Below are 216,137 nucleotides of genomic sequence, written 5' to 3' on the forward strand. Positions count from 1 at the left end.
GTTATAATATTCCGGAATGATCAACCCGCCTTGCGTAACGGCGTCGCTGATGCGGCGGCGCTGGCTCATGATATTACCACCCGCATTCACATTCAATGAAACGTCGCCCCAGCTTTTGGTAGCCGAAGCCAGCAATTCGTAGTTGAACTCGCTGAAATTGTTGTTGTACTCCTGGTACTGCGACTGCGTCCGCGAGTACACGGCAATGCGGTCCTGGTATTGATATTGGTACACATCCGCATTCACTTTTCCGCTCAGTTTGAGCCAGCTGTTCACGTCGTATACCACGCCTACATTACCATAAAAACGGTCGCGGTTTTCTTCGAGGTAGCTTTGGTAGGCCGACCAGTACGGGTTATCGATAAATTTCGCCGCTTCGCCGGCAGGCGTATCCTGGTAACCGCTGCGATTCCAGAGGATCTGGCTGCCGTCGGCGCGTTTATAGTTTTTCAGCTTCTCGTAATCCACCTGCACCTGTCCCCACTGAAATGCTTCGAGAATAATGTTCCGGTTGGTTGCACCCGTCCACGGCCGTCCGGTCGACTGGTTTTTGATATAATTGAAGTTGTTGTAAAACTTGAACTTACCTGCCTGCGTCGAACCCGAGAAGTTGATCGAGTTACGTTTCAGCGATGAATTCGGCACGGTACCTTTTACATTTTTATTGGTAAATGAAATGCGGTAGGTGGAGTTGGCATTCCCGCCGCTCACCGCGAGGCTGTTGGTGTTCGAAACGCCGGTTTCGAAGAAGGTATGCACATCGTTTTTGGGGTAAGCCCAAGGCTGCGGTTTCAGGTATTCTGCCGTGTTCTCGGGATCGAGGTTATACCAATGCAATACCGGCGTGCCGTCCAGTTTCGGGCCCCAGCTTTCGTCCACGGCATATTCCGCGATGTTGTACTCGGTGCCGTTGATGGTCGCTTTCTGGAAAGTATTGGAAAAACCGCCGCCGTACAGTTTCTGGCGTTTCGGCAGGCGCACGATGTTTTCAAACTCGACGCCGGTGTTCAGCGTGATATTCACTTTGCTGTTCTCCTTGCCTTTTTTAGTCGTAATCAAAATCACCCCATTCGCCGCACGGGTACCGTAAAGCGCCGCCGCGGATGGCCCTTTGAGCACGGAAATGTTCTCGATATCGTCCGGGTTAAGGTCCTGGATCATGTTACCCACGTCCTTACCGCCGCTTCCCGCGCTCGTAGCGGCGCTGTTCAGGTCGGCATTGTCGATCGGCGTGCCGTCGATGACATACAAAGGCTGGTTGTTACCCGAAATGGAGTTGATACCCCGCAGCAACACGCGCGAAGAACCGCCCATGTTACCACCCGACGATACCACCTGCATACCCGATACGCGGCCGGATAATGCGCTCAATGCATTCGTCGGCCTTGTTTGCAATGCCTCGCCTTTCACTTCCTGCACCGCATAACCCAGCGCGCGCTTCTCGCGCGAGATGCCCAATGCGGTTACCACCACATCGTTCAGGATTTTGGCATCCTGTTTCAATGCGATCGTGATCTTGTCGCCGCTACCCACCGGAACCTCCTGGGTGAGGTAGCCGATGAACGAAATCACCAGCACGGGCGATTCCGCGTTGATGTCCAGGCTGAAACCGCCGTTGGCGTCGGTCAGTGTACCGGTGGACGTTCCTTTTAGTGTCACGGAAGCTCCGGGGAGCCCGCTGGCATCGTTGGCGTCGGTGACAGTACCGGTAATCGTCCGCTGCTGCGCGTGCGCGAGCCCGGTCGCAAGTAAAGTCACCAGGATGAAGTAGATAAATCTCGTTTTCATGAATTGTATTTTGGTGAGGATTTGTTGAGTTTTTGTTTTGAAATTTTCTCCTGTTTTTGGATGGCTGATGTTAAAAATGATTTTTTGCTAACGTGATTTGCTAAAATTTAATTCCGTTAAATCCATTAAAATGAACTTATTGTAAATTTTGTATTATTAAATATTTTGTAAATGTATTAAAAATTAGTTAAAATGATTAATATCTATCGGATTAATAGATTAAAAATATTTTGACTTGAAAATTGGATTGTTTTAAGTTTTGGTATTTTCAGCTGAGCGGGAGGGAGTTAGCTTTCGACGGTTCGGAACTGCTTTCGAAAGCGTCATTCACGATATTTCGCGGACAAACCGGTGATTTGACGAAATATCGTGTAAACAGACCCTATCCTCTTGGGTGTAATTATCTGAAATTAAGATAGTTAAATGTTTGGCATCGAAATGGTAAGTGTGATGACGAAGCCATTTATTTACACTTAACCAATACAATTCATGAAGATCGTAGTCATAGGCACAGGTTTGATCGGGTCGAACGTCGCAAAAAAACTGGAACAGATGGGCCACACCGTCATCGCAGGTTCACCATCTACGGGTATCAACACGCTTACAGGTGAGGGAGTGGCAGAGGCGCTTGTGGGTGCCGAAGTGGTGGTCGACCTGGCTAATTCGCCTTCATTCGACGAAGAAACGGCCGTTTCTTTCTTCAAAACCGCCGGAAATAATTTGCTGACTGCCGAAAAAGCGGCGGGCGTGAAGCACCACGTCGCATTGTCGATTGTGGGCGTGGACGAGATGGGTGAAGTAGGCTATATGCGGGGAAAAAAGGTGCAGGAAAAACTCATCCGCGAATCGGGAGTACCTTATACGATCATTCGCAGCACGCAGTTCCAGGAATTCGTGCCGGCCATTGCCGGAGGGTCCACACAAGGTAATGAGGTGCATGTATCGAAAGTCGCGTTCCAACCGATTGCCGCCGAGGATGTTGCAACTTTTGTGGCGCAGTTCGCACTGGCGGCTCCGGCCAATGGCGTCGAGGAGATCGCCGGCCCCGACCGTGGATTTTTGAGCACGTTTGTCGATACTTACGTGAAGGAAACGGGCGATACGAAGGTGGTGATCCCGAACGACCGGAATGAATACTTCGGCGCCGAGATCCCGCAAGCCGCATTAGCACCAACAGGCGAAGCACATCTGGGTAAGATCCGGTTTCAGCAATTTATTGAATCGGCATTGGTAAAATAGCCACGTGCAAGGTTTGCTAAGCATTTCAAACGGCTCTGTCCTCCCCGGACAGGGCCGTTTTTTGTGCCTGATAACGGCATCGAAACCCCTCATTCTCTTTGGAATAGCCCGTTTTACGCTATTCGTAACATTAATTTAACACGAAAGATCAACCGGTGGATAGTCCGTTCAGGCAGTGTTAAAGTAATTTGTACATACCGCGACAGTCATACAGGATGTCAGTTTCAAGGGCTCAAATATTGATTGAAAAGCTGATCAGCAACCGCCTTTCGTCGGAGGAACTGTCTGAATTGCTTGCCGGCACGCACGATGAGGCCGTGCAGCAGGTCTATTCGGATGCGCTGGAATTGTATTTCAATCGATTGCTTGCAGAGGAGTCGGGCAAACGGCGCAACCTGCCGGACTAGCGGTGTGAAAGAACTGTATTTATTACCTACTCGCCTAATACTAATACTATGAAACCAAAAGCTACCCTGAAAGTGGCGGCACGATGTATGTTGGCCGCACTCTGTCTATCGGGTCCGGATATCGCTGCCCGGACGGTCGGTACGGGAAAAAATGCCGTTTTCCCCGTTGCCGACAGAATCAAAGGTAAAGTAACCTCTGCCGTCGACGGCTCGCCGATCCCCGGTGTGAACGTGCTCGTGAAAGGCACCCAGCTCGGTACCACCACCGACGCGACAGGGGATTTTACGATTGATGTGGCATCCGGAAATGCGGTGCTCGTATTCTCATATATCGGCTTCAATACTACCGAAATGCCGGTAGGAGGCAAAAGCGTCGTGGATGTGGTGCTGACCGAAAACGTGGCCACATTACAGGAAGCAGTCGTTACCGCCCTCGGTATCAAGCGCGAAACGCGTTCACTGGGTTATAATGTAGGCAAAGTGGAAGGCCGCGATGTGGCCAATGTGGCAAACGAAAACGTGTTGACGTCGCTTTCGGGTCGTGTATCGGGGGTATCTATTAATCAAACCAGTGGTGTCGGCTCGTCGATCAGCATTGTGATCCGCGGTGCGGCTTCTTTGAAAAACAACCAGCCGTTGTTCGTGGTCGACGGTGTGCCGTTGGCTAACAGCCTTGCGAACGTGAGCGAAAAAGGAAGCGGCAACAAGGTCGATTACGGTAATGCGATCTCCGATATCAACCCCGACGACATTGAAAGCATGTCGGTGCTGAAAGGCCCGAGTGCGGCGGCATTGTACGGCTCGCGGGCGGGTAACGGTGTGATTTTGATTACGACCAAATCCGGTAAAAAAGGCAAAGGCCTGGGCGTTTCGTTCTCAACTTCCAATGTGTTCGAAAAACCTTACCGTTACCTGGATTTTCATTACAAATATGCCAATGGCGAGCGCCCGTTCCAGCTGGATGAGTCGTCGGCCTACTGGGGCGGTCTGCCGCTGGATGCCGGTGTGAAGGAGGTTCAATGGAATGCGCCGCTGGATGCAGACGGCAAGCCGATCGCTACCGAGCTGAAATCTTATAAGCATAATATGAAGAACTTCCTTCAAACAGGAATCACTTCTACCAATAACCTCACCGTTTCCGGCTCGACAGACAAGGCTACTTACCGCGTGTCGTATAACAATATGAGCAACCGCGGATTGATCCCCAATTCGGATTTGTACCGTAACTCACTGAGCTCGGCGCTGACATTCGATATGTCGAAAAATCTGAAACTGAGCACGAATATCAACTTCGTACGCTCGAACTCCAACAGCCGCCCGCAAACCTCGGAGCGCGATGGTAACCCGTTGCAGGCCGTTTACTACTCACCAAGCTACGATATCCGCGATCTGAAAGGCGTATGGAAGCCGGGCCGGGAGGAAATAGAGCAGCTTACAGTGGCGCCGGGTGAAACGGACAACCCTTATTTTCTGGCAAAACACCTCACCAATGCCTACACGCGGGACCGCCTGTACGGAAACCTGAAACTCGACTGGACGATTGCTCCCGGCCTGACCGCATTTGTGCGCTACGCGCATGATATGTACGACGAAGACCGCGAGACGAAGATTCCGTGGAGCTACAAAAGCATGGCCAAAGGGGGTTATTACCTCGAAAACGTAGGTCGCAATGAAGGTAATGCCGACTTTCTCGTGACCAAGGCTATCAAGGCCGGTGATTTCGATATCAGCATTTCCGGTGGTGGTAACATCATGAAACAGAAAGGAAATAACTCCAACCTTGGCGGCCGCGACCTTTCGGTGCCGGGCTTGTACAATATCTCCAATATCCCGGTAGCTAACCGTGTAGTAGGCAATGGCAGCTACAAAAAAGCAATTTACAGCTTGTACGCATTGAGTTCTATTGGTTTCAAAAACCAGCTTTACCTCGATTTGACCGCACGTAACGACTGGTCGAGTACATTGCCCGAAGCGAACCGTTCGTATTTCTATCCGTCTGCATCGCTTAGCTGGCTGGCCAGCAGCACATTTAATATGCCGTCGTACATCACGATGCTGAAATTCCGCGGAGGCTGGGCGCAGGTGGGTAATGATACCGATCCGTATCAGTTGTATCCCAATTTGGGAACCGGCAACTGGGGTAACCTCGTTACCGCCAATCTGGGTGGAACGTTGCTCAACCCTACATTGCTGCCCGAGATCGCGACGTCTACGGAAGGTGGTCTCGACCTGAATATGTTCAACAATCGCCTGCGTTTCGACCTGACTTACTACGACCGCGCGAATACCAACCAGATTTTCACCGTTCCAATGGCTCCTTCGACAGGCTGGGAGAGCAAGAATATCAATGCCGGTAAGCTCGTAAGCCGCGGCTGGGAGATCGGGATCGGCGGTACGCCCATCAGCAACCTCAATGGCTGGACCTTGGATGTGAATGCGAATTTTAGCCGCAACCGTGTGACTGTGAAGGAATTGGCTCCTAACTTCCCCTATTTCGAACAATGGGGCGAAAACGGCGCGGGCGCTTACACCTACGTAGGCGAGCAGATCGGCAACATTTACAGCCGCGGCTTCGCTACCGTTACCGACCCGAATTCGCCGTACTATCGCTGGCCGATCGTTGCTTATGATGGTGAAGGAGGCGATATGGACTGGCAGTCGCTCGGTGGCCGCGAGAACAACGTCAAAGTAGGTAACTACAACCCCGACTTCATGGTGGGCGGCCAGGTTAACCTCTCTTATAAACGCTTCTCGCTCGGTTTGAGCCTCGATTGGCGCCAGGGTGGTGAATTTATGTCGTTCACCTATCGCTACGGAGAGTCCGACTGGAAATCACAGCGCCAGCTCGACAACCTGATCCCGGGTAGCCTTTATTCGCCGGATCAGCTGGTGGCAATGCTGAAATCGGATCCTGAAAAATACATTATTCCTAAAAATGGAAACTTCCCGCGCGTAGGTGGGCACACTGCTGCAACCGGTGGTTTCGGAGCGGATGGCGACGGTGCATTCATCCCGGGTGTTTGGGAAGACAAAGACGGCAATTACCACGAATGGCTAGGTGGTGCCGGTACCAAATACATGCCGATCACAGCCATGTATCCTTGGAGTTTCAACCAGCAGGTTACTTTTGACGCGTCGTTCGTTAAATTGCGCGAAATCACATTGACCTACAAAATCCCGATGCTTTTCAATGCGGTACGCAATGCGAGCTTGTCGGTTTACACCCGGAACATCATGCTCTGGAACGCGGCCAAAATCGGTATCGACCCCGAGCGGGCATTCTGGGCCGACCCAAGCAAGGGCGGGTTCCGTCAGGGTATCGAGCGCCAGAACGTAATGCCATGGACGATTCCTTTCGGTTTCAAGCTCAATTTCGATTTCTGATCCATTCCTGAAAATTCAAAGCGATGAAAATCTTTAAATATATTCCCAAAATCGTTCTCGTACTGGCCGTGCTGCTGGCTTCGTCCTGCAAGGAAGACCTGACGGAAATCAACGAAAACCCGAACGGTGTCGATCCGAACACCGCCAATCCGAACCTGCTCATGCCGACCGTCATGACCGGCGTGGGCACACAGTACCTGAAACTGGGCTACGGCCGCATTGCCGGCGTAGTGCAGCACACGCAGGAAGATGCCTGGAAAGACGGCTTCAACGATTACAACTGGACCGAGGAAGACGACGAATGGAAAGCATGGTATGGCTTTCTCCGCAACAACGACCTGCTCTACAAGCGATCGACCGAACTGGGTTTTACCTTCCACCAGGCCGTTGCGCTTACCATGAGGGCATTCATCTTCGGCACCATCGCCGACCTTTGGGGCGATGCGCCCTATACCAATGCATTGAAGGGTGATGCGGGCGAAATGCTCCCGGCATTCGACAGCCAGGAGGTGATTTACAAAGGCATTATCGAAGACCTGAAACAGGCTTCTTCGCTCTTCGCTACCGCCGACGTTTCTACTTATGCGCCGGGTTATGATGTGTATTACAATGGCGATAAGCTGAAATGGCAGAAATTTACCAACTCGCTGCTGCTGCGCTACTACATGAGGGTTTCTTCCAAATTACCCGATGTTGCCAAAGCGGGTATCGAGCAGATTTATACTTCGGGTATTTACCTGAAAGAAGCTTCCGACGACGCGGTAATGGATTACATCGGTGCGGCTTCGGGTGATTCGTGGCCGACCGCCATTGCATTCGACGTGAGCCAGTCGAACTGGCGGAGAAGAAGACCTGCCGCGACGTTGGTCAACAGCATGTCCGCAAGCAACGACCCGCGCATGAAAGTGTGGTTTCAGCCGGTACACATACGCTGGGTGTCGGACGCGACGCTTAAAACGGGTATGGACGAGTTTGTTCGCAAAAATGGCGTAATCCAGAGTGGCGTAAAATCGCTCACCGAACAGGAATTGCGCGAGCAGATTGCCGCCGGCCATAAATTTACCCGTCATTTCAACCCGACTTTGTATAAGCCAACACGCGCCGACCTGTTCAACGGGCCATTGAATCCTAATGAATATGTAGGTATCCCTGCCGGAATGATCGACCCTACCTATTATAACGAGAACCCGACGACCGGTCAGCAGGTGCAGAACCAGCACGCGTCGCAGCTCAGCTACGATTACCAGGGCTCCAAAGGCGGCTTGTTGAAAGCGCGGCTCGCTTCCGCGGCTGAAACGGCGTTCATTCTGGCGGAAGCGGCACAAAAAGGCTGGGCAGCAGGCGGTGCGGAGGTACATTATAATAATGGTATCAAACAATCGCTGCAAACCTGGGGCGTGGCCGATCAATACGACGCCTATGTGAAAGCAGTAGCCTACAAAGGCACGCTGGCGCAAATCCTGGAACAGAAATGGATCGCAAGCTGGACTGCCGCGACGGAAGCGTGGTTCGACTACCGGCGCACCGCATTGCCTGCATTGGTACCGGGTCTGGCCCCTGCTTCGCGTGCATTGCCGCTCCGTTTCATTTACAGCAACAACGAATTGAACAACAACGGCGACAATACCCGCAGCGCGATCGATAAGCTGGAAGAGACCAATTTCTCCGGTCCGCGCAAGAAAAACAGCCAGTGGTCTAAACCGTGGCTGGTGCAGGGGACGGGGAAACCCTGGTAGAATGAGTTTCCGGGTCCGGTTGAAATTTTTCATCCCACGTTTCCGGATGTTCGCCCCATGGTAAGGGTTATTTGCCCCATACTATCGAATTAATTATGCTGAAATCACGGAGTTTGGCGTAATTGCCGGTGACAATGAATAATCCAGCACCCGTTTTTGAAAGCGGCCTTTTTCGGAGGGTCGCTTTCTTTTTTGCAACTTTGCGCCGTAGCATTGTCCATTTGCATGTTCCCGATTGCTTTTCACCCTGTTTTTAAATACCCTGTTCCGGAAGGCCACCGCTTTCCGATGGACAAATATGAATTGCTCCCTTTGCAGCTTCTTCGGGAAGGAATTGCGGAGGAATCCGATTTTTTTAGTCCCGAACCGATTGACATGCCTCCCGTGTACGCGGTGCACGAACGCGCGTACGCCGACCGCTTTATGGCAGGCACGCTCAGCCGCCAGGAAATACGCCGCATTGGCTTCGAGCAAACGCCCCTGCTCGTCGAGCGGGAGCTCCGCATTGCGCGAGGAACGGTCGACGGTGCGCTTAAAGCATTTGAAACAGGCATCGCATTCAACATTGCGGGCGGTACCCACCACGCCTCGCGTGACGCAGGCGAGGGTTTCTGCATGATCAACGACCACGCCGTTGCCGCGCAGTACCTGGTGGACCACGGCAAGGCCAGCCAGGTGCTCATAGTCGATCTCGACGTGCACCAGGGCAACGGTACCGCCGACATTTTTACCGGCGAACCCCGCGTTTTCACATTTTCCATGCATGCGAAGAACAACTATCCTTTTCGCAAAAAGCAAAGCGATCTTGATGTAGAGTTGGCGGATCGTACCGACGACAGTACCTATTTGAAACTTCTCGCAGACACGCTACCAGGCCTCATCGACCGCGTTAAGCCCGACTTCATCTTCTACCAGGCCGGTGTCGACATTCTCGCCACGGACAAGCTCGGCAGGCTCTCGTGCACCATCTCCGGTTGCCGCCAGCGCGACGAAATGGTGTTCCAAACGGCGAAGGAGCACGGTATCCCGGTGCAATGCAGCATGGGCGGCGGCTATTCGCCCCATATCAAAACGATCATCGATGCGCATGCGAATACTTACCGGGTGGCGCGGCAGGTATTTTGTTTTTGATAGAAATTGTACAAAACTAATATTTCGGATACTCTTCCGAACCGCTTTCAATGCACCTGGCATCGGAAGCGGTCAATCCAAGTACCTTTTGGTAACTAAAAACGGGCGTATTGTTCAGCGCAAAATTGCCCCAGTGCGGGCCGAATATTCAGCCTTCGGAACCAGCTTCTTTGAACACTATTTTTTACCGTAAACGGGCCTTGAAATAATGTAAGCGGGAAAGTTCAGGACCTGCCCGCAACAGCTATCGTGCTGAGTGGCACAGGCGAATGGGTACTTCAAGTATTTTGGTTGATCAGGCAAGTTTTTCTACTGAAAAACAAATAGTTATATAGGGTTTGAAATATTTAAAAAAGGGTTACATTCGATATTTAGAAGTAAAATTTGACCCAATCATTCCTCCTCTATATGCACATGTTGAAGTATCGCTGCGCCCTCGTAGTAGTTCTACTGGTACAGCAACTAACTAACGTTACGGCCCAGGATAATAGGGCTTACAATGTCTATCTCAGAAGTGGTACAATCGCGCCGCCGCCCACCTTCGAACTCACTCGAACGCGCGAAAATAAGACGGCGAGGGTTGCCGCTGATGATAGTGTCAAATTTGTAATAATCCAATTTTTCAAAATTCCGGAAGAGCCGGCCATAGGGTTGCTGAACAACGCTGGCATTACCCTGCTGGATTACATTCCCGAAAACGCCTACACGGCCGTCGTGCATGGTGATCCCGACCGTAACGTGTTGCAGGCAGCGGGAGCAAGGGCCATCCTGGAACTGGAACCCGAGCAGAAGATCCAGGCCGCATTGCTCGGGCCCGACCTGCCTGCGCACGCAATGCGCGAGGCCGGGAAAGTGGATGTGCGGATCAGTTATGTGAAAACATTGACCCGTGCTGCATTGTCGGAGGCGCTCGGCAAACAACAGGTTCAGCTGCTATCCGACGATTTGGGCGCTTACCAGATTGTGGAAGCACGGGTGCCGGTCGACGGGCTGCGTGCGCTGGCAGGTATGCCGTGGGTCCAGTATATTGAAGCCGTGCCGCCACCCGAGGAATTGCTCAACGACCGGAGCCAGGCCGCGTCCCGCGCCAACTTGCTCGCGTCGGCACTGCCCGGGCAGCGGCAGCTCAGTGGCGACGGCGTGGTAGTAGGGATCGGCGATAGCGGGAACCTGCTGGATCACATCGATGTGAGTACAAAGGTTCTCAGCTATGACAATCAAAGCACCTACTGGCATGGCCTGCACGTTGCCGGTACGGTGGCAGGTGGGGGTATTATGAATGAAAAATACAAAGGCTATGCGCCGAAGGCTTCATTGATCAAACGTACCAACTCCGAAATATGGAAGCAGGCGCCGGCGCTTGTGCGTGATTACGGGATGGTGGTCACCAACAATTCATACGGCGGCAGCGTATGCCCGGATTTCGGATCCTACTCGTTCGATTCCTATGTCCTCGACCGCCAGGCCAGCGAACTGCCCAATTTGCAACATGTATTTGCCGTAGGTAATAGCGGTAATGTAGCACCTTGCGAAGGTTCCGTGGCAGGTTTTGGCAATGTCATCGGAGGGAATATTTCATCAAAAAACGTGATCAGCACCGGTTTCCTGGAAACCGATGGCATTATTGTCACCTCGTCCAGCAAAGGGCCTACCAAGGACGGGCGTATCAAGCCGGAGGTTACCGCACGCGGAAGCGGCATCTACTCAACACTTCCCGGAAATACCTACGACGACGCCTGGGGCAGCAGCATGGCGTCCCCGGCCGTAACGGGCGGACTGGCATTGCTGTACCAGCGTTACCGGCAACTGAATGGCGGTAACAATCCCAGGAATATGCTCATGAAAGCATTGATCTGCAACGGCGCGACGGACAAGGGATTGCCGGGGCCGGATTTTTCCTATGGTTTCGGTGTGATGAACCTGTTGCGGTCGGTTTCGATGATGGAGAAAGGGCAGTACTTCAATGGCAGAGTGACCAGGGAGAGCAAGGACGGGTACGAAATCTCAGTACCGTCGAATACGGCGCTGGTGAAGGTGATGTTATACTGGAACGACGCCCCGCCGGCGGTGATTACAGGAAAGACCCTGGTAAACGACCTGGAACTCAGAGTGGTCAAGTTGGGTAATGTCGAAATACAGCCTTCGTTTCCCAGGGCGGCTAACCCGCTGGCTGCTGCGGAGCCGGGCGTCGATAGTGTTAATAATGTAGAACAGATCGTGCTCGAAGCGCCGGCGGCCGGTAACTATGTCATCAATGTATCGGGCAGAAAGGTGCCCAGCGGGCCGCAGGAGTACTTTTTGGTGTACGATATTATTGAAACTTCTGCCGTACTCACGCATCCCGTCGGAGGAGAACGTTTTACGAGAGGCGATGTGATCGATATTTCCTGGGATAGTTACGGGAATGCGACCAGCACATTCGCGGTGGCCTATTCCCTCAATGATGGCGCTACCTGGACCAATATCAACACATCTGTGCCCGCAAGTACCAACCAGCTCAGCTGGACAGTACCCAACGCCTCCACCACGACCGCCAAAATCCGCATTACCCAAAACAGTACCGGGGTTGTAAGAGAGAGCAGCGCGTTTTCGATCATGGGCATACCGGTGATCACCCTGCAAGCCAGCCAGTGCGAAACCTATGCTGCCGTGCAATGGACGGCGGTTAGCGGCGCTACCGATTATGAGGTAATGCGCCTGCAAGGCCAGGAAATGCGGCCGGTAGGCGTTACCACCGAATTGAAATACGTACTGAGCGGGCTCTCACGGGATTCTACCTATTACATTTCCGTTAGACCGCGCAAAAACGGCATTCCGGGCCGGAGGGCGGTGGCTATCAGCCGGAAACCCGATTCGGGCACTTGCGAGGGCTTCATCTCGGATGGCGACCTGGCCGTCGATGCGATAACCGCTCCCGCCAGCTCCGGCAGGTTGCTGACGTCCACCAGCCTGGGTGAGTCGCAGTTTGTCAAGATCCGGCTGAGGAACTTGGACGATCTGCCCGTGACCCAGTCCTTTCAGGTAGGCTACGCCGTCGGCAACGGGGCTGTACACTGGGAAACGGTGAATACGGATGTTGCTGCCAACAATTATCTGGATTACACTTTTATACAACCCATCGACATGCGTAATGCAGGTTCGTACCCGCTTACGGTGCAGGTGAAGCTGGAAGGCGACCAGGTGGCAACGAATAATCAGAAATCGGCCGTGATCCGGCAACTCGCCAATGCGCCCGTAAGCCTGCCGTTTGCCGACGATCTCGAATCGCTGCAAAGTGCGGAACTGTATGCCAATACAATGGGTGTCGGCGGTAGCGAGCGCTATGATTTCTCCCAGGGGCGCGACCTGGGACGACTGAGGACGTCGGTGGAGCCCGGTTTGGCCTACTCGGGTAACAAATCATTTACAGTGGATGCCAACAACAGTGCCAATTCCCTGTACCCGACCTATCTGGACGCCACTTATAACCTCGCTGCCTACCATGCCGATCAGGATGAAATCCGGCTGTCGTTCCGCTACCGGCTTTATGCGGGAACGTCGCCCGCGTGGCCGCTGCGCGTGTACCTACGTGCGAAGGATTCCGATCCTTGGATAGAGGCATTGGAAAGTAGTATTGTCCCTTATTTTACCAAAAACAACAACTACTGGCTGATGTCGGTGGAGGTAAGCGATTTACTGAGGCGTAATGGAAAGGATTTTAGCACCAGTTTTCAGGTACGGTGGGAGCAGAGTTTCAGGTATCCCGCGCAAACGGACGGCGCAACGATCGACGACATCCGTTTGTACACCAGCGCGAGTGATATGGAAGTTACGAGGGTCAATGTACTGGCAACCCCTTCCTGTGACGCCAACGGTTACCAGGAATATAATGTACTGATTAAAAACAATGGCGCCGAAGATGCTTACCGGGTGCCTTTCGAGGTCCGGATCAATGACGAGTTTGCACATCAGGGGTACGTCCCGGTGGTGCGTGCGGGCACCGATACCTTGTTTTCATTCAGCTTTTCGTCCACCCAGCACCTCGGCAGCGACCGTAATGTGAAGGTGATCGCCAAGAAAGCATTCGATAAAAATGCCGGAAACGACACGGGCAGCACGCTGGCACGGGCTGCGCAGGTGATTGCCCAATATCCGTACCTCGAAGACTTCGAAAACGGCGCGGGCGGATGGTATCTAACCGAAACCACCCCGCTCTGGACATTCGGCAAACCCAATACGGGCAAAGTAACGGAGGCTGCCAGCGGTAACAATGCGTGGACGACCTCTTTGGGAGGTGCCCGCTCCGGCGAAACCATATCGTATCTGTATTCCCCCTGCTTTGCCATGGGTGGAATGGCCCAGCCCGCACTGAGTTTCAGCGCCTCGATCGACCTGGCAGCCTGCGAGGGCGGTGCGTGTGATTTTGCTTATATCGAGTTCAATGTAAGCGGAAACACTTGGATGCGCCTAGGGGCAATCAATAGTGGGACCAACTGGTACAATGCACAGCAGGAGGGCATGGACGTGTGGAATGCGCAGGACTATACCCGTTGGCATGTGGCCACTGTGCCGATACCTAACCATTTCCCCTCCGGATACGTTCGTTTCCGTTTCGTGATCAAGAGCAAGTCCAATGCTGGTCGCGCGGGCATTGCCATCGACGACATTCATATTTACGATTCCCAGGCGCTGGTGTATTTCAATGCGCTATCCGAAAATCCGGCGGCATCGGCCGAGGTGCAGGGCAACGATTGGATCCCGTTCAGGCTGAATAATTCGATGGTAGCGGCCATTAACCCGCATGGCCAGTCGCTGGGGCAGGTTTCGGTGAAAGCGTTTCAGGATAACGGCGCAACGCGGATCGTGAACAAGCAATATTATCTCGGCAGGAGCTTCGCCATCGAGGCCGCCCGGTCGGATTTTACACAGCCGGTGGGTGTGCGGCTTTACATTACCGATGAAGAATCTGAAAAGCTGATCGGAGCGCCCGGGAAAGTTGGTATTTTGAAGCCCGGATCGGCTTATGAGCTGGCTGTTACCAAATATTCGGGTAGTAATGAAGATGGCGATCTGGCGAACAACGGCAGCGTCGCCTGGACTTTTCTTCCCAAAAACACCGTGAAAAAAGTGCCTTATGCGCAGGGTTACTACCTTGAATTTACGGTCAAAAGCTTCTCTGAATTCTGGTTTGCCAAAGATTTCATCGGGTCGGGTACGCCGCTGCCTGTGCGGCTTGTCAGTTTTGCGGCCACACCCGACGAAAGCAGTACCAGGCTTGAATGGCTCACCGCCGAAGAGGACAATGTAAGCCATTTTGAAATACAAAGAAGCGCAGATGCGCGCACCTGGACGACATTGCCCGAAAACACCCCGGCAGTAGGAGAGGGCGGGCACCGGTACGAGTCCGTGGATACCACGCCGATGGCAGGCCTGAACTATTACCGGCTGAAAATGGTCGATCATGACCAGACGTTCGCGTATAGCCAGATCGTTTCGGTCGATTTCTCAGGGGCGGGTAATGCACCGGTGGTCCTGTTTCCGAACCCAGTTACGGACAAGCTCTATATCAAAAGCGGAAACAGGCGGTTTTCGAAGGCACAGCTGCATTCGCTGTCGGGAACGCATTTGTATACTTCCGCGGAAAACCAGTCGGTGTTGGATGTGGCGAAGGTGGCGCCAGGAATGCATTGGCTTACAATTCATTATGCCGACGGCTCCCGAAGCAGTCATAAAATTGTGATTGTGCATTGATTTAAATAAATAAAAATGCGACGATCGGTTACCTGAGATCGACACTTACTGGAAAAGCCAGACCGAACCCCGGACACGTGCCGAATTGCTGGCGATCTTTGAAAAGTTCCCTGCCGATTTTGCGCCTGATTCCGGGTCGAAATACAGCAACACCGGTTATATCCTGCTAGGCTATATTATGGAAGACATAACCGGAAAATCCTACGACACGAATCTGCAAGAACGCATTCTTACGCGCATTGGTTTGAAAAACACCCGCTTCGGCGGGAAGATCGATCCGTCGCTCGGCGATGCGTATTCCTATTCGTTTTCAACGCATTGGGAGAAGCGGGAAGAAACGCATTTGAGCCAGCCGGCAGGCGCAGGAGGCATCGTATCGACGCCGGGCGATGTGAATGCATTTATGAACGCGCTTTTTAATGGAAAGCTCGTATCGAAAGAAAGCCTGGTCGAAATGACCCGGATCGTCGACAACGCCGGGCTTGGACTTGCGCCAACACCTTTTTACGGCAAAAAAGGTTTCGGGCACACGGGCGGTCTGGACGGCTTCGAAACGGTGACGGCCTGTTTCCCCGCCGATAGCGTTGTTGCGACCGTCTTTTCCAACGGCGTGGATTACCCGCTGAACGACATCCTGATTGCATTGCTCAGTACCTACTATAAAGTGCCGGTCAAGATCCCGGATTTCAATGCTCTAAAAGTGAGTCCGGAGGAGCTGGAACGGTACTCGGGTGTGTACGCAAGCAAGGAGTTTCCGTTGAAACTGACTGTGAAACATGCGCACAACAAGCTGTACGTACAGCCGGCGGGGCAGCCTGCATTCCTGCTCACGCCCGTCAAAAAGGATGTATTCAAGGTGGATGCGGTGCGGCTGGTGATCGAGTTCAGGCCGCAGGTGGGCGAGCTCGATGCTACGCAGGATGGATCAACCTATCACTTTAATAAGTGATTTGCGCTTAAATATGATAGATATATGAAATTTAGTATGTTAGCGGTTGCCAAATGATGTATGCATTGGTGTAAACCCGTTGCCGTCACACATCCGTCTTCCTATGTCTTCAACCAGCGAAACCACTAAAAAGGCGCTCCACGCGATGAGTGCCCTGCAAGACCTCGAACAATTATTGGAGGATATTAAAAACAAACCGGCAAGTAAAACGCTGCCGGAAGGTTTTCCCTCTGAAATACCCGTTTCGTTGCAGGGTATCCGGAAGCGGCTCGCATTTCTTCTGGAAAAAACGGATATGGATTTTCCTTATCTGAGCGGGCAGCAGCCATTTTCGGATGTTTCACGACTCGAAGGGAATATCGAAAACTACATAGGCATGTCGATGGTGCCTACCGGCGTGATAGGCCCGGTGTCGGTGCTCGGGTCGATGGCGAAGGGCGATTTTTACATTCCGCTGGCCACCAGCGAAGGCAGTCTGCTCGCATCGTACCACCGCGGCGCGCGGGCGTGCTACCTGGCAGGCGGCGCCACTTCCGTATGCCTGATCGACGGCGTACAGCGGTCACCGGTTTTTAAGTTCGACAATCTCGGTAATCTGGGTACATTTTTGGTCTGGATCATCGGCCACCTGGATGAATTCCGCCGCATTACCGAATCGGCCAGCCGCTATGCGAGGCTGACGGATATGAAATCCAATATCGAAGGTAACCATCTCATTCTCACATTCGAATACCATACCGGCGACGCTTCGGGGCAGAATATGGTAACGATCTGTACCGACGCCATTTGCCAGTACATTATACAAAATGCCCCCGTGCAGCCGCGGTTCTGGTTTATCGAGAGCAATTTTTCGGGTGATAAAAAGGCCACTTCCCAATCGTTCGCGAACGTGCGGGGCAAGAAGGTCACCGCCGAGATCATGCTCCCCGAAAAACTCGTAACCGACGTGCTTAAAACCACACCCGTGGCCATGGCCGAATACTGGCGCTCATCGACGATCGGTACCATTCAAAGCGGCTCCATAGGCGCGCAGGGGCATTACGCAAACGGCCTTACCGCATTGTTCATCGCCACGGGCCAGGATGTGGCCTGCGTTTCGGAGGCTTCCGTAGGCATTACCCGTATGGAATTGACCTCGGATGGCGGATTGTACGTGTCGGTAACGCTGCCCAACCTGATCGTCGGCACGGTCGGCGGAGGAACTTCCTTGCCTACCCAGAAGGAATGCCTCGAACTGCTGGGTTGCTATGGTGCCGGCAAAACCCGGAAGTTTGCCGAAATATGCGGTGCATTGGTGCTGGCGGGTGAAATCTCCATTGCGGCCGCGCTTTCGGCGGGCCGGTTTACGGCTGCTCACCAGAAATTCGGCCGGAAAAGATGAAGTTACCGGTTCAGGGAAATGCATTCAGTAATGCCGCGGAGAACAACGCACCGTTTTCTCGCCGGTTTTATATTTATCAAAAAGAGCGCTTCCCATTGCTGGGGCATGGCTTGCTGGTGGCTGCATTCAGTTTCTCGGCCATTTCCTATTCACGGATATGCCGGGGTGCGGAGGGTTTTGTGGATGCCGGGACATTTGCGGTCGGTGTTTTTACCACTATTTCGCTTTTCCTGCTGGTCAGGATATTCGACGAGTTCAAAGACGCCGAAGACGACGCGCGTTTTCGCAAGGAATTACCGGTCCCGCGCGGACTTGTTAGCTATCGTGAACTGGCGATTACCGGCATCGTGCTCGTGATCGCGCAGATAGCGGTAAACCTGATTTTCTTTCCCGAAATGATTACGATTTATGGCGTGGTCGTAGGGTACCTGTCGCTGATGGGCAAAGAGTTTTTCGTGGCAGAATGGCTTAAAAAGCATCAGTTCTGGTACATTACCTCGCATATGTTCATCATCCCGCTCATCGACATTTATGCCAGCGGCCTCGACTGGCTCTTAGCGGGTGTGAATGCACCGGCAGGCCTGTTCTTCTTTTTTGCAGTATCCTATATGAACGGCATTGTGCTGGAAGTAGGCCGGAAAATCCGCGCGCCCGAACAGGAATCGGAAGGCGTATTGACTTACACTTCAATGCTGGGCGTACCGAGGGCCATTACATTATGGCTCATTGTGCTGGCCGTAACGCTGGCGCTGAGCATTGCCGCTTCCGCATTTGCAGGTTACGGTAATGCGGTACTCGCCGTGCTGGGCAGCGTATTCCTGGTTTGTGCGTTGCCCGCGATATTGTTTCTGAAAAACAGGACGGTTAAACTTTCCAAAATGGTCGAATATGCATCGGCGCTCTGGACGATCTCTATGTACCTCACACTCGGTGCCGGGCCGATGATTTCAAAACTGCTGTTCCATTGATATACTTCATTTCCGATACCGAGCCGCACCAAACGACTGGCGCCAGCATTGGCGGCAAGGCCGAAAACCTGTTTCGCCTGAAAGCGCTCGGCATGCCCGTACCGCATTTCGTGGTGATTCCGTGGGAAGCATTGCGGGCCGGTGTTCCGGAATCTGAACTTATCCCGCGATTGCTTGCCACTTTTGAAGGTACGCGGCATTTCGCGGTCCGGTCGTCGGCGATCGGGGAGGATGGGGCGGCGTTTTCGTTTGCGGGACAGTTTGAAAGTTATCTGTCGGTCGGGCCGAATGAGCTGGCGGTAAAGATCGCTGCTGTCCGGGAATCGGCATTTTCGGAGCGGGTGACGGCATACCGCAAGCATCACAGGCTTTCCGACGTGGGCGGCGTGGCGGTGATCGTGCAGGAAATGGTGGACGCAGACGCGGCCGGTGTGGCATTTGGGGCCAACCCGCTGACCGGTAACCGGCAGGAGAAGGTGATCAACGCCGTTTTCGGGCTGGGTGATGGTTTGGTGTCCGGGGTAGTCAACGCGGATCAGTTTGTTTTGAATGGAACTGAAATTCAATCTGTTTTAGCCCATAAAACAAACGCTGCACCCGCGCTAACCCATCCGCAAATCCACCGGCTCGGCGAAATACTGGATACGCTGGAAAACGCGCTCGGCCAGCCGCAGGACATCGAGTTTGCGGTCAGAAATGACCAGATTTTTTTACTTCAAACCAGACCCATCACTACATTAAAGTCCACCCCCACAGGTAATTACATTCTTTGGGATAACAGTAATATCATTGAGTCGTACCCCGGCGTCACTACCCCGCTGACATTCTCGTTTATCAGCAAATCCTATGAAACGGCATACAAGCTTTTTAGTGCGTACCTGGGTGTAAGCGAGTCGGTTATTAAGAAAAATGAGCGGGTTTTTGCGAACACGCTCGGTTTCCTGAACGGCCGGGTTTACTATAATCTCAAAACCTGGTACCACATGCTGGCCATGTTGCCCGGGTACAGCATCAATGCCCGTTTCATGGAGAAAATGATGGGCGTGAAGGAGCAGTTCGACATTCCCGAATCGTATCGTCTGTCAAAGAGCAAGGCCTGGTGGAGTATCGCGAAAATGGCGGTGCAAATGCTTTCGCGGTTTCGGGCGCTGCCGGGGAAGCGACGGGAATTTATGGAGCTGGTCGATAATACCATCGGTGCATACAAGGCCATTCCTTTCGCGGAGAAAAGTGCCGACGAGCTCATGCATTTGTACCTCGATTTCGAGCGGAAACTCCTTCTGGAATGGAAAGCCCCGCTGCTGAACGACTTCTTCGCGATGATCTGGTTCGGAATGCTGCAAAAGCAATGCGAGCAGATGACCGGCGGCCAAAACCCCAACCTCCACAACGACCTGCTTTGCGGTAGTAACGACATTATTTCGGTCCAGCCGGTGCACCGCAGTATTGCTCTGGCAGCTCGCATTGCCGCGGTGCCAGCATTAAAGGATCTGTTTTTGACACAAAATGAACACCAGATCCACGACACGCTGAATGCCGGCAACGACCTGGAATTTAGAGCTGTAAAAGCCGAAATCGATCGCTATATCGCGGATTTCGGCGAGCGCTGCGTGGGCGAATTGAAACTGGAAACGATCTCCTACGGCCAGGAACCGGCGAGGTTTATAAAAGTGCTGAAATCATATGTGGAAACCGGCATTACCGGAGCGCAGTTTTCAGGTGACCGCGAAGAGGTGATCCGGACAAATGCGGAGCGGGAAATAGCTAATCGCTTGAAAGGTAAATGGATAGCCCGGTGGAAACTGAACCTCACGCTGCGCTACACACGTGAGCTCGTGAGCGCCCGCGAGAACCTGCGCTACGAGCGTACGCGCGCATTCGGGATCGTGCGCGAGATTTTTACTTTCATGGGAAAGCGGTTTTACGCCGATGGCCTGCTCGATCAGGCCAGGGATATTTTTTACCTTACCAAAGAGGAGATTTTTGCCTGTATCGAAGGCACGGCGGTTACGCAGGATATCAGAGCACTGGTGGCACTCCGGCAGAAGGAATTTCAACACTACCGGCAGCTGGGACCGCTTTCGGAGCGTTTCGCGACCTACGGCGTGCCTTACCATGGCAACGATTTTTTCAGTATCGAGAGGATCGTGCAGCATGAGGGTGGTTTGAAGGGCATCGGATGCTCGCCCGGCAGGGTAACCGGCCGTGTTCGGGTGGTGACCGACCCGGCGGAAGTGCCGTCGCTCAATGGCGATATCCTCGTGACGACCAGCACCGATCCGGGCTGGGTAACGCTCTTTCCCGGCGCGCTGGGCATTATCGTCGAGCGGGGTAGCCTGCTGAGCCATTCGGCGATCGTTTCCCGCGAAATGGGCAAGCCCTGCATTGTAGGTGTAACCGGCCTGCTGAAAACGCTGAAAACCGGCGATGAAATTGAAATGGATGGCAGTACGGGCATAATCAGGACTATCAGCCAATGACGAAAACGGATTTAACAGAAAGGGTCAATTTTGAAATTATCCGGTACGCCAACTGCTGGGAAGATGCGGATATTCTGCTGGAAGGTCTTTCACCAATGCCGGGCAGCAAGGTACTTTCGATAGGTTCCGCCGGGGATAATAGTTTTTCTTTTCTAATAACTGATCCTGAGCTTGTTGTGGCTGTGGATGTCAACCGCATTCAGCTCTTCCTGATCGAATTGAAGAAGGTTTGCATTCAAAACCTGGAATGGGATGAGACGCTGGCATTCCTCGGTTTCGTACCTTCCGAAGAGCGTCTGCAATGCTTCGATCAGCTAAAAAGTCAGCTGACCAGCGCTGCGCGGGCCTATTGGGACTCGAACCGGGGAGTGATCGCGAACGGCGTTATTCATCAGGGGAAATTTGAGAAATATTTTCAGCTGTTCAGCGGGAAAATACTGCCGTGGATCCATTCGAAGCGCACGGTAAATGCACTTTTTGAAGGCAAGACGGCGGAAGAGCAGACACATTTTTATGATAGCCAATGGAATACCTGGCGCTGGCGGCTGCTGTTCCGCATTTTTTTCAGCAAATATGTGATGGGCAAATATGGCCGTGATCCGGAGTTTCAAAAACAGGTGCAGGGTTCTGTTTCAAAGTTTATTTTTGATAAAGCAGCCGCCCAGCTTGCCTCGGTAGCGGCGCAGGACAATTACATTTTGAGGTACACCCTCACCGGAAGCTTCGGCGACCTTTTGCCGCATTACCTGCAAAAGGCGCATTACCCGCTGGTGCGCGCAAACCTCGGCCGGTTGCATTTGAAAGAAGGTTTTGCACAAGCTGCTATTGCGCATTACGGTAAATTTCATTGCATGAACCTCTCCGATATTTTCGAGTATATGGATACCGGCCTGTTCCGCGAAACGGCCGGGACGCTCGTCGCAGGCATGGAAAAGGACGGCAGGCTCGGCTACTGGAACCTGATGGTACCCCGCCGGATTTCGCAAATTTTGCCGGAAAGCGCCCGGTACCTGCAAGCGGAGTCGGAATGCCTGACGAAGCAAGACAAGGGCTTTTTTTACAATGGCTTCATCATCGACCAGGTTCGTTGATGGGCCGCATGCATTAGCTATGAAAGAAATTATTCCGCTGATTATCCTGGCCTGCTGTTTCCTGGCGCTTTTTGGCATTGCCGAACTGCTTTACCACATCGGAAAAGTACGGGCCGAATGGACGCGCAAAATCGTACACATCGGAACCGGGCTGCTGACGTTGCTTTTCCCGCTCGTACTCACCAGCCACTGGCAGGTTTTGGCCCTTTGCGGCAGCTTCCTCGTAATTTTGCTGGCAAGCCTGCAATTCGGGTGGCTTCCGTCGATCAATGCAATCGACCGGTTTTCGTACGGCAGTATATTGTTTCCCATTATCGTTTATGGGTTATTTCTGGTATTTCAAATGGCAGGTAAAGGGTTGATCGTCTTTTATTTGCCGATCCTGATCCTGGCTATCTGCGATCCCGTGGCAGCGCTCGTCGGGAAGCGGCTCCCGTTTGGTAAGTACCGGGTAATGGGCTGCGGCAAATCGCTGGCGGGGTCGGCGTCGTTTTGGGTCAGTGCGCTGCTGGTGACGGCCGCTACTGTGTTTGCAATTGACAATGTGCCTTCGGCAATGCTGCTGATCGTCTGCGTTCCCGCCATCGCTACCGTTGCCGAAGCATTGGGCGTCAAAGGAATGGATAACTTCACGATCCCGGCAAGCGTTGTGTTAACCCTCTGTCTGATATTATGATCAAGATTAGCGAAACCGGTCCGGGTCTGCCTGACTTCCATTTGTTTACCGAACTACCGCGCAGCATTTACCCGCCTGACAGCATTCGGCTCAGGACGCCGGAATACATTTCCACGGATTTCCTCAGGAGCTGTTTTTTGTTAAAAGACGGGGATAATGTCGTTGCTAGGGCGAGTGTTTACGACAATCCGCTGCTGCAATATGCCGGGCGTCATGCTTTTTCGATCGGCAATTATGAATGTGCCAATGGTAACGAATATGGGGCGGCGCTTCTGGCGCATATCGATTCCGTCGTCAAAAGCTGGGGCGGAGAACACCTGATCGGCCCGATGAATGGCAGTACCTGGGAAGGTTACCGGTTTCTGGCAGACAATGCAAATCCGTTGTTTTTTACCGAACCTGCGCATCATTTGTACTATAATACGCAATTCAAAGCGGCTGGTTTCGGGCCGATTGCGCAGTATTACAGCAATATAGACTCTGGCTTGGAGCCGGATAACCCCGAAATCCTCGCCCGCGAGCGCGAGCTACTGGCCGCAGGGGTGACGATCCGGCCGATTGACCTGGCCAATTTTGAAACAGAGATCGGGCGGGTTTTTGATTTTAACTTACTGGCATTCAGTACTAATTTTCTTTACACGCCCATTGGCAGGGAGGCTTTTATGAAAAAGTATTTGCAAACAAAAGCCTACATCAATCCCGAACTTACATTGCTGGCGGAGGATGCGGAGGGCAACCTGATCGGTTACTTTTTTTGCATTCACGATTTTTATAATACCAAAAGCAAGTGCCTGATCGTCAAAACACTTGCCCGACACCCGGACCCGCAATGGCGGGGTTTGGGGCACGTGGTCGGCAATGTAATTTACCGCAAGGCTGTGGAGCTGGGCTATACGAGCGCCATTCATTCGTTTATTTACGAACAGGGCACTTCCACGAAGTTGTCGACCAATTTCTCCGGGACTAATTACAGGAACTACGTTTTGTATGGAAAGCACCTCGCGTGAGCGGTTTAATGTCGTAGAACTTTTTCACGGAGCTGCCCGCAGCGTACCGGACCAGCCGGCCATTATTTACCGGGAAAAAGCCGTCTCGTTCAGCGATCTGGAACATGCGGTAAATCAAACCGCTGCACATTTCCTGCATAAGGGCATCCGCAAGGGCGACCGCGTACTGGTGTTCGTGCCCATGAGCGACGATCTGTACCGTGTTGTACTCGCGCTTTTCAGGATAGGCGCCGTGGCCGTGTTTCTGGACGAATGGGTGAGTGTCAAAAGGCTTGCGGACTGTTGCCGGCTGGCCCGGTGCGCTGCGTTTATCGGGACATTCAAAGGGCGCGTGCTGGCCCGGCTGTTACCCGGTTTGCGGTCGATCCCACTGCATATGGGGCTGAAATATGCTTCCACCAGCTCTCTTCCGGTATTTCCGGAGACTAACCGGGACGACATCGCGCTCATTACCTTTACCACCGGCAGCACAGGTACACCCAAAGCTGCCATCCGCACGCACGGTTTGCTTTTTGAACAGTTCCAGGCATTGGTTCCGCTGATCAGTGCCGCTCCGGGTGAGGTTTGTATGCCGGTGTTGCCCATTGTTTTACTAATCAATCTGGGCGCGGGCGTAACATCCGTCATTGCCGACTTTAACGCGCGGAAGCCCGATGCCATGAAGCCGGAGAAAATAGCAGATCAGATCCGTCGGTATAGGGTCGGTTCAATCATCGCGTCGCCGTTTTTTGTGAAGCAATTGTCCCTGTATTTGAATGCTAATGTATTGAATTTAAATACTATAAAAAGAATACTCACCGGTGGAGCGCCTGTTTTCCCTACTGAGGCAAGTGCTTACCGCAATGCATTCCCGGAGGCGGCGATCGGCATTGTGTACGGTTCCACCGAGGCGGAACCGATGAGCATGATCACCGCCGACGAACTGATCAGCTCCGATACAACCCACGGATTGAATGTGGGAAAGGTGGAGCCCGCCGCGACGGTCAAGATCATCCGGATCATCGACGATAGCATTGCGGCGGCGGACGACGAGGCACTTTCCGCACTAGAAGCAGTACCGGGAGAAATCGGCGAAATTATCGTGTCGGGTAGCCATGTTTTACGCGATTACCTGCATAATCCCGATGCATTGAAACGCAACAAGATTTTCATCGGCACAACCTGCTGGCACCGTACCGGCGACAGCGGATTTTGGGGCGAAAATGGCAACCTTTTTCTCACGGGCAGATGCGCATCGCTCATAGGTACGCAGGAAGGTCTTTTGTCTACATTCCTCTATGAGAATCGGTTACAGCTGATCGAGGGAGTGGAAATGGGGACCATTATGCTGATCAGAGACCGGCTCACCGCGGTGGTAGAACTGGCCGATCCGTCGCGACAGCACTCGGTAAGCGCAGCCATGCAATTGCTTCCGGATGCATTCGGGGATATTGTTTTTGTACCCAAAATCCCGAGAGACCCGCGTCACAATTCGAAAATCGACTACGAAAAGCTGCGTGCATTGTTATCGCGCAGCCACTAAAAACGCCGACCAGGATCGCTCCCGGCCGGCGTGTATTCATGGTGAATGGATTTACTTAACCAGGTCGAAGCGGTCGAGGTTCATCACTTTAGCCCATGCGGCTACAAAGTCCCTGACGAATTTCTCGCCTGAATCGGAGCTGCCATATATTTCGGAAATCGCCCTCAGTTCCGCGTGCGAGCCGAATACGAGGTCGGCGCGGGTAGCGGTCCATTTAGGCTGGCCGCTGGCGCGATCGGTACCGAGGTAAGTTTCCCTATCCTGGCCCATTGCCTGCCACGCCGTGTTCATATCGAGCAGGTTCACGAAGAAATCGTTCGTGAGTACACCCGGCCGTTGTGTGAATACGCCATTCTTGGAACCATCGAAATTACTATTCAACACCCGCAATCCTCCAACGAGCACAGTCATTTCGGGCGCGCTGAGCGTAAGCAATTGTGCTTTGTCGATCAGCAATGCTTCTGTGGCAACGCCGGAATTCGTGCCGCGGTAGCTGCGGAAGCCGTCCGCGAGTGGTTCCAGGTAACCCACCGATTCAACGTCTGTCTGGTCTTGCGACGCATCCGTACGGCCTGGTGTAAATGGTACCGTCACGGCGTGTCCGGCATCCTGCGCGGCTTTTTCAACAGCGGCAGCACCAGCGAGTACGATCAGGTCGGCGAGTGAAACCTTCTTGCCATTCGCCTGCGTACCATTGAATTCCTGCTGAATGCTTCCCAGTACGCCCAGTACTTTTTGCAGCTGAACCGGATTGTTCACTTTCCAGCTTTTCTGCGGCGCGAGGGCAATGCGGGCACCGTTGGCGCCGCCACGCTTGTCGGAGCCGCGGAATGTAGAAGCGGAGGCCCAGGCGGTAGAAACCAGTTCCGAAACGCTCAAACCGGACGCGAGAATGTTGGCTTTCAGGCCCGCGATGTCATTTTCATTCACCAGTTCATGATCCACTGCCGGAACGGGGTCCTGCCAGATCAACACTTCTTCCGGTACATTCGGGCCGAGGTAGCGGGCACGCGGGCCCATATCGCGGTGCGTGAGCTTGAACCACGCACGGGCGAATGCATCGGCAAATGCGTCCGGGTTTTCCAGGAAATGCCTTGAAATCTTCTCGTAGGCCGGATCGAGGCGCAACGAAAGATCGGTGGTGAGCATCGTCGGGCGGTGCTTTTTCGAGCTGTCGTAAGCGTCGGGGATAATGTCACCGGCATCTTTCGCTACCCATTGATGCGCGCCGCCGGGGCTCTTGGTCAACTCCCATTCGAATGCGAAGAGGTTTTCGAAGAAATTGTTGCTCCATTGAGTAGGCGTCGTAGTCCAGGTCACTTCCAGGCCGCTTGTGATGGTGTCGGCACCATTACCCGAACCGAAACTGTTGTTCCAGCCCAGTCCCTGGTGTGCGAGATCGGCACCTTCGGGTTCTGCGCCCACATGGTCGGAAGGCGCCGCACCGTGTGTTTTTCCAAAGCTGTGGCCACCGGCGATCAGCGCTACGGTTTCTTCGTCGTTCATCGCCATCCGGCCGAACGTGTCGCGGATGTCGCGGGCAGCTGCGATAGGGTCGGGGTTGCCGTCCGGACCTTCGGGATTTACATAAATAAGGCCCATATGCGCCGCGCCGAGCGGTTCTTCGAGGTGGCGCGAGTGAATGTTGCCGTCGGCATTCTCGTCCGCAGGTAGTACCGCATGGTCTGCCGGGCCGGGTTTGCCGTGCGCATAGCGGCGGTCGTTACCGAGCCAGGTCGTTTCCGATCCCCAATATACGTCTTCGTCGGCTTCCCACACATCCGCACGTCCGCCTGCGAAACCGAAGGTTTTAAAGCCCATCGATTCGAGCGCCACATTCCCCGTCAGGATCAGTAAATCGGCCCAGGAGATCTTGTTACCGTATTTTTGTTTGATAGGCCAAAGTAAACGGCGCGCCTTGTCGAGGCTGACGTTATCCGGCCAGCTGTTCAGGGGCGCAAAACGCTGCTGACCGGAACCTCCGCCGCCACGGCCGTCGAACACGCGGTAAGTACCCGCGCTATGCCACGCCATGCGGATAAACAATGGCCCGTAATGCCCGAAATCGGCCGGCCACCAATCCTGCGAATCGGTCATCAGGGCGTGCAAGTCTGCTTTAACTGCTTCCAGATCGAGGCTTTTGAACGCTTCCGCGTAGTCGAATTGTTCCCCCATCGGATTGGACAGGGACGAATGCTGGCGCAGAATGCTCAATTTCAATTGGTTTGGCCACCAATCGCGGTTGCGTGTACCGCCGCCGCCTGCATTGTGATTCAGAGTCCCATTGTGAAATGGACATTTGCTAATGTCGTTTGATCCGTTTTCCATTACGATAAGTTCATGTGTTAAACCATATTGCCTGCATCTGGTATTTGTGCAGCGGGATAAAGGTATAATACCGAATTTGATTGTCAAAATCAATTAATTCTATAAATCAATAGTGAAAATCTATTTCGTTGCGCACTCAGCCTGTTAGGACGCAAGTCACCTGATTTAACACATGAAATTATTGTGGAGGTGGAATCGGGGTCACGGGACGAGCTATAAATCGCTTAGATAACCCGCCGCAGCAATGTCGGTCAGCAAGTCCGGCGCGGTCGCTTCCCAGCCAAGCGCAGCGCGGGTTTTCGCGCTGGATGCCACGCAGCCGATGGCCGCAAAATGCTCGAACCAGGTGAAATGCGCGGTCGCCGCGTCGCCGGTTTTGCTTACGACAGGCAGCCCAAGCCCCGTTCCGATCGCCCCGGCGATTTCCCGGAACGGAACGCCTTCCTCCGCTGCCGCGTGCAGGACTTTCAACGCCGGGCGTTTCTCGACGACGAGCCGGTACAGTACGGCAGCGTCCAGCCGGTGTACGGCGGGCCATTGGTTGCTGCCATCGCCCACGTAAGCAGATTCCCCTTTTTCTTTGGCCATACCAATTATAATAGGTACAAAGCCATGATCGCCAGCGCCATGCACGCTCGGGGGCAGGCGCACGAGGTACACGTCCACACCTTTGGTAGCCACGGCATTTGCCGCCTCGTCGGTAGCCGCACGCGGGATCTGGTCGGACTGCACATTCAGTGCATCGTCCTCGGTCACAGGCCTGTCGTAGCGCAGCAGGCCCATTCCAGTGGTTACTACAAGCGGCTTGTCCGAGCCCGCCAATGCATCGCCCAGCGTTTCAATGATCTTCCGATCGGCCTCGCAGCTGGCTTTGAACTGCGAAAAATCGTGATTAAACGCCGTGTGAATAACTGCATCGGAATCAGCCACTCCCCGACGCAATATTTCAGGATCGTTTACATCGCCTTGGAGCGGCGTTGCGCCGGCGGCTTTCAGTTGGGCTACCGCATTGTCGGAGCGAACGAGGCCGAGTACTTCGTGGCCGTGCTTTAACAGTTCATTCAGGATAGCGGAGCCTACAAATCCCGAGGCCCCGGTTAAGAATACGCGCATATTGTCTCAATTTTGTTCGATGCAAAATTGAAATACCCCACACGGGCAAACAAGGTCATTTGTCCATAATCCGGGCCTCGCGCTGTGCGTGGCGTATGCGTGTGAGGGTTTTGAGGGAAATGCCGAGGTAGGCGGCCACCATCCGCAGGGGTAACCGTGCCAGGTAATCGGGGTAGGCGGTGATAAAATCGGCGTAACGCTCCTCCGGCGTGCCGCTCAGGATCGTCAGGATGCGGTTGCGGTTATGGTAAATGGTGCGGGCAATGAGTGCTTCCGAGAACTTTTTGAGCGCCGGAATTTCTTTCAGCAACTTGTCGAAATCCGGTTTGGTCCAAAGCAAAACGGTACTCCGCTCCACGGCCTCGATGTTGATCAGCGACGGGGCTTGCTTGTCGTAGCTCTCCACATCGAGCGTCCAGCTGTGCTGCGGAGAAAATTGCAGGATATGCTCGCTGCCGTCTGTGCGGAGGTGGTATGACCGGAGCATTCCGCTGGCGATGAATACTTTGTGTCTGCAAATTTCCCCTGCACTCAGCAGCACCTCGTTCCTGTTCAGTTGCCGTAATGCAGCCGTACTTTCAATATGCCTGATCGTATCGAGCGACAGATCGGTTTGCGCAGCCAGGTAGTTTTCAAATTCGGTATGCATTTACCAAAGTTAGCAAAAAAATCCCCCGACCGGGTAATGTCCGCATGGGCGTAAGCGGGGAAACCTGTACGCCCATGCGAGACTTTTAACTAAAACTCACGCAATCGCAGATCGCCTGCATGTTCGCTTGGGTGACGGCATCAATGTACTGACGGCCGTGCTGATCGCTGCTCATGCTCACGCCGGAGAGCTGGCCGCAGAGGTATTCGTAAATAGCGTTGATAATATCCGTAGTGTAATATTCCGACGATGTGTCGGCAACGTTATTGTACGGCGGGGTGATGATGTTCGCATTCGAGCCATCGGTAAACTGGACAGTTGCCTGTGCGAAGGTTAACGTCGGTTTTTCGCCTGCGGTAGCAGGAATTTGAAAACCCATGAGCAGGATAATATGGTCGTCTTTGGAATTGTCGCCAATCTCGTAGTCGATTTTACATGAAACAAATATCCCGAGCTGCGCCGAAACGGACGATTCCTGGTACCAGGTGCGGAACGGGCACGACTCGTAAAAATATTCCGAAGCCTGATCGAAGGGGTAGGTGCCGCCGTCGAGGCTGTTTTCCTGTTGCCAGTTTTGCACAGAACCATTCCCTATCCTGGAATTGAGGCTCCCAGGGAAACTTCCGTTATCGAATGCCATCGTGTAGTTTTCGCGTGGGTCGCCCGAGTTCGAATAAATGGTTGTGTTGAAGGGCTTGGCTACCGTTGTGCACAAACGGTTGATCGTATGGCAAACTACCGGCAGGAAATAGAACTGCCCGCCATTGTCGGTTATCTTGTAAATCGCAGCCGAAAACTTGTTGAATGCGGCCGTTACAAAATCGAAAACCTCCACAAATGCCTCGGCTGCTTCTTCTGAAACGCCAAAACTCTCAATGGCGCCCGTGGTACCGAGCATCCAGGCCTCGAAATCCACGGCATCGATCACCGCATCGGAAATCTGGTAGGCACCGTTCAGATTCATATCATAATGCTGGATCGAGACCAGCGAGCCGGTGTTGTCGAAATAGGCGTCGAAATTGCAGGTATCGTCAAACGAAAACGCGGGGTTCTGATGCTTCAGACTCATCGAATATTTCGTCCAACCGTTCGTGGGAAGGTTGGTGGTATTATCGTCGTCGTAGCTGGAAAGCGATTGTTTGGCTGACTGTTCGGTAAACTCCGGGCAATCAATGGTATAAGTAGAATCCTCCACCATGTACACCACCTTGTTGTCGCTTTCGCTGCTCGAAGGATAGGGGTAGAGATTGTAAAACGTCGAAAAATCGACGTAGGGGCGGGAGTAAGAAGTATTCCAGAATTCCGGCTCATACGTATAGAGCAGGAACGACTGGATCTGATCGTTCCAATCGCCTACTTCGGTGCCGTCGAGATTGAAGCGACCGACCTCGTTGAGGTCCGAGTAAGGGACGTAAGGGGCAATTTTCGAAAAATTACCTTCGAAATCAGTCTGGTCGAAAATGATCAGCCACGCATTCGGTCCCGTTTTCAGGGACGAGACGCTGCCCGTGCCGCTCATTTTATCGCTGTCGGGCCAGCCGATATCCGACAATGAGCCCGCATTGTATGGACCGGTAAAAACACCGCTATCGCCCAGGTAGTCACTGTTTTCACCAAATAACACCTGGTTCAGGTTCAGGTCGGTCAGCTGGCTCCTGCTCGGCCACGACGTGGTAGTCCAGAACGACGGCTCCTGCTTATAAATGATGAAACTCTGAATCGCATTCTTCCATACCCCCTCGTTTCCGCCCGATTGGTTGACGCGTTCAACGTGGTTCAAGTCGCTTTCCGGCGTATTTGGGGGAATCATCCAAAGGTTTCCGTTGTAGCTGGTCTGATCAAAAACGATCACCCAGGCATCCCCGGTTTTCAGCGAATCGTTGTTGGCATCGATATTATCCTGGCCCTGTGCGCCATTATAAGAGTCGCTTCCACCGCTGTAATTGTTGTTATTCCAAAGTTCCAAGTCTGCCATAAAGCGTTTTGAAGTGATAGGTTGGATAAAATACTGTACAAAATCGTAGAATTTATTTGTACAAGTAGTTTAGATGATAAACTTACCGCTGGACGCTTTGGGGATTGATTTAACGGTCGAAGAGGGGGCGGTGCAGGGAAGGTTGGCAAGTCAAATCAGCCGAGAAGAGACAAGGTAAGTGATTCGGCTAGGGAAAACGCGCCGTGACAAATCGCGTAGCGATGTAATATTGGTAGCAAAATGGTACCAGACAAATCTGACGAAATCCCGTCAGGGATGTAACGACGGTGCAAGCTTGGGCGATGTCGTTACATGCCCAGGGGGCATTTATGGAAATGGCGATGTTTAGGTTATGCTACCAATGTTGCATGCCTGATGGCATTTACTTGTCGTCATAATGCCCTCGTGCCGCCAACCTGTCACACCCCGGGCGGCTCCGCCACCACCTCCCTTTCCATCGCCAGCAAAAACACCGTCGAAATAATCAACCCCGCGCCAATGTAATCCATCACCAAAAACGGCACGCCGAGCCAGCTGACGGATAGCACGGCGGCAGACAGGGGTTCGGCGGAGGTGAGGAGGCTGGCTTTCTGGCCGCCGATGTGTTTTACGCCGGTGAGGTAGGCGTAAAATGGGATAAGGGTGCCGAAGAGGACGACGAATGCGGTGTAGGCGTAGGTATGCGCGTCCCAGAGGCCGTCGGTGTGCCAGGGGGCGCGTACGAGCGAGATGCCGATGCCGCCGATGAGCAGGCCCCATCCGATGATGGTCGTCTCGTGGTATCGTTTCAGGAGCGATTCAGGCTGGATGGTGTACATGGCCAGGCTCGCGGCGGAGGCGATGCCCCACGCGAGCGCTGTGCCCGAAATGGCGAGTTCGCCGGGCTTACCGTGGGTGACGAGCAGGAAAGTGCCGAGCATGGCGACGGCGATGGCTACCAGGTTGAGCGGCCGCAAAGGTTTCCTGAATTTGACGGCCAGATAAACGGCGATCATAATGGGGCTGGTGAATTGCAGGATGGTGGCGGTGGCGGCATTGGAATGTTTGATAGCCGCGAAATAAGTGTACTGCACCGTCAGCATTCCAAGGATACCGAAAGATAGAAGGCGGAGTGCGTCGCGCTTGTCCTTCCAGGGCGCCAGGGTGTCGGCATTTTTCCGAAGGCCGCTGATGGCCACGAGGGCAATGCCGGATACGAGCATTCGGACCGACATCAGCCATTCGACGCTGATGTGTTGTTGCTGAAATAAAAACTGACTGAATGTACCCGATACGCCCCACAAACTGGCTGCGATAAGCACCATAGCGATTCCCTTCCCCGCCTGATTTTGCATTTTGAACTGATAGAATTAAGATTGTCACGCAAAATTAGTTTCGGCAAGGCGTAATTTTTCCTCGATTTTCGGGGCATATTTGCAATTTTGTTTCGTCAAAAAGTCATTATGATCGCACTCGACGCATTCGACATTTCCATTCTTTCGATCCTCCAAACGGATAACACCACGCCCCAGCGGGACATAGGGGAGCGGATCGGGCTATCGGCGCCGGCGGTACAGCGGCGCATCAAGCGGCTTCGCGAAACGGGTGTCATCCGGGCGGATATTTCGGTACTCGATCCGGAGAAACTCGGCCGTCCGATCACGATTTTTACGGAAGTGAAAATGGAAGTCGAGAAGGTGGAGATCGTGCGGCAGGCGAAGGAAATTTTTAGCGGCACGCCGCAGGTGCAGCAATGCTATTACGTAACGGGCGATGTCGATTTTATCTTGATCCTCGTGGTTTACAGTATGAAAGAATATGAAGAACTGACGCAGCAGTTGTTTTTCGGGAACAATAATGTTAAAAACTTCAAAACCAGTATCGTACTCGATATCGTTAAAGCCGGCTTGAATATTCCGGTCAATAAGCAATAACTTTGGCACACGTCATCGACAAAATCTCATTAGCCATTTATGTTTTCCATTCAAAAACTGCTTTCCAAATTCCGTAGCTCCGATATTGACCAAAAGGCTGAACCTGAGTATTATTTATCCGTTTGCTGCATTGTCAAAGACGAAAACGATTACCTGCCCGAATGGCTGGATTATCACCGGAAAATAGGGGCCGGGCACTGCTATATTTACGATAATGGCAGCAAGACGCCCGTCAAAGAGCTGATCGATGCGCTGGGTTATGCCGGTTTCGTGACGGTTACGCGTATTCCCGGGCAGAACATGCATGTGAAGGCCTACCAGCATTGCCTCGATAACTTTGGTTATAAATCAAGATGGATCGCATTCATTGATATGGATGAATTTATTGTGCCGAAAAACGAGAGCGCGAACCTGCCCGAATTCCTTGAAAAATATGAGAATTACGGAGGGTTAGGGCTGTCGTGGCTGATATTTGGTTCAAACAATCATATCAGTAAACCGGCCGGTAGCCAGTTGCAGAATTTCACGAGGCGATCGGAAATTTCTTTCCCGCCTAACCGCCATATCAAAAGCATTGTGCAGCCCCGCCACGTGCGGTCGGCTTATAAATCGCATTGTTTCAAATTCAAGCCCGGGTTTTCCTGTGTGAACGAACATTTCGTGCCCATTGAAGAAGCAGTGGCCGACGTAAGCGTGGATACGATCCAGCTCAATCATTACTATTGCCGGTCACTGGAAGAATATCACCAGAAAATGGAAAGGGGAATCAGTGACACGAAACGCAAACGGAAGCTGGAAGAATTTCACAACCACGATAACGAATCGAATGCCGTGGAAGACACGACGATCCTTCGGATTTTAGAAAAACTCAAAACGGATCAGAACGCCTGAAATACAAACAAAAAACCCCGGAACAGCATCCGGGGTTTTTTAATGAGCCGATAACTGTGGTTCTATTCGGCGGATGGCGTTCCGCTGGTTTGTGTAGCCAGGTTCCGGTAATTGCCGGTCGTGCCGGTGTGGTTTTTCGTGTTTCTGGGCGACGAGCCGCTGCCTTCTTTTACGGAGTTATCCGTCTCTGTGAGGTTTTTGCGACGGATTTCAATGGCTTCTTTGGAAAAGAGCATTGAATTGGCATGCGCCTGTTCCGAATACCGGCCCACATCGTTGGCATTTTCATGCGTAGCACCGCCCGGGCGGTTGCTGCCGTCACCTTCACTGCTTTTCTGCGCTACCTGGTCGGTCGGATTGGGCTTATCCGATGGTCCGGGACTTTTTTTCTCGGTCTCAGGGGTTGGCGTTTTTATGCCTTGGCCGGTTGCCTTGGTCGTTTTGGATTTGTCGGTGGAGCTGGTTGTGCTTTGGGCATAGGATGCGGAAGCTGCGCACAACAATGCGATTACCGCGGTTATCATCACTTTTTTCATAATAAACTATGTGTTGGTTATTGATTTCATATTAATTGTACCGCTAAAACTATGCCAGCCGCCAGCAATTTCCGCCAGTCGGTCAGGGCGTTTTGTTGATGAATTTCACATTGGATCGGATGTCGGTACGCAGCACGCTTTGCTGACGGAAACGGCGCAGGTAACGTTGCGCAATGCTGTCGAGCGCGGCGCTTCTTTCTTTGGTTTTTTTGCCGAAAAACGTCACGACTTTGGTCGGCTCGGTGATGGTTTGTTTCGTATCGGTATCCTTCCAACGGCCGTTGGCGTCCCATTCCGTGTAACCTTCGGGGAAATAGGTGCTGATCACACTATCGCTGAAATTCTTCCATTGCTGCTCGCTCACGGTGCCGCCTCCCGGAATATCCCTCCCGAAATAGAGGTCGCTGCGCTGGTAGCCCGCGCAGGATGCGAGGCCGAGGCAGGCCACCATCGCCCAGTTTTGCATTCGTTTTAAGTTGATCATCGTTCAGGTCGTACGTTTTGCAGTTTGAATGGGTAATTTAATGCACCCAATTCTGCGCCGCAAGTTACTTCGGGTATTGTTAGCATAGAAATAAATTGACCAAATGTAGAAATCGGACTGCATTGATGCTTCCCAAACTTTCCCGCATTCATCCCACGACAGCGGCGTCCGTCCCATTTTTTTGCGTTTTTCTGAATCAAAATTCACTTTTACGGCCAGTAGCGGTTACAAAAAACGCAGCTTGCCCCGTCCGAATCGACCTTCCTCTCGTGAATAATTTCCAGCGCAATGCCGCGGTTAAGGCCGTGCTGCATTTGGAATCGCAATGTCAAACCTTTAAACCATAGACGCATGAGCAGGAACATTTCTTGGATCAACGAAATCAAGAACAACACCGACGAAGATTACATTATCTGGTGCCACGACACCGACAATGAGGGCGAGTACCGGGATTTTGTCACCGACAAGCCCGTGGGCAAAAATGACGGCGGCCAGCAGGTTATCATCAAAGCCGGTGCGCATCTCGTGGCGGGCGGCTGCGGTATTCCCGACGGCGGCGATAAAGACGGAAAGCCCAAAGCCCGCGTGATTTGCGCCTATTCGGCAGCACAGAACCACAGCGGCGACCCGGGCGCCGGTCTGCGGATCAACCGGGTGATGGGTGATGACGATCAGGATAAAATCGTGTACCGTGACCATTATACTACCAGGCAGCTCGCCGAGATCATTTTTCCCCGCGGTATGGAGCAGAACATTATCCTCCGGATCGACGCGGACGGAATTTACCTCGACATCAAGGAAGCCAAAACGTCGTCGGAATGGCAGGCGTACCTGTTCGGGCAAAAATTGAAAGACTTCTTCGAGGAACTGGCTCCCGAGCTGGCGAAACTGGCAATCCAGGCTGCTCAGAAAGCATTGGAAGCGGTCTGATCGCGAGATTTGCAGTCATTTTCCCGCCCTGTTCTCCGCCTTATCCGGCCGGGGAGCAGGGCTTTTTTATGATGGATAGCGCGATACCGGTAGCGTCTGGCCCGGAAATTATCTATTTTTAAACACCGCTGTCAGTACGCTCGTTAAGGCATTCATCAAAAACGAAAAGGTCATGCAGAAAATCGTCCCGCATTTATGGTTTGACAAGGAAGCTGCGGAAGCGGCAGAATTTTACGCATCGATATTCCCGGAATCGCGGGTTACCAGCATTACACGTATGGAAGACACGCCGTCGGGCGACGCGGATATGGTCATTTTCGAGCTCTGGGGCCAGAAGTTCATGGCGATCAGCGCCGGCCCGATCTTCAAACCCAATCCATCCATTTCCTTCATGGTTAACTTCGACGCGCTGTTTTTTGGCGGTTCGCAGGAGGCTGCGCGGGAGAAAATCGACGAGGTGTGGAACAAGCTGTCGGAAGATGGGAGCGCGCTGATGCCGATCGACGAATATCCGTTCAGCAAGCGGTATGGCTGGGTGCAGGACAAATACGGGGTTTCATGGCAGCTCATTCTCACCAATCCGGAAGGAGAGCCGAGGCCGACGATCATTACCTCGCTGCTGTTTGTGGGCGAGCAATGCGGCCGGGCCGAGGAAGCGATCAATTTCTATTGTTCCGTCTTCAAAAACTCGAAACTGGGCTCGATTCACCGCTACCCCGAGGGCGGCCCGGGGCCGGACAAGCCCGGTACGGTGATGTTCGCGGATTTCAAACTGGAAGATTCGTGGTTTACCGCGATGGATAGCGGGCATGTCCATAAATTCAATTTCGACGAAGGCGTATCCATCGTCGTGAACTGCGACGATCAGCAGGAAATGGATTATTTTACCCAAAAACTATCGGCGGTACCCGAAGCGGAGCAATGCGGATGGATCAAGGATAAATTCGGGGTATCGTGGCAAATCACGCCCATTGAACTGGAAGAAATGATGGTAAATGCCTCCCGCGAAGAGCTTAACCGGGTTACGCAGGCATTGCTGCCAATGAAGCGGCTGGAAATAGCCCCTCTGAAAAAGGCATTTGAAGGAAAATAAGCCATTCAAAAACCCGACGGCGCATGATCTCAGCGCCGTCGGGTTTCTTTTTAACACCACTTAACTTCCCGCAGGAACAATGAACTCGAACGACGGCCCGATCGTGTAACCGGGTTTGCCGGGGAATGGCATTGCGCACAGCTTCTGGGCGGTCAGTTTGAGGTCGTACATGACGCCCACGGTGTTGTCGAGGTTTTCGGGATGGCCGTTGAAGGTCGTATGCAGTCCCGCGAGCAATGAATAGTAGCTCCCATTGAACTCATTCATCCGATTCAATTCCTCGCTGCCAGCAGGAAGCATGCTGGTTTTAGTATTGGGAAACAATGGAAAAACGTCCGCTGGCGTGAACGGAATCACCGGCCCGGAGAATGAATAGCCATTTTCGGCATGCTCGTCCTTCACAAGCCTTCTACCTTTGTACAACTCCTCGAAACGATAATAATGCGCGAGCTCGTCGTCCTGGTCGAGCGGGGAGGTGGAAGTGCCTTCGCCTTGCTCGATAATGATATTAATGGCGTCGATCGCGTTTTGTTTGGTATGAATTGGAAAGAGCTCATTGGACGGGAAGAAGGACGAGGTAACCTGCTTCGCCTGGTCGCCGGGCAGATCATCGGGCGCCAGTTCGTCGATCTTCTGCTGAATGGCCTGGTAAAACTGGCCGATCGTGCTGAATGTAGGCAGTGCTTCCAGGCTCACCGATTTGAAAACAATCGGATTTTCCGGTTCTTCAATTTCCATGAACACCTTCTTAACGACATGCGGCGAGTATTTTTCCAGGCCCACGATGAGTCCGTTGCCAATGCCCATCGGCAGCGGGCCGGGGTATTCCGGCACAAAATCGCTCTTGTCTATCACCGGCTCGCCTTTCAGTGCATTCAGGATATTGGCAGCGATGGTCATGTGCAGCATTTCCTCTATCACGATCGAATGGATGATCTGGCGCTGCTCGGGATTAGTACCGGGTTTCAGCGAGAACATCGCCGTGAGGTAGGGCGGTATGGTAGAATGTTCCAGCTCGATGGCCTTTTGCAGCAGCGGGTAAAGCTCTTCCAATGCATTGGCCGTCAATGCCTTCTCGATATATGTTGAATCTATTTGTAGCATGGTGAATAAATTTTAAGCTGTTGATCAGAGATTTTCAAATAAATTGGGCACATCGCGGAAGCCCGGGAACGAGCCGTTCTTTGCCTTTACGGCCTCGATATATTCGGCCTGCTTTTTGGTAGGAGCCGTACCGGGCGCAGTCGGGTTGGTTGCCGAAAGTTGCAAAGCCTCTCGCTGATGCGTTGGGCTGCCGGTGATCTGCGGGTTGTTGAGCCAGGCCAGAATGGTATTGCGCTTGGCGTCGGACAGGTCGCGCGTCACGGGCATATGCATGGTGTCGTTGATATCCCGCGAAAATGCGAAGAGCATAATTTTCTTCTTCTCGATCAGGGCTTGCGGGTCGGCCAGATTTGCGACATACTTGCTCATGATCGGGTAAAGGTTGGCGTATTGCGTCATTATCTCCGAAATATCGTCCCAAACGGGGGTGGTCAATGCCTGGAAATAGTCGCGCAGATGGACGACGATGCTCTCCGGGGCAAATGCAGGGTCCGGGGTGGCTGTCTGGTAAGTGATATTGTAAATCTGCCCGTCGATATACACGCGCGGACTGTGGATCGCATTGCCCGTCAGCTGCATTTGCACCTTCCCGTTCCCGTCGGTCGCGAGCTGGCCGTCGAACGTAAGTCCGTCTGCCGGAAAATTGTTGCCGTACACAATGGAAATCGGGTTATTGGGGCCCAGCGGCGTATTGGCGGTAGGCGGGTCGAGCGTGACGTTGATGCCTTCCTTGGGTAATGGCACACCCCATTGGTAGGCGTAGAAATCCACTTGCGTCGACTGGTCGGTATCCAGTCTCAATACAAAGTTATCCGCCCTGGCCACGAGGCCGTCGATAGCCTCGCGCGCCATAATCACAAAATGGCCCGGCATGGTGGTGGAAGGCGCTACCAGGAGCAGCTGGTTATTCCGCAGGGTATTCATCGTCTCGTCCGGCAGGTTGTCGAATGACACGATTCCGCCGGTTTGGATCAGCCATTCCGGGTCCGATCGGTATTCCAGCGTGCCGATTTCGATCATATCCTCCGGCAGGATATAGTAGGCATGGGTGTATTCGCTGACAAACCCCGCTTGCGGTACTTTGCTTACGGCGAGGCGCAGGTCCTGGTTATAAGTAACGGTACCCTCCGCATCGGAAACCGGCATACTGGCGCCAAAGTCGGCGCTGACGCGCTTTTTGTCCTGTTCTACCAGAAAATTCGTCACGCTGAAATACGTCCTCTGGGCATTGGGCGCCATGTAAATGCCGTACAAACGCCGCGAAGGCGAAAAGGTAATGGGTTCGCCTTCGAAATAGGGCCCGATCGAACCCATGAGCCTGCCCAGTGAAAACCTTCCTTCGTTATGATTGTAGTAGTAGCCGAAGGGATTCATGTTGATCGCCAGCTTGTCGCCTTGCGTAGTGGCGCGTAACGTGCGCAGGAATGCCGACTGATCGGCCATTTCGCCCCATACGATATTGGTGATCACCGAAGTCCAGGTCGCGCCCAGCGGCTGGCCATTGATTTTGGCACCTGCCAATTGACGGGGCTGGATGTCCCGGAAGCTGGTCGTGGAAATATCACCTTTGAAAAGCAGGTCGCCATTGGCCGTGCAAATGCGTAGCTGCACGCACCATAATGCGGAGTACATCTGGGCGTCAGGGTCGAGATCGACCATCTTGCCGGTGGGACGTCCCTCGGCGCCTACCACGGCCTGACCGATGATGATGTCTTCGGCAGCATTAGCCTGCGTGGTGCCGTCGGGCAGGAAAATTTGTTTGACCGTACAATCCCGGAAATCGAAAACCGCGCCGCCTTCGGGGTTCCACCAGCCATTAGTCCCGCTCTGGCCGGGCAATGAGGGCTCCTGGAAGCTCGGTTGGAAAGTTTTGTTGTTGTAATGCGCCGGATCGTTGTTAACCGTGCTGACATCTGAAAGGAAATCGCCCGTAAATATCAGGCGTGGGGCATGGAGGTAAGACATGATGCTGTGATGTTCATGGTGATATATATCGTTTGCAGCAGAAGTAACCGCACATTTATTTTTTACTTACTTATTCGGGTTATTTGTAGAATTAGTTATTAAACGGTCGGGTCGCATAAAGGTTGCTTCAAGGCTGTTGCGGCTGCTTTCCGCCGTTTAGTCATGTCCGTTTTGGCACGCGCCGCGTTCGAAAGCGGACGGTTTTCTTTGAAAGAATCACCTCGGTATGATTGTTATTGATTGATAATGAAGGTTTTACAAAACTGGCATGGCATTGGTAGTTCGCGAAGCGAACTAAAACTTCCTGCCCGGTCATGATCAGAAACCACTTAACTATCGCTCTCAGGAGCTTTTTTAACGGTAAAGGCTATTCGTTTATCAATGTAACCGGCCTTGCTGTCGGGATGGCTTGCACGATATTACTATTTATGGTAGTGCAGCACGAAACGAGCTACGATCTGTCGCAGTCGAACTTCGAGCGCATTTACCGGGTCGAAACGGAAAACATCAAAGAAAACCATACCTACCCGGGCACCTATACCGGCATGGGTAATGCATTGCGCGCCGACCTGCCGGAAGCGGAAATCATCGCACCGGTGATGCAAACTGGCGGGCGCACAATGGCGGCCGGGGAGAAGAAATTCAGGGAATCGTTCGTATTTGCGGACAATGCCCTTTTTCGCACGCTCGATTACACCTGGATAGCGGGCAGCCCCGCCCGAGCGCTCTCGCAGCCGGGTACCATCGTGCTGACACGCGCTTACGCGGAGAAATATTTTGGAACGGTGGATGCCCTTGGAAAAACAATCCGGGTGGATAATGCGCAGGACCTGACGGTTACGGGCGTGGTGGAGAATTACCGGGTCACAACCAGTTTCCCATTCAATATGCTCGTGTCTTTCGGAACTGTGAAACAACTCGATCCGGGCTTTGACGACAACCGTTGGAACGGCTGGAATGACAATTACCAGGTTTATGTGTTGTTAAAAAAGGGCATCGACGCGGCGCAACTGACCGGGCGTTTCGAGGATGTGGTCTTGAAATATATGGGTAAGGAAATGTTGGCTGATAAGCGGTTCAAGCTCAATCGTTTATCTGAAATACATTACGCGGGTAATCTGGGCGGCCGGACTGCCAATACAGGCTTGCTGAAAACACTTTCCGCTATCGGCGTGCTCGTACTGCTGATCGCCTGTTTCAATTTCATCAACCTCAGCACCGCGCGGGCATTCAAACGCGCGAAGGAAATAGGTATCCGCAAAGCCATCGGCAGTAACCGAAAAGCATTGATTTACCAGTTCCTGGCCGAAGCGGGACTCATTACATTCTTTGCCGGAGTCATTTCCCTGATACTAAGCATATTACTACTGCCGGTACTCGCCGCGGCACTCGCCATTCCGCTTACGTTGGACGACCTTTTAACGCCGCAAATCGCGCTGTTTACCCTTGTTTTATTGGTGTTAACCACCTTGCTGGCAGGCGTCTATCCTGCATTGCGCCTGTCGGGGATGGCACCGATCTGGACACTCAAAAATAACGCGGTGCCACGTACCGGACAGTGGTTTTCCATGCGCGAAGGGCTGGTAGTGGTGCAATTTACCGTTTCGCTCGTGCTGATCTGCTGTGCAATGCTCATCGACCGGCAGCTGGATTTCTTCCGCAATGCCGATCTCGGGTTCAATAAATCGGCGATTATCACCGTGGGATTGCCCGATAACAAGCCCGAAAAGCTGCAAACGCTCCGCAACGAGCTGACCCGGTCGGCGCAGATTAAGGACGTGAGTTTTTCATTCAACAGCGCTTCGGCGGAAAGCAACTGGATGCAGGGAATGGAATACCGTGAGGGGCCCAAGGTGGTCCAGGTCAAATCCCAGATGAAAATGGGCGACTCGCATTACCTCGATACTTACGGCATTCGAATGTTGGCCGGCGAGCCGCTGAAAGACAGCGACACGACCAATTTCAGGATTTTGGTTAACGAAATATTCCTCGGCAGGATCGGTATCACCAACCCGCGTGCGGCTATCGGGCAACGGGTGTATTTCGGAGACGGCAACGAGTTTGCCACCATCGCGGGGGTTGTCCGCAATTTCCACGTCAATTCGCTCCACCAGAAAATCGACCCGACGCTGATCCAGATCGTACCGAACAATTATTACCAGGCGGGTATCAAACTACAAAACGAAAATGCGAGCACCGCTTCCATTCAAACCGCATTGGCAGATATAGAGAAAGCCTGGACGGCGGTATATCCTGATCACTTGTTTGAATACAGTTTCCTGGATGAAACGCTCGCCAAGGCCTACCAGTCGGAAACGCGCACAGCCCGCTTGATAGAGGCAGCGACGATTCTAGCATTACTCATAGCCAGCATGGGGCTTTTCGGTCTCGCCACATTTACCGCCGAGCAGCGGACCAAGGAAATTGGTGTAAGAAAAGTGCTCGGTGCGTCGGTAAGCAGCGTTGTAGGCCTGCTTTCGAAGGATTTTCTCAAACCGGTCGTACTGGCAATCGCCATCGCTTCGCCCGTTGCCTGGTACCTGATGAACCAATGGTTGCAGAATTTCGAGTTCAAAATCTCCATTTCGTGGTGGCTTTTCCTGGCGGCCGGGCTGCTCATGACCGCCATTGCATTGCTGACAGTCAGCTTCCAGAGCCTGCGCGCCGCGATGCTCAACCCGGTGAAAAGTTTGCGGAGCGAATAACGTTGTTATGTTAGGATACGGCATTGAAATCCATTTAATTCGCTCCGCACGGATAACCGCGGATCGATCGTAATGGATAACTGGAAAGCAATCGCATATCTTCTCGCCTCCGGGCAGGGGTTTGTCCTGAGCCTGTCTTTGATCGCAAAAGGCATCAAAGGCAGGCGGGCCAGTCTCTTTCTCGGGCTGATCCTGCTGGTACTCAGCGAGGAACTGCTCAATGCGTGGGCCATGCAACTGCGTTACCACAGCCAGCCCGATGCTTTTCCGTTCTGGAATTTCCAGAGTTACCTGCTGCTTACGATCGCTACCTGGTTTTTCGTACGACTCACCACCGAACCGGATTACGTTTTCAAGCCCCGGCACAGCCTCTTTTTCGCGCCGGTGGCGGTGGAGATTATCATCCGGTGCATATGGCAGGCTTACCGGCGGCACACAGGCATCGAATTACCTTCGCTGCTCGACAACCCGGCCTGGTTTTTCGCAACCGAGATATTGCCCATTATCGGGATGATCGCGGTGCTGGCTGTTTACGCTTACAAATTGCACGGTTTTCATGCGGGCTGGAAAAAGCAGTCGACCGTTTCCAGCGTTGCTATTTACTTCCGGTTTTACGGCCTTTTCGGCTTCCTGATGCTCTTGACGTTCCTGTGGATCGCCGGTGTGATCCTCGAATGGCCGGTGTTCTCCGGGATCGAGGTGTTACTGGCCCTTTGCCTCTTTGGCTTGGGTTACATCGGCTACATTACGCCGGAATTTTTCATGCTGCCCGTTTTGCCCAAAGAAAAGCCCGCCGAACGACCGGATTTCGCCCGTTATGACGACCCGGCCGAGCTTCGACGGTTAGCGAATGCATTCATGCAGGACCAGCTTCACACGCGGTCGGGGCTTACGCTCGATGACCTGGCTGCGCATCTGCAATTGCCGCCTCGCTACATTTCGTACCTGATCAACACGAATTTCAATACCAGTTTCAATGGTTACGTCAACAGCTTCCGTGTCGAAGAAGTGATCCGTAAACTGGCCGACCCGGCCGAACAGCACAAAACCATCCTCGGCCTTGCACTCGACGCGGGGTTCAGTTCCAAATCCACTTTTAATCAGGTTTTCAAACAGCACACCGGGAAATCGCCCTCGCAGTTTGCGCTCGTGCAGAAATAGGCAAAGCATGGGTGAAAAAGCGCAAAAAATGCGTCCGAAAACACGATTCCGGACGTCCGGACGCCTATTCCGGGCGCTTGGCTCGTGTCCGGTCATTTGTTTTGCAGCATTCATTTATCAAAAATAGGTTATGCTCAAACACGCTTTGCTTCTGTTAGCCATCCTCGTTGCGCCTTATGCTTATGCATTAGTTCCTTCTGCTCATTGCAATGCAGCCAACACACAGTTTCAGGTCAAAATAAATACCAATGTCGAGCTGCTGGGCTTTGTCTATTTCCTGGGCTATGAAGGTGCCCAATCCGAAACCGCGTCCTATTCTGAAAAAGACCGCAAGCGTTACGCCTACGGGATCGATCTTTACCACCGATACAAATCCTTCGCCGGCAGCAAGCACCTGGCCGTCGCAGTCGGTTACGCGCAGGACATCTGGCTCGACTATTTCATTAACCTGCTGATTCAGCTCGAAGATTTTCCCAATGCCAAACTGACCCCGCAGATTGCACCCGCTTACTACCTGCGCTTTTCAGCCACAGGCGACGAGGAAGAGGCCAAAAAGAATGCCAGCGCCTTTCTCGAAGCGATGAACGGCTTGTACCAGGAGGTCGGGTTCGGTACTTACCTCGCGCAAAGCCGGAATTTGTATGCCAATGCCGCCGCGCAAGTGACTGCCGGCCTGCCCGACGACCGGTTCCTGCCCGCTATGGAGGCATTCTACCAGGGACATTTCGATAGCTACAACCTGATACCCAGCCTCACGCTCCCTGCAGGCATGGGCTTCGGCGCGAAGTACGAATCCGGCGGCAAGCGCCACGCATTCCATGTTTTCGGCACATTCGCCAGCCAGCAATGGACCGATTCCACGAAGCTCGACATGGGTTTCGCCGATGAAAAGCATTTGCTGGAACTCAGTACCCACGAATTCGGGCATTCATTTGTAAACCCCTGCGTGGACCGCGTACCCGAAGAGCTGATCCGCGATACCGGGACGCTATTCGATCCGATCAAAGACGCGATGAGCCCCCAGGGCTACCCGGCCTGGAAAACCTGCCTGTACGAGCACTTCGTACGCGCCGGGGAGGTCGTGATCGCGCGTAACCTCGGCCACCATGAAGACGCCGAGCGGATCAGAAATCACTACATTAATAACCGGAAATTCATCTACCTCGACACGCTGATAACCGAACTGGACAAGTATAATACTACCCGAACCGGCACTTACCAGCAGGCTGTGATCAATGCGATGCTGCGCTTGCGCGAGGTGGCGAAGCCCAGATAAGCCACTGCTTGCATTCGTGGAAGCACGTTTGCCTAACTTCTTGGTTTGCTGCGTATCCCCTTGAAAAATAGTACCACAAAAGCAAACAAAAGTAGCGGAACCCGGATTTGCTAGAAGGTAATTTTGTCAAATACTCATGTTGCAAAACCTTCTAAGCTAATAATTATGCAAAAGAAAATTTTATTAAATCTTTCTCTTTGTAGGTGCGCTCTTTGGTTGCTGTTGATGGGGTGCCTGGCCGGCGGAAATGCATGGGGCCAGCAGTCCAGGAAGATCTCCGGTAAGGTGACGGACGAGAAAAACGAGCCGCTTCCGGGGGTGAATGTGCAGCTGAAAGGAACCACCACCGGGTCCAGCACGGATGCGGGCGGGAATTATACCATCAATGCCGGTGGTGACGATGCCCGCCTGATCTTTTCGTTTATCGGTTATAAAAGTCAGGAGGTGCCTGTGGGCAATGGCTCGGTGGTGGACGTGAAACTGGCGGCCGATATTTCGGTACTGAACGAAGTGGTGGTGGTGGGGTACGGAACGCAGTCGCGGGAGACGGTGACGACTTCGATCGCCAAACTCGACACGCGTGTAATGCAGAACGTTACCTACGCCAACCCGGCTTCCGCATTGCAGGGAACCATCCCGGGCCTGCGCGTACAGAGCACGTCCGGGCAGCCCGGCGAGCGGCCACGCGTGATCCTGCGTGGGGGAACTTCCATTAACAATCCCAATGGTTCGACGCCCTTATATGTAGTCGACGGTGTAATCCGCGGCGATATGGACCATATCAACCCCGCCGATATCGAATCGATACAAGTGTTGAAGGATGCCGCTTCGACGTCGATTTATGGTTCCAGGGCTTCCAATGGGGTAATTATAGTAGAAACAAAATCCGGTAAAAGCGGACGGATGCAGGTTTCGTACAACTATAACCTCACCAGCTCGAAAGTGGGGAAGCTCTATGAACTGGCTGACGCAAAGGATTTTATCAAATTCATGCGGCTCGGTATCGCGGCGAGCGGGGTGAAGGCGCCGAGCACGCTGGCGTTCCTTACGCAAGCCAATGCAGGCGGCACGGGTAACGACCTGACTAACAAGACGGCATTCACCACCATGTACCTCAGCGCCGATAACGAGCACCTCCTGGGCCTCCCTGCCGACCAGTGGGGCGCCAGATGGGAAACCGCTCCAGATCCGCTCGACGCGAGCAAGACGCTGATTTTCAAAGGCACCGATTTTCAGAAAACGATATTCAGGACTGCCTATACCCATGATCATAACCTGTCGGTTTCGGGCGGTTCGGAAAAGGTGCGGTATAGTATGGGGGTAGGTTACCTGAATGCGCAGGGTATTTCTATTAATACAGATTACCAGCGTGTAACATTGAATGTGAACGGCGACGCGCAGGTGACCAAAAACCTTAATTTTTTCAGCCGTATCAATTATGCCAATGTCGACGACAACCAGGTGCCGGATGTCGGGATTGTTTTCAAAAACAATATCAATACCGCGCAGACGTCGAAATACCAGTTCGAAGATGGTTCGCTGGCACCCGGAAGGCTTTTCACGAATGGTAACCCGGCGTATTACATCAGCCGGTACGATGCCAAGCGCCGCCGCGACAACTATATGTTTGTGGTAGGCGGTAAATGGGAGATCGTGCCGGGGCTCACATTCCGACCGCAGGTGTCGCTGATCAACAACAATTTCGCCCGCCGCAGCTTCCTGAAATCCTACCTCGACGGCCCGCTGGTACTTAATCAGAACCGCGAGGCCACATTCGGTGAGACGAACCTCGTGCAGCGACAGGCCGATGCGGTGCTCAATTATGTCAAATCCGTTGGCAGCCTGCACCATTTCGAGGGAACGCTCGGCTACTCGTATTTCAAAGCGATGACCCGCGATGTGACCGCAGTGGGGCGCAATGCCGCTTCCGATCTTATCCCAACGCTGAACGCCTCGGCGACGCCGTGGAGCGTGACGGGCACCGAGTCGGAACAATTACTGTACGGCTATTTTGGAAGGATCAACTACAATTTTGACCAGAAATACCTGCTCAGCGTGAATGCGCGCATCGATGGTGCATCCAATCTTGGGGCCGAATACAAATGGGGCTTTTTCCCGGGCGTGTCGCTCGGCTGGAACCTGCACCGCGAGGATTTCTGGAAAGGTATGCCGCAGGCCGTCAACAGCCTGAAACTGCGGGGGAGCTACGGTGTGAACGGTAATATCAGCGGACTTGGTAATTACCAGGCGCAGGGGGCTTATGACGTGGGCAGTCGCTATTATGGCGACGCGGCGATCTACAATTCGGCGCTGGCCAACCCCGCATTGCAGTGGGAGCGCTCCAAAACGCTCAATTTCGGCTTCGATCTCGGCCTGTTCAACAACCGCATTTCGGGGGTGTTCGATATTTACCGCCGCGTGACCGACAACCTGCTCACCGACCTTGCATTGCCCCGTACCACCGGTTTTACGAGCATTCTCACGAATCTGGGAAGCCTGGAAAATAAGGGTCTGGAATTTGAACTGAATGCGTCGATCCTTTCCCCGCAGTCGGAGTTTCAATGGACGGCTTCGCTGAATGCGAGTTATGTTAAAATGAAGATTCTCGAACTGCCTGACAATGGCATCGAGCACAACCGCATCGGCGGCGTGAACATCTGGGACCCGTCTGCCAATGCATATGCCTGGAAAGGAGGCTTGCAGGAAGACGGGCGGATAGGGGATATGTTTGCCTACAAACAACTGAGCATTTACGCGACCGACGAGCAAGCCGCTGCCGGCCCGAAGGATATGCTGGTGGTCGGAACCGATAAAACCAAGCATGGCGGTGATGTGAACTGGCAGGATACCGACGGAAACGGCATTATCGACGATAAGGACCGCATTTACATGGGGAACCCGTATCCAAGATGGACCGGCGGATTTACCAACCGGTTAAACTACAAAGGTTTCGGGCTGACTGTGCGGATGGATTACACTTTGGGCCATATGATTTACAATGAAACCCGGGCACGCGTGCTGGGTAACTTCTCGGGCCAGAATGCTATTTCCAAAGCGGTTACGCGCTCGTGGCAGAAACAGGGTGACGTTACCGACATTCCACGCTACTACTGGGCCGATCAGAACCAGCAGTCGAACCTCTACCGCGGGAACTCGTATTACTACGAAAAAGGCGATTTCCTGTGCCTGCGCGAGATCTCATTGTCCTACAACTTCCCGCAATCCGTCGTAGGCAAGCGAATATCCTCGCTGCGCCTGCATGTGACGGCCAACAACCTGAAATACTTTACCAAATTCACCGGTCTCAACCCCGAGGAAGGCGGTACCGACAACGGCCGCTACCCGATGCCCCGCAACTTCATTTTCGGCGTGCAGTTCGTACCGGCATTTTAAGAAAACCCAACATTCCAAACCGCATAATATATGAAACCCATCATGCGAAAACTGATAGCGACTCTGATGGCCGTGGCGATGTTTTCGGCCTGTACGGACGATCTGACACTGAAGCCGATCAGCCAGATCACCAATACCTCGTTCTGGAAATCGCCCGAGGAGGCACGCGGCGCGCTCAACGGCATGTACGTACGGATGCGTACGCAGGCGGCGACCAACTTTTTCGTCTGGGGAGAGGCCCGGAGCGAAATGTGGGTCCAAAACTTCGGTTTCGACCCGTCCATTAACTTTTTCGCATTCGCCAACAGCCTCAGCCGCGTGAACCCCGGCCCCGACTGGACGGCCATGTACTCGGTGGTACACGACGCGAACATGATCCTGAAATACGTCCCTACGATCCAGTTTACGGCTGAATCCGACAAGAATGAAATCCTCGCCCAGGCCTATGCCATGCGTGCATTCATCTATTTTATGATGACCAAAACCTGGGGCGACCTGATCTTGCTCGACCAGCCAACCGAAGGCTTCGACCCCTCGACCATTTACAAGGAACGCAGGCCGCAAGCAGAGGTATTTGCTATGATTAAAAAGGATATCGAGAGCGCATTGGCCCTTTTTCCTTCCAATAATATTCCAACCGGCCGGGTAAGGTGGTCGAAACCGGCCTTGAATGCATTCAAAGCGGATGTTTTCCTCTGGACTGCCAAAAGATTGAATGGCGGCGCGGCGGATTTTAATACAGCGCTTACGGCTATTGCGGAAGTCGAGAAGAGTGACGTGCAGCTGCTGGGCGATTTCAGTCAGGTTTTTGCATTTACAAATAAGGGGAACAAGGAGGTAATCCTGGCCGTGCGGTTCGCGGAGGGCGAATCTACCGGCCGCTCGGTGTTCGGCGGGGTGACTCCGTTGGCAGCTCCGACGGCCCCATTCACCCCGCAGAGCGTGATCGACAAGCTTTTGCCGTACTCGGGCAAGGATGGTTACTGGCAAATGTCCCAGTTGGTTACCAAGCAGTTCAGCGACGATGATGCCCGCAAGAATGCGACATTTATCGAAGTGAACCAGACCAAAGAAGGCGTGACGAGCTTCCTGTATAATATCGATCAGAAATGGCCGGGCGTCATTACCGGCGGTGTGCGCGTGATGTACGATGACCTGATCCTCTACCGCTACGCCGATATTATCCTCATGAAAGCCGAAGCGCAGAACGGCCTCGGGCAGGACCCGTCGGAAGCGATGAATATGATCCGCAAACGTGCTTACGGGGCCAAATTTGCAGCCCACACGTTCGTAAACGGCACCAAAGCGGCTAACGACGAAGCCATTTTGCAGGAGCGGCTTTTCGAACTTGCCCAGGAAGGAAAGCGCTGGTGGGATCTCGTAAGATTTGGAAAAGCACTGGAAAAAGTGCCCCTATTGAAAGGGAAGACGGAAAACGATTTGCTATTCCCGCTGGGCGAGACGATATTAAGTCTTGAACCTTTGGTTAAACAAAATCCGGGTTATTGATGCTGAAAAACAGATTTAACATAGCGGCTTCACTGCTGGCGATCATACTTTCAGTAGGCTTCATTGGGGCGCCAATTGGCCCTAACAATGGCGACCCCACGGGTGGCCGCCCCACCAATGGCCGCCCCACCGACGACGGCCCCAATCCCAAGCAAACGATAGCGCTTGGCGACCGGAGGGAAATTTTCGCCGACCGTTTCCTCATTCGTGAAATGAAGGGCGCGCGGCTGGTCATGCATCCGCCGCGCGACGAAGGCCCCGTCATGCATTTCGACCAGCCCTGGGAAAGCAATGCGCCCGCCTACATCACGATCCTCAAAGATGGCGACACCTACCGCGCCTACTACCGAGGAGGCCACCAGCGCGCCAACGGCAAAAAGGAAGACAACACCTGCTACGCCGAATCCAGAGACGGTATCCATTGGGAAAAACCAAACCTGGGCCTCATAGAAGCCAACGGCAGCAAAAACAACAACATCATCTTAGAAGAATCCCCCCTAACCCACAACTTCACCCCCTTCCTGGACAACAATCCGAGCGCGCCGCAGAACCAAAGGTTCAAGGCAATAGGAGGCACCAACAAAACCGGTCTCTTGCCGTTCGCTTCAGCGAACGGAAAAGATTGGAAAAAGATGCAGGAAAAGGCAGTGATCAATGAGGGCTTGCTGGATTCACAAAATGTGGCATTCTGGTCGGAGAGCGAGCAAATGTATGTCTGCTACTTCCGCACCTGGACCGGCGGCAACGACCGCGGTTACCGCTCGGTAAGCCGTGCTACTTCCCCGGATTTCCTCCATTGGTCCAAACCCGTCGAAATGACTTTCGGCGACCGCCCCTACGAACACATTTACACCCAGCAAACCAGCCCGTACTTCCGCGCGCCGCACATTTACGTGGCCATCGGCTCGCGTTTCGTGCCGCACCGGCAGATCGCGACGCTGGATCAGCTGAATGAATTAAAGGTCGATCCGGGCCAGCATAAGGGGCTTTCCGAGCCATTTCTGATGACCTCGCGGGGCGGTAATGTGTACGATCGGACGTTTATGGAAGCATTCATTCGCCCGGCAATGGGGCTTAACCACTGGTCGGCGCGGACGAACTATCCCTCGCTGAACATCGTGCCGGTGGGTGATGGGGAAATGTCGTTGTATGTCAATCAGGATTATGCTCAGCCGACCGGGCATTTGCGGAGGTACTCCATGCGGCTCGATGGTTTCAGCAGTATCAATGCGCCCTATGAAGGCGGAGCCGTAAAGACTAAAACTTTAACATTCACCGGTAAAGCATTGGAAATCAACTATTCCACTTCCGCGATTGGCGAAGTCCGCATTGCATTGCAGGACGAAAACGGCAAAGACCTTCCCGGCTTCTCGCTGCTCGATTCGGAACAGCTGGTCGGAAACGAAGTCGCCCGCACCGTAACCTGGAACGGGAAAACCGACCTTTCGGCATGGGCAGGCAAGCCGGTACAACTGCACATTTATCTCAAAGACGCCGACCTGTATTCCATCCGCTTCAAGTAGTTTTAAATAGTTTTTGAAATGATTAGAACACTTAAAATAGCCTTTCTGCTGGCGCTACCCGTACTCGTGCCGGCGGTTGGAAAAACAGAACTGCCATTCAAACCGGCCAGCGTCGTCATCGGCAGCCAGGAATGGACGACCGAAAACCTCGGCGTCACCCAATTCCGCAACGGCGACCCGATTATGGAGGCCAATACTTACCAGGCTTGGGAAAAAGCCTGCATTGAAGGCAAACCGGCTTGGTGCTACTACGGCCAGGATGCCGGGAAAGCGAAAGGTTTGGGCAAATTATACAACTTCTGGGCCGTCGCCGACAAGCGTAAGCTCGCGCCCGAGGGCTGGCATGTGCCTGCGGACGCTGAATGGCAGCGGCTCGCCGATGAATTGGGCGGAAACGAGCAGGCCGGGAAAGCGCTGAAAAGTATAAAAAGCTGGAAAGGCAATGGAAATGGCGACAACCATAGCCGTTTCAATGCATTGCCGGGCGGCTACCGCAGCCACGAAGGACCTGCATATTACGGCGGCCCATTCTTTGAAGCGGGCGCGGCCGGCTACTGGTGGACCACCACGCGTTACCTCGTCGATAACAGCTATTGCAGGTCGCTTTCGTTCCGGGATAACCGGTTGGAAAAGAAGAGTTTTGTCATGACGGCGGGCCTGGCGGTAAGGTTAGTAAAGGATTGATTTTGTATTTAAAATAACCCTCATCATGCGAAAGTCACGATTGTTACTGGTTCTCCATGCATTGCTGATCCATTCGCTCAGCCAGGCGCAACAGCCGCTGGATGTAGGCAGCCGCAGGGAAATCTTCGTTGATCATTACCTCATCGATCGGTTGCAGAATGTAAGCCTCCAATTGCATCATCCGCATAATGAAGGCCCTGTGCTGCAATTCGATAAGCCGTGGGAGGGGAATTTCAGCGGATATTGTACGATCATTCGCGACGGCGACCTGCTGAGGGCCTATTACCGGGGCGTCCGCAATGCCGGCACCGACGGTAACGACGCCGAAGTGACCTGTTACGCCGAATCGAAGGACGGCACGCACTGGACGAAGCCGGACCTGGGCATTAACACCGTCGACGGCTCCAAAAACAACAATACCATCCTCGCCAACGAAGCACCCGTAACGCATAATTTCAGCCCTTTTCTCGACAAAAATCCCAAAGTGAAACCCGCCGAGCGATTCAAGGCATTGGGCGGGACCAAAAAGAGCGGATTGATGGCCTACACATCGGCCGACGGCATTCACTGGAAGAAAATGGCGACCGGAAGCGTGTTCACAAAGGGTCTGTTCGATTCGCAGAATGTCGCGTTCTGGTCGGAAAGCGAAGGGAAATATGTTTGCTATTTCCGCACGTGGACGGGCGATGGTTTCAATGGCTTCCGCTCGGTGAGCCGCACAACTTCCGATGATTTTCTGCGTTGGTCGGAGCCGGTACCGATGGCTTTCGGAGACACGCCGCTGGAACATTTGTACACCCAGCAAACGAGCCCATACTACCGTGCCCCGCACATCTACCTGGCCATTGGTGCCCGGTTTATGCCCAACAGGCAAGTGGTATCCGACGACGATGCCAAACGCCTGAATGTCAATCCAAAATATTACAATGATTGCTCGGATGCGATCCTGATGTCGAGCCGCGGCGGGAACAGCTATGACCGCACTTTTATGGACTCTTACATCCGGCCGGGCATCGGCCTCGCCAACTGGGTATCGCGGTCGAATTACCCGGCATTGAATGTCGTGCAGACGAGCGACACCGAGATGTCGGTTTTTGTGAATGAAGAATATGCGCAACCTACCGCGCACCTGAAACGCTACTCGATGCGGATCGACGGATTTGCTTCACTCACAGCACCTTACAAAGGCGGTGAGGTGATTACAAAGCCATTTACTTTTTCAGGTAAGGAGCTGGAAATGAACTATTCGACGTCGGCGGCCGGCGAATTAAGAATCGAATTGCAGGATGCTTCCGGCAAGCCCATTCCCGGTTTTACGATCGACGAATGCCCTGCGATCATCGGCAACGAGATCCGCCGTGTGGTGCGCTGGAAGGGTGGGAGCGATGTATCGCAATGGGCGTCGAAGCCGGTTCGTTTGCGGATCACGATCAAAGATGGCGACCTGTATTCCCTGAAATTCAACTAAATTGGGTTTTATCTTTATTCTGAAAGATAGTATCATAGATTCCCAAGAAAGTAGAGGATCAGGCATTGTGCGGGAGATAATTTTGTAAAAGGCCATTTTTACTAAACCTAAACCGATTGCATGCTGACCAATGCGACTAATCCTAAACCCCAACTTTCGGCCTACGCCTGGCTCGTCGTAGCCATGCTTTGTATTGTCGGCGGGCTCAATTACCTCGACCGCATGATGATCACGACCATGCGATCATCCATTATCGCGGCTATTCCCATGACCGAGGCGCAATTTGGGCTGCTTACGTCGATATTTTTGTGGATTTACGGCCTGCTGAGCCCGGCCGCCGGCTTTCTAGCCGACCGTTTCAATCGAAGCCGGGTCATTATCGGGAGCCTTTTTGTCTGGTCGGTGGTCACCTGGCTCACTTCCCAGGCGACTACTTTCGAAGAGTTGCTCATTACCAGGGCATTGATGGGTATCAGCGAAGCCTGCTACATTCCCGCCGCACTGGCGTTGATCGTCGATTACCACCGCGGTCCGACGCGCTCCAAAGCAGTAGGCATTCATATGGCCGGCGTGTACATTGGTCAGAGCCTGGGTTTTATCGGCGGCTGGCTCGCTGAAAGCCGTACCTGGAATTTTGCATTTGCCGTGTTTGGCGGTATCGGAATTGTCTATGCGTTGATCCTCGCATTCTCCCTCAGAGACGCGTCGGCCAGTGACTTGCCCGTCGGGGACGCGCCTGCGCAGCCGCGTGAGGACGATAAGGCCAAGGAAGTGATCGGTTTCGGGGATGCGGTTAGGAACCTCGTACGTCAGCCCGCCTATCTGATCGCCCTGGCGGCCTGGGGATTGCTGGGCGTGGTGAGCTGGATGATCAACGGCTGGCTCCCGACCTATTATAAGGAACATTTCAATCTTAGCCAGACAGAGGCCGGCGTTTACGCTACCACCTACTTTTTTGTGCCGATGCTGGTGGGCGTGCTATCCGGCGGCGCCATCGCCGATCTTTGGGACAAAACCAACAAACGCGCCCGCATTCTATTGCCCGCATTGGGGCTTGTGATCGCCACGCCTGCCATTTTTGTGGCGAGTAATACCGATATGTTGTGGCTCGCAGTGGCCGCATTTATGGTTTATGCATTTGCCCGGCCATTTCTCGATGCCAACATGATGCCCATCCTCTGCATGGTGGCCGACCAGCGCTACCTGGCAACCGGTTACGGCATTCTGAACCTGTCCAGCTGCATTGTCGGTGGCATCGGCATTTACGCGGGCGGCGCCTTGCGTGATGCGCACGTGAACCTGAGCGCGATGTTTCAAGTGGCGGCACTGACGATGCTTTTTTGTGCCTGGTTACTTTTTAGAATTAAACCTAAAAGCCTCCCGGAAAAGACCAAGACGCTGGAATCCGCGGATCAGCCATAAATACCCGTTATTCCTGAACCTCTGTAATTCATTATCTTATGAAGAAAATCTGCATGGCCGTCTGCTCCGTGCTCGTACTTGGTTTGGCGCGGGCCAATGCGGCGGACGGGCTCAAAGTATCGGGTCAGACATTCGCCGTAACGCCCAAAGTGGGCACGCCGGCCGGGCATACCAAAACCGGTAACAAGATCGAGATCGTGCACGGTGATTTAAAAACGACGGTGATCCTTTTGGAAGAAGGTAACAACCGCCTTTGCTTCCTTACATCGGCATTAGGCGTCGAAAACGGCCCGTTGCGGAGTGCCTGCGTGAATATTTTGTCGCAGACATTGAAAATCGCTCCCGAAGCTGTGGTGACGTCGTCTTCCCATAACCACACTATTCCCTGGCTGCACGTGGACAGCACCAAAATTCCCCAGGCGAATACTCCGCAGATGCTCAATTGGGAATTGGGGCAGGATTTTATGAAGAAACTCCACAAGGCCGCCGCGCAGCTGGCTAAATCACTCGAACCCGTGACCGTGGAATGGGGCGTGGCAGAGGAAAACCGCATTACCTACAACCGCCGAGGCCGCAGGATCAATGGAAAGACCTATTTCATGCGTGAGGAAGACCGGATGCTCGTCGGCGAAGGTTATCGCGGCCTGATCGACCCGGAAGCGATGGTAGTGGTGTTCAAAAACAATTCGGACAAGCCGGTAGCGGCATTCTCGTTCTTCACCGGGCACCCGGTAGCAGCTTACAACCCCGAAAAAATGATGAGTTACGGACAGTTTCCGCAGGTAGCCTCGGAGAAATTGTCGCAATACCTCGGTGGCGCGCCAGTAGCATTCGTGCAGGGCTGCGGGGGCGATATCAATGCGAAACATATGCTTACGGGCACGATTGAGCAAGCGCAACTGCTGGGTGAGCAACTGGGCGAAACGTTTGTGATAGCGGCGAAATCGCTTCGGAAATCGAAGCGTACCGGGCTGGAATGGAGTCGAGAGGCCGTGAATGTGCCGCTCGCGCCTTTGCCAAGCCCGGCGAGTTTGCAAAAAGACCTGGACTCGATCGATGATTTTATCAAAAGGGGCGATTCCGGAGATGAAAACACGTACGAGTGCGTGGGCATGAACTTTCCGAAAGCCCTCACGCCGCCCTACCGCGCCCGGTTGGTGCAGTCGGTGCGGCCCTGGTACGTGTGGGCCCTGGACCAGCACAAGACCAACAACCTGAAAAACGTGCCTACCGAGCTGCCGATCAGCATTGTGGTAGCCCGCTTCGGCGACGTCGGTTTTGTGGGCTTGCCCTACGAACCATTTGTAAAAACGGGCCTGAAAATCAAGCACGAAGCCGCATTACCCTGCGTGCTCACCGGCGGTTACACCGATGGCGCTTACGGCTACATCCCCGATGCCACCGCTTGCGACGACCGCGAATACCAGGCCGGCTACTTCCGCTACCGCGGTAATGTACCGCCCTACAAAGCGCCGGGAGGCGACGCCTGTGCTATTATTGCCATTAACAAATTGTCCCAATTTGCCCGATGACCGTCGGTTGAAACCGACGGCAGTGGAGGCTGTCGGAGAGCCAGTGGCTCGAACTATATCATACAGAAGAGAGCCGGCGGCTCGACCCATTTCCCAACCCCGGGTTTCAACCCGGGGGCACCCAGACGATACTGATATGCCCAACGCCCCCGAAATGAGGAACTGCCAGATAGGCGCCGGCGCGGAGATAGAGCCCAATGTGATGCTGGGCTACCAGTACCCTGGTTGGCAAAAACCACTGGTGATCGGACACAGGCCCCGCATCCACAGCGGCACCACCATCTACGCCGACACCGTCATCGGCCACCGCTTCACGTGCGGGCACAACGTGCTCATCCGCGCGGAATGCGAGATCGGCGATCGCGTAGTGATATTGCACGGCAGCACGCTCGAAGGAAGGATCAAAATCGGCAAAGGTGTCAAAATTATGGCCCACGTGTACATTCCGAGCCGTACCGTGATCGGCAGTATGGTATTCATCGGCCCGGGCGTCAATATCCTGAATGCCACGCTACCCATGCGCGAGGCGGGCATTGCGGGCGCGATCATCGGCAACCACGTTGTGATCGGCGGAGGCGCTACCATCGGGCCGGGCGTGACTATCGGCGATAATGTGTTCGTGGGCGCAGGTGCGGTGGTGATGCAGGATATTCCGGCCAATTCACTGGCTTACGGCGTGCCCGCAAAGTTTCGGCCGCTGCCGGAGAAGTTTGGAAACCGCAACGATTCGAAGCAGATTTTCGAGGGGCTCGACCTTTGGGATAACCGGCCTGCCGACGGTTCATGGCAGCAGGAGGATTACCCGGGGAAGTTGTTTTAATGATATGGATTTGAAATACAATAAACTACTGATATGAAAATGCTCAAAACAGGACTGCTTGCTGCATTTGTGCTCACTTGCAACGCGCTCGCCGCGGGTACCGCAATGCCCGGCGACAGTGTCCCCGGCGTCCGCAAGGTCCGCGACGTCGTCATTTACGAGGATAAGCAGTTTTACGCCACATTTCCCTCGGTGGTGAAAAAGAAAGACGGCGAAATCCTCGTCGCATTCCGACGGGCGCCTGAGCGGCGGGGTTTTGGCGAGAAGGCCAGCAGCCACGTCGATCCGAACGCCTACCTGGTGACCGTGAAGTCGAAGGACGGTATTAACTGGACGAAACAGCCCGACCTCCTGTATGCCCATTCGCTTGGCGGCTCGCAGGACCCTTGCATGCTGCAACTCCGCGACGGTACCCTGCTCTGCGCGAGTTATGGGTGGGCGTTTCTGCGCCCGGATGGTATGGAAAAACTGAAACAACCCTATTTCATGACCGGCGAGGCAGTATTTCTGGGCGGCTACATCGTGCGCTCTACCGACGGTGGCAAAACCTGGCAAGGCCCCATTTACCCGCCTCATATTCAGCCGGAAATCAATCTGGATGTTTACGGGAAGCCCGTACCCGCTTATAACCGCGGCGCGATGTACGAGGGTAAGGACGGGCGCATCTTCTGGGTGTCGGCCGCCAGCGAATCCAACAAACCTAAGAAGACGACCAATCACCTGCTCATTTCGGAAGACAAAGGCCTTACCTGGAAATATTCGTGTGTAGTAGCCACCGACGAGAAGGCTTCATTTAATGAAACATCCATTTACGAAACCCCGAAAGGCGACCTCGTAGCATTCCTGCGCTCGGCCGAACTGGACGATCAGGCCTGCATTGCACGCTCGACGGATGGTGGAAAAAGCTTCGAAAAATGGGAGAAAATGGGTTTTCAGGGCCACCCGCTGCAAGCTATGCGCCTTCCCGACAAGCGCGTGCTGCTTGTTTACGGCTACCGGCACAAGCCTTTCGGTATCCGCGCCCGTATTCTCAATCCCGAATGCACCGATTTCGCGACGGCGAAAGAAATTGTCCTGCGTGAAGACGGCGGCGGGTACGACATAGGATACCCCTGGGCCGTGCAGTTGAACGACAAACAGGTATTGGTAACCTATTATTTCAATATCGACAACGGCACCAGGCACATAGCCGGGACAATTCTTCAAATTGATAAGTGATAGGTTTTTAATTGATAAATAAAATGAAAGAGCTGTTTAGCCTCGCGGGGAAAAACATATGGGTTTTTGGTGGGGCTGGCTACCTGGGTCAGTCGGTTGTACAAACATTACTTGCGCAGGGTGCGGAGGTATTATGCGTCGATCTGGAAGGGCGTGCCGCGGAATTTGCGAAAAATGCCGGCCTGGAAGGCAAAGTAGCGACAGGTAATGCCGACGTCGCCGATATTTCCGCCTGCGAGAGCCAGGTAAATACCTGGCTGGCACAATTGGGCGTGCCGCACGGCATGGCGAACCTTACCGCATTCACTACCGCCAAATCCATGGACGCATTGACCGAAGCAGATTTTGACCGCGTCAACCACGGCAACCTCACCGCGACCTGGGCCCTGAGCCGGCAGGTGGGTAATGCCATGGTGGCGGAAGGCCGGGGAAGTATGGTGCTGTTTTCCAGCATGTATGGCGTGGTATCGCCGTATCCTGAGGTCTACCAGGAGCCGATGAACAAAAATCCGATCGAATACGGGGTCGGTAAGGCGGGCATTATCCAAATGACCCGTTACCTGGCTGTGCATTATGGCCGGTCGCAGGTGCGTTGCAACTGCATTTCGCCCGGCCCGTTTCCTAACCCGAAAGTGCAGGCGAATCATCCGGATTTTATCGGGCGCCTGGCTGCTAAATCGCCTTTGGGCCGTGTGGGTCAGTCGTCGGAGATTGCCGGGGCTGTGGCGTTCCTGCTTTCGGATGCCTCCACCTACATTACCGGGCACAACATGGCCGTCGACGGCGGCTGGACTAGCTGGTGATCTATGCGATTCATTTTCATTTTGTTAGTTATGGTTATTTCAAATCAATCCATCGCGCAGTCACCGGCGCAAACAGAGGCTTGCATTGCCTTGCTACGCCAGGTTTTGCGTGAACAAGAGGAGTGGGTCAAAGTACACGCGGCTGAATACCTGCTTTGGGCGGGTTATCCGGAAGGCGTAAAAGCGGAATTTGTCAAGGAAGCAAAACGCCTCGGTACCAAGCCGCAATACCGGGTCGGTATATGGCGGGTGTTGTTTCAATGTACTGAAAATGAATCAGAAAGGCTGGTTTGGTTAAATAAGATTAAAGAAGCCTTCCTCGATGAAAACGGCCCGGACCGCATTCATGCCGCTGAGACATTGGCCAAACTTCGCATTTCGATGCTAACCGAATCGCCAGCGATCACCAATCGCACGCTGCAAAGCAACGCGCAGGCGTTGGCATTGTACACCATTTGGAGCACAGCATTTGATTCGGCGAAGCAGATGGAAGCCGTAAAAATAGAATTGGTAAAAAATTTAACACCGTTATCCGGCTCAGATGGGGCTAAAAAGTCGATCTCGGCTTACGTATTACGACAGTTGGGTGGTTTGGATGAGCGGTACTGGGAGTTGGTCGCCGGCGCGGCATTGCAGGAAGCGGAAACTTCACCTGCACGTGTAAATCTGCTCAGTACAGCGTGGCTAACAGCTGTAAATCCTGGCAACGCAAAGCTGCCACCGATTAAATCTGCACTTTTAAAATATGCCACGGCTGCGACAAAAGGAGAACGAAGCGAAATGGCCCTCGCGCTCGCTGCGAAAGGAAATGCAGATGATTTACCGGTGTTATTGGAGATGTTTGAGAATAAATACCCGCTGGGTGACCCAGCGGCCGACTATGATGTACGTGCGGCAGCGGCTTATGCGATATTAAAAATCACTCAGCGCGCCCGTTAGCATTTAATTTGCTCGGCTTCGGTTAATTTTTGAAGGTTCAGCACGATCGGGTCTGCGGCGCGTCGCAATAGTGCAATGTCGCGTTCCCAGTCGTAAATAACCGAATCCTCGTCTTTGCGGATAACCATCACTTTTTTGTGCCTGGTCATGACCCAGATTACCGTATCGGTCCCGTGGTCGATCATCACGGCTGATTTGGAGAAAATGTAATCGAGGTCGTGCTCGGTATCGATCCGCACATCGACTTCTATCGCCACTTCCGGGGCGGAATGGAAGTATTGATCGTTCAGATTCACCCCGTCTTTCCGGAAAATGCCTAGATCCACCGACAGGTTGTTCTGTGGGCCCAGGTGAAGGCCTGCTTCGTTCGTAGCCAGCCAGTAACGTGCATTATCGAGCCGCGACTTGATAAAAAAGCCGAGGGCCATGATCAGCACGGATTGCAATGCGCTGCTGCCCATTATTTCTTCTTTGGTTATAGTGCCGGCTATCACGTCTTTGTAGCCTTTGTAATAGTATGCTTCTCCCGCGATCACTTCACGAATGAGGCTGTCGGGGACGTTTTCCTCTTTGCTTTTCGGCAAGCTGGCTGGCAAAACAGTCATAATGTTCGCTTTGATGCTTTTCTAAATTAAGGGATTTATGACCGCATTCCCAAATGTGAAAGATAGTATCAGAATCCCCCATAAAAGTAATAGCGGACCAATTGGGGAGCCGCTACTTTTGGGTTACATTACATTCGGTTTTTACATTAACAGCGACATACTTTGAAAATGCGGGCTAGCCGGGTGCTGCGCAAGTTGCGGGCGGGCGAAATTGTAAGTTGTTTCAAAATGAACCTTTCCGAGCCACGCGTGGCCGAAATCGCCGGAATCGGTGGTTTTGACTGTGTATGGGCCGATCAGGAGCATATCGGGCTCGACTGGTCGGTGCTGGCGGGGTGCATATGGGCCGCGAAATCGCAGGATACGGACCTGCTCGTGCGGGTGCCGCGCGGGAGTTACAGCGATTACATCCGACCACTCGAAATGGATGCGACGGGCATTATGGTACCGCATATCATGGGGCTGGAAGATGCCCGGAAGGTAATCCACATGACCCGTTTCCACCCGCAAGGCCTCCGCCCGATAGATGGCGGCAATGCCGACGGCGCTTATACAGCCATGGATTTCAATGCATACCTCGAAGAAGCCAACCGTGAGCGGTTCATTATTTTGCAGATCGAAGATCCCGAGCCGCTCGAAGACCTGGAAGCCATCGCCGCGCTGGAAGGTTATGATATGCTGTTCTTCGGTCCGGGCGATTTCAGTCAGGGAATCGGGGCGCCGGGGCAATGGGACCATCCCAAACTCCTTGAAACGCGCATTCGCGTGGCAGAAGTGGCCCGCAAGCACGGCAAGTTTGCCGGAACAGTCGGCGGGCCGGGTAACCTGAAAGACCTTGTTGCGATGGGTTACCAGTTTGTGAGCGTCGGTGCGGATGTGGTGGGGCTGACGCGGTATTGCCAGGAGTTGGTAAAACCCTTCACAGGCGTAGCGACGCCCGGCGTAACGACGCCCGAAGCCGGGTCGAAGTCCTATCTTGAAAACCAGACCACCTCGGCCCAATGAGACGCAAAGCATTGGGCCATACCGGTTTGGAAGTGTCCGAGATTGCTTTCGGAGGCGTGGAAATAGGCGTGCCGTATGGCATCGGCGTGCAGGGGCGGGAGGATATGCTATCCGAGCGTCAGGCGATCAGTTTGCTGCATGAAGCGTTAGAAAAAGGCATTAATTTCTTCGATACGGCCCGGTTATATGGTGAAAGCGAGACGATTATGGGCAAAGCTTTCGCTTCCAGACGGCAGGATATTGTGCTGGCGACCAAATGCAGGCACTTCCGTGATTCAAGTGGCGCCCTTCCGCCGGATCATGCGCTTAAAACTTTTATTCAAAACTCATTAAAAGAAAGCCTGCACGAGCTGCAAACGGATTATATAGATATTTATATGCTCCATTATGGCGATCTGGAAATTATTGAAAATGAATTGATTGCAGCGGTTTTTCAGGAATTGAAAGAGCAGGGCATTATCCGCTCCACGGGCGTTTCGACTTACCTGGCTGAGGAAACCGCATTAGCCGTTTCGAAAGGACATTGGGATGTGATCCAGCTGCCGTTTAACCTGATGGACCAGCGGCATGCGGTTTGTTTTGAGCAGGCTACCGCGAATGGCGTGGGCATTGTGGTGCGATCGGTTTTGATGAAAGGTTTGCTGAGCGAGCGGGGTAAAAACCTACATTCTGCATTGGCGGACGTGGAGCGGCATATCGATAGTTACCACGCAATGCTCGGCCCGGAGTTTCCCGATCTGCCTACGCTCGCAACGCGATTTGCATTATCGTTCGATAGCATTGCATCTGTGCTCGTAGGAATCGACAAGCCCGAATACCTGCACCAGGCCCTGGCAACGGCCAGCGGCGCGGTAATGGAACCAGAAACCGTAAAAACCGCCAGCCAAATGGCCTACCCCGAGCCGGAATTTCTGAACCTGCCGCATTGGGACAGGATGGGGTGGCTGCGATAGTAGTTCGGCGGTTAAAACTTTGATAACAAATCCATTAACGGAAATAGTAACATGTATTCCGACGAGCAACAAGCTGACCGCCGACCGCCAACCACCGATGGGCGAAGGTCACCAATCCGGTTGGGTATCATCGGCATGAGCCCGGGCAATGCGCATCCTTACTCCTGGTCGGCCATTATCAATGGGGTATTTGACGGGGATGAAATAAGCCGTGTGGGTTATCCTGCGGTAACGGCTTACCTCGAAGCGAACCGTGATACGCTGGGCATACGCGTCGCTCGCGTGACGCACGTATGGGCACAAGAAGCGGAGATCGCGGAGAGCATTGCGAAGGGGGCCGGTATCGAAAATGTCGTTACCAGCCTGGAAGCCATGATTGGTGAAGTGGATGCGGTAATTCTCGCACGCGACGATCCTGAAAATCACCGTGAAATGGCCCGGCCGTTCATTGAAGCCGGGGTGCCGATTTTCATCGATAAGCCATTGACCTGCTCGCGCGAGGACCTGGAATGGTTTGCGGCGCAACACCGGGCGGGGAAGTTCCTGATGTCGTGCTCGTCGATGCGCTATGCCAACGAATGCCGCATTGCGAAGCAGGAAATGCAGTCTTTCGGTCAGCTGGAACTTGTGACGGCGGTAGGAAAGAAGGATTGGAAAAAATACGGGGTGCATCTGCTGGAAGGCATTTTCAGCATTCTCGGTGACCCGTTGCCTCATTCGGTACGGCACATCGGTAAGCCGGATAAGGAGATTATTCATTTAAAAATGGCGGACGGGCTGGACATTATGCTGCACCTGTTCATGGACATTACCGGCACGTTCCAGATCTCGCTTTTTGGCCGAAATGGCTGGAAACTGATCGATATCCGCAATTCGTACTCGATGTTCCGGGATAATATTATTGAATTTATACGATCGCTGGAAGAGGGCAAGCCGCGGCTGGATTTTGCGAAAACCGAGCGGATTATGAGCGTCATTATTGGCGCGAAGGAGAGTTTGGAACGGGGCGGGGAGGAGGTGGTGTTGTGACCGCCGACCGCCGACCGCCGACCGCCGACCGCCGACCGCCGACCGCCGACCGCCGACCGTCGGCTAATGTGTCGTCGCATGTCCCGGCCCCGGAGGGGCCCCCTGTTTGTAGCAATGATGATCAAATCGAACGTTTGGCTCCGGAGGAGCCTCCTCTGACACGGCACAGGACACCCGCTCAACAACCTTAACACTATCGGCGGTCCGCGGTCGACCGTCGGCGGTCAAATCAAGAATCAACAACATGAACGTCAAACAATTACTAAGCCTCAAAAACAAGATCATCCTCGTTACGGGTGGGTCGGGGAATTATGGGAAATGCATTGTGGAAGGTCTGGCGGAGGCGGATGCCACGGTGATCACCACGTCGCGGGAGCTGGCTTCTGCGGAGCGAACGGCGGCGATGTTCCGCGAACAGGGGCTGGATGTACATGCGATGGAGGCGGATCAGGGCGTACATGAGTCGGTGGTGGCATTGAAGGCCGGGGTGCTGGAAAGGTTCGGACGGCTGGACGGGTTCGTGAACAATGCGGTTTCGCGGCCTATGAAAGGTTATAATGCGCCGCTAAGCCAATTCGAGGAGTCGATGCAGGTGAATGCGACCGGAATGGTGGACATTATGCGCGAAATGACGGATCTGATCGTGCAGAGCGGGGGTGGGAGCGTGATCAGCATCGCGTCGATGATGGGCATGTTCGGCCCGGATTTGTCCAATTACGAAGGGACCGTGGGTATGGGCGACCTGCCGCCGGACTACTTTTTTCACAATGCCGGCCTCATTAACCTCACACGCTACATGACGCAAATGCACGCGACCAGCAACATCCGCTTCAACTGCATTAGTCCGGGTGGGCTGTTCAACAATCAACCCGAGGCGTTTTTGAATAACTATTGCAAAAAAGTACCGCTGCGGCGCATGGCTAACCACGACGATATCAAGGGGTTGGTGGTACTGCTGGCGTCCGATGCCGGGGCCTATATCAATGGCGAAAATATCCTGATGGATGGTGGCCTGAACGCCTGAAACGGACGTAAAAAATAGTATCAGTAATCCAGCGGAAAGTAGGAGAATGCGAAGAGGGGTGATATGTACTTTTGTGAAGATGGTATTTTCTAGAATTATATTTTGTTTTCATGAAAAAAATAGTTCATCCCGATCGTGACCCCAATTTCGCTACCGGCGCCTACTCCGACGGCGTGCTGGTGGACGGCTTCCTGTTCGTGAGCGGCCAGGCTTCGGTCGACTTCAAAACGTCGCAGTTCGTGCTCGGCACGATCGAGGAGGAGACGGCGCGCACGCTGGATAACATTGCCGCGATCATCCGCGCTGCGGGAGGTACCATGGTGCATGTGGTGAAATGCACGGCGCATTTGGCCGATATCCGGGATTTCGACCGTTACAATGCGGTGTACGCTACCTATTTCCCCGCCATCAAACCCGCCCGCACGACGGTACAGTCCGTGCTGGCCGAAAATATCAAAGTCGAGATCGACTGCATTGTCAAACTGCCTGCCTGACAGATATGAACGAACCGTCATCTTTGGCCCCGGTGGGGGTCGTGGGACTGGGGCTGATGGGCAGCAGCATTGTTGCGGCCCTGCTTGTGGCCGGGCACCCGGTGCGGGCCATCGCGCCAATTGCCACGGAAGCGCCGCATGCACCGGAACGGATCGGCGGACAGCTTCGGCAATGCCGCGACGCTGACCTGATCGGTTCCACACAACTTTACCTCGATGCACTTACCGTTTCCGAAGATTACGCCGCACTGGCCGGTTGCGAACTGGTGATTGAATGCGTGATCGAGAAGCAGGAGATTAAATCGGCTGTTTATCAGAAGATTACCGGCGCTGTGAGTGCCGAATGTATTATCGGCAGCAATACTTCCGCCATTCCGATTAGCGAGCTTCAAAAGTTTGTACAAATCCCCGCCCGTTTCCTGGGTATCCATTGGGCCGAGCCTGCATTTATGACCCGGTTCCTGGAAATTACCTGCGGCGAGCAAACGGATCCCGTTTTCGCCGAGCGCGTGTTTCAAATGGCTCACGGATGGGGCAAAGAGCCTACCTTGCTGAAAAAGGACATCCGCGGTTTTATCACCAACCGGCTCATGTACGCCGTTTACCGGGAGATTTTCCACCAGATCGAGCGCGGTCATGCCACGCGGGAGGACGTCGACAAGGCATTTCGCTACGACGCGGGCTCCTGGATGACACTGATGGGTATTTTCAGGCGCATGGATTATGAGGGGCTCAAAGATTACGAAAGCATTCTAGGCCGCATTTTTCCGCAACTCAGCAACCGTACGGACGTGCCCGAAATTATGCAGCAAATGGTCCGTGAAGGCGCGCGGGGCGTCCATAACGACCGCGGACTTTATTCCTACGAGGCGGGTGAAGGCCATCAGTGGGACGAGGCATTCGCCCGTTTCAACCAGGAAATCCATGGCCTCGCCGCCGAATATTCAGCCGAAAAAGTAAAAGCCTATCTGCAATGAAAACTTACCAGAAATCCGCCGAATTGCTCGAAAGGGCCAAAAAAGTGCTCGCCAGCGGCGTTTCTTCCGAATTCAGAAAATATAACCACCCGCACGCGCTCTTCTACACGCACGGCCGCGGGAGCCGCATTTACGACGTCGACGGCAACGAGTACCTCGATTTTACGCTTAGCCAGGGGCCGCTCATTCTCGGGCATTCGCATCCCGAGGTTTTGAAGGCGGTTGCGGAATATTCGCAAGAAGGGCAACTATTTGCAGGGCAGCACATTAAAGAAATTGAGCTGGCTGAGAAACTGAACCAGCTAATCCCCTCGGCGGAGCTGATGCGGTTTTGCCTGGATGGCTCCGAAGCGGTGCAGACGGCCTTCCGCGTGGCGCGTGCAAAGACCGGCAAGCAGAAATTTTTGCGTTTCGAGGGGCATTACCATGGCTGGATGGATAACGTTTGCTGGGGCATCAGTACGCCGTCCGTTGAGGCGTTGGGTAGCCGCGAGCAGCCGAATGTGTTCCCGTGGACGCAGGGTTTGCCGGAAGGTGTTGAAAATGAATTTATTATACTGCCATGGAATGACATTGAACTGGTGAGGAAAACCGTTGCTGAGCGCGGCCACGAAATCGCGGCGATCATTACCGAGCCGGTGATGTGCAACAATGGCTGCATTGAACCGAAGCCCGGCTTCTTGCAGGGTTTAAGGGATTTGTGTTCGGAAAATGATATTGCATTGATCTTCGACGAGGTCATTACCGGCTTCCGGCTCTCGCTGGGCGGGGCACAAGCGTATTTCGGCATCACGCCCGACCTTTCCATATTTGCCAAGGCCATCGCGAGCGGCTACGCTATCAGCGCCATCGCGGGTAAATATGAATGGATGCAGCTCATTGAGCAAGCGAAGGTGATCCACGCAGGAACGATGAATGCGGGTAATCCAACGGTAGCGGCGGCATTGGCTACGATTTCGGTCCTGGAAAAAGAACAGCCCCACGAACGAATGTTCCGGCTGGGCAAAATGCTGATGGCAGGCTTGCAGCAAGCAGCCGCTAAAACCGGGCAAGCCATGCTGGTGGAGGGAATGGGGCCGATGTTTGCCACGAGTTTTACTCCTATTGAAAAAACAAACGATTACCGCGATACCCTCGCAGCAGACAAGGCAAAACTGGGAAAATTCGTCGCGGCCATGCACGAGGAAGGCGTTCGCGTGATCGGTCGGGGACTTTGGTATATCAGCGCTGTACACACCGATGAAGACATTGAAACAGCCATTATCACCGCCGAAAAAGTATTAGCACAAATCTGAAACGAGGCTTCGGGCCTATCAGCCGATGAAAGAAAGCAATGAGGCGGCGCTCCTGCTCGGGGGCCATCGTATCGCAGCCGGTATCGAAAAATGCCTGAACCGGGCCGGTTTTCGGGTCGCGACGGATTTGAATGCACCGTTAGGGGAGCTTAGGCTTGCGATTCTGGTGACGGAGGAGGACCAGGACGTTAAAAAATCCTGGATCAGCGGGATTGAAGAAAAGGTGTCCGCCGACACGCTGATTGCCGTTAATACCGAAAGCATTGGCCTCGATATTTTGCAGGAAAACGCATTGTACCCCGGGCGCATCATCGGCCTCAACTGGACGGAACCGGCGGACCAGACTTTTTTTCTTGAAATAATTGCTAATGATACCACGAATGCGTCGGCAGCCGATTACCTGGAAGAAATAGCCAAAACCTGCTGGAACAAAGACCCTTACGTGATCCGCGCAAACACGGGCATACGCATGCGCCTGCGGGGAGCGCTCATACGTGAGGCATTTTTTCTGGTTCAAAACGGGTATGCCAATGTGGAGGATATCGACCGCGCTTGCCGCAACGACGCCGGGTATTACCTGCCTTTTGCGGGGAATCTCCGCTATATGGATTTGATGGGCACGTACGCTTACGGCATGGTGATGAAGGACTTAAACCGTGAACTCGCTAAGGATACGGAACTTCCAGCGTTTTTTACGGACATTGTTAAAAAGGGAGGAAGGAGGATGGAGGAAGGAGGAGGCTTTTACCAATATGCGGAAGGCGAATCGGAAAAGTGGGAACGGCTTTTGGCTAAATTCAGCATGGAAATTCATGAACTGATGGAGAAATACAATCATTCCGAAGAGGCCGTAGTGCCATTCAGAAACGGATCTAATTGATTATGAGTAGATTGATTTTTGATGCGCACCTCGACCTGGCGATGAATGCCATCGAATGGAACCGCGACCTCACGCGTCCGCTGGATGAAATCCGGCAGCGGGAAATGCATATGAAAGACAAAAACGACCGCGGAAAAGGTACCGTTTGCCTGCCGGAGCTTCGGAAAGGCCATATTTGCATCGTGGTCGCGACGCAGCTCGCGAGATACACGCCGTCGGGCAGTGCTTTGCCGGGCTGGAACTCGCCCCAGCAAGCCTGGGCCATGACGCAGGCGCAGCTGGCCTGGTACCGCGAAATGGAAGTGTTGGGCGAGATGGTGCAGCTCACCGACCTCGCGGGGCTGGAAGCGCATCTGGCCCTTTGGAATACACCATTGCAGGAAGGTGAAAAGCGGCCGATTGGTTATATCCTGAGCCTGGAAGGTGCTGATTCACTGGTGGATGTGTCGTATTTGCAGCGGGCGCACGACTACGGGCTGCGGGCCGTGGGGCTGTCGCATTTCGGGCCGGGGCGGTATGCGCCCGGTACCAAAATGCAGGGGCAGGTGACGCCGTTGGGCTTTGAATTAATGCGCGAAATGTCCCGGCTGGGTATGATCCTCGATACCACGCATCTGACCGACGAAGGTTTTGATCAGGTCATGGATTTTTATGACGGGCCCATCTGGTCGAGCCACCATAATGTGCGTAAAATAGTGCCTAACCAGCGGCAATTGACGGACGAACAGATCAAACGGCTGATCGAACGGGGCGCAGTGATCGGCGGGATGCTCGATTGCTGGGCGATGGATATCCGGTTTATCGATATGGTTTCGGACCCGTGGCAGCTCGACATTCGGCTGGCACATCTGGTCGATCACTGGGATCACATCTGCCAGATAGCCGGTAACAGCCGGCATATCGCCATCGGCAGCGACCTCGACGGCATTTTCGGTACCGAGCAGTCACCCTGGGACCTGAATTCGATCGCCGACCTGCAAAAGTTCGAAAGTATCCTGGCCAACCGCGGCTATTCCGACGAGGACATCGATAACATATTCAACCAAAACTGGATTCGCTTTTTGCGGAATGCCTGGAAATGAGTTTGATACATAGTTTTAATTAAAGTAAATGCCTACTTCAATGACCACCTTTCTGGCTGGTGCGGCCCGCGTGAAAACCACGCCGCCACTGGGAACGCGCATTAACGGCGACTTTATTACGCATTACGCCACCTACATTCACGACGATTTGTTTGCCAAAGCATTGGTATTCAGGAGCGGCGATACCACGGTGGCGCTCGTCATGGTGGATATTTGCGTGATGCCTAAGGAATTCATCGATGGCGTGAAAGCGGCCATTACAGCCCGCACCGGCCTCCCGCATACGCACATGCTTATCGCGAGCACGCATACGCACGCGGCCGGTTCGGTGGCGGACGTGCATTTGGGCAGTATCGATCCCGCTTACGAGAAAATGCTGCCTGGTCGCATTGTACAGGCGGTGGAAGAGGCATTGCAAAACCTTCGTCCCGCCCGCATTGCATTCGGGGCTGTGGCGGTGCCTGAGCACGTGCTGTGCCGGCGTTACGCGATGAAACCCGGTTACGCGCCGCTCAACCCGGTTACCGGCGGGGCCGACGGGGTCAAAACCAATCCGTTCGGCGCGGAAGCATTGATCGATCACGGCGTGGCGCCTGCCGACCCGGCGCTGAGCTTCCTGGCTGTGCGGGGCACGGATGGCCGATGGATCAGTATTCTGGGCAATTATTCGCTGCATTATGTGGGCGATTGGGAGAATGGCACCATTTCCGCCGATTATTTCGGCTACTTCTCCGAACGGCTGCGCGAACGGTTGAATGCGGGTGACGAATTTGTGGGAATGATGAGCAACGGGACGAGCGGCGATGTGAATATCTGGGATTTCCAGGATAGCGAACGGTATCCGAAAGGTCATTTTGAAAAGAGTGAATACATCGGTCACGACCTGGCCGACAAGGTTATCGAAACCATTTCCGCATTAGTATGGCAAGATGAGCCCACTTTGGAAGCGGTGTTTCAACCGGTACCCTGTGACATTGTCAAACCTTCATTGAAAGAGCTGGAAAAAGCTGCGCAAATGATCGCGACGGCCCGTTTCGAGACGATCGAGCCCGATCACGAAGGTTTAATGCAGATTTACGCGCGGGAACAATTGCTGCTGAACGAAATGCCCGCCATACGTGAATGCCCAGCGCAGGCGATCCGCATCGGGAATGCCGTGATAGGCGGCCTGGCCGGTGAGTTTTTCTCCGAAACCGGGCTCTATCTGAAAGCGCAGGCAGGCATTGAAAACTATTTTACCATTTCAATGGCCAATGGCAATGCGGGTTATGTGCCGCCGAAGCACGAGATGGAACGTGGCGGCTATGAAACCTGGCGCTGCCGGTACAGCTGCCTGGCGCCGGGCGCGGAAGAGCATATCCGCGAACAGCTGCTCGGGATGATCCGAAGTTTACAGGCCTGATACTATATTTCACGAAAGGCGGTCTTGCCCAAAGCGCCTCAGCAGCCGTTAGTAAACCAGGCACTACCGGATGATCAGCGTTTTCCGGTAATCGCTGGGTGTCATGTTTTTCAGCTTTTTGAATTGCCGGTTAAAGTTCGCGAGGTTGTTGAAGCCACATTCGTAAGCCACTTCTACGACATTGCGGTCGTGCTCGGAGAGGAGCTTGCAGGCGTGGCCGATGCGCACTGTGGTAAGGTATTCCACAAATGTCACCCGGAACTGCTCCTTGAAAAAATTACAAAACGCGGTAACCCCCATATTTCCGACCGACGCGATTTCAGCAAGACTGATGTCCTGGTCGAAATTCTGCATAATGTAGCCGGTAATCTTCTTGAAGCGGTCGGAGGAATCGTAGTGAAAGTTCTGCACGAAGCGCGGGCTTGCCAAAAGGTCGAATTCCATAGTGCTGGACATGATATCGAAGATCAACATCAGGGATGACAGCCTTTGTAACCCGTTCTGTGCGGGCATCGCACGTATGAGCGCGTTGATGCGCTCGCGTGTCTCTCCGCGCAACGCCATACCGCGATCGGCCAGTTTGAGCACTTTTCTGAAATCGTCGATTTCCGGAATAGTCATAAAATCCTCTCCCAGAAAATCGTCGGTGAAATGGATCACGAGGGCATCCGCCTGCTCCGGTGCGCGGCGTTCGAGGTATAGCGGGTCGTTGACCCACACGTGGGGTAGAAGCGAGCCCATAAATACGAGATCGTCTTCTTCAAAATACCCGATGTGATCGCCCACCATCCGCCGCCCGGTACTTTTATTGACCATAACAAATTCGTAATGAGCATGGTAATGCCAGGGCGCTGGGAAGAAATCACCCGTTTCACGAAAAACAATGAAGGACTTGTCGACGTCCTGTGGCAAGTGGAATTCAACGGCTTTCATAACGGTGGGTTTTGGATTGTATTTGTAAACTAATACAATTTTTCAAAACCCACCACTTTGTGAAAGATCGTATTAGTAATGAGCAGAAAAGTAGCAATGCGCTACCGTCAGTTCATGTACGCGGATACCCACTTAGCCTTGATATCGGCACGGGCGTTGATGAACTCCACGTCGGTACCCTGCGCAATCGCGTCGAGCGGGAAGCGCAACGGGCGTTGGCCTGCCGGCATTCCGATCAGTTTCAGGACACCGTCGGCAATGGTTTGCGGGTTCATGTCGAAAGCAGCCATTTTTCCGAAAAGCCCCTGGCCCAATGCATTGAACTGCTCCGAAGCCAGCGGGTCGTACTGCTGCGCGATTTCGGGTTTGTTGCCGTGGATACCCGCTTTCGCGCCGGTGTTCATTTCGGTCGGGTAAACGCCGGGCTGGATGGACACATTATCGATGCCAAACTGCTTCAATTCATCCTGCAAGCCCTCGGTAATGCTTTCCACGCCGAATTTCGAGGCCAGGTAAGGTATCATAAAAGGCAGCGTATGGCCGCTGGCGCCGGAAGTAATGTTGATGATCAGCCCGCTTTTCGCCGCACGCATGGCAGGTAACACCGCCTGATAAGTACGGACGACCCCGTAGAAATTGATCTCGAACATCTCGCGGATCCTGTCCACGCTGTACGATTCGAATACACCAAAGCCGCTCACGGCTGCATTGTTCACAAGCACATCGATCTTGCCATGTTTAGCCAAAACCTTTTCAAATGCGCGGTTGACCGAAGCATCGTCTGTAAGGTCTATTTCGACCACCTCGATGTTCGGGATAGCGCCCAGTTCTTCGGCCACCACGCGGTTTTTATCCGCGGTGTTGCGCATGCCTGCTATGACGGTAAGGCCTGCATTGGCCAATGTGATTGCGGTGAGTTTACCAAAACCGGTACTGGTTCCGGTAATAAAAACTGTCTTGTTCATCGTCGTAAATTTTAAATGTTTGACGATGCAAAGTTGCAGCCCGGACGGCCCGCGCTCCATTGACATTTGATTGAAAAAATAACAAACAAATGTCAATGGAAATGACCGGATCAGTTATCTGCCGGTATTGTTCCGCCTGATGCGCGTGAGCGTTTCGGGTGTGATGCCGATGTAGGAAGCGATCATATGCTGCGGTATGCGGTTGGCAATCTGCGGGTATTGATCTAAAAACTTCTGGTACTTTTCTTCGGCTGAAAGGCTGATGCCGGCATGAATGCGGTCCTGCGACACGACGAAGCTTCTGTGCAAAATCGCATTGACGAGGTCGTTCAGGTGCGGGATCGTGCGGCAAAGCTGGTCGAAATTGTCTTTGGTAATCAAAACCACGTCGGTATCCTCGATGGCTTCGATGTTAAACCTGGAAGGCTTGCCGGTCGTCAGGCTCTCGCGGTCGCCCGTCCAGTAGTTTTCCGGGGCGAAGTTCAGGATATGCTCATTGCCCTTATTATCAATGGAATAGGTCCTCAGAAAACCTTGGCATACGAATGCATTGTACTTCCACACATCTCCTTGCTGCAACAAAAGCTGCCGCTTGCGGATTTTCTTGGGAATACACACTTGCGCAATTTGCGCTGTTTCTTCGGTGGAAAGCGTGATTTTATCGGTAAGGTATCGGATAAATGTGTCGATCGCCGGATTGGGGTTCATAGGTTGCATGGAGAATGGACTGGTACCCATATAAAAAATAATGACGGATTGAAGGTTCATTCCGCCATTACAAACTACAATGAAATTATTATGAATGCTATTTAACCGCAGTTAGTCAGGTTGTTATGCATTTTGGGGTTATGCGGGAACGAGCCGGGTGGTAATGCCGATCCTGTTCCAAACGTTGATCGTGATGATAGCCAGGACGATTTGTGCCAGTTGCGCAGGTTCGAAAAACTGCTCCGCACGCGCGTAAGTCTCGTCCTTTACGTGGTCGCCGATCAGCGTCACCTCTTCGGTAAGTGCCAGAATGGCCCGCTCTTCCTCCGAAAAGAAAGGAGCGTCGCGCCAGGCATTGAGGGCGTAAATGCGCTGCTCGGTTTCGCCTGCTTTACGGGCTTCTTTGGTGTGCATATCGATGCAGAATGCGCAGCCGTTGATTTGCGAAGCGCGGATCTTGATGAGGTCCTTGTGCGTGCGGTTGAGCGGCGTGCTTTCGATGAATTTTTCGAGGCCGAGTACAGCCCTGTAACCTGCCGGTTCTGCTTTGTCGATGTGGATTCTGGTTTGCATTGTTATGGTATTTAAAATGGTTAGTTTCTGTTAATCAGTGCTTTGATTTGCTCCGTCGAATGTTCGATGGCATTCGGCAGCTCGTCGGGCGCCGTGGAGATGCCGTTGATGGAAATGATATGTATGTCGTTGATTCCCATAATATTGAACATCATTTTGAGGTACGAGCTCTGGTGGTCCATGTGTTGGTTGTATTCGCCGTGCCCGTAACCCGCGGCGCCGGTGGCAAGCAACAGGATCAAAGTCTTGTTATGCAGCAGGCCCGCGTAAGGGTTTTGTTGGTTGGAAGGGTCGGGGCGCCAGGTTTCGTGGATCCGCATGACCTGATCGATGTACGCTTTTAACGGGCTGGGAATGGACCAGTTATACATCGGCGAGCCGATCACGATCACATCGGCGCGCTTCAATTCAGCCACGAATGCGTCGCTGGTTTCCAGTATATGCAAATCCTCGCCGGACCTCGCGGCTGCGGGTTTGAAGGCCGCGGTAATCCATTTTTCATCGATATGAGGGACCTGTACGTTGCCTATTTCACGGAAAATAATGCTCGAATCAGGATGGCGCTGCTGCCAATGTCCGACAAAGGCGTCGGTAAGCCCCCTGCTGTGGGATCGATGAATCCTCGCACTCGAATTAATGACCAGTAATTGTTTCATTTCTGTAATTTTTCTTCAAAAGTATCCGCTATCTGGGCTACATTTGAGATCCAGTTTTAACAAAACAAATGGCCCAGAAGCTCCCCTATAAATCGCTCGTCCAGCTCGACCGAAATGCGTCGGCTGCGCTTTACGTGCAGGTTTGTAATGCGTTTATTGCATTGATTACCAAAGGGATATTGCAGCCTTCGGACATGCTGCCGAGCTCGCGCACGCTCGCGGAACTGATCGGTGTGAACCGAAATACGATCAAGCTGGCCTATGAAGAGCTGGTGAGCCAGGGCTGGGCCGAGGCGGTTGAGCGTAAGGGGATATTTGTCAATTCGAAGCTTCCCACCGCTGCGTCCCGCCCGCTCCCGGATGCGCACCTGGGCCCGCACGAGGCGTTTGTCTGGCACAACCGGTTCCGGAATGCGTTGCCGAGCAAGGACCTGCAAAAGGCCGGATTAGCGATCGATGACGGCTTTCCTGATGTGCGGCTCGCCCCGATAGACCACCTCATGCGTGAGTACCGAAGCCTTTCCAGGAAGTTTTATGGTAAAAATTTCTTGCGCTACGGTAGCTCGGCGGGCTCCGAACGCCTTCGCATTTCCATTACCAACTACCTTTCTAACACGCGCGGGCTAACCGTTTCGCCTGAAAACGTGCTGATTACCAAGGGCAGCCAGATGGGCATTTACCTCGCCGCGCATCTGCTCCTGGGCGCAGGCGACACCATCGCGACGGGCATTTCGAATTACTTGCTGGCCGACGAGACTTTTCGGGAGGCGGGCGGAAACATCCTGCGCATCCCCGTGGACGCGTGCGGCATGGACATCGACTACCTGGAAAAGGCGCTGGCGACAACATCCATTAAAGCGGTGTACATCATCCCACACCACCACCTGCCTACGACCGTCACACTCAGCAGCGAGCGCCGGTTAAAATTGCTGGACCTTGCCAAAACGCACCGGTTCGCTATCATCGAGGACGATTATGACTTTGATTTTCACTATGATAACAAGCCCTACCTGCCGCTCGCGAGCATCGATCACAACCAGAATGTGATCTACATCGGCTCCATTTCCAAGACTTTCGCGCCTGCATTGCGCATTGGGTTTATGGTGGGCTCTACCGAATTTGTCCGGGCCGCGGCGTCATTGCGGGAGCTGATCGACCGGCAGGGCGATACGCTGATGGAAGAGGCGTTTTCGGTGATGTTCGATAATGGGGAAGTTGACAGGCATTTCAGGAAATCGCTTAAAATCTACAAGGAGCGCCGGGATTTGTTTTGCGACATACTGGCGTCCGATTTCGAAGAAGAAATCAGTTTCAATGTGCCCGAAGGCGGTTTGGGTATCTGGACGACCTTTTCGCCCGATATTAATCTGCACAAAATGTCTCACGAAGCCGGGAGAAAGGGGCTTTACATCGATGACGGTGATTTTTACAAAAACGAAAGCTACGCTACCAATGCATTGCGGATGGGTTTTGCCTCGCTGAACGAAGCGGAGATCCTGAAAGCGTTGAAAACTTTGAAGGAGGTTTTGCCCAATGCGCGTTAGCATTTTCGTGTGATAATAGTGGCTCGTTGGGCCATTGCTTTTTTCAATGCTGGTACGTTTCCGCTCATTCTCAGCCCTATACTTTTGCTGAAAAACAGGTATATGGAAGATCAATTTGAAATCAGGATTGTAAAGACAGCGCTCGAAATTGCGCAATGCTGGGACGTGGCTTCGCTGCTGCGGCCGCATTTGGAACAGGAAAAATGGGTGCCAATGGTGACTGAAATGATGCAGAACGAAAAGTATTTCATCGCAGGTATTTTCGACGAAGGTCGTTGTGTGGCCTTTGCCGGTAGCCGCTTTATGACCTCGCTGCATACCGGCAGCATTATCTACATCGACGACCTCTGCACGCTCGATGCATACCGGGGAAAAGGTCTTGCTAGCCGGCTGCTCGATCACGTCCGCGAAATTGCGAAACTCAACAAGCAGGACGCATTGGTACTCGATACCGATTTTACCAATAATACCGCCCAAAAAGTGTATCTCAAACACGGTTTCAAGCTCGCGGCGCTGCATTTGGCCAGTTCGTTAATTTGAAATGGTAAACTTCCAATTAAATCCAGCCGAGAGCGGTACGAGATGCGGTGCAGGGTGTGAAGGATAGTATCACAATCACCCATAAAAGTAATAGCAACCGCCGCCCGTGGCCTGTACTTTTGAAATATTAAAATAAACAGGTTCAAAAGGATTATGGCAACAATCATTAAACCGGGAAAAAGTGCCGCTGAACAACACGAGGCTGACGAAAAAGTACGTGCCGTCGTGAGCGAAGTCATTAAAGATATTACACTAAACGGCGACGCGGCTGTCCGGAAATACTCCGAGAAATTCGATAACTGGTCGCCGGAATCGTTCCGGTTGAGCGATGAAGAGATCCGTTCGATCATCGCTACTGTTCCGCAGCAGGTGATAGACGACATTGCGTTCGCACAGCAGCAGATCCGGTTTTTTGCCCAAAAACAACGGGAGTCGATTCGTGATATCGAAGTGGAGACGCTCCCGGGGGTGATTTTGGGACATAAGAACATTCCCGTCAATAGCGCGGGCTGCTACATTCCCGGCGGCCGCTACCCGATGGTAGCCTCGGCGCATATGAGCATTCTCACGGCCAAGGTAGCGGGTGTGAAGCGGGTGATTGCCTGCACGCCGCCGATTAAAGGACAAATGCCTGCGGCGACGATCGCGGCGATGCATATGGCGGGCGCCGATGAAATCTACCTGCTCGGCGGCATGCAAGCGATGGTAGCAATGGCTTTGGGTACCGAAACCATCGAGCCTGTGGATATGATCGTCGGGCCGGGTAATGCTTATGTGGCGGAGGCGAAACGGCAGCTTTACGGCCGCGTCGGTATCGATCTGTTTGCCGGGCCAACGGAAATACTCGTGATCGCCGACGAAACCGCCGACGCCGAAATGGTTGCCTGCGACCTGCTTGGCCAGGCCGAACACGGGCCGACTTCACCCGGCGCATTGATCACCACTTCCGAAGAATTGGCCTACGAAACACTGAGAGAGATCGACCGGCAACTCGAAACATTACCGACTGCCGACATTGCCAGCGTGGCCTGGCGGGATAACGGCAGCATTATCCTCGTTGCCGACGAGGCGGAAGCCCTCGCGGAGGCGGACAAGCTCGCGTACGAGCACGTGGAGGTGCTCACGCGCGACCCCGATTATTTCCTCCAAAATATGACCAATTACGGTGCATTGTTCCTGGGCCCTGAAACCAATGTGGCATACGGCGACAAGGTGATCGGTACCAACCATACGCTTCCGACCCACGGAGCGGCCCGGTATACAGGCGGCTTGTGGGTCGGAAAGTTTCTGAAAAACTGTACGTATCAGCGCTGCACGCCCGAAGCGAGCGTGGTCATTGGCGAGTATGGCATGCGTTTGTGCGAAATCGAAGGATTTATGGGGCACAAAGAACAGGCTGCATTGCGGGTAAGGCGCTACAAGAATGCCGCTATTCCGCAATCCTGATACTTTTCATCTTCACAGGCAGCCAAACCTGCATCGGGCCGCGGCCGCGGTTGGCCCAGGTGTAATACGGAATCGCGGTCACGGTCTGCGGTTCCGGTTTTACGTTCAGGCCGTCGGGCGTAGCTTTTACAATTTGCAGATTGGCCTGGATCGCTACTACCGGTTCATTCAGGATCTGGCTGGTTTTGGTATTAAATGAAGGGTTTTCAGGCACGAGCAGGTTCCATACTTCTCCTGCATTATCGGCGCCTTCCACGCAATACACGAGCGGGCCGCGTTGCAATGCGATGCGGTCGGCATCGGCCTTCACTTCCTTGCGTGCTTTGATTTGCCGTACTTCCATCGGTAGTTTTACCTCGACTTCGTCGCCGTTCTGCCATGTACGGTCGATGACGGCATAGCCTTTTTCGGTCTTGTACTCCACCGGTTTGCCATTGAGCAGTATTTCGATTTTGGCATTATTAGCGGAGGCGAAGTTGTATAATTCTCCGGGAACCGGCGTGTTCGCAGCCCAGCCGGGAATGCGCACGTTCAATGCATATTTGGCCTTTTGTGCAGGCGTTACCTTAATTTTTACATTGCCTTCCCAGGGATAATTCGTCGTCACCTGCAGCGGTACCACCGTTTTGCCTATTTGAAAACTGGTATTGCTGGCCACAAACAGGTTTACCCATATCTTACCCTCCGATTTACCATAAATATAATCCCCCACCGAAGCCACCAGCCGCGCGATGTTCGAAGGGCAGCAAGCCGTCCCGAACCAGGCGCTGCGGGCATTGTTACCCATCGATGAAAGCGGATTTCCGTAAAAGAAAGTGTCGCCATTGAGGCTCAGGCCGTCTAATGCGCCGTTGTAGAGGCTACGTTCCAGGACATCGATGTATTTGGCGTCGCCGGTGAGGGCATTCATGCGCTGGTTCCAGAATACCATGCCCACGGATGCACAGGTTTCGCTGTATGCGGCGCCGTTGGGTAAGTCGTAGTCGTCGGTGAATCCCTCGTTATGGCCGGAGGAACCGATTCCGCCGGTGAGGTACATATTGCGGTAGACCACGTCTTCCCACACGGCCGTCATGGCATTCATATAACCGGGGTCCTGCGTGACGGACGCCACGTCGGCCGCGCCCGTGTACTGGTACATCGCGCGCACGGCATGGCCGGTGATCTCTTTCTGCTGCTTCACGGGCACATCGTCCTGGCAGTATTTAGGGTCTTTCCATTCGTCCCAAATCTTGCCTTTGCCGTATCCGTGGCCGCGCTGGTCTAGGAACCAGTCAGCGAGTTTCAAATAGCGGTCTTCCTTGGTGAGATGGTACATTTTCATTAAAGCCAGCTCGATTTCCTGGTGGCCCGACACCCACGGCCGGTTCGCGACGCGGAAGGTGTTGTCGATATGGTCGGCGAAGCGGATAGCCACGTCGAGCAGTTTGCGCTTGCCGGTGGTGTTGTAATAAGCCACCGCTGCCTCCATCAAATGCCCCGCACAATAATCCTCGTGCTTTTCCATATCGGTCCAGCGCTGTTTGAGGTCGGTCAATGTGTAGTAGGTGTTCAGATAGCCGTCCGGCTGCTGGGCGGCGGCTATTTTGTCGATCCATTCGTCGGCTTTCTTTTCCAATGCGGCATCCGGGCGGTTTTTCAGCGAGTAGGCGATGGCCTCGATGGCTTTGTACACATCGCTGTCGTCGTAGTAAATGCCTTCGTGCTTCTCGCCCTGCTTGCGGGCCACTTTTTCGAAGTTGCGAATGCGGCCGGATTTTTCTTCGGTTTGAATGATACACGCATTCAGCGTCGCCGTCGCCACTTTTTCCTGCTTGGGTTTCCAGAAAGCGTCCGTAATGTTCACTTGCGAGAACTGGACAGGCTGAATGCGCTGCTGGGCATTAGCCTGGAATGGCGTCGCCTGTATGCACCACACGAGCGCGGCGCTCACGTATATTTTAGGGGTCAGTTTCATTTCAAAGTTCATTTTAAACTAAAAATCCTACTTCTTCTTGTGTACCAATGGAAACTGCGAAATGCGCAGGTTGGTACAGCCGTACGGTATCAGCACAATGTCTTCTTCCTTGTCTTCGGTTTCCAATTGATAAGTCATACTGTAAGGAATCGGGCCGGCCATTTCATTGTACAATCCCCATGACGGAATGCGCCGGGCTTTGGTTTTGATCTGCAATGGGGCATTCTCAGGGTTCCAGGGGTAGTTGGAAACCGGTTTCGACACTTCCCATTTGTATTGCTCTTCGAGTTTGGCGTCCGGCGTGAGGATCAGGCCGTAATTCCAGGGTGTAGTCGGGCGTACTTCGGTGTAGGAGGTGCCGTAGTCGATCGGGTCTTTGTCGTTTTTTACCAATTTCGAAGTTTCACCTACTTTCAAAGCATAGGTAAGCGGCCCGCGCTCGACGGAAATGGAGTTTTCGACCCAGGTGTTTTTGAAAATGTGCATCGGTAGAGTCAGTTCCACGACGTCACCTTTTTCCCACTCGCGGGTCAGTTTCACGACCTGGTTACCGTCCGGTTCGAGCCAGGTTTTGCCATTTACCTTAATTACACCCTTTTTACACCAGGCCGGAATGCGCAAATGGAACGGGAATACCGCTTTGGCAGAGGGGTTCAGGGTAAATTTAATGGTTTCTTCAAAAGGGTAGGACGTCTCTTCTTTCACCGCTACATTGATACCGCCTGCTAATTTAATAGTCGCTTCACTGGCGGAGTAGGCCAATGCGGCAATGCCCTTATCGGCCGTCGCGTACCAGAGGTTTTGAACAAATTTTGGCCAGCCCTGGTGCATATTGGAAGTACAGCACGGGTAACCGGTGAGCAGGCCCATGCACACGTCGGTACCGCCGTGGTTCACGTCGAAATTGCGGTGGTGGCGGGTCATCATCACCTGGTTGGCCTGCTGGAAATACTGGCGGGTCATGAAATCGTCGGAATGCTGGGTCGGCAACGCGTTGAATGCTACTTTTTCCAACATATCGGCATAGCCCACGTCGCCGGTGATTTCGAGGATGCTTTCCAATGAAAACATCATTTCCACGGCCGAGCAGAGTTCGGAGCCCTGGGTAGGGTCGTTGCCGTGCAATGCTTCGTCGCCGCCGTAGAGGCCGTGCGCCATGCCGTTGAACTTGCGGATGTCGGCAAACCCTTTTTTGGTAGCGTCGAGGTATTTCTGTTCAGGATGGTGCTGGTAATAGGTCAGGGGCGCCTTAATGCCCTGTGCGAGGTTTACGCAGTGAATGCTGCCGCGGGTCGAGAGCAGGTCCGTGTTCAGGAATGCGTTGGTGTAATCGAAAGTTTGCAGGTGAATGAGGTTGCCGAGGTCGAGCAGGAACTTGTCGCCGGTGATATTGTAGAGCCAATATACCACCGCCAGGTTATCGGCCCCACGGTACCTGGCCCAGAATGTCCAGTTATCGAGCGGTTTCGAGGGCAATTCTTTCAATTGGTATTTGAAATAATTGGTCATTAAAGTGAGCACGCGCTGGTCGCCGGTGGCGGAGTAGTATTGCTTTAATATTTTGAGCATCACCATTTTGGGCCACCAGTCGCGGCTGTTGTCGCGCTGCACGCCGGGCTCGTGTCCGTAGTCTTTCGACGGGCCGAAATAGCCGTCGGGCTGCTGGCTGGCGATGGCCCATTCCACCCAGGGTTTGGTTTTGGCGATGAGCTCCTTGTCGTCGAGGATGTAGGCGAGGGGGAGCAGGCCATCGATCCAGTAGGGGCCGCGTTCCCATTGGTCGCCGTCGCCGCCGAGCCAGCCGTTGCGCTTGCCCATTACCAGCGGGTACAGTTCGTCCAGCTTGCCGGTGGAGCCGTTTTTCTGGCGGACGAGCATTTCTTTAAGCCAGCCCTGCGGCTTGATGGCGCCTAACGGGAGCTCGCTGTACGGGTTGCTTCTAAGCGGCGCTTTGGCGGGGGTGTAGGTTACGTCCTTGGCAGGTTGGGCATTGGCATGCAGGGTAATGAGCAGGGCCGTTGAGAACAGGAGTTTTTTCATTGGTCGGTTTTAGTTGGGTGTTGTCGGGTGTTGTTGGGTGTTGTTGGGTGTTGTCAGGTATGGTCAGGTGTTGTCAGGTGTTGTCGGGTGTATTGATCAAAAAATCGGCGGCCGACGATCGGCGGTCGGTGGTCGGCGGTCCATGGTCAGGCTTTGTCAGTTAGTGTTTTTGTGTTTCAAATCTTGTGAAGTTGCCAAGGCTATGACGCGCCCGTTTTCGCCTACTGCATTGTAAAAGTGGTAAACTACGCCATTCCATTTAATTACCCATGGTTTGTGGGCGTAGGTTTTGTCGTAGTTTTCAGAAGGGGAGATCAGATCGGCTCCATTCCAGTCGGTCCAGTTAACGAGGTCGTAGGAGCAGGCGAAGCGTTCGAATGCACCGGGTTTCCAGAATGCCCCGAAGTAGAACATCACGTACAGGTCGCCGATTTTAGCGATTTGTGCGTCGCCGCAGATGCCGGTGTTGCGGGTGATGAGCGGTTTGTCGCCGGTGCGGTTCCAATGCACCATATCGTCGGAAACGGCCATGGCGATGCTTTCAAATCCATTGCCCTTGTCGTCGCCTTTTTCACCTTTGCCATTGTAATACATCACAAACGGATGGCCGGTTTTGCGGGCTTTGTCGCGGATGACGAGGCTTTTGTAAATGGTTTTGTCGTCGTACCAGCGGGCGTCTTTGTCGATGGCCGATAATACCGGTTTTGGTTGGCGGGTTACCTCTTTCGGCCGGGTGAGATCGGGGCTGGTAGCGATGCCGATGCCGAGCCGGCCGGCTTCGTAGCCCTTTTCGGAGCCGCCGAGGTAGGAGAGCCAGTATTTACCCGAGAACTTTTCGGGCTCGTAGCTGCCGCCCCATTCGGTATCGACGAGTGCTACGTAACCGGCCTTTTGGGTGGCGTCCCAGGTGTTTTCGGTGAAGGACATGATCTTGCCCAAATGCGTCCATTGCAGCAGGTTATCGCTTTTAGAAAGCCAGGTTTCGTAACCTTTTCCATCGAAAATAATGTAAGTCATGTACCAAACGCCGCCTTTCCGGAACACAGTCGGGCTGTCGACCATCCGTCCGCTGTCGGGCTGGGGGATCACGACGCCGTATTTGTAAGGGGTTTTTACTTCTTCAAAAATCTGCTGCATTGTCTCCTGCGAAACACCGGCTTTTCCCACGGCTTGTGCATCAGCCGATTGGGAAAAGCCAAGGTTCGCAGCGATTATCCATACACATCCGATCAGCACTTGCTTCATATTCTATTGATAATCCGGGTTTTGTGTGAGTTTGGGATTGGAATTGATGGCGATCTGCGGGATCGGGAACACGGCCCTGAATGCGCCGTTGGGCTTGTGCGACAGCCAGCTTTTGGTCGTATACACGCCGAAACGGATCATATCGCGGCGCCGGAAGCCTTCCCAGGCAAATTCCCAGCCCAGCTCGTCGAGCATCCTGCCGTACTGTACCGCTGCCGCGTCGCCGGGCTCCACCACCTTGTAATTTTCGACATAACCATATTGATAACCACTGCCTTTCTGCAAATCCGCACCGGTAACCGCCGCTTTGGCCGGTTTGGCCGCGAATGCCCGCGTGCGTACCTGCGAGACTACCGTGGCGGCATCATTTGCCTTGCCTGTGCGAAGGAGGCATTCGGCCTTCATCATCAGCACCTGCGCGTAGCGGAACACCGGGAAATCGTTGCCCAAACTGCCCTGCGCCTGCGTTTTTACCTCGAACTTATTCATACGGTAACCCTCCGCTTCGCCGGTGTAGAGGCCGTCGGGCAGCTCGTTGGTGAGCACCACATTCTTGCCGGCCTGGTCGTAGGAGCCTTTGAGCGGCGTGGTGCCGTCGGCGGCGAACTGCGGGCCGATCATCCAGGTCGATTTCAGGCGCTGGTCGTCCGCGTCGTAGGTATTGACAAACTGCGGCACACCCTTCGCCGAGCCCGCGCCCCAGGGCGTTGCCAGCATATTGACCTTGTTTTTCAGCGACGCATGCCACGAAAACATGTGCGCGCTGAACCCGCCTGCCAGGTTTTCTTCAAAAGGAATTGCAAACACGATCTCCGGCGAATTTTGATTTTCGGTAACAAAAGGCGCGGAGAGGCCCGTTTCTAACTGGTATTTGCCCGAAGCGATCACGTCGTTGCATTGCGCCAGGCATTCTTCCCACTTGGTTTCACCGGCATAAATACCGGCGTTAAGGTAGACGTTCGCGAGGAGCGTTTTGGCGGCCCATTTGTTGAAACGGGCGTAGAGCAGCGTGTTTTTTTCTTCGCTCAGGTTCGGGATGGATTCGGTCAACTCCTTGACGATGAACTGGTAAATCTCCTTCCTGCCGGTTTTTGCAGGCAGCTCGTCGGAACGGTCGGTGATGAGCGGCGCGTCACCGAAATTATCGCAAACGAGCCAGTAAAAGAATGCCCGCACGGCCCGCATTTCGGAGATCAATGCCTCTTTGGTAACACCGGCGGGAATGGTGATTTTGTCGTTTTGCAACTGTTCTATCAACCGGTTGGCATTGACTATCCCCGTGTAAAAGGTATTCCACATGCTGTTGATCTGCGGGTTTTCGGAATTCCACGTGTGCAGGTGCATGCGCTTGTAAATACCACCATCGTCCCAGCCCGATGCATTGGCGGGCATTACGATGCCGTCCGCAGTGGATTCCTGCGCCATGTACCAGTGTGTGTGCGAAATGAGGTTTCGCATGTTGGCGTAAGCGATGCTCATGGCCTGGTACGCATTGGAATAATTATAGGTATCCTCGGTTACTTCGGAATATATTTTTTCGGTCAGGTCGTTATTGCAGCCGCTCGCAGCGATCATGAGCAGGAGCGTTGTTCCGATATAGGGTTTCAATGGCTTCATTGCAGATAGTCTTTTTTGAATTTTTAAACTGAATACAAACTAGAATGTGATCATCAAACCCGCCGTAAAGCTTGTGGTGGCAGGATAGCGGTTCTTGTCGTCGGTACCAGGGAACAGGCCGGTGATGCCCACTTCGGGATCGATGCCCTTGTAGCCGGTAATGGTGTAGAGGTTGGCTACCGACAGGTACACGCGCGCATGTTTGAGGTATTTGTTTTTGACACGGAGGTTATACCCGGCGGTGATGTTGTCGATCTTCCAGTAGTTGCCGTTTTCGATGTAGTAGCTTACGTAGTTCAGCGACTGGTCGTCGGCGAGCGGGCGTTTGCCGTAAATCGGGTCGTAGGCATTCGAGCGGAGATTGCCGCGCGTGAGCATTACCGGCGCACTCCAGAACATTTCCGTCATATTCAGGATCTGGAAGCCGAATGCGCCGCGCATGGTGATATTCAGGTCGAAGTTTTTGTAGGTCAATGTGTTATTCCAGTTCAAATAGCGCTTGGGCAAGCCGTTGCCGATGATCTGCTTGTCGTCTGCCTGCTGCTGGGCGATGGGTTTCGGCTCACCGTTTTTACCTTCGATGATCCAGTGCCCTGACTCGTCGATATCAATGGTTTTGAATCCCCAGAAATTACCGAGCGGCTGGCCTACCTGTACCCGGTGCGTGGTTTGCTGAATGGGCTCGCCGGTGTTTCCGGTATCGAAATAGCCGCTCGCTAACGCAAACTTGTCGTCCGATAATGTCAGGATCTTGTTCGCATTGGTCGAGAAATTGACCGACGTACTCCAACGGAATGCGGCGGTTTGTAATGGAATCGCATTCACCTGGATTTCTATCCCTTTGTTCTCCATGGAAGCCGCATTGGCCGTGATTTTGTCGTACAGATAAGGCGGGGTAGGCACGGGGAACTCGGCGATCAGGTCGCGGGTGGTGCGGCGGTAAAGGTCGATGGAACCCGAGAGGCGTTCATTCAAAAACCCGTAATCGATCCCCACGTTCACTTCTTCTTTGCGTTCCCAGCGGAGGTCGGGGTTAGGATTGTTGGCGGGGTTGATAGCCTGCACCCATTGCCCGTTGATCAGCACATTGGTATTGAAATTGATTTTGTTCAGAGAAAGATAGGATTTGCCGGGCTCCGTACCGGTTACGCCGTAGCCTGCACGGAGTTTCAGATTTGAAATGGTATTGGAACTTTCCAGGAATGCCTCCCTTTTCAGGTTCCAGCCCACCGAGAATGCCGGGAAGCTTCCCCATTTATGGTTAGCCCCGAAGCGCGAGGAACCTTCGTGACGGATACTGGCAGTGAGCAGGTATTTGTTCATAAAACTGTAATTCACACGGAAAAAGTAGCTGATCAGCTTGTTCTCCGTCTGCTCTGACAATTCCGGTGCCTGTCCGCGACGCAACGCTAGGCCCGCGTTGATGTTGTTGTAGGAAAAATTGTCGGTCGGGAAATCCCAGTTCTGCATCCAGTAATTCTCCCAGTTGTATTTCCGCCAGGTGTGGCCGGCCAGGACCACGAAGTTATGGTCGTGAAAACTCTTGTTATAATTCGCCGTGAATTCGAAAAGGTCGTCCTGCGAGCGTGTAGCGCCGCGTGATGCGAACCCGTTACGGCCATTGCGGGCGGTAGTGTAATGGTTTTTGGTTTCATAATAACCCCGCGTGCTGTTAAGCATGTCCCGCGCAAACAATGCCTTGATTTCCAGTCCTTCCACCGGCGCCAGGGAAATAGTGCCGTACGTGCGGAGGTTGTTGTTGCGGTTCAGCCCGTGCGATTCCTCGATGAGCGCGACGGGATTCATGTAATCCGTCTTGTCCGTGCGCTCGGTCCATTTGCCGTTTTCGTCCTTCAAAGGTTCGGTGGGGTTGAATGTGAGTGCATTCCGGTACACGAGGCCGGAGTAGAAACCGCCGTCAATCGAGAAGTGCTTCTGTTGGTAACCGCTCAGGTTTGCATTGATCTTCAACAGGCCATTGAACATCGAATGGTTTACCTCGATGCGCGGGAAAACGGTGGCGTTGTCGGATTTTTTCATAATCCCGTTCAGCCGGCGGTACTCCATGCTGACGATGTAGTTGGTGGTGCGCGAGCCGCCTCGCAGGCTGATATTATGCACTTGCGAGAGCGGTTTCTGGGTCACGGCGCCGAGCCAGTCGGTGCTATGGCCGTAATCGATGGCGCCGGGTTTGCCCTGGGCGGCCAGCGCGCGGTACTGGTCCACATTCATGAAGTCCAGCTTGCGTGTGAGCCGCTGAGTGGTGAAATAGGAGTTCACTTCCAATGTGGCTGGTGTTTCACCCTTTACTTTCCTGGTTGTAATCAAAATAACCCCATTCGTACCGCGCGTGCCATAAATAGCTGCCGCCGAGCCGTCTTTGAGCACATCGATCGACTCGATATCCTCCGGCGCGACGGTATTGAGCGTGCCGGGCACACCGTCGATCAGCACGAGCGGTTCGGAGCTGGCATTGATGGTGGCATTACCTCTCAATGAAATCTGCGCCGTGGCAGTCGGGTCGCCGCTGGGGGTGATCACGCTCAACCCGGCTACTTTCCCGCGAATGAGCTGGGCCGCGTCCTGCACCGGGCCTTTGACAAAATCTTCCGACTTGACGCTGGCAATGGCGCTTGTGATCTGCTCGCGTTTTTGCGTTCCGTAACCTACCACCACCACTTCTTCGAGGCTTTTCAGGTCGGGCGCGAGGGTAATGTCGATGGCCGTGCGGTTGCCAACAGCCGCTTCCTGATTTTGATAACCTACATAAGAAAAAACGAGTATGACTTCCGCTTTGGGATCGTCATCGACCGCAATGCTGTATTTACCGTCCACATCCGTGGTGCTGCCGCGCGTGGTGCCTTTGATGAGCACGCTCACGCCCGGCAACAACTCTCCGCCATCGCCTTTCACGACGCCGGAGATGTTTCTGTCGACCGCCTTGCCGGCCAGCATTACCGTTGAACCGCTGGGTTGTGCCGACATCGTGAATGTTTGCTGTGCGGCCGGAGTTTCTTCTGGCGTGATCGGTTCTATCTGCTGGGCGCCCGGCTTTGCTTCTTCGTCGGCAGTCAGGATGAGGTAGGCCTGTTTGCTGACCTTTTTGTAACGCAGCCCCGACGGCAGGATGTTGCTGAGCTTGCTTTCGATCGTTTGCCCCGACTGTACCTGCGCAGGCGTCACGGAAATGCCTTCCAGCAGTTTTTCTTCAAAAAGTATATCGACCTTGTACTGCTTTTTAACCTGCATTAATGCGTCCCGGAGTGTTATCCGGCTACCGGGGATGATCGTGGGTGCCGTATTGCTTTTCGGCCGGTTTTGGGCCATGAGCTGGGCTTTCAGCGGCGAGCCACCCAACAGGCCTCCCACCATTAAGGTTGCCAGAACTTTAACGTGTAATAGTTTCGTCATGATTATGAATTGTTAAGGAATTACAAACGATTCGAGTCGAGCACGAAGGTTTCGGCCCCGTGCCCGCCCGGGGGCGTGTGCGTGACGCGTGCATTGAGGACGTCGGAAAGTACTTTCAGTACATTGGCCGGGTCGCTGGCATTGAATGTGCCGCCTATCGTCCGGCGGGCCAGCGTGGAATCCGCCACGACCACATTCACCCCGAAATGCTCGCTGATCTGGTAGGCGATTTCCGAAACCGGCGTGTTCTCGAACATAAACAGGCGTTGCTTCCAGGCCTGGTGCGCGGAGAGGCTTACGCTGTGTTTGAGAGTGAGCCTTCCCTGCATCGACATCGTGGCCACGTCGCCGGGTTTCATCAGCATCGGTCTCGCATTGACCTCGTTGAGCGAGCGTAGCTGCACGCTTCCCTGGCTCAGCACTACCTTGGAACCGCGTTCGCGGCTGTACACGATGAATTCGGTACCCAATACCTTCACTTCTAGCTTGTCGGGCGTGCGCACGATGAACTTGCTATGGTCGACCGTATGTTTCACCGCAAATTCGGCTTCGCCTTTCAGCCTCACCTCCCGGGCACCGTTTCCGAATCCGAAACGCGGGATGCTGAGCACGGAATTGGCATTCAATGTGACCCGGCTGCTGTCGGGCAGTACCACTGTTCTGATTTCGCCGTAGCCGGTTTCATATTGTTTGTACAACCAGAAATCGGAAAGCAGGTAGGCTCCCACCAGCAATGCTACGGATGCCGCTGCGGCCCATTTGAATGCGAAAAGCCGCCCGCGCAAAGTGCCCGCATTCGCACGCGGGGACATTGGAATACCACCGCCATCCTGAACGGTATACAGTGAACGTTGGTAGCCCTGTTCTACATCCGGCGTGAACTGCGGATTTTCAAGTTCCCATTCATCCAGCCATTGAAAATACAGTTCGCGATGGGCGGGATTTTCCAGCCATTCCTGTATCAGAATGTTCTGCATCTGCGTGGTTTTCCCCTCGAAGAAGTTCTGGATGACCTGTTTGGAGAGAAGTGATTTCTTCATGCTTCGTAAAATTCAGTATGAACATATATCCGATAGCGTTATGCTGTCAGACGAATAGGAGTAAAATCTGGATCAGTGAAAGCAGCCCGTGGTCCTGCAATGCCTTCCGCAGGATGGATAATCCCTTGGTAATGTGCCCTTCGACAGTCTTAACCGAAATGCCGAGCTCTTCCGCGATGGCGACATTCCGCTTGCCCTCGAACCGGCTCATTAAAAACACCTTCTGGTTTTGGGGCGAAAGCGAGCGGATGACCTGTTCGATTTTCAATACCAGCTCCTGGAATTGCAGTTCCTGCTGGGGCGAACTGGCCGGAGTGGCTACCGGCAGGTCGCCCAGTTCTTCGGTGACGGCCTCTTTGCCAAAATTCCTGCGCATATGGTGAAATGCCGCGTGCCGCACCGTCGTGAACAAGTAGGCCCGGTAGGAGCTAGTAACCGCCGTATGCAACTGCTTCGACCAGAACTGGCTGAATACCTCCACCACAATGTCCTCGGCAACATCCCGGGCATACACAAACCGTACCGCATGGCTGCAAAGCTGCTTGTAATACCGTTTGAAAAGCAGCTCGTACCCACGTGCAGGATCGGCCGCGAATGCCTGTTTGATAAATAATTCCGAATCGACCATGTCTGCCGGGAGCTTTCTGACTTCCGGGAAACCGGACGTCTGTGCAGCCGGTTCGCCCGTGCCAGTCTCGTTTTTGACGGAATACTTCTGGTTCATACAGAGAATGTGAGTAGGTTATTGATAAGAGTATTTTGCGCCCGCACTACCCTCGGTCGTTTTGTGAAATTTTTATTTTTTTTGGGATTATTTGCGAGAGGGGGTGTTTGACGGCCGACGGCCGACCGCTGACGGCTGACCGCTGACTGCCGACGGCCGATCGCTGATGGCCGGGTGTGCTTTTGGTTAATCAGCATATTAATTCACCAAATGTTTGACATCTAATCCAAATAAAATATCTTTGTTGCTAAGATATTTAGAAATCAAGATAAATATGAGCGAGGAATTAATCGAACGGGTGCGAAAACTCAGCCAGCAGTATGCATTCGATTCCATTCAAATGCATGAGGCAATCGGCAGGCAAGCAGGGCTGTCGGGTACCGACCATAAATACCTGGGTTTTATCATGCAGAAGGGGCAGATGACGGCAGGGGAGCTTTCGGCACTTACGGGGCTTACGACCGGCGCTGTGACGGGACTGATCGACCGGTTTGAACAAAAAGACCTGGTCAGAAGGCGGTTTGGGGCGGGAGACAGGCGGAAGGTGATCGTAGAGCCTAACTCCGAAAAGATTATGGCGGTATTCGAGCCGCTCTACAAGGATTTTCGGAGCAGTACGGCGGCGGTGATCGCGTCATTTTCGGATGAAGAATTGAAAGTTATTGAAAGCTACTTCTTGAGGGCGATTGAAGTGATGAATGAAACGACAAGCAAATTCAATACTAAATAGTTGAGACATGGCGACTTACATTCTTGGATTTCCAGATATTGATAAAACGAAAATTGAAATAACAGGGGGGAAGGGGGCCAATCTGGGCGAACTTGCCGGCATCACGGATATTCGGGTACCCGATGGTTTCTGTATTAGCACCGATGCATTCCGGCAGGTAATAGCGGTGGCGCAGATGGGTAATTTGTTGGAACGACTTTCACGATTGACCGCAGCGGACAGGACTCAAATCGCCGCACTCGGCCGCGAGATCCGCAATGCGATCGAAGCGGCTGTAATCCCGGATGCTATTCGTGAGGAGGTAGTCGGCTGGGTTGCGCAAGTCGGGGTGCAGCATGCGTATGCGGTGCGGTCGAGTGCGACGGCGGAGGATTTGCCGAATGCTTCATTTGCAGGGCAGCAGGATACCTACCTGAACATCATCGGCAGCGACGCGATTTTGCGGCACATCAGCAAGTGCTGGGCGTCATTGTTTACCGACCGGGCGATCACGTACCGCATTCAAAACGGCTTCGATCACCGTAAAGTGAGCCTGGCGGTGGTGGTGCAACGGATGGTTTTTCCGCAGGCGTCGGGCATTTTGTTCACGGCTGATCCCGTGACTTCCCACCGAAAAGTGACGTCCATTGACGCCAGCTTCGGGTTGGGTGAAGCATTGGTGGCGGGTCTGGTGAATGCGGACATTTACAAAGTGCGGGATGGCGAAATCATTGAAAAGAAGGTTTCTGCCAAGAAAATAGCCATTTACGCATTGCTGGACGGCGGCACGGAAGAAGTGGAAGTTGAACCGGAGCAACAAAATATTCAAACCCTTACCGATGGTCAGATCCTGCGGCTGGAAGAGCTAGGCAGGAAAATCGAGGCGCATTTCGGTCATCCGCAGGATATTGAATGGTGTGTGGCCGAAGATGAATTTTACATTGTACAAAGTCGGCCGATCACTACATTATTCCCCATTCCGGTGGTTGGTGACAGTGAAAATCACTTGTATGTCTCGGTAGGCCACCAGCAGATGATGACGGACGCTTTGAAGCCGCTGGGGCTGTCGACATGGCAGCTTACGGGTCCGCGGCGGATGCATGTTGCGGGCGGGCGTATGTTTGTGGATGTGGCGCAGGACCTGGTTTCGCCTGCGGGCAGGCGGGTGGTGATGGAGGTGCTCGGCAAGTCCGACCCGCTCGTGAAGACCGCGGTGACGGCCATTCTGGAACGCAGGGATTTCATCACAATTAATGCAGAAGAAACGGACGCGCCCAAGCCCTCTCAGGGGCCTTCACCGCATGATTTCTTCACCCTCAATGCCTATGATCCTTCCATTGTACACGAGCTGATCGCGCGCAGTGAAGCTTCGGTAGCAGCATTGAGCGAAAATATCCGTACAAAATCGGGAACGGACCTGATCGACTTCATCCTTGACGATTTCGAGCAAAGGAAAAGCCAGGCCGATCCGCAGAGTTTCGGGGTGCTCGTGACGTCGATGAATGCAGCATTCTGGATTAATGAAAAAATGAGTGAATGGCTGGGCGAAAAGAATATGGCCGATGCGCTTTCGCAATCGGTACCGAACAATGTCACGTCGGAAATGGGGCTCGCGCTGCTGGATGTGGCGGATGCTATCCGGCCTTACCCGGAGGTGATCCGCTATTTGCAGGAGGCAGGAGGCAATGATTTTCCGGATGGACTGGGCGCACTGGAAGGCGGAGCGGAGGCTTTGGCGGCTATTCATGCATTTCTCGACAAATATGGAATGCGCTGCGCGGGAGAAATCGATATTACACGGACCCGTTGGAGTGAAAGACCGGCCATTCTTATTCCATTGATTTTAAGCAATATCAAAAACCAGGAGCCCGGTGCCGGCAAGCGGAAGTTTGAACAAGGGCAACAGGAAGCTGCACGGAAGGAGGCGGAATTGCTGAACCGGCTCAGGCAATTGCCCGACGGCGAACAAAAAGCGGAGGAAACGAAGCGCATGATCGGCTTGCTGCGAAGCCTGGCGGGTTACCGCGAATATCCCAAGTACGCCATCGTAAGCCGGTATTTTGTGTACAAAAAAGCATTGATGGAAGAAGCTGCGCGGCTCGTGAAGGCGCATGTGATTCACGAAAAGGAGGATATTTTCTACCTCGGATACGAGGAAATCCGGGAGCTGATACGTACGCAAAAGGCAGATTACGAGCTCATTAATCAGCGAAAAGAAGCATTTGGATACTTTGAAAAACTGAATCCGCCAAGGGTAATGACCTCCGATGGCGAAGTGGTTACGGGCAAGCACAGCCACGAAAACCTGCCAGAAGGGGCTATCGGCGGTTTGGGTGTTTCCGCGGGTGTGATCGAGGGACGGGCGCGCGTAGTACTGAATATGGAAGACGCCGACCTTGAACCGGGCGATATTCTGGTAACCGCATTCACCGATCCGAGCTGGACGCCCCTGTTTGTCGCGATCAAAGGACTGGTAACGGAAGTGGGCGGTTTAATGACCCACGGCGCGGTGATTGCCCGGGAATACGGCCTGCCGGCAGTGGTGGGAGTAGAGAATGCCACGCGGCTCATTCAGGATGGGCAAAAAATACGTGTGCACGGGACGGAAGGATATATCGAGCTCCTCTGACGTCCCGTGCACATAGTTTAATGGCCGGTTAATGCCTAGTTTTTCAGCCAGGCCTCGTTCAGCGCCTTTTTGGAATCGTCGGCGAAACGGAAGCCGTCGCCGTCTTTGTAATTCAGTTTGACGGTGCCTTTCAGCTCCATATCCTGGCCATTACGGTTAACTTTCACAGTAATAGGGCTGCCCTCATCAAGGTCGTAGCCGAGGTACACGAGCGCCATGATGTTTTTCGGATCGACGGCTATGCCGTTGAATTCCACGAAAATGTCGTTGTCCTGAATGCCCAGGCTTTTGTAAAATGCGTTCTGGTCGTCGGCCATGTGCGCGAGTACGTGTGTACGCGAGGTGTCGGGTTTGATGTAAATGACGTCGTTACGAAGGAAAACGATCGGTTCGGGGAAAGGTATGGTCTGTTTTTTAAGGCCTACTTTGCCTACAAAGTCCTCATAACGGATCGGTTCGCCCATGACCACGTGTTTATCGAGGAAGGCACCCGCTTCGGGACCGGCTATCTGCGTGATGACCGGGATCAGCTCGGCGTCGTCGAAAGGCTTTTGCGGGCCGTATTTCTGCGACAGCTCGCCCATGAGCCAGAGCAGGCCGCGCTGGCCCTGCGTTTTCTCGCGGATCACGATATCGAGGCACATCGCAATGAGTGCACCTTTTTCGTACACATTCGGGTATTGCGGTTTCAGCTTGGGGTCGAGGATGTTACGGCTCATTTCGGTGAACGACAGGCTGTCGGAATACGACTGCGATTGTTCCACTTTTTTAGCCATCAGATCATAGAAGGCATCCGCGCCGATGAGCCCCTGGTTTACCTGGAAAAGGTTGGAGAAATACTCGGTAACGCCTTCGTAAAACCATAAATGCTGGCTCATTTTGGGTGCATTGAAATCGAAATAATGGATTTCCTTCGAATGCACTTTCAACGGGGCAATGGTATGGAAAAACTCGTGACTGATGACGTGGATCAGGTCCTTGCTTTTCATGGGCTCCCTGAAAACCGCCGTCGTGGAGGCATTGTGCTCCAAGGCGCCAATGCCCTTGGCATCGTTATTCGCGCCGGACGATATGTAGGTCAGCACGGCGTATTTGGGTGTGTCATTAATTTTGCCCAAAAATTTCTTCTGCGCGCGCATCATCTTTTCCAGGTCGGGTTTCAATGCGGAAGCATGCGTTTTCCCGCTTTGCGAGTAAATGCCGAGCAATACCTCCATTCCATCGACTTTGAAAGAAAATGTATCCGGTGCGGCGTACATGACCGGGTTGTCGATCACGTCGGGGTAACGCGGGATCTGGAACACGTCTTTACGAGCGTCGTTGTCGGTATCGGTGAGCGCCGTTGTGCCGTAGAGCGTTTCAGGGTGTGAGACAGTAATGCGGTAAGGCGTTTCGGTTTGTCCCGAAAAATAACCTACAAAACCGGCCATATTGAGCAGGAAATGCTTACCGGCCTCGATATTGGTCCCCGCGGGAGAGAAAATGGTTTTGCTGTTTTCGGAAAAAGGGTCGCTTTCCACCTCGGTATCGAATGTGTCGCCTACCAGGTACGAAATGCGCGCCAGCTTCTTCGCCTGCGAAATGGTGACGGTATTCGAGTCGGTGCGGGTTACTTGCAATGCCTTGCCCTTTTTATCGAATGCCTGAACATCCTGCACATACCGGCCGTAATCTGCAATGGCGTAGGTGCCCGGGATGATTTTCGGGAAATTGTAGGTTGCAATATCGTCAGTTTGCGCGGGCGGCGTTACGGTCACGCGCACACGGTCGGCATCCACATTGACGAGGTCTATTCCTACTTCAACTTCCTTGGAGCCCGAAGCCGGGCCTGGTTTGCTGCCTGCGCAGGAATACAACAGGGCGGTGAGCAACAAGCCGGACAAAATTTGTGATTTCATAATGATTTAATAGCGTTCAGTGAAACCGGTAGCCGATTCCGAGGTTAAGGTAAATATTGTGCATGCCAAAATCGATACTCCGGAAGCCGGGCTCCATGAGCGGCGTCAATGCATAGTTCAGGTTTGCCGATACAAAAAGGCCGGAGTTGATGCGATAGTCGGCGCCGATTTCCACGCCTGCATTGATCCGCCGCACATTCTCCGAAAAGTCGTACGAAGCCGCATCGATGTCTTCGCGCTCGCCTGTGGGCGTCTGGTTGCGTATGTACCCGTCGCGCGCGTCGCCTGCGAAGCGGTTGTCGAGCAGCAGGGACACAAACCCGCCCGCCTTGAACGTAAAATCGCTTTTGGGATGATAGGTCAAATGCAGGGGAAGCGTGAGGTAGCTGTTTTTGATTTCCGTTTTGACGCGCCCGGTGAAATAGCCGGTCACCGATTGATGCCCGTCGCTGCCTGCTTCATTAAATGTGGTATAGTAAGCCTTCACGCGCGCGTCCGTGGTCATGCCTTTTTGTTCAAAACGAATGGCGGTAGCTAGTCCGAAATTGGGTGAAAAGCGGTAATCCAATCCTGCTTCGATACCCGGCTGAAATCCGGGGTTATACGACTCGATCTTTCGTATCGACGCCGGTATCCCCACAGGCGTCGCCGCCCCGATCGACAGGCCCGCCCGGACAGTAAATGAAACCTTTTTCCCGTTCTGCGCCGCGGTATCGAGCGCAAATGCCAGTAAAAGGATCAAAAGGTGGAGACGTTTCATCGGGATCATCGGGAAAAGCTATTGGGTAACAATCTTCACGTCGTCGATATACAACTTGCTCCCGACGGCCCCTTCAAAAATGGCACCATTCCTGCTGGAAGCGAATACGACTACGATTTTATAGGCAAATGCGGCAAGGTCATCCGCATTCACCTCCGATTTGTAGGTAAACGGGAGATTGAACGTCCCGTAACCGGTTCCCGGAGTGGCCGCGCCGGATGCCAGCTGCGCAATTCCAACCACACTGGGGTCGGTAAGCACGTTGGCGCCGTTGAGGAAGGGTTTTTCAGGGGAAGCTCTAAACATCACGGCGTAAATGTCGCACAGGTCCTGCCGGGCAGGCGTTACCGGCTTGCCGGTTTTGTCGGTTACCGGCCCGCCCGAAATGTATTTGTACGAGCCGGTCAGCCGTAGTGGTTTTTTGTTGAATGGAATGCCAAAAATCGTCGCTTCCAGCGGAGCCGTCAATGCTTTGGCGCCGTCGAAACTGCCCAGGAACAGGTTACCCGGTGCAATGGGCATGCCTACCAGTGCGCCGAGCGCGCCGGTCGATTTGGTTTCGAGATAGGCGGCATATTGCCCCTGAACAGCATCGGTAGTACGCTGGGTAGGGTAGGCTTCCGGCCGTTTCTCGGGGGCGATCAGCGAAAAGCCGCTATTGCCGGACGCCCAGATGTTCTGGTGCTCGGCTTCCACGAGTTCATACGGAATGTAGTAATTGCCATCGGGATTGACCGTCCAGTTTTCGAACATAAAATTGTCCGGCGCCACATTTTGCAGCAGGCTCACCCGGTAGTCTTTTTTCCAATGACCGTCCTCGGAAGTAACAGTGTAGGTCACGGGTTTGGAGAAATCCTGCGGCGTGCCCGAAGCGGGCTGAATACCCGCGCCTTCAGTAATGGTAAACTCGGGCGCGACGGCTTTGATATTCAGTTTCGAAAAATTGACGAACGCCGTCACGGTGGTATTGGTGAGCGACGGCGGCGAAATGAGGACGGAATCGGGCAATGTCATCGTCAGGATATCGGCCTCCATGTTTTCCGCTTCCGGTTTAATACACCCGGAAATGGTCAGCAATGCACCCAGAAAGGCCAATAATCCTGCATTTTTCATACGCAATACTAAGCAATTTTTTCACTCACATAAATTTTATCACCGTTCGCGTAACCCCATCCGCCGGATTTTCGAACCGCACCGCCAGCCCCGATTTGGTGGAAAGTTCGTCTACCAGCCTCAGCCCGAGGCCCGAAAGACTGCTTTGCTTGTCGGCATGGGCGAGGGTACTTTCATATTGCGCCTGTGTAAATGCAGGTCCGGAGTTTTCAATATACAGCTCGCGCTGCGCTTCCTGCCAGTCCAGGCGCACCATACTTTGCTCGTCGGCTGCTTTTACGGCATTTTGGAGCAGGTTGCGAAGAATCGTTTGCAAATAGTAAGGATCGGTTTCCACCAATACTTCCTGCGGAATGCGCTGTTCGATGGTCAGTTGCCTGGCTTCAATATTCAAATGCAGCAGCCCCAGGCATTGGTCGGTTACCTGCGCGAGGCGCACAATTTCGATGCTTGGCTGGAATTGGTTCATCTGCGTTTTGGACCAGAGCAGGAGGTCTTCCATTGTTTCGAGCAGGGAGCCGGTGGCGGTTTGTATCTTTTCGCTGAGCTGCTGTTTTTGTGCGTGATTAAGCAGATCCGGATTCAGCTGTTGGAGTTTCAGGAATTGATAAACCTGGTTGATCGGCGAACGCAGGTCGTGGCTGATGATCCCGAAAAGCTTGGCTTTCGTGCGGTTGGCTTCTTCCAGCTCGGCGATCAGTTGGTTGAGCTGGCGGTTCTTCTCGTCGAGCAATGCGGCCGTGCGGCGTTTATTCCGGTAAATAATACCTAGCAGTACCAGGGAAAGGCTCACGAATGCGAGGCCGGAGATCAGCCAGATGCGCTGCTTCTGCGCCTCGTCGATTTGCAGGTTCTTGATCTGTATCTCCCGCTGCTTCTCCTTGTTTTGGTACAATGCTTCCGCGTCGGCAATGCTCTTCCGGGACGATTCCAGGTAGAGCGAATCCCGCATGGGCGCATATTTGTCGTAGTACGCGTAAGCTTTTTTCCAATCACCGGCAGCGGCGTAGCACCGGGCAATGGATTGCAGCAGCGCTACATACATTTGCTGTCCGAAATCCCGGATCATATCCTCCGATTCCACGAGTATCGGCAATGCTTCCTGATACCGGCCTTGCGCGTAATATACGCTCCCCTGCATGTAGCGCACCTGTGAGAGCAGGTAGTCGGGCGCCCATTTTTCGGCCAGTTGGGAAGCGCGGCGAATGTAAATCGCGGCACTGTCGGGCTGGTTGATATTGAGGTAATAATCCGTAAAACCCAGATCGGCGGCGATTTTGTTGCTTCTGCGGCGCGGCTGGATATTGCCCGGTTCGAGCATGGCCGAAAGGCTGTCGTAATAAGTGCGCGCCATAGCCGGCTGTTTCAGCAGCAGGTAAGCGTCGGTCATGTCTTTGTAATAATGGTTGCGATAGTCGGTATTGCTAACCATGTATCCCCGGGCCTCCTTGCTGTACCGGACGCCGTTCTCGCCCTGCTGCAATTCAATGTACAGCTCGCCGAGGTTCATCAGGTCGGACACCACATATTCCCGGTCCTTCACCTTGCCTTCCGTGATCAGTTTTTTCTTGAATTCAATGGATTCAAGCAGGTAGCGGACCTGTTTTTCATATTCGCCCCGGGTACTGTAATAGTTTTGTACGGACGAGTAAAGCTCGATCTTGTCCATCGGATTCCGCAGCGTATCGATCATCGCCAGGGCTTCTTTCAGCGAAGCGTCGGCCTTGCCTTTGTAGCCGGCCACATTGTTGTACAAAAACAGCAGCCTGTTGAGCGTCAACACGGTTTGCCGCGTATCGCGGGCCTTTTTGGCATATTCCAGCGATTTTTCATGCATTCGGAAGCAGCTATCCGACTTCGAGGTGGTTTCCAGTGCATACCCGAGCCGGTAATGGAAATAGGCAAGCCGTTTCAGGTCGGCAGGAGGGGTGATCCGAATGCCGTATTGCGCCGCTGCGTGCAATGCCGCATGTTGCTCATGAAGCGTCAGCGAATCGCAGATCGTTACCAGCCTTTTTAGCTTGGTTTGGGGAGTTTTGTAGGCGGAAAGGTCGGGAATGCTTTGGGCAAATGCCGCGCCTCCACACGCTACCAGCGCGAACAGGAATCGTAAGTGCTTTCCCATCGGCTACATTTTCAATTTTGAAACAGCCGAACGATAGGTTTTCCCGATCGGGATCACGGCGCTTCCGCATACGAGTTCCGCAGGCCTGTGCTCGCGTACCTGCGCGAGCGAGACCGCGTAGCTCCTGTGTACGCGCATGAAGCGGTCGGCGGGGAGCTGTTCCATGAAACAGGAGAGCGTCGAAAGCGTGAGGTAACTTTTGGCCGGCGTGACGATTTTGGTATAATCCTGCATCGCTTCCAGGTAAACAATGTCGCGTTGCGCAAGCTTTACTACATTATGCCCCTCCTTGATCGTCATCGTGTCGTGCCCGAAAAGCACCTCATACGCCTGCGATTGCTGTTTCATTTCCCAAAATTCCCTGATCCGGGTCACTGTGAGCGCAAACCGCTGCTCCATGATTGGTTTGAGGACGTAATCCAGCGCCGACAATTCGAAGCCTTCGAGCGCGAAATCGGGGTGGGAGGTGATAAAAACGGCCATCGGTACCTCTTCCCTGAACTTGCGCAACAGCTCGATGCCGGTGAATGCGGGCATTTCAATGTCGAGGAACACGAGGTCGGGTTGAATGTACTGCTGCGCTTCGTAACCTTCGAGCGGGTTGGTGAATGTGCCGCAGTTTTCGAGAAACGGGTAAGCCTTCACCATTTCGCTCAAAAAGAGCAGGTCGAAAGGGTTATCATCAATGGCAATAAAGCGGATTTTAGCGTGAGGAGACGTCATGAAACGGGTGCAAAGGATTTGTACCCAATATATACAAAAAGCATATGCCACACACCGGTACGCTCCGGACATTCTGACTTAAAGGAACATGGCTCAACAAACGGCCCCGGAAAATAAATATACCCGTAATTTTACGCTAAAAGCGCTTCGAGGTATTCCATAAATTAACGGCTGCACCTAAAAAGCCGGAAATCATGAAGTACCGAGTATTTTATATCACTGCCCTTTTGCTGGCGAGCGTGGCCGGCTGTACGCTCGAAGACCACGGCATGCCCACAGAGAACGTCAGGATCGTTAAGCGCGAGCGGGTTGGCTATGGCGTTTACCGTTACACGCACGACGTGATGAACCGGCTTGCCACCGAGATTTTCGAACCCGCGGTGATGATCACGCCATTCGATGTAGCATTCACCGGCTTCACAGCCGACAACCGGCTCGCAAATGCCGTAGAAAACTTCCCGGCGCCGCTCAACGACCTCGGTCATGAAGTGCAGCGGGCAGCCGACGGCAAAATCGAAAGGATCAGGAAGTATTGCGTGGGCGGGCCTACGTGCACATCGGGCATCTGGTATTTTACCTATCCGTCGGCCAATGTGGTGGAGGTGAAATTCTGGGACAATGGCTCTCTTTTCCGCGGAACAGACGCTTATACCTTCAATTCTGCGGGCCAGATTGCCGAAATCAGGCACTACAATGCCAGCGACGAGCTCACTACCACCACCGCGCACCTCACTTTCGACGACAAAAGGAATATGCTCAGCTTCTACCCGGAAGGCTATCTGACCATGCCGGCGAGCAACAATAACGTCGTCGACTTCACGGTAACCAACCACCTTACTTCCGACATCACTTCCGCGTCGTATGCGTACGAATACAACGCGCAAGGCTGGGTGACGAAACGCACAAGGACGGGTTTTGCGGCAGAGCTTCTGGAATACGAGGCGTATTAGCCCTTTTTCGGATTTTTATTCCGTCAGTTTCTCAATCAGTGCCCGGCGGGCTATTTTATCGATGCCCAATTCGTTTTCAATGAATGGCTCCATGCCGCCGTAAGTACTGTCGATTGCATTGAATGTCGCATTAATGAAACTTTCGTCGACCGTCGAGAGGATTTCAATGGCGTCCATATTCAGTTTTGGCTTGATAATGCGGCCGAGTTTGGCTTTGCCGAGTGTTTTTTCGGCGCGGTCGCGGCGGTAGTAGTTGGAAACCATGAAGTCGTCCACGATTACCTGCCGGTCTACATTTAAAATCGAAAGGATCAATGCGGATACGATGCCAGTGCGGTCTTTTCCTGCCGAACAATGGTACAGTACGGGTTGGTCGGAGGCGGTAATCTGTTTTAAAATGCTTTTGACATTACCGATGTTGACCGTCACGGCGTCGGCATAAAACTTGGCAGTCATGTCCCTCGCTTCCTGTTCGGTAATCTCGCCGTTGAGCACCCTCTTTTTGAGCCCCTTTATTTCTCCTGCATTATCCTGCACCACCGGCGTGTGCATATAGCGCACGTTCGCAGGCAAACGATCTTCCTTTCCTTCAATTTCATGGTCGGTACGCAGGTCGAACACGGTAGCGATGCGCAATGCATTGAATGCGCCGAAATCATCGGTTTCCAGCTTCGAAAGGTTATCCGAACGGTAAATGAAGCCTTTGCGGACGGTTCTGCCGTCTTTCGTTTTCAACCCGCCGAGGTCCCTGAAATTGATTGTGTTGTCCAAACCAATGTACCGTGCAGCTACCGCCGCAGAATCACCGCCGCGTACCGTCAGGTCATTGTAAGCCGCTTTTCCATCGTGTTCCGCCGGTACACTTACTTTGCAGGACGAGAGGGAGGCCGCCAGCAACGCCGCCAGCCATGCCGATTTACTTTTTTTCATAATCTGTTGATGCCAAAAGAGGGATGCCCATTTGCCGCATTGCTTTCAATGCCCTATTGAGTCACCAACAGATTACCTTGGAATTAGGTTTGAAATAGTATTACAAAAAGCATTCATTCCGAACGCAGCGATTTTACCGGGTTGGCTAATGCCGCTTTGAGGGACTGATAAATGACTGTCAGCCAGCATATCAGCAAGGTAGCCACACACGACGCGATGAAAATCCAGACGCTCATATTGGCCTTGTAAGGAAAACTTTGCAGCCATTTGTCCATCGCGAACCAGGCGACCGGTATGGCGATGGGAAACGAGAACAGCACAAGGCGGGTGAAGTCTTTGGATAACAGCAATACCACGCTGGCCGCCGAGCCGCCCAATACTTTCCGTACGCCGATTTCTTTCACGCGCTGCTCGGTGGTGAATGTGGCGAGGCCAAACAAACCGAGGCACGCGATCAGGATCGTGAGGGCCGAGAATGTCGTGCATATTTTGCCGCGGAGCTCGTCGGCGTGGTAGGCGGTTTCAAAATCCTGGTCCAGGAAGCGGTATTCGAACAGCTTGTCGGGATAGGTCTGCTGCCATTTCTGATTGATGAATGCGATCGTTTCGGCGGTATTCTGTGTTTTGATCTTCACATGGATTACCCCGTTGCCCCTGCGATAGATCATAATCAGCGGCTCGATAGGATTGTACAGCGATTGCTGGTGAAAATCGCGCACTACGCCCGCGACGTGCGCGGTAGGCGGCGGGTTCTTGCCATCGGCCGGTACGGTACCGAGCATAATCTTCTTGCCGATCGGTTCTTTCCAGTTCATGCGTTTCATGGCCGCCTCGTTGATCAGCACACTGTTGGCGGTATCAGCAGGCAGGTCGTTCGAGAAATTCCGGCCGGCTATCAGCTTCATACCCATGGTGTTGAGGTAGTCGTGATCGATCGCGGTAGGTTTGAAAGCCATTTCTTTCATTCCGGCGTTGGACTCTACCGTGAAAATGACCCTGCCGCCAATGTTGCTCACCGGCGCAGATGCCGTGGCTACGCTCTGGATGTTCGGATTATCAAGCAGCGCTTTTCTGAGTGCATTGTATTTGTCCTTCGGCTGGCCGTCCTGGTAGTCGATCGTCAGCACCTGCTCGCGGTCATAACCCATGTCCTTGTTGCGCATGTAATTGAGCTGTTGGTAGACGATCCAGGTACAAATGAGCATGATCAGCGAGATGGAGAACTGCGTTACCACCAGTGCTTTCCTGAAAAATCCGCCGCCCCGCGCCTTGAATGTGCCTTTTAATACACTCGCAGGCTCGAACGACGACAGGTAGAATGCGGGGTAACTGCCGCTGACGAGTCCGGTGAATACCACCACTGCCAGTCCGATGAGCACAAATTGCGGGCTCAGCAACTGCATATAGCTGATCGCTTTGCCGGCTACATTATTGAAAAACGGAAGCAGTAATGCTACGAGAATGAGGCTGATTACCAGTGAAATGAGTGTGATCAGGATAGATTCGGTGAGGAACTGGCGGACGAGCGCGCCTTTGAGCGAACCCATTACTTTACGCAAACCCACTTCCTTCGCACGCCTGGCCGACTGCGCGGTCGCGAGGTTCATATAGTTGATACTCGCGATCAGCAGCATGAAAAACGCCACCGCGCTGAACGTGTACACATAACCGATGTCGCCATTCGACTCTCCGTCGAATTTGGAATGCAGGTGAATGCGCGTGAGCGGCTGCATCTGGTAGGTAATGTGAATGCCCATTCGTTTGAAAATGCCGGACATATATTTCTCGTAAAGCCCGGGAAAGCCCGCTTCCAGCTTATTCAGGTCGGCGTTTTTAGACAACAACAAATAGCTGTTGATGTAAAAGCCGCCCCAGCCGTCGGCATTGCGCTGGAAGGAGTTCAGGGAAATCAATCCATTGAATGTGAAATGCGAATTTTTGGGCACGTCCTCAATTACGCCGGTGACTTTGTAGGAAGTGGAATCGTTGGTCTGCAATACCTGGCCGAGGGCAGGGGATTTGCCGAAAAATCGCTCAGCCACCCGTTTGGTAAGTACAATGCTCCCTGGCTGGTGCAAGGCCGTGCCGTTACCCTCTATGAATTTGTAGGTAAAAACGTCGAACACTGTGGAATCGACGGAGAAAATATCCTCCTCGTAAAACCGGCGTTCGCCCTGCCGGAACGCCATCCGGCCATTCGGGAAGAACCGGGCGTAGTTCTCCACAAACGGGTAATCCTGTTTCAACGTTTTGACCAGCGGCGGCTGCGTACTCACCCACTTATTGACTTTGTCGGGCTCGCGGATGTAGGAAACAATGCGGTAGATCCGGGATGCCTTGTCGTGGTAGCGGTCGTAGCTCAGCTCATCGACCACGTACAGAAATAGCAGCATGCCGCAGGTAACACCAATTGTGAGCCCGAGGATGTTGATCAGGCTGTAAAATTTGTCTTTAACCAGGTTACGAAAAGCCAGTTTGAGATAGTTTTTGAGCATCGGGGGCAGGATTGGGTTTACCGCCCCCGTGCAAAATTCGTTCCTGTTTGTTAAGTGATTGATTTAGAGCGCTTTTGATGATGTTTTCTGTTCGGAAGTGAACGTTTTGGCGGCTGGAATGTCCGCCCTCGCCGACCGCCGACCGCCGACCGCCGACCGCCGACCGGAGGGGTGTCCTTAGACGTTGGCCAGGAGGCTCCCTACGGAGCCCGGGAACGATGTGCACAACCCTTTGGCTACAAACAGGATGCCCCTCCGGGGCACTGCTAACCGTCAAGTTAATGCCATCGGCGGTCGGTCGTCGGCGGTCGGCGGTCGGCCGTCGGCCATCATCAACGCTCACCCCTGCCGCTCATACCACTCCAAATACGCCTCCTTATCGAACGGCTCGGGATTGAGTAGCAGCTTTTGCCGGACCTGTTCTTCGAGCAGTAGCGCCATTTTCTTTCTTATACCAGCGAATTCGGGCTTGTGGGCCAGGTTTTCGTATTCCGTTGCGTCGGGCTGGCGGAGATCGTACAGTTCGTATTCATCGGGATAGCCGCCGAGGGCATCGAAGTAGTGCGTGTATTTCCAGTCTTTGGTACGGACGGCGCGGATGCGGTTGGCCGCTTTCACCACGCTCGGCTTGTTGGCGGCGCTGGCTTTGGTATCGTCGAATGTGAAAAGGATCGCATCCTGCACCGGCTCATCGGCTTCGAACAGCGGTACGAGGCTGGTGCCCCTGATGCCCTGCGGTGCCGTGGCGCCGGCTATGCTGGCGATCGTCGGGAGGATGTCGATCAGCGAAGCCAGGTTTTCGGTCGATTTAAGATCGGCGTTTTCCGGGAAAAGCACCGGGTTTGAAATAACCATCGGAATCCGCGTCGCTTCTTCGTAGGCAACGAATGCTTTTTGCCGCATTCCGCCGTGCGCCATACCCATTTCGCCGTGGTCGGCGAGGCGGATCACCAGCGCCTGGTCGGCCAGTTTGGTACCTTCCGTCTCCTGGTACAATTCCTTGATCAGAAAGCCGATCTCCGTATCGACAACACGCAGCAGGTTTCCGTAGAAATTAATGTAATTGGTTTGCTTTTCGGACGAATGCAGCGGGCCCAGGCTCAATGCGCCCGTAGCCTTCACCTGCGCCTGCGCGGAAGGCTTGCCATTGGTGGCGAGGTCTTCATTCACCGTCGCGGGAAGCTGGATAGGACCATTGAGGAAGTCGTTGCCATACCCGTAGTTGAAACCTTTGGGATAACAAAGCACATCATGCGGATTGACGAGCGATACCACCAGGCAATAGGGCTGTTTATCACCCTTTTGCCTTCTTTCGCGCACCGTTTGCAGGTAAGCGATCGCTTGCTGTACATAGGCCTTGTCGTGGTTGGCAAAGCCGCCGCCGAAATTCTCGGGAGCAGTGTCCTCGCCCGCATCCGGCGCGATCCAACCCCTGAAACCGTACATCGCAATATCGGAAGCCGCCGGACTGCCACCCTCCGATCCCTTGCTCACGTGCCATTTGCCGCGGTACTGAACGTCGTAACCCTGATCAAAAAGCATCCGGGCAATGTTGGGCAGCGTATTATCCAGCTCGATTTCGGCCGGGGAATACCTGCCGCCTTCGGTAAGGGTTTGTGTCACATGGTGTTGGGCAGGGTAGAGTCCGGTGAGGAGCGTCGAGCGGCTGGGCGAGCACATGCAGGTGTTACAGAATGCCCTGTCGAAGCTGAAACCGTTCTTTTTCAGGAATGTAAGGGTTTTAAGATTGTCCTGTTCCCAGTTGTCCGGAAAATGCTGCGTGGCTCTTTCCTGGTCGGTGATGACGATGAGAATGTCCGGGTTGCCGGCAAGGTTACTGAGGCGTTCTTTGAAAGTCATTTTTGCGGTTGTTGAATAGAAAGTGATTTTCGATTAGTGGAATGCGATTCGAACTAATTTTGATAGGTAAGTGAATTTGTAGTAGAAATTAATCGTATTGCTATGAATTTATTAGTTAACGGTCGCGGGATACGTTGGCCACGCGGTGACTTTTTTAACGGAATTGTCTTGAAAGGGAAGCTTCGGGAATGGTTTTTGTTCAAACGTGTCGGCCAGCAGGCTGAAAACCAATAAACTTGAAAATCATGAAGAAGCTCGCATTTTTAGTCTCATTCGCCATTGTATCGTCCTTCGCTTACGCGCAGGATGATGCCAAATCCAAAGCCGACCAGGCCGCACAGGAAACCAAGGAGGCCGGACGAAAAGCCGGAAAGGAAATTAAAAAAGACGCTAAAAAGGTAGGTGACAAGGCCGAAGAAGGTGCCGAAAAGGTAGCGGACGGCTCGGAAAAGGCTTATAAAGCAACCAAAAAAGGTGTGAAAAAAGGCGCCAAAAAGGTAGGAGATGGGGCTGAAAAGGCATACGACGCCACCAAAGACGAAGCCAAGAAGTTGAAAGAGAAAGCGGACGATAACCGCCGTTAGGCTATTACATTAAAATCCCGGCCAGTGCGGCCGGGATTTTCTATTGTGGCTATTTGTAAGCAATCGCAGCGCTGGACGGCCCCGCGAGCGGAATCACCTCGAACCTGCGGAAACCGGCTTCCCGGGTCCATTTTTCAAAATCCGCACCGGTGAAATCGAATGCAACCCCGAACTCGATCAGCATATTGAGGGACATCATTAGGCCGAATGCGTTTTTCCGGCGGTCGTCGTCGATCAGCGCTTCGATGGCGATGAAAGCGCCTCCTTCCGGCAATGCGTCGTAAGCTTTCCGGATCAGCATCTTTTTATTGGGCAAATCCCAGTCGTGCAGGATCATGCCCATGGTAATGATATCCGCTTTCGGGAACTCGTCGGTGAAGAAATCGATATTTACCGTTTTTACACGCCCGCTCATCCCTTTGGACGCGATGTAATCCTTCGCAATAGGCTCCACAGCCGGCAGATCGGCCGAAGTACAGGACATATTGCCGTGTTGCTTCGCCACCTCCACCGATAATATCCCGGCCGCACCGCCGATATCGCACAAGGTCGAGTAGGTGGAAAAATCAAACTTCCGGGCGAGGGCCATAAAATTGCCGATGGAGATGCCCGACATCGCGTCGATAAACTGTTTCAGCCGCTCGGGCTTCGCATAAAGCTCTTTGAACATCGAGCTGCCTGTTTGCTTGATCTCGTTCTGCGGCTGGCCGGTCAGTAAAGCCTCTTCCAGCGAACCCCAAAAAGGGTACAACCGATCATTCGCCATCTCCACAAACCCGCCGATGTAGGAAGGCTTGTTCTTGTCGAGAAACACATCGCTTTCGGGCGCATTGGAATAGCGGGCGGTTTCGAGCAAACCTTCCCGGTTGAGAAACCCGAGCGCTACCAACGCATCCAGGAAATCATAAACGCCCCGGTCATGGAGTTTTAATGCGGCCTGCACCTCGCTACCCGACAACGATTTGCCGGAAAGCGTGGTAAAAACGCCGAGTTTGACGGCGCTCAAAAGCGTTTTGGAAGCAAAAAACGCCATCGCCGTCTCTATAATGCGAGACGGGGTAAGCTGCTGTGTTTCAGTGGATGTGTTCATGATAGAGCGGGGTTTGATTTATTTATAAAAATAGGAAATAAATCAGGAGTGGCAACCTCAGTTCACAGACGGAGCAAAGTAGGTGAGATTGACATAATTGTCTGTCTTGAATAGCACTGGCCGGGCTCCATTCAAAACCACATTTCCTTTACTAACGACAATACCGTCGTCAAAAGTAGTGATTTGGGCCGGCCCGAGCGAGCCTGCCCCGGTTCTCAATTGCAGGTTCGAGTAGACAATGCTGTTAAAAAGCATCCATGGCGCCGAACCTGCATTCAGTATTGCAGAGCTATATCCGGAGGGCAAGTTTCTTCCAATTGAACAATTATAGATTTGATAAAAGAACGATTTCGCTCCGCCGCTCGTGCTGGCGCCATTCGTGGATAAAAGGTCCACATTTTCCAACGCAAACTTCCAACAGGCGTCCGCATCCACCTGCGTGGAAAAGCCGGTACTGTTCCGAACGGTAACCTCGTAGTCAAATACCGAGTCGGCGGACATTTTCGATTTTTCACGAGAGGCAATTCTGATCGTAGCGACGGAGTCGAACCCCTGGGGCCGGAACGGTTGGTCAACAATCAAAATAATGGGTTTCCTGGTTACGGATATATTTTCCTTGCGGACAGCAAGATAAGCCGCGGTAGTGACACTAGTCGGGTTGCCACCGGAGATCGCCACATTATTGGCTATTTCCAGTCGTTCGGTAATGTATTTGCCATTTTCGAAAATACTTGTGATGCCGCGATAGATAATCAATTGTTTGTCAAGGTTCGGATTGACCATGCGATTATTTTTGATGGAGACAAATTTGGGATGTTCCAGCGCCCTGGTAAATGTGTTTCCGTAAGCCAATCCGCTCGAAAAGGCACCAAGAAGGTTAGGGTTGGCGGCACCCTGGGAAATCTCAATGTAGTTGTCCTCGGCAATCCACGAACCGCGTATTTCCGGAGTGGTTGCAGACATGCTACTGATTGACCAGCAATTGTAAATCTTGCAGTTTCTGATTTCGATATCCCCGCCTGCGACGCTCACACCGGTGGTCGATCCGTTTTTGCTGTAAATCCTGCTGTTAGTGACTTTCATCCCATGGCACCAGTGGGCGTCCAGCGGTTGCAGAAACACCGTAGTTCCGACATCGTCCGCACCATGAAGAATACAGTCGTCAATAAACACTTCGGTTGCATAAGCGGCCATAATCGTATGTTTGCATTCGTCGATATGACATCGGTTAAATTTGACATCGTAGACATCCGTCAGATTGAAACCATAGCCGAGCCTCGCCTGACTTCCACCGTTCCCATCGTCGTTGAAGCCACTTACATGACAATCGTTGAAAGTGATATTATATCCGTTTTGGACGGTTACTCCAATGTATCCCTTGTGGGGCTGATCTTTATTGACAAGCCGGAGACCGTTCATCGTAACATGACTTCGTGTGGTGCTAAGGGGTGTCTGTCCATAAAAGATAGATTCTGCCTCGATGTTCAACCCATTGATAGTGATGGGTTTTTCTTCCGGAAATACGCGGATTTCCAAATGCGCAATGTCCGTATAGGTTTCCTGCAAAGGGGCATCGAAATTCCCCTCGTCATCCAGCAAATGAATCAGTTGCCGCTTGTAGTAGGGGCTGACGGCGACGCCATCCCCGAAGCGATTGATCATTACCTCGGCCGTACTGCGTAGAAGCACAGTGGCCCCTTTGAAACCGGTAATACCGAGTTTACGACTGCCCTTGGTAAGTCCGCCAGGATTAGTGTGATCTAATGTATCCACGGGTTCAGTACGCGCAATACTAATCGCTGAGGTGGATTTATTCATCAGGATAGTAGCCTTTGACTCTACGTCGGTGTAAAACGTTACTTTGCTATTGACGCGATACTGTTCTTTGGGCAGGTACAAGGTTTTGCCAAGTTTTTTGGCCGCGATCGCTGCCGCATTAAGTGCTTGGGTATCGTCGGCAACGCCGTCACCAACGGTACCGAACCAGCGGACATCGATAAACCGGTCGATGGCTCTCACATAATGCCGGCTATTTCTCGCAATCACTACCAACGCGCCGTCATCGGGATCGGTATTCAATGAATCATAAAGGAACTTGCCGCTTTTTGGGCCGTGGACGATCTCCACGACATCTTCTTCCTCGCCCCAACCTTCTCTTAGGCTGTCCATTCTTACGTAAGGTACGCGTTGCGGGTTCAGTTGCATGGTGAACATCTCCCTTTTCGAGTCGCGCTGATCCGAGGCAGCCTTTATCGAGAACGGTAGGCTTTCGACGTAGACCAGCTGACTGGAATTGTTGGCCTTGTCGCTCCCACGCAGCAATATGAATTTGCCGGAAGGAACCTGTGAGGTAAACTTCCCTTTCAGCTGATAAATAACCGAAGGATTACTGGCGGTTAACGTCGTTCCAACAAAATCGGAATAATTTCCCCCGGTTTGGACGAAGCCATCCGGCAAGACGATTTTAATGCGAAAAGCATAACTTTCTTTGAAAACAAACATGATGCTTTCATTGACCGGAAGCAGTTGTGCCTTGACAACGATTTCCATCTCTTCATTCAGCTTCACCTGATTCGTCGTCGTTTCAAATGAGAACTTGATTGGGTCGATGCTTAAAGCGTCATGGTCGGGTATGCTGGCAGCCGCAAAGAAGGACAGATTGCAAAAAATGCAAATCAAAAGGAATAACTTGGAGAAATGGAGACATTGAGTACGAGCGCGCTCCGATCGGCGCATCTTGCAGTAAAGCATGTTGAGTAAAACGTTTTGATAGTTGAGTAATCTTTTTGAATAATCAGGGAGCAGGATTCGCCTTCTCATAACTCGCCTTGGCCTTCCCATAGGCATAGTCCAGAAACCCTTTCAGCTGCGGATAGCTGCCTTCTGAGGGATTCACAATGCTTACCCAGTACATTGTCCCGTAAAAAGGATGCGGAAATAATGTGTCCTCCCGGGTAAAATCGATGCCGGAACCGGTATACCCGCCGATTCCCGGTTTTGAGGGTATCGAGCCGAACAAATGCTGAAAAATGGGTTTGTCGATACCAATGTTGAGTCGGTAAAAGCCGTCGCGATCGAGGTTGGACACGCTGTCGAAATCATTGTCGCTTGTGACGATGGTGGCAAATGGGAACTTCTCTTCCTCACGGTACATGAAAAAAAAGTCGCCATTCGCTTCGACCTCGCGCACGCTTTCAAATTCCGTCCGGATCCGGTTTCTAATGGTTGTGAGCTGCATAACAAGATGGTTTGGTTCGTGCGAAGTTGCCCGCATCCGTTTACTTTTGCAAGTAGTTATCCTTTTGTTACTTAGGGTTAAAAAGTAAAGCTTTGTTGGTTTACAGATTGTTATGATCAAAGAAAAAGCAGAATTACAAGCCGATGAATGTCCGTTCCAGGCCGCGATGGATCTGCTTTCGGGCAAATGGACGATGTCGATCATCAACAACCTCATGGCAGGCACCCTGCGGTTCAAGCAGCTCGAACGCGCTGTAACGGGGATTAATACACGCATGTTGGTGAAAGAATTGAAACTCCTTGAATCGAAAGGGCTGGTGCATCGGCAGGCATACGCCACTGTGCCGCCGACGGTCGAATATAGCCTCACCGAGAGAGGACGGTTGTTGCAACCGGTGATCGTGGCGGTTCAGGAATGGTCGGTGAGGGAGATGTGATGGATAGCAAATATTTGCTATTGTAGCACCCTTGCCGTTGTGGTTGTTTTACGTGCTGATTTCAATGTAAAACAAACGCCCCGACACCCTATGCCCACTTTAATATTACTTCTGCAACGTTCGATGGCCTCGATAGCGACGCTGCTATTCTCGCTGTCCGCAACGATTTCACTGGCCCAGGCTGTGAACGACTCACCTACCAGACTGATAAATCTCGTTGTGCTTTCCAGGCCCCAGGAAACGAGTACTAACACGGGATTTGCTTTGTTTTCTTCGAATGCACAGGTCATCGCCGCATTTAATAAGGGCCGGCGGTTCGAGGAGGCCGCTTTCGGTTTTCCAGCCAATTCCCTGGGAATCTTTTCGCTTCCGGCAGGTTACGATTCCTTTACCCCGGCGCAACGTGCCTTGTACATTATCAATGGGGAAAGAACGGCCAGAGCAGGTTTCGACTATGGCAACGGGCCCGTTCTCGGTAAGCCGCTGGAAGGTGTGGAGACAACCTTATGCGATATTGCCGCGAAACAGGCGTTTTTTGTGGATTCAACCAAAATTTTCACTTCTATCGGCCCGGACGGAAGTACCGGAATTGAAAGGATCCTGGCGGCTTTTGGGACCAATTGCGTGGAATTGTTGGGACGGGCCGGAAGCTACTATACCGGGGGTTCCTTGGGCTACGCTGTTGAGAATGCTATTTTCGAATGGCTGTACAGAGATGGCGCCAGCGGCGGGAATCGGATGCTAATGCTATTGCAAACCAGGGGCGTTCTGGAATTCAGAGAAGGCTCACCGATGCCCGTGGTCGGGTTTAAGGATAACCACGGTGCCGCAGGCAGCGAGGGGTTTCTGGGGATTGGTGTCAGTCATGGCGTGGTGGTACTGGAAATCATCGATCCGGGCAGACGCACCGACTGTGCATTTTCCGTCGAACAAAACCCGCTGCCCGTGCACCTGATTTCCTGGAACGGCATTTACGAGACCAATACTATTAAGCTCGATTGGGAAACGGCATGGGAGGAAAACTCGGACTACTTCCTGGTGCAGCGGAGCACGGACCTCAAAACTTTCCAAACGCTCACCAAAGTAGCTTCAAAAGGCACAACCCGCGATCAGCAGCGCTACGAATGGGTCGATACAGACCCACGGGCAGGTATCAATTATTACCGCCTTGTGCAGACCGACGTCGACGAAACGACTGAAACTTCACGGATAATAGCTGTCCGGAACGATATGCAAGCGAACGAAAACCTGGCTGTATATCCCAATCCATCGCATTCAGGTGAGGCATTTCGCGTTAAAGCGCCTGGCAATGCGGGAAATATCGCCCTTTACGACATCGTCGGGCGGGAATGTGCGATTGTTGTCTCCGCTGAGAGCGAGGGAGAGCTGATAGTAAAGCCGACGGAGGCATTGCCGGCCGGGATGTATTCGCTGATTGTCGTGGAGAACGGGCGCAAGCGGCACGGGCGGGTGTTTGTGAAATAAAAAGCATTAGTACAACACCATCACGAGTTGCGCTAATGCTCTCAATAAATATAGCATTTAACCAATATCGATCCCCGCGATAAAATCGGTTGCCTTCAACCCAAGTTTCGTCTGAACCGCGTCGCGGATTGTGGCGTACGTGGTTTCATCGAGCGTACCCACGCGCGAGCAGAATTCGAGCGTGGTTTTGCTTTTGGATGATTTGAAGAAAAGGATTTGCTTGATGGTATCCGACGATGTGATCAGGAAAGTGCCCAGCTGTAATGCGACGGTATCGTTTACTTCTTTGGCGATCCCGATCTGGAATGCGCCTTTTGTGGCAGTATGTGTGTTTTTCTCAAATGCGATGAATTTGCCGCTGGTGTCGCTGAGGCCTTTGATGGCGTCCAGCGTTTTGGTCACGAGCGGTACGAGTGCGGAACCGCCGACAGCGCTGGCAACCAGGTCGATAATGGCTTTGTCCACTTCGATCGTGGCGCCTTCCGAAGTGAATGGTGTGAAACTGGCAGATTGAAATGCCCAGCCGATGTTGCTCAGCACATTGATAAACTCGTCATACCATTCTTTGATCTGATCTTCCTCGGGAAACTTCTTGTTCGCCGCCAGCTGGGCCAAAAGCACCGAATGCAGTACGTCCTGCCGGCGCTGATCCGACACTTCCGATACAAAGGAGACGAGGCTTTTATCGTTCATAAACGACTGCTCTACATCCGTTTGGGTTTCGATTTCGGCGGGTGTAAGATCCCTCGAAAGTATTTCGCGCTCGCTCTCGCTGATGAACGATTCCCTGGAATTTTGAAGTGTAAGTTCTTTAATGTACCTCTTTGGGTCGATGTCTTCCATTTTTGGCGATAGTGTTAAAAGTTTACGGTATTTAATGCGTCGGGGTAAGTTAGAAAGATAGGACTATTTCTACGAAACCATTGAATAAATGGAGAGGAAAATGTTTCATAATGGCCCTCGTTTTTGGTAAATCGCCTCCGTCTCAACTTTATTCTTCTCACCCATGCGCTACGACACGCTCGCTGCCGACGAGGCGGCATTCAAAAACCGGACCGATTATACGTTTACGCCATTTGCGATGCCCGTGCAGGGGGAAGACCTCACATTGCGCGGTGTGTTTTGCAAGCCCAAGAGCCGTTCGGGCTACTTCAACACGCCGGAGCCGCCGCATAACAAGCAGCGGATCGTGCTCCATTTCACGGCCGGCAACCTGAGCGGCGGCATCAATACCCTTACGACGCAGAACTTCCGGGTGTCGGTGCCGTTTGTGATCGCCCGCGATGGTACTATTTATCAGCTGTTTCCGTCGAAAGACTGGTCGGGGCACATTGGCGCGGGCATTGGCAACGCGGGTACGGGCAATGCGCAGGACAAGGTGACGATCGCGATCGAGATCATCAACTATGGCTACCTGGTCGAGCGCGGCGCTAATCTGGAAACGATTTACTCGCGGCCGAAGGACAATCCCGGCCGCATCGACCTGTATTGCCCGCTGACACAGACGGACGCCTATCAAAAACTGAATGTTCCGTTCCGCGACCAGAAGTACTATGCTTCCTATACGCAGAAACAATACGAAAGCCTGATCATCCTGCTGCGGTTTCTGACCAAAAAATACAATATCCCGCGCCAGTTTCTCAGCGAGTCGGTGCGCTACCAGGGCACGCAGGATGTGTTGTCGTTCAAGGGCATTGTTTCGCACGTCAACTACCGCACCGGCGGCAAGTGGGACCTCGGGCCTGCGTTCGACTGGCAGCAGGTGATCTCGGGTGTGCAGGCGCAGGCCTACCAGCCCGCGAGCGCTACCCGCGAGGCTTTGGTGGCAGAAGATGGGCTGGTTACCGATGAAACTGCGCTTGAAACGCAATCGACCGAAGCGAGAGGCGTGGAAGTGGCCCCGCCGGAGGATTTTGAATCGCATTTCAATAACGAGGAAGGCGCAGCTGCAAAGCCCAATTTGCATGCATTGATCGTTGGGATCGATGCCTATGAAGACCAGGTGGTACTGAACCGCAAAGTAGCATTCCCCAAACTCCGGGGCTGCGTGGCAGACGCGACGAAAATAAAGCGTTACCTGGAAAACGACTCGTCGTTCGATGAGCGACACATTCAGTTTTTGACTAACCAGAAAGCCACGAAAGCGGAGATCGTGAAGGCATTCAAAGAGCTTGGAAAGGCCGGGAAGGACGATGTGATCGTGTTTTACTATTCCGGGCACGGCACGCAGGAGCTGGCCGATACGGCCGTTTGGACAGCAGAGCAGGACGGTAAGCTGGAATGCCTCGTGAGTTACTACGACGAGGAACATGATAACGATTACCTGGTGTCGGACAAGGAATTGCGGTACCTGATCAGGGAGGTTTCCAAAAATGGGGCGCATATTACCGTCATTTCGGATTGCTGCCATTCGGGCGATAATACCCGTAATGCAGGGCTGATCAAATCGACTTACGAGCAGGTGATCGAGCGGCGCATTCCTTATGCTTTTCCCCAGCGGACCTGGGAGAAATTCATTTTCAGCGGAGAGCTTTCCCCGGATGATTTTGCGGGCAAACACATCGATGCGGTACTGCCGCCGGCCAGGCACGTGAGCCTTTCCGCCTGCGAGTCGGACGAGTCGGCGGTGGAGGTGAGTGGGGAAGGGGTTTTTACCAAATACCTGATCAAATCCCTTGAAGCATCGGGCGGGCAGCTTTCCTATGCCGCATTGCACGGCCGTGTGAAGCAAATGCTCAACAACGCATTCGAGCAAACGCCCGTGATGTACATTCCGCCCGCATTTCACCTGGATCTTGCATTAAACAATGTGTTCAACAAGCCGGGAGGCGGCGGCAATGCTACCTACGCCGACGTGATCCGCGACGGGGCCAGCAACTGGGTGCTGCAACGGGGCGCCGTGCACGGTATCGGTCGGGCGACGAGCGGGATCACCGTGCGCGACGACGAGAAGGTATTTGAAGCCAAGGTGCGGTCGGTAGGAGCCGATACCACCATTCTCTCATTCGATAATGCGGTGGAATCGGAGCTCGATACGACCAAAGTTTACAAAGGATTTGTAGAAGGCTTGATGAGCCAGCAATTGAAAATCCATCTTAATAATGTAGATAATATCTTGACGGATAGTCTTTTGTTGACTGAAAAGTTAATGGCTGAAATTCCTTCGCAAGCCAGGCTGGAAGCGAAGGAAGCGGACGCGGATTATACATTATCGTTCCGGAATGGCCGTGCCGTTCTGACAAAACCTTTTGATACTTTTCGTCCGGTCGTGGAGCAGATCGAGCTGGATTCGGAAGCATTTGCCGGTGAATTGGTGAAAGATCTCAAACACATTTCGAACTGGCATTTCCTGAAAAACCTGCGGAACGATGCCGCCGCAGGAACGCCGTTGCGGATCGAAGTGAGCGATAGTACCGGGCAACAGATACCGTCCGATAAAGACGTGGTGAGATTGAATTATCAGAAGCTGGACGGCGAATGGGGGGGAAGTATCAAAATCAAAATCACCAATACCAGCACCCGTAAGCTGTATTGCTGCTGCGTATTTCTGGATGCCGGCTTCGGTGCATCGCTCGGTTTGCTGGATCCGATCGTCACGCCATTGGATCCGAATGCTTCCAAAGAGCTGACATACAATGACGAAACCACCATTCCGATTTCGCTGGATAGTTATGTACAGTTGTATAATTGGCCTAAAAACGCTGAATACCTGCAATTTATCATCAGCGCCGAGGACTTGTCGAATATCGAAGAGCTGGCGCTCGAAAGCCTGCCTGCGCCTTTTACGGTGAGTAAAAAAGGGTCGAGCCGGGGTATCGGGGCGAGTGTGAAGGAGACTGACAAAAGTCTGGCGGCAAGCTGGTCGACGCAGTTGCTGAAATTGGAATACATTAATCCCGAATACAACATTGTAGCAGAAGACGATCTTGCGGCCATGCTGGAAGACGAAAACCTGGCGGAATATGCATTAGGGAATTATTTCGAAGTAAAAACAAAGCCGGATTTGCAGCCGGAGTACCAGCTGAAACCGGATGTGCAGCTGCGCAACCGCGACGCGCATCTGGACGAAAAGGGATTTATCCGCGACGGCCTGCTGGACGTTGCCAATAAAACGGCCCGCCTGGTCCGCAATTCTAAATACCGCATTATGCGCCTGCGCTTCCCGCGAGCGCCCAAAATCGTCTCCGAAGGCGATTCATGGTTCCAGCATCCGTTGGTGGTGGACACGATCGATCACCTTTCGAAAGTCTATCCGATCTTCTGTGTGGCCGCCGCGGGCGATACGCTGGCGAACTACGACCGCACGGGGGAATGGCTGGAAGCGGTGGAAGACAAATCCCCGCGCTTTTTCCTGATCAGCGGCGGTGGAAATGACGTGCTCGGACAACAATTCCGTAACCACATCAAGGCGGGGCCGCACAACACAGGCCTCGTGCCCCAGGATTACCTCGAACCGTCGCTGACCGCCGAGCTGGATAATTTACAGGTGATCTACCGCAAAATGTTCACCGAGCTTTTCGCATTACGCCCGGATATTCACGCGCTTTGCCACGGCTACGACTACATTACACCGCTCGACAAGACCGACAAGGGCTGGCTGGGACGCTACATGATCGAAAAAGGCATGACCAGCCAGACTGACCGCAAAGGCGTGATCAGCTACATTCTGAACGAGTTCAATGATCGCCTGCGCGCGGTGGCGGCCGAGTTTCCTAATGTGCATTATATCAATGCCCGCGGGCTCGTGGCCGACGATCAGTGGTACGACGAGATCCACCCGAACAAGCATGGTTTTCAGGCCGTAGCGGGAAGCTTTTTGAATGTGATAGACGGTTTGGTGGATAATTAAATGCCCGCTTTGGCACTTTCCCACGCCGCTTCGTCCGCGTCGCTGAAAATGGCCCCGTAGCTTCTCAGGTTTTTTCGGACGGCCTCGGAGAAATTCGAGGCCGGGTTCACATTCCGGAAATCGCAGCCCTGCACGAAAAGGCCGGAGACGTTGATGAATGCAAGAACGGGTTTGGAAGCGGAATCTTTGACGGTAATCTCGGCATACCTGCATTTGATATTGAAAGGCTGCACGGCCGCCGCTGTAAGCAGTTGCATTTCCGAATGTAGCTGCTTTTTTTGTTCTTCGTCGGAGATAATTTCAAGACATTCGCCAGTCGCTACCGACCATTTGCGGAAGTTGTGCCCGAAATCCCGGGAGGTAATCTGCGTACCGTCGGCATTGTAGGTGGCGTCTTCGACACCATAGGCGTGGCCGCGGTAAATGCGGATGCATTCGCCGGTTTCCACGAGCCATTCGCGGATCGTCATATCGTCGGATGTCGAGATTATTTTGGTGCCGTCCGAGCTGTACCTGGCCCGGTGCAGCCATTTTTCGTGCCCGCGGAATGCCTGTAATGCAATGCCCGAGGCAATGTGAATTTCGCTGAAAGTGCGGTCGTAGTTTACGGTAAGCAGCTTTTTCGAATCCGGGCTGACAATGCATTTGTTGACTACCCAATCGGACTGCCCGCTGATCGCGTAGAGTTGCGTGCCGGTTTCGACGCTCCATTCGCGGATGGATTTGTCGTCGGAAGCTGAAACGACCCTGGGCTTGTCGGGGGAGTAGCTCGCGAAGTTGACCTTGTCGGTATGGCCTGCGTAAGTACGGCTTTCGAGGCCGGTTTTTACCGACCATTCCCGCATGGTTTTGTCTTTGGAAGTGGAAAGAATGCGCTCGCCGTCGGCACTGTAAATGGCGCTGTACACCTGGTCCGAATGGCCTTTGTAGATCCGGAACGGTGCATCGCTCTCCGCCGACCATTCGATCATGGTGCGGTCGTCGGAAGCGGAAAGTATAAGGGTGCCGTCGGGGCTGTAACAAACACTGTTGACTTTTTCGGTATGGCCATTTAATGTCCTGAGGCATTCTCTGGTTCTGACGAACCATTCTCTCACCGTATTGTCGGCCGAGGCGGAGAGGATTTTATCGCCTTTCGGGCTGTACGCAACCGAAGCTACGTTTTTGGTATGGCCCGCATACATCATGTTGCATTCTCGGGTTTCAACACGCCATTCCCTTACGAGTTTGTCATCGGCGCAGGTAAGGATTTTGGTCCCGTCGGGTGAGTACACCGCATTATTCACCTTCGAATGCGCATGTTCATAGCTGGCCAGCTCGGCGCCGGTGGTTACCGACCATTCTTTCACGAATGTATCGTACGAAGCGGACACCACCTTTTGCCCGTCCGGGCTGTACCGGGCGGAAACAACCTTGTCGTCGTGGCCGGTGAATGTCTGCAAAAGCTTCCCGGTGGCCGTAAGCCATTCCTTAATGGTACAATCGTCCGAAGCCGTCAGCAGCTTTTTACCGTCGGCACTGTAATGCACCTGGTTGATCTGCCCGTAATGCCCATTGAAAATAAACCCGTCACCATCGACAATGCTGCCTTCGAACCGCGCCGGGAGGTACGCGCTGCCTTTGTGCTTCGTCAACGGAAGCCCATTAAACTGGATCTGGCGCAAATCGAGGTTAGTCAGGTTGGCGCCGGCCAGGCTTTGACGCAAATCGAGCCAGATAGTAATTACATTGCGGATCACGAATGCCCGTTCCGCCTCGCCTGCAACAACGCCCGAATCGCTCCGGCACAAATCCATCACAGCCGACAGCAGGTTTTCCCTCACCGGAAGTTCGAGACGGCTTTTGGCCGCATTCCAGGTTGGTATCACATTATGTTCACCTTCAATTTCCCCGAGCAGGCGCCGCAGGTAAACGGGGATGTAATTTCTGAAAAACACATCGGGCAGCACACGCCGCACCATCGCGACCTGCGTCACGTTGCGTATATGGCACACCGCAAAAAAGTCCCGGAAGTTCTGGTGCAGAAACCGGAGATCATCGCCTTCCATCACCAGCACGCGCAGGCGCTCTACGAGGAATTGTTTTACTTTTCCCGAACGCTGCTCTTTGTCGTCCAGTTCGGTGAGGATGCCCAGGCCCAGTTCTTTGCGTTTTCCTTCAAATTCGGGATAAATGTCCGTCAACTCTTCGGTATCCAGCTCTGCGAATGCTTCGTCGAGCAATGTTTTGAAGTTAAAAACAGGATCGGCAAGCTTGCGGATCGTGATTGCGTATTTGCCCCTGTCTTCCATTCGGTAAGCAATGTAGGGGACAAGTACGCGGAGCAGGAAATTCTGGTAGCGGATATCTGCTTCGTCGTTGGCGTCGGTGAGCTGCGCGAGTTGGGCCTCGTTGAAATTCCAGAGCAGCTCGCCGTAAGTCGTCACTTTCCTGAAATGGAAGCGGTCGTCATCCTTAAACCGCAATGCAATGTTATTGGCCCCGGAATACAGCGTGAGCATCATAGGGTTTGAAAATAGCCCGAGCAGGTCTTTATTGGCCGGTACTTCCTGGCCCTTCTCTTTCAGATACGCGACGACGGTTTCCTGTGTGAGGGGTAAAATTTGCATTAATGCGGCACTTTCGCTCGCAAGGTCCAGCTTTTCGATCTGTTTATTCCGCGATGAAATCACCATTTGCGTGCCATCGGCTCTGGCAGCGAGGTCGTTCAGCGTGGCCATCAGGCGGCCTTTGGGTACGGTCACTTCGTTGAGGCCGTCGAGCAGCAGGATGAGTGACGGCTTGCCGTCCCGCGATGTTTCAAAGAGCTGCCAGAGTGCATTGACCGTTTCGTCGGGCGGTTCGGGGATATTGAGCAGGTTTTTATAAATATACCTGACCACGAAGTCGTTGCGCTCGGCTTCGGACGAGGAGTTGTATTCGTTTAGCGGAATGAAGATCGGTACCGGACCATTCTCATCGAACAGCAGGTCGCGCCACAGCAGTAGCAGCGATACGGTCTTGCCCATTCCGCCGTCGCCTACGAGCAGCGCCTGCGACTTTTTGTTTTGCCACAATGCTTCTACCGCCAGTTGAAGCGAAGCCACCTGCGCATCCGTCCTGACCTGTACATCGAGGTATTTGCCCAGGTTAATCTCCGAAACCAGAATGCTCTCGATATTCAGGTATTTGTACCGGCCTTTTTGAAGCCGCTCGAACTGCGCTTTCGAACCGGCCCGCAGCGTTTGTTGAAGATTCGCAGTGTCGAAAGGCGTTGCGGCGGGCGATGCGCTTGCGGCGCGGTGGAAGAAAAACTCTCCCAGCTTGTATTTCTGGTTGACGAGGCTTTTGCAAAGTGGCTCTATATCAAAGCCTTTGTCGCGCACCTGCTTGGTAACCTGCGCGCCGAGCCAGTTGATCGAAACGCTGGTATCGGCATTGTTATGGAGAATGTCGACCAGCGCGTCGGCAAAAGGGCTCTTATCGGGAACTACGCCATTTCGCCCCGCGGTAAGCACCCATCTGGACGGTACTTCCTCCGCTTCGGCCGACTGGCTTTGCTGCGTAACGTCAATTTCCATTGTTGCAAAAGCCTCCGAAAAACAGGCGTCGACGATCAGGACAATGTGGTGGGCTTTGATATTGGAAAGGATGCGGATCACTTCGCTGACGGAAATAAGCTTTTTTAAATCGCTCGGCCGTTCCGAAAGGATCGGTGCATCGGAAGGTACCCAATAACCTTCCTTGTTTTTATCGAAATGACCGTGTCCTGAAAAATAAATGATCAAATTTTCCTCCGGCCTGATGCGGAGCTCGCCGTTTTCATCCTTATCGGCCAGGTAGCAGATCTCGTCGAAGACAATGTCGGTCTTGGCATTTTCATCGAAAAGCGGTTGGATCACGAAGTTTTCGTCCGAAAAACCGTAGAAATTCTTCAATACCGTAAAAAAGCGCTGACAGTCCGACACCGGGTATTGGAGTGGCGTCCAGTTGTCGTATTTATCGATCGCGACGAAAAACAGGCGGTTCCGTCTTGTCTTATGTTGCGGTGGGGTGACTGTCCCGATGCCCATGATGTTAATTTCGCTGACTAAACTTTCAATTACGGTATTTTCCCGCGGTGTTTGGGGGGGCTTGCCCACAAATTATTAACCGGGTGCAACGGCGCGGCGACTGGCTTTTACCACACCTTTTTCCGTTCGATAACAAAGCATTTTACATGTTGATTTTAATGCATCGAGCGGGTAATTTCCGGGGATTTGAGCCTTATGTTGCCCGGTTACCGCTCATTCACAGAAGACGGCTTTTCTTCCGAACCCAACCTTTTATCTTATGAAAATCTTCGCATTGCTGATTGGCATTAATGAGTATAGTCCGTCGTCGAGCCCGCTGATCAGGGCGCTGAACGGTTGCCTGAATGACGTATCCGATTTTGGAACGTTTTTACATCAAAACTACGGTGATCTCATCCCCGACGAACAGCAAATCCTCGTGCTCACAAATGCGGACGCCACGCGCGCGAAGGTGATAGATGGTTTCAGGAAACATTTAACCCAGGCCGGGCCGGATGATCTGGCCGTCGTGTACTACTCCGGACACGGCTCCACAGGCATTACCGCACCCGAATTTCAGGCCGGGACCTCCGACCGCCAGGAGCAGACCTGGGTGCTGCACGACAGCCGCGAATCCGGTAAATACGACCTCGCCGACAAGGAAATAGCGCTTTTGCTGGAAGAAGTGAGCGCACGCAATCCGCGCATTGTGGTGATCGCCGACTCCTGTCATTCCGGATCGGTGACGAGAGAGCTTGAACAGTTTTTGCAAATGCAGCCGCGTTTCGAGAAAGGTACGTCGGACGTCAGGCCGCTGGAAAGTTACCTGGACGGGGCGTATGTGCAACGCGGTAATGTCGATATCCCGTCCTCGGACCACCTGCTCCTGGCCGCGTGCGACCGCGTGGAGCGCGCGTGGGAGAACAATGGGCACGGGCAGTTTACACAGTCGCTGATCTCCGTACTGGGGAAAAGCGGCGGGCAGGTTACTTATGCCGATCTGTTCGTTCAGGTGCGCGCGTTCATTCGCAATGCATTGAAAAACCAGACGCCGCAAATGGAGCCGATCGGTGTTTTCAATGTTAGTCAGGGCTTTTTGGGACGAAAAGTCGAAGCGGGGAGGCTCACGCGCTACCGCGTATACACGAAAGCGGGCAAGTGGACGATCGACCTGGGCGCGGGAATGGGTATCGAGCAGCGGATAGGCGAGCCATTTAAAATTAAAATATACGACTCGGTGGCGGACGGGCAGCTTGTTGGAACTGCGCTGCTGGAAGTCATGAATGTTACAGAAAGCACTTTGCAAGCCGGTACATTACCGCTCGACGCGAACATCGTCTATTGGGGTGAGCCGGAATCGATGCGGCTGCAACCGTTCTTTGTGTACGGCGATCCTGCCGCGGCGCAGGTAATGCAGGAAACACTCGCCAGTACCGCCGAGTCCGGCATTGTGCTAACCGATACCCCGGCGGCCGCATTGTTTGAACTCAAAATAGCAAACGGCAATATCGCCATCTCCCACACGGGAAGCGACGCGAGGATACAAACTGTGATTGGAACAGACAAATTTGCAGCAACGCATGTTCTGAACCTGCTCCAAACACTCGCCCGCTGGCAGCGCCTCCTCGATTTGCAGAATAAACAATCGGCTATTCAACCTCAGCAGGTTACATTCAATGTGGAGGTGGAGCAGGGCGGGTCCAGCGGTATATTTTCGGAAACTTTGATTACCCTCGACTACGACGGGGAAGACATTCCGTTTAAAGTCAATTTCAGTAACGGTACGGCCCGAGCGTTGTACGCTTGCCTGCTGTACCTCTCGCCGGATTATGGGGTAACAATTATTTTCAATGATTCGCAGCCGGTGAATGCAGGCGGCTCCGTGGTGCTTACGAGCGACGTTTTTACATTGAACAGCGAAGAAGAGATCGATACGCTGAAACTGATCGTCTCGACGGAAGCCGTAGACAGCAGCTTGTTCGTCCAGGAACCGTTGGAAATCGGTGCAACCGTCGCGCCTTCGGGTACGCGCGGGCTTGGGCAGTCGAAGGGGATTGGAGGCGGAAAATCCGATTGGCTTACGAAAGCGGTCAGTATCAGGCTTGTTAAAAAGGCGGAGGAGGAGCTCGGGGCACAGCCGATAGCCATCGGCAAGGGCATTACCGTTCAGCCGCATCCGTCGTTTCGCGGGAAGCTCGGCTGGGCGCCGCTCGTCTCCAAAACCAGGAGCGTCGACAAGCCGGTTATTAACGAAGCCTACGCGGTGGGTAATCCGTGGTTCGAGATTGTGAATTTCGATGAAGGTACCCGCGGGGAAGACCGCAGCATTGCCGAGGTGGTTGAAATCAGCGATGTGGCCGCATTGAAAGAAAATCCACTGGTGATCGACATCCGGCCTGAAAACGAGGACGAACTGGTACTGCCGTTCTTTTTCGACGGCGAAGACTTTTTGCCAATGGGTATCGTGTCGATCACGGAGCCGGGATTAATGCAAATCAGCATCGATACCATTCCCGAGGAAGCTGCGGAGAAAACGAGGAGTCTGGGCGGCGCATTCCGCATGGTGTTCCTGAAATTCGCTGGAAAAGTGGGCATTAAAACCGACCCTAACCAGTTGCGCTGGGTGGATTATGCCAACAATGCAACCCGGGAAAGTGCCGGACTGGAAGAGAAGGTGCGGCAGGCAAAATCAATGCTGCTGCTGGTCCACGGCATTATCGGCGATACTGAGGACATGGCCAAAACATTCAAAATGGCGATCGACAGCGGCTACGATCTTGTGATGACCTACGATTATGAGAACCTGAATACGCCGATCGAAGAAATAGCGGCGATATTGAAAGGCAAACTGACGGGTCTCGGATTCAATGAGAACGACGGCAAAAAGCTGGTAATGGTCGCGCATTCGATGGGAGGGCTGGTATCCCGGTACATGATCGAGGAATTGGGCGGCGACAAATTTGTAGACAAACTGATTATGGCTGGTACGCCCAATGGCGGCAGTAAATTCGGTGAAATTCCGGGTTATGTGAGCTGGACATCCGTGGCCCTGGCGCTGGGTACCAAGCTGTTTCCGCCGCAGGTAGGCGCGGTAACGGGCTTTTTATCGACAGTGCTGAAAGTGGGAAACAAAGGTGTGCTGTACACGCTGGCACAAATGGACAGCGGCAGTGATTTTATCAAAAGATTAGGCCAGAAAACGACCGCGCTGATTCCGTATTTCATCGTCGGGGGAGATCTCGATGCCTATTTGAAGGCAAGCAATGGTTTGCCACTAATGGAAAAAGTGGTGACGCAAATCGGCACCTGGGTTTACAAGAATACGGTCAACGATATCGCCGTAAGCACGGACAGCATCTTCCTCGCGAAGACCGCCGCCGTGCCGCAAAAGGTATCATGCCACCATCTTAACTATTTCGTAGTCGACGAATCGGTGGACGCGCTGGCTACGCTGCTGTAATGTTCTAACGGCAAGCCGGCGGGGAGTCGAATGGCGTTGAGCATACCGATGATCGACGCCACATCGTCTTTCAGCGAGTCGGGGATCATTTTCTTTTTCGTAAACCCTCGCAAATCAGCAACCATAGCGTCGCGGTTGTAGACGGCGCTTTCGGCATACGTGCAATTTTTCTCGCTGAAATTCTTGCTACCGGCATATTGCCGGTAGTAACGCCTCGCCTCAGCCACATTTCCGGAAAGAAGATAAGCGTGCGCGAGGTTCACGTAAATATAGTCGAGGCGCGACCTGGGCATAATAGCCATCGTCGTGCCTTTTTTGGCATACTCGATCGACTTCTTGAAATTCCGGTCGAACAAGCGGTACCACGAGGCATTGTTGTAGACGATCGAGAGGTAATGGTTCAGGCACGTATCCGCCGGTAGCCGCTCATGCATGTCTTCGAGGAACAGGATATGGTCTTCGCTCGCATAACGCCGCGATTGCGTACGGACGAAGGAAAATAGCGTATTACGCTCGTCTTCGCGCATTTTCTGGATTTTGGTTTCCAGTTCCACACGTGTGTCCCAAAACACTTCATTCAGTCGCCTGTTGCCGTCGGCGCTTATTTTTCTCGACAATGCCGTCCAGAGCGCATAATTGTACTGGCCCTCCACCTGCCTCACCAGCGCACTCAGCACGTCTCGGAGGTTCACAAGCGATCCCGCGTTTTCGGAGGAAAAGAAATGGCTCGACAAGCGGTGAATGGACGTCAGATACTCGTTTTCAAGGTAGGTCCACAAATCCTCTTTGGCGGCAATGCTCGAATTCCTTTTCAGGTATTCCAGATCTTCATAATCCAGCGGAAGCAAAAAGCGCACTTTGGTCTCGGGAAGCAAGCGGGTGCTCGGTTCCACTCTCTTGTTGCCTGTCCAGAACAGCCGGGTGATGCCCATCCGGGTATCCGAGATCGCGATCACGGAGTCGTGCGGAAAACGCCTCAGCGAATTGTACTTGAATTCGGTGTCGATATCGTACAACGTTTGCGTGCTGTCGCTCAAAATTCCTTCGGACGTCAGCCTGAACGATTCCCCGATCATCGTAGTGTCGATGGATCTTTTCATGAGCAGCATTTTTCCGTTGCTGTAAGAGATCCGCACCAGTGTAGTGTCATGACTGTTGATCGCCACGCTGATCCCGTGATTGCCGCGGTCGCGGTTCCAGCGGCGCCAGACGAGATTGTACCTGTTTTCAAGCGTTCCTAAACGCTCGTTATAAAGGCTTACGGTGTTCGGTCCGGCGACAATCAGCAACTTACGCTCATCGCCCACGTGCGCAAAAGCCATATCCGTGATCGGTTCTACATTGAAAATGGAGGCGAAATACAGGTTTTCATGCTCGGGGTATCTTTTAATTTCATCAAACATTCCATCTCCGAATAGCCCGGAAAACATGCTGTTTTGTTCGAATTGCTTGTAGAGAATGTACTGCTGGGTTTTGGAACGGGCGAGGTTAATGAGCAGCCGGTAGCGTGTACTGGTCTCGGAGCTCCATATGGTGAGAAAGGTGAGTATGGTTAAAAGGAAAATTCCGCCTGCGGCGTAACTGAGCGCGTAAATGGTGGTAAGCCTCCGTTTACTGTCCGCCACGAACTTCCATTCATCCTTCGTCGGTTGCTTGCTTAATGCTACATTTTCCTTAATGTCCTTGGTCGACCGTTTGATGTCGCGAAGATCGTTCCGGTCGAGATAGGACCGCAGAAACCACCAGTTGTTGGACTGCTCGTATTTGAGATAGGCGGTTTTTATGGTCTTGATCGTCCGCGCGATGTGCGCGTTTTCGAGGTTGAATTTATCGTAAATGATCTGCGCCAGACTATCGTGCGCGATTTCGTAAATGCTATCCGTGCTGTTGCCGCCATATTTATCCAGCCTGAGAATGTTTTTCGTAGACAACGATTTGACCACCGCTGTCGCGATATCCAGCGGGGCGGCCTGCGAAATCACATCGTCGATCTTCTGCGGTCGCTTGGTGCCTTCGTCGCTCACAAAACAGTAAAGTACGTCCCGCACCGTGTTGTAATTCACAGAAGGATGCACGGCCGACACTTCCGAAATCGTGTTGGCTATCCTTTCTTCCAGGAATTGTTTGAGCACATTCTGAATGTTGCCTACTTCTGCCAACAGGCTCATCGTGAATTTTTTACGCGAGCCTGGTGCCTGGTGCCAGAGCCTGTCGAGGTAGATTTGCAGGTGTGGCAGCTCGATCAGGTTTTCATCGATTTTCAGGTTTTTTACGATCGCGTCGACAGTGTCGTCGTCCGTCTCGATCTCGAAATGCTCACACGACTTTTTGATGACGTTCGTAATGTCTTTATCGGTCATTCGTTCGATGAGCACGCGCTTGTCGAAGATTTCCGGCACAATGCCCTCGTACTTTTGCAGTTGGGCAATGTACCGCTCGCGCATGATGAAAATCACTTTGCTCGGGATGTCGTGCGCGTCGAGTATGCGCCGGAGATCGTTGAAAAACGCCTCCTGTTCCTCGGTACTTCCTAAAATGAATATTTCCTCGAACTGGTCGAAAATCAGGTAAATAGGTTTGAAAAAATCCAGGTAAAGCGACCGGAGACAGTCGAGAATGTCGGAATCGAGCGGGAAATCCTGCTTGTTTTTGAGGTTGATTTCTTTCCGTAGCGAAATGTTGATATCGTCGTACCGCCTTACGAATATTTCGAGCCAGTCGGTCTTTTCGAAACAGTTTGCAAGCCCGCATTTGATAATACTGGATTTCCCCGTCCCAAGCGGGCCGTTTACCAGCACGATGTTCGACTCGTGGATGTAGTTGTAAATGATCCTGATTTCGTCCTCTCTTTCGAAAAATGCGCTGCGTTCATTCTTCTCGAAAGAGTCGAGCAGTTTGAATGGTGAATTGGCCATGATCTGTCAGGATTTGAAATAGGAAATGAAAACTTCGACGCTCTCTAGAATCTCCGGACCGATGGTTTCGAGCTCTTCCTGCGATATTTTTAAATCGGTTTTTGTCCTTAGAAAATTAGGTAGAGCAGGGATTTGCAGACGGTCTTTCTTCTCATTGATATTCTTGATGAAATTGTATGTGCACGTGGTGTTGCTGGCGGACTTATCATAATTATAGAAGAAATAAATCTTGGAAAGCTTCTCGCTGATCAATGCATTCATATCGATCACAAACGGGTACAAATTGAATGCGGAAAGTTTTTTGTCCTCGATTTTATAGATCACCACCGAATTGGAATCCGTAAAGTTTTCAAAATCCTCCATCTTGTCGGTAAACCCTACCAAAACGTAGTCAAGTTTGACCATTTTGTGCTGGAAAACAGCAGGTTGGTTTTTCTTTTTGTTGATATAAATATTCTTGATGGTCGCAAATTTATACCGCGCGCAAAAGCCCAGCTCCTTGAACATAATGCAAAGGTTAGCCTCGGTTTTCCGGCAATCCTGCTGGCATTCCCCCTCGTCGAGATCGTCCATCGCTGCGATGTCGCGGTACTTGCTTTTAATGCCCGTGATATGCACATATGCGCCGAAAAACTCGCCGTCGCGCTCGTCCATCAGGTCGGCCAGGTGCGCCATTTCGTTGACGAACAGCGGCACGTCGTGGGCTTTGAGGTTGTCGTGGATCGCCCGGATGAGCGGAATGACGTCGTAGGCCTGCCTTTCCTGTTGCCCCAGCTTGAAGAAGCCGCTGATCCGCTCTTTCAAATGATCGTCCAGCACGGGGATTTTCTCCTGCACGAGCGCATCCCAAAGCTGCGAAAACATGATAAATAGCAGCAGATCGGCCATGACGGTGTAGGTATTGATCAGAAAACGCAGCCGTTCGCTCGCCAGGGGCTCGTCTTCGGTAACCAGCAGCTTCCGCACCTGCTCGGCAATAGGCGAGGGCAGGCTGTTGATAATGGCGTTTTTAACCTCCCTGACGTCGAATTTTTTCGGGTCCCATTGTTCGCCATACTTCTTTTCAAGGTCTTCGAACATCGGCAGCTCGTCACTGAATGTCATCAGCACATTGTAAAGCGAGGCCAGAATGGCGTCTTCGGAAGTATTGAACTTCGAATCGATCTGGCTTTTGATATGCAGTTCATAAAAACTTTTGTCCGACAACCGGTGGCCGGCGGCGTCCTGATGGTTTTTGTGCAGGTAGAGTCCCCAAACCGGCCCGGTATTGGGTGCTTTGATGAGCCGGGCAATGCCGCGGTCCTGGTGTTCGCTTGTATTTAAAGTCGCGTTGTTTTTGGCGGTAACCACCTCGGTAGCAAGCCTGAATGCCTCGTCGATGGAATGCCCGCTGGCGAGTTTCTGGTAAAAATCTTCGGCAAAGCGGGTGGCGGTGTCGTCGCCGATCTCGACGCTTGTGGCAATTACCGCGCGGACACCGGCGTCGAGCAGCTGGTCTACCTGTTCCTGGGTGGAGCAGCCATTGAGAAAAACGAGTTGCAGGTTCTTTTGCAACCGTATCGATTCGAGCAGGCCGGCGCCGTAGACCGTCGCGTCCTCCATCAGCAGCTGGCTGCCGTTGGCATGGCCCGCATAGTGGATAATCTCTACCTGGGGCTGGTACAAAAGCAGGCGGTCGCGCAGTTTCTTGATCGTCCGCGAGTCGGTATCTAGCAAAAGGTGGCCCTTTCCCTGTCTCTCGCGCAATGCGTCCGAAATGGCTTCTTTTTCCTTTTCGAGTTGTGAAAGGTAGGCGTCGCCGGAATTTGAAAACGCGCAGAGTACTACGGGAGGTCGCATTGCTAGGGAAGGATTTAGGCTTATCAGGGTACAAAACTATAAAGTATATCAGAATACCAAAGTAGTTCTACTTTTTCTGGAAAATGTTATTTAGCGGCTTGCATTTAATGGAGCGGCAATATGCTATCTTGCTTTCGAAAATGTGCCCCTGGCCCTTCTATGCGAATTACCAAATCTATCAATCGGCTGGATGCCCATCATAAGCTGGGTATCGCAGTACTTTTCGGCTCGCTGGCTGTCATTGCGGCTGATTCCAGCGCCGGAAAGCCCGTTAACTGGATGATCGGCTGGCTCGTATACAGCGCCGTGCATCTGGGATTGGCCTGGGTAACGATATTGAGTTCGCATCCTTCGGAAGTGCGGAAAGAGGTGGACGGCCAGGATTCGAGCAGGATACTGATCTATATTTTTGTGATCGTCGCCTCGTTTGTGAGCCTTTTTGCGATCCTTTTCCTGCTCCGCGACGCCGGAAAGGCTTCCTGGCCCGACCTGATCATGCATTTGATTCTCTCATTTTCCTGCATTATCAGCGCCTGGACTCTCGTGCATACTGTATTTACCCTGCGGTACGCACACCTGTACTACCGGCACACGGAGCACGGTAGCAATGCCGGCAAACAGCAAAAGCGCGGGCTGCAATTCCCCGACGACGCCGAGCCGGATTTTCTCGATTTTACCTATTTTTCTTTTGTGATCGGAATGACATTCCAGGTGTCGGACGTCACTATCACTTCCCGCGAGCTCAGGCGGCTCGCGCTCGTCCACGCGCTGCTGTCTTTTGCATTCAATACATTGCTGGTCGCGCTGACAATCAATGTCGTATCCGGGCTGATACAAAGCAAATCCTGAGTGCGGCGTTGAACGCAATGCTACTAGCGAGCGTGGTATCAATTATTTTCACATCATGCCGGAACTCATGGCCATATAATAGTTTGCAAAATGCACCGCGGTGATCAGCATGAGGTCTTTTTAGGTAAAGATTCAAAGCTATCGGCGGTGGCGATCTGGTATTCGTAACTCATCAAACTCCATTTCAGATGCGGTTTCATGACCAGTAGTTCGGTACCTTCCTGGTCTACCATTAAAAATGATTCTTTGAACAGGCCCTTGTGTTTAAAAATATAACCTTTATCGACGTAATTGAAATGCGTTTGGATCACAATCTCGCCGTTCCAGTTCATGCTGAATTGTAACAATACTTTATCGCCTTCCGTCACTTCGACCGTCGTTCCCCAAAATCCTTTCGGCTCAATCTGATAACCGGAGTTATTTCCAATTTCCGCGAGCGCGGAAAATTTGAACCAGCTTTTGTAGGAGAGCTTTGCAATGGACTCGTTTCCTTTTGTTAAATCAAAGGTTAAAGAACTGTTGGATTTTGCCTGATATTCTGCCATAACCGTTTGTTTTTTAATGCTGTGCATTCACAAGGTCGTAAAAGTTTTTGGTCAATCACTCCTTAAATTTTCCAGCGGGTTGGTCAGTGATGCTTTGATGGACTGGTAGCTCACCGTGAGCAGGGCTATCAACGCGGCAAGCACAGTTGCGGCCGCGAACATCCACCATTCCGGATCGATATGGTAGGCATATTCTTGCAGCCATTGGTGTACAGCCCACCAGGCAATCGGGAATGCAATCAGGTTGGCGACAAGAACGAGCAGCAGGAAATCTCTCGAAAGCAATGCGGCCAGGCCGAATGTGCCCGCACCCAGTATCTTCCGAATGCCTATTTCCTTCACGCGCTGCTCGACGGAGTAGGTAGCGAGGCCGAAAAGCCCCAGGCAAGCGATGAATATGGCTGAAAGGGCGGTCCAGGTCATGAGACTTTGCCTGCGGTTGTCTTCGAGGTAGAACCGGGCGAGCTGGTCGTCCAGGAAATGGTATTCGAAGGGATCGTCGGCATCTGCCCGCACCATGGCCGCCTTCATTTTTTCGAGGGTTGCCGGGACGTTGGCGGGTTGAATTTTGGCCGTGTAGTAGTCGATACCGTGAATCGGATTGCGGTTATAGCCGAGCACCAGCGGCGCAATTTTGTCGCGCAACGACTGAAAATGGAAGTCTTTCACAATGCCGACGACCCTGGCTTTGAATGGGGCGCCGTCTTTGTTGACGGGCTGGAAGTCGCCACCGTTCGACGATACCATCGGGATTTCGACATATTGCCCGGTGGCATCGGAAATGCCGAGGAGGTTTGCCGCTGTTTCATTCAGCAGGACCGAGGTGGAATCGGACGGGTTGATGAAATTCCTCCCTCTCGCTAATTGTACCCCGAAAGTGCCCAGGAAATCTTTGTCGGCCCCAAAGAAATAGGCCATACCCGGTTCGGTACGATTGCTTTCCGTATTGATTTTCACCCGCCGGTATGTCTTCCATTCACCTGGCACGCGCGAGGTCACGGATACGCTTCTGACGGAAGGAATGGCCGCCATTTCCGCTTTGATAGCTTCGAAACCTGACCTGGCCTTGCCCGTGTTCACATCCACCACCACCAGCAGATCCTTGCTGAATCCCAGGTTGGTGTTGTTCAGGAACTTCACCTGCCGGTAAAGTACGATGGTGCCGATGATGAGCACGATGGAAACCGTAAACTGAAATACAACCAGTCCTTTCCGAAAACCCGCGCTAGCGTTCTGATTGATTTTCAGGCCTTTTAGGGGCATTACCGGCTTGAAGCCGGATAGGAGCAGGGCGGGATAGCTGCCGGAGACGAGGCCGATCAGGGCGGTAGCGCCTGCGGCCATGAGCCAGATCCGGTAGTTGGTTTGGAGATTGAGCGAGAGCTGCTTGCCGACGAATTCGTTGTAATAAGGCAGCAGTAAATTGATCAGGCCCAGGGCGAGCAGAAAGGAAAGTGTTGTGACAAGAATGGCCTCGAACAGGAACTGGTACACCAGATTTTTCCTGACCGCCCCAATCGATTTGCGCACACCAATTTCCTTGGCCCGGTTGGAAGCCCTGGCCGTGGAAAGGTTCATGTAATTGATGCCGGCGATGAAGAGGACAAAAAGCGATACGAACGAGAATACTTTGATATACACCGGATTGCCTTGTACCATGGCGTCTACATTGGTATTGCGTGCTCCGTCGGTGATTTCGGCGGAATGCAGGTGCAGATCGGGAAGTGCCTGCAAGCTGAAATGCAGGCTCGTGCCCTTTTCCGGTTGATAATTGGAAAGTACCAGTCGGGTCATTTTCTGCGCGACGGCTTCCGGTTTGGCATCGGCCCGCAGCAATGCGTAAACAGCGACGTTGTTGGACGACCAGTCGCTGGCTATGAACTGTTTATAACCTTCCGCATTCGGTTCGGAGATGAGGCTGTTGAAGTCGAAGCTGGAATTGCGGGGGTGGTTTTTCAGCACGCCGGTGATTTTGGAAGGAGTGTCCAAATGGCCCCATTGCAGTTTTTTACCAAGCACGTCCACGCTTCCAAACAGCCTCATAGCCAGTTCTTCATTGATCACGATCGAGTTAGGCTCTTTCAGCGCGGTGATTTTGTCCCCGGAGAGCAACGGAAAGTCGAAAACGCGGAGGAAATTTTCATCCACCACGGAAATGTTTTCCTGGAAGTTTACCGGATTTTCGGGGTTGATCAGGTTGGCCCGGCCGATACGGTCTATACGTGCCGTATTCTCCACTTCGGGTATATGGCGTTTCGAGCCTTCCGCCAATTGATAACTGGCAGCGCCGATCGTCGTCGCTTCACCATTTACATTTTTATGCTCTACCACACGGAAAATCCGGTCGGCATTTGAATGCTGCCGGTCGAAAGTAAGTTCGTCGAACACGTACAGGCCGATGAGCAGAAAGCAGGTAAGGCCGAATGCCAGCCCGGCGATATTCAATGCAGCGTAAAGCTTGTTGCGGACGAGCGTCCGCATCGCTATTGTGAAGTAATTTCGGATCATAGCACATCGATTAAAGTAATGGGTGTCAATCCTTTTTCAGATCAAATCCATACCAAATCGAATGTGCGCACCGGGGGGAGAATTCTGCGCGGAGGCTGTCCGTTATCGAACATTGCATGTTCCCTAATGGACATTCGGAAGGCAAATACCGGCGCGTATTTCTGCCGGTATTTGCCTGTCCTGTCATTTCCCTTCCGTGACTTTCCTGATCACCCGCAGCCAGTTGAGGCCAAGGATCTTTTTGATCCGCTGGTCGCTGTAACCGAGTTTTTGCATGGCGATGGTAATCTGAGGGTAGTCGCTGATATCCTTGATTTCGCGCGGCAATTCGGGGCCGCCATCGAGGTCGCTGCCTAATGCAATATGGTCTTCGCCGACCAGGTTTACACCATAATCGATCACTTTGGCAAGCTGGTCCACATGCATCCAGTATTCGTCGGGAATGGTACCATTGAATGTAAATGGCAACTCGCGTGCGAACTCTTTGTCCACATCCTCGATGGTTTGTGTGGTAACCTGAGTGGCAAGGATACGCGGCGTTTTGGGTTGCGGGTTCGGCTGTACCTTCACGGGGTTGTTCGCCCGCTGCCACGCCCAGTATTTGGGATTATTGAAGAGGCTGCCGAAATGCACGCCGATCACGCCGCCTTTCGCGGCAATGGCCTTCGCTGCTTCGTCCGAAATACAGCGGGGATGGTCTACGATTTTGTAAAAACCGCCGTGACTGTAAATCACCGGGTGACGGCTCGCCGCTACCGATTGAAGAATGGCGTCGTTGGACGCGTGCGCGACGTTGATCACCATCCCGAGGTCGTTCATTTCTTTGATCACCGCCTTCCCGTGCTCGTTGATGCCGCCCCAGGTGTACACATCGTTGCAGGCATCGATAAATGCATTGGTGGTGCTGTGGGCGGTGAGCTGCATGGCGCGCAGGCCGAGTTTATAAAGCGCACGGAGCAAGTCAAGGTCGCCGTAAAGGTCATAACCGCCTTCCAGATCGAGGAATGCGGCCATTTTTCCTTTTTTGTTAATGCGTTCGATGTCGGAAGCGTTGAGTGCCAGCTCGATCATCGAACTGTTCTTTTTGATCTGGTCCAATGCCAGGTTCACGACGCGGAAAGTATTCTTCGTCTCGAACCTTCCCGGATAGTAATTTTCAGGGGTGTAAACTGAAAAAAACATCGCATCCAGACCGCCTTCCTTTGCCCGCGGCAAATCGACCGTGCCATCGGGATAGCGCTGCCCGATATCGCTTTTCAGCACCGCCTCGCGGCTCATCACATGCGTATGCCCGTCCATCACGAACGCATTGCGATGCAAGTCCGGCATAGGCTGCGGCCCCGAAGCAAGGGTATGGCCGCTCGCAGGAGCGAACAGCATTGATTTCAATGGAAGAACACTACCGGCAGCCGGTAAAAATGTAATGGATTTAAGAATGTCTCTGCGTTTCATGAAGATTTAATGAGTGAATGAGTGAATGTGTGGATGAGTGAATGAGTGAATGTGTGAATGATTGAATGAGTGACCGGGTCGCCTGAGCGATGATCCGCCGTGGAACGGGTAATGACCGAATGTGGGGATCTGAATGGGCAAATTTTGACCGGGTCGCCGGAGCGATGATGGAATTTTGGCGTCCGTGGTTTAGTAGCCAATCGCGTAGCGATGTAATATTGGTAGCAATCAGTCGATTACGTGCGTCGAAAAACCCGTCAGGGATGTAACAGCGTATTATCAGCGATACCGAACGCCCGGTTGTTGCATGCCCAGAGGCATTTTCGATGCTGCGTTTGATATAATCTGCTACCAATTTTACATGCCTGACGGCATTTTAGTCTTAAAATGGATTTTCTCCCAGCAATTCATCATTCTCGTTATTGATCGACTTGCTGATCGCTACGGCGACCCGGTCATTCAATCATTCCCCGTTCCACGGCGGATCATCGCTCCGGCGACCCGGTCACTCATTCACACATTCACACATTCACTCATTCAAAATTCAATCATTCAAAACTCACTCCGCAAAACCTCGCATGTAAGGCGTGTTCGGTGGCCGTTCGCCTTTGTTGAATTGTGCGCCGCGGGTGGAGCGGTACTTCATATTCATAAAAGGCGTTTCGATGCGGCGGCCGACGGGCGAGTACACGCCGTTCTGCCAGTTGGATTCCATGTTAATGGCCGTAATGCCCGACGAGAGTAGCAGCCGCTCCGCATTGAATGGCTCCTTTTTGGTAACCATTGTCTCCACAATCCAATGCGGCTGGGAGTTCGAGGCGTGGTATTGTGAAAACGGTCCTGGCCATTCGAGCATTGAAATGATCGTCGGCTCATTACGGCCTTCCACCTCGGCGGCGTAAGTCCAGCCTACATCCCGTGTATTGTAAATGGCTGCTTTCGTACCGTCGTTATACTCGACAATGCATACGTTGGCTTTCTCGATCTCCTGAAAATGGCCGGCTTTAAGATTGAAATTCGCACGGACCGATTCCAGCAGTTTCGCGGCCCAGGGATTCTTTTCCGTCCACTTCCAGGTTTCCGGTCCGCGGATGCATTGCACCGATTTTACGCCCGTCTCGCCACCTTTCCGACGTTCCACAAAGGCTTGTAATACATCCACGCAATGGAAGAGCGCTCCCTCGTCCGGCGCGCCGCCCAGCATCACCGATGCTTTGATCGGTGTATCGACGTCAATTTCAATGTCGGGCTTGCGGTAATGCACCGGGATGGACGAGCCGCCGGTGAGCGGGAAATTCAGCTCGCGGGATTTATCGAACATCCATTTCGCTTCGTCCCAATTGTAGGACAAATGCTTATCGTTGAAAACCGGCACCGACCGTTTGCTCTGCTCGAACACCCGGATCACCTGGTTATAAATCCACCAGCGGGGCAGCATCCATTGTCCTTTGAGATTGGTAGGGTAGTCGCCATGCTCGCCGACGATCACCACACCGTCCACAGCCAGTTCTTTCCCTCCTAATGTCACCGCCTCGCCGACGGTTTTGAATATCGGAATGTTCTTGGATTTGCAGATTTTCTGGCCCAAAAGGCTGGTTTCGAACTGGTGAATGTAAACCGACACGATGTCGATCCGGGAAGGCGTGTGAGAGCCCTGCCACCAGTAGCCGTCCATCAGCTTGGCGATGATCCAGTCGGCGTGCGAGCGTGTGGCTCCCCAATAAGTAACGAGGCATGCGATGCGGGGCCTGGCCGCAGCAGTTTGCGGGGCAGCATTTACCGAAAGGCCGCTTAATGCCGCCAAACCGGCCATTCCGGTTATCCCGAGCATTTCGCGCCTGCTCAGGAGCGCGTTTGGCTCATGCGTAGGGGTGTGTGCGGACGAATCTGCCGACCCGCATTCAGGCGGTGTATTTTCCGGCGACCGGCGTTCCGGCGACCGTAGCCCCGATTCAGGTTGTTTCTTTGTCATGATGGTTAAGGTTACTATGTTTAGGAATTAGCGCGACGCGCAAAAACGTGTCAGCTACACAAAGAAAGCAAATTGGATGGATTACTGATGGATTGCTGCATTCTGCTACATTTGCGATAGCTATTAACACGATCGACGCAGAAACCATGAGCCAGACATCCATCAATTACATCGAGTTCTATTGCAAACGAATTCCCGTCATTAAAGCATTTTACAGCCATGCATTCGGCTGGACATTTACCGACTACGGCCCGGAATATGCTGCTTTTGAAGACGGCAAATTATCCGGCGGTTTTCACCAGAACCAAGAGGAAACGGCAGGAGGCAACCCGCTGGTAGTCTTGTACAGCGCTGATCTGGAAGGAGTAAGGGATAAAGTGGTTGAAGCCGGCGGCACCATTACCGTCGATATTTTCGCATTCCCCGGCGGGCGGAGGTTTCATTTCGCCGATCCGGATGGCAATGTGCTGGCAGTTTGGAGTGAGTAATCAGGAAATCGCCCCTTTTGAAGCCGCCTTTCTGACCCTGCTCAGCGTTTCCGGGGTGATTTTAAGGAAAGAAGAGATTACTTTCAGGGGAAATGCCTGGATCAACCCGGGGCGATTGTCAACTATGGTGCTATACTTTTCCATCGGCGTCATGGAATGATCGAAAAACTGCAATCGGTTAAATGTGCCTTCCAGGATCCGGTTCAGTTGCAAAAACGCCAGTGATTTGGCGGTGAGATAATGTACCGTGTCGAGGCTGATTTCGATGATTTTGCTATCGGAAAATGTTTCGATGAAAACATTGGAAGGGCGCTGCGCGATGAGGCTTTCGTAATTCAGGAACCAGTCGCCCGTGATATGGAGGTCGATCACGTTGTGTCCGGCCACATTGTGATCGGTGTCGGCCACGATGTCATACTGTTGAACAGCCCCGTTCAGCAGGTAGTAGATCGACCTCGTCATTTCCCCTTTCCGCAGCAGAAACTCATTTTTCCCGATCTCGCGCACCGTAATCACCTTTTCGAAAAGGGCTGCTTCTTCGTCAAGGTAACTTCCTGTTGATCTCAGAATATCGGCATACATAGGCGGGAATGCATTTGGGAAAGCCTAAAATACGCGTTTTATTTTTTGAAAAACTCTCCGAAATGCCAGAGTACGCCGGACGGGTCATGCACGAAGCATTCGCGTCCCCAATGGTCGGTGCGAATGGGCGTGAGCCGCACGTTTTGGTATTTCGCCGAAAGGTCCAGCGCCACGAGCTCGTCCCAAAACCGTTGCACGTCGTCTACTTCCAGGAAGATCATCGTGTTATCGATCCAGTCTTTGACGAATGCATTTTGCAGGTAAAAACCACAGCCGCCGGTTTTAAAGAGCGACATCGCGGAGCTCAACACAACTTCCTCGAAGCCGAGATCGCGATAAAATGCGCGGGAAACTTCAAAATCGGTGGCGCCGATAAACGGGCGGATAGACAATGCTTTATGTTCCATTTGTAAGCAATTTTTTATCCCAAAAGTAGGCGATTGCACGGGTTATGCGTCTTGATTGAGATCAAGAAACGCAGGGAGACTTAGGAATTACGCAACAGATGGTCCGTTTTCGCCGCTTGATTTTTCCGGTTAAGATAATACCGCGCCGTCTCGCTCATGGTAACAATAGCCCCGCCGAGAATGACCAGGTCCTTCACAACCAGCCGCCCACGTCCCGATAGGTAGGGGAATCCCCATTGGGCATCGCCCAGATTGGGCACCCAGGCTTCGGGCGTGGTGACCAGGAACGAAAGTGTGCCGAGCGTCATCACCGCGATGAGGGAACTGGCCACCAGGCTCGGCAGCGGCGCCACTTTATACAGGGCCACGAGCACGGCCATGGCCACCAGGAATGCGCCTAGGCCGTAGGAAAATCCGTAAGTATTGTTGTCGGTATGCCATTGGTGATTGGAGGCGATGAGCTCGCCCTCTTTGTTCATGTGCGTTTTATAATCGTCCGGGTGTTCGTAGAAGAACGACATAAACGGACTGTTGGCGACAAACGGCACGATGCCGTCGGCTTCGTAGGTGAAAAATTTGAGTCCGCCTATCCAGAGAAAGACGACGACGATGCCGAAACGGGTGAGATTTTTCCCGAATTGGTCGAGATTGGCGAAGGTGTTAATGATTGACGTTTTCATGATGTAATGATTTATGGGTCAAAATTACATCACCCGGGAAGCGCCAGCCATGGACGAAAAAGGCTATGGCTTGGACAAATCTGCCACGATGGATATGCCGGTTTGCGCGCGGAAAGTCTGCGGCGATACGCGGGTTACCTTTTTAAAAAACCGGCTGAAATAGTACTCGTCCTTGAATTTCAGTGCATAAGCGATCTCTTTGATGCTTTGCCTCGTTAAATGCAGCCGCTTTTTGGCTTCGAGCACGATCCGTTCCTGAATGAGCTGCGAGGGCGTTTTCCTGAAATACCGGCTGCACCGTTTCGAGAAATTATTGGGCGACATTGCGAGCAGTTGCGCGTAGTCGTTGGGCTTGTGCAGGTCCAGGTAATGTTCGTCCAGAAGCTGCCTGAACTGCTCCATTTGTTCATCTTTTTCTTTGGCATCGTCATGGTTTGCAATCAGTTTCATTTTAATACTGCTTGATTTGGCGAGGAGCAATTGCAAATAAGCCCGCAAAACAATTTCGGATGGCGCATCCTGCCTGAACTCTTCGTCGATGTCTTGCAACAGGTTGGTATAGAGTGGTATATCCTTGCCCGTTAGCGGTACGGCAGGTTGTATGTAAATGTTGTTGAACAGCAGGCCATTGCAGGCAACCTCCTTACGGTGGTACTCAATGCAATAGAAATCGCCGTGGAATTGCAGCATGGTTACCGGCGCGGGAATGCGCTGCTCGATATGGATCACTTGCAACGGGGTCGAAAAGAGGAGCACGGGGCCGCTGTAAGGGAAAGTGCCGAAATCCGCATGATAAACGCCCTCGCCCTCAGGGATAAAAAGGATGGTGTATTCCGAAAATTGAGCCGGCGTGCTCAGCGTGTTTGTATCCAGTTTCTTTAATCCCAGCAGATATTCGCCTGCCCTTGAAAGTGCGCCCTCCATGAATGATATATTGTTCCCTCGGCCAAATTTAGCCGACCCTGTCAATTTTTTCGGCATTATGGAATGCGGCCTCACAAAAAAAAGATTATTTGCAGGCAACCATCGGTCACATCAGTCCATTCTTACTGCGATACATTCACAAGGCATTTTGATCACACTTTCCATTATTTCCGAAGCTCAAATCAACGATGCCCGTGCGCAGCGGATGCTGTTCGATTGCTATGGAAGAAAATTATACCGATTGGCCAAGCGGTATCTGGTAGATCAGGCTAAAAGTGAAGACGCGGTGTCGGAAGCTTTTTATATCATATTTAACAAAATGGGCAGCTGTAATTTTTTAGCGGTCGCGGCATTTGAAATGTGGATGAAAAGAATCGTTGTAAATGAATGTCTTAAAATTCTGCGACGAGAAAAGCGGTTCGAAACATTGGTTAATGACGCGGAAGAGCACCTGGTACTGGAATATTCAGTGATCGCGCATCTAACGAGCGAAAAGATATTCAAAATAATAGAAGAGCTGCCCGCCGGATACCGCACCGTATTTAACCTGTATGAAATAGAAGGTTACGCGCATAATGAGATAGCCGAAATGCTCGGAATCAGCACCGGAACTTCCAAGTCCCAATTGAGTAAGGCAAAAGGAATGTTGCAGCGAAAAATCATCGAATTGGATCCGGATTATGGAAAACGAAAGATTGTTTGAAAAAATAAAAGATACCGTATTGACGGAAACGTCTGGTACGGAGGAGTATGATCCCGATAAAATCTGGCGGGATATCGCAAAGAAACGGAAGCAGAAAGTGCTATGGCTTTGGTGGCCTTATGCCGCGGCGATATTTGTTCTTTGTGGAATTTTCATCTGGAATAGAATGGATTCGCGAAAAGAACAAGTCGCTGTATTTGAGCGTGCAAAACCCGAAATATTTCCTGATGTTTTGTCAAAAAATAACCAGAAACTTGATGCCGGTCTGAAAGCGGAGGTTAGGGAAGAGGCACTATTTGAAAATCAGAAAGCATATTCAAACCGGGTGGCGAAAAAAGCAGCGGTAAAATCGCTGTATTTTAAAAAAGCCAATGATTCAATAAGCATTACCATTTTAAATGAGGATAGCTTACCTACCCAAAATAAGCTGACATTATCGGTTAGCCCAACCGAAACCGCGACGGACACTCACTACACCGCCAGACCGGAAACAGAGAAAGTCCTGATCGCGGATATTTCCATTCCGGAGGATAAAACGGAACAATATCCTGCATTGTGGCAAATCTTCGAGCAGGCAAGAAAGGAGCGGCAGGCGCGGAAAATGCGTTTGCAGCTTGATCACAGGCTTAGAAAGCCGGGTTTGTGGTCATTCGTCCATCACAGTTTTGTGCAATATCCCGCCGGGCCTTTTCCCGCCGAAGTGCAGAAATCTTCAAATTAATCGCGCCGGACGTATTTCCTATTTCAACTAAAATCTATTAGCCATGAATCTCATTATGCTAACCATTAGCACATTGCTCAACTACGTCCCGACGCATTCGCTCCCGGACACGATCATCCTCAGGGCAGGGAATAATAGTAAGGTTATTTTTTACGGAAAGTCCCAACACGATTTGCAGAATCTTGAAAAACTGGACCTCAATAAAATCCTGAAAGAGTTAAATGCAAAGCAATCCGTTTCGGATTCGCTACCCATGCAGCATCTGATGCTGGACAATAATGAATTTAAAACTGCTCCGCCAAAGCCAACCCGATTACAGCATTACCTGGAAAACACTTATTTAAATCTGCACGTCGGTACCGGCTATCGGGTAGGCCGCTATACTTTTTTTCAACCGGTACCGGCCAGATTGAACCACCCGACGGCGCAATTGACCAGCGATATCGTGATGGAGAACTTAATGACGAGCAGTCTTTCAGTTGTGCACGATATGAAAATTGTGGAAAGCAAAAGATATGCATTTGCATTGCGCTACGGAATAGGGGCCGGGCTTAATATTCAAAGATTCCTGCATTGGAACCTGGTGCAATCTGTTCCAGGTGAAGACATTTCGACCATCATACCACGCGCAATGGAGTTGCTGAAATTGGAAGAAGTCACCCCCGCGCAATCGGATTTTAATGCTTTTCAAACTTACATTCAACTCACGCCCAGGATTTCTTTTAAAAACAGAAAGGCATTATCGACCTTCTATTTCGATGCGGGGGTAAGATTGAATTATAACCGGAATTTTGAAAATGTGAACCCGGCCGTCTATTCTACGACACTAATGGTTAATTCTTCGTTCGGTGCAACTGCTACTACCTCAGGTCCCGTAATTATGGGCGGAGGTTACGCTGCATATAGTAAAAAGCGCACCGTCGGTCTGAGTTACCTTGCAGAATTCGGCTATAAATGGCTCGGGCTTTTCGTGGTCTATTACCCGGATAATGTGCATTTAAATACGAAAATCACCACCGGTACCGACCGCCCTGATTCAGGTTTTGTCAAAAACAAAAAGGGAAACCTTGGTTATATTTCCTTTGGTGTGAAATTAGGCCGTTGAGGCCGGAAGTAATGCTCCATGAGCGGACTCACGCGTTCGGAATCGGACATCCGGAAATTCTAAAACGGCCTTTCTGAACGCAGCAGGGCGGTTAACGGCCCGGGTACAATTGTTTCGCCGCGCATGTATACGTACCAGAACCATCGGACCATGCTTATCAACTATACCATCATCGCGTGGCGCAATCTGCGAAAAAACGCAACCTTTTCACTTATCAATGTCTTCGGCCTGGCGACCGGTTTGGCGGTGGCATTGCTGATTGCGCAGTACGTACGCTTTGAGCTGAGCTACGAGCGGTCGAATCCGTTGAACGACCGGATCGTTAGGCTTTCGATGGACTACATGAACGGCGGAACCGTAAACGCTCAGGATGCCGAAACATACCCGCCGATTGGGCCAAAGGCATTGCGGGAAATGAGCGAAGTCGAGCGCTACACGCGGGCGTATCCCATGCGTCACCGCTTCGCAACGATTCAGATCGGTGAGAAGTACTACCGCCTCGATAACGTGTATGCGGTGGATTCGACGTTTTTCCGGATGTTCAACTACCCGCTGCTGCGTGGTGCTGCAAAAGGGCTTTTCTCCCGGCCCAGGCAGGCGGTACTCACCGAAAAAATGGCGCATACCTACTTTAATACACTCGATGTGGTCGGTAAAACGTTCAAAGTCCCGACTTCGAGAGGCACCGTTTTGATTGAAGTGATGGGTGTGGTACCCGACTCGCCGGCCAATACGCACCTCAAATTCGATATGGTACTCTCTTACCCGACCATGGCGTCGGATTTTGGCGAGCGCGATGACAATTGGGACAATAACAATGCCTATACTTTCCTGCAACTTGCGGAGAATGCCGGTTTCGACTCGTTTACCCATTCACTGGAAAAATTCAGTGAGCGGCTGGTGCAGGAAAAAAAGGTCGAAAACGAAAAGGTAATCGCGCAGAAAATCGGCGATATTCACCTCTATTCAAACAAAACATTCGAAACCGAAGCGAATGGCGACGCCAGCTCGGTGTACCTGCTGCTGGCCGTGGCGATTCTCGTGCTACTCGGCGCTTTTGTCAACTACGTCAATCTCACCACCTCCAAAGCACTGGACCGGGCGCGGGAGATGGGCGTTAGGAAGGCGGTTGGTTCCACGCAGGAGCAGATCAGGGTGCAGATATTCGTGGAAACGGTTTTGGTCAATTTGCTGGCCGGGGGGCTGGCGGTTGTGCTGGTAGCGCTCCTGCAATCTGTTTTTATCGATGTGGCGGGTCTGCCGAAAGGTTTTGCCATCCTCGGAGATGCGTTTTTCTGGATGAGTACCGCGGCCTTCCTGGTATCAAGTGTCTTGTTATCCGGTTTTTACCCGGCCATTGTGCTGGCTTCTTTCGAGCCGGTGAAGGTTTTGAAAGGTAATTTCTCAACTTCGGGCAAAGGCGCTTTCCTTCGTAAGGCGCTGGTAGTCTTCCAGTTCAGTGTTACATTGATTTTACTCGTGCAAACTGCGGTCGTGTACCGGCAGGTGAGGTATCTCAGGGATCAGGAGCTGGGACTGAACATGGAGCAGACGCTGGTCGTAAAAGCGCCGGTGGGTGCCGATGCGCAGAATGGCAATAGCGGGTTCCGGCAAACGCTTCTCGAACAATCGCAGGTGAAATCGGTGTCTTTTTCGGGCACTGTTCCGGGCATGGGTACGGCCGGGATGGGCACGACTACCGGGGTAAATCTATCGGGAGCGGCGAAGAAAACTTACTACAACTTCCATGTTACCGCGATCGATACGGCATTTATCGACCAAATGTCCATTCAACTGCTGGCCGGTAAAAACTTCGACGCTTCCACGCGCGCCGGCTTTTCGGATACGACCGACAGGCAATTTATCGTGAACCTCGAAACGCTTCGGCTTTGGGAAATCAAAACACCTGAAGAGGCCATCGGCAAGCGGGTGGATCTCTGGGGAAATCAGGCGACGATCAGGGCGGTGATAAACAATTACCACTACGATTCGCCGAAGACACCGCACATTCCCATCATCCATCTATATTCTCCGAGGTTCGAGCGGTACGCCAGTGTCAAATTCGCGCCGGGCGACCCGAGTGAGCAGCTCGCAACGGTCAAACGGGCATTTGAAGCCAGTTTTCCCTATTCGCCATTCACCTATTTTTTCCTCGATAGCGAGTACGACAAACAATACAAGACCGAGGACCGGTTTCAGCAGGTATTCGGGTTTCTGACGGTCATCGCCATTGTCATTTCCTGCCTGGGATTGTTCGGTCTGGCCACTTTTACCGCTTCCAAACGGACGAAGGAAATCGGCATCCGGAAGGTCATCGGGGCCACTCCGGTAAACCTTGTAATGCTGCTATCCAAAGAATTCCTGAGGCTGGTAGCGCTTTCCATACTGATTGGTTTACCACTGACCTACTTTTTAGCCAACGCCTGGCTGGATAACTACGCGTCGCGTGCGGAGCTCACGCTCTACGTATTCGCTGGCCCAGCCATACTGATCCTCCTGATGGTGCTCATTTCGATCGGCGGAAGGACAATCGCCACCGCATTGCTCGATCCGGTGAAATCCTTGCGGAGTGAGTAAGGGGATTTGATGAGTAATGTAAGGTTAATTCGCTAGTAGTGAGGTGATTTGCTGTTCTAATCCTTTGCTTGGTCGTTCGGCATTCATTTCGACAATCTTGTAGTCACGGTCGATCAGCACGTATTTGGGGAACACGGCCAGGTCGTATTTATCGGTAATGGTTTTCTCCCAGGCCGCATTTGCCCAAAGGTTCGTGGTTTTCAGCGCGAACCGTTCGCTCCATTGCTTCCAAACGGCTTCGCTGGTGTTTACGCAAACGCTCACAATCCTTACCGGCTGATTTTTGAATTTTTCCGCCAATGCATTTTCGGCAGGGAATTCTTCAATACACGGCTTACACCCGGCAAACCAGAAGGACAGAACGATGACATTTCCTTTCAAAGATTTCAGAGAAATGAGCGAGTCTGTAATGTCAGCGAGTGCAAAACCTGGGGGTGTTTTACCGACGGCTGCACGGTTGTCTTTACTTTTAAAATAGGTATTCAATTCATTTAACCACAACGAATTGTAGAAAATGTTTTTGTTGTTTTTAATATAATCCGTGGCTACTTCCTGCTTATAGTGATTGAATGTAATTTGAATAATAAATGCTTTGAAAAAATCTAAAACCTCGCCTGACAATTCCTTATTCGCTTGACTAATCTGATAATCAAGAAAGCCAGCGCCAGCCGCGATTCCGGCATCATTCATTCTTTTATTAAATAGCTCGTACAGGAAAAGATAGTAATGGTTCGAATATTTCGCTTCCGGGCTTTTCACTTCGAGCGAATCCAGGAATTTGAAATAATTCGCGGGAATAGCCTCTTTGGTGTTTTTTGAAAGCGCACGTTGTGCGATCGAATTCAGCCGCAGGCATGCGTCGTTATAGCGAATATTCCAGTATTCGTGACGCTCGTACCATTTCGGAAGTTTATGCTTGTTGTTGTTGAAAAATAGGAATTCTTCATGATACAACTGCTTAATTATCAGGCTTAATTCTTGCAGATTCTTCGCCTTATGAACGGCCGTGTTGCGCCGCGTATTTATCGGAACCTTCACAGATAGGTCTTTTTCGGCCAGGTAGTTATTAATCGCAACAATCGTATCGGAAGAAGCAAAAGATATCTTAGATAAATCATTGAAATCCAGATTGCAAACCAATGCAGATCCGGGGACGAGCAGTAAGGTTATTTCTCTACCGGATGTTCTTAATATTACCTCCTGAGGAGCGCCCACAGGTAATTCATAGTTCCGGCTTCCCGATCCGGCAGGAATCGTGTCGTTCAATCGTACTTCCTGATTGGGAAACAATTTGTGGGTGAATATGGAAATAATTTTCCCGGAAGAGCTGTTGGTAAAAGCGACCTTTAAATTAGCAGTTCCTTTAAAATCATATGGAAGGGAATCTTGCCCAAACGAGATCGAGCAAGCTAGTATCAAACATCCCGCAATTCCGATTAACGTTCTTAATAGTGCCATATGATCCCTGGACTCCTTAATTTTTAAGAGCGCGATTTATTCTCCGCATAACGTTCGCCCCAGCTCATCAATGCTTCGTAAGTGGTTTCGAGCGATTGGCCCAGCGGAGTGAGCTGGTATTCCACGCGCGGCGGGACTTCCGGGTAGACCATCCGCGTCACGATGCCGTCCTGCTCCATTTTGCGCAGCTGCGCGGTGAGTGTCTTCTCTGAAATGCCTTCCAGCTGGTTGTTAATGTCGGAATAGCGTGCCGACTCGCGGGCGCGCAGGATGCCGTATATGCGGAGAATCCATTTGCCGCTGATCGCGGCCAGCGCCAGTTCGATCGAGCAGGTTTCGGGGTCCGTTTCCCAGGCGGGCATGGTCGTTCTGTTATAAGCCATTTTTTGCACCGTTTAAGGAGTGGGTAGGTAAATGCAGGTAAAATTTAATCATTTTTTTTATTTCACAACCCGGTGATACTGAACAATGCAAACCTTCAATGCAGTCACGAACCCTAAGGTAAGTTCTTGTGGGAGAGTAAATAGGCTGAAAATTTGCAGAAAAATCGCCGAGTTTTAAACTAATAAAAATGAAAAGTACATCTTTATTTGCTCCCCTGAACCTGGGAAAGCAACAATTATCCAACCGGGTGGTGATGGCACCCATGACCAGAACCCGCACCTCGGCCGGAGATGTGCCGAACGAGTTGATGGCCAAATATTACGGGCAACGCGCTACCGCCGGGCTGATCATTTCCGAAGCCACGGACGTGGCGCCGCATAGCAAGGGTTATTTGTGGACGCCCGGAATTTACGCCGACGAACAGGTGCAGGGATGGAAGCTGATAACCCGTGCGGTTCATGCGCAGGGCGGGAAAATATTTTCGCAAATATGGCACGTAGGGCGAATGTCGCATACTTCACTCATGCCGGATGGCCAGCAGCCCTGGGGTGTTACCGACGAGCAGGCGATAGGTTCCGACGTTTTCGCGCACGGGAGCGATGGCAAGCTTACGTTCGTACGCGCGAGCCAGCCCCGCCAGATCAGTACGGATGAAATAGGCACGCTGCTCGAAGATTTCCGACGGGCATTCCAAAACGTGGCCGAGGCCGGGTTCGACGGCATTGAACTGCACGCGGCGAATGGCTACCTGTTCGAGCAGTTCATGAATGCGACGCTCAATACCCGCACCGACGATTATGGTGGCCAAACCTTGGAAAACCGGACGCGCTTTTTACTGGAAGTGGTAGATATAGCCACCGAGGTGCTGGGAGCCGACAGGATCGGCATCAGGCTTTCGCCTTTTGGGCATTACAACAGCATTCCCGATGATCCTCACGGCGAAGAAACGTTCTTCCATTTGATCACTGAGTTGAATCGCCGGGGCATTGCTTACCTGCATTTGCTTTACCAACTTTTGCCTTCCGGTAATATGGAGCAAGTGACCAAATTCGAGGAAACGAACCTTCCTGAGGCATTTGTCAGCAAACTTCGCGCCGAATTCGACGGGGCCATTATCTGGTGCGGCAGTTTTACAAAAGAATCCGCGGAGCAGGCATTGGCCACCGGTAACGTAGATCTGATCGCTTTCGGCCGTCCATTTGTCGGAAACCCCGATCTCGTTGCCCGTTTCAAAAACAACTGGCCGTTGGTCGTGGCGGATCGGTCGGCTTACTACACCAGAGATGGCGAAACAGGCTTCACCGATTTCACCAACTTCGACCCGCTGGTAGCGGAAACTGCACACTGACCAGCCGTCCGGCGCACCAGTCTTTTAGTCAATTCACCATAAAATAGTCCATCATATTCGTAAGATGGGCTATTTTGTTTTGCAAGAGACATCTTCAATTTTGGGGCTATAATTCGGCACTTTTTGAAGATTTTGTAAAACATTAGTAATGAATAGAATTCCTTCCCTTTTCAGAATCGCGCCGCTGGCGGCAATACTGGTCCTGAACCTGCTCCTGAATCCCTTTTCAGCTTCCGGTCAGAATCCGCAAAAAGACATTATCCGTATCAACACGACTGCCAGTTCTTTGGTGTTAGGTGTTGATAATCAGGGTCAATTGAAGCAATTGTATTTCGGTAAAAGAATGGACGATTCTTTGCCCGAAGGTGCCGTACAGCAGGCTGCCGCGGCTTTCCCGGCCTATGGTACCAACGTTTCGGACGCCGCGCTGCGCATTACCCATGCCGACGGTAACCTCACCACCCGCCTTGTGTATGAGCGCAACAGCGTCTCGAAAATCGATGCCAATGTGACCCAGTGGACGATTTTCCTCAAAGACGCTTACTACCCGTTGCAGGTAAGGCTTTGCTACAAAACTTACAACGACCAGAACATCATCGAGCAATGGATGGAGCTGGAACACAAGGAGAAAACGCCGGTAATGCTCTACAACTTCGCCTCGGCCAGTTTTGCCTTCCAATCGCCGGGCGCAGCGGCGCCCGGCGCCCATCTTAACTATTTCTACGGGGATTGGGCCAAAGAATTCAATGCCGTGGAAACTGCATTGACCGAAGGCACGAAAGTACTGGATTCCAAGCTGGGCGTGCGCACCGATCAGATGACCAACCCGTCGTTTTTACTTGCATTGAATGGTAAAATGGACGAGGAGCACGGCGAGGTCTTCGCCGGTGCATTGGCGTGGCCGGGCAACTGGCAGTTCCGGTTTGAAATGGATTACCAGAAACGCTTGCAGGTGACGGCGGGCATGAACCCGTTCGCATCGCAGTACCAGCTTACCCCGGGCACCGTCTTCAAAACCCCCGCATTCCTTTTCACATTCAGCGCCGACGGCAGCGGCGAAGTAACCCGCCGTTTTCACCGCTGGGCGCGGAAGTACGGTATCAAAGACGGCTACGCATCCCGCGACATTCTGCTCAACAACTGGGAAGCGACCTATTTCGATTTCGACGAGGCCAAGCTCTCGACGATTATCAAGGATGCCGCCAGCATGGGTTTCGAGCTGTTTTTGCTCGACGACGGATGGTTTGGCAACAAATATCCCCGCAATAACGACAATGCAGGTTTGGGCGACTGGGCCGTGAACACCAAAAAGCTACCGCACGGGATTCCGTACCTGATCGAGCAATGCAGGCAGCATAACCTCAAATTCGGCCTCTGGGTGGAGCCTGAAATGGTAAACCCCAAAAGCGAACTCTACGAAAAGCATCCCGAATGGGCCCTTACCGCGCCCCATCGCGACATCGATGTGCAACGCAACCAGCTCATTCTCGATCTCGCCAACCCGGCGGTGCAGGATTATGTGTACGGGGTGCTGGAAAAAGTAGTAGCCGATAACAAAGGCATCAGCTATCTGAAATGGGACTGCAACCGCTACCTGACCAACCCCGGCTCGGCCTATTTGCCTAAGGATCAGCAATCACACATTTTCATCGAATACTCCCGCGGCCTGATGAAAGTCCTCGACCGTTTCCGCAAGAAGTTCCCCGACGTAACCATGATGGTGTGCTCCGGCGGCGGCGGACGGATGGATTATGGTACCATGCCGTACTTCCAGGAGTACTGGCCGAGCGACAACACCGACGCCCTCGACCGCATTAAAATCCAGTGGGGTGCCAACCATTTTTACCCCGCGCTCGGCCTCGCGTCGCACGTGAGCGTAACGCCGAACCATATGACCGGCCGCACGACGCCCCTGAAATTCCGTTTCGACGTAGCCATGTCGGGCAAGTTGGGAATGGATTTGCAGCCCGGCATGATGACGCCGGAGGAGAAGGCATTTTCCAAAAAGGCCATTCAAACCTATAAAGAGATCCGCAACGTGGTGCTGCACGGCGATCTTTACCGCATTCAATCACCCTATACACACGCCCGCGCGGCCATCGCCTATGTAAGCGAGAAACAGGATAGTGCATTGGTTTTCAATTACCTGCAACGAAAATCCATTTACGGCGACAACACGACGATCAAACTCAAAGGCCTCAAAAAAGACGCCCGCTACAAACTCACCGAGATCAACAAAGGCACCTTCACCCGCCTCGAAGCCTACGAAGGCAAAACCTTCACCGGCGAGTACCTGATGACCACGGGGGTGCAGTTTACCATGTACAACGAGTTTGAGAGCGCAGTGGTGCTTCTGACGAGTTTATGAGTTCATGAGTGAATGAGTTAAAATGCTCATACGCTGTACTCTCAACGCTTAAACTATAAACTCATAAACTTTTTAAAAATGAACGTATCAGCCTGGACTGAAAAGGTGACGATCCCGACCTACCGTGCGGGGGAGCCGGAGAAGAACCCGATGTTCCTCGAAAAGAGGGTGTACCAGGGCAGCAGCGGGGTCGTGTACCCGCATCCGGTGATCGAGAAGATTTCCGACGAAAAGACCGACCAGGAGTACAATGCCGTGTTCCTCGAAAATGAATACCTGAAAATCATGATCCTGCCCGAGCTCGGGGGCCGCATTCAGCGCGCTTACGACAAGGTGCAAAAGCGTGATTTTGTGTACTATAACCAGGTGGTGAAGCCCGCATTAGTGGGGCTGGCCGGCCCCTGGATCTCCGGCGGGATCGAGTTCAACTGGCCGCAGCACCATCGCCCGAGCACATTCAGCCCCGTGGATTTTTCGATTGAAGAAAATGCCGACGGCAGCAAAACGGTGTGGGTGAGCGAGACCGAAATCATGTTCCGTACCAAAGGCATGGCCGGATTTACTTTGTATCCCGGTAAGGCATACCTCGAAATCCAGGGCAAACTTTTCAACCCGACGCCTTTCCCTCAGACATTCCTCTGGTGGGCCAATCCTGCTGTAAAGGTGAATGACGATTATCAATCGGTATTCCCGCCGGATGTTTTCGCCGTTTTCGATCATGGCAAGCGCGATGTTTCGGATTTTCCTGTGGCTACTGGTACTTATTATAAGGTGGATTATGCGCCGGGGACGGACATTTCGCGCTATAAGAACATTCCGGTGCCGACTTCGTACATGGCGATCCAGTCGCAATACGACTTCATGGGCTGTTACGAGCACGACACGCAGGCGGGTATGCTCCATGTGGCCGATCACCACGTGTCGCCGGGCAAAAAGCAATGGACCTGGGGCAATGGCGACTTCGGCTTTGCATGGGACCGCAACCTTACCGACGAGGACGGCCCGTACATCGAGCTCATGACCGGGATGTTCACCGACAACCAGCCGGATTTTTCATGGATTCAACCCAACGAGGCAAAGTCTTTTGAGCAGTATTTTATGCCTTATGCCAAAATCGGGGTGGTGAAAAATGCCAGCAAGGAAGCTGCATTGAATTTGGAATTTGTTGATAATGAATTGAATATCAAAGTTTACGCAACATCGGTTTACGAGAACGCTTCGATTACACTCCTTAAAAGTGGAGAAGAAGTAGCGTCTTTCACGTCGACCATTTCCCCGGCCGGTATTTTTGAAACCGTCGTAAAAACCGATGATACTTCGCAGCCTGAACTTTGGAAACTGATCGTGGCCGATCGGGAAGGCAACGAGCTCATTAGCTGGCAGCCGGAAGCAGCCGGTATCGATCGGGAAATTCCCAAAGCGGCTACCGCAGCCAAGGCGCCCGCGGATATTGAGCAAATCGAAGACTTGTTTTTGAATGGCCTGCATTTGGAACAGTACCGCCACGCGACTTTCCGGCCGGAGGATTATTATGAAGAGGGATTACGGAGAAGTCCGGAAGATGTACGCTGCAACAATGCGATGGGCCTTTTGCTGCTCCGCCGCGGCCAGTTTGCCAAGGCGCAGCCCTATTTTGAGAAGGCCGTCGCAACGCTTTTGAAGCGCAATCCAAACCCCTATGATGGCGAGCCGCATTACAATCTGGGCTTAGCATTGTTTTTCCAGCAAAAATACAAGGACGCTTACGACGCATTCTTCAAAGCGACCTGGAACGACGCGTTCCAGCACAGCGCATTCCTGTTCCTGGCCCGCATTGCCGCGCAGGAGGGTAAATGGGCCGATGCATTAAAACTGGTTGAAAAATCACTGATCCGTAACTACCACAGCCCGTCGGTCCGGCATTTGAAAGCGGCTTTGCTGCGCAAAACGGGCCAGTACACGGCGGCCGCGAAACTGGCACATGAGTCGCTGGGCATCGATCGGTTTAATTTCGGGTGTTTGCTGGAATGGTATTGGGCTGAAAAAGAGCAGGATATCGCAGATGAGACGCTCCTCGTTTCGCTGACGGAGAGAATGCGCGGCGCATTGCAGAACTATCAGGAGCTCGCGCTCGCCTATGCACATGCGGGCATGTATGCGGAGGCTGCGGAAGTTTTCAGGATTTATGACGGTCAGGTGATGTCAGGAAGTGGTCAGGGATTGTCAGGAAGTAATGTTGATTCGCGGGTAGCGGGTTTGGTTTCGCCTTTGGTTTACTACTATCTTGGCTGGTTTACGCAGCAGAGCGGTGACCTGGGAAATGCATTGAGCTATTTTCAAAAAGCCGCTGGATTGAACCCCGCTTTCTGTTTTCCCAATAAAATAGAGGAGGTAACGATCCTGCAAAGCGCCATTGCATTGAATCCTGCCGACGGTAATGCGCATTCTCTGCTCGGTAATTTGTGGTATGACAAACGGCAGTATTCCGAGGCCATTGCCGCCTGGGAAGCCGCTATCCGCCTCGCGCCCGGTCTTGCGACGCCTTACCGCAACCTTTCGCTGGCTTATTATAACAAGTTGGGCAAAAAGCAAGAGGCGCTTGCGTTGCTCGAAAAAGCATTTACGCTTGATAGTACGGACGCCCGCGTGCTCATGGAGCTCGACCAGTTGTACAAAATCCTCCATAAGCCTGCCGATGAGCGCCTTGCATTGCTCGATGAATATCCGGTGCTGGTGGAGGACCGTGACGATCTGTACCTTGAACGGGTGACGCTGCTCAACAGCCTGTTCCGGTACGAAGAAGCGAAAGCATTGCTGGCCGCCAGGAAGTTCCATCCATGGGAAGGTGGCGAGGGTAAGGTGTTGAGCCAGTTCTTGGTATGCCACATTGAGCTCGCTAAGCAAGCTATCGAAGTACAGGAGTTTGAAGGTGCATTGGCGTTGCTGAATGCAACCCGCGTTTACCCGGAAAACCTGGGTGAAGGTAAAATTTACGGTACCCAGGAAAACGATGTCGATTACCTGATGGCATTGGCCTATGCAGGGTTGCAGCAGGAGGAACAGGCTATGGCGTATTTCAAAAATGCCACGATCGGCATCAGCGAGCCGGTGCAGGCCATTTACTACAACGACCAGCAGCCCGACAAGATATTTTACCAGGGCCTGGCCTGGCTGAAACTCGACGCACCGGAAAAAGCCCGGGCGATATTCGAACGTTTCGTACAGTTTGCCGACGCGCATTTGAACGACGATATCCGCATCGATTATTTCGCAGTCTCGTTGCCCGATATGCTCGTTTTCGACGCCGATCTTAACCTGCGCAACCGCGTGCATTGCCTGTATCTGAAAGGGCTGGGTTACCTCGGCCTGGGGGAATACGACGTCGCCAAAGCATTGCTGGAAGAAGTTGTTTCGCTTAATGCAAACCATCAGGCGGCCGCTGCTTACCTGCAAATGTGGCCGTTTTTCGAGCCGCTCACCGGTGTAACGGCCTCCAACGACGCTACCTCCATTTCTTAATCATCGATTTCAAACCCTATGCATACCCTTTCCAGAAGCGATCTGACCCGGCTGTTTGCAAGTGCCTTCGAAGGCACGCCGGATCTGATCGTCCGCTCGCCGGGCCGGATCAACCTCATCGGAGAGCATACCGATTACAACAATGGTTTTGTGCTGCCGGCGGCGATCAGTCAGGCGGTGTATGTCGCTATCCGTCGCCGCGAGGATGATAGAATCCATTTATACGCCGCTGATTACAATGAAAGAGTGTCGGCGAATACCGCCGCGCTGACGCCCACGGGCACCTGGGCGGACTATGTTCTCGGGGTTGCCGATCAGTTTCAAAAGGCCGGTCACGCAGTGCCGGGTTTTGACCTTGTTATGACAGGTAATATTCCGGCCGGTGCAGGGCTTTCGTCCTCGGCGGCCATCGAATGCGCCGTCGCATTTGGCCTGAATGAATTGCTGGGTGGCGGTTTCGACCGGTTGCAGCTCGTGAAAATGGCGCAGGCGGCGGAGCATGCTTTCGCGGGTGTGCGTTGCGGGATCATGGATATGTTCGCAAGTATGTTCGGGAAAAAGGACCACGCCATGCTGCTCGATTGTCGCTCGCTCGAATACCGCTACGTGCCGCTGACGATGGAGGGGCATCACCTGGTGCTTTTCAATTCCAATGTGAAGCATTCCCTGGCCTCGTCGGAGTACAACGTGCGGCGGCAGGAATGCGAGGAAGGTGTTTCACTGATGCAAACCGAATACCCGGCGATCCGTGATATGCGCGATGTGACGTTGGAAATGCTGGCCGCATTCAAAGGGCGCATGCCTGTAAATGTATTCAAAAGGTGCAGCTATGTGGTCAACGAAAACGCCCGCTTGCTCGCTGCTTGCGACGACCTGCAAAGTGGCGACCTGGCGGCATTGGGCATAAAACTCAATGCTACGCACGCCGGTTTGAGCCAGGCGTACGAAGTAAGCTGCCCCGAACTCGATTTCCTCGCGGACGCCGCGCTCGCGCATCCCGCAGTAGCAGGTGCGCGTATGGTAGGCGGCGGCTTCGGCGGCTGCACGATCAACCTTGTGCGCGATGGTTTTGTGGACGAAGTGATAGGCACTGTCAGCGATGCTTATCTGCAAAAGATGGACAAAATTACGGAAGTTTACCAGGTAGTTACAGCCGACGGAACCTCGCTGCTTTGACGGCATTCCGCCCATTTAAAAACCCAACAAAAAACAGACCCTTGAACCCTATGAATGAGGCTCCCGCATACAACAGTTCCTACATCCTGGGCATCTCCCTGATCTCCGCGCTGGGTGGTTATCTTTTCGGCTTCGATTTCGCGGTGATTGCCGGCGCGCTGCCGTTTTTGCAGCAGCAATTCGGGCTCGACGTGTATTGGGAAGGCTTCGCAACCGGCAGTCTGGCCTTGGGCGCGATCCTGGGTTGCATTGTGGCCGGCTCGGTTTCCGATCGTTACGGTCGCAGGCCGGGATTGCTGCTTGCGGCGGCGATTTTCGGGGTTTCGTCTATTGCTATGGCTCTTGCGCCGGATCGTAATGCATTTATCGCCTTTCGTTTCGTGGCGGGAATAGGCGTGGGAATGGCTTCCATGCTCTCGCCGGTTTACATCGCCGAAATAGCCCCGGCGCATTTGCGTGGGCGAATGGTGGCGATCAACCAGCTTACGGTCGTGATCGGTATCCTTGTGACAAACCTTGTTAATTACGGCTTACGCAACCAGGGCGACGATGCCTGGCGATGGATGTTCGGCCTGGGTGCGGTGCCTTCCGTGGCATTTGTAATCGGGGCGTTCTTTTTGCCGGAAAGTCCGCGATGGCTCTTGATGGCCGGTCGGGGTGAAAAGGCGGCCGAAGTGCTGGGCAAAATCGGGAACCGCGCATATATGCACGAGGCACTCGATAAAATGCGGGCTTCGATGGGAACAGTGCAGGTGCAGGGTTCCTATGCCGATGTTTTCAAAAAAGCCGTGTTCCCGGTGGTGCTTACGGGCATTGTGCTGGCCGTTTTCCAGCAGCTCTGCGGGATCAATGTGGTTTTTAATTACACACCTAAAATCTTCCAGAGCATCGGCGTATCGCAGGACGGGCAGCTTTTGCAAACCATTTTCATCGGCTGCATTAACCTCGTGTTCACGATTGCCGCGATGCTTCTGGTAGATAAGTTAGGTCGTAAACCGCTGATGCTCATCGGTGCCGGCGGGCTGGCCGTTTTGTACATTATCGTAGCGATGATGCTCGCCAAAAGCTCGCCCGATGTGGCCTGGTTCCTGCTCGCTGCGATCGGTATTTATGCCATGACCCTCGCGCCCGTGACTTGGGTGCTGATCTCCGAAATCTTCCCGAACCAGATCCGGAGCCAGGCGTCCACCGTAGCCGTACTATGCCTCTGGGCAGCCTATTTCGTACTCGTTTTCACGTTCCCGATCCTTTTTGAGAAATTCAAAGACCATACTTTTTACATCTATTCCGCCATCTGCTTTGCGGGGCTGGTATTTACCTGGCTCAAAGTCCGGGAGACCAAAGGCAAGACCCTCGAAGAAATCGGCGAAGTTTTCAGTGCACATTAATGATGAACGCATTCGATCTGACCGAACACCCGCACCGGCGTTACAACCCGCTTACCGGCGAATGGATACTCGTTTCGCCCCACCGCGCCAAACGGCCCTGGCAGGGCCAGCAGGAAGCCATCCCGCGTCCCGTATCTGTGCCCCACGACCCGGAATGTTACCTCTGCCGCGGCAATGAGCGCTCCAACGGCGCCACTAACCCCGATTACACAGACACTTTTGTGTTCGAAAACGACTTCGGCGCATTGAACCAATCCGTACCCGAAGGCGGCTTTGGCGAAGGTGGCCTGCTGCTGGCCGAAGCCGAACGGGGCATTTGCAAGGTAATATGCTTCTCGCCCCGCCACGACCTTACCCTGGCCGATATGGAAGTGGCCGACATCCGGAAAGTCGTCGACGTCTGGCGCGAGGAGTATGCCGCATTAGGCGCTTTGGATTTCATCCGTTACGTGCAGATTTTTGAGAATAAGGGCGCGATGATGGGTTGCAGCAACCCGCACCCGCACGGGCAGGTGTGGGCGCAAAGCTCGGTACCTGTGGAGCCGGCGAGGGAAACGGTCATGCAGGAGGCATATTTTGCTAAAAATGGCCGCAGTCTGTTGTCGGATTACCTGGAAATCGAATTGAAGGACCGGAAACGCATTGTCGCGGAAAATGAGCATTTTGCATTGCTCGTGCCGTTTTGGGCTGTTTGGCCGTTTGAAACGATGGTGGTGAGCAAAAGGCATTTCGGCAACATCCTGCAAATGGACGAGGCCGAATGCGACGCGTTCGCGGACATTACCAAAACCATAACAGCCGCTTATGACCAGCTCTTTGGCATTTCATTTCCTTACTCCTCGGGCATTCACCAGACGCCCACCGACGGGAAGGAATACCCGGGCTGGCATTTTCACATGCATTACTACCCGCCGCTGCTGCGTTCCGCCACCGTGAAGAAATTTATGGTCGGTTACGAGCTCATGGGCAATCCGCAGCGCGACATTACCCCAGAGGTAAGCGCCGGGCGCCTTCGCGCATTGGTTGTAAACCGGGAAGTTGTATTTTGAACCTGGAATGAACGCTTGCAGCATTGCATTTTGAACTGATTTTCAGCACGAGCGAGGATGAAAGAGAAAGCATTAAGAAAAAGGGAAGGTTTCGAAGGGCAGCGCCTCATTGTGCTGCCCCGCAAAATCCAGAATGACTTCCTGGTCGACGACCCCATTACCCGGCAGATTTACATTACCGACATCGGCTACTACCCCAAGGCGCAGTTCCATTATGTGGAACGGCCGCAGGGGATCAGCCAGCATATCATTATCTATTGCCTTAACGGCCATGGTTGGGTCGAAATCAACAAGAAGAAGATCGAAGTGGCGCCGTCGCAGTTTATCGCCATCCCGGCCAACACGCCACACCGCTATGGCTCGGCCACCGACGATCCCTGGACCATTTACTGGATCCATTTCAAAGGTCAGACGGCAGGCTATATCGTGGACCTTATTCTCAAAAATGCCAAAAATTACAAGCCGACATTGGCTTATAATGCTAACAGGATCAAGCTGTTCGAAGAAATTTATACCAATCTGGAAAAGGGTTACAGCGCCGACACCCTGCGGTATGTGAACATGACCTTCTCGCATTTTCTGTCGTCGCTGCTCTACGAGGACAAGTTTAACAACATGGACACCGCCCAGGAAAGCCACGTAGTAGCCCACACGATCGACCTTATGCAAAAGCGCATCGGCGACGTGATCAGCCTCAACGAATTCGCCTCCTTCGCCAACCTCTCGGTGTCGCATTTCTCCGTGCTCTTCCGCAGCAAAACCGGCTATTCGCCCATCGAATATTTCAACCACCTGAAAATCCAGAAAGCCTGCCAGTACCTGACATTCACGAAAATGAGTATCAAGGAAATGGCCATCATGCTCGGTGTCGAGGACCAGTATTACTTTTCAAGAATGTTTTCGAAACTGATGGATATCCCCCCGACGGAGTATCGGAAGCGGAATATGGTAAATGGGTGAGATGCTGGATGCGCTTTCAGAAGAACCGTTTAAAGCGCATTAGTTTTCGAATATCATGCAAGTCGTAGTACATAAGTTTTGTCTTATTGCTCGGTTTGTCTGTTGGTAACTCGTCGAATCCATTTTTATCATAGAACCCAACCGACTGCAGGTATGCGTCTACCAGCAAGAAGCGGCAACCGGCCGGACTGTTTTCTAAAAAGTAAATTTTAATATAATCCAGAATTTTCTTGCCGTAACCCGCGCCCTGGTATTTATGGTCGATCGCGAGCCGTCCGATCCGCAATGCAGGATAGCTGTTCCTACGCTTTGGATATGGGACACATTCTTTGATTTTTCGCCATTTATTGGTGTCTTCCTGACAGAGCCGATCATTTGAAACACAAAAGAAACCGACAAGGCTGTTGTTATCTTCCAAGATATAGCTGGTTGATAAAAGCTGGTCTTGGTAAGGCTTCGCATCGGTGAGTAAAAACTCGTTCAAGTCTTTGTCGTTGCAATCAAATGGCGCAAACTCATAGTCAGGCGATAGCTTAACTATGCTCAGGTTCATCTGGTTGTACTTTTTTTGTTTTTGGATTGTTTTCTACAAAAAGGGACGCTATGAATTCATAGTTCTTTTTCATCTCCGCGTACTCCTCAGCTGTAATCATTTTGTTTCTGTTTGCATACAATTGCGCTTCAAATTTTCTCCACTCGCGTCTCGTTAACACCGGTGTTTCTTCAATAGGTCGTGCCATGGTTTCTATCGTTAATGTCGAATGCAAAGGTAAGCCAATGTAAATGCTGAAAGCAATCTTTTGGCCGGGTTATTGCGTGGATTAGACTGGTATTCAGCGGGGAATGAATGAACGGTCGGGCATTAGTGCCGAGGGGTAGGTTTTGGTTATCAAAATTTGCAAAAAAATGGGCCGGAAGTAATTTCCGGCCCTGATAAGCCTCTTGGCCCCTTTTTACATTAAATCAATCCCCATCACGGCTGATACCCCTGATTCTGATCGGCATCTGAGATATCCTCGTTTTGCAATACCTCCGTTAGCGGGATGGGGTATTTTTTGTGGAATTCCTGGATGGTGTTGCTTTCGGCGGCCCAGCGGTTGCGGGCTTTGATGAGAGAGACGAATTTGCCGGAGCGGATGAGATCCATCCGGCGCCATCCTTCGAAGCAGAGTTCGCGCATGCGCTCGTCGAGCATTTTGGTGCGGAATTCATCCTGGCTGAGGCCTGCGTTCCATTTCATCGCGCTCGGGAGCGTGCCGCCGAATGCGCGGGTGCGTACCTGGTCGTTCACGATCGCGATGGCGTCGGGCGTGCGTTTGAGCTCGTTGAGGCATTCGGCGTAGCAGAGGAGCACGTCGGCGTAACGCATATAAATGATGTTTTTGCCTGAATACCAGAAACTCATGGTGCCTTGCGTGCGCGGGTCTTCAAACTTTTTCACGTGCGGATCGAGCTCGTCGCCGCCGAAACCGGAGAGGAGTTTGGGCGGCTGGCCGTTGTACGTGAAGTCGTAGCGGATGGACGCCGCTTTACGTGTATCGCCCGCTTCCCACACGCCGCCCGCGGTCGCGTCCTTGTACGCGTAGGCGGTAGGTACCATCAGATCATAACCGCCGAAAGCGCAGTTTCCATCGATGGACGCCAATGCGCGGGAGCCCATTTGCCATTGCGTCTGGTTGTTGTCGGGGTAGGTGTTATTGAACTGGAATTCGTACAGTGACTCGCTGGAATTCGGTTTCGAAGGGTCGAACAGGTCGCCGAACTTCGGTACCAGACTGAATTTGCCCGATTGAATCACCCCATTGAACATATCCGCAGCCTTCTGATAATCACGCACATTCGCTTCCTGCGGGGCGTACAGGTACACCTTTCCAAGCAATGCCATCGCCGCATACTTGGTGACGCGCCGCTTGTCGGTTTGTGTTTCGGGCAGGTGATCCACAGCGAATTGCAGGTTTTTGATCAAATACTCATACACCTGCGGCAGCGGCTTGCGACTCGTACCGAACTCGTTCAGTTTGCCCGCGTCGATAATGGGTATTTCGCCCCAGTACTGCGTGAGTTCGAATGTCACAGCCGACCATATGAACGATGCCTCGCCGAGAAGCACATTCCGTTTCGCCTCGTCTTCGGTGTTGGTTTGCAATGCGAGAATGGCCTTTGCGGCAGCCGAAACGATCGGCCAGCGGAGGTCCCATTGCTGGGTTAATGCATTGTTGCGCGGGGCGAGGAAGCCGTCGTAGCGGTCCAGACCGGCCTGATCGGCCTCGGAGCGCACCTGAAATGCGCCCTGCTGCGATTCGTCGCCGCCCAGCTGGAACATGAACCCGCCGCGATCTTTCCGCGCATTGCGCCAGTTGGTATAAAGCCCGGTGATCAGCGGGTCGATGTTTTCGAGTTTGGAAAACACCTGTTCCTGCGTGAGGGCGGTTTGCGGTTGCTGGTCGAGAAAGTCGGTACACGACACCGTGGAGGCCAGGATCAGTACCGGAAGTATGCCTAATGCAGCTCTTCTTTTCATTTCAAATATCTTTTAATAATGCTAGAAAGTGATGTTCAAACCGGCCGTGAGCATTTTCGAATTCGGGTAGCCGTCGCCGGTTTCGGGATCGTAACCCCGGTCTTTGGTAAACCGGAGCATGTTGGTGCCGGTCACGTAAAAGCGCGTATTCTCCAATTTAAGGGCACTTGCCACGTTTCTGGGTAGGGTATAGGAAATAGTCAAAGTCGAAAGGCGGAGGAATGAGGCATTTTGCAGGCCCAGATCGGTATCGCCGTAGCTGTAACGCGGAATGCCGTACAATGCGCGGGGCACGTTGGTATTGGTGTTTTCCGGTGTCCAGCGGTTGTTCAGGTCCTCATGCGCGGCACTCACACCCGACGACGACATCAGCCCTTCATACAAGCCGCTCAGACGTTTCAAACCGGCCGAATAGTTGAAAAACATATTGATTCCAAAGCCTTTGTAAGTCACATCGGTGCCGAAGCCACCGTAGAATTTAGGATTTAGTTTACCCACCACATAACGGTCGTCGTCGTTGATTACGCCATTGCCGTCCTTGTCCACAGGCAGGATATCACCCGGGTGCACGGTGCGTCCGGCGAAGTCCATATCCTTGATGCGGTCCATATCTGCCTGCTGCGCGATCTTGTCGAACTTATAGCTATATACGCTGTTCAGAGACTCACCCAGAAACAGGTTGCCGGTACGCTGGATCTCCACGCCGGTGTAGCCGCCTTTGTTGTAAATCGCCTTCGTGTCGCCGTACAATGCGGTCACTTTGTTCTGGTCGTGGGACACGGTCAGGTTCACATTCCATTGAAAATCCTGCTTGCGAACCAATGCACCATTGATCGCGAACTCGATGCCCTTGTTGTTCAGCGCGCCTACGTTGGAAACGGTGTTGGTGAAGCCGGTCGTAGTCGATAATGTCTTCACCATCAGCAAATCATCATTATTGATATTGAAATAATCGGCAGTAATGGTGAGGCGGTTATCAAACAAACCGAGATCCACGCCCAGGTTGAGCTGCTTCTGGCGCTCCCAGTGCAGGTTCGGATTGCCCAGGCGGCCGTCGGACACGTAGGTAACCGAGTTGTTGGTGTAATTCGGGCGGTAAAGGCTGGCAAATGCGTAGTTAGGGATGTTCTGATTGCCCGCGATGCCGTAGCCCACACGCCATTTCAGGCGGCTAACCGGGTGCAGGTTGCTCATGAAACCTTCTTTGGACATATCATAGGCCAATGCAAGGGATGGAAATGCGCCCCATTTGTTGTTGGCCCCGAAGCGCGACGAACCATCGTAACGCAGCGTGGCGGTCACGAAGTACTTGTCGTTGTAGCTGTAATCGGCGCGGCCGAGGAAAGAAAGCAGGGTAGTGGTGATAAAATCCGAGGAAAGGCTGGTTTTGTCCTTCGAATAGGCCCCGCCCAGGAATTTGTACCCGAAATCGTCATTGGGAAAACCGAATGCGTCGACCTGGTTGTAGTTGTACTCGTTCTTCTGCAACGACGTACCCGCGAGCACCGAGAGGTAATGCGGCCCGAAACTCTTATTGTACGAAATGGTATTGTCCCATTGTAAATTATTGTAAACGTCTTTCCGCTGCGACGCCTTGCCGTGGTTGCTGTTACGGCGGTCCTGGCCGGTGGTCATCGGCGTGTACCAAAAAGTCTGCTGGTTAGTAATGTCAAAAGAAACCGTAGAGCGGATATTCAGGTCTTTGATAGGGGAAATATTGACGTAATTTGCTGACATCAAGCGGTTTGATGAATTGTCTCCTGCAATCGACAGGCTGCGGAGCGGGTTGTACGCGTCCTGATTCTCGATATCACCATACTTCAAATAATAACCTGCGGTATCCACCGGCAGCAATGGGTTAGCCACCGCTGCCACGGAGAACACGCTGCCGTCGACATAGTCGTCCTTGCTATTGGTGAATGAGGTGTTGGTACCCACTTTCAGCCAGGGTTTAATGGCCTGTTCCAGGTTGGCGCGGCCGCCGAGGCGCTTGTAGCCCGAACTTTTCACGATGCCCTTCTGATCGGTGAAGTTGAAGCTGAGGAAATAGCTGCCCTTGTCGGTGCCGCCGGAGAAATTCAGGGTGTGGTTTTGCTGAAAACCTTTGCGGGTAACGGCATCGAGCCAGTCGTAGGACTTGCCCTGGCGGTAGGCATCGAGCTCGTACTGCGCAAATGCCAGCGAATTCGGTCCCATCAGCGAGTCGGTGATATATTGCTGGCGGTTGCCTTGCGGGTTTTTCTCGATAAAAGCATTCGCGTACGCGTCCACACGCAGGTCAAAAAGGTCTTTTCCTTTCATCAGATCCACCTTCTTGCTGAAACTCTGCACACCGAACCAGGCATTGTAACTCACTTTACCGCCGCCGTTCCGTCCTTTTTTCGTTGTCACCACCACCACGCCATTCGCTCCGCGGGAGCCGTAAATGGCCGTCGAAGCAGCATCTTTCAGCACGTCGATGGACGCGATGTCATCGGGGTTAAGGGTATTGAATCCGCCGTCGATGATCACGCCGTCGACCACGAAAATCGGGTTGGTACCGAACTGGATGGAGTTGTTTCCCCGTATTTTAATGCTCGCGTCGGAGCCTGGCTGGGAGTTCGAAACCACGTAAGCGCCCGCCACCTTGCCCTGCAACGCCTGGTTGATATTGTTAGTAGGGGTTTGCGAGATTTTGGCTGCATTAATGGACGCTACTGAGCCCGTAAGGCTCTCCCGGCGCACCACCGCACCTACCACGACGATTTCTTCGAGGCCTTTCGCCTCCTCCTCTAAGCTTACTTCGAGGAATGTCTGGTTGCCGACCGTGATCTCGACATCCTGGTAGCCGAACGAATGTACAATCACCTTCGGGTTCGTGCCGGATACCGTGAGCGTGAAATCCCCCGCATCGTTGGTGATGGTGGCTTTGGTAAGGTCGGTTTTCAAAGCCACCGATGCCCCAAAAACCGGTGCTTTGGTGGCTTTGTCAGTCACACGCCCTTTGACCGTCACACCCTGCGCGAAGGCAGTGGCCGTGAGCAGGCAAAGCAACAGTATCTGTAAAATTGATTTTTTCATTGGAATACTAATGCATAAGGTTTGATAAGAAAGGAAAACTGAGTGGAATGCGAACAGCCGTGCCGGTTTACACCGCACGGCCGAGGGTGAGATCAGGTAGTGAATTTCGGTTACTAAGGCGGGGGCTCTTCATGAGTAGATTTTGTTTTATTCCGTTAATTATTGTGATTAAACCTTGTGCAAGGTCGGAATAAAAAGAGCCCCCTTAAATGGTCAATTTTATGAACAAGATGGATTATATTATGGCATTCCGGTGTTGGGCCGACGCCTTATGGGCGTACCATCGCCACGGCCCCGCCGCCCTTCGCCAAGCGTAGTTTCAGCCTCGTTTTGCGCGTGACCTGCATGGTTTTGACGGTGTAATGCGAAGCGTCCGTCCCGGCATCGGCGGCATCGGTGTAGAGCGTCATATGGTATGTTTTGGCATCGGGCAGAAAAGAAAAGTCCAGCTCCACGGTGCGGGCGTCCCAGTTGGTCATCGCGCCGATGTACCAGCTACCGGCCTTCTTTTTCGCCATCACCGCATATTGGCCCACTTTGCCGTCGAGGGCTTTGGTATCCTCAAATGCGGTAGGCACGGCGGAGAGAAATTGCATGACATCGGGGTATTTGGCATACTCCATTGGCGAATCGCACAGCATGGCGAGCGGCTGGTTGAAGATCACGAACATCGCCAGCTCGTGGCAGCGAGTACCTTGCGTGGAAGGCAGGCCGGGATCGACGGGCTTGAAAGTTTCCTTCGTCGCATTGCGCATGGAGCCGGGCGTGTAGTCGAGCGGGCCCGCGGGCATGCGTACGAACGAGGTGAGCAAATGCTGGTCGGGGTTGGCGGTGAGGTCCCATTTGGAGCATTCGGCACCGCGGACGGCTTCATAGTTCACGATGTTGGGGTATTTTCGTTCGAGACCGGTGGGTTTGGAGCAGCCATGAAAATCGATCATCAAATGGCGGTCGGCGGCGGCTTGGGCGATTTTTTCAAACCATTGAATAGCCAGCTGGTCGTCTCGGTCGAAGAAATCGACCTTAATACCCACGGCGCCGGTGGAGCGGATGAAATCGAGGTTGCCTTCGAGGTCGTTGAGCAATGTCGTGGCCACGCACCACAGAAACAGGTCTACATTCCTGCCCTTCGCATAACGCGCCAGTTCGAATACGTCGGTTTCCGGTTTCACCTTTTTGAGATCGTACACATTCGACCAGCCCGCGTCGATCATCAAATATTCCAGTTTGTTTTGTGCTGCGAAATCGATGTACTTTTTATACAATGCCGTGTTCCGGTTTTGCATACCCGACGGCGTTTCCGAGCCGGGCAGCATAGCATCGTGCCACCATTCCCACGCCGCTTTGCCGGGCTTGATCCATGACAAGTCCTGAATAGCGGGAGGTGTAGCCAATTTGTAAATCAATTGATTAACCAATAAATCCTTCTCCTGCGCAGTCGCGATCACCACGCGCCATGGGTACGCGCGCTTACCCGGTGTTTCGGCCAGGTAATCCTTTCTTTCCTTCACCACGGATACGAAATTACCCCAGCTGCCGAGCTCCGTTTTCGCGGGATAAGGCGCCCAGTTGCCACGGATCGTTCCGCCGCTTTTTTGCAGGTACATACCGGGATAATCCAGCAAATCCGACTCCGCTACAACAATTTTCACACCATCCGGCTGCCCGAACAATGCCGGCGAAATCGCCTTTTTGCCCTCGGCAATGGCCGATACGTTTTTGTACTTCACATAAGGCACCTCCCACGAAGTATACACATCCGATTCGGGGAACACTGCCTCAGGATCGCCCGCGAGCCGGAAGATGGCCTGCTCGGAAACAACTTTCACGGGTTCATTGAAATCGGTGGAAAAACGGTAGGCAATGCCTTCATCATAAGCCCTGAAAATAATGCTGTAATGCTGTTCGAAATCGATTTCCAGCTCATTGTAATTATTTTTCAGTCTGGAAAACTGGCCGAAGGGCGGTGTAATTTCGCTGCGGACATTGTGCTTGTGCGTCTGCTTCACCACCGCATTCCGGCCTGCCCGGATATTGCCGAAGTGCATCGAAATGGCCGACGGCAGTAGCACCGGTTTGCCATTCAATGCGACGGCGTAAGTGACGCTGTCCTGGACGGTAATGTCGATTTTGAGCTTTTTAAGTGGCGATTGCACGGCGAATTTTTGCAAAGCGGTCTGGGACCAGGCCTGCGCTGCAAGGAGCAGCAGTACCGGGAGCATAAGTCTGGTTCGCATGGGTTGGGGTTCAGGTTTTAGGTAAAATGAAATAGAATCGTATGGTCGTAAACCTCGCCGGGCCGCAATACGGCGCTCGGGAAAGCGGGCTGGTTTGGGGCGTCGGGGAAGTGCTGGCATTCGAGGCAGAGGCCTTCGAAAGGGCGGTGCGTTCCGCCGGAAATGTAGTCGCCGGTGTAGAGGAGCAGGCCAGGGTAGGAGGTGTGTACGGTGAGGGCCCGGCCGGTTTCGGGGTCGGTCAGCTGGCAAGCTTTGCTTAATTTATCGGCTTGTTTTTCAAGAATATAGCAAGTGTTCAGGCCTTCCCGATTGCCGTTTTCTTTCTGTATTTTTTGACCTACATTATTTCCATTAAAACTCAAAATGCCAGCCGGAATGACGGCGCCCGTAGGAATGTGATCGGCGCCGGTTTCCAGGATGTTTTGGGCCAAAATGTGCAGCTCGTGGCCGTCGATAAGCCCTGTTTTTCCTGAAAGATTGAAATAGGCGTGGTTTGTGAAACTGGCAACGGTTGGCTGATCGGTAGTTGCCTGGTAGTGGATCATCAATGCATTATCCTCCGTCCATTCGTAGCGTACCGCAAGTTGCAGCGTGCCGGGGAAGCCGCCTTCGCCACCCGGGCTCGTATAGCGCAGGGTAATGCATCTTTCTCCTGTCTCATGCAGGAAAGTTTGCCGGTGAAAGCCGTTAGATCCTCCATGATTGCTATTGGAACCGTCGTTGGCTTCCAGCCTGTAATGCCTGCCGTCGAGCTCGAAGGCGGCGTCAGAAATGCGGTTGGCGAAACGCCCGATGGTCGCGCCCATGTAGTTGGGGTCGGCCTCGTAGCCTTGGAGGCTATCGTATCCCAGCACGACATTGGCGAGTTTGCCGTGGCGGTCGGGCACACAAGCGGATACGAGCGTGGCCCCGTAATTGGTGATTTCGACAAAAGCGCCGCTGGCATTGGTGAGCCGGAACAGGTAAACCGGTCCGTTCGCGGTCTCGCCCCAGGGCTTACAGGTAATCAGGTTCATGGATCGGGCAGAATGGAGAATGGAACAAGCCATTTTCGAAGGCCAAAACTACCGGAAACGGCCGCCGTGGTAAATGGACAATAGATGCAAATTAATGGACTAAATCGCGGGAATGCTTGTTGAATAATCCATCTTTTTAAAGCTATTATCCATTTTCGACGCCATGGCGGCCGCATAATTTTACTCCCCGATCACTCAACTTAAATCCATCATTATGAATAACAAGCTTTACAACAAGCACAGGTACCGCCGTGTGGCGTGGCTGATAGGCGGGATGCTGGCTTTTGCGGCGCATACTTTTGCACAATCTTTCGAAGCGGAGTCGGGTACGCGTACCGGCGGTGCCGATTTGCAGGGATGCGCCTCCTGCTCAGGCGGGCAAATGGTCGGCGGACTGGGCGTCGGCGCGGTCGAAATACCGGTTTCGGTTGCTTCGGCGGGCGTTTACAACATTAACGTGACCTATTGTACGGGCGATCAGCGGACGATCAACGTCACCCCGAACGGCGGTTCCCTTGTGGCCGTAACCTGCCCGGCGTCGGGCGGCTGGGCTACCCCGGCGGCAATTAAAGTGATGATCCCGTTGAATGCCGGGAGTAATGTGATACGCCTCGATAACCCGTCGAGCTACGGCCCGAATATCGACAGGATCACCCTTACGCCGATCAATACGCCCAATGTAAAATCCATTGCATTTGGTAATAACAGCCACGTGGACTACGACCTCGCGAACGGCATTTACGATGTTTATTTCAATAACCAGAAAATCATCGGCGGTGCATTCTCCACGGCCTCGTCCGACCAGGTTTACCAAAGCACCGATGGCTACACCAGCCGCATTTACAGCTCTGAGCCGGTGAGCGACGCATTCGGCAGCGGTACCAGGCATATCATAACCATGACCGGCGCGGGCCAGCTCGAAATGCAGCAGGTTTTTTATACGTACCCCGCGCGGAATGCGGTTTTTACAGAGACCATACTGAATGGCAACGGCTCTAATTGCTACCGGATGTCGCCGTTGACCTCCAATTTGATCGACATTCAGTCCAATGCAGACAAGCGGCAGCTTCTGGTGCCTTTCGATAATGATGCCTGGGTGCGCTACGAGGCCAAAGAGAGCCGTTACTCGACTTTTACGGGCTCGGAAGTGGGCGCGGTGTACGATAATACCAACCGCAAAGGCCTCACCGTCGGATCGGTGGAACATACCGTTTGGAAAACGGGCGTGAACCAGGTAGGCGAGGGGCGCTCGGGCAGTACTTTCCTTTCGGTCATCGCCGGCTGGACGCAGGAAAACCTCACACGCGACAAGCGCGGGCACGGCTGGGTGAACGTCGGCGGTACCAGCTGCCGCTCGCCACGTATTCTGATCAGCTATGACGACGACTGGCGCGACGGCCTTGACGCCTACGGCAAATTGAATGCATTGGCCGAGCCGAGCTACATCGACACCTGGGCGGGCGGCACGCCGATGGGCTGGAATAGCTGGGGGGCCATTCAAACCAACATTAACCTCACCAACAGCAAAGCCGTGATCGATTACTTTTCGACCGGCTTGCCCAATTTCCGCAATGCCGACAATACCCTGTACATCGACCTCGATTCGTATTGGGACAATATGACGCCCGGCTCGTGGACGGGCGATTTCAGCCAGCTTACCGAGTTTGCCAATTATTGCAAGTCCAAAGGTTTCAAAGCGGGTATTTACTGGGCGCCGTTTGTGGATTGGGGCAAATGGAGCCGAACCATGGAGGGGACAACCTACAACTACGCCGATGCCTGGACAAAAGTGAACGGCGGGCCTATCGAGCTCGACGGTGCCTATGCCCTCGATCCCACGCACCCAGGCACGAAAGAACGCATTGCTTACCTCATCGGTCGATTCAAAGAATGCGGTTTTGAGATGATCAAGATCGATTTCCTCGCTCACGCGTCATTGGAAGCTGATAGTTTTTACCAACCGGGCATCCACACCGGAATGGAAGCTTACAAGGTCGGCATGGAGTATCTTATCGATCAGATCGACGGTAGTATGCTTGTTTACGCCGCCATTTCGCCCAACCTTGCGACCGGGCGCTACGCACACATGCGCAGGATCGCGTGCGATGCGTACGGGGACACGTGGGAGTCGGCCTATACATTGAATAGTACTAACTACGGCTGGTGGCAGGGACACATTTACCAGTATATCGATGGCGATAATGTCGTTTTCGGCAACTATACAGAGGGCAAGAACAAGCTGCGCCTCGCGTCGTCGATCGTTACCGGCACGCTGATGACCGGTGATGATTATTCGTCGGACGGTGCCTGGAAAGCCCGTGCGCAATCCTTATTGCAAAATACCGCATTGATGAACCTTGCGAAGGACGGCAAGGCGTTCCGGCCGGTGGAGGGAAATACCGGTTGGGACCCGAATAATTTGTTTGTCAAAACCATCGGCTCGCATACTTACCTGGCCGTTGGTAATTATGGCGATTCCCCGCGCACATTCAATATCGACCTCGCACGGGCGGGGCTAAGCGCTACGGCGAGTTACCTCGTGAAGGAGCTGTTCAGCGGCGCGGATGTGAATGCGAAAACGCAGGCTGTGCAGGTTCAAGGCACATTCACGGTGACAATACCCGGAGCGGATGTAGCCATTTACGAGCTTACCGACACCGCATTGCCTGTGAATTTGGTGTATTTCAATGGGGAAAAGACCTCGGGCGTCGCTACGCCCGGCAGCGCGCTGTTGACCTGGCAAACCGCCTCGGAAACCAATCATAAGGAATTTGTGATCGAACGAAGTACAAACGGCAGGGTTTTCAAAGCTATCGGCTCGGTGGAGGGCAATGGCGATTCGAAGGAGCTCAGGAATTACCAGTTCCCGGATTTCGCACCGACGGCCGACTCGATCAACTATTACCGGCTGCGGCAGGTGGATATGGATGGTACGACGACATTCTCGCGGATCGTAGCTTTGAATTTTACCCGCGATGCATCCGACTTATCCGTATTCCCTAATCCGGCACGGGATGAAGTGCAACTTGGAGTTAAGGGACTCTCGGGTATACTGGAAGTTTCGGTTGCAAACAATCAGGGGCTGGTGTTGCTGACGCGGAGCTTTGAAGCAGGTAGTGAAAATCTTGTGCTGAAAGGCCTTGACGAGTTACCCGCCGGGACATACATCGTGACGGTCACAGATGCGCGCGGGGTTAAGCGCAATGCGAAACTTGTTCATTATTAGGATGATGGGTCGATATTGAAGTCGCCCAATACCGAATTGCTTAGTCCGGGTGCCATGTTCGCAATGGCGCCCGGACTATTCTTTTTATTTCTTCGGCTCACGCACCGCTTTGATCGGAAACTCTCCGTATTGGGATGATACGATGCCGGTTAAAGTGTCGCCTTTTTGCGCGAAACTGTATTTAAAAACACCTGCCTGGTTTTCGATCGTGAACGTGACTTTTTCCTGATCGACGGTCAACTCTTTCATTTCTTCTTTTTCGGTGTCACCCGCATACCCGACCGTTTTGTTGTCCTTTTGCTCAAAAGTGAAGAACCCGGATTCGTACTCGGGCGGAACGTCGCTGATCCGGTATTTCCAGGTACCGATCACGTCCGCCAGCCACACCGTTTTTGCTGCGGCGATCGAAACAAAACAAATTGCGATAACCATCAGGAGATAATGCTTTCCTTTCATTTTGAGTCAGATGTTTAAGTTTGAGATCCTTGAAATGCGTTGTAAAATAAAAAGAAATCGGGGTTTTCCGAAACTGCTACAACACGCCCCGATCGGGCTACTTTTTCGTGGATGAGGGTGCTGACATTTGTACAGTTAAAATCATCATTCAAATACAAAAAAGGAGAAAGGTCATGATACCAGCGAAAGGTTATGCAGCCCAGAACCCGGAGGCCGCTCTGGCTCCGTGGAATTACGAAATCAGGGAAGTCGGGCACCACGATGTACAGATCAGGATCATGTATTGCGGCGTGTGCCATACCGACCTTCACCAGATCCGCAACGACTGGTTTCCCGGCATTTTCCCGATGGTGCCCGGCCATGAGATCGTAGGCGAGGTAGTGAAAGTGGGCGAGCATGTGAAGAAGTTTCAGCCGGGCGACTGGGCGGGCGTGGGTACCATGGTGGACTCGTGCGGGCATTGCCACGAATGCGGGCATGGGCATGAGAACCAATGCACGGAAGGTGCCGTGTGGACTTACAACAGCCTCGGAAAAGACGGGCTGCCTACCTACGGAGGTTATGCGAATGTGATCGTCGTGAACGAGCATTTCGCATTGCGGGTTTCCAAATCACTGGACGCGAGGGGCGTAGGGCCGCTGTTGTGTGCGGGCATTACCACGTATTCGCCGTTGCGGCGGTTCCGCGTGGGCGAGGGGCATAAGCTGGCGGTGCTCGGGCTGGGCGGGCTGGGGCATATGGCGGTCAAATTCGGCCGGGCATTTGGTGCCCATGTGACGGTGCTGAGCAATTCTGCGGCCAAGCGAGCGGCTGCATTGGAACTGGGTGCGCAGGATTTTATCGATATGAGCGACGCCGGACAGGTCGCGTCCGAGAAGGGGAGTTTCGACTTTATCATCGATTGTGTGTCGGCCAAACATGATTTAAATTTGTACCTGGGCCTGCTTGGTACCAACGGCGTCCACATTTGCGTGGGCATTCCTTCGGAACCGTTTGAATTGTCGGCTTTCGCGTTGCTTTCGGGCAACAAGTCGGTGGCCGGCTCGGGCTCGGGCGGGATACAGGAAACGCAGGAAATGCTCGATTTTTGCGCGAAACACAACATTATCGCCGACGTTGAGCTGATCGATATCAAAGACGTGAATGCGGCTTTCGATCGGATGGTCCGCGGCGACGTCCGGTACAGGTTCGTGATCGACCTGAATACACTTTAACCTAAAACAGCACCGATGAAAACGGAGAAAAAGGGCGTGACGACGTTTAATTCCATCCCGGAATTTCACAGGATACTCGGCATCGCGCCGCCGGATCACCCTTTGATCACCGTGATCAACTTCGAAGACCTGGGCGATTTTGCCCCTGAAATTTCCGAAAAGGCGATGTACAACTTCTATATGATCTGCCTGATCAGGAGGTTTGACGGCAAGATCCGGTATGGCCAGCATTATTTCGATTTCGACGAGGGGCAAATCTCCTTTTTCTCGCCGGGGCAGATCCTTTCTTCGGACAATAATGCCCGCGAAGGCTGGATACTGATCATTCACCCCGATTTTTTAAGGGATTACCCGATCGGCAAGAGCATCCGCAATTTTGGGTTTTTCTCCTACGAAATTTATGAAGCGCTGTTTCTTTCCGAAAAAGAGGAGCGGACCCTCGATGGCCTGGCCGAAAGCATTGCCCACGAATGCCGCGCAAATACGGATAAATACAGCCAGAACATCATAGTATCGCTCATCGAGGTGCTGCTGAACTACGCCGACCGCTTCTATAACCGCCAGTTTCTCACGCGCAAACACGTAAACCACGATCTGCTCGCGAAACTGGAAACGATGTTGGCCGATTACTTTGATAGCGACCAGGTGGCTGAAAACGGATTGCCCACCGTCGAGGATATCGCGGCACAGCTATCCGTTTCGCCGCATTACCTGAGCGACATGCTGCGTTCGGTGACCGGCTTCAACACCCAGCAGCATATTCAGAACAAGCTGATCGAAAAGGCCAAACAATCGCTGGCGGCGACATCGCTGTCGGTTGGCGAGATCGCCTACCAGCTCGGTTTCAGCCATCCGCAGTCCTTCAACCGGTTTTTCAAGGCCAAAACAGCCGTTTCACCGCTGGCTTACCGGAGGTCTTTCCACTGATCGGTTATTCGCCCAGGGAGATTTCCACCACGCCGGCTTTACCATTGTCGCCGTATTTTTGGGCGCCTTCGGAAGCATTCAGCGTGAGGAGCTTGTACCGCTTTTCTTGCAGCCTGACGGTTTCATTCGGTTTCACCGGCGCGCCGTCGACGACCAGGTAATGCACCTCGTCGAGAAACGAAAATTTGCCGCTGCCGGTAAACTTGTTCCGCGTGACATCGACTTTCACACGATCTCCTAAAAGATACAATTTACGGTCGTCGCCCGACCAAACGAGCTTCGAGGCGTAGAACGAGCCCGATACCAGGGGTGTACCAGGTTTACCTACCCGCACAATGTTTTGCGGAATCTCAACCGGTTCAGGCAGTCGATTGATCGTCAGCGGGTTGCTTCTGAATGCATTCGGTAGCAATGCCGGTACAACAACCGTGTCTAATGCCAGACTTGCCACCATTAATCCTGCCAAAGTGTTTACTGTGTTCATCGTTTCTGAATTTTTAGTTTTTTCAACTATGACGGGATTTTCAGAAATGGTGGCAGTTTTCGGTTCAGAAAATAATGGGCGTTCGGAAAGTTTGGTTTTGGTTGAAGTGGTTTTCGGATTGGTTTGGGGAATGAAAGTATCATTACGCGGTCGGTCGGGTGTGTTGGCGCCGCCTGTGAGAAACACGGCTGTGGTAATGCCCATCACGCCGGTTTTCCAATAGGTCGTGTAGGAAATACCCGAGGGTTTGAATGCCGGAACCGGCGCTTCGGCATTGGTAACATCGAGCGATAACCGCGTTTGCGGCTCAATGGCGAGGTTTTTGAGCTTTCCCGCAACCAAGTGATCGATCGGGTGGATCGGATGTGAGAACAACAGCCAGAAAAATGCCCGTTTCCGCTTCTTAGCCTGCCCGGCTTGCTTGTCAAGCAGCGCACGGATCTTTTTCCGGGCGCGTGCGAGATGCGACTTGGAAGTGCCCTCGCTAATGCCCAGCAATGCGGCTATTTGCGCATGGGTGAAATTATCGATCACATACAAATTGAATACAATTCTATGATGATCAGGTAAGTAGCCTATTGTCTCCAAAAGCTCCGATTCTGAAAAACTTCGTCCATTGTCGGCGGGGCTTTCGTCCTGACTAATATAGCCGGGAGCGCCATATGCGTGATCTGCCTCCCATTTTTCCTGTCTCTTCTGCTCGCGAAGGTGTTGCAGGGCTACATTGACGACGATCCGCCTCAGCCAGGCTTCGAAAGGCCCGTTGTTTTCAAAACTGGAAACTTTATCGATCGCCAACAGAAAAGCGTCATGCGCCAGGTCTTCGGCCGTCTGCCGGTCATGCGTATACCGCCAGCAAACACCGATCATTTTGGCGATGTTCTGCCTGTAAGTAGCTTCCCAAAAACTGTCCGACATATGATACATGATTGAAAATGTGCTTTTCAATGATGCGTTTTTTACAAAAGGTGGCAGTTGCCGCGGCACTATATTTTTTCAAATATCCAGCCCAAAATGAAGGTACTATTCCGCCCGCAGATTATCAACGGGGTTCATTATTGCGGCCCGGATACTTTGCCAGCTCACCGTGAGTATCGCCAGGCCGACCGTGAGGGCGCCCACGAGTACAAATAACCCCGCGCCGATGTGTACGCTGTACGCGAAGTTGCCCAGCCACGCATTCATGATATACCACGACGGAAAAGCGGCAACCACCAAAGCAATACCCACCAACCCGACAAAATCTCGGGTAATGAGAGAAAAAACACTCGCCAGGGATGCGCCCAGCACTTTCCGGATGGCGATTTCCTTCGTTCTCCGCTCCACCGAAAACGACGCAAGTCCAAACAGTCCCATGCACGACAACAGTACGGCGATCACCGAAAACCATTTGGCGAGTGAACCAATCTGCATTTCGCTCTGGTAGACCCGGTTGTATTCCTGGTCGAGGAATTGAAAATTGAGTGGAATGCCCGGCCGTAGCGTCTGGTAGGCGGTATTCAATTTTTGAAGTATAATGGATTGATTTTGAGTGGATATTCTGGCGAAAAAGAACTTGATTCCGGGAGTATTGTAGAGTATGACTGTCGGTTCGATCTCCTGATGCGCCGAAGCGACGTGAAAGTCTTTGGTGATGCCGATGATCTGGTATTCCTTGGTGTTGATGCGGATTTGTTTTCCTAATGGCTCCTTTAATTTCAGCCGTCGGGCAGCCGCTTCGTTCAGGATCACGGCCAGGCTATCCCGGCCGAACCGGGTCGAAAAGTTGCGCCCTTGCGTGATCCTGGTTTGTAATGTACTCAGTAAATCGTGATCGCCGCTGATGACCGTGAACATGACCCGCTCCGGCGTTTCGGCTCCCCATTCAACATAGTTGCGCCCGAATGTACCTTGAATGCTCGCATTGGCCCCCGAAACCGCCTCTATACCCGGTACATTGGCCAGCACGGTTTTGGCATGTTGATAAGCCGCCGGCTCGGTCAGCCCCTTTGCTTCGAAGCGGATCAGGTTATGTTGCTGATAGCCCAGGTTCTTTTTGCGGATGAAATCGATTTGCTGATAAACGACTCCCGTCCCGACCAACAGCATGCTCGCCGCCGTAAACTGAATGATCACCAGCCCTTTACGTAACCACGCCGCACCACCGGCGGCATTGGTTTTTAAGCCATTCAATACCAATACCGGCTTGAAACCGGATAGCACAAATGCAGGGTAGAGGCCGGCAAGCAGGCCGGTAACCAGCAGCACGGCCAGGTAGGCAGCCCAGTAAAGCGGGTTCAGCCAGTCGATAACAATGTGCTTTTGAAGCAGGTTGTTGAACACGGGCAACATGCCCGCAATGATGCCCAAAGCTATGATGCCCGCCAGCCCGGTCAGCAGCATCGATTCGCCCAGAAACTGCCCGATAAGCATCCATTTCCCAGCTCCGACCGCCTTCCGTACACCTACTTCGCGGGCGCGTTCGGTAGCACGTGCGGTGGAGAGGTTCACGAAATTCACTACGGCAATCAGCAACACAAATACGGCAACCCAGGTAAAGAAATGCACGTAAGTAATCCTGCCACCGCTCGTGTTCCGGCCGTTTTTAAAATTACTCTGCAAATACAAATCGTCCAGCTTGTGCGGGAAGTACGACCAGCCTCTCAACCAGTCGGGCAAATGCCGTTTGGTCATGGTCTGCAACTGCTGTTCGAGCCGGATATTGGTCAGCTTGGGTTCAACCATCGCAAACACATTCGCCTTCACTTCCAGCCACGACTCACTGGCCGGGTCTTTCGGTAACGGCGTCAGAAAATCGAATTGTAAGGAGGAATTGCCCGGAATGTCAGCCAGGACGCCTACGATCTTACTGTCGGTAGTTTGGTCGAGGCGGACAACCTGCCCGATGGGATCGGCAGCTCCGAAATACTTCTCAGCCAATTTTCGGGTAATGATCAACGAATTAGGCGCCCGTAGGGCGGTTTTTTGGTCGCCTTTGAGCAATGGGAAATCGAAAATTTCCAAAAAGGCAGGATCGACGACCATCCCGGTTTCTTCGTCCGTCACTTCCCGTCGAGTGAAAACAGCCTTTTGCTCCCACGAGCAACTCGTCTGGATCACGCCAGGTATTTCTCTTTTCATGGCATCCGCCACCGGTGCGGCCACCCAGCCGTAAGTCTGGGTTTCCTGCGAATCCGATGAAATGTTCAGCATCATTTTCACGATCCGCTCATGGTTGACGTGAAACCGGTCGTAGCCGTATTCATGATGTATCCAAAGTAACAGCAGCATGGCCGTAGCGAGCCCGATCGCCAGGCCGGAAATATTGAGAATACTGTACAGCCGCTGTTTCCGCAACGCGCGCCAGGCCATTTTGAAGTAGTTACGAAGCATAATCTGCAAGGGTAGGAGATTCAGAAATGATTGAGATTATGCAAATATACCTAATCAATTAGTTATAAAACTAATTGATTAGGTATAAAAGTGTACTACTTATTTCTCCTTCGGAACCTTAGCTCCTTTCGTCAAATCCCAACTTTTGTGATAGCTCTTCCCCGAACGCGCTGTCACCCAGATCAGCCCGAGTTCCTGCCCGGTGTTGTGGATCCCGGCAACCAGCATTTGGCCCCAATCGCGGACAGGGTCTTTGAGTTTCCACCAGCCCAGGGCATTGCTTCCGTTCATGCCGTCTTCATCGGCAGGGTAGCCGATCTGGAAAGCGCAGGCAGTCGGCGCAAAGCGTTTCGCCCAGGCGGCAAAGCCCTTGTTCAAATCTTCGATAGTACCTTCCGAGGCGTGGTCGACGAAGATCAGGTCACCTTTGCCGCGGTAGGTAGGCGGCATGAAATCGGGACTATAATGCCTGATAAACAACCGGTAGCGCGGATTGTGCGCCTTGATGCGCTCGTCCCACGATTTCGCCGCGGCGTCGGTCGCTTTTTCGTAATATTCCAGGTCAATCCCCACGCCGGCAATGCAGGCGTGATGTTTGAATTTCCCCAGCCATTGATCGATCGCTTTCGGAATGTCGGTATCCGTTTTTTTGGAAGGGAATATTTCGAGGAAAACCTGCACGCCCAGCTTATCCATATAGCTCAGGTACGCCTCGTGCTCAGCGTCGGTGAGGCCTTTGTGGGAAGGGATAAGGCCCTTCATGTCGCCCACTGCCCATGTCGACCAGGGTTTGGAGCCGGGGAAGCGGTTGTTTACATTGAAAATCACCTGCGCGAGTTCCTCTTTCGGCAGGTTGATGAACTTCCCGATTTTAATGTCGAGCGCGGTAATGCCGTCGCCCGCGCTGATACGCGAGGGCTGCCATGCGCCCGTCCACGTGTAGGAAGCGCCTGCGGCTTCGCGAGCGGGTTGGGCAATGCGCAATGCGGAGGTTAATGCAATGGAAAGGAACAGGCCAGCGACGATAAGCAGGCATTTGGATGTGGTCATTGGTTAAAGGTTTAGGTGAGTAGTGGAAATGTATTTTAATCGGCGGCGATCCTGAAACCCCGGTTGAAGTTGCTGCTCGACGGCGGTACTACATTGCGGTAACTAATGCGGCAATTGGGCGCCGGTACCGACCAGGCGCCACCGCGGTACACCTTGTACGTGCCGTTTGCAGGGCCGGTAGGGTTATCGGCGGGACTTGCGGCGTAGTAGGAGGCATCGTACCAGTCGCTTACCCATTCCCACACATTGCCGCTCATGTCGAAAAGGCCCAGCTCATTCGGCTTTTTCGTCGCGACAGGTTTGGTACCATAGCCCGTAGCCACATACCAGCCCACGGAATCGACGACGGCAGCGCCGCTGAATGCATTTCCTTTGCCTTTTGCGCCTCCTGATGCCGCATATTCCCATTCGGCTTCTGTCGGCAGGCGGTAATGGCGGCCGGTCTGGTCGCTGAGCCAGTAGCAATAGGCCACGCAATCATCCCAGCTCACGTTGATCACCGGATGGTTTTCGTGCCAGCCCCAGCCGGGCAGATCGGGCATCGGGCGGTGGGTTGCGTTGCAGAATACACGCCATTGGGCCACGGTAGTTTCGGTTTTGGCGATATTGAAATCTTTCAACGTAATGCGATGTGCCGGCGCTTCGTCCTTATTGCCGTCGTCGCTGCCCATGCGGAATGTGCCGCCTTCGACCTTTACCGTTTCCGGGTAATCGCCGGAGCGGAGTTCGGGCAGGGTTTTGCGCGAAATGCCGCCTCTTCGTTTGCTGAACCAGAACAATGCGTTGGCAAGCATATTATTCTGCGAGAAGTCCGACAACACTTTGTCGCTGTGGCCTATGTTCATGTTAGTCACATTGTTTTGGGCATCCGTCCAAGCTACCACCGAATCACCCGGTTTGAGCTGGCCTGCGAGCCAGAGCAGCCCGTCGGCGAACATTTTGTTCTGGTACGGGTTGGAAAGCACCTTGTCGCCGTGGCCCATGTTGAGATACAGCATTTTATACCGGGTATTAGTCCAAACTACCGGCGTGTCGCCTTTTTCCAGGTAAGTTTTAATACCCAATGGATACACTTCCAGTGCCAGGGAGACAAGCACTTTTACATTCTTGTCCATTCTCGGGCTCGGTTTCCATTGGTACCATTCGGTTACCGGGGCATCGTAAGCGGCGGGGAGCCGCCTCGTCACCGGGTGCGACTGGTCTTCCACCACCACTTTCGCGGCCATGGGCGGCCAGTTGTTGCTATGAAATACCGGCCCGCCCAGGAAATCCCTGAACCACGTCCATTTGGAACTTCGATCATTGTAACCCGCCACGTGAAAGCCCAGCCAGGCACCGCCGCCATCAGTGTATTTTTCAAATGCGGCACGTTGCGCATCGGTAACAGGCGAGTCGTTGAGCCATACGATCACCTGATAGTTGTTCAAAGAGGAGTCGTTTAAATGGTCCCAATCGGTGGTAGCGTCGAACGTGAACTGGTGCTGGGATGCGAGTAGTTTAAAATAGTACAATGCATCCCGCGCGAAAAGCACATGGTCCATCTCCACTTTTTCGGAATAGAATGCCAGTACCTTGAACTTCGGCTGCTGCGCGTGCGCGAGGCTGGCCGACCACAAGGCAACGACCAGCGTCAGGAGGTTTCGTTTGTTCATACGGTTACTCCTGGGCCATGGTGGTGACGGCGATCAGGAACCAGGCAGCGTGCGGAATCCATTGCTCCGTCCAGCGCCATTCGTTGCCGTTATCGTGGGGTTTGTAGTCGATCCCGCTGCCGTCGGCGTTGCCGTCTTTGCCCGTAACGCCATTGGAAATCCCGCCGCGCTCCGAGCCGTGCCCGTACATCGACTTCATGTAAGGCATGTTGTTGCGCCCGTACCCATACATAAAGCACGCCTCGTACGGGTTACCGCCCAATATCCACGAAAGCTGCCGCCCCGCATAAGCCGAAAGCGCCTCGCTGGTACCGAGCCCGCCCGATGCCGGGTATACGAGCCTTCCGCCCAGCAATGCCGCCGACGCCAGGGAGCCCAGCCGCGCATTCTCGCCCTGCCACCACCATCCGCTTTCGTTTTCGTGGGGGATGAAAAATCCTTCTTTAACATTTCCGTTAAGCAAAAACGATTGCCGAGCATAGCCGAACGGGTTCGCGACAGCGCCGGTGACGCGGACATTGTAATCCAATGCTTTTTTGACGGTATTCAAAGTCACTTTTCGCAGCGAAGCATCTTTTTCAGCGTCCAGGTACCGGCAAAGCGCCACGATGGGCAGCCCGGCGTCCGAGGCGTGCCAGAATGGACGGTTGGCGTCGTTGGCGATGAAATAACCTGCGGGCGAGAGCCGTTTTGCGAGGTTTTTTGCGCGTTTCCGGGCCTCGTCGCGGTACTCGTTTTCGCCGGTTGCCAGCCAGAGTTCGGTGGCGCCCATCAATGCGCAGTAGTCGTCGAGGACGTTTTCTTTACCGTCGTCGCAGTATTTGAGGTTATTGGCCTGCAAATGCGCGAAGGCACGTTTGGCGGCGGCGAGGTATTGCGCGGAAGTGAATGCACCATCCATTTTCCAGCGCGAAATACGGGCCAATGCTGCAATGCCCATGCCGCCGCCTTCGCGGTAAGCACATTCGTACTTGTCGGTGGTGACGCTGTTGGCATTCAGTCCCACCACGCGGCGGGCTTTCGGATCAGGATTGAAATAGCTGAAAATGGTCATATAAAAATAGCCTTCCTCCGACAGCGACCGCACGATATAATCCGCGCCGTATAATGCCTCGCGTTTCATGGAATCGAGCACATTCAGGTCGGTGAGCAGGCCGGGAATGCGCTCGGCGGCGTTGGTCATAGCCCAGGTGCAGAGCGGTATCTGCTGCTGCGACATAAAATTGGCATAAGCCAAATGCGAGAAATACTTGCTGATATCGCCCGAAGCATCGTCCCAGCCACCGCGCAGATCGACGGTTTTGTTGCTTCCGTACAGCATTACGTGTTCATCGGCGAGCAGTTCTTCGGGCTTGTCGGCGCGCTGTTTGTTATAATAATGGATGATGGACGGGATCAGCATTCTGGCGAGCGCCTTGTCGCAGATCTGAAACTCATCGGAGGTTACCGTAGCCCCTTTCGCGTAGACGACGATCTGGTACCGGCCCGGCTGGGTTAACGCGGAAAAATCAATGCGGTGGTAAAGGCGGCCGGGAAACCATTCTGCTACTTTTTCAGGCTTGCCGGCTTTTCCGTCGAATACTTTTTGCCTGTTGCCCAGGTCGATCACTTCAAATGCGGGAATTTCACCGAGTTCGCCAGCGTCCGAGGCGATTACGGCGGACTTACTGCCACGGGCATCGAAGCCGACCTGGTTGACATGGATGATGATTTTGGCAAATGCATTGGTACTAAGGGCGATAGCAAGCATTAAGGGCGCCAGCAGGGCTCTTGTTCTTTTCATGGGTTAAGGTTTAGGATGAGGTCGTTTGCGAAATTATTGAAATATTAAGGTAAAAAAAATCCATAAGGTCTTTTGAAGATAATCCTAAACCTATTTTGACATATACTTATCTAATTCATGCGAAAATTTCTGATCGCGACCCACGGCACTTTTGCCGGCGGAATCCGGAGCTCTCTGGAAATGATTATCGGCCACCAGGAGCATCTCCACGTCATTCAGGCCTATGTGGAAGAAAACAAAGGACTTGAAGAAGAACTGACGGCATTGCTCGGCGGATTGTCGGAAAATGACGAGCTGGTGATTTTTACGGATCTGCTCGGCGGCAGTGTCACCAACCAGGTGCTGCGCCATGCCCTGAAAGAAAATGTCCATATCGTGTCGGGCATTAACCTGCCGCTGCTCGTGGATGTGCTGCTGGCCGATCCCGACGAGCCGGTTACCGGCGTGATCGCCAATGCGATACAAGCCGCGAAAGACCAGATGGTGTATGTAAATGATGTGGTCACTTCCCAGCAACCCGACGATTTCCAATGATCAGACTCTTACGGATAGACGACCGCCTGGTGCACGGCCAGGTAGCGTTGACATGGACGCCCGCCGTGGGCGCGGAATGCCTCGTGGTGGCGAACGACAAAGTAGCCAAGGACGATTTCCTGAAAATGACGATGAACCTCGCCAAGCCGGCGAATGCGAAACTGCTGATCAAGTCGATCGCGGATACGGTCACTTTTTTGTCGGACGAGCGGAGCAAGCCGATGAAAATACTCGTGCTGGTCAATTCTGTGCAGGACGCGGCGGCGCTGGCCGGTGCATTGCCGGAGATCCGGAGCATTAATTTCGGCGGTATCCGGGCGCGGGAAGGCGCCAGGGCCATTTCCAAGGCTATTACCGTCACGGATGCGGACGTAATCGTAATCCGCGACTTGCTGGCCAGGGGCATTGAGCTGGAAGTGCGGCAGGTGCCTACCGACGAACTCCGTTCCATCGAAACGCTGCTCTGATGCTGACCTCCTATATCCTCATTACCCTGATTGCCATGTTCGGGCATTCGGAGGATTTTCTGGGCACGACGCTGCTCAGCCGGCCGCTCGTGCTCGGGCCGCTGGTGGGCCTTGTACTGGGCGATTTCGATCAAGGGATCGTGATCGGTGCCACGCTGGAACTCATTTTTATGGGTAATATCAAAGTCGGGGCGGCCATTCCGCCCGATGTCATTACCGGAGGTGTGCTGGGTACGGCGTTCGCGATCATGTCGGGGAAAGGCCCGGCGGTGGCGCTGGCTTTGGCGGTACCGATTTCGATTCTTGCCGAAATGGTGGCCAGCGGCCTGTTCGTGTTCCGCCCGGTATGGAATAAACGTTTCGACCGGTATGCCGCAGAAGGCGATTACCGGGGCGTAGAGCGGCTGCATATTTTGTCTGGTTTGCTGAAACCGCTGCTCATGGGCGTGGTAACGCTGCTTGCATTACTACTTGGTTCGGAGGCGGTGCGGACGTTTGTGGACACGATCCCGCCGTGGGTGCATTCGGGCTTGCAGGTGGCGGGCAATATGCTGCCGGCGCTGGGGTTTGCATTGCTGATGAACCTGATGTTCAACAAAGAGGGCGCGCCATATTTTTTCCTCGGATTCATTCTCACGAGTTACCTCAAACTACCGATGATCGCCATCGGCGGGCTGGGCGTGATCACGGCATTGATCGTCACGCGCATTACGCACAAGGAGCAACCGCCAGCCGGTACAGACAGTGATTTCGACGATTTTGATATGGATGACAACCCGCCGGTGATGGTGAAACCCAAAGCCGCGCTGCTGACGCAGGGTGACATCCGGAGCCTGTTTGCCCGCTCGATGGCGCTGGAAGCCAACTTCAATTTCGAGACCTGGCAGAACACCGGCTTCGCTTATACGATGATCCCGGTTTTAAAAAGGCTTTATAGAACAAAGGAAGCGATGTCGCGGGCATTGAAGCGGCATTTGCAGTTTTTCAATACCGCCCCGCATGGCTCTACCCTCATCATCGGCATTGCCGCGGCGATGGAGGAACAGAACGCCCGTGAACCGGATTTCGATGAGGAGTCGATCAACTCGGTCAAAACAGGCTTGATGGGGCCGCTGGCCGGGGTCTTCGACTCGCTCTTCTGGGGGACAATCAAGGTCATCGCCGCCGGGATCGGTAGCTCGCTGGCATTGCAGGGCAGCGTGCTGGGGCCGCTGCTGTTTTTGCTCATATTCAATGTGCCGCACCTGATCCTGCGGTACAAGCTGACTTTCATTGGCTACGAAACGGGTACGCGGTTTTTACAGGACCTTTCCAAAACCAATGTGATGGACAAGCTGAAAGCCGGGTCGTCCATTCTCGGGCTGATGGTCGTGGGTGCGATGCCAGCAACACTGATGTCGATCCGTACGCCGGCGATGATCGGTTCTTCGGATTCCGCCGTCGCATTGCAGGGAGTGCTCGACCAGATCGTACCGAATGTGATCCCTCTGGCGCTGACTTTCCTGGTGTTTTATTTTGTAAAACGCAATGTCAAAGCGACTTACCTTTTGCTGGGACTGCTTTTACTGGGTTTTCTGGGTAGTGTTTTAAATGTTTTTGCCTGAAAATTGATGACAACGACGAAAGAATCGACTAGGATCGAAGGCATTGGCGTGTCGCCGGGCATTGCGCTGGGGCAGGCGTTCGTCATACGGCGGGAGGCTGCTGTTGCTACGGGTATCAGGGTGAACAATGCAATGGAGGTTGCGGACGAGATCGGGTATTTTGATAAGGCTGTGTCGCGGTCGGTCGCGGAAGTGGAGGCATTGATCGCCGAGCTGGCCAACCGCGGTACCGACGACGGGCTGGATATTCTCGAAACCCAGATCGAATTCCTGACCGATCCGCAACTACGCGGCGATACGGTACAGAAAATAGAGCAGGAATTGAAAACAGCCCACGACGCGCTGATGGAAGTCACCGACGCATTGGTGCAGCTTTTCCTGCGCATGGACGACGCATATATGCAGGCGCGTCACGCGGACATACGCGACGCGGGCGACCGCATTCTGCGCCATCTCAGCGGCAGCCCGCACACGCAGCGCGTTTACCCGCAAGGATGCATTATCATCGCCGACGACCTGAGCCCCTCCGATACCATCGCCCTCGACCTCACGCTCGTCGCCGGATTTGCGACGCAAACGGGCGGCAGAATGTCCCACGCGGCTATTGTCGCGAAGGCACGTGGCATTCCGGCGGTGGCGGGCTGCGGTACTGCGCTGAACGGGGTAGATGACGGCGATTTTGTGGTGCTGGATGGGCTGGCAGGGCAGGTACTGGTATGTCCGGATGCAGAGACGATCGGCATTTACCGGGAAAAGCAAGCGCATTTTGCCGAACAAATGGCCTTGCTCAGGTCGCTCAGAGACCTGCCGGCCGTTACCGGAGACGGATGCGCGGTTGAACTGCTGGCCAACATTTCGGAACCCGACGACCTGGACCAGGTCATCGAAAACGGGGGAGAAGGCGTGGGGCTGCTGCGAACGGAGCTGCTATTCATGGGCCGCGACGCATTGCCGGACGAGGACGAGCAATTCGCATTTTACCAGGAAATCGCATTGAAAGCAGGCAAACGCCCTGTTACCATCCGCACGATCGACATCGGCGGCGATAAAGAGGCACCTTACCTCGGATTGCCGAAAGAGGAGAACCCGTTTCTGGGTTATCGCGCCATTCGCATTTGTCTCGACCGGACTGATATTTTCAAAACCCAGCTTCGTGCTATTTTAAGGGCCAGTGCATTCGGGAATTTCAAAATCATGTTTCCGATGATCGGCAGTGTGCAGGAGGTGCGGGCGGCCAAAGCCATGATGCAGCAGGTACGCGTGGAGCTGGAAAACGATGGCATTGCATTCGACGCCGGAATGCAGGCAGGTATTATGATCGAAATACCTGCGGCGGCCGTCATCGCCGACCTGCTGGCGAAAGAGGTGGATTTTTTCAGCATTGGTACCAACGACCTTATTCAATACACACTGGCCGTCGACCGCATGAACGACCAGGTAGCACCGCTGTACGATGGTTTTCACCCCGCCGTGCTCCGGCTGATTGCCCGGGTGATCGAAGAAGCAAACCGGGCGGGCGTTCCTGTAAGCATGTGCGGCGAGTTGGCCGGTGATCCGCTCGCGACGCGGCTACTGCTCGGAATGGGCCTGCGTGCGTTTTCCATGAGCGCCGTTTCGATACCGTGGATCAAACAGCAGGTGCGCGAAACTACGCTGGCTGATGCACAATATGTTTTTGAAGCAATCAGAGGCCTGGATACCGCCGGCGAGATCAGGGATTTTTGTAAAAACAATTAGTTGACTTCAGAACATTTATATGATTTCCAAAGACTACACGATCCTTGCGCCGGAAGGCATTCACGCAAGGCCTGCCACAGCGCTCGTAAGGCTGGTAAAAAAATTTAAGTCCGGTATCAGCCTTCAAAAGGGCGAGAAAACGATCCAGCTGAACAGTATGCTTAATATCCTGGCATTATCCACCAAGGGCGGCGACCAGGTGTCGGTCCTGATCGACGGCGAAGACGAGGAAGAAGCGGCTTCGGCCATCGACGTATTTTTCACGGAACACCTGACCACACCTGACCATACCTGACCATACTTGACCACACCTGACCATTACTATGAAAATTACCATTTGCAAGAGCGAACACGAGTTCAATGTTACCGCAGCCTGGCGGATCATCGCCCAGATGCTGGAAAAGCCCGACGCGGTGATCGGGCTCTCTACCGGCCAAACGACGATCGATATGCATGCGATCGTTTCGGACGTTTACCGGCAGTATCCATTCGATGTGTCGCGCATTACCCTTTTCAACGTCGATGAGCTGACGAACCTGCCGCGCGCGTATGCGGGAAGCTGCTATACGATGATCCTGAACCAGATCGCCGGGCCGTTGGGCATTCCGCCGGAGAACTTTATCATGCCGCCCACGATGTCCAACGATTTCGAACGCGAGGCGCGGCTTTTTGAACAACAACTCACCGAAAGGGGAGGCGCCGATCTGCAAATGCTGGGGTTGGGGATGAACGGGCACATCGGCATCAACCAGCCCGGCACGCCTTTCGAGAGCGAGACCTGGGTGTCGCCGATGGACCCCGATTTTGAAGCACGCGTACGTAGGGAGACGCAGGTGCCCGCGGAAACCATCCTGGGCGGGCTCACGCGCGGGATCAAAAACATCATGCATACCCGCAAGCTGATCCTGATCGCCAAAGGCCCGCGCAAAGCGGAAATGGTTGAAAAGGCCATTCTGGGGCCGGTTACCACTGATATTCCCGCTTCCATTGTTCAGATGCACCCCAACTGCGAGATTTTACTCGATGCCGACGCCGGGGCGCTGATCGCGGGCAGGGTGTAATCGGTCGTTGAAAACGTGCCGTCTGTCGCCGGGAGTTGGCACATCCGGGGGAATGCGATAAACTTGCCGGTGCATTTGCCGCGCATCCCGTTCGTTCGTATTTCCACCCAATTTTACCAGCCATGAAAACCGTGCACGAACGCGCGCTTGCAACCATTTTGTGGGCCGCCCTTCTTTTCCTGACCGCCTGTTCCAAAGACAAAACGCCCGAGCCCGAACCAGAGCCCGTGCCCGACGAAACCGGAACATCGGCCGGCCACCTGATCCGGGAAATCTATTGGGAAAACTACGATTACCGGGCCGCCGTGAGTTACCGTGCCGACAGCAGCCTCGACCACGTCAAGTACCAGGCTGCCAACGGCAAGACCGAGCTCAAAACGCATCGGTATGATGATAAAACATTAGCGGAAATCGATGTGGCGGGCTCGTTAGCGAAGCGGATTTACGGGTATGACGAGAAGGGCAGGCTGAAAACGATCCTGAACGTGAAGAAGCACGCCGGGCCATATGATAATGCGCAGAAACTCGTGTTCCTGTACGACGATGCGGGCGTGGTGCAGAAGCTGGAACGCTACCAGATCACGCCCGCCGGTACGAGAATGGACATCGTCAATCATTATGAGTACGATAAGGCGGGCGAACTCACGCGCGTACGCACGGAGCAGTCGGATGGTTATCAGACGATCACGAATATCAAAGGTTATTCCCCGGCTTTCGACGGCGACCGCTGGCTGTTTATCGAGGATTTCAGTAACCCGGATTACGCCGTTTACAATTTCCCCGTTCTCAAGGCGATGAAAGGCCGGCTGCCGCTGCAAATCACCTACGAAATCCCTGGAAAAGACGGCACTTTCAAAACCGAGCGCATTACGACGCAGCAGTTTGAGATTGCGGACAAAAAGCTTCAAAAAATGAAGGTTACCGTCCGGTATCCTGAATTTTCGCAGGCCGGCAATGAGTCGGAGGTAAGTTTTAAGTATTGAAGGGCGGAATGCTGGATCTTTCCTCGGTTGTTTTGTAATTCAATGCAGTTGTGGCGCCGCCGGTGACGTCGATGACCGTGCCGGTAATAAGGGTAGCGAGATCGCTGGCGGCAAATACGGCTGTATTGGCGATGTCGTGCATTGCCGGGAGCCTTTTGAGCATGGAATCATTTCTCAGGCCGCCCAATATCTGTTCGCCGGTCTGCTTGTCCAGGGTTGCGATGGCCTCCACGAATACGCGGGAGTCCGGTGAGCCGCCCGAGCGGATCGTCACCACGCGGATGCCGTGCGGGCCCAATTCCGAGGCGAGGTTTCGGGTAAAACTTTCAATAGCGCAGCAGGCAACGCCAAACCCGCCGGTGCCCGGATAACCGATGCCGCCCGGAGTGGCCGTCAATGCGAGGATTACGCCGCTCTTTTGCCCACGCATGATCCGTCCCGCGGCGGTGCCGGTGATGAATTGCGATTGCATGGCTATCTGGATCGGGCGCACGAAATCCTCCAATTTCATCTCTACCAGCGGAATATCCTGGGTGTCTTTCAGGCCAATCGCGCAGAAAGAGATGTCGATAGCGCCCGTTTGTTTGTATACCGACGAAAGGTAGTCATTGACTGCTTTTTCATCCAGCGCATCTACCTGATCGACTTGCACTTTTCCGCCCGCCTGACGGATTGCTCCGGCAGTTGCCTCGACGGGTTCCAGATGAATGCCCGACAGAAGAAGATTTGCCCCGGCGGCTGAAAAAGCTTTGGCTACGGCGGCTCCCAGTGAGCCTCCGGCTCCGTAAATGACCGCGGTTTTGTTTTGTAGAAGCATGGCGTTAGTGCATTTTGTGATATTGCAAACTTAGCTTCTGATTATCAATAAAAAGAGGGGAACAGCCGACATTAAAAAGGGGGAATCGGGCCAAAAACAATGCAGGCCGCATGTAACCGGATTCGCAAACCTGTTCGCCTCTGAACACTCTGCCGTTCGTTTCTGAACACATAAAAGTTTTCAAATAGGTTCGTATAGCGCAATTCGGTAGTATTTCGAAGTATACTTGCGCGGGACTGGTATTTGCTGGTGTATTTTAAATTCATCGCTTCCTAACCAGCCTGATAATGATCAAAAACTACCTGAAAATCGCGTGGCGTAACCTGACTAAGAATTCTCTTTTTTCAGCGGTTAATATGATTGGCCTTTCCATTGGAATGGCAACAGCGATATTGATTGGTTTGTGGTTATGGGATGAACTGTCATTTAATAAATACCATCGGCATTACGATCGCATCGCGCGCGTGATGCAGCACCAGACTGCGAATGGGGAGACATTTACAGGCACCGCCACGCCGCTTCCGATGCGGGATGCGCTGGCGAGCGAGTTTGGCAATGAGTTCAGTCATATTGCATTGTCGTCATGGACAGAAGATCGTATCCTGGCATACGGGGGCAATCAATTTACGAAAAAGGGCAATTGCGTCGAGGCGGATTTTCCAGCGATGATGTCCGTTAAAATGCTTCGGGGAACGGCCAAAAACCTGGACGATCCTACGTCTGTGTTACTTTCCGAATCTGTTGCAAAAGCATTGTTTGGTAATTCCGAGCCGATCGATAAGGTTATCAAAATCGATAACAAACACCTTTTCAAAGTTACCGGTGTGTATGAAGATTTTCCTTATAATACCGAATTCTGCGACGTTTCTTATTTGCTTCCCTGGAAGTTTTTCCGGGAAAATACACCCTGGGTGCAGCGCTCCGAAACAAATTGGGGAAACAATTCTTTTCAATTGTTTGCAGCAATTACGCCGGGTAACAGTTTTGAAAAAATCTCTGCCAAAATCGAAGGCACTAAGGCGCGGCATGCGAAGGAAGAAGCCCGTTTCAATCCACGGATGTTTTTGAATCCGATGAGCCGCTGGCACCTGTATTCGGAGTGGAAAAATGGTATCCCGGTTCGCGGCCGCATTCAGTTTGTGTGGCTGTTTGGTATGATCGGCGCGTTTGTATTGCTGCTGGCTTGTATCAATTTCATGAACCTGTCCACGGCCCGGTCGGAAGGGCGGGCCAGGGAAGTAGGCATTCGCAAGGCGGTCGGTTCGGGGCGCGGGCAGCTTGTTTCGCAATTCCTTCTCGAATCGGTACTGATGGCGATAGCTGCATTCCTTTCGGCATTGATCATCGCAAGTTTACTACTGCCGGTGTTCAACGCGGTTGCCGACAAACAGATCGTATTTCCGTGGAATAGCACGCTGGGCTGGGCGGTTGCATTGGCTTTTACATTGCTCACCGGCGTCTTTGCGGGCAGCTATCCTGCATTGTTTTTGTCGAGATTCAATCCGGTAAAAGTGCTTAAAGGCGCTGTGCAGTCGGGGAAAGCGGCTGTGTTGCCCCGGCAGGTGCTCGTGGTGGTGCAGTTTACGATCTCCATCACATTCATCATCGGCACGCTCGTCGTACTCCGGCAGATACAATATGCCAAAGACCGTCCGACAGGCTTCGAACGGTCGGGGCTGGTTTCTATTCCGCTGAATACCCAGGAGCTGCGGGGGCATTACGAAGTGGTACGGCACGATCTGCTGCAAACGGGCGCGGTGGCGCGGGTTTCGGAAACTTCCTCGCCCGTCGACGACGTATGGAGCAGCGACGCCAGTTTCAGCTGGCCGGGCAAAGACCCCGATCAGGTGGGCGACTTCGGCACGGTAGGCATTACACACGATTATGGGGCTACGGTAGGCTGGAAATTTGCGCAGGGGCGCGATTTTTCCCGCAGCTTCGCCACCGACTCGCTCGGTATCGTCCTCAACGAAAGTGCGGTACGATTTATGGGTATCGCCAAGCCGGTAGGAATGAGCATCCAATGGAACGGCCTGCAATACACGGTTATCGGGGTCATCAGGGACGTCATTACCGGCTCGCCGTTTACGCCTGTCCTACCCACCATTTATATGCTCAAACCGGAATGGGCCGACATCATTTACGTAAAACTGAACCGCGAAAAGAATGTAAAACAGGCGCTCTCCGCCATCGAACCCATATTCAAAAAACACAACCCGGGGAGCCCGTTCGAATATAAATTTGCCGACGACGAATACGACCGCAAGTTCCGCGCCGAAGAGCGTATCGGCCAGCTGGCCTCCATTTTCACCACGCTTGCCATATCGATCAGTTGCCTGGGACTTTTCGGCCTGGTATCATTCCTGGCCGAGCAGCGCCGGAAGGAAATAGGCATTCGCAAAGTACTGGGCGCCTCGATAGCGAGTGTGTGGGGCCTGCTGACGAGGGACTTTATTGTACTTGTCGCCATTGCGTCCGTATTCGCCGTTCAGCTTTCTTATTATGCATTAAGCGGCTGGCTCGAAAACTATGCTTACCGGATGGAGCTCTCGTGGTGGATTTTTGCCATGGGAATCGTCGGCGCGCTGCTTATCACGCTGCTTACCGTGGGCTTCCAGGCTATTAGGGTCGCATTGATCAACCCCGTGAAGAGCCTGCGCGGCGAATAGGAGAAAAAATAGGGTCGCATTTTAACTTAGGTGAAAAAATAACTTAATCCGAACGGGCAATTTTGGAGCAACAAAACTTCTAAAAATCAGATTTATGTCAGCTCCATCATTTTCTCAGGCAACACACAGCCAGCCTGTTAGCATTGCCAGATCCTTGCGCAACCTGTATTTTATCCGTGCGGCCTTTTCGGTGAGCTGGGTGGTTCTCGTTGTCCTTTTTGCCAAAACATCGGAGAATATCGCCACTTTCCTGCTGATCATTTATCCGGCGTGGGACGTTGCCGGTACATTACTGGATATCCGCGCTAACCGCGGCAGCGTCTCAAAGCTACCTCAGTATGTCAATGCCGCAATCAGCGCCATTACTACCGTCGCTGTCGGTATCGCATTGCAGCGGGGCATTCCGGAGGCATTGATCGTATTCGGTTTCTGGGCAATCCTGACCGGGCTCATCCAGCTGATCCTCGGCCTGCGACGCAGGAAATCACTCGGCGGGCAGTGGCCTATGATCATCAGCGGGGCGCAGTCGGTTGCCGGCGGCGGTTCGTTCATCGCGCTTGCCCACGATCCCACGATGGGAATCACCAGCCTGGCAGGTTATGCGGCATTCGGGGCATTCTATTACCTGCTTTCGGCATTCAGGTTAAATAAAACCGCTTCGCACGTCAGCGCAGACTGAGCTTTGACCGGCCAGGTTTCGCCCGTATCCATCGTCACTTTTTGACGCGTTTCCGGATGCGGCTCAGCGACGGGTTGGTGATACCCAGGTAAGATGAAATGTGGTATGCCGGAATGCGCTCCACGATGTTGGGATGTTCTTCCAGCAGCCTCAGGTAACGTTCTTCGTGGGAAAAGAACATAAATTCTTCCGCACGGGTCTGCGCATAGGAAAAAAACAGTTCCGCGAGCAGCCGGCCGAATTTGCCCCAGTTCGGGTTCGTTTCATAGAGACCATTGAGATCTTTGTAGGAAATAAATACAATTTCCGAATCCTCCATGGCCTCTATGAAATACCAGCAGGGATTGCGGGAAATGAAGCTTCTGAACGAAACCACGAACTGGTTTTCCGAAAAGAAGAAGAGGTTTTTGTCCCTGTCCGTCTGCGGATCGCGGTAATATATCCTGAAAATCCCTTTTACGACCAGGCCGAGGTCGTTGCAAACCATGCTTTGCATATTAAAAAAATCGCCTTTCCTGATCGTTCTGGGTTTCCAGAATGGCTGACTTTCAGCAATATCCTTATCCGTCAAGGCATCGAATTGTCTCAAACGCCTTGCGATGATTTCGTTTTTTTCTGACATAATAGCGCAAATGTCGGCCAAGCCGTTCAACTCATTTTTCACTTTGGTTAAAATTCCGGCAATGCAGGATTTCAATCAAAGCAACAGGCCCTATTTTTTCAGGGTTCCGATGTGTTTGTAGGTATTGATAAACAAACCTGATGGCGTAGCCTTGGAGGATCTTTCTCATGGGTTACAGGAATAATATGGATTTGGAAGATCGGGGATTAATTGCCCAATGTCAACTTCCGGTCTTCGAACAAATTCTACCTGATCATTGTTTTCACGGTCTGTTACAGCCTGCATTACCGACTCGCATGCTGATTGTTGAACGAAACGAAACAATATGTCAAGCAGATCCACAACAGAACGATTACCATAGACGGAATAGCGGTTTTTTACCGGGAAGCGGGTGATGCGGCCAATCCGTCCCTGCTGCTGTTACATGGCTTCCCGACATCCTCGATCGCTTTCAAAAATTTGATGATCGCCATGTCCGATCATTATCACCTGGTGGCTCCCGATTATCCGGGGTTTGGTTTCAGTCAATTTCCGATACCGGATCATTTTGCCTATACTTTTGGAAATATTGCGGCTTTGATCAACAAGTTCACCGAAGCCATCAATCTCGACAAGTTCTTCATTTATCTTCACGATTACGGCGCGCCGATCGGGCTGCAGATATGCCTGAACCATCCGGCCAAAATTGCGGGTATCATCGTGCAAAGCGGCAATGCGCATCGCGAGGGTATGGGGCCGGAATGGGACGAGTACATTAAATACTGGTACAACCCGACTCCCGGAAAAAAGAAGGAGCTCATGGCGTTTCTCAGCGCGGAAGGTATTAAAAACCAGTATTTTGGCGGGCTTCCGGAGGAAATATTACCCAGGGTCAGCCCGGAATTATGGATGCTCGACTGGGCGTTTTTGAAAAGGCCCGGCAACATTGAAAAGCAGTTCGAATTGAATTGTGATTTCAAAACACATTTCGAAATGTTCCCTGCCTACCAGGCCTATTTCCGTGACTACCAGCCGCCAGCCCTGGTCATTTGGGGCAAATATGAGATATTCTTTTCAGTCGAGGAGGTACCATGCTACCAGCGCGACCTCCCCAATGCCCAAGTCCACATTTTAGACGGCGGCCACGACGTGCTGGACACGCACTTTGATGTGGTGTTGAGGCTAATACGGGATTTTGTGGACGATTCACTCCGATTGCAGTGATTTGACCGGGTTGGCCAGCGCCGCTTTAATGCTTTGAAAGCTGACCGTCAGGACGGCGATGCCGAGTGCGATGAGCCCGGCCAGCACGCATAACCACCAGTTGATTTCAATGTGATAGGCGAAACTTTGCAGCCAGCGGGTCATGACATAGAATGCAAGCGGGCTTGCGAGCAGGATCGCCAGCATGACGATGAGCAGGTATTCTCTGGTCAGCAGTGTGACAATGCCCGATACCGAGGCGCCAAGTACTTTTCTGATGCCGATTTCCTTGACTCGCAGGCTGGTCGAGAAGGTGACGAGGCTCAGTAAGCCCAGGCAGGATACGAAGACGGTCAGGAATGCGAAAATGTTGAATAGCATCATCATAATGCTGTCTTTCCGGTATTGTGCTTCAAAAGTGCTGTCGAGGAACCGGTATTCGAATGGGAAATCGGGATAATAGCTTTTCCAGGAACGCTCGATCGCAGCCAGGTTGTCCGGCTTGGTTTTGACCATCAGGGACGCAGGAGGAGCAGTATTGTAAACCATCACCAGCGGTTCTATCGCATTGTGCAGCGACCGGTAATTGAAATCTTTAACGACACCAATCACTTCTCCTTTGTGAAAGAAGCCATCTATCGGTTGCCCAACCGGGTTTTTCCAGCCCGACATTTTTACAAATGCCTCGTTCACAATGAAGCCTCCATTCCGGTCCGAAGCCCGGCCGGATGACAGGTTTCTTCCCTGCAACAATTTGATATTCAGTATTGGGAGAAAATGCTCGTCAATGAAAAAGTAGTTGCATATGACTTCTTTTTTTCTGCCATTCGCTTTGAAAATGGTCGTCCCCGCAGGATAGGTCTCGTCCACCGACATGACGTTCGAACCTACCGTAACCCGCTTCACGTAGCTCTGCTGACGAAGCATCGCCCCGAAAGCATTCATTTTCGACCGGCCGGCCGAATCGTCGGGAGCGGAAATGGCCAGTACCTGTTCCCTGTCGAAACCCGGGTTGTGGTTTCGGAGGAATTTCATTTGCTGGCGGATCACCAATACCCCGAAAACCATCGCGACGGCGATGGAAAACTGAAAAAGCGTGATCCCTTTTCTGAGCCATGCAGAATGCCCGTCGGCCGTCAATGTGCCCTTTAAAGCTTTCACAGGCTTGAAAGACGACAATATAAATGACGGATAGACGCCCGCGAGAAGCGTAATTGTTAGCAGGCTGAGCGCTCCGGCAACCATAATACTGCTCCATTCGACGGTCAGGTTAATTTGAAGCAGGCTGTTTAAAAACGGGACAGACAGTTTGAGGAGAGCTGCGCCGATCAGCACGGACATGGCGGTGATGATCAGAAATTCGAAGAGGAATTGTGAAACAAGCTGGCCACGCCGTGCGCCATTGGCCTTCCGGATGCCTACTTCCCGCGATCTTTCCATGGCCGTTGCCGTGAGCAGGTTAATGTAGTTCAAAACGGCAATGATGAGCACGAACAACGCCAGGAACGAAAACAGGTAGCCATATTGCTTGTTGCCCTTCGGCGTGTCGCCCATCTTGCCGGCACTGTAATGGACGTCTTTCAGCGGCTCGGTCTGGAAAATAAGCCCGTAACCGTCCGCACCCTGCGCTTTAAGTTCCGGTTGAATGTACCGCTGGCTCAGTGACCGAAGTTTTTGGTCAAATAGCTTTAAATCAGGGTTTTGTTTGAAAAGTGCGAAAGTGTAAACCGGGAAATCGTCGCTAAGCCAATCTTTGGCACCTGAAAAGTCGCGCGAGAGCATAACGGAAATTTTCAAGTCCGAGTTAGAAGGGAGATCTGCCACTACGCCCGTAATTTGATAATGCGTTTGATTGATCTCGATAGCCCGTCCCAATGCCGGGGAATCTCCGAAATATTTCAGGGCAAATGTCCGGGTAACGACGGCGGTGTTAGGTTTGCGCAATGCATTCCCCGGGTATCCTTCCAGAAAAGTGAAAGTGAATACATCAAAAACCGGTTGTTCGGAGAAGTAGACATCTTGCTCATTTTGTATTCGCTGCTGATGTCTCACAGTCGCCTGCGCAATTTGCAGGCGGGCCGTCTTTTCAATCTCGGGGTAATCTTTATTCAGGTAAGAAGCCAGCAACACCGGTGTGTTGGCCATCAGCATCGGCTTGTCGGGCGTCTCGAATTTGGAGGTAATGCGTACAATTCTGTCCGATTTGTCGTGATGGCGGTCGTAGCTGAACTCGTGTTTTACATAAAAAACGATCGTCAGGCAAACCGCCAGCCCGATCGCCAGTCCGCCGATATTTATGGCGGCGTAAAACTTTCTGCGCCAGAGGTTTCTGATTGCAATTTTGAGATAGTTTTTCAGCATTGTCGTCACGGAATTGTTTTAGTGTTCAGCATTATCGCCTTATACGTCGTTCCGATCAAAAGTGTTGACAAAATTGTAACCGCTTATCAAGGCCAAATTCCAGATTTGTGCTAATAATGTCAGGATTAGTGCAAACTGTAAACTCACCCATACCGTACTTTTACCATCGCAATTGATCAGTATTTAAGCAAACACACAGATGGGAATCGTCCGGATCTTAATAGGTTTGCTTCTTGTAATACTACCCATCACCCATCAAAAGAGTCACGCCGCGCGTGTTACCAGCTCCGATGGGTTACAGCAGTCACAAGTAGCAGCATCCGAGGTAAAGGAAAATCTTTACCACGATTTTGCTTTGGTAGAAACCCAGGAAAAGGCCTCCGACATTGTTGCCGAAGATGCCGGCAACCAGGGATTTGCCAGCTTACTGCATTCTTTCTCCGAGATTTACGATTTCCTCAAACTGCTTTGGCCGCAAGGCCGTTCAGCGCAAACCGACCATTCTCCGGCTGGTTTGTCCGCTATTCCCCGGTACATCCTGTACCACTGCCTCATTATTCCTTTCCACCGTTCGTAGTACCGCCGGCTTCCGGCCGTGTCCTTTTCGTGGGCGCATTGTAACCGTTTTTTCAGGTGTATTTCAATCCCGCGCCTTTGCGCGCAAGGGGCTGCTATGGCTATGCAGTATATACATCAGCGTTACAGGAAACCGCTGTCCGCCGATTCCATTTTCCGACAGTCCCGATCGGCGGCATTGCTATGCTTCTTAATCCGAATTTCCACCAACCATAATCATTTCAAAACATGCATTTAACACCAAGGGAAACAGAGAAGCTGATGCTTCATCTGGCGGGAGAGCTTGCGCTCAAACGCAAAGCCAGAGGGGTGAAACTGAACTACCCCGAGACGATCGCGCTCATCAGCAGCTACATTATGGAGGGCGCGCGCGACGGCCGTTCCGTGGCCGACCTCATGCAGGCAGGAGCGAGCGTGCTCACACGGGACGACGTAATGCCCGGCGTGCCGGAAATGATCCACGACATCCAGATCGAGGCGACGTTCCCCGACGGGACCAAACTGGTCACCGTTCACGATCCTATCCGCTAATCCTTAAACCCAACCACGATGATACCAGGAGAAATTTTTGTAAAAAAAGGGGAGATCGTCTGCAATGAGGGACGGCCCACCATTCAGCTCGAAGTGACCAACACGGGCGACCGCCCGATACAGGTGGGATCGCATTTCCATTTTTTTGAAGTAAACAAGGCCATGGCGTTCGACCGTGCCAGCGCATTCGGGATGCGGCTGAATATTCCTGCCGGCACGGCCATCCGCTTCGAGCCGGGCGAGGGCAAGCCGGTGGAACTGGTGGCGCTTGGCGGCGCCCGCCGCGTGATCGGGATCAATAGCCTCGTGAACGGCGACACTACTTCCGAGAGCAGCAAAGCCGCTGCGGTGCAAAAAGCCGAATCGTTAAACTTTAAAACCAACTAAGATGAGCCTCATAGTTAGCAGAGAAAAATATGCGAACCTGCTCGGGCCGACGGCCGGGGATAAAGTTCGCCTCGGGGATACCGACCTCATTATCGAAATTGAAAAGGATTATGCCGTGTATGGCGACGAGGTGAAATTCGGCGGGGGCAAAACCGTGCGCGACGGGATGGGACAATCCGCTACCGCATTGCGCAGCGAGGGCGTGCTCGACCTGTGCATTACCGGCGCGATCATCATCGACCACTGGGGTATTGTGAAGGCGGATATCGGTATCAAGGACGGCAAGATCGTCGGTATCGGCAAGGCGGGTAACCCCGACATCATGGACGGCGTCGACCCGAACCTCATCATTGGCGCGTCTACCGAGGTGCATGGCGGCAATGGGTACATTGTAACGGCTGGCGGTATCGATACGCATATTCACTTCATCAGCCCGCAGCAGATCGAAACGGCGCTGTACAATGGCATTACCACGATGATCGGCGGCGGTACCGGCCCGAATGACGGTACCAATGCCACTACGGTGACTCCTGGCGCGTGGAATATCCGTAAAATGCTGGAAGCCTCGGACGAATACCCGATGAACCTGGGTTATTTCGGGAAAGGTAATTCGGCTTCGCTGGATACATTGGCCGAGCAGATCGAAGCGGGTGTATTGGGTTTGAAAATCCACGAGGACTGGGGCGCTACGCCTGCGGTGATCGACGCATCGCTCCAAATGGCCGATAAATACGACGTGCAGGTGGCAATACATACCGATACGCTCAACGAAGCCGGGTTTTTGGAAGATACCATGGCGGCGATCAACGGCCGTGTGATCCACACCTTCCACACCGAAGGCGCAGGCGGCGGACACGCGCCGGACATTATCAAGGCATCGATGTACCCGAATGTACTGCCCGCATCCACCAACCCGACGCGGCCTTACACCAAAAACACCATCGACGAACACCTCGATATGCTCATGGTTTGCCACCATTTGAGCAAGGATATCAAGGAGGACGTCGCTTTTGCGGACTCCCGCATTCGTCCCGAAACCATTGCGGCAGAGGATATTCTGCACGATATGGGCGTATTCAGTATCATGAGCTCCGATTCCCAGGCGATGGGCCGGGTAGGAGAGGTGGTAACCCGCACCTGGCAGACAGCCAGCAAGATGCGCGCCCAAAGAGGCGAACTCGACGAGGACAAAGGCCACGACAACGACAACTACCGCGCCAAAAGATACGTGGCCAAATACACGATTAATCCCGCCATCGCGCACGGTATTTCGCAGTATGTAGGCTCGATCGAGTCGGGTAAAATCGCCGACCTGGTGATCTGGAAACCTGCATTGTTCGGTGCTAAGCCGGAAATGATCGTGAAAGGCGGCTTTGTGATCGCTGCCAAAATGGGCGACCCGAATGCGTCTATCCCGACGCCACAGCCGGTGATTTACCGCAATATGTTCGGTGCGCACGGCAAGGCCAAGCTCACGACCTGCTTCAATTTCGTCTCGCAGGTATCGCTGGACAATGGTGCCATTGCTTCCTACGAGTTGGGTAAAACCTGTTTGCCGGTAATCGGTTGCCGCAACATCGGCAAGAAGGACCTGATCCACAACGACAAGACACCTGTGATCGAGGTGAACCCCGAGAACTACAAGGTGACCGTCGATGGCGAGCATGTGACTTGCGAGCCTGCTGATAAACTACCGCTTGCGCAGCTGTATTACCTTTTCTGATGAGTTTAAACCCTTCCTTTCTTCCGGATGCATTGCTTCCGGAAGAAAGTTTAGCCCCGTATTTCACTATGAAAAAAATCATAAAGTCCACGATGCTGACCGCCGCGATACTTATCCTTCCGGCGATGCATGCATTCGCGCAGCGCCTGCGTGCGGACGAGGATGGCCCTAAGGGACAGTTTATGCTCTACGGTTCGCTGGATTATTCCAAAACCAATGCGCCCGGCAACCATACCAGCTCATTCAGCACGAGCCCCGGCGCGGGCATTCCGCTCGGTCTGGGTTATTTTATCAATAACAATGACCTGATCGGCGTCAATTACGCATTCTCTTCGCAAAAACAGTCGGCGACGGGCTACTCGATGAAGCAGAACGAGGCCGGGATCTGGTACAGTCCTTCTGTGATGATCGGTAAGTATTTCCTGCTCATCGCCCAGGTGGATGCGCATTATGTGTGGGGATCGCAGGAGATCGAAGCGCCAGGCGTACCTGCGCGGGAGAAATTCACCGGTTACCGCCTGCGGGCCTACCCGATGCTCGGCGTGCTGCTCGGCAAGGGCTGGGCATTGAAGTTCAAGTTCGGGGAGTTGTCGAACCTGATGACCAAGCCTTCCAATGGTGCTTCGACGAACAATTTTGTGGCGGGTTTAAGTGGCGCCACATTCGGTACGGGCATTTCCAAAAATTTCAATTTCAAAAAGAAACATTAAATGATCCTCGTAAACCAAATCATCGGCAACCACGCGGATACGGTCCTTGGCGACCGGGCGATCGATCTGCTGGAAATCGAGTGGTTCGAGAGTACCAAAAGGATTCAGCGCAAAACCACCGCCCACGGCCAGGAGATCGCGATCAAGTTCATGCGCGAGGGCCAGCGGCTGCGGCAGGACGATATCCTGTATATGGACGACGCGAAAGCCGTGCTGGTGCATATCAAACCCTGCGATGCCATTGTGTTGTCGCCCGCCAATATGCTGGAAATGGGCACGGTATGCTACGAGATCGGTAACAAGCATTTGCCGCTATTCATCGAGGACGACCAGGTGATGATGCCTTTCGAGCACCCGATGTTCCGGTGGTTGGAAGCGAGCGGTTACCGGCCCGAGAAGCAGTTCCGGCAGCTTTTGAATTTACTCAAATCCAATGTAGAGCCACACGGCCACGGCGGTTCTGAAAACTCTCTTTTTAACAAAATCATCAACCTCGCCTCGCAGGTGTCCGGTAGCAATGGAAGATAAAAATAGCCAGAACACATTTCTTACCAGCCTGCTCCACCTCTCGGACCCTACGCTGCCAATCGGAGGCTATGTGCATTCCAACGGCCTGGAAACCTACGTTCAGAACGGGCAGGTGCATTCTGCCGCTACGGCCCGGGAGTTTGTGGAGAACATGCTGCGCAACAATCTCAAATACAACGATGCCGCTTTCGTGCGCCTCGCCTACGAAGCGACGGCCGCGAACGATCTGGCCGCGCTGATCGAACTGGACGAGGAATGCAGTGCATTGAAAAGCCCGCGGGAGATCCGTGAAGCGAGCCAGAAGCTGGGGCTGCGGCTGATGAAGATTTTCAAGAGGAAGCAGACGTTCCCCATCTCGGAACAATTTGAAAGCGCCGTGGCGAATGGCGAGGCTGATGCCCATTACTGCATTGCGTTCGGGATGTTTGCCAGCCTGCTGGGTATCCCGCTACAACAGGCGATGGAGGCATTCTATTATAATGCGGCGGCCGGTTTCGTGACCAACAGCGTGAAGCTCGTACCGCTCGGACAGCTCGACGGCCAGGAAATCATGTTCGGGCTGCTGCCATTGATGCAAACCCTCGCTGCCGAAACCTTGCAGGTCGACCGGGCGCTGGTGGGCCTTTGTAATACCGGGCTGGATATCCGGTGCATGCAGCACGAACGCCTTTACTCGCGCTTGTATATGTCCTGAGATACTTTGTCAAATGGATGATAACCAATTAAATATAAAGAAATGATGACTGAAAGAACCTATTTGAAAATAGGCGTGGCAGGACCGGTAGGCTCCGGCAAGACCGCGCTGCTGGAATGCCTCTCGCGCCGGATGATGAACGACTATAACCTGGCCGTGATCACCAACGACATTTATACCAAAGAGGATGCCGAGTTTATGGCGAAAAACAGCCTGTTGCCCCGCGAACGAATTATAGGCGTGGAAACCGGCGGCTGCCCGCACACCGCCATCCGCGAGGATGCCAGCATGAACCTCGAAGCGGTGGATGAGCTGGTAAAGCGCTTCCCCGACATTGAAATTATCCTCATCGAAAGCGGCGGCGATAACCTTTCCGCCACATTCAGCCCCGACCTGGCCGACGTCACCATTTTTGTGATCGATGTGGCCGAAGGGGAGAAGATCCCGCGCAAAGGCGGCCCAGGCATTACCCGCTCCGATCTGCTGCTGATCAACAAGATCGACCTCGCCCCGCACGTAGGCGCGAGCCTGGAAGTAATGGAGCGGGATGCGCGCCGGATGCGCAAGGGCCAGCCGTTTGTTTTTTCCAACCTGCGGTCGGGAGAAGGGGTGGACAGCATTATCAACTGGATCAAAAAATATGCCCTCCTGGAAAGCATTGCAGAACCCAACCTGGTGAGATAGTGGATTGTAAACTCAACATTACGGCCGGATACCGGGCAGGGAAGTCCTACATGAAGGACGTGTTCGTATCGCCGCCGTTTCGCGTAGTACCCGTCGGACAAACCATGTCCGACGATGCCGCTTACCTGATGGTGATGAGCTCGTCGCCGGGAATTCTCGATGGTGACCATTACGACCTCATGGTGCAAGTGGAGGAAAACGCCCAGCTGCAATTGCAATCGCAGTCGTACCAGCGGCTTTTTACGATGGTAGGAGGGGCGTCGCAACTAATGCGGGTCGCATTGGCCGACCACAGTGCATTCTCCTACGTGCCGCACCCCATTGTGCCCCATACCGATTCGACCTTCAAAGGCATCACGCGGGTGGAAATGGGCGAGGATTGCAGTTTGCTCATGAGCGAGATCATTACCTGCGGCCGCAAGCACCACGGCGAAGTGTTCCGTTTCACGCATTTCCAGAACCTCATCGAAGTACGGCACCGCAACCGGCTGATCCTGAAAGATAATGTGCTTTTACAGCCGGATTTAATGCAGCTGGGCTCGCTGGGGCAGTTGGAAGGCTACACGCACCAGGGTACGCTCATTTACATTAATACCCAAAAACAGCCCGTGGAAGAACTGATCGAGCATTTTTATGAAATGCTGGATGCCGAAAAGGATATGCAATGCGGCATTTCGCGCATTCAGCACGACGGCTTCGTAGTGCGTTGCCTGGGCAACGGCGGCGAGCAGATCTATAACTGTTTCCAGCGCATTCAGAATTTCATCTGGGAAGAACAACACATCCTCGCATCATGAACTCGACCCTCTTCGTCCTCGCACTCACGGCCGCTTCCATCAGCATTATCCATACCGCCTCCGGGCCGGACCATTACCTGCCGTTTATCGTCCTCTCGCGCTCACGCCAATGGACGCTCGCGAAAACGGTCCTGCTCACGGTCGCCTGCGGGTTTGCGCACGTGTTCAGTTCGGTGATTTTGGGGCTCGTCGGCGTATTTCTGGGCTGGCATCTGAACAAGATTTCCTGGTTCCAGGACATCCGGGGCAACCTGTCGGGCTGGGCATTGCTGCTGTTCGGGCTGGGTTACCTGCTCTACGGCCTCTACCACGCCTACCTGAACCCCGCGCACAAGCATTTCGACGTGATGGACGAGGACGTGTACGTGTATGAGCACCGGCACGGGGAGATCGTCATGCCCGACAAGCGCGTGAAGGTGACGCCGCTGATCCTGTTCATCATTTTCGTGATGGGCCCGAGCGAGCCGCTCATTCCGCTGCTGTTTTTCTCGGGTACCAACCGTTCCATGGCCGAAGTGACGGTACTCATCGTCGTGTTCACGCTCTGCACGGTGGCTACCATGCTGGCGATGGTACTCCTCGGCTGCTATGGCTACGGCTTCATCCGGACCGAGAAGCTGGAACGCTACGTCCACGCCGTGGGCGGAATGGCCATTACCTGCTGCGCGGCGGGGATGGTGTTTCTGGGGTGGTGAATTATATCAAATCCTTTAAATCCCTCGATCATGGACATTTTAGAAAAAAAGCTGCCGTTCGTTTCGGAAATGCTGAAAGGCGTGGGGCAGATCATGCTGCAAGACAACATCTGGACAGGCCTGCTGTTCCTTGCCGGGATCTTTTATGACGATTACAAGATGGGCTTCGCGGCCATTCTCGCGGCCGCGGTGGGAACACTTACTGCCCGCATTTTGAAATACGACGAGGGGGAAATCGCAATGGGCCTCTACGGATTCAGCGCAACGCTCGTGGGCGTGGCGCTCACATTCATGTTCCGGGCCGACGCGCTGATCTGGGGCGCGGTGATCGTCGGGGCCGCATTAGCTACCGTTTTGCAGCATATGGCGATCAAAAACGGCATTCCGGTGTTCACCCTGCCGTTCATCGTGGTTACCTGGGCCATTGTGTTTGCATTGCACAGCTTCACCGCCATTCCCCCGGCCGATCCGCTGGTGGATACAATGGTACTGAGCGAGGAGATCAACAATTTTACGGCGTCCACCAATGGTTTCGGGGAAGTGATATTCCAGGGGAGCTTCGTCGCCGGTGTGATCTTCTTCATCGCGGTTTTCCTGGGTAACCCTGTTGCGGCGCTCTACGGCCTGGCGGGGTCGCTTTTCGGGGCGTGGATCGCGCTTTTCTTTGCGGAACCTTTGAAACAGGTGCATATGGGGCTATTCAGCTTCAATGCGGTGCTGTGTTCCATTGCATTCGCCGGTACAAAACGCAAGGACGGCCTGCTGGTAATGCTATCCAGCCTGCTGGCCGTGCTTATCGATATTTATATGTTGAAAATGGATTGGAGTGTGCTGGCCAAAGCCGGCGGTGTGCTTACATTCCCGTTTGTGGCGGGCACGTGGCTCACGCTCCCTGTCAAAAAAGTGTTGTATAGGATTAACGATTAACCTTGTGCGCCAATGTGTTAAAGGCATTGGAGGCGCAGGAATACATTTAGAATGAAGACCATTTACTTCTGGATCGCGCTGGGTATCATGCCCTTCTCCACACAACTGGCGAAGGGAAATGCCCTCGCGGATTCCACTCAGTTGAAAACTGCATTACCGCCAGTTGCGGATACATCGGCGGTGCTGCTGTCGTCGGTAGTGGTAACGGCCCGGGCGGCCGAGGACCATATCATGAAAATCGACCTGAACCGGGTGCCGGTGAACACCTCGCAGGACCTTTTGCGGAAGGTGCCGGGGCTTTTTATCGCCCAGCATGCAGGCGGCGGCAAAGCCGAGCAGATATTTTTGCGCGGGTTCGACAACGACCACGGCACCGATATCAGCATATCTTCGGATGGAATGCCGGTCAACATGGTGTCGCACGCACACGGGCAGGGCTACTCCGACCTGCATTTCATGATTCCCGAAACGGTGGAGAATATCAGCTTCGGAAAAGGTTCCTACTATGCCGAAAAGGGCGATTTCAACACCTCCGGCTACGTCGATTTCCATACTTTCGACAAGGTGAAGAGCAATATGGTGAAGCTGGAAGGCGGGAGTTTCAACACGCTGCGGGCTGTGGGGCTATTCAAGCTGGTGGACAACGACCATGCGAATGCCTATGTCGCTTCGGAATACAATTTTACCAATGGCCCCTTCCACGTTAGCCAGAACTTTAACCGGCTCAACCTGTTTGCCAAGTACACCGGGCAGCTCGATGAAAAGAACAGCCTCGACGTGATAGCCTCGACATTTTCCTCCAACTGGAATGCATCGGGTCAGATCCCGTTACGCTCGGTGCCGGAAATCGGCCGGTACGGTTCCGTGGACAGCACCGAGGGCGGTAATACATCCCGCACCAACCTGATCGTGACGTGGAAGTACCGGCCCGACGCGCATTCGAACTGGAAGAGTACGTTTTATTATTCCAAATATGCATTCAGTTTGTATTCCAACTTTACATTCTACCTGGTAAATCCCGAAACCGGCGACGAGATCCACCAGGCCGACAACCGCGACGTGTACGGCTCAAACCATCAATACACCCGGAATTTCAATTTCGCCGGCAGCTCACTCACCTTCACCGCAGGCACAGGCTTTCGGTTCGATAATATCCATGACCTGGAACTGAGCTACGTCACGCAGCGCGAGCAACTGAACGAGCGGCTGGCGTGGGGTACGGCCCCGGAAGCAAATGTGAATGCGTACGCGTCGGCGGAATGGAAGAAAGGCAAGTGGAATGTGACGCCCGGTGTACGCGTGGATTGGTTTAATTTCAACTACTACGACCGCCTCACTCCCGCGAAAGGCCAGCAGGGCGCACAGGCTATGCGCGTGAGTCCGAAGCTGAGTATTTCCTACAATGCAGGCGACAATATGCAGATTTTCGTGAAAAGCGGCCTCGGGTTCCATTCCAACGACGTGCGCGTGGCCGTAGCGCAGGACGGCAAAGAGATCCTGCCTTACCTGTTTGGGGGAGATCTCGGGCTGATCTGGACGCCGGCTCCGGGCTTCATTTTTATCCCGACGGTCTGGTATAGCTACCTGCAAAATGAATTTGTATGGAATGGCGACAGCTACGGCACGTCGAGCGTAGGCCAAACCCGCCGCACCGGCCTCGACCTGTCGTTCCGCTACCAGCCGCTGCATTGGCTCTACCTGGATTCCGACGTGAATTTCGCGCGTCCGCGGCTGGTAGGCGAGGAGCGGGGCAATGATTATGTAGACCTCGCGCCCACGCTGACCAGCACCGGTGGCGTGTCGGTGACGCTGGATAATGGTTTTTCTGCTAATTTACGGTACCGTTACATGCACAACCGCCCGGCCAACCAGGACAACAGCATTGTAGCGGACGGCTATTTCGTGAACGACCTCGTGCTGGGTTATCAGAAAAAGGCGCTGGGTTTCAATGTACAAATACAAAACCTGTTCAACGTGCGCTGGAACGAAGCTATGTTTGCCGAAACAACCCGGCTGAAAGGGGAACCCGCCGCCGGGTACGATCAGCTGACCTTCACACCGGGGACGCCGTTTTTCCTGAAAGCCGGCATTAATTTCAGGTTCTGACAACCACACGCACATTCAAAACCACCGACAGATGGGCGATTCCATTAAAATGATTTCCAATTCCGAGTACAAGCGGCTGTTTTTGCCCGGCTTGTCGGAGAAAGTATATGTGAACAATTCACGGCTGCAACTGTACCGGATCGAGGATTACCTCCGCAATATCCTCATTCCGGTGCTGCCATACCGCACTACTTTCAATTTCATCATCTTCGTCACGAAGGGGCGCATTAAGCAGCAGCTGGAAATATCGGAATACGAAATCGTACCGGGCTCGGTGCTGCTGATCCGGCAGGGAAGCATTACCCGTACACTGGAAATCGCCCAGGATACCGAAGGTTTTTTTATTGTATTTGAAAATGAAATGCTCTCGGACAGCTCGCTCGACAAGCATGCGGGCTACAATTTTTTCAAAACCTCACCCTTCGCATCACTCTCCGGAGCGACCGAAACCTGGCTGTCGCACCTGCTCGCGTTGATGGAATTGGAACTGGGGGGCGACGCCGGACCGGCGGAGGTGAGCGGGCTGCTTTTCAAAGCCGCATTAATGAAGATCATGGTGCGGGACGACCATGAGGAGCTGGCCGTGAAACGCAATTTTTACATTACCCTGCAATTCAAGGAGCTGGTGCAGCAGTATCACCAGACAGAGAAAAAAGTGCTTTTTTACGCTAATAAACTTTCCATTTCGGAGAACTACCTCTGCAAATGCATTAAGGAAACCACCGGCAAGCCGCCGAAGCAATGGATCGTCGAATCGAGCATCCTGCACAGCCAGGTACTCTTGCAGAACATCAGCAAGGACATTTCCAGCATTGCATTCGAGCTCAATTTTCAGTCGGTATCCTACTTCACACGTCAGTTCCGGCAGGTAACGGGCATTTCGCCCTCCGAATTCCGGCTGGGCATTACGGCCAATGCGGGTACTTCGCCTATCGAGGCGGATTACTACCGGCTGATCCGGAAAATGTGAACCGCCGGAAGCGCAAATGGCCTCCGGCAGTTCTTCCGGTAACTAGTATTTTTCAAATCAACGCCACCCCAACCCCGGCGCCACGTGCTCCAAAATCGAAGACAGCACGTGTACATTGTAGTCGACCCCGAGCGTGTTGGGAATGGTCAGGAGCAGCGTGTCCGCATCCTGGATCGCTTCGTCCTGCGCCAATTCTTTGATGAGCTGATCCGGTTCCGCGGCGTAGCTTCTGCCGAAAATCGCGCGCTTACCCGGTTCAATCATGCCTACTTTGTCCCGGCGATCGGCTTCCTGACCAAAGTAATAGCGGTCCTGATCGGTTACCAAAGCGAATATCGACCGGCTTACCGAAACTCTTGGCTCACGCGCATGTCCGGCTTTTTTCCATGCCTCCTTGTACAGCCTGATCTGCTCCGCTTGCTGCACATGGAAGGGTTTCCCGCCTTCATCGTTTTTCAACGTCGAACTTTGCAGGTACATGCCGTTCTCCGCCGCCCACACGGCGGTGGCATTGGAACCGGCTCCCCACCAGATCCGTTCCCGCAATCCTTCCGAATAGGGTTCCAGACGCAGCAGGCCCGGCGGGTTCGGGAACATCGGGTTCGGATTCGGGTGTGCAAATCCTTCACCATTCAATAGGTCAAGGAATTCCAACGCCTTTCGGCGTCCCATATCGACCTCACTTTCTCCCGCTTCCGGTTCGTATCCAAAATACCGCCAACCGTCGATCACCTGTTCCGGCGATCCTCTGCTGATCCCGAGTTGCAATCGCCCCCCGGAAATAAGATCGGCCGCGCCGGCATCCTCGACCATGTACATCGGATTTTCATAACGCATGTCGATTACCCCCGTCCCGATCTCTATTTTGCTGGTCTTTGCACCGATCGCCGAAAGCAACGGAAACGGCGAAGCCAGCTGCGACGCGAAATGGTGCACCCGGAAATATGCACCATCCAGCCCTATTTCTTCCGCAGCAACAGCCAGATCGATCGATTGAAGCAGCGTATCACTCGCTGTCTGAGCGTTATATGCCGGATGATTCGACCAATGCCCGAAGGATAAAAATCCGATTTTCTTCATAAAAAAGCTCCCTGTTCAATTTGCTGTTCTTTGCGCTAAATTTCTCATCTTTCTCCAACATGGCTTTCAGCCCTTTGGTTTCCTTTTGAAAACCGGGAAATTCGAATGGTTCGACGCTCACCGCATTATCCACATACAATTCTTCCAGCGCCCGGGTAAACTGTTCCTGTCGGCAATACTCCGCCAGGCGACGGGCAATTTGTTCGTTGTCATGGTTTTTGGTTTTAGGTAAAGTTATCAGTCGCCACTATCTAAGACTTCCACAACAAATCAATCAATTTTCTCCATTCGAAATAATCGGAAAGCTCCCCGTTCATTAAAATAATCAGCCCCTTTTTCGAAAACGGATCGTACAGCATGTAGGTGGATATGCCCGGGCCGTGTCCGCTGTGGCTGTACGTGGGAGTTTCGGTGTTAAGCAAATACATAAACCAGGTGTGGAAACCCAGGCTCATGTCTTTGGGCGTGAGGCCTTGCACAGCCGTGGCGTCGATAATGCGCTTGCCGTCGTAAATTCCGTCATTTGACCAGCAGGCCAGAAACTTTGCCAGATCATGGAGCGTGCAGCGGAGTTGGCCTGCCGGGTAATCGGGATACTTGCCCTGGGGTAATTTTTTATATTGTTTGAGCGAGTCGGAGTATTGGTAAGGCACCGCCAGCCGGCCCGATTGCACAGGCTCTAAAAACCAATGACTGTTATGCATTCCCAGCGGATTGAATAGCTGCGTTTGACAGTATTGGTCGAATGGGACTTTCGCAATCCGTTCGACGAGGTAACCCAGCAGGGCAAAGCCGATATTGGAATACCCGAATTGGCTGCCGGGTTCGGCGTGGAGGAAATTCTTGCCTGCATGATAGTGCCCGCCGCTAACAGAAAGATAGTCCCTGAGAAATCTTTCCAACGGAATATCGGCTCCCTGGTATTCATTCTCCCAAAATGGGAGCAGGTAATCCATATTATCCGCGATCGAGGAACGGTGCCGCAGCAGTTGCCTGAATGTGATCGGAATGGCCGGAAACGCTGGATTGACAACGCGAAACGGAAGAAACCGGTTAATGTCGTCATCCAGTTTGAAGTGTCCTTTTGCTTCGAGTTGCATAATCGCCGCGGCCGTGACGGTTTTGGAAAGAGAGGCTATATGAAAAACCGTCGAATCGGTCACCGGCGTTTTTTGCCCGATATCCTGAAAGCCGTAGTGCCGCATCCAGGAAATCTTGCCGCCCTCGATCTTTGCGGCGGCAAGGCCTGGAATATGCAGTTCCTTCATTTGCTTATTAACCAATGAGTCGACCTTCACCTGCGCATAGGAAATCTGGACCAGGAACAGGAGTACAATGCGGAGCAAATGATGCTTCATAGGATTTTTTCGAAAATCGGGCGTTGAGCCCGCAAGATAGTTTCTTACGACTGAAAAATTTGATATAATGAATATCAAAAAAAAGATAAAAATAATATCAATATATGTTGAGTTTTTCGAAGGCAGATCCTATTTTTGTTGTACTCATCAGCAAACTTTAAATCATCATGCGAAAGCCGTCAAAAGAAGATGTTAAGCGACTTACCGGGAATGCTACTGCCATGGAGGCCAGTTTAAATGGAAGAGGGGAGGTGGTGCTATGAAAGCGAAATTTGATCAGCGCTACGTGGCAAAGGCCGTAAATCCCGACCAGCTCACGACACCATACACCCCGGAGTTTTTTAAGGAACATGGCGCAATACTTTACCAGTTTGTGCCAACCGTGAAGGGCAGCGAATTGTTGCCGGGCGAGGTAATGTACGGCTACAAGTTTTATTTGCTGGACGATCCGTGCAAGGAGGGCGTATTTTGCCTTTCGTCCCACAAGGATATCGACACGCTGAAATCACGGTCGAGGTTCCTGGCAAAGGTGAAAAAGGAAATATCGAAAATTTCCTGAGCAGCCTGGTTCAGGGACTCATGACTAAGTAGTAATCAATAACAATTTATCATATGAGTACAATCGAAAAAGCTTCTGCACCGGCAGTACCGATATCAAAAGCTTTGGTGTCCAACGGGTTCTTGTTCATTTCAGGTCAGATCGGCTCTGCCGGCGGAAAACTGGTTACTACCTCCTTCGAGGATGAGGTAAAGCAGGTATTTACGAATATCGGGGCGATACTTGACGAGCACGGGTTGACTTTTAACCACATCGTCAGTGTTACCGTATATCTGACGGATATGAGGTATTTCGATGACCTGAATGCCGTATACCAGACGTATTTCGCGGACCGCTATCCAACACGCACGTGTATCGCGGTGGCAGGCTTACCCAAGCAGGCACGTGTCGAGTTGACCACAATGGCTAGTTTGGAACTCAAAGCGAGCTAGGTTGTCAGTTCCCGCTTCTCTGTGGAGAATATGGTAAAAAAATGAGCAGGTCGTCCATCGGACTGACCTGCTCGCTGATAATGGGTTCCTGAGATGCCTTGTTTACTCAACCACTATTTTCCCGGTGTTAATGCCATTGCCCGTATTAATCCGCAGCATGTATAAGCCGGCAGGCAGGTTGAGCACTGTCTTGTTGCCATTTTCGGTTTTGATCTGAGCCGGCACTTGCTTTCCAAGTGCATCTGTCAAGGTCAGGCTTTGGATTGGCGCATGCGTACGGATGGTTACGGCACTTCCCTGTTTGACGGGGTTTGGATAAACCGTCCACGTTTGCTTGGGCGTCAGGGGTTTTATTGCGCTTAGGGCGAAAGTACCGTCCAGATCCACCGAGCGGAGTCGGTAGTAGGCCGTTCCCGCCATTTGGGCAAACCCGGCATCGGTAAATGAGTAGGTCAGCAAGCTGTTACTTTCACTCGCCGCTGTCACCTCGCCGATTTTTTCGAAGTTTCTGGCGTCGGTGCTGCGCTCTATCTCGAAATGGGAGGCATTGTCTTCCGTGGCTGTTTGCCAATGCAGTAATGCCGTGTTTTCGGACTCCACGGCCTGGAAGCTCACCAGACGGACCGGCAGCGGGTTTTCGCCTGTTTTTACAAAAAATCCGCTAAACCCTGTCACATCGAAACTTACTTCCCACCTTCCGGCTGTGAGGTTCCATACGATATCCGCATCTTTCGGATCAATGGTCGCGGTGGGGCCGGGGTAAGTAGCCGGGTGGCCGGAGCCATCGCTGCTTTCACCGCCGATTTTCTCTATTCGTAAATTGGCCTTGCCGGCGGCATCACCCGGGTTGGCGGGCAGATCGTTGGCGTTAACACTGTTGAAACTGGTAAACTCCGCCTGTGTAAAATAAAGGGTTACCCGACCGCTGGCGCTTCCGGCATTCTGCGACGGGGTGATTTGGTAATGGCGTTTGACATAATTGGCGGGCTGTGCAGCTTCGATCCACACTTTGGCCGTCACTGCCCCTGCAACATATCCAACGGAATTGGTATTGCTCGCCAGGCTGGCAATGGGCGCACATCCGTTGCTGAACATTGTATACTGGCCCTGTTGCAAGGTTGCGGTAGCCAATGTCGGAGCCAGCGCATTGGTAAATGCCGGCGCGGCACTGAATTGTATCGGGGCATTTTTCGCGGTATTGTTTCCATTTCCGAGCTGTCCGAATTCATTTTTACCCCAGATCCAAACGGAGCCATTTTTTTGAATACCATGCGTATGGACAACGCCTGAGCTGACGCTTGCCCAGGCGGTCCCGGAACTTATTGCCACGGGCGTAGTCCTGCCGGTGTTTGTGCCGTCGCCTAGTTGCCCGTAGACATTATAGCCCCAGGCCCAAAGACTTCCGTCGGTTTTAATAGCGTGCGTGTGATAGCCACCCAGCCTGACGGCCGCCCAGTCCGAAGCCGAACCTGTTTGGACGGGCGTGTTTTTGTACATGTTCGTTCCATCGCCCAATTGGCCGCTGTCATTAAATCCCCAGGCCCAAAGGGTACCATTTTTTTTGATCGCACTATTATGAAGCAATCCGACGCTGACGCTTGCCCAATCGGTAGCGGCGCCTACCTGCCCGGGTGTATTCGTGCCGGCGTCGAACCCTTCGGTTCCGTTGCCCAGCTGTCCGTAGAGGTTATCGCCCCAGGCCCAAAGCGTTCCATCTTTTTTGAGAGCCGCGGTGTGATAATATCCTGCTCCGACACTTGCCCAGTTGGAGGCCGAACCAATCTTTACCGGCGTTCTTCGCTCGTCGTTAGTTCCATCGCCCAACTGTCCGGCATAGTTAGCTCCCCAAGCCCACAATGAGCCATCGGTTTTGATGGCGAGGGAATGGTCTTTCCCGGCCGCGATACTTAACCAGTTTGCATCCGTTCCCACCTGCACCGGCAGCTTTCTGTCGGCGTACAGTCCATCACCTAATTGCCCGTAGCTATTGGCCCCCCATGTCCAAAGGGTACCATCGCTTTTGATGGCTAAGGTATGGCTTTCTCCCGCACTGACGTCCGCCCAGGTCGAAGGAGACGCTATCTGGACAGGTATATTTTTACTGTTGTTATTCGTTCCGTCGCCCAGTTGCCCGTTGGTGTTCTTTCCCCAGGCCCAGAGCGTCCCGTCGCTTTTGATAGCGAACGAGTGCTGCGCGATCGGACCACTTTTAATGGTTGTGTAATAGGAACATTGGGCGAAAATGCCCTTGCTGATAATCAGGAAAAAAAGGGTTGCGTAAAGTGTTATTTTCATATATGTAACTGGTTATTGTGTAAATGTGGGTATTTTTTTTGAGCATTTGAAAAACGGTAAGAGTCACAAATTGGCTAGATTTACCATGCAGTTGCCCGACATGCCCCGGGTTGGTGTACTTTTCTTATGGTTAGACAAAAATCGACAATACCATATTATACCGACATTAATACCTTCCTGGCATCGATTCCATCGCCAGGAAGGACAATTAACCCACTTTTTTATTGTCTCAGGCTGAAAAAGTTGGAGCGGCCGGCAGAGATTTATAAGCCTCCCTTCAAAAGGTCGTTTTACTTTTTTGCATTGTTTGTCAATTCAGGTAATGCGCAAATCAATTACGGCGACAAGACAGTTACCAACCCGGAGGCGTACCTTGTTTTTCACTCTCCCGATTTGGTATACAGCTTCTCTCATGATGAGACGTTGGAAGGATATGTGATCTATTTCAAATCTGAATGCTTTTCGTTTTTCAAGCCCGACTTGCATGAAGAGTTCCCGTTCTTCAACCGTTTATATACAAACCTTTTCAAACTGGACCAGGCGTCGTTTCAGACACTGGCACCCCATTTCGAGGATGTAGTTGCGTCCTATGAAAGATCCGGCGCCGAATCGCATATGGAAGCCCGCGCGAGGCTGCTTGCATTGTTCTATTACATGAAAGTGTTTGCAGCAGAAAGAAAAAAGATAACACGGTTCGCGACGCCCCAGTGTAGGCTTCCCTGGAATTAGGACGGTGAAGGATTAGACTCGAAAAGAGCTAATTTAACTGTCACATGAAAAAGAAAAACTACTCAGAGACCCAGATCGTGGCGATCCTCAAACAGTATGAGGGTGGCCGAGAAGCTATGGATGTTTGCCGCGAATACGGCATTTCAAAGGCGACGCTGTTTAACTGGCGTAAAAAGTACAGTGGAATGGAAGCCGCTCAATTGAAAGAGTTAAAGGCGCTCCAAGATGAAAATCGGCGATTGAAGCAGATGTATGCCGAGCTGAGCCTGGATTATAAACTCGCCAAGGACATCATCGAAAAAAAGCTGTAGAGC

At 52.9% G+C, this 216,137-nt stretch carries 162 protein-coding genes and 1 pseudogene (1 of these 163 only partly in view); 96 read left to right on the plus strand and 67 right to left on the minus strand.

All coding sequences use genetic code 11. From position 1 onward, the window contains the following. Nucleotides 1–1,788, minus strand: the 5' portion of a protein-coding gene (locus BLQ88_RS21770) for a SusC/RagA family TonB-linked outer membrane protein (RefSeq protein ID WP_090154408.1). Its footprint begins 1,392 nt before the window's first position; 1,788 of the gene's 3,180 nt are visible here — the first part of the coding sequence; the start codon lies at nt 1,786–1,788; its stop codon lies off the left edge, out of view. A gap of 489 nt (nt 1,789–2,277) precedes the next feature. On the opposite strand from BLQ88_RS21770, the gene BLQ88_RS21775 reads away from it, so the two are divergent. From BLQ88_RS21775 to BLQ88_RS21840, 14 genes are all read left to right on the plus strand, one after another. Next, nucleotides 2,278–3,027 (plus strand): SDR family oxidoreductase, encoded by a 750-nt coding sequence (locus BLQ88_RS21775; RefSeq protein ID WP_090154410.1) that lies wholly within the window; start codon nt 2,278–2,280, stop codon nt 3,025–3,027. Nucleotides 3,028–3,242: 215 nt separating this feature from the next. Continuing rightward, complete coding sequence (locus tag BLQ88_RS21780; RefSeq protein WP_090154412.1) at nt 3,243–3,434, plus strand: hypothetical protein; 192 nt, start codon at nt 3,243–3,245, stop codon at nt 3,432–3,434. Between the two features lie 48 nt (nt 3,435–3,482). Continuing rightward, on the plus strand, nt 3,483–6,818 hold the full coding sequence (locus tag BLQ88_RS21785; protein WP_090154414.1) for a SusC/RagA family TonB-linked outer membrane protein: 3,336 nt from the start codon (nt 3,483–3,485) through the stop codon (nt 6,816–6,818). A gap of 23 nt (nt 6,819–6,841) precedes the next feature. Then, entirely contained in the window at nt 6,842–8,554 is a 1,713-nt protein-coding gene (locus BLQ88_RS21790) for a SusD/RagB family nutrient-binding outer membrane lipoprotein (protein ID WP_090154415.1), read from the plus strand. 225 nt (nt 8,555–8,779) lie between these two features. Continuing rightward, nucleotides 8,780–9,685, plus strand: coding sequence for a histone deacetylase family protein (locus tag BLQ88_RS21795; protein ID WP_090154417.1), 906 nt, complete (start codon nt 8,780–8,782; stop codon nt 9,683–9,685). Nucleotides 9,686–10,099: 414 nt separating this feature from the next. Then, entirely contained in the window at nt 10,100–15,415 is a 5,316-nt protein-coding gene (locus BLQ88_RS21800; protein WP_510185991.1) for a S8 family serine peptidase, read from the plus strand. A gap of 37 nt (nt 15,416–15,452) precedes the next feature. Beyond that, nucleotides 15,453–16,364 (plus strand): serine hydrolase domain-containing protein, encoded by a 912-nt coding sequence (locus tag BLQ88_RS21805; protein ID WP_090154421.1) that lies wholly within the window; start codon nt 15,453–15,455, stop codon nt 16,362–16,364. 103 nt (nt 16,365–16,467) lie between these two features. Further along, nucleotides 16,468–17,745: a hydroxymethylglutaryl-CoA reductase gene (locus BLQ88_RS21810; protein ID WP_090154423.1), complete on the plus strand. Its 1,278-nt coding sequence runs from the start codon at nt 16,468–16,470 to the stop codon at nt 17,743–17,745. Continuing rightward, nucleotides 17,742–18,713, plus strand: a complete 972-nt coding sequence (locus tag BLQ88_RS21815) for a UbiA prenyltransferase family protein (RefSeq protein WP_090154425.1) — start codon at nt 17,742–17,744, stop codon at nt 18,711–18,713. The genes BLQ88_RS21810 and BLQ88_RS21815 overlap by 4 nt, the downstream gene beginning before the upstream one ends. Continuing rightward, the gene (locus BLQ88_RS21820) at nt 18,710–21,193 is read left to right on the plus strand and encodes a PEP/pyruvate-binding domain-containing protein (RefSeq protein ID WP_229212804.1); all 2,484 of its coding nucleotides are present in this window, start codon (nt 18,710–18,712) and stop codon (nt 21,191–21,193) included. Before BLQ88_RS21815 ends, BLQ88_RS21820 begins: the two co-directional genes overlap by 4 nt. After that, nucleotides 21,190–22,284 carry a DUF3419 family protein gene (locus tag BLQ88_RS21825; RefSeq protein ID WP_090154427.1) on the plus strand — a complete coding sequence of 365 codons (1,095 nt, stop codon included), beginning with the start codon at nt 21,190–21,192 and terminating at the stop codon, nt 22,282–22,284. Before BLQ88_RS21820 ends, BLQ88_RS21825 begins: the two co-directional genes overlap by 4 nt. Nucleotides 22,285–22,303: 19 nt before the next feature. Next, nucleotides 22,304–22,960, plus strand: a complete 657-nt coding sequence (locus BLQ88_RS21830; RefSeq protein ID WP_090154703.1) for a diacylglycerol/polyprenol kinase family protein — start codon at nt 22,304–22,306, stop codon at nt 22,958–22,960. Further along, on the plus strand, nt 22,957–23,967 hold the full coding sequence (locus BLQ88_RS21835) for a hypothetical protein (protein WP_090154429.1): 1,011 nt from the start codon (nt 22,957–22,959) through the stop codon (nt 23,965–23,967). Before BLQ88_RS21830 ends, BLQ88_RS21835 begins: the two co-directional genes overlap by 4 nt. Further along, complete coding sequence (locus BLQ88_RS21840) at nt 23,948–25,489, plus strand: AMP-binding protein (RefSeq protein WP_090154431.1); 1,542 nt, start codon at nt 23,948–23,950, stop codon at nt 25,487–25,489. The genes BLQ88_RS21835 and BLQ88_RS21840 overlap by 20 nt, the downstream gene beginning before the upstream one ends. A 51-nt stretch (nt 25,490–25,540) precedes the next feature. On the opposite strand, the gene katG is transcribed toward BLQ88_RS21840, so the two are convergent. From katG to BLQ88_RS21865, 5 genes are all read right to left on the minus strand, one after another. Next, entirely contained in the window at nt 25,541–27,817 is a 2,277-nt protein-coding gene (katG, locus tag BLQ88_RS21845) for a catalase/peroxidase HPI (protein WP_090154433.1), read from the minus strand. A gap of 213 nt (nt 27,818–28,030) precedes the next feature. Further along, complete coding sequence (locus BLQ88_RS21850; protein WP_090154435.1) at nt 28,031–28,930, minus strand: SDR family oxidoreductase; 900 nt, start codon at nt 28,928–28,930, stop codon at nt 28,031–28,033. A gap of 55 nt (nt 28,931–28,985) precedes the next feature. Further along, nucleotides 28,986–29,579, minus strand: a complete 594-nt coding sequence (locus BLQ88_RS21855; RefSeq protein WP_090154437.1) for a Crp/Fnr family transcriptional regulator — start codon at nt 29,577–29,579, stop codon at nt 28,986–28,988. Nucleotides 29,580–29,664: 85 nt separating this feature from the next. Continuing rightward, the gene (locus BLQ88_RS21860; protein ID WP_090154438.1) at nt 29,665–31,554 is read right to left on the minus strand and encodes a hypothetical protein; all 1,890 of its coding nucleotides are present in this window, start codon (nt 31,552–31,554) and stop codon (nt 29,665–29,667) included. A 419-nt stretch (nt 31,555–31,973) separates the two neighbouring features. Next, nucleotides 31,974–32,888 carry a DMT family transporter gene (locus BLQ88_RS21865; protein ID WP_090154440.1) on the minus strand — a complete coding sequence of 305 codons (915 nt, stop codon included), beginning with the start codon at nt 32,886–32,888 and terminating at the stop codon, nt 31,974–31,976. A 108-nt stretch (nt 32,889–32,996) separates the two neighbouring features. Between BLQ88_RS21865 and BLQ88_RS21870 the strand changes: the two genes are divergently transcribed. Both BLQ88_RS21870 and BLQ88_RS21875 read left to right on the plus strand, forming a co-directional pair. Further along, nucleotides 32,997–33,467 carry an Lrp/AsnC family transcriptional regulator gene (locus BLQ88_RS21870; RefSeq protein ID WP_090154442.1) on the plus strand — a complete coding sequence of 157 codons (471 nt, stop codon included), beginning with the start codon at nt 32,997–32,999 and terminating at the stop codon, nt 33,465–33,467. A 39-nt stretch (nt 33,468–33,506) separates the two neighbouring features. Then, on the plus strand, nt 33,507–34,358 hold the full coding sequence (locus BLQ88_RS21875) for a glycosyltransferase family 92 protein (RefSeq protein ID WP_090154444.1): 852 nt from the start codon (nt 33,507–33,509) through the stop codon (nt 34,356–34,358). Nucleotides 34,359–34,420: 62 nt separating this feature from the next. Here BLQ88_RS21875 and BLQ88_RS21880 read toward each other — a convergent pair whose 3' ends face one another. Continuing rightward, nucleotides 34,421–34,894: a hypothetical protein gene (locus BLQ88_RS21880; protein WP_090154446.1), complete on the minus strand. Its 474-nt coding sequence runs from the start codon at nt 34,892–34,894 to the stop codon at nt 34,421–34,423. Between the two features lie 82 nt (nt 34,895–34,976). Beyond that, on the minus strand, nt 34,977–35,378 hold the full coding sequence (locus BLQ88_RS21885) for a DUF3574 domain-containing protein (RefSeq protein ID WP_090154449.1): 402 nt from the start codon (nt 35,376–35,378) through the stop codon (nt 34,977–34,979). A 351-nt stretch (nt 35,379–35,729) separates the two neighbouring features. Here BLQ88_RS21885 and BLQ88_RS21890 point away from each other — a divergent pair, with 351 nt between their 5' ends. Next, complete coding sequence (locus BLQ88_RS21890; RefSeq protein ID WP_090154451.1) at nt 35,730–36,308, plus strand: hypothetical protein; 579 nt, start codon at nt 35,730–35,732, stop codon at nt 36,306–36,308. 172 nt (nt 36,309–36,480) lie between these two features. Then, nucleotides 36,481–37,401 (plus strand): VOC family protein, encoded by a 921-nt coding sequence (locus tag BLQ88_RS21895; protein ID WP_090154453.1) that lies wholly within the window; start codon nt 36,481–36,483, stop codon nt 37,399–37,401. A 60-nt stretch (nt 37,402–37,461) separates the two neighbouring features. Here BLQ88_RS21895 and BLQ88_RS21900 read toward each other — a convergent pair whose 3' ends face one another. Continuing rightward, complete coding sequence (locus tag BLQ88_RS21900) at nt 37,462–38,505, minus strand: ferritin-like domain-containing protein (protein WP_090154454.1); 1,044 nt, start codon at nt 38,503–38,505, stop codon at nt 37,462–37,464. Nucleotides 38,506–38,529: 24 nt separating this feature from the next. After that, the gene (locus tag BLQ88_RS21905) at nt 38,530–40,470 is read right to left on the minus strand and encodes a hypothetical protein (protein ID WP_090154456.1); all 1,941 of its coding nucleotides are present in this window, start codon (nt 40,468–40,470) and stop codon (nt 38,530–38,532) included. A 314-nt stretch (nt 40,471–40,784) separates the two neighbouring features. On the opposite strand from BLQ88_RS21905, the gene BLQ88_RS21910 reads away from it, so the two are divergent. From BLQ88_RS21910 to BLQ88_RS21980, 14 genes are all read left to right on the plus strand, one after another. Beyond that, nucleotides 40,785–43,175, plus strand: coding sequence for an ABC transporter permease (locus BLQ88_RS21910; RefSeq protein ID WP_090154458.1), 2,391 nt, complete (start codon nt 40,785–40,787; stop codon nt 43,173–43,175). Between the two features lie 72 nt (nt 43,176–43,247). Further along, nucleotides 43,248–44,336 (plus strand): helix-turn-helix domain-containing protein, encoded by a 1,089-nt coding sequence (locus BLQ88_RS21915; protein ID WP_090154460.1) that lies wholly within the window; start codon nt 43,248–43,250, stop codon nt 44,334–44,336. Between the two features lie 130 nt (nt 44,337–44,466). Beyond that, entirely contained in the window at nt 44,467–45,612 is a 1,146-nt protein-coding gene (locus BLQ88_RS21920; protein ID WP_090154462.1) for a DUF4932 domain-containing protein, read from the plus strand. Between the two features lie 225 nt (nt 45,613–45,837). Beyond that, entirely contained in the window at nt 45,838–49,005 is a 3,168-nt protein-coding gene (locus tag BLQ88_RS21925) for a SusC/RagA family TonB-linked outer membrane protein (protein WP_229212805.1), read from the plus strand. Nucleotides 49,006–49,035: 30 nt separating this feature from the next. Further along, nucleotides 49,036–50,514, plus strand: a complete 1,479-nt coding sequence (locus tag BLQ88_RS21930) for a RagB/SusD family nutrient uptake outer membrane protein (protein WP_229212806.1) — start codon at nt 49,036–49,038, stop codon at nt 50,512–50,514. Continuing rightward, nucleotides 50,514–52,037: a hypothetical protein gene (locus tag BLQ88_RS21935; protein ID WP_090154465.1), complete on the plus strand. Its 1,524-nt coding sequence runs from the start codon at nt 50,514–50,516 to the stop codon at nt 52,035–52,037. The genes BLQ88_RS21930 and BLQ88_RS21935 overlap by 1 nt, the downstream gene beginning before the upstream one ends. An 18-nt stretch (nt 52,038–52,055) precedes the next feature. Continuing rightward, on the plus strand, nt 52,056–52,721 hold the full coding sequence (locus BLQ88_RS21940; protein ID WP_090154467.1) for a fibrobacter succinogenes major paralogous domain-containing protein: 666 nt from the start codon (nt 52,056–52,058) through the stop codon (nt 52,719–52,721). Between the two features lie 25 nt (nt 52,722–52,746). Then, the gene (locus tag BLQ88_RS21945) at nt 52,747–54,189 is read left to right on the plus strand and encodes a glycoside hydrolase family protein (protein WP_090154469.1); all 1,443 of its coding nucleotides are present in this window, start codon (nt 52,747–52,749) and stop codon (nt 54,187–54,189) included. Nucleotides 54,190–54,309: 120 nt separating this feature from the next. Further along, nucleotides 54,310–55,611, plus strand: coding sequence for an MFS transporter (locus BLQ88_RS21950; protein ID WP_090154471.1), 1,302 nt, complete (start codon nt 54,310–54,312; stop codon nt 55,609–55,611). A gap of 38 nt (nt 55,612–55,649) precedes the next feature. Then, nucleotides 55,650–57,143, plus strand: coding sequence for a hypothetical protein (locus tag BLQ88_RS36795; RefSeq protein ID WP_176885058.1), 1,494 nt, complete (start codon nt 55,650–55,652; stop codon nt 57,141–57,143). Nucleotides 57,144–57,297: 154 nt separating this feature from the next. Beyond that, nucleotides 57,298–57,963: an acyltransferase gene (locus tag BLQ88_RS37455; RefSeq protein WP_218132942.1), complete on the plus strand. Its 666-nt coding sequence runs from the start codon at nt 57,298–57,300 to the stop codon at nt 57,961–57,963. A gap of 39 nt (nt 57,964–58,002) precedes the next feature. Further along, a complete protein-coding gene (locus BLQ88_RS21970) occupies nt 58,003–59,181 on the plus strand; it encodes a sialidase family protein (protein ID WP_090154706.1) in 1,179 nt (392 codons plus the stop codon). A gap of 23 nt (nt 59,182–59,204) precedes the next feature. After that, nucleotides 59,205–59,984 carry an SDR family oxidoreductase gene (locus BLQ88_RS21975; RefSeq protein WP_090154479.1) on the plus strand — a complete coding sequence of 260 codons (780 nt, stop codon included), beginning with the start codon at nt 59,205–59,207 and terminating at the stop codon, nt 59,982–59,984. 3 nt (nt 59,985–59,987) lie between these two features. Continuing rightward, entirely contained in the window at nt 59,988–60,923 is a 936-nt protein-coding gene (locus BLQ88_RS21980) for a hypothetical protein (protein WP_143016903.1), read from the plus strand. Here the strand turns inward: BLQ88_RS21980 and BLQ88_RS21985 are convergent. Then, complete coding sequence (locus tag BLQ88_RS21985) at nt 60,920–61,528, minus strand: hypothetical protein (protein WP_090154482.1); 609 nt, start codon at nt 61,526–61,528, stop codon at nt 60,920–60,922. The genes BLQ88_RS21980 and BLQ88_RS21985 overlap by 4 nt on opposite strands. Before the next feature lie 168 nt (nt 61,529–61,696). On the opposite strand from BLQ88_RS21985, the gene BLQ88_RS21990 reads away from it, so the two are divergent. From BLQ88_RS21990 to BLQ88_RS22035, 10 genes are all read left to right on the plus strand, one after another. Continuing rightward, on the plus strand, nt 61,697–62,533 hold the full coding sequence (locus BLQ88_RS21990; RefSeq protein ID WP_176885060.1) for an HpcH/HpaI aldolase family protein: 837 nt from the start codon (nt 61,697–61,699) through the stop codon (nt 62,531–62,533). Then, complete coding sequence (locus BLQ88_RS21995; protein ID WP_176885061.1) at nt 62,530–63,486, plus strand: aldo/keto reductase; 957 nt, start codon at nt 62,530–62,532, stop codon at nt 63,484–63,486. Before BLQ88_RS21990 ends, BLQ88_RS21995 begins: the two co-directional genes overlap by 4 nt. Nucleotides 63,487–63,537: 51 nt before the next feature. Continuing rightward, a complete protein-coding gene (locus BLQ88_RS22000) occupies nt 63,538–64,515 on the plus strand; it encodes a Gfo/Idh/MocA family protein (RefSeq protein WP_090154486.1) in 978 nt (325 codons plus the stop codon). A gap of 244 nt (nt 64,516–64,759) precedes the next feature. Further along, nucleotides 64,760–65,539 carry an SDR family oxidoreductase gene (locus tag BLQ88_RS22005; protein WP_090154488.1) on the plus strand — a complete coding sequence of 260 codons (780 nt, stop codon included), beginning with the start codon at nt 64,760–64,762 and terminating at the stop codon, nt 65,537–65,539. Between the two features lie 110 nt (nt 65,540–65,649). Then, on the plus strand, nt 65,650–66,033 hold the full coding sequence (locus BLQ88_RS22010) for a RidA family protein (RefSeq protein WP_090154490.1): 384 nt from the start codon (nt 65,650–65,652) through the stop codon (nt 66,031–66,033). Between the two features lie 5 nt (nt 66,034–66,038). Beyond that, nucleotides 66,039–67,010, plus strand: a complete 972-nt coding sequence (locus BLQ88_RS22015; protein ID WP_090154492.1) for a 3-hydroxyacyl-CoA dehydrogenase family protein — start codon at nt 66,039–66,041, stop codon at nt 67,008–67,010. Beyond that, the gene (locus BLQ88_RS22020; protein WP_090154494.1) at nt 67,007–68,305 is read left to right on the plus strand and encodes an aspartate aminotransferase family protein; all 1,299 of its coding nucleotides are present in this window, start codon (nt 67,007–67,009) and stop codon (nt 68,303–68,305) included. Before BLQ88_RS22015 ends, BLQ88_RS22020 begins: the two co-directional genes overlap by 4 nt. Nucleotides 68,306–68,330: 25 nt before the next feature. Continuing rightward, on the plus strand, nt 68,331–69,185 hold the full coding sequence (locus tag BLQ88_RS22025; RefSeq protein ID WP_090154496.1) for a 3-hydroxyacyl-CoA dehydrogenase family protein: 855 nt from the start codon (nt 68,331–68,333) through the stop codon (nt 69,183–69,185). A 2-nt stretch (nt 69,186–69,187) separates the two neighbouring features. Next, nucleotides 69,188–70,267, plus strand: a complete 1,080-nt coding sequence (locus tag BLQ88_RS22030; RefSeq protein ID WP_090154497.1) for a dipeptidase — start codon at nt 69,188–69,190, stop codon at nt 70,265–70,267. A 40-nt stretch (nt 70,268–70,307) separates the two neighbouring features. Continuing rightward, nucleotides 70,308–71,669 (plus strand): hypothetical protein, encoded by a 1,362-nt coding sequence (locus BLQ88_RS22035; protein WP_090154499.1) that lies wholly within the window; start codon nt 70,308–70,310, stop codon nt 71,667–71,669. A 63-nt stretch (nt 71,670–71,732) separates the two neighbouring features. On the opposite strand, the gene BLQ88_RS22040 is transcribed toward BLQ88_RS22035, so the two are convergent. From BLQ88_RS22040 to BLQ88_RS22060, 5 genes are all read right to left on the minus strand, one after another. Further along, nucleotides 71,733–72,602 carry an AraC family transcriptional regulator gene (locus BLQ88_RS22040; RefSeq protein ID WP_090154501.1) on the minus strand — a complete coding sequence of 290 codons (870 nt, stop codon included), beginning with the start codon at nt 72,600–72,602 and terminating at the stop codon, nt 71,733–71,735. Nucleotides 72,603–72,709: 107 nt separating this feature from the next. After that, nucleotides 72,710–73,567: an SDR family oxidoreductase gene (locus tag BLQ88_RS22045; RefSeq protein WP_090154710.1), complete on the minus strand. Its 858-nt coding sequence runs from the start codon at nt 73,565–73,567 to the stop codon at nt 72,710–72,712. A 114-nt stretch (nt 73,568–73,681) separates the two neighbouring features. Beyond that, nucleotides 73,682–74,305, minus strand: coding sequence for a Crp/Fnr family transcriptional regulator (locus BLQ88_RS22050; protein ID WP_218132943.1), 624 nt, complete (start codon nt 74,303–74,305; stop codon nt 73,682–73,684). Nucleotides 74,306–74,413: 108 nt separating this feature from the next. Beyond that, on the minus strand, nt 74,414–74,848 hold the full coding sequence (locus BLQ88_RS22055) for a carboxymuconolactone decarboxylase family protein (RefSeq protein WP_090154503.1): 435 nt from the start codon (nt 74,846–74,848) through the stop codon (nt 74,414–74,416). Nucleotides 74,849–74,868: 20 nt separating this feature from the next. Beyond that, nucleotides 74,869–75,504, minus strand: coding sequence for an FMN-dependent NADH-azoreductase (locus BLQ88_RS22060; RefSeq protein WP_090154505.1), 636 nt, complete (start codon nt 75,502–75,504; stop codon nt 74,869–74,871). Nucleotides 75,505–75,572: 68 nt separating this feature from the next. Between BLQ88_RS22060 and BLQ88_RS22065 the strand changes: the two genes are divergently transcribed. From BLQ88_RS22065 to hisD, 3 genes are all read left to right on the plus strand, one after another. Next, nucleotides 75,573–77,048 carry an aminotransferase-like domain-containing protein gene (locus tag BLQ88_RS22065; RefSeq protein ID WP_090154507.1) on the plus strand — a complete coding sequence of 492 codons (1,476 nt, stop codon included), beginning with the start codon at nt 75,573–75,575 and terminating at the stop codon, nt 77,046–77,048. Nucleotides 77,049–77,150: 102 nt separating this feature from the next. Continuing rightward, nucleotides 77,151–77,588 carry a GNAT family N-acetyltransferase gene (locus BLQ88_RS22070; RefSeq protein ID WP_143016904.1) on the plus strand — a complete coding sequence of 146 codons (438 nt, stop codon included), beginning with the start codon at nt 77,151–77,153 and terminating at the stop codon, nt 77,586–77,588. A gap of 153 nt (nt 77,589–77,741) precedes the next feature. After that, on the plus strand, nt 77,742–79,034 hold the full coding sequence (gene hisD, locus BLQ88_RS22075) for a histidinol dehydrogenase (RefSeq protein WP_090154510.1): 1,293 nt from the start codon (nt 77,742–77,744) through the stop codon (nt 79,032–79,034). On the opposite strand, the gene BLQ88_RS22080 is transcribed toward hisD, so the two are convergent. From BLQ88_RS22080 to BLQ88_RS22110, 7 genes are all read right to left on the minus strand, one after another. Further along, a complete protein-coding gene (locus BLQ88_RS22080) occupies nt 79,018–80,991 on the minus strand; it encodes a glycoside hydrolase family 127 protein (RefSeq protein WP_090154713.1) in 1,974 nt (657 codons plus the stop codon). The genes hisD and BLQ88_RS22080 overlap by 17 nt on opposite strands. 27 nt (nt 80,992–81,018) lie before the next feature. Next, nucleotides 81,019–83,031: a beta-L-arabinofuranosidase domain-containing protein gene (locus tag BLQ88_RS22085; protein ID WP_090154512.1), complete on the minus strand. Its 2,013-nt coding sequence runs from the start codon at nt 83,029–83,031 to the stop codon at nt 81,019–81,021. A gap of 156 nt (nt 83,032–83,187) precedes the next feature. Continuing rightward, the gene (locus BLQ88_RS22090) at nt 83,188–84,276 is read right to left on the minus strand and encodes a glycoside hydrolase family protein (RefSeq protein WP_090154514.1); all 1,089 of its coding nucleotides are present in this window, start codon (nt 84,274–84,276) and stop codon (nt 83,188–83,190) included. Between the two features lie 3 nt (nt 84,277–84,279). Continuing rightward, nucleotides 84,280–85,893, minus strand: a complete 1,614-nt coding sequence (locus BLQ88_RS22095; protein WP_090154515.1) for a RagB/SusD family nutrient uptake outer membrane protein — start codon at nt 85,891–85,893, stop codon at nt 84,280–84,282. A 39-nt stretch (nt 85,894–85,932) separates the two neighbouring features. Continuing rightward, nucleotides 85,933–89,304: a SusC/RagA family TonB-linked outer membrane protein gene (locus tag BLQ88_RS22100; protein WP_090154517.1), complete on the minus strand. Its 3,372-nt coding sequence runs from the start codon at nt 89,302–89,304 to the stop codon at nt 85,933–85,935. Nucleotides 89,305–89,324: 20 nt separating this feature from the next. Continuing rightward, entirely contained in the window at nt 89,325–90,344 is a 1,020-nt protein-coding gene (locus tag BLQ88_RS22105; protein ID WP_090154519.1) for a FecR family protein, read from the minus strand. A 46-nt stretch (nt 90,345–90,390) separates the two neighbouring features. Next, nucleotides 90,391–91,068, minus strand: a complete 678-nt coding sequence (locus BLQ88_RS22110; protein ID WP_090154521.1) for an RNA polymerase sigma-70 factor — start codon at nt 91,066–91,068, stop codon at nt 90,391–90,393. A gap of 274 nt (nt 91,069–91,342) precedes the next feature. Here BLQ88_RS22110 and BLQ88_RS22115 point away from each other — a divergent pair, with 274 nt between their 5' ends. Both BLQ88_RS22115 and ppsA read left to right on the plus strand, forming a co-directional pair. After that, entirely contained in the window at nt 91,343–91,798 is a 456-nt protein-coding gene (locus BLQ88_RS22115; protein WP_090154523.1) for a MarR family winged helix-turn-helix transcriptional regulator, read from the plus strand. Nucleotides 91,799–91,805: 7 nt separating this feature from the next. Beyond that, the gene (gene ppsA, locus BLQ88_RS22120; RefSeq protein ID WP_090154526.1) at nt 91,806–94,406 is read left to right on the plus strand and encodes a phosphoenolpyruvate synthase; all 2,601 of its coding nucleotides are present in this window, start codon (nt 91,806–91,808) and stop codon (nt 94,404–94,406) included. A 35-nt stretch (nt 94,407–94,441) separates the two neighbouring features. On the opposite strand, the gene BLQ88_RS22125 is transcribed toward ppsA, so the two are convergent. Genes BLQ88_RS22125 through BLQ88_RS22145 form a run of 5 tightly spaced genes read right to left on the minus strand, consistent with a single transcriptional unit; the run spans nt 94,442 to nt 101,025 of the window. Next, the gene (locus BLQ88_RS22125; RefSeq protein WP_090154527.1) at nt 94,442–96,304 is read right to left on the minus strand and encodes a M61 family metallopeptidase; all 1,863 of its coding nucleotides are present in this window, start codon (nt 96,302–96,304) and stop codon (nt 94,442–94,444) included. A 16-nt stretch (nt 96,305–96,320) separates the two neighbouring features. Then, the gene (locus BLQ88_RS22130) at nt 96,321–97,064 is read right to left on the minus strand and encodes a porin family protein (RefSeq protein ID WP_176885062.1); all 744 of its coding nucleotides are present in this window, start codon (nt 97,062–97,064) and stop codon (nt 96,321–96,323) included. Between the two features lie 18 nt (nt 97,065–97,082). Beyond that, nucleotides 97,083–98,177, minus strand: coding sequence for a PCMD domain-containing protein (locus BLQ88_RS22135; protein WP_090154531.1), 1,095 nt, complete (start codon nt 98,175–98,177; stop codon nt 97,083–97,085). A gap of 25 nt (nt 98,178–98,202) precedes the next feature. Beyond that, nucleotides 98,203–100,302 carry a sensor histidine kinase gene (locus tag BLQ88_RS22140; RefSeq protein WP_090154533.1) on the minus strand — a complete coding sequence of 700 codons (2,100 nt, stop codon included), beginning with the start codon at nt 100,300–100,302 and terminating at the stop codon, nt 98,203–98,205. 3 nt (nt 100,303–100,305) lie between these two features. Beyond that, complete coding sequence (locus BLQ88_RS22145) at nt 100,306–101,025, minus strand: LytR/AlgR family response regulator transcription factor (RefSeq protein WP_176885063.1); 720 nt, start codon at nt 101,023–101,025, stop codon at nt 100,306–100,308. Between the two features lie 194 nt (nt 101,026–101,219). Here BLQ88_RS22145 and BLQ88_RS22150 point away from each other — a divergent pair, with 194 nt between their 5' ends. Next, nucleotides 101,220–101,975, plus strand: coding sequence for a hypothetical protein (locus BLQ88_RS22150; RefSeq protein ID WP_090154537.1), 756 nt, complete (start codon nt 101,220–101,222; stop codon nt 101,973–101,975). A gap of 15 nt (nt 101,976–101,990) precedes the next feature. Here the strand turns inward: BLQ88_RS22150 and BLQ88_RS22155 are convergent, their stop codons facing one another. The 3 genes from BLQ88_RS22155 to BLQ88_RS22165 all read right to left on the minus strand — a co-directional run bounded on the left by BLQ88_RS22155 (nt 101,991) and on the right by BLQ88_RS22165 (nt 107,260). Further along, the gene (locus BLQ88_RS22155) at nt 101,991–102,905 is read right to left on the minus strand and encodes a tyrosine-protein phosphatase (protein ID WP_090154539.1); all 915 of its coding nucleotides are present in this window, start codon (nt 102,903–102,905) and stop codon (nt 101,991–101,993) included. 113 nt (nt 102,906–103,018) lie between these two features. After that, complete coding sequence (locus tag BLQ88_RS22160) at nt 103,019–105,400, minus strand: ABC transporter permease (protein WP_090154541.1); 2,382 nt, start codon at nt 105,398–105,400, stop codon at nt 103,019–103,021. 339 nt (nt 105,401–105,739) lie between these two features. Then, entirely contained in the window at nt 105,740–107,260 is a 1,521-nt protein-coding gene (locus BLQ88_RS22165) for a sulfatase family protein (RefSeq protein ID WP_090154543.1), read from the minus strand. 245 nt (nt 107,261–107,505) lie between these two features. Here BLQ88_RS22165 and BLQ88_RS22170 point away from each other — a divergent pair, with 245 nt between their 5' ends. Then, complete coding sequence (locus BLQ88_RS22170; protein ID WP_143016905.1) at nt 107,506–107,844, plus strand: hypothetical protein; 339 nt, start codon at nt 107,506–107,508, stop codon at nt 107,842–107,844. A 49-nt stretch (nt 107,845–107,893) separates the two neighbouring features. Here the strand turns inward: BLQ88_RS22170 and BLQ88_RS22175 are convergent, their stop codons facing one another. The 3 genes from BLQ88_RS22175 to BLQ88_RS22185 all read right to left on the minus strand — a co-directional run bounded on the left by BLQ88_RS22175 (nt 107,894) and on the right by BLQ88_RS22185 (nt 112,172). Further along, nucleotides 107,894–108,934 (minus strand): methyltransferase, encoded by a 1,041-nt coding sequence (locus tag BLQ88_RS22175; protein WP_090154547.1) that lies wholly within the window; start codon nt 108,932–108,934, stop codon nt 107,894–107,896. Nucleotides 108,935–108,991: 57 nt separating this feature from the next. After that, a complete protein-coding gene (locus BLQ88_RS22180; protein WP_176885064.1) occupies nt 108,992–111,484 on the minus strand; it encodes a right-handed parallel beta-helix repeat-containing protein in 2,493 nt (830 codons plus the stop codon). Between the two features lie 244 nt (nt 111,485–111,728). Beyond that, nucleotides 111,729–112,172, minus strand: a complete 444-nt coding sequence (locus BLQ88_RS22185) for a DUF6194 family protein (protein WP_090154550.1) — start codon at nt 112,170–112,172, stop codon at nt 111,729–111,731. 112 nt (nt 112,173–112,284) lie between these two features. Here BLQ88_RS22185 and BLQ88_RS22190 point away from each other — a divergent pair, with 112 nt between their 5' ends. Both BLQ88_RS22190 and BLQ88_RS22195 read left to right on the plus strand, forming a co-directional pair. Then, nucleotides 112,285–112,608, plus strand: a complete 324-nt coding sequence (locus BLQ88_RS22190) for a winged helix-turn-helix transcriptional regulator (RefSeq protein WP_090154552.1) — start codon at nt 112,285–112,287, stop codon at nt 112,606–112,608. A 90-nt stretch (nt 112,609–112,698) separates the two neighbouring features. Continuing rightward, nucleotides 112,699–114,093: a T9SS type A sorting domain-containing protein gene (locus BLQ88_RS22195; RefSeq protein ID WP_143016906.1), complete on the plus strand. Its 1,395-nt coding sequence runs from the start codon at nt 112,699–112,701 to the stop codon at nt 114,091–114,093. A gap of 57 nt (nt 114,094–114,150) precedes the next feature. Here the strand turns inward: BLQ88_RS22195 and BLQ88_RS22200 are convergent, their stop codons facing one another. Next, the gene (locus BLQ88_RS22200; RefSeq protein WP_090154556.1) at nt 114,151–114,936 is read right to left on the minus strand and encodes a hypothetical protein; all 786 of its coding nucleotides are present in this window, start codon (nt 114,934–114,936) and stop codon (nt 114,151–114,153) included. Between the two features lie 163 nt (nt 114,937–115,099). On the opposite strand from BLQ88_RS22200, the gene BLQ88_RS22205 reads away from it, so the two are divergent. After that, nucleotides 115,100–118,942 carry a caspase family protein gene (locus tag BLQ88_RS22205; RefSeq protein WP_090154558.1) on the plus strand — a complete coding sequence of 1,281 codons (3,843 nt, stop codon included), beginning with the start codon at nt 115,100–115,102 and terminating at the stop codon, nt 118,940–118,942. Here BLQ88_RS22205 and BLQ88_RS22210 read toward each other — a convergent pair. Then, nucleotides 118,939–122,994: a caspase family protein gene (locus BLQ88_RS22210; protein WP_090154559.1), complete on the minus strand. Its 4,056-nt coding sequence runs from the start codon at nt 122,992–122,994 to the stop codon at nt 118,939–118,941. The two genes, BLQ88_RS22205 and BLQ88_RS22210, sit on opposite strands and share 4 nt — an antisense overlap. A gap of 259 nt (nt 122,995–123,253) precedes the next feature. Between BLQ88_RS22210 and BLQ88_RS22215 the strand changes: the two genes are divergently transcribed. Then, on the plus strand, nt 123,254–126,433 hold the full coding sequence (locus tag BLQ88_RS22215) for a DUF7379 domain-containing protein (protein ID WP_090154561.1): 3,180 nt from the start codon (nt 123,254–123,256) through the stop codon (nt 126,431–126,433). Here the strand turns inward: BLQ88_RS22215 and BLQ88_RS22220 are convergent. Further along, the gene (locus tag BLQ88_RS22220) at nt 126,385–129,348 is read right to left on the minus strand and encodes an ATP-binding protein (RefSeq protein ID WP_090154563.1); all 2,964 of its coding nucleotides are present in this window, start codon (nt 129,346–129,348) and stop codon (nt 126,385–126,387) included. The genes BLQ88_RS22215 and BLQ88_RS22220 overlap by 49 nt on opposite strands. Nucleotides 129,349–129,354: 6 nt before the next feature. Continuing rightward, entirely contained in the window at nt 129,355–131,187 is a 1,833-nt protein-coding gene (locus BLQ88_RS22225; RefSeq protein WP_090154565.1) for a CHAT domain-containing protein, read from the minus strand. 159 nt (nt 131,188–131,346) lie between these two features. Here BLQ88_RS22225 and BLQ88_RS22230 point away from each other — a divergent pair, with 159 nt between their 5' ends. Next, complete coding sequence (locus BLQ88_RS22230; RefSeq protein ID WP_218132944.1) at nt 131,347–132,036, plus strand: DUF1345 domain-containing protein; 690 nt, start codon at nt 131,347–131,349, stop codon at nt 132,034–132,036. A 104-nt stretch (nt 132,037–132,140) separates the two neighbouring features. Here the strand turns inward: BLQ88_RS22230 and BLQ88_RS22235 are convergent, their stop codons facing one another. The 4 genes from BLQ88_RS22235 to BLQ88_RS22250 form a co-directional block, all read right to left on the minus strand. After that, complete coding sequence (locus BLQ88_RS22235; RefSeq protein WP_143016907.1) at nt 132,141–132,581, minus strand: hypothetical protein; 441 nt, start codon at nt 132,579–132,581, stop codon at nt 132,141–132,143. Between the two features lie 51 nt (nt 132,582–132,632). Beyond that, complete coding sequence (locus BLQ88_RS22240; RefSeq protein ID WP_090154569.1) at nt 132,633–135,089, minus strand: ABC transporter permease; 2,457 nt, start codon at nt 135,087–135,089, stop codon at nt 132,633–132,635. A 183-nt stretch (nt 135,090–135,272) separates the two neighbouring features. After that, nucleotides 135,273–136,541, minus strand: a complete 1,269-nt coding sequence (locus BLQ88_RS22245) for a dipeptidase (protein WP_090154571.1) — start codon at nt 136,539–136,541, stop codon at nt 135,273–135,275. Nucleotides 136,542–137,100: 559 nt separating this feature from the next. Next, nucleotides 137,101–138,513: a hypothetical protein gene (locus BLQ88_RS22250; RefSeq protein WP_229212807.1), complete on the minus strand. Its 1,413-nt coding sequence runs from the start codon at nt 138,511–138,513 to the stop codon at nt 137,101–137,103. A 47-nt stretch (nt 138,514–138,560) separates the two neighbouring features. Between BLQ88_RS22250 and BLQ88_RS22255 the strand changes: the two genes are divergently transcribed. Beyond that, nucleotides 138,561–139,001 (plus strand): VOC family protein, encoded by a 441-nt coding sequence (locus tag BLQ88_RS22255; protein ID WP_229212808.1) that lies wholly within the window; start codon nt 138,561–138,563, stop codon nt 138,999–139,001. On the opposite strand, the gene BLQ88_RS22260 is transcribed toward BLQ88_RS22255, so the two are convergent. The 4 genes from BLQ88_RS22260 to BLQ88_RS22275 all read right to left on the minus strand — a co-directional run bounded on the left by BLQ88_RS22260 (nt 139,002) and on the right by BLQ88_RS22275 (nt 141,594). Further along, the gene (locus BLQ88_RS22260; RefSeq protein WP_090154575.1) at nt 139,002–139,583 is read right to left on the minus strand and encodes a Crp/Fnr family transcriptional regulator; all 582 of its coding nucleotides are present in this window, start codon (nt 139,581–139,583) and stop codon (nt 139,002–139,004) included. A 38-nt stretch (nt 139,584–139,621) separates the two neighbouring features. Next, nucleotides 139,622–139,990 carry a VOC family protein gene (locus BLQ88_RS22265; protein WP_090154576.1) on the minus strand — a complete coding sequence of 123 codons (369 nt, stop codon included), beginning with the start codon at nt 139,988–139,990 and terminating at the stop codon, nt 139,622–139,624. An 80-nt stretch (nt 139,991–140,070) separates the two neighbouring features. After that, nucleotides 140,071–140,670, minus strand: coding sequence for a DUF417 family protein (locus BLQ88_RS22270; RefSeq protein ID WP_090154577.1), 600 nt, complete (start codon nt 140,668–140,670; stop codon nt 140,071–140,073). A gap of 63 nt (nt 140,671–140,733) precedes the next feature. Continuing rightward, nucleotides 140,734–141,594, minus strand: a complete 861-nt coding sequence (locus BLQ88_RS22275; protein ID WP_090154579.1) for a helix-turn-helix domain-containing protein — start codon at nt 141,592–141,594, stop codon at nt 140,734–140,736. Between the two features lie 148 nt (nt 141,595–141,742). Here BLQ88_RS22275 and BLQ88_RS22280 point away from each other — a divergent pair, with 148 nt between their 5' ends. The 4 genes from BLQ88_RS22280 (at nt 141,743) to BLQ88_RS22295 (ending at nt 146,700) form a co-directional block, all read left to right on the plus strand. Next, nucleotides 141,743–142,297, plus strand: a complete 555-nt coding sequence (locus BLQ88_RS22280) for an RNA polymerase sigma factor (protein WP_176885065.1) — start codon at nt 141,743–141,745, stop codon at nt 142,295–142,297. Next, a complete protein-coding gene (locus tag BLQ88_RS22285) occupies nt 142,275–143,018 on the plus strand; it encodes a YIP1 family protein (protein ID WP_090154583.1) in 744 nt (247 codons plus the stop codon). The genes BLQ88_RS22280 and BLQ88_RS22285 overlap by 23 nt, the downstream gene beginning before the upstream one ends. Before the next feature lie 43 nt (nt 143,019–143,061). Continuing rightward, the gene (locus BLQ88_RS22290) at nt 143,062–144,123 is read left to right on the plus strand and encodes a hypothetical protein (protein WP_090154585.1); all 1,062 of its coding nucleotides are present in this window, start codon (nt 143,062–143,064) and stop codon (nt 144,121–144,123) included. Between the two features lie 150 nt (nt 144,124–144,273). Continuing rightward, on the plus strand, nt 144,274–146,700 hold the full coding sequence (locus BLQ88_RS22295; RefSeq protein WP_090154717.1) for an ABC transporter permease: 2,427 nt from the start codon (nt 144,274–144,276) through the stop codon (nt 146,698–146,700). A gap of 24 nt (nt 146,701–146,724) precedes the next feature. Here the strand turns inward: BLQ88_RS22295 and BLQ88_RS22300 are convergent, their stop codons facing one another. Both BLQ88_RS22300 and BLQ88_RS22305 read right to left on the minus strand, forming a co-directional pair. Beyond that, nucleotides 146,725–147,966 (minus strand): TlpA family protein disulfide reductase, encoded by a 1,242-nt coding sequence (locus BLQ88_RS22300; RefSeq protein ID WP_176885066.1) that lies wholly within the window; start codon nt 147,964–147,966, stop codon nt 146,725–146,727. 215 nt (nt 147,967–148,181) lie between these two features. Beyond that, entirely contained in the window at nt 148,182–148,541 is a 360-nt protein-coding gene (locus BLQ88_RS22305; RefSeq protein ID WP_090154589.1) for a winged helix-turn-helix transcriptional regulator, read from the minus strand. 188 nt (nt 148,542–148,729) lie between these two features. Between BLQ88_RS22305 and BLQ88_RS22310 the strand changes: the two genes are divergently transcribed. The 7 genes from BLQ88_RS22310 to BLQ88_RS22340 all read left to right on the plus strand — a co-directional run bounded on the left by BLQ88_RS22310 (nt 148,730) and on the right by BLQ88_RS22340 (nt 160,329). After that, nucleotides 148,730–149,890 carry an alkene reductase gene (locus BLQ88_RS22310; protein WP_090154591.1) on the plus strand — a complete coding sequence of 387 codons (1,161 nt, stop codon included), beginning with the start codon at nt 148,730–148,732 and terminating at the stop codon, nt 149,888–149,890. A 148-nt stretch (nt 149,891–150,038) separates the two neighbouring features. Then, nucleotides 150,039–152,258: an alpha-galactosidase gene (locus BLQ88_RS22315; protein ID WP_090154593.1), complete on the plus strand. Its 2,220-nt coding sequence runs from the start codon at nt 150,039–150,041 to the stop codon at nt 152,256–152,258. 78 nt (nt 152,259–152,336) lie between these two features. Continuing rightward, nucleotides 152,337–155,756: a DUF5107 domain-containing protein gene (locus tag BLQ88_RS22320; protein WP_090154595.1), complete on the plus strand. Its 3,420-nt coding sequence runs from the start codon at nt 152,337–152,339 to the stop codon at nt 155,754–155,756. Nucleotides 155,757–155,774: 18 nt separating this feature from the next. After that, entirely contained in the window at nt 155,775–156,932 is a 1,158-nt protein-coding gene (gene galK, locus BLQ88_RS22325; protein WP_090154597.1) for a galactokinase, read from the plus strand. Beyond that, entirely contained in the window at nt 156,929–158,320 is a 1,392-nt protein-coding gene (locus BLQ88_RS22330; RefSeq protein ID WP_262485716.1) for a sugar porter family MFS transporter, read from the plus strand. Before galK ends, BLQ88_RS22330 begins: the two co-directional genes overlap by 4 nt. Next, the gene (locus BLQ88_RS22335; protein ID WP_310590153.1) at nt 158,320–159,369 is read left to right on the plus strand and encodes a UDP-glucose--hexose-1-phosphate uridylyltransferase; all 1,050 of its coding nucleotides are present in this window, start codon (nt 158,320–158,322) and stop codon (nt 159,367–159,369) included. The genes BLQ88_RS22330 and BLQ88_RS22335 overlap by 1 nt, the downstream gene beginning before the upstream one ends. Before the next feature lie 57 nt (nt 159,370–159,426). After that, nucleotides 159,427–160,329: an AraC family transcriptional regulator gene (locus BLQ88_RS22340; RefSeq protein WP_090154601.1), complete on the plus strand. Its 903-nt coding sequence runs from the start codon at nt 159,427–159,429 to the stop codon at nt 160,327–160,329. Nucleotides 160,330–160,345: 16 nt separating this feature from the next. On the opposite strand, the gene BLQ88_RS22345 is transcribed toward BLQ88_RS22340, so the two are convergent. From BLQ88_RS22345 to BLQ88_RS22370, 6 genes are all read right to left on the minus strand, one after another. Beyond that, nucleotides 160,346–160,882, minus strand: coding sequence for a GNAT family N-acetyltransferase (locus tag BLQ88_RS22345; protein ID WP_090154603.1), 537 nt, complete (start codon nt 160,880–160,882; stop codon nt 160,346–160,348). Next, on the minus strand, nt 160,863–161,069 hold the full coding sequence (locus BLQ88_RS22350; RefSeq protein ID WP_090154605.1) for a hypothetical protein: 207 nt from the start codon (nt 161,067–161,069) through the stop codon (nt 160,863–160,865). Before BLQ88_RS22350 ends, BLQ88_RS22345 begins: the two co-directional genes overlap by 20 nt. Before the next feature lie 233 nt (nt 161,070–161,302). Continuing rightward, nucleotides 161,303–162,850, minus strand: a complete 1,548-nt coding sequence (locus BLQ88_RS22355) for a RagB/SusD family nutrient uptake outer membrane protein (protein WP_090154607.1) — start codon at nt 162,848–162,850, stop codon at nt 161,303–161,305. A gap of 21 nt (nt 162,851–162,871) precedes the next feature. Next, nucleotides 162,872–165,910, minus strand: a complete 3,039-nt coding sequence (locus tag BLQ88_RS22360; RefSeq protein ID WP_090154608.1) for a SusC/RagA family TonB-linked outer membrane protein — start codon at nt 165,908–165,910, stop codon at nt 162,872–162,874. A 269-nt stretch (nt 165,911–166,179) separates the two neighbouring features. Beyond that, on the minus strand, nt 166,180–168,147 hold the full coding sequence (locus BLQ88_RS22365) for a glycoside hydrolase family 97 protein (RefSeq protein ID WP_176885067.1): 1,968 nt from the start codon (nt 168,145–168,147) through the stop codon (nt 166,180–166,182). 17 nt (nt 168,148–168,164) lie between these two features. After that, nucleotides 168,165–169,163 (minus strand): aldose epimerase family protein, encoded by a 999-nt coding sequence (locus BLQ88_RS22370; protein ID WP_176885068.1) that lies wholly within the window; start codon nt 169,161–169,163, stop codon nt 168,165–168,167. A 214-nt stretch (nt 169,164–169,377) separates the two neighbouring features. Here BLQ88_RS22370 and BLQ88_RS22375 point away from each other — a divergent pair, with 214 nt between their 5' ends. Then, entirely contained in the window at nt 169,378–172,389 is a 3,012-nt protein-coding gene (locus BLQ88_RS22375; RefSeq protein WP_090154614.1) for a T9SS type A sorting domain-containing protein, read from the plus strand. Between the two features lie 84 nt (nt 172,390–172,473). Here BLQ88_RS22375 and BLQ88_RS22380 read toward each other — a convergent pair whose 3' ends face one another. Next, nucleotides 172,474–172,845, minus strand: coding sequence for a hypothetical protein (locus BLQ88_RS22380; RefSeq protein WP_090154616.1), 372 nt, complete (start codon nt 172,843–172,845; stop codon nt 172,474–172,476). A 173-nt stretch (nt 172,846–173,018) separates the two neighbouring features. Between BLQ88_RS22380 and BLQ88_RS22385 the strand changes: the two genes are divergently transcribed. Next, the gene (locus BLQ88_RS22385; RefSeq protein WP_090154618.1) at nt 173,019–174,059 is read left to right on the plus strand and encodes an NAD(P)-dependent alcohol dehydrogenase; all 1,041 of its coding nucleotides are present in this window, start codon (nt 173,019–173,021) and stop codon (nt 174,057–174,059) included. A 15-nt stretch (nt 174,060–174,074) separates the two neighbouring features. Beyond that, a complete protein-coding gene (locus BLQ88_RS22390; RefSeq protein WP_090154620.1) occupies nt 174,075–174,986 on the plus strand; it encodes a helix-turn-helix domain-containing protein in 912 nt (303 codons plus the stop codon). Between the two features lie 4 nt (nt 174,987–174,990). On the opposite strand, the gene BLQ88_RS22395 is transcribed toward BLQ88_RS22390, so the two are convergent. From BLQ88_RS22395 to BLQ88_RS22415, 5 genes are all read right to left on the minus strand, one after another. Next, entirely contained in the window at nt 174,991–176,388 is a 1,398-nt protein-coding gene (locus BLQ88_RS22395; protein WP_176885069.1) for an RNA polymerase sigma factor, read from the minus strand. Between the two features lie 105 nt (nt 176,389–176,493). Next, on the minus strand, nt 176,494–178,842 hold the full coding sequence (locus tag BLQ88_RS22400) for an ABC transporter permease (protein ID WP_090154625.1): 2,349 nt from the start codon (nt 178,840–178,842) through the stop codon (nt 176,494–176,496). A gap of 99 nt (nt 178,843–178,941) precedes the next feature. Beyond that, the gene (locus BLQ88_RS22405; RefSeq protein WP_090154627.1) at nt 178,942–179,892 is read right to left on the minus strand and encodes a hypothetical protein; all 951 of its coding nucleotides are present in this window, start codon (nt 179,890–179,892) and stop codon (nt 178,942–178,944) included. A gap of 35 nt (nt 179,893–179,927) precedes the next feature. Then, on the minus strand, nt 179,928–181,544 hold the full coding sequence (locus BLQ88_RS22410) for an SUMF1/EgtB/PvdO family nonheme iron enzyme (RefSeq protein ID WP_090154629.1): 1,617 nt from the start codon (nt 181,542–181,544) through the stop codon (nt 179,928–179,930). Between the two features lie 4 nt (nt 181,545–181,548). Next, on the minus strand, nt 181,549–183,327 hold the full coding sequence (locus BLQ88_RS22415; RefSeq protein WP_090154631.1) for a glycoside hydrolase family 9 protein: 1,779 nt from the start codon (nt 183,325–183,327) through the stop codon (nt 181,549–181,551). A gap of 117 nt (nt 183,328–183,444) precedes the next feature. Between BLQ88_RS22415 and BLQ88_RS22420 the strand changes: the two genes are divergently transcribed. From BLQ88_RS22420 to BLQ88_RS22450, 7 genes are all read left to right on the plus strand, one after another. Then, on the plus strand, nt 183,445–183,861 hold the full coding sequence (locus tag BLQ88_RS22420) for a PTS sugar transporter subunit IIA (RefSeq protein ID WP_090154633.1): 417 nt from the start codon (nt 183,445–183,447) through the stop codon (nt 183,859–183,861). Continuing rightward, complete coding sequence (locus tag BLQ88_RS22425) at nt 183,858–184,328, plus strand: PTS sugar transporter subunit IIB (RefSeq protein ID WP_090154635.1); 471 nt, start codon at nt 183,858–183,860, stop codon at nt 184,326–184,328. The genes BLQ88_RS22420 and BLQ88_RS22425 overlap by 4 nt, the downstream gene beginning before the upstream one ends. Further along, a complete protein-coding gene (locus BLQ88_RS22430; RefSeq protein WP_090154637.1) occupies nt 184,328–185,932 on the plus strand; it encodes a PTS system mannose/fructose/sorbose family transporter subunit IID in 1,605 nt (534 codons plus the stop codon). Before BLQ88_RS22425 ends, BLQ88_RS22430 begins: the two co-directional genes overlap by 1 nt. 6 nt (nt 185,933–185,938) lie before the next feature. After that, nucleotides 185,939–187,669 (plus strand): phosphoenolpyruvate--protein phosphotransferase, encoded by a 1,731-nt coding sequence (ptsP, locus tag BLQ88_RS22435; protein WP_090154639.1) that lies wholly within the window; start codon nt 185,939–185,941, stop codon nt 187,667–187,669. A gap of 19 nt (nt 187,670–187,688) precedes the next feature. After that, nucleotides 187,689–187,964, plus strand: a complete 276-nt coding sequence (locus BLQ88_RS22440; RefSeq protein WP_090154641.1) for an HPr family phosphocarrier protein — start codon at nt 187,689–187,691, stop codon at nt 187,962–187,964. A 28-nt stretch (nt 187,965–187,992) separates the two neighbouring features. After that, complete coding sequence (locus BLQ88_RS22445) at nt 187,993–188,730, plus strand: 6-phosphogluconolactonase (protein ID WP_090154643.1); 738 nt, start codon at nt 187,993–187,995, stop codon at nt 188,728–188,730. A 122-nt stretch (nt 188,731–188,852) separates the two neighbouring features. Beyond that, the gene (locus tag BLQ88_RS22450) at nt 188,853–189,713 is read left to right on the plus strand and encodes a hypothetical protein (RefSeq protein WP_090154646.1); all 861 of its coding nucleotides are present in this window, start codon (nt 188,853–188,855) and stop codon (nt 189,711–189,713) included. Here BLQ88_RS22450 and BLQ88_RS22455 read toward each other — a convergent pair. Continuing rightward, nucleotides 189,703–190,530, minus strand: coding sequence for an SDR family NAD(P)-dependent oxidoreductase (locus BLQ88_RS22455; protein WP_090154648.1), 828 nt, complete (start codon nt 190,528–190,530; stop codon nt 189,703–189,705). The genes BLQ88_RS22450 and BLQ88_RS22455 overlap by 11 nt on opposite strands. 287 nt (nt 190,531–190,817) lie before the next feature. On the opposite strand from BLQ88_RS22455, the gene BLQ88_RS22460 reads away from it, so the two are divergent. Continuing rightward, nucleotides 190,818–193,199 carry an ABC transporter permease gene (locus tag BLQ88_RS22460; RefSeq protein ID WP_090154650.1) on the plus strand — a complete coding sequence of 794 codons (2,382 nt, stop codon included), beginning with the start codon at nt 190,818–190,820 and terminating at the stop codon, nt 193,197–193,199. A gap of 94 nt (nt 193,200–193,293) precedes the next feature. Then, nucleotides 193,294–193,878, plus strand: a complete 585-nt coding sequence (locus BLQ88_RS22465) for a hypothetical protein (RefSeq protein WP_090154652.1) — start codon at nt 193,294–193,296, stop codon at nt 193,876–193,878. Nucleotides 193,879–193,912: 34 nt separating this feature from the next. Here the strand turns inward: BLQ88_RS22465 and BLQ88_RS22470 are convergent, their stop codons facing one another. Beyond that, nucleotides 193,913–194,500 (minus strand): Crp/Fnr family transcriptional regulator, encoded by a 588-nt coding sequence (locus BLQ88_RS22470; protein ID WP_090154721.1) that lies wholly within the window; start codon nt 194,498–194,500, stop codon nt 193,913–193,915. Nucleotides 194,501–194,806: 306 nt separating this feature from the next. Here BLQ88_RS22470 and BLQ88_RS22475 point away from each other — a divergent pair, with 306 nt between their 5' ends. Then, nucleotides 194,807–195,703: an alpha/beta fold hydrolase gene (locus tag BLQ88_RS22475; protein ID WP_176885070.1), complete on the plus strand. Its 897-nt coding sequence runs from the start codon at nt 194,807–194,809 to the stop codon at nt 195,701–195,703. Here the strand turns inward: BLQ88_RS22475 and BLQ88_RS22480 are convergent. After that, nucleotides 195,686–198,043, minus strand: coding sequence for an ABC transporter permease (locus BLQ88_RS22480; protein ID WP_090154656.1), 2,358 nt, complete (start codon nt 198,041–198,043; stop codon nt 195,686–195,688). The genes BLQ88_RS22475 and BLQ88_RS22480 overlap by 18 nt on opposite strands. Before the next feature lie 199 nt (nt 198,044–198,242). On the opposite strand from BLQ88_RS22480, the gene BLQ88_RS22485 reads away from it, so the two are divergent. From BLQ88_RS22485 to BLQ88_RS22545, 13 genes are all read left to right on the plus strand, one after another. Beyond that, on the plus strand, nt 198,243–198,620 hold the full coding sequence (locus BLQ88_RS22485; protein ID WP_090154658.1) for a hypothetical protein: 378 nt from the start codon (nt 198,243–198,245) through the stop codon (nt 198,618–198,620). Between the two features lie 227 nt (nt 198,621–198,847). After that, the gene (gene ureA, locus BLQ88_RS22490; protein WP_090154660.1) at nt 198,848–199,150 is read left to right on the plus strand and encodes an urease subunit gamma; all 303 of its coding nucleotides are present in this window, start codon (nt 198,848–198,850) and stop codon (nt 199,148–199,150) included. Nucleotides 199,151–199,168: 18 nt separating this feature from the next. After that, the gene (locus tag BLQ88_RS22495; protein ID WP_090154662.1) at nt 199,169–199,537 is read left to right on the plus strand and encodes an urease subunit beta; all 369 of its coding nucleotides are present in this window, start codon (nt 199,169–199,171) and stop codon (nt 199,535–199,537) included. A gap of 1 nt (nt 199,538) precedes the next feature. Further along, on the plus strand, nt 199,539–201,260 hold the full coding sequence (gene ureC, locus BLQ88_RS22500) for an urease subunit alpha (RefSeq protein ID WP_090154664.1): 1,722 nt from the start codon (nt 199,539–199,541) through the stop codon (nt 201,258–201,260). 68 nt (nt 201,261–201,328) lie between these two features. Continuing rightward, on the plus strand, nt 201,329–201,970 hold the full coding sequence (locus BLQ88_RS22505) for an outer membrane beta-barrel protein (RefSeq protein WP_090154722.1): 642 nt from the start codon (nt 201,329–201,331) through the stop codon (nt 201,968–201,970). After that, nucleotides 201,971–202,498: an urease accessory protein UreE gene (ureE, locus tag BLQ88_RS22510; RefSeq protein ID WP_229212809.1), complete on the plus strand. Its 528-nt coding sequence runs from the start codon at nt 201,971–201,973 to the stop codon at nt 202,496–202,498. Beyond that, on the plus strand, nt 202,488–203,192 hold the full coding sequence (locus BLQ88_RS22515) for an urease accessory protein UreF (RefSeq protein ID WP_090154666.1): 705 nt from the start codon (nt 202,488–202,490) through the stop codon (nt 203,190–203,192). Before ureE ends, BLQ88_RS22515 begins: the two co-directional genes overlap by 11 nt. A gap of 42 nt (nt 203,193–203,234) precedes the next feature. Continuing rightward, entirely contained in the window at nt 203,235–203,876 is a 642-nt protein-coding gene (gene ureG / locus BLQ88_RS22520; protein ID WP_218132945.1) for an urease accessory protein UreG, read from the plus strand. After that, nucleotides 203,876–204,673 (plus strand): urease accessory protein UreD, encoded by a 798-nt coding sequence (locus BLQ88_RS22525; RefSeq protein ID WP_218132946.1) that lies wholly within the window; start codon nt 203,876–203,878, stop codon nt 204,671–204,673. Before ureG ends, BLQ88_RS22525 begins: the two co-directional genes overlap by 1 nt. After that, nucleotides 204,670–205,368: a hypothetical protein gene (locus tag BLQ88_RS22530; protein WP_090154668.1), complete on the plus strand. Its 699-nt coding sequence runs from the start codon at nt 204,670–204,672 to the stop codon at nt 205,366–205,368. The genes BLQ88_RS22525 and BLQ88_RS22530 overlap by 4 nt, the downstream gene beginning before the upstream one ends. 30 nt (nt 205,369–205,398) lie before the next feature. Then, nucleotides 205,399–206,295, plus strand: a complete 897-nt coding sequence (locus tag BLQ88_RS22535; RefSeq protein ID WP_090154669.1) for an urea transporter — start codon at nt 205,399–205,401, stop codon at nt 206,293–206,295. Between the two features lie 51 nt (nt 206,296–206,346). After that, a complete protein-coding gene (locus BLQ88_RS22540; protein ID WP_090154671.1) occupies nt 206,347–208,401 on the plus strand; it encodes a TonB-dependent receptor in 2,055 nt (684 codons plus the stop codon). 31 nt (nt 208,402–208,432) lie between these two features. Then, nucleotides 208,433–209,371: a helix-turn-helix domain-containing protein gene (locus BLQ88_RS22545; protein ID WP_090154673.1), complete on the plus strand. Its 939-nt coding sequence runs from the start codon at nt 208,433–208,435 to the stop codon at nt 209,369–209,371. Between the two features lie 57 nt (nt 209,372–209,428). Here the strand turns inward: BLQ88_RS22545 and BLQ88_RS22550 are convergent, their stop codons facing one another. Genes BLQ88_RS22550 through BLQ88_RS22560 form a run of 3 tightly spaced genes read right to left on the minus strand, consistent with a single transcriptional unit; the run spans nt 209,429 to nt 211,809 of the window. After that, nucleotides 209,429–210,451, minus strand: a complete 1,023-nt coding sequence (locus BLQ88_RS22550) for an LLM class flavin-dependent oxidoreductase (RefSeq protein WP_090154675.1) — start codon at nt 210,449–210,451, stop codon at nt 209,429–209,431. Beyond that, nucleotides 210,396–210,692, minus strand: a complete 297-nt coding sequence (locus BLQ88_RS37590) for a SnoaL-like domain-containing protein (RefSeq protein WP_374754768.1) — start codon at nt 210,690–210,692, stop codon at nt 210,396–210,398. The genes BLQ88_RS22550 and BLQ88_RS37590 overlap by 56 nt, the downstream gene beginning before the upstream one ends. A gap of 10 nt (nt 210,693–210,702) precedes the next feature. After that, the gene (locus BLQ88_RS22560) at nt 210,703–211,809 is read right to left on the minus strand and encodes a serine hydrolase domain-containing protein (protein WP_090154679.1); all 1,107 of its coding nucleotides are present in this window, start codon (nt 211,807–211,809) and stop codon (nt 210,703–210,705) included. Nucleotides 211,810–212,068: 259 nt separating this feature from the next. Between BLQ88_RS22560 and BLQ88_RS22565 the strand changes: the two genes are divergently transcribed. Further along, nucleotides 212,069–212,368 carry a hypothetical protein gene (locus BLQ88_RS22565; protein WP_090154681.1) on the plus strand — a complete coding sequence of 100 codons (300 nt, stop codon included), beginning with the start codon at nt 212,069–212,071 and terminating at the stop codon, nt 212,366–212,368. A 53-nt stretch (nt 212,369–212,421) separates the two neighbouring features. Continuing rightward, nucleotides 212,422–212,799, plus strand: a complete 378-nt coding sequence (locus tag BLQ88_RS22570) for a Rid family detoxifying hydrolase (RefSeq protein ID WP_090154683.1) — start codon at nt 212,422–212,424, stop codon at nt 212,797–212,799. Nucleotides 212,800–212,901: 102 nt separating this feature from the next. Here BLQ88_RS22570 and BLQ88_RS22575 read toward each other — a convergent pair whose 3' ends face one another. Further along, on the minus strand, nt 212,902–215,094 hold the full coding sequence (locus BLQ88_RS22575; RefSeq protein WP_090154686.1) for an RCC1 domain-containing protein: 2,193 nt from the start codon (nt 215,092–215,094) through the stop codon (nt 212,902–212,904). A 303-nt stretch (nt 215,095–215,397) separates the two neighbouring features. Between BLQ88_RS22575 and BLQ88_RS22580 the strand changes: the two genes are divergently transcribed. Together BLQ88_RS22580 and BLQ88_RS22585 are read left to right on the plus strand one after the other, a co-directional pair. Continuing rightward, on the plus strand, nt 215,398–215,823 hold the full coding sequence (locus tag BLQ88_RS22580; protein WP_143016910.1) for a hypothetical protein: 426 nt from the start codon (nt 215,398–215,400) through the stop codon (nt 215,821–215,823). 44 nt (nt 215,824–215,867) lie between these two features. Next, nucleotides 215,868–216,128: pseudogene (locus BLQ88_RS22585) on the plus strand (transposase); the annotation flags it as partial. Between the last annotated feature and the right edge of the window lie 9 nt (nt 216,129–216,137).

This window comes from Dyadobacter soli (genome assembly GCF_900101885.1).
Taxonomy (GTDB): Bacteria; Bacteroidota; Bacteroidia; order Cytophagales; family Spirosomataceae; genus Dyadobacter; species Dyadobacter soli.

Bases quoted from the DNA above. Each gene is read 5' to 3' on its own strand.
- BLQ88_RS21775 (WP_090154410.1), top strand. From the start codon at position 2,278: ATGAAGATCGTAGTCATAGGCACAGGTTTGATCGGGTCGAACGTCGCA.
- BLQ88_RS21780 (WP_090154412.1), top strand. From the start codon at position 3,243: ATGTCAGTTTCAAGGGCTCAAATATTGATTGAAAAGCTGATCAGCAAC.
- BLQ88_RS21785 (WP_090154414.1), top strand. From the start codon at position 3,483: ATGAAACCAAAAGCTACCCTGAAAGTGGCGGCACGATGTATGTTGGCC.
- BLQ88_RS21790 (WP_090154415.1), top strand. From the start codon at position 6,842: ATGAAAATCTTTAAATATATTCCCAAAATCGTTCTCGTACTGGCCGTG.
- BLQ88_RS21795 (WP_090154417.1), top strand. From the start codon at position 8,780: ATGTTCCCGATTGCTTTTCACCCTGTTTTTAAATACCCTGTTCCGGAA.
- BLQ88_RS21800 (WP_510185991.1), top strand. From the start codon at position 10,100: ATGTTGAAGTATCGCTGCGCCCTCGTAGTAGTTCTACTGGTACAGCAA.
- BLQ88_RS21810 (WP_090154423.1), top strand. From the start codon at position 16,468: ATGTCTTCAACCAGCGAAACCACTAAAAAGGCGCTCCACGCGATGAGT.
- BLQ88_RS21815 (WP_090154425.1), top strand. From the start codon at position 17,742: ATGAAGTTACCGGTTCAGGGAAATGCATTCAGTAATGCCGCGGAGAAC.
- BLQ88_RS21825 (WP_090154427.1), top strand. From the start codon at position 21,190: ATGACGAAAACGGATTTAACAGAAAGGGTCAATTTTGAAATTATCCGG.
- BLQ88_RS21830 (WP_090154703.1), top strand. From the start codon at position 22,304: ATGAAAGAAATTATTCCGCTGATTATCCTGGCCTGCTGTTTCCTGGCG.
- BLQ88_RS21835 (WP_090154429.1), top strand. From the start codon at position 22,957: ATGATCAAGATTAGCGAAACCGGTCCGGGTCTGCCTGACTTCCATTTG.
- BLQ88_RS21840 (WP_090154431.1), top strand. From the start codon at position 23,948: ATGGAAAGCACCTCGCGTGAGCGGTTTAATGTCGTAGAACTTTTTCAC.
- katG (WP_090154433.1), bottom strand. From the start codon at position 27,817: ATGGAAAACGGATCAAACGACATTAGCAAATGTCCATTTCACAATGGG.
- BLQ88_RS21850 (WP_090154435.1), bottom strand. From the start codon at position 28,930: ATGCGCGTATTCTTAACCGGGGCCTCGGGATTTGTAGGCTCCGCTATC.
- BLQ88_RS21855 (WP_090154437.1), bottom strand. From the start codon at position 29,579: ATGCATACCGAATTTGAAAACTACCTGGCTGCGCAAACCGATCTGTCG.
- BLQ88_RS21860 (WP_090154438.1), bottom strand. From the start codon at position 31,554: ATGGCAGACTTGGAACTTTGGAATAACAACAATTACAGCGGTGGAAGC.
- BLQ88_RS21865 (WP_090154440.1), bottom strand. From the start codon at position 32,888: ATGCAAAATCAGGCGGGGAAGGGAATCGCTATGGTGCTTATCGCAGCC.
- BLQ88_RS21870 (WP_090154442.1), top strand. From the start codon at position 32,997: ATGATCGCACTCGACGCATTCGACATTTCCATTCTTTCGATCCTCCAA.
- BLQ88_RS21875 (WP_090154444.1), top strand. From the start codon at position 33,507: ATGTTTTCCATTCAAAAACTGCTTTCCAAATTCCGTAGCTCCGATATT.
- BLQ88_RS21880 (WP_090154446.1), bottom strand. From the start codon at position 34,894: ATGAAAAAAGTGATGATAACCGCGGTAATCGCATTGTTGTGCGCAGCT.
- BLQ88_RS21885 (WP_090154449.1), bottom strand. From the start codon at position 35,378: ATGATCAACTTAAAACGAATGCAAAACTGGGCGATGGTGGCCTGCCTC.
- BLQ88_RS21890 (WP_090154451.1), top strand. From the start codon at position 35,730: ATGAGCAGGAACATTTCTTGGATCAACGAAATCAAGAACAACACCGAC.
- BLQ88_RS21895 (WP_090154453.1), top strand. From the start codon at position 36,481: ATGCAGAAAATCGTCCCGCATTTATGGTTTGACAAGGAAGCTGCGGAA.
- BLQ88_RS21900 (WP_090154454.1), bottom strand. From the start codon at position 38,505: ATGCTACAAATAGATTCAACATATATCGAGAAGGCATTGACGGCCAAT.
- BLQ88_RS21905 (WP_090154456.1), bottom strand. From the start codon at position 40,470: ATGTCTTACCTCCATGCCCCACGCCTGATATTTACGGGCGATTTCCTT.
- BLQ88_RS21910 (WP_090154458.1), top strand. From the start codon at position 40,785: ATGATCAGAAACCACTTAACTATCGCTCTCAGGAGCTTTTTTAACGGT.
- BLQ88_RS21915 (WP_090154460.1), top strand. From the start codon at position 43,248: ATGGATAACTGGAAAGCAATCGCATATCTTCTCGCCTCCGGGCAGGGG.
- BLQ88_RS21920 (WP_090154462.1), top strand. From the start codon at position 44,467: ATGCTCAAACACGCTTTGCTTCTGTTAGCCATCCTCGTTGCGCCTTAT.
- BLQ88_RS21925 (WP_229212805.1), top strand. From the start codon at position 45,838: ATGGGGTGCCTGGCCGGCGGAAATGCATGGGGCCAGCAGTCCAGGAAG.
- BLQ88_RS21930 (WP_229212806.1), top strand. From the start codon at position 49,036: ATGAAACCCATCATGCGAAAACTGATAGCGACTCTGATGGCCGTGGCG.
- BLQ88_RS21935 (WP_090154465.1), top strand. From the start codon at position 50,514: ATGCTGAAAAACAGATTTAACATAGCGGCTTCACTGCTGGCGATCATA.
- BLQ88_RS21940 (WP_090154467.1), top strand. From the start codon at position 52,056: ATGATTAGAACACTTAAAATAGCCTTTCTGCTGGCGCTACCCGTACTC.
- BLQ88_RS21945 (WP_090154469.1), top strand. From the start codon at position 52,747: ATGCGAAAGTCACGATTGTTACTGGTTCTCCATGCATTGCTGATCCAT.
- BLQ88_RS21950 (WP_090154471.1), top strand. From the start codon at position 54,310: ATGCTGACCAATGCGACTAATCCTAAACCCCAACTTTCGGCCTACGCC.
- BLQ88_RS36795 (WP_176885058.1), top strand. From the start codon at position 55,650: ATGAAGAAAATCTGCATGGCCGTCTGCTCCGTGCTCGTACTTGGTTTG.
- BLQ88_RS37455 (WP_218132942.1), top strand. From the start codon at position 57,298: ATGAGGAACTGCCAGATAGGCGCCGGCGCGGAGATAGAGCCCAATGTG.
- BLQ88_RS21970 (WP_090154706.1), top strand. From the start codon at position 58,003: ATGCTCAAAACAGGACTGCTTGCTGCATTTGTGCTCACTTGCAACGCG.
- BLQ88_RS21975 (WP_090154479.1), top strand. From the start codon at position 59,205: ATGAAAGAGCTGTTTAGCCTCGCGGGGAAAAACATATGGGTTTTTGGT.
- BLQ88_RS21980 (WP_143016903.1), top strand. From the start codon at position 59,988: ATGCGATTCATTTTCATTTTGTTAGTTATGGTTATTTCAAATCAATCC.
- BLQ88_RS21985 (WP_090154482.1), bottom strand. From the start codon at position 61,528: ATGACTGTTTTGCCAGCCAGCTTGCCGAAAAGCAAAGAGGAAAACGTC.
- BLQ88_RS21990 (WP_176885060.1), top strand. From the start codon at position 61,697: ATGCGGGCTAGCCGGGTGCTGCGCAAGTTGCGGGCGGGCGAAATTGTA.
- BLQ88_RS21995 (WP_176885061.1), top strand. From the start codon at position 62,530: ATGAGACGCAAAGCATTGGGCCATACCGGTTTGGAAGTGTCCGAGATT.
- BLQ88_RS22000 (WP_090154486.1), top strand. From the start codon at position 63,538: ATGTATTCCGACGAGCAACAAGCTGACCGCCGACCGCCAACCACCGAT.
- BLQ88_RS22005 (WP_090154488.1), top strand. From the start codon at position 64,760: ATGAACGTCAAACAATTACTAAGCCTCAAAAACAAGATCATCCTCGTT.
- BLQ88_RS22010 (WP_090154490.1), top strand. From the start codon at position 65,650: ATGAAAAAAATAGTTCATCCCGATCGTGACCCCAATTTCGCTACCGGC.
- BLQ88_RS22015 (WP_090154492.1), top strand. From the start codon at position 66,039: ATGAACGAACCGTCATCTTTGGCCCCGGTGGGGGTCGTGGGACTGGGG.
- BLQ88_RS22020 (WP_090154494.1), top strand. From the start codon at position 67,007: ATGAAAACTTACCAGAAATCCGCCGAATTGCTCGAAAGGGCCAAAAAA.
- BLQ88_RS22025 (WP_090154496.1), top strand. From the start codon at position 68,331: ATGAAAGAAAGCAATGAGGCGGCGCTCCTGCTCGGGGGCCATCGTATC.
- BLQ88_RS22030 (WP_090154497.1), top strand. From the start codon at position 69,188: ATGAGTAGATTGATTTTTGATGCGCACCTCGACCTGGCGATGAATGCC.
- BLQ88_RS22035 (WP_090154499.1), top strand. From the start codon at position 70,308: ATGACCACCTTTCTGGCTGGTGCGGCCCGCGTGAAAACCACGCCGCCA.
- BLQ88_RS22040 (WP_090154501.1), bottom strand. From the start codon at position 72,602: ATGAAAGCCGTTGAATTCCACTTGCCACAGGACGTCGACAAGTCCTTC.
- BLQ88_RS22045 (WP_090154710.1), bottom strand. From the start codon at position 73,567: ATGAACAAGACAGTTTTTATTACCGGAACCAGTACCGGTTTTGGTAAA.
- BLQ88_RS22050 (WP_218132943.1), bottom strand. From the start codon at position 74,305: ATGGGTACCAGTCCATTCTCCATGCAACCTATGAACCCCAATCCGGCG.
- BLQ88_RS22055 (WP_090154503.1), bottom strand. From the start codon at position 74,848: ATGCAAACCAGAATCCACATCGACAAAGCAGAACCGGCAGGTTACAGG.
- BLQ88_RS22060 (WP_090154505.1), bottom strand. From the start codon at position 75,504: ATGAAACAATTACTGGTCATTAATTCGAGTGCGAGGATTCATCGATCC.
- BLQ88_RS22065 (WP_090154507.1), top strand. From the start codon at position 75,573: ATGGCCCAGAAGCTCCCCTATAAATCGCTCGTCCAGCTCGACCGAAAT.
- BLQ88_RS22070 (WP_143016904.1), top strand. From the start codon at position 77,151: ATGGAAGATCAATTTGAAATCAGGATTGTAAAGACAGCGCTCGAAATT.
- hisD (WP_090154510.1), top strand. From the start codon at position 77,742: ATGGCAACAATCATTAAACCGGGAAAAAGTGCCGCTGAACAACACGAG.
- BLQ88_RS22080 (WP_090154713.1), bottom strand. From the start codon at position 80,991: ATGAAACTGACCCCTAAAATATACGTGAGCGCCGCGCTCGTGTGGTGC.
- BLQ88_RS22085 (WP_090154512.1), bottom strand. From the start codon at position 83,031: ATGAAAAAACTCCTGTTCTCAACGGCCCTGCTCATTACCCTGCATGCC.
- BLQ88_RS22090 (WP_090154514.1), bottom strand. From the start codon at position 84,276: ATGAAGCAAGTGCTGATCGGATGTGTATGGATAATCGCTGCGAACCTT.
- BLQ88_RS22095 (WP_090154515.1), bottom strand. From the start codon at position 85,893: ATGAAGCCATTGAAACCCTATATCGGAACAACGCTCCTGCTCATGATC.
- BLQ88_RS22100 (WP_090154517.1), bottom strand. From the start codon at position 89,304: ATGACGAAACTATTACACGTTAAAGTTCTGGCAACCTTAATGGTGGGA.
- BLQ88_RS22105 (WP_090154519.1), bottom strand. From the start codon at position 90,344: ATGAAGAAATCACTTCTCTCCAAACAGGTCATCCAGAACTTCTTCGAG.
- BLQ88_RS22110 (WP_090154521.1), bottom strand. From the start codon at position 91,068: ATGAACCAGAAGTATTCCGTCAAAAACGAGACTGGCACGGGCGAACCG.
- BLQ88_RS22115 (WP_090154523.1), top strand. From the start codon at position 91,343: ATGAGCGAGGAATTAATCGAACGGGTGCGAAAACTCAGCCAGCAGTAT.
- ppsA (WP_090154526.1), top strand. From the start codon at position 91,806: ATGGCGACTTACATTCTTGGATTTCCAGATATTGATAAAACGAAAATT.
- BLQ88_RS22125 (WP_090154527.1), bottom strand. From the start codon at position 96,304: ATGAAATCACAAATTTTGTCCGGCTTGTTGCTCACCGCCCTGTTGTAT.
- BLQ88_RS22130 (WP_176885062.1), bottom strand. From the start codon at position 97,064: ATGAAACGTCTCCACCTTTTGATCCTTTTACTGGCATTTGCGCTCGAT.
- BLQ88_RS22135 (WP_090154531.1), bottom strand. From the start codon at position 98,177: ATGAAAAATGCAGGATTATTGGCCTTTCTGGGTGCATTGCTGACCATT.
- BLQ88_RS22140 (WP_090154533.1), bottom strand. From the start codon at position 100,302: ATGGGAAAGCACTTACGATTCCTGTTCGCGCTGGTAGCGTGTGGAGGC.
- BLQ88_RS22145 (WP_176885063.1), bottom strand. From the start codon at position 101,025: ATGACGTCTCCTCACGCTAAAATCCGCTTTATTGCCATTGATGATAAC.
- BLQ88_RS22150 (WP_090154537.1), top strand. From the start codon at position 101,220: ATGAAGTACCGAGTATTTTATATCACTGCCCTTTTGCTGGCGAGCGTG.
- BLQ88_RS22155 (WP_090154539.1), bottom strand. From the start codon at position 102,905: ATGAAAAAAAGTAAATCGGCATGGCTGGCGGCGTTGCTGGCGGCCTCC.
- BLQ88_RS22160 (WP_090154541.1), bottom strand. From the start codon at position 105,400: ATGCTCAAAAACTATCTCAAACTGGCTTTTCGTAACCTGGTTAAAGAC.
- BLQ88_RS22165 (WP_090154543.1), bottom strand. From the start codon at position 107,260: ATGACTTTCAAAGAACGCCTCAGTAACCTTGCCGGCAACCCGGACATT.
- BLQ88_RS22170 (WP_143016905.1), top strand. From the start codon at position 107,506: ATGAAGAAGCTCGCATTTTTAGTCTCATTCGCCATTGTATCGTCCTTC.
- BLQ88_RS22175 (WP_090154547.1), bottom strand. From the start codon at position 108,934: ATGAACACATCCACTGAAACACAGCAGCTTACCCCGTCTCGCATTATA.
- BLQ88_RS22180 (WP_176885064.1), bottom strand. From the start codon at position 111,484: ATGGAAATCGTTGTCAAGGCACAACTGCTTCCGGTCAATGAAAGCATC.
- BLQ88_RS22185 (WP_090154550.1), bottom strand. From the start codon at position 112,172: ATGCAGCTCACAACCATTAGAAACCGGATCCGGACGGAATTTGAAAGC.
- BLQ88_RS22190 (WP_090154552.1), top strand. From the start codon at position 112,285: ATGATCAAAGAAAAAGCAGAATTACAAGCCGATGAATGTCCGTTCCAG.
- BLQ88_RS22195 (WP_143016906.1), top strand. From the start codon at position 112,699: ATGCCCACTTTAATATTACTTCTGCAACGTTCGATGGCCTCGATAGCG.
- BLQ88_RS22200 (WP_090154556.1), bottom strand. From the start codon at position 114,936: ATGGAAGACATCGACCCAAAGAGGTACATTAAAGAACTTACACTTCAA.
- BLQ88_RS22205 (WP_090154558.1), top strand. From the start codon at position 115,100: ATGCGCTACGACACGCTCGCTGCCGACGAGGCGGCATTCAAAAACCGG.
- BLQ88_RS22210 (WP_090154559.1), bottom strand. From the start codon at position 122,994: ATGGGCATCGGGACAGTCACCCCACCGCAACATAAGACAAGACGGAAC.
- BLQ88_RS22215 (WP_090154561.1), top strand. From the start codon at position 123,254: ATGAAAATCTTCGCATTGCTGATTGGCATTAATGAGTATAGTCCGTCG.
- BLQ88_RS22220 (WP_090154563.1), bottom strand. From the start codon at position 129,348: ATGGCCAATTCACCATTCAAACTGCTCGACTCTTTCGAGAAGAATGAA.
- BLQ88_RS22225 (WP_090154565.1), bottom strand. From the start codon at position 131,187: ATGCGACCTCCCGTAGTACTCTGCGCGTTTTCAAATTCCGGCGACGCC.
- BLQ88_RS22230 (WP_218132944.1), top strand. From the start codon at position 131,347: ATGCGAATTACCAAATCTATCAATCGGCTGGATGCCCATCATAAGCTG.
- BLQ88_RS22235 (WP_143016907.1), bottom strand. From the start codon at position 132,581: ATGGCAGAATATCAGGCAAAATCCAACAGTTCTTTAACCTTTGATTTA.
- BLQ88_RS22240 (WP_090154569.1), bottom strand. From the start codon at position 135,089: ATGATCCGAAATTACTTCACAATAGCGATGCGGACGCTCGTCCGCAAC.
- BLQ88_RS22245 (WP_090154571.1), bottom strand. From the start codon at position 136,541: ATGAAACGCAGAGACATTCTTAAATCCATTACATTTTTACCGGCTGCC.
- BLQ88_RS22250 (WP_229212807.1), bottom strand. From the start codon at position 138,513: ATGACAAAGAAACAACCTGAATCGGGGCTACGGTCGCCGGAACGCCGG.
- BLQ88_RS22260 (WP_090154575.1), bottom strand. From the start codon at position 139,583: ATGTATGCCGATATTCTGAGATCAACAGGAAGTTACCTTGACGAAGAA.
- BLQ88_RS22265 (WP_090154576.1), bottom strand. From the start codon at position 139,990: ATGGAACATAAAGCATTGTCTATCCGCCCGTTTATCGGCGCCACCGAT.
- BLQ88_RS22270 (WP_090154577.1), bottom strand. From the start codon at position 140,670: ATGAAAACGTCAATCATTAACACCTTCGCCAATCTCGACCAATTCGGG.
- BLQ88_RS22275 (WP_090154579.1), bottom strand. From the start codon at position 141,594: ATGGAGGGCGCACTTTCAAGGGCAGGCGAATATCTGCTGGGATTAAAG.
- BLQ88_RS22285 (WP_090154583.1), top strand. From the start codon at position 142,275: ATGGAAAACGAAAGATTGTTTGAAAAAATAAAAGATACCGTATTGACG.
- BLQ88_RS22290 (WP_090154585.1), top strand. From the start codon at position 143,062: ATGAATCTCATTATGCTAACCATTAGCACATTGCTCAACTACGTCCCG.
- BLQ88_RS22295 (WP_090154717.1), top strand. From the start codon at position 144,274: ATGCTTATCAACTATACCATCATCGCGTGGCGCAATCTGCGAAAAAAC.
- BLQ88_RS22305 (WP_090154589.1), bottom strand. From the start codon at position 148,541: ATGGCTTATAACAGAACGACCATGCCCGCCTGGGAAACGGACCCCGAA.
- BLQ88_RS22310 (WP_090154591.1), top strand. From the start codon at position 148,730: ATGAAAAGTACATCTTTATTTGCTCCCCTGAACCTGGGAAAGCAACAA.
- BLQ88_RS22315 (WP_090154593.1), top strand. From the start codon at position 150,039: ATGAATAGAATTCCTTCCCTTTTCAGAATCGCGCCGCTGGCGGCAATA.
- BLQ88_RS22320 (WP_090154595.1), top strand. From the start codon at position 152,337: ATGAACGTATCAGCCTGGACTGAAAAGGTGACGATCCCGACCTACCGT.
- galK (WP_090154597.1), top strand. From the start codon at position 155,775: ATGCATACCCTTTCCAGAAGCGATCTGACCCGGCTGTTTGCAAGTGCC.
- BLQ88_RS22335 (WP_310590153.1), top strand. From the start codon at position 158,320: ATGATGAACGCATTCGATCTGACCGAACACCCGCACCGGCGTTACAAC.
- BLQ88_RS22340 (WP_090154601.1), top strand. From the start codon at position 159,427: ATGAAAGAGAAAGCATTAAGAAAAAGGGAAGGTTTCGAAGGGCAGCGC.
- BLQ88_RS22345 (WP_090154603.1), bottom strand. From the start codon at position 160,882: ATGAACCTGAGCATAGTTAAGCTATCGCCTGACTATGAGTTTGCGCCA.
- BLQ88_RS22350 (WP_090154605.1), bottom strand. From the start codon at position 161,069: ATGGCACGACCTATTGAAGAAACACCGGTGTTAACGAGACGCGAGTGG.
- BLQ88_RS22355 (WP_090154607.1), bottom strand. From the start codon at position 162,850: ATGAAAAGAAGAGCTGCATTAGGCATACTTCCGGTACTGATCCTGGCC.
- BLQ88_RS22360 (WP_090154608.1), bottom strand. From the start codon at position 165,910: ATGAAAAAATCAATTTTACAGATACTGTTGCTTTGCCTGCTCACGGCC.
- BLQ88_RS22365 (WP_176885067.1), bottom strand. From the start codon at position 168,147: ATGCGAACCAGACTTATGCTCCCGGTACTGCTGCTCCTTGCAGCGCAG.
- BLQ88_RS22370 (WP_176885068.1), bottom strand. From the start codon at position 169,163: ATGAACCTGATTACCTGTAAGCCCTGGGGCGAGACCGCGAACGGACCG.
- BLQ88_RS22375 (WP_090154614.1), top strand. From the start codon at position 169,378: ATGAATAACAAGCTTTACAACAAGCACAGGTACCGCCGTGTGGCGTGG.
- BLQ88_RS22380 (WP_090154616.1), bottom strand. From the start codon at position 172,845: ATGAAAGGAAAGCATTATCTCCTGATGGTTATCGCAATTTGTTTTGTT.
- BLQ88_RS22385 (WP_090154618.1), top strand. From the start codon at position 173,019: ATGATACCAGCGAAAGGTTATGCAGCCCAGAACCCGGAGGCCGCTCTG.
- BLQ88_RS22390 (WP_090154620.1), top strand. From the start codon at position 174,075: ATGAAAACGGAGAAAAAGGGCGTGACGACGTTTAATTCCATCCCGGAA.
- BLQ88_RS22395 (WP_176885069.1), bottom strand. From the start codon at position 176,388: ATGTCGGACAGTTTTTGGGAAGCTACTTACAGGCAGAACATCGCCAAA.
- BLQ88_RS22400 (WP_090154625.1), bottom strand. From the start codon at position 178,842: ATGCTTCGTAACTACTTCAAAATGGCCTGGCGCGCGTTGCGGAAACAG.
- BLQ88_RS22405 (WP_090154627.1), bottom strand. From the start codon at position 179,892: ATGACCACATCCAAATGCCTGCTTATCGTCGCTGGCCTGTTCCTTTCC.
- BLQ88_RS22410 (WP_090154629.1), bottom strand. From the start codon at position 181,544: ATGAACAAACGAAACCTCCTGACGCTGGTCGTTGCCTTGTGGTCGGCC.
- BLQ88_RS22415 (WP_090154631.1), bottom strand. From the start codon at position 183,327: ATGAAAAGAACAAGAGCCCTGCTGGCGCCCTTAATGCTTGCTATCGCC.
- BLQ88_RS22420 (WP_090154633.1), top strand. From the start codon at position 183,445: ATGCGAAAATTTCTGATCGCGACCCACGGCACTTTTGCCGGCGGAATC.
- BLQ88_RS22425 (WP_090154635.1), top strand. From the start codon at position 183,858: ATGATCAGACTCTTACGGATAGACGACCGCCTGGTGCACGGCCAGGTA.
- BLQ88_RS22430 (WP_090154637.1), top strand. From the start codon at position 184,328: ATGCTGACCTCCTATATCCTCATTACCCTGATTGCCATGTTCGGGCAT.
- ptsP (WP_090154639.1), top strand. From the start codon at position 185,939: ATGACAACGACGAAAGAATCGACTAGGATCGAAGGCATTGGCGTGTCG.
- BLQ88_RS22440 (WP_090154641.1), top strand. From the start codon at position 187,689: ATGATTTCCAAAGACTACACGATCCTTGCGCCGGAAGGCATTCACGCA.
- BLQ88_RS22445 (WP_090154643.1), top strand. From the start codon at position 187,993: ATGAAAATTACCATTTGCAAGAGCGAACACGAGTTCAATGTTACCGCA.
- BLQ88_RS22450 (WP_090154646.1), top strand. From the start codon at position 188,853: ATGAAAACCGTGCACGAACGCGCGCTTGCAACCATTTTGTGGGCCGCC.
- BLQ88_RS22455 (WP_090154648.1), bottom strand. From the start codon at position 190,530: ATGCTTCTACAAAACAAAACCGCGGTCATTTACGGAGCCGGAGGCTCA.
- BLQ88_RS22460 (WP_090154650.1), top strand. From the start codon at position 190,818: ATGATCAAAAACTACCTGAAAATCGCGTGGCGTAACCTGACTAAGAAT.
- BLQ88_RS22465 (WP_090154652.1), top strand. From the start codon at position 193,294: ATGTCAGCTCCATCATTTTCTCAGGCAACACACAGCCAGCCTGTTAGC.
- BLQ88_RS22470 (WP_090154721.1), bottom strand. From the start codon at position 194,500: ATGTCAGAAAAAAACGAAATCATCGCAAGGCGTTTGAGACAATTCGAT.
- BLQ88_RS22480 (WP_090154656.1), bottom strand. From the start codon at position 198,043: ATGCTGAAAAACTATCTCAAAATTGCAATCAGAAACCTCTGGCGCAGA.
- BLQ88_RS22485 (WP_090154658.1), top strand. From the start codon at position 198,243: ATGGGAATCGTCCGGATCTTAATAGGTTTGCTTCTTGTAATACTACCC.
- ureA (WP_090154660.1), top strand. From the start codon at position 198,848: ATGCATTTAACACCAAGGGAAACAGAGAAGCTGATGCTTCATCTGGCG.
- BLQ88_RS22495 (WP_090154662.1), top strand. From the start codon at position 199,169: ATGATACCAGGAGAAATTTTTGTAAAAAAAGGGGAGATCGTCTGCAAT.
- ureC (WP_090154664.1), top strand. From the start codon at position 199,539: ATGAGCCTCATAGTTAGCAGAGAAAAATATGCGAACCTGCTCGGGCCG.
- BLQ88_RS22505 (WP_090154722.1), top strand. From the start codon at position 201,329: ATGAAAAAAATCATAAAGTCCACGATGCTGACCGCCGCGATACTTATC.
- ureE (WP_229212809.1), top strand. From the start codon at position 201,971: ATGATCCTCGTAAACCAAATCATCGGCAACCACGCGGATACGGTCCTT.
- BLQ88_RS22515 (WP_090154666.1), top strand. From the start codon at position 202,488: ATGGAAGATAAAAATAGCCAGAACACATTTCTTACCAGCCTGCTCCAC.
- ureG (WP_218132945.1), top strand. From the start codon at position 203,235: ATGATGACTGAAAGAACCTATTTGAAAATAGGCGTGGCAGGACCGGTA.
- BLQ88_RS22530 (WP_090154668.1), top strand. From the start codon at position 204,670: ATGAACTCGACCCTCTTCGTCCTCGCACTCACGGCCGCTTCCATCAGC.
- BLQ88_RS22535 (WP_090154669.1), top strand. From the start codon at position 205,399: ATGGACATTTTAGAAAAAAAGCTGCCGTTCGTTTCGGAAATGCTGAAA.
- BLQ88_RS22540 (WP_090154671.1), top strand. From the start codon at position 206,347: ATGAAGACCATTTACTTCTGGATCGCGCTGGGTATCATGCCCTTCTCC.
- BLQ88_RS22545 (WP_090154673.1), top strand. From the start codon at position 208,433: ATGGGCGATTCCATTAAAATGATTTCCAATTCCGAGTACAAGCGGCTG.
- BLQ88_RS22550 (WP_090154675.1), bottom strand. From the start codon at position 210,451: ATGAAGAAAATCGGATTTTTATCCTTCGGGCATTGGTCGAATCATCCG.
- BLQ88_RS22560 (WP_090154679.1), bottom strand. From the start codon at position 211,809: ATGAAGCATCATTTGCTCCGCATTGTACTCCTGTTCCTGGTCCAGATT.
- BLQ88_RS22565 (WP_090154681.1), top strand. From the start codon at position 212,069: ATGAAAGCGAAATTTGATCAGCGCTACGTGGCAAAGGCCGTAAATCCC.
- BLQ88_RS22570 (WP_090154683.1), top strand. From the start codon at position 212,422: ATGAGTACAATCGAAAAAGCTTCTGCACCGGCAGTACCGATATCAAAA.
- BLQ88_RS22575 (WP_090154686.1), bottom strand. From the start codon at position 215,094: ATGAAAATAACACTTTACGCAACCCTTTTTTTCCTGATTATCAGCAAG.